The following is a 206991-nucleotide window of genomic DNA, read 5'->3' on the forward strand; positions in this document are numbered from 1 at the left end:
TTGCGCGTGCGCTTCGTTGACAGGTCCAACCCAAGGCCCAGTTGCGTCATCAGCATTCCCCTTAACTATCCCTCTTCCAGGATAGTTCACACTTACGTCAACGCCAGGACTTTTGCAGACCTTCCCTAGCGCAGGGACTGCGGTGGGGAATATTACGCAGTTGGCCGGTGCGGAGATTTCGAAGACGGCAGGGGCAGCGGCGAATCTGACGCTGGCGGCGAATGGAAGTATTACTTTGAATGGGAATGTGACTTCCAGTTCTAATGCGTTGAACTTGAATTTGACGGCGGATATGAGTGGGACGCATATGGGGTCGGTGAATCAGGCGTCGTCTACCGGTACGATTGATTTGAATGGGGGGAATATTACGGTTGGGGGGAATACGACGGGTGGGGCGGGACAAGCGAATGCCGGGTGGGCGGTTGTGTTTAATGGGAATGTGTTGAATGTGGGCGGCGGCGACATCATAGGAGTCGCCAATTCTGGTGGTGGTATCTGGCAGGCTAGTAATTTCACGAAAATCGGCAATGGCCTGCTGAACATGTCGGGTACGTCGAATGCATCCGGGGGAATTCAAGCCAATGGAAATATCACGCAAAGCGGAAGTGGCATTTTAAATCTGATTGGCAACTCTGTTGATGGGGTAGCTTTAAGGACGGCCGCCATCAACGTTACGGGCAATGGTGCGTTAAATTTGACGGGAGTCTCTAAAAACACAATGGGAATTTGGTTGTTGGGTCACACCCAGATGGCAGATACAACGCAGTTGTATATCAATGGCACTTCGGATCTTTCGCATGGTGTCTGGATGGACGGGGGCCCGGACATGTCGGGGAGCAGCATCGGCTATATCCATGGCATTACCAATCAAGGCATGGCAGTAGCAATTGGAACTGGAGTTACTGTTACGGACAATGCTACGCTGAATGCGGTCGGTGTCGCCAACACAGGGGTGGGAGTGTATCAAATGCCTGGGCGCCCACTGAACGTCTCGGGACAAGGCACGGTTAACCTGAACGGCTCTTCAACAAGCGGAGATGGTGTTAGCCTAAAAGGAATGATAGATGTAACTGCGAATGGCGCTTTGCATATAAGCGGAACCTCCGATAGTGGCACCGGAATAACTTTGGTTAGTGGAAGCACGTTCAATGTTTCTGGAGGTGGCGCCAGCAGTTTGAATGGAACTTCAATCAATGGTTCTGGCGTTGATCTAAGTGGTGCGATCAATGTCGCTGGTGGAGGACTATCAAACATAAATGGTAGCTCGGTCGATGGTGCCGGCGTTAGGCAAGAGGGCGATATAACCGTTATAGAAAATGGCATCAGTATCATCAACGGCGGCTCTTCAAACGGCTCCGGCGTCATCCAGAACGGCACCATCAACATCTCTGGAACCGGCTCCTCCGACATCACCGGCACCTCTACCAACGGCAACGGTGTCGACCAAACCATCACCGGCCTAATCAACGTCACCGAGAACGGCACGTCGAACATCTCCGGCACCTCCACCAACGCCACCGGCGTCGACCAAAGCGGCAACATCACTGTCGTCGACAACGGCACCAGCAACATCAACGGCGGCTCAACGAACGGTACTGGCGTAATCCAGAACGGCACCATCGACGTAGCAGGCGAAGGCGCGTCAAACATCACCGGCAACTCCACTGAAGGCTCCGGCGTCGACCAGAACGGCGTAATCAACGTCACGGAAAACGGCACAAGCAACATCTCCGGCACCTCGACCAACGGCACTGGCGCCAACCAGAACGGCACGATCAACATCTCGGGCAACGGCGCCTCCGACATCACCGGCAATTCGACCAACGGCGATGGCGTCGATCAAAGCAGCAGTGGCATCATCAACGTCACAGAAAACGGAACCAGCAACATCTCAGGCACATCGGCAAACGGCGCTGGCGTAGACCAGGGCGGCGCGATCAACGTGACCGACAACGGCTCCTCCAACATCAACGGCGGCTCCACGAACGGCTCAGGCGTCATCCAGAACGGCACGATCGACGTCGCTGGCGAAGGGACATCGAACATCACTGGCAATTCCACCGAAGGCTCCGGCGTAGACCAGAACGGTGTCATCAACGTCACCGAAAACGGCACGAGCAACATCGACGGCACTTCGACCAACGGCACCGGCACGAACCAGAACGGCACAATCGACGTCGCTGGAAACGGCACCTCCAACATCAGCGGCAACTCCACCGAAGGTCCCGGCGTCGATCAAAACGGCGTAATCAACGTTACCGACAACGGCACCAGCAACATCAACGGCGGCTCTTCCAATGGTTCGGGTGTGATTCAAGACGGCACGATCAACGTCACAGCGGATGGCGAATCGAACATCACCGGCAATTCGACGAACGGAACCGGCGTCGACCAGAACGGCACGATCAACGTCACTGACAACGGCACGAGCACGATCACCGGTGGCTCGACAAACGGTCCAGGTGTCGAGCAAAACGGCACGATCGACGTGTCCGGCGACGGCTCTTCCATCATCACGGGCAACTCGACCCACACCACGGGCGTCGATCAGCATGGCACGATCACCACATCCGACAACGGCACGAGCGTCATCAACAACTTCAGCGGAACGAGCGACAGCGGAGGCGGCGACAACGGCGGCGACAGTGGCGGCGGTGGAGAAACCGGCGGCACCATCTCCGATGGCGGCGGTTCCGACGCAGCAATCATCGCAGGCGCTGTCGGTGCAGTCGGCCTCGGAGGACTCGCCGTCGTGCTATGGGGCAGCGACGACACAACATCTTCTGCGTGGTACCTGGACGAGGCGCAACCATTAGCACTGGAACAAGGCGACTCAGAAGACTGGGCAGGCGCATCGCTACAGCACGTCGCGATCGACCTCGACAGCAAAACGGCCGACCTGCAACTCGTCACGCGAAACGGCTCGACGAAGCATCGACTTTCATACCTGGACGGCGCGGACGGAATCAAGCACTTCACGCTGAACAAATCGCAAACCAGGAGCGACCTCGCGCTCAACACCAGAACTAACGAGTTCTTCTACACGGAGAGCGGCGTTCGCAACGGCAAACCGTACTCGGTGAAGTCGCACGGGTGGCTTAACGCTGGCGCAGACGCTCCCACGGTCACCACGAAGACGGCGACGGCTTACTAACTCCAAAATTAACGCCAAAGCCGCAGCACGCTGCCCGGTACAACGCCACACCGGGCAGCGCAATAAAAACATCCCCGAGGCGCTCACTGACGAGGAGCGATTCCAATGTCGTTGCGGCCACGAGCAGCAAAGCGACTCCGCGTTCATTTGATGTGGATGGCAGCGCTATCGATATCGTCGGCATCGGTAGGCGGCGAGATGGCCGCACAAACCGAGGTGGATTTCAAAGTCATTCCCGCGAACGGCCCGGAAGAGGCTACCGTGAAACACCTGTTGCAAACACAGGCCGCCATACTAGGAAATCCCCCGCAGCAAGTAGAAGACATAGAACATTGGTCGACCAGCCTCACCACCGCATTACGCCAAGGCGGTTTCCCAATAGCCCAGGTGCTAATGACAAACGCCGACTGGCAAGCAATTGCCAAAGGCGCCAAACCCGCATTCGTCGCTTATCCCGGCAGAATTAGCGAAATAAGCATTCAGAACTCATCGCGAGTCAATGATGCGCGCCTGAAACGCCTGATCGCCAAAGCCCTCTGTGGCAAGCCATCGACAACCGAGAGCGTGTGTGTCCTGCAAACCTCCCGCCTTGAACGAGCCACACAACTACTGCAAGACCTCCCGGGCGTCGCAATCGACAAAGCCCCGCAGTTCTCTCCCGGCGCAGGCGTGGGCGACGTCAAAGTGGTATTCAGCCTCGCACAAAAAGACAAACCGATTCAAGCCGATGCGATCGTCGACAACCAGGGCATCCCTTCGACAGGTTCTTACCGGTTCGGCGTAACCGCCTCCGGCAACAACTATTTCGGCGCCGGTGAAAGCTACGCCTTCACCCTGATGATGACCGACAAGAAAATGTGGACCGGCTCGCTAACCGGCAGTATGCCCATCTTCGACGACGGCCTTCGCGCCACCGCCGGCATCACTCGTCAGCAATACGCAATCAACGCGGGCACGCCAGTCACAGGCGTAGCGACAACCGCACAAGCCGGCGTGCTCTACCCTTTCGCGCGGGGCCTCGACCTCAACATCCGGGGCGGTCTCGCCTACCTCCACAGCCAGACAAAGACCGACTACGAAGACTACGACTTCTCGACCCACAGCACGATCGACTCACTGCGCCTTTCGGTGCAAGCCGACAACGGCGACCGCGCGAAGCAATTGCGCACGAACCAGTTCAGCGGCGAAGCCGCATTGACGCTCGGCCACCAGCGCAACGACGACCCCGCTTTGGACCAGGGTCCGCAACGGGCCGGCAACTACCTCAAAGCCACCGGAACAGGCTTCGGCACCTATGCAATAACGGCCAGTGGAAACCTCTTCGTAAGCGGACGTTTGAGCAGCCAACTGACCAATCGCAATCTCGACCCAAGCGAGAAACTGCAAGCGGGCGGCCCCACGGCGGTGCGTGCCTACCGCGCCGACGAAGTGTCGTTCGACGACGGCGTGATCGTCAATCTCGGCTTATATCAGCGCTTTCCGATCGCAACCGGACATCAACTCCAGCTAGGCATCTTCTCCGACTACGCCATCGGTCGCGTGAATCACAAACCGTGGGCCGGTTGGGAAAGCAGCTACATCGGCGTACCCGACGTGACCAACACGCGCACGCTAGCTGGCTACGGCTTGAGCGTCGACTGGCTGACTCCTTTTGGCGCGACCATTTCTGTCTCCGTTTCGCGTCCCTACGGTTTTGCCTCGTCGTCATGGGTCGAACCGGGCAAAAAACCGCTGCAGTACTGGCTCTCAGTGACCTTCAGTCATTAACCCGACAACCCGCCGAGGAGAACAGGCATGAACTTCAGCATCAACAAATTCGAACATCTCTGTTATCGGCGGGAATACGAAAAAGCCGGGCGAGAGTTGCTGGAACTGCTCAATCATATCGACCAGCATTACGGCATTCTGATGGATGTCGACAGTTGGGCGCAGTCCGACGAAGCGCGCGACATCATGGACGATCATCTGCTCACGCGGCTAACTTCGGCGCTGACCTCGCTGATGACGGACCCGGCTTTCCGCTTCTCGAATCTCGGCATCGAAAAGATGATGCTGTTCCAGCGCTGGCTTGCCGCGATGTTCGGCGCGAGCCCGTTTCGCAACGCGGACCATATTCTCCGTTCACTGGGTGTCGACGAATGCGCGCGCAACGTCATCCATCTTCGCACCGAAGACATCCGAAAGTTCCAGTTGTTCTATCTGCCGGAGTCGGAAGTGCGTCTCGATTGGGACGCACTGTGGGATCACGACAAGACAATGGCAGCAAGCCTCGCAATGACGATCATGTCGTCGCGTTTTCTGGGCACACCCTCCGCGCATCAGAAGCGGGAAATGATTCTGCGCTGGTTGCCGCCGCGCCTCGCGCAGATCGAAAGCATCGACGCGTTGCCGATGGGTGTGCTTCACGACATGTACATGCACTGCAGCTACGCGGATTCGCCGGGCAAGCACGAAATTAAAAAACCGATCAACGTGCTGATCCGCCGGAAGCTCATGAGCCTCGGTTTGCAAGACATCGAACGCAAAGCGGCCCGCCCCGACTACGGTAAACCCGTCCTGCTAGTCGTACTAGAGTGGTTCTCCAAAAACCATTCCATCTATCGCACACATTCGCAAACCATGGTCGCGATGCGCGAGAAGTTTCATCTGGTGGGGATGGGCTTCGACGGACGCGTCGATGAAATCGGCAAAGCGGTATTCCACGAATTCATTCCCTTCCAAGGGAAAAACGTGTGGGAGGTCGCACGTCAGGTAAGAAAAGAAAGCGAGTCGCGGCGAGTGCAGATCATGTACATGCCCAGCGTCGGCATGTTCCCGATTACGATGGTGCTCGCCAATTTGCGAGTCGCGCCATTGCAGATGATGGCGCTCGGCCATCCCGCGACCACGCACGGACATGCGATGGATTACGTCGTGGTGGAAGAAGATTACGTGGGCGACAAAGCATGCTTCAGCGAAGAACTTCTGCAATTACCGTCGGATGGCATGCCATATCGCGCGCCAGCGGCAATGCTGGAGCTTGATTTACCCAAGACAAAACAGCCGTCGAACCTGGTCAGAATCGCAGTCGCCGCCACCACTATCAAGCTCAACCCGGGTTTTCTGGAAATGTGCTCGGCTATCGCGCGAGAATCGAAAGTGCCGGTGGAGTTTCATTTCCTCGTGGGGCAGGCAACCGGGCTGGTGTTTCCGCAGGTCCGCAACCTCGTGCGCCGGCTGTTGGGCAGTGCGGTCGTCGTGCACAAGCATCAGAACTATGGAAGTTACATGGCCGTCATCAACGAATGCGACCTCTTTCTGAATCCCTTTCCGTTCGGCAACACGAATGGCATTGTCGACACCGTCTGGGCCGGTTTGATCGGCGTGTGCAAGACCGGGCGTGAAGTGCACGAGCATATCGACGCCGGTATGTTCAGGAGATTCGGTTTCCCCGAGTGGACTATTGCCAATACAAAAGACGAGTACAAGTCCGCGGCAATAAGGCTGATAGAAAACGCAAAAGAGCGCGAGGAACTGGCCGCATCGCTAACCGGGCCGACAGCGGTGGAGAAGCGGATCTTCCAAGGTCGACCGGAAATTCTCGGGGAACGGATTCACGCGCTTTGGCTCGATAAGCAGAGCCTCTCACTGCCTCTCTAACCTTTCACACAGATACGCGGTCAACGCCGTGCCCACTTCTGCCTGCAAGCGCTTGCGCTCCGCGGCGGGCCGGCTCGCATACAAACCGGTCCATCCTTTCACGATCATCAGCGCGACCTCGGCGACGCGCATCGCCTCGTCCTTGGTCAAGTCAGGCGCACGCAGCATGAACAGATCGGCAAAGCGCCGCCTGAGTTCCTGGCGCGCCTGCTCGCTGCGATCGCTCTTCACCGACGCCTGGAACAGAAACAGATAAGCCGGGTGATCTTCTACGAAAACCGTCAGCAACTGGATCAGATGCGTGGCTAGTTCCGCCATCGGCGAGTCGCCGGCGGTTTCCACCAGAGCACTCCAGCGTCGGTCCATCTCCTCGGCATAGGCCGCACGCAGTGCGGCGGCGAGTGCGTCCTTGTTCGGAAAGTACTGGTAGAGCGCGCCAATCGACATATCGGCCTGCGCGGCAATTTCCGTCATGGTCGCCGCCTCCAGACCGCGTTGACCAATTACCGCGCCAGCGGCGGCCAGCATGGTTTCCACGCGCTTTTCGGAGCGTTCCTGTTTAGGCACCCGGCGGGTGCTGGCGATTTTTTGTGAGGACATGCTCATATTATAACGCTACAATTGTGAGACTATCCTCACGTTTTGAAAGGAGTCGCTCGTGGACAACCTATCTATCGATCCCAAGACGACCGCGCTGGTCGCCATCGATCTGCAGCACAGCAACATTGCGCGGCAACTCGCGCCGCACGCGGCCGCCGACGTGGTGCATCGCAACGCCGAGCTGGCCGCCACATTGCGCGCGGCGGGCGGCACGGTCATCTGGGTCAGGGTGGACGTGACCGCCCTGCTGAGCCTGCCCGCCGACAAACCGCTGACACGTCCGGCCGGTTCGCCGCCGCCGGGCCCGCAGGCGAGCGAACTGGTGCCCGAGATCGACCGGCACAGCAGCGATCTGATCGTCACGAAGCGAAACTGGAACGCTTTTTACGGCACCGAACTCGACTTGTTGTTGCGTCGCCGAGGTATTCGCACCGTGTTGATGAGCGGCGTCGCAACTAACTTCGGTGTCGAATCCACCGCGAGAAACGCATTCGATATCGGTTATGAGCTCATCTTCGTCGAGGACGCAATGAGTTCGATCAGTGCGGAGATGCACGCGTTTTCGAATCAGTCGGTGTTCCCGCATATCGGCCGCGTGCGATCGACCGTGCAGGTAATCGATGCGTTGCACACAGCGAAATAAGCCCGACCCGATTCATCGAAAAACCCGATCGGCGACGATTGGAAATTCCCGCTTGTTTGCACGAGTGCTGCGCCAATAGACTGCGATCAATTCGAAAAAAGGGAGACACCTCATGTTGCTAGAACCCATCCAGTCGACGAATGATGACTTTGGCGCGGTGCTGACCGGGCTTGATCTGCGTCAACCGCCCGCAGCGGAAACTTTCGATTTCATCGCCGATGCACTCGCGCGTTACGCGGTGGTCGGCATTCGCCATCAACCGCTGGAAGACGATCAGCAGATCGACCTGGCCGAGCGCTTTGGTCCGGTGCATCAGTCGATACTCGACGAATCGCGGCGACGTCTGAAAGATCGGCGCTTCAACGATGTCGGCAACCTAGACGTCGCCGGCAATCTCAAGTCCGCCGATACGAAAGGCTACGGGGACGCGAATCTGCTGTGGCACACCGACCTGTCGTTCCTGGCGCGTCCGGCGCGCGTGACGTTGCTGTCGGCCCGCGTGTTGCCGCCGCAACCGCCCGCGACCGAATACGCCGACATGCGGGCAGCGTGGGATGCTCTGCCGACCACTCGTCAGGCGGAACTGGAATCGTTGCAGGTCGAGCACAGCGTACTCGTGCAGCGCGCGAAATGCGGCTTCAGCAATTTCACCGATGAAGAGCGGCAGAAAGCGCCGCCGGTGGTGCACCCGCTGGTGCGTCGTCATCCGGTAACGGGCAGACGGTCGCTGTATCTGTCGTCGAGTGCATCGCACATTGTCGGGCGACCACTCGAAGAAGGCCGCGCGCTGCTGGAAGAACTCACGGCATTCGCTACGCAACCGCGCTTCATGCTGGCCTACCAATGGCAACCTTTCGATCTGTTGCTCTGGGACGGCAGTTGCACGATGCACCGTGCGACGCCGTTCGAGTCGACAGAGCATCGACGCGAATTGCGTTGGACGGCGGTCGTAGAAGCCGCGTAACGCCCGCCGAAAGCTCGACAAAAATAAAAACGTGCGCGCCCCATTCTCAGGAGACAAACCCATGACCCTCGCAACCGCGAGCGTAATAGCCGATCCGGTCGGCGTCGAGAAACGTGCTTACCGGAAGGTGGATTTGCGCATTGCCGCCGTACTGTTCGGCTGCTTCGTGCTGTCTTTTCTCGACCGCGTGAATGTAAGCTTTGCGCAGCTTCAACTGAAACAGGACATCGGTTTGACGGATAGCCAGTACGGCTTCGCGGTCGGACTGCTGTTCTTCAGCTATGTGCTGTTCGAGGTGCCGAGCAATCTTCTGCTGGTGCGCATCGGTGCGCGTAAAACGTTGTCGCGCATCATGATCCTGTGGGGACTTGTTTCGACGCTGACGCTGTTCGTGCAGACGCCCATGCATCTCTATCTCGCGCGTCTTGCACTCGGTGCAGCGGAGGCAGGCTTTTTCCCGGGCGCGCTACTGTTCTTCACGTTCTGGTATCCGGCCAAACGGCGCGCGCAGGTCATCGGTTTATTCGCGCTGGCGGTGCCGGTTTCCGGGTTCCTCGGCGGACCGCTGTCCGGCTGGATTCTGCATGCGATGAACGGCGTCGGCGGATTGCGTGCGTGGCAGTGGCTGTTCCTCATCGAAGGTTTGCCCTCGGTAGTCGCCGGCGTGTTGCTGTACTTCTTTTTGACGGAACGTCCGGCCGACGCGCACTGGTTGAGTAGCGAAGAAAAGAACGTGATTCTCTCGGCCCTGACGGAAGAGAAGCTCGCCAAAGGCGACTCGCCTTCATCACACCACTTCGGCGCCGCATTGAAGACACCGCGTCTGTATATCGCGGCCATGGTGTACACAGCCGTTCCGTGGATTGCGAACGTCATCACCTATTGGAGCCCCGGCATCCTGAAGCAGGCTGGCGCGGCGAATCTGCTGAACGTCGGTCTGCTGTCGATGGTGCCTTATGTAATCGGTGCAATCGGCATGCTGTTGATCTGCCGCAGTTCGGACAAGCACCTCGAACGACGCTGGCATTGGGCGGCATCCGGCACGCTCGCGGCACTCTCGCTGATCGGCCTGACGTTCTCGATGCATAGCCTCGTACTGACGCTCGTGGCAATTTCTCTGGTGACGATCGGGTACCTCGGCATCGCGGCCTTGTTCTTTACGATTCCGCTCGCGTATCTGTCGGGGTCGGCGGCGGCTGGTGGCCTTGCATTGATCAGCGCACTCGGTCAACTAGCCGGCTCGCTTGCACCGATGACCATCGGTCATATCAAGCAGACCAGCGGCAGCATTACCGGCGGCCTCTACGTGGTCGCTGCGGTGGTGATGGCGGCGGTCCTCATCGTGCTGTTCCTGATTCCCGCGCACTCGTTACGTGAAAAGCGTTAGAGCGCGTCGTCCCACCGTTCACCTTTAAACCACGCGCGGCCGCGCACAGAAAGCGGCCCGCCAACCAGCAGGAGACAACGTGAAAAGAACCCACAGCCTGGGCGCGCTAGCGCTCGGGGCGGTCGTCGCACACGCGGCGCATGCAGAATCGAATGTCACGCTTTACGGTTTGATCGACACGGGCATTACGTGGTCGAGCAATCAGCACGGCAGCCAGAACGTCGAAATGACATCGGGCAAGCTCTCCGGCACGCGTTGGGGTATTCGCGCGACCGAAGATCTCGGCGGCGGACTCAAAACCCTCGCGGTGCTCGAAGACGGCTTCAACTCGGCGAGCGGCGCCACGTTGCAGAACGGCCGCATGTTCGGCCGTCAAGCGTATGTGGGACTCTCTCAGGACCGCTACGGCACGCTGCTGCTGGGCCGGCAGTACACGCCGCTCGCGCTCTACGGCGGCTTTCTTACGTCGGCGCTGCGCTGGGGCACGTCGCTGATGGTGCATCCGCTCGATCTCGATCTGCTCGGCGGCACGACGCGCTTCAACAACGCAATCGATTACGAAAGCCCGAACTACGGTGGCGTGACCTACAAGCTGCAATACGCATTCAGCAATCAGGCGAGCGGTCAGGCCGGCGCGGGCATTTCCAACAACCGTGAGTGGGGCGGTGCGATCCGTTATGTCGGTAATGGCCTGACGCTGGCCGCGGGCTATACCGACATCGACTCGCCCGACAGCACGACGAACACGAACGGCGCCGTAGTAGGCGACTATCAGTCGGGACTGCCGCTGTGGGTCCGGCAAGTGGACACCACCTTCTCGGGTAACCCGGCTTCCGCGGCGACGCTTGCGATCGGCGAACAGAAAACGGGCATGCTCGCGAGTCTCTATACGGTCGGCAAATGGAGCATCGGCGCGGTGCTGTCGCGCACGCTGCTCAATCACAACACGATGACGAAAGCGAGCACCGCCGCATTGAACGGTGCCGGCAGTCTTACGCTGAATGTCGCCGAGTTCAATCTGGCTTATCAGGCGACGCCTTCTAATACGACGGGCCTGATGGTGACGTATTCGAACGGCAAGTTTGCGAGCGGCACGTCGAATACGGCGCCGCACTGGTGGCAATTCGGCATCGGCAACGACTACTTCCTGTCCAAGCGCACCGATATCTACGTTGCGGCGGCCTGCGAGATCGGCTCGGGTCGCGACGCAATTGCGCAGATCACGCTGAATGCGCCGTCGTCGACGCGCAACGAGGTCGGAGTCAGCGCTGGCATCCGCCATCGCTTCTAGAAGGAATACGGGGAATGAAACTACTGGCCTACCAACACGAGGGGCGCCCCGGTTGGGGCGCGCTAATCGAATCGGCCGCAGGCATTGCACACGTGTCGGACGGCATCGCGGCAACGGGCGGATGTTATCGAAGCATCGACGAGGTACTCACCGCCGGAGCGTTGCAGGAAGTCCGTGCGCTGCTGGCAAACGCTGAGTCCGCTGCGTCAAAATTAACGACATGGCCACTTGCAGACGTCACGCTGCAATTGCCGCTGCAACCCGGCAAGCTATTGGCGGTCGGCGGAAACTATGGCGCGCACGCACAGGAAATCGGCATGGCGACTCCGCAAGCGCCGGTGTTTTTCAGCCGTTTCGCCGATTCGCTGGTTGCGCCCGACGCTGCTCTCATCAAACCGCGTCTGTCGCGACAACTCGACTTCGAAGGCGAGCTTGCAGTGGTGATCGGACGCGCGGGGCGCCACATCCGCGAACACGACGCGTTGAATCACGTCGCCGGCTACACCTGTTTCAACGATGGCAGCGTGCGCGATTATCAGAAAGAGTCGATTACCGCCGGCAAGAACTTCTTCGCGACGGGGTCGCTCGGTCCGTGGATCGTCACCGCGGAGGAGTTCGGCGATCCGTCGCGCGCGATGCTCACCACACGCCTGAATAGTCGCGAGATGCAGCGCGCGACAGTGAGCGATCTGATTCACTCCGTGGCCGCTTTGATCGCCTATGCGTCGTCGTTTACGCCCTTGGCGCCTGGCGATGTGATCGCAACCGGCACGCCCGCCGGCATCGGCTCGCGCCGGTCGCCGCCGGTGTGGATGCAGGCAGGCGACCGGATCGAAGTCGAGATATCCGGCATTGGCGTGTTGCGCAATACCGTGGTGGAGGAAGCAACGTGGTAGCGGTCCCGCTTAATCGACGCTAGTGCCCCGTACCCGTCGGTCGTAGTCGATGATCCGCTCGACCGCATGCCGGATGATCGACTGGCGCTCGTCCGTGCGATACACCAGCGTGAGATCGTAGCGCTCCGATGGGAGCTCGGGCGACACCGGCACCACCTTGCCGGCATCGAGCGAGCCCTGCGCGAGCGCGGTCGCGACGAGGCCGATGCCGCCGGTCGCCTCGATCATCTGCAGCATGCCCGCCATATTGCTGCAGGTGTTGACGTTATCCAGCGTCGCGCCATGCTGCTTCAACGTTTCCAGCGAGCGGGGAAAGAACTCCGAAGGTCGCGACACGAACCACAGCGGTGCGCCCGCCAGCAATTCCGCCACGCTCTTCCTGCGGCCTTCGGTCTGCGTTTCCACCGATGCCGCCATCAACCATTGCAAGGCCGCCGGTGCGAGCGGCACGGCGGAAAACAGCGGATGCTCGACCCGTCCCGCGACCACGGCCAGATCGAGCTTGCCGCTCTCGAGTTTGTGCAGCATGTTCATGCTCAGGTCGGTGTCGATTTCGTACTGAACCTGCGGCATGTCTTCACGCAAAGCCGCGAGTACGTCGCCGAACCATGTCATCGTGACGATGCCGATACCAAGGCGCAACGTGCCGCGCGCCGATGCGGTTTCCGCATGCGTCGACACGGCCTCTTCGAGTTGCTGCACGAGCGGTTCGACCCGTTCGATGAACTGTCGGCCTTCTTCGGTCAATTCCATATTGCGGCCACGGCGCCGGAAGAACTGGATGCCGAGCGATTGCTCGAGTTCGCGCACGCGTCCCGTGACCGTCGGTTGTGACGCATTGAGCCGTTCCGCAGCGGCGGAAAACGTCCCCATGCGCGCAATACAGCAAACGGTTTCGAGGTTGGTGAGATTGAGACGGCTCATGAGCGGATCGGGATTGCCGCGTGGCTAGCGACTATTGATTCAGACGATCGAACCATATTGGAATTTCCGTCTTTTTTGAATCCGCGCTTCTACGTAGACTGCCGCACACAAGGAGACAATGCGGATGACAACGACTTACGTGGAGCGACTCGGTGCTTTTGTCGCGCGGCTGCAAAGCGAGACTTTATCGAGCGAAGTGATCGAGCGGATTCGCTCGTGTCTGCTGTTCAATATCACGGTGGCGCTCGCGGCGCCTGTCGATAGCGACGATCGTCGCGCAATCGAAGCGACGCATGCGAGTCCTGGTGAGGCCACTTGCTGGCGCTCGGGAAAAAAATACACAGCAGCCGATGCCGCGTTTCGCAACGCCGCGCTCATCTGCGCGCGCGGTCAGAACGATACGCACGCGGTATTGAATGGCCACATTGGCTGCGCAACGATTCCTGCTGTTCTGGCCGTGGCGCAGGAAGAAAATGCACGGGCTTCGGATATCAGCGCAGCGCTTGCGGCAGCGTATGAAGTCGCGCCATTGATCGCAAGAGACGCCGCGATGGCAAGCGGCGCACGCGGCTTTCGCGGGACGTCGGTGTATGCCGTGTTCGCGGCGGCCGCCGGCGCAGCACGCGTGCTACGGCTGAACGAACAGCAGACTGCATCGGCGCTCGCCATCGCCGCCAACTTTGCCGGTGGCCTCATGCAATGCTGGGCCGAGGGCACCACGGAATGGCTCGTGCAGATCGGTCACGCGAGCCGCGCCGGCGTGATATCCGCGCGGCTCGCCGAAGCCGGCATGCGCGGCGCTTCGCTGGCGCTCGAAGGACCGAATGGGTTTTATCGTGCATTCGCCGGCAATGTGCCGCAGTGGACGTGGGATGGTGTGACGCCCAACGCGATACTCGGCGTCACCTTCAAGCCTTTTCCCGGTTGCACGATCAACCAGTTGCCGGTGAAGACGTTGCTCGATTTCGCCGCGCGCGAGCAATTCGGTGCGGCGGATGTCGAGGCCATGACGCTCGCGCTCAATCCGGCTTATGCGCGCTATCCGGGTGTCGACCGGCACGGCCCGTTCGACACGAGTACGAGTGCGATCATGAGTGCGCCGTTCATGTTGCAGATCGCGCTGGAAAACAGCGTCATCCGTATGGCGGATTTCGAACCGGGCTATGTCGAGCCCGAGCTTCATGTACGCAGCCGACGCATTCGCGTGATAGAAGACCCGGCATTACCGCCGTTCTATTGCCATATCGAAGTCGTGCTGCGGGATGGGCGCGTGTTGCATGCAGCGTCGGCATCACCGGATTCGCTGACGTACACGTGGCACGAAACGCTGCGTCTCACGCAGGCACTGACATCGGAGTGGCCGCACAGCGACAGCCGTGAAGCACACGACGCGTTGTGCAAGAGCATCGAACGGCTTTGCGCGTCGAAGGCCGCAGTCACCGCCCGCGCTTTTTTCGAGCAACCGGCATTTCAACCGCGCTCTGCGTCTGCGCCTGAATAATCTGGATGAACCGTTGTGTCGCGGGCGATAGATAAGCGTCGGTCCGGTGCACCACGCCGAAGTTTCGCGCCATCGTAATGTCGGGGTTGAATACCTCGACGAGACCCGGCGCGAAGCGCCCCTCATCCAGATTGCGGCGCGAGATAAAACTCAGCAACCCGGTTTCCGCGATCAATCGCGGCACCGCGATAATCGAGCTGGTCATCACGGCCGCGCGCGGCGCCGGCAAACCGCGCGACGCAAATACCCGTTCGAGCCACTGCCGCGTCGCCACCGATCGCGCGGGCAACACCCAGCCGTAATCGCACAATGCCTCCAGCGACACCTGCTTGCCCGCGAGCGGATGATTCGCACTCACCGCGACCACCACGTGGTCTTCGGAAATGGGAATCTCGACGAGTTCTTCGTCGCGCCCACCGGACGGATTCCCCAGCGGTCCGACCACCACGTCGAGCTGGCGGCTGCGCAGCGACTCGTGCAACACATCGTTCATGCCGATCTGCAGATCGATCACGACGTCGGGCGCTTCCTGCTGCAACACGCGGCACGCCGTCGGCATGATGAACTCGGCGACCGTGGCGGCCGCCCCGACTCGCACCAGACCTCCAAGCCCCTTGCCCAGCGAAGAGATCTGCCGCTGCGTCTCGTCGAGCATGCGCTCGACCAGCAGCGAGCGTTCGTAGAGCAACTGCCCGGCATCGGTGAGCCGGATGCCGCGCCCGCTGCGCTCGAACAGATCGGCGCCATAGGTCTCTTCGAGCCGGTCGATGCACTTCGACAACGCCGGCTGCGTGATATGTAACGCCTGCGACGCGCGTCCGATATGCCCCAATTCCGCGACCTTTGCGAAGTAGAGAAGGTCGCGCACCTGCAGATTCATCGCCATGAGCCGGGTTTTCCTACTGATCCGAAAGTGGACGAATCATAACTCGCAGGAATGGAAACATGAAAAATTGAAAATGGACATTATGGGTCGGAGTGTCAACAATAGACGCAAACAGCAAAGGAGACGTCATGTCTTATCGGATTCTCGTCACGGCCCCGAAGCTCGCCGCAGCCGGGCAGCGTGCGCTGGCCGACGCGAACTGCGAGGTCACGTATATCCGCCATGCGCAGGACGCCGCCGAGGTCGAGCTGATTCTGACCACGCAGCCGATCGACGCCGTCATCTCCCGCACGGTCGAACTGTCCGCCGCTGCAATCGCGGGTTGCCCGACGTTGAAAGTCATCTGCAAGCACGGCGTGGGCGTCACCAATATCGACGTCGATGCAGCCAGCCGCGCTGGCATTCCCGTCTTCACCACACCGGGCACCAACACCCATTCCGTTGCCGAACTGGCGATCGGTCTGATGCTGAGCGCCGCCCGCAAAATTCGTTTCTTCGACAGCGAATTGCGCGCCGCGCGCTGGACCCGCACCGGCGACGGCATTCAACTGAATGGACGCACGCTCGGCCTCGTCGGTTACGGTCAGATCGGCCGCCATGTCGCGACGATTGCGCACGCGCTCGGCATGCGGGTCCATGCGTTCGATCCCGCGTTGAAGCAGGCCGACCTGCAGCCGTTCGTGAAGGCCGAAGCGTCGCTGCAAGATCTTTATGCACGCGCCGATGTGCTCAGCCTGCACTGTCCCGTGAACGCACACACGCGCGGCATGATCGACGCGCAGGCCATCGCGTCGCTACCGGATCGCGCGATCGTCATCAACACGGCGCGCGGCGAACTGATCGACGAAGCGGCGCTGGTGGCCGCGCTGCAAAGCGGCAAGCTGGCCGCGGCCGGACTCGATACCTTCGCGCACGAACCGCTCGGTCACGACGATCCGTTGCTGACGCTGCCCAATGTCGTGTTGACGCCGCACGTCGGCGGCTCGACGCCCGACGCGCTCGATGCGGTGTCGGTGTCGGCGGTCGCGACCTGCCTGCGCTATCTGCGTGGTGAAGCGCTACGCGAGACAGATACGGCCGGTTGCGTGAATCCCTCCGTTCTTCTCTCTGACAAAAAGGTCATGGCATGAGCGCTACTCAGAATCGGGCCGGCTGGCCCGCAGGATTTTTCGTCGGCCAACGTGTTTCGGTGCCGAGCGCCGCGCAGGTGGAAGCATTCCGCAAAGTGCCGGTCGCGCATGCGGGCGATTGCATGGGCCGCAGCACCGGCGCCACGGGTCTCGTCGCGTATCACAACTCGCTGTCGCTGACGATGTGCGGCCCGGCGATTACCGTGCGCGTGCGTCCGGGCGACAACATGATGATCCACAAGGCGATCGAGATCGCGCAACCGGGCGACGTGATCGTCATCGACGGTGGCGGCGACCTGACCCAGGCGCTGATCGGCGGCTTGATGCGGACCTCGGCGCTGACGAAGAAGATCGGCGGCTTCGTGGTCGACGGCGCGGTGCGCGATCTGGCCGAATGGGCCGAAGGCGTGATCCCCGTGTATGCACGCGGTCATACGTTTCGTGGCCCGAGCAAGGAAGGCCCCGGTGAAGTGAACGTGCCGATCGCCTGCTCGGGCATGGTCGTCAATCCCGGCGATCTGATTCTCGGCGATGCCGACGGCGTGATCGCCGTGCCGGTCGATCAGCTCGACGCGTTGCTGCCGCTGGTGCTCGCGCATGCCGACAAGGAAGACGGTATTCGCGCGACCAATCGTGCCGGAACGGCCGACCCGGAGCGTTTCAACGCGCTGCTGCGCAAGAAAGGCTGCCCGGTCTGACGCACGATGCCGTCTGCGAGGCGGCCAGTATCGCGCCCGCCGCCTCGGCCGAGGCGGTATGGGGCGGTATCGGACGGTATCAGGCGGCGTGGGTCAGCATGAGTTAACGCAAGCAGCGCGCAAGCAGCGCGCAAGCAGCGAATCATAAAACAGGAGACTGGCCATGGCCCCTTACTCGAATATCGCCGTGCGTGGCGAAGTGAAAGACGTGCAGGACAGCGCGCAGGCCGTGCCGGGCGCGTCGACGCTTTCCGCACCCGAGAAGCTCGTGCGTCACATGTCGGCACGGCTCGACCGTTTGCCCGCGAGCCGGCCCGTGTGGCTGCTGATCGCCGCGCTTGCACTGGGCGGCTGGTTCGAAATCTACGATATGTTTCTGACGGCCTATATCGGCCCCGGTCTGGTCAAGGCGGGTATCTTCGCCAAAACCACCGCGTCGATGTTCGATATGGGCGGGTTGGGCGCGTTCGTCGCCGCGCTGTTTCTCGGGCTCTTCATCGGCACGATCGGCGTCGCGTTCATCGCGGACCGGTTGGGCCGTCGCAAGGTCTTTATCGGCGCGCTGCTGTGCTACACGTTCGCCGCGCTGATGATGTCGATACAGCACGGTCCCGGCTGGATCGTTTTCTGGCGTGTGGTGGCGGGTATTGGCGTGGGCGCGGAACTCGTCACCATCGACGCCTATGTTTCCGAATTCGTGCCGGCCAGCATTCGCGGCCGCGCGTTTGCGTTCGTGCAGGCGATTCAGTACACGTCGATTCCGACCATCGCGTTTCTCTCGTGGCAACTGGTGCCGATTGCACCGTTCGGTCAGGACGGCTGGCGCTGGGTCGTGTGGATCGGTTGTCTCGGCGCGGTATTCGTATGGCTGATCCGGCTCGGCTTGCCGGAAAGCCCGCGCTGGTTGATCCAGCAAGGTCGCGTGGAAGAAGCTGAAGCCGTGATCGCGCGGCTCGAACAGCGTATCGAGAAGGCCACCGGCAAGCCGCTGCCGGCGCCGGAAGTGGTCGCCGAGGTCAAGCCTGCTGCGACCGTGAGTGCCGACGCGACCGGCCCCTGGTCGCAACGTTATCGCGGCCGCACGATCATGCTGCTGGTGTTCAACTTCTTCCAGTCGATCGGCTATTACGGCTTTGCAAGCTGGGTGCCCACGCTGCTGGCGGAGAAGGGCGTCGCGTTCGCGCATAGTCTGCTGTATTCGTTCATCATCGCAATTGCCAGTCCGCTCGGTCCGCTGGTCGCCATGCTGTTCGCCGACAAGCTGGAGCGTAAGTGGCTGATCGCCGGATCGGCTGCGGCCATCGCCGTACTCGGTCTGATCTTCGCGCAGCAGCGCGACCCTGCGATTCTGGTCGCGATGGGTTTGCTGATGACATTGGCGGGTAATTGCATGACGTTCTCGTACCGCACGTATCAGGCCGAGCTGTTTCCGACGCGCATGCGCGCACGCGCCATCGGTCTGGTCTATTCCGCGAGCCGCGTGAGCGCGATGCTGTCGGGTTTCCTGATCGGCTTCTCGCTACGCCACCTCGGTGTGCCGGGTGTGTTCGCGTTGATTGCCGGATCGATGGTCGTCGTGGTGTTGACGGTCGGCTTCTTCGGGCCGCGCTCGCGTGGTATGAGCCTCGAACAGATTTCGGGTTAAGGAGGATCGATGCTGTATCTGGACAAGCCGCCGGTGCTGATAGAAACGCGCGTGTTCTCGCGCATGCCGGCCGAGTTTCGCAAGAGCGGGGAAGTCCCGTCGTGGGCGGTGGCGAACAAGGCCGGCCAGCCGGTGGAAAGTTTTATCGAAGGTCCGTCGTTCGACGCCGACGGTCGTCTGTATATCGTCGACATTCCGTATGGGCGTATTTTTCGCATCACGCCCGAAGGCGAGTGGACGCTGGTCGCGCAATACGACGGCGAACCCAATGGCCTGAAGTTTCATCCCGACGGCCGGATTCTGATCGCGGACTATCGCCGCGGCGTGATGCAACTCGATCCGCACAACGGCCGGGTGACGCCGTTGCTGACGAGCCGCAACGGCGAATCGTTCAAAGGCGTCAACGATCTCGCGATCGCGTCGAACGGCGACATCTACTTCACCGACCAGGGGCAGACAGGCTTGCACGATCCGAGCGGACGGGTGTTTCGGCTGTCGGCGAATGGCAGGCTGGATTGTCTGCTGGACAGAGGCGTGAGCCCGAACGGCCTCGTGCTCGATGCCGCCGAGCGCGTGCTGTTCGTCGCGATGACGCGCGACAACGCGATCTGGCGCGTGCCCTTGCTGCCCGATGGCGGCGTCGCCAAGGTGGGGCGCTTTTGCAGCATGTTCGGCACCAGCGGTCCCGACGGTCTCGCCATGGACGAAGCGGGCAATCTGTACGTCGCGCATGCCTCGCTCGGGCACGTGCTGGTGTTCGCGCCGAACGGCGAGTGGATCGCGCGCATCAAATCCTGCGCGGGGACGACGGTGACCAATATGGCGTTCGGCGGGCCGCAGCGGCGGCAGTTGTTCATCACCGAATCGCTGACGGGAACGGTGCTGGTTGCCGAGGTCGAGCATGCGGGAATGCGGTTGCCCCGTTTGCCTGCGAGCACTTAATAAGACACTTATAAGGTGCGTATGCCGCTGGTTTGATCGATATGTGCTACATTTATGAGGCTTATGGAGTCGCCTCATGGATTACACCCTGCAGATATTCCTGAATGACCGCTGGCTCGACTGCGCGCAGATCGAGCACAACGGCGGTCTTTGTCAGTGGAATTACTTCGTCCGCCACGCCGTCGAGTACCCGGACGCGCCCTTGTCGCTGGCCGAGCCCGTGGATCTGGAAATCCGCACGAGCCGCACGCTGCCAGCGTTCCTGTACGACCTAGTTCCGCAAGGGGCGGGGCGTCGCTTCCTGCTCGGCGAACTGAAAATACCGGACGGTCCTACTGCGGATTTTCCGTTGATCTGCGCAGGCGCCTTCAATCCGGTCGGCCGGATCAGAGTGGCCGAAGCCGTCGACTACTTCGAGACGCATGTCGCGCGTCACCCCGATGCGCGCGGCCTGCCCGGGTTGACCATCGACGACATCGTCGTGCGCAGTGCGGATTTCAAGGAAACGATGTTTCTGCACGGCATGCTCGGTACCGGTACGACCGGCGTGCAAGGCGCCGCGCCCAAGTATCTGCTCACACGCGACCGGGCCGACCTGCTGCACGGCGACGCGGTGCTGCCCGATGCCGACGCGGCCCAGCATCTGATCGCGAAACTGCCGCGCGGCAATAGCACGGCCGACGACAAGGTGCTGCGCAACGAGGCGGCGTACATGCGGGTCGCGGCCGCGCTCGGCATCCGCACGCATGCGCAGTTGCCCACGCTGCACGGCGACGTTCTGCTGATTCCGCGCTTCGACCGGAGGGTGTACGACGGCAAGGTGGTGCGTTTTCATCAGGAAAGCGTGGCGGCGATTCTGGGCATGCCGGGTTTCGATCAGCGTCCGAACCTTTTCGAAGTCGTGAACGGAATTCGCAAGGTGGTGAGCGACCCGTTTGCCGAAACGCTCGAGTTCATCAAACGCGACGTTCTGAATCTGGCGCTGCGCAACACCGACAATCACGCGCGCAATACGGCGGTGCAACAGGTCGATGGCCAGGTTCGGCTCACGCCCTTGTTCGACTTCGCGCCCATGTACCTCGACCCTGAACTGATTCCGCGCGCGCTGAGATGGTATCGGCCCGACACGCGGGTCGAGTTGACGGATTGGGCCGAGGTGCTGGCGGCGCTGCCTGTCCCCGTGCACGAACGCGCTACGCTCGCCGTCGAACTGGGCCGCTTCGCCGGACAGATAGAGCGCTTGCCCGACGTCATGCAGGCGCAAGGCGTAGATCACGACATCATCGAATTCCTCGTGCCGTTTATCGATACCCAGATGCGCCAGCTGAAAGCGCTTCAATCACCATCCGGTCATCATGCCGCGTAGAAACCCACTCACTCGCGAACAGCAGAACGCGCTGCGCCGCGCGTTCTACGAGCAGCTCGAGCAGGGCGAGCTGAGCCTTCCCGAAGCGTTGAAGGCCATGCGCGAGATGACGGGTTTGACGCAGGCGGAATTTGCCGCGCACCGGGGCGTGAGCCGCCGGGTCATTCAGGATATCGAGCGCGGTACCGGCAATCCGACTGTCGAGTCGCTCAATAATGTCGCGAAGCTTTTTGGTCTGCAGGTCGGGTTGGTGCCGATCAGGAAGAGAGAAGTCATCGTGCCGGCTGCGGAGTGAGGCTGCCAAAATCGACGCGCTTGAAACGCGGCAATGACGCTGCTGGCCTCGGCGCAGAACGTGCTCCGCAAGATATCCGGCTTGATCACCCGCGCCCGCTCGCTCACGAACACACGAGCGACGGATTCGCCCAATCCGCGACGTCGTGGGTCACGCCATCCTGGCCGTCGGTCACCACCAGTCTCAGCGTCTTGCGGCCCGTTACGCCGACCCGCACCGTCTTGATGGGCGTCGAACTCGTGACGGTGCCGCTGTCGTAGAGTTCGACGTTGTCTGCCCACACCTGATAGTCGACCGAGCCCGCGCCCTGCGCAGCCGCATCGAGTCCGATGTCGCTCTGGAAAGTCGAGCAGTGCCCGTCCAGTCGATAGACGAGTTGGGCGGGTGCGTTCACGGTCAATCCATCCACGTAGCTCTTCGCGTGAGTCACGATGGACGCAGCCGCCGAGGCGCCCGCCGGCAACGACGATCCCGCCGGAAAGACCTTGGCCGCGACCGTGCCGGACTGTACGGTGGACCATATCCAGTTCTGACCCGCTAGCGAACCGTTGACGACCTGAGGATCGGTGCCGGTCAGTTCGATCAGCACGGCGCCGGTGGCGGGCACGGTTTGCGTCAGGCTCGTCGTCACCGCGCCCAGCGTTGCGCCTGTCGCGAGATTGCTTGCCTGCACCGTTCCCTTCAAGCCGAGGTTCGCAAGATTCACCGTGATGGGCGCAGCCGTTGCGCCGCGATTGAGCAGCGCTACCGCACGCGTGCCCGTGGCGGACAGTGGCTTGGTCCACACCTGCAGCGAGCCGGCGCTATCCGCGGTATCGAGCACCGCTTGCAACGCGAGCGCATCCTGATTGACCGAGATGATGCCCGCGTTCGTGAGCAGTGCCTGCGTCGCGGCGCTCTGCTTCGTCACGTCGTTGCCGGCGTTCAAGCCGCTCGACATCATCGCCCACATGATGAAGTGCGCGGTGTCCTGATCCGCGCTCATGCCGTTGCCGACTTCGAGCATGTCCATGTCGTTGTAATAGCCGGGCACCGCCCACGCGGCATCGGCTGCGCTGATGTCGATAATCGACGTGACGGAGGTGAAGTTCGGCGCGATATCCTGCGAGATACGCGACATGTCCGCATAGGCCGGAACGTAGAGCGTGCCGTCGGCGGCGAAGTTGGTCGGCAGCGTCGCGTTCGCGCTGTACGGATTGATGCTGAGGAACATCGGCCGGCCGGTTGCCGCGATGCCGGCGCGCATCGCAGGGAAGGCCGACAGGTTGCCACCGCAGTAGTCGATCTTGACGTAGTCGACGCCCCAGTTGGCGAAGGTCTGCGCGTCCACGCTTTCATGGCCGAGACTGCCCGAGCCGACACCCAGCGGGTACGACGCCGGCCGCGTGCCGTGCGAGAGACCCGCGCAGGTGTTCGTCCCCGCCGACGTATAGATGCCGAACCTCAACCCTTTACCGTGGACATAATCGGCGAGTGCCTGCATGCCGTCGGGGAAAGTCGTCGCGTTCGAATAGAGTTGGCCAGTGGTGGGATTTCTTCCGCCGACCCAGCAATCGTCGACGGTAACGTAGCGATAACCGGCCGCGGCCATGCCGTTCGAGGCGATCGCGTCGGCGGTGGCTTTGACGGTCGCTTCGGTGTTCTTGCAGGCGAAGGTGTTCCACGAGTTCCAGCCCATGGGCGGCGTTGCGTAGCGAACCTGAGCGAGCGCGACGCCCGCATCCGGAGTACCGCTGGACACGGCGCCGTCGCTATTGGTACTGCCTCCGCAACCGGCAATTGCAAAGGATAAAGTCACGAACAGAAAAGTCAGGATGACTTTGGATCGGGCTGACGAACGCATGATGGTGTCTCCTTCCAACGCGTTTGTTTCCGCTGTTTTTATTGTCTGGAGGTTAGCGGACCACGCGGGTGTGAAGGAAAGCGTATGCCTCGTTTTATGCGGACGCAATCTCGTGGATGAATTGTCAAATACCAGGAGATGCGCGAAGCCGTTATGCTTTGCCCACGACACATTCGGTCGAAATGCTTTTGTAAGCGACTTTCAGCGGAGAAACCTATGAAGCAGGGGAAGTCCAAATTGACCCGTCGCGATGCCGACAGTCTGTTTCCCGATTTGCAGAAGAGCGGCACGCAACTGTCGAGCCGCCCGAATAATCCATTCGGCGATGCCCCAGCCGAACCAGTCGAGCGTACCGAACGGGTCAATCGTTCGGAGCGCGATGAAGCCGCGTTGTGGAAGGACAATCTCGTGACGCTGCCGATGGCGATCGTCCTGCCACGGGGCTATGCATCGCTCGCGGCCGTGCGCGATGCGATGGCCCGCGCATGGCAGGTCAAGTGGCTAAGGGAGAGCAAGGACGAAGTGGTGGCGGATTTCCCGGAAGGTTGGGCAGCGGTTCGTCCGCCGAGCGGCCCGATCGAGTTGCGCGACCCGGCCGGTATCGTGCGCGGCGTTTATGGTTGGGCGGGAGATGCGGAGCTACGCATATTGCCGCGCTATCGGGTGGAATCGCAGGAGAACAGTTCGAGCGGCCTCGGCAGCGTGCTGGTACGCGATCGGGAAAGCGGACAGATTCTCGAGCGCTCGTCGACGTGGTCAGCGCAGACCGGCACGAACCACCCCGATTGGGCGCGACTCTCGGCGTGGCTCGATCAGGCGTTTCCGCTGCATGACGATCCGCTGCGCTTATGGACGGATTGCGAGAGGAATCGTGGGTGAGTGGGTGAGCGGGGCTTATCTCCCGCTCACCGCAAACACGCTTTTGGCCCGATCGACCAGCGTGGCCGGAACGATAAACACCAGCAACACGCCGACCACCGCCGCCGCCGCGAGCGCATACATGCCCGACGCGGTGCTGCCGGTGGTGTCGGCGACCACGCCGACCAGATAAGGCGCGACGAAGCCGGACAGATTGCCGATGGACGTGATCAGCGCGAAACCGGTCGCGGCGGTGGCGCCCTTCAAAAACGCGGTCGGTAAATTCCAGAACAGTGGAATGGTGGTGACGATGCCGGCCATCGCGGCGATCAGCGCGACGAACGACCACGTCGGCGTAGCGCGCAGCAGCACGCTCAGCACGAGGCAGGCGGCGCCGAACAGGCCGGCGAGCGCGAGGTGTTTGCGCCGCTCGCCGGTGCGGTCCGAATTCCACGCGAACGCCAGCATGGCGACGACCGCGGCGGCGTAGGGCAATGCGGTCATCAGACCGATCTGACGGATACCGTTGAAACCCAGCGCCTTGACGAGCGTGGGTAGCCAGAAACTCACGCCATACAGCGCAGCCACGAACGCGAAATAGATTGCGCACAGCAACCAGACTCGCAGGTCGGACAGGCCGTGGGCGAAGCTGCCGGCGTGGTGCGCGCCGGTGCCGCCCAGTTCGGCTTTCAGCGCGGTTTTCTCGGCGGGGTCGAGCCACGCGGCGTCGTCGATGCGGTCGGGCACCAGCATCCAGAACGCGATGCCGCAGAGAACGGCGGGCAGCCCTTCGCAGACGAACATCCATTGCCAGCCATGCAAGTCGGCGAACTCGGGCGCCGACGTCATCAGCCACGCGGAGAGCGGACTGCCCACGACGCCCGCGATCGGCAACGCCGTCATGAAAATTGCGATGATGCGGCCACGGGTGCGCGCCGGAAACCACTGGCTGACGTACAGCATGATTCCCGGCGAGAAGCCGGCTTCGGCGACGCCCAGCAGAAAGCGCACGAGATAGAACGAACGCGGCCCGACCACGAACATCGTGCAGGCCGACAGGATGCCCCATGTCAGCAGGATTCGTGTGATCCACGCCCGCGCGCCCAGCTTGTGCAGCAGCATATTGCTGGGCACCTCGAACAGACAGTAGCCGATGAAGAAGATGCCGGCCCCGAGACCGTACGCGGTGTTCGAGAGGCCGATATCCGGCGCCATCTGCAACTTGGCGAACGCGACGTTCACCTTGTCGAGCTGATTGATGATCAGGCTGATCAGGATGACCGGGATCAGCCGCCAGAATAGTTTGGCGTCCGTCGCCCGGCTCACTGGCGCCGGGAGGACCGCTCCGAGGGTTCCGCTCATCTTCGTCTCCGTTGACATACCCGATCGTGTCGGCGTAGATTGTTATCAATTGATAATATATACCCGGCGTCGGGGTCGCGAAAATGCTTATCGTCTCGGGATAATCCCTAACGGGGCAAGCGCGGTCACCGGCAGATTCTTCAGGAGACGACGTGGATTACATCGGCTGGACAGTGGCAATTACGGGGGCGGCGAGCGGAATCGGCTACGCCACGGCAGAGGCGGCGGCCCGGCAGGGCGCGCGCATCGTCGCGCTCGATCGCGATGCGGGTGCGTTGGCCGGCATGCGGGAGCGCTTCGCGGCCAAAGGCTGGAACGTCGTGCCGATAGAGGTGGATATCGCCTCGGAGGCCTCCATTCGCACCGCGATAGAGGAAGGAATGGCTTCCATCGAGCGGGTCGACCTGCTGGTCAACAGCGCGGGCATCATCTCGCGCGGGTTGTTCGAGACGACCGGCGGCGAGGAATGGCAGCGCGTGCTGGCGGTCAACCTGTCGGGCAGTTTCTTCTGTTTGCAGCAGATGGTGCCGTTACTCAAAGCCGGCAGCGGGCGAGCGGTGGTCAACGTGGCCTCGCTCGCGGCCAAGCGGGTGTCGTACACGGGCGGCGTCAGCTATACGGCGGCCAAGGCCGGCATGCTAGGACTCACACGGCATGCGGCATTCGAACTCGCTCATGAAGGCATTCGCGTGAACGCCGTTTGCCCGGGCCCCGTGCTCACTGCAATGACGCAAAGCGTGATTGGCGACGAGGAACGGCGCAAAGTCGCCGCGATGGTGCCGCTGGGCGACTGGATGAGCCCCGAGGACATCGCCGCATCGATCCTGTTCCTCGGCAGTCCGGCCGCGCGGATGATTACCGGCACAACGCTCGATATAGATGGCGGCTTGTCGCTCGTGACAGGCTCGTCGTTCGAGTCTTACCGCAGCGCGCGGCAATAACAACAGACGCGACAGGCACGACCGGGCGAATCAGGCCCGGTTGCGCTCCTTACCGAAGAGCGCAGCGGACAGACGGTCCACGTCTTCCGGTGCATAGGCGGTGCTGGTAATCAACTGGTCGAGCAGGCCGCTCAGTGCCACGGTTTCGACTGCACTGAGGTCGCGCAGCGCGAACGCCTCGACTTCCAGCACGATTTTCATGCCTGCGTCGTGGGCGCTGCGGCCGGCTTTGGTGAGCGTGTAGCGCGTGGCGCGCCCGTCGGTTGGATCGGGCACCGCGACGACCAGTTTCAGGTCGCGCAGTTTCAGCAGGCTGCGCCCGGTTTGCACGGGAGTGAGCAACATGTCGCGACCGATTTCGGTCGGAATGCTACCCGGCGCTTCCGCCAGTTTGACAAGCACGCGCCAGTCCAGAGCGCGAATCTCGAGATGTCGCGCGAACAGTTCCTCCGCCATATCGAGAATCGATTCGGCAACACGACGGACACGGTAGGCGGGCATTTGTTTGAATTGCATGGCGGTTTCGCGAGCGGTGCCGGACGGAGGATTCTAGACGAGCCGCCAGACCTGCCGTAAAAGAGGGTCGGTCATGCGATTGACGAAGCGTCCAGTCTCGTTCATATTGTATCAAATGATAATAAATACGGCGGACATCCCCAAAATTACGTGGAGACGGAAATGAATGCACCAGTGGAATTGAGCGGCGACTTGCGCGGTGGTCAGCGGGAGCGCGGCGTGTATGTATTCGATGTCGCGGAGAACCCGTGGCAAGGTGTCGGCAAGAGCGGCCTCGCGCAGAAAATCGTCCGCCGCGACGACCGGACCGGTCACTCGTTCGGCTATATGTCGTTCGATACGTTGGCGCGCACCGGCGTGCATCAGCATCTGGGCACCGCGTTCAGTTATTTTCTTTCGGGTGCGCTGACCGACTATCAAGGGACGACCGGCGCGGGCGAACTCGGCGTGAATTTCGCGGGTTCGACGCACGATGCCATCGCGTATCTGCCGACGTTGTCGGTGGGCCGCATGGAGGGCCCCGTCGCGTACGGCGCTGAGGTCACGCATTCGCTGCATGCCGGCAATCGTCACACGAGTTTCGAAAACGAATTTCCCGAGCATTTGCCCGACCTGAGTATCCGGCTCGACGACGTGCAGGTGAGTGCGACGCGCGTGGCAGGTCTGACGCGCCGGCTGGTGTACGACTACGCGCATACCCGGCTCATGCGCCGCATGATTCAACTCATGCTGTTGCCCGGCACGACGGTGCCCGCGCATCGGCTGGGTGCGCTGGTCGATATGTTCGTGCTCGCGGGGGATGTGTCGCTGGTCGCGCGCGATGTCGTGTCGAGCGCAAAAGCCGGCGACTTCGTCGTGATGGAGCCCGACACGCAAGTGGCATTTTCGTCGCGCTACGGCGCCAGTTTGCTGCTGTGGGCCGATGGTCCGTCCACCTGGGAGGATGGCCCGGCGAGTCCGGAGTTGTACGGCTTCACGGCGGGGCACGGCGACCCGCTGCGGTTCGGTAATCGCGCGCCGGTGGATTTCAACCAGCAGTAAGCCGGCTTGGGTTCGGGTGGTTACGCTTGGCGTCTATACTCGGGCCGCTCCGGCGGTCACCCGCACGAACCGGATCGCTTGCTCTGCAAAAGCCGGCGTGCCGTATCGTGTCGAGGTTATGCAAGCGTGTTCACCGCAGCAACCCAACCCTAAACCGTCGCCGTACGTCTCTCCAGCGAGAACGACAGCAGCAGCACGCAGATTCCGAGCACCGCGAGAATTGCGCCGACCCAACCGGTCGACACCCAGCCGAAGCCGGCCGCGATCACGAGTCCACCGAGCCACGCACCCAACGCATTGGCGATATTGAACGCGCTGTGGTTCAGCGCCGCAGCGAGGGACTGCGCATCGCCGGCCACGTCCATCAGACGCGACTGGAAGGCGGGCGTGCAGGCCGAGCCCGCGCCCACGCCGAACAGCACCGGCAGCACCGCCCACAGATGCGGCGCGGCGAACACGAACGCGATCAGCACGACCACGGTAAAGCCGTACATCGCGAGCATCGTGCCCTTCAGCCAGCGATCGGCGAGCCAGCCGCAGGCCGTATTGCCGACGATCATGCCGATGCCGATCAGCCCCAACGCCCACGGAATCTGATGAGGCGCGATGTGCGTGACGAAGGTTAGCGTGGAAGCGACGTAACTGTAGACGGCGAAAATGCCGCCGAATCCGACGGCCGACGCAAGCAGCGTCAGCAGAACCTGCGGCCGGGCCAGTGCGCCGAGTTCGGTGAGCGGACTGCTCTTGCGCGACGTCGGCAGGCTCGGCACGGACCAGGCGATCATCCCCGCGGTGACGAGCGCGATGACCGCGACCGACGCGAAGCACGCGCGCCAACCCAACGCCTGACCGAGCCACGTGGCGGCGGGCACGCCGATCACGTTGGCGACGCTCAGTCCCAGCATCACCTTGCCGATTGCCGCGCCGCGTTTGTGCGGCGGCACGAGTGCGGCGGCGGCCAGCGCCGCGAGTCCGAAATAGGCGCCGTGAGGCAAGCCGGCGATGAAGCGGCTGACCAGCACCATCGTGTAGCTGTGGAACACGGCCGTGGCGCCGTTGCCGATCGCATACAGCAGCATCAGCAGAATCAGCAGCGCGCGGCGCGGCATTCTCGCCAGCAACACGGTGATCGCCGGCGCGCCTACCACGACGCCCAGCGCATACGCGCTGATCAGGTGGCCCGCAGTTGGGATCGACACATGCAGGTTGCCGGCCACTTCCGGCAGGATGCCCATCACCGCGAACTCGGCGGTGCCAATGGCGAAGCCGCCCAGTGCCAGCGAGAACTCGGCGAGGCCGAGGCCGTGCGGCGGCGGAACGACGGGCGGCGTGCCGTTGGTTCGGGCGTCGCGTGGCGAGGCCGATGTGCCTGCGCGATCTTCGGTATGAAGCGTTGTTTCCACCAATACTCTCGTGAACGATTGTCGACGCCGTGCGTTTCGAAGGCCGCGCAGCAGAATGGGTGACGCGCGGCCCGACCGGTCGTTGTGCCCGCATCGATCCGCGCGGCCTTGAATCATACGATGCCATGCACGAGAAGCCGTCCCAGGCGTGCATGCGCGCAAACGATACGCGACGTAGGCATCTTCCAAAAACGAACTCGCTGCGCTGCAGCCCGAGGGGTGTCGGGCTACAGCGCAGCGAGTTGCGGGCAAACCTGCTTACTTCGAGGTGCCGATACTGCCGTCGAGACGCTCGTCCGTAGCGGGCTGCGCTACGCCGGCCCAGCCTGCGGCTTCCACCGGTTTCGCCGATTTGCGGATCTTCGCGACCTGATCCGGCGTCGCGGTGCCACCCTTGTTGCCCCAACTCGTCTGAATGAAGTCGACGACGTCGGCGACCTGCTGGTCGTTCAGCGTCTCTGCGTACGGCGCCATCGTCAGCATCGACGGCGCGGTGGCCGTGCCAGGTTGCGCGCCGCCCGACAGCACGATGTGAATCGCCGAGGTCGGGTCGCTGGTCTGCAGCACCGGGTTGCCGGCGAGTGCCGGGAACGCCTTGCCGTTACCCTTGCCGTCCGAGCGATGGCACGCCGCGCAACGGTTGATATACACGGCCGCGCCCGCGGACGCGACCTGACCGTTGAAGAGGGCCTTCGACACCGTGTCGTCGTAGCTATACGCAGCGGCCTGCGCGTTGTGCGGCTGCAAGGTCTTCAGATACACCGCGATGCTATGCAGATCCTGGTCGCTCAGATACTGCATCGAATCGACCACGACGTCGTTCATCGCGCCGAACGAAGCACTGCGCTGATTGCGTCCCGACTTCAGGAACTCGACGATCTCCGCTTCGCTCCAGCCCGACAATCCGCCGCCATGCTCGTCGCGCAGCGACGGCGCGCTCCAGCCGTCGATCACGCTGCCACCAGCCAGATAGTCGGAGCCGTCGGTATTGGTCAGCGCCTTTTCCTGCAAGGCGACGCCGCGTGCGGTGTGGCACGAGCCGCAGTGTCCGAGGCCTTCGACGAGATACGCGCCGCGTGCCGCTTCGGTGCTCTGGCCTGCCGTCGGCATGAACGGTTGCGGCGTCGGCGCGAACATCCAGCGCCACACGGTCAGGGGAAAGCGCATCGACAGCGGCCACGGAATCTCGTTGTCGCGATTCGCCTGCGCAACCGGCTCGACGCCGTGCATCAGGAACGCGTAGAGATCGTGCAGATCGGCGTCGGTCATGCGCGAATACGACGGATACGGCATCGCCGGATAAACGGTGTAGCCGGCTTTCGTCTTGCCATAGCGCATCAGCGCGGCGAAATCGTCGTAGGACCAGGTGCCGATGCCGTTCTGCGCATCGGGCGTGATGTTGGTCGCGTAGATCTTGCCCATTGGCGTCGCGATCGGCAGGCCGCCCGCGAACGGTTTGCCGTTCTTCGCGGTGTGGCAGGCGATACAGTCGCCGGCGTGGGCCAGATACGCGCCGCGGCTCACTTCGGCGGCGGTCGAGGCCGATATCGCAGTGGCGTTCGCGTTCGCGCTTGCGTCGGTGGCCGAAGGAGAGGGCGAAGCCTGCGTCAACTGTACGTACGCGAAAGCCGACAGGCAGCAGATGGCAAGACCGCCGAGGGTCTTTTTCAAAGCATGTTTTTTCATCGTAAGGCTCAGGCGTCGACTAGCGGGCGTGGGTTTTTCAGGTACTGCTCGCGAATGGCTTTGGCGGACCAGTAGGTCAGCGCCGTGGCGAGACCGGTCGGGTTGTAGCCGATGCCGACCGGGAACACGCCCGATCCCACCGCGAACACGTTATGAACGTCCCAGCTCTGCAGATAGCGATTCAGCACGCTGGTTTTCGGGTCCGTGCCCATCGGCACGCCGCCGGCCCAGTGCGTGGTCTGATACGGACGCAGGTCGAAGTGATCGCCGAAATTGAGCACCGACGCCGAGGTCGATTGCGGGTTCATCGCCTTCGCGACGCTCATCACCTTGTCGGTGACGAAGCGGCTCATCTTGATGTCGTTGTCTTTCCAGTCGAACGTGAAGCGCAACAGAGGTTGACCGTACGCGTCCTTGTAGACCGGATCGAGATCGAGGTAGTTGTCGCGATAGACCATGTTCGAGCCGTGCACGTCGAACGATACGAAGTTGTTCGCATAGTCCTTGACGGCTTTTTTCCAGCCTGCGCCCCACTTCGGCGAACCGGTCGGCGTGGCGACGCCCGAGATCGGCTTCACGCCGGCCGGATTGCACCACACCGGCGAACCGCCGACGAAGCCGAGCGGCGCGTGGTCGAAGTTGTCCGCGTTGAAGTCGTCCATCGCGACGCCCGTGCCGCCCGCGCCGATGAAGTTGTTGGTGTTCTTGCCCGGCGCGAAAAACGCCTTGACGGTCGCCATGGTCTGGTACGCGACGTTCTTGCCGACCGCGCCTTCGCCCGTCTGCGGATCGTATGGCTTGCCAATGCCCGAGAGCAGGAAGAGCCGCGCGTTGTTGTACGCGAAGGTCGCGGCGATCACGATGCTCGCGGGTTGCTCGACCGTATCGCCGTCGATCGACGCATAGGTTACGCCGGTCGCGATCCGTTTGCTGGAATCGAGGTTGATGCGCAACACGTTTGCGCCGGTGCGCAGTTCGAAGGTCTTCTCGCGACGCAGCGCCGGCATGATGTTGACGTTCGGCGAGGCTTTCGAATAGTTGTAGCAGGCGTAGCCCGAGCAATAGCCGCAGAAGTTGCACGGACCCATCTGGCAACCGTACTGGTTCGTGTACGGCTGCGAGACGTTGGCCGATGGCTCGCGGAAGGGGTGATAGCCGACTTCCTTCGCGGCCTGCATGAACAGATGCGCGGTGTACGGCACTTTCTGCGGCGGCGTGGGGAAGTGATCCGAGCGATTCGCTTCGAACACGTTGCCGTCGCCGACCACCTGGCCGTTCACCTTGTAGGCGACGCCCGAGGTGCCCATCATCTTTTCGACGAAGTCGAAATGCGGCTCGAGCTCTTCATACGTAACGCCGAAATCCTGGATGGTCATGCCGTCCGGAATGAATTTCGCGCCGTATTTTTCCGTGTAGTGGCTGCGCAAACGCAGTTCTTCCGGAAACACGCGCCAGTGCTGACCAGACCAGTGCAGGCCCGCGCCACCGACGCCTTCGCCCGGTTTGAACGCGCCGATCTGCCGGTACGGCACCGCGTCAGACTTCGTGTCGTGACGGAACGTGAACGAACTCTTCGACATGTCCTGGAAGAGCTTCCAGCGCTGCAAATAAGCCAGCTCGTCGATAGTCTTCGGATACGCGCCGTCGGGATACGTGTCGCGGTACGAACCGCGTTCCAGCGCGACCACGCTCAAGCCCGCTTCCGTCAATTCCTTCGCCATGATGGCGCCGGTCCAGCCGAAGCCGACGATGACGACATCCACCGGCTTCATTTTCTTGTCTGCCATTTCTCTGCACTCTGTGTGTCCGGTCGCGCGTCGATTCATTGCTTCGATGCTTCAACGCGCGGCCTGTTACCCGATCTGTCGATTCGCTTGCCACCCCGGCAAGCGCGTGCGGCGCCTCAGCCGAGCGAAACCGGCGGCAGCGGATACGCCTTGCCGTATTGCTCGACCCAGTCCATGTAGTCCGCGCGCGCGCCGGGAAAACCGACCATGCGCCACGCCGCCATGTCCTTGTTACCGCCGTATTTCGGATCGCAGAAGTAGCCCTCGTGGACGTTCTGCAAAAGCTGCGAGAAAAACGCCCCGGATGGAACCGGTTCCATTTTCAGGCTGCCGGATTCCATCTGTTTGAGAAACTCATCCTTGGCGGCGTCGTCGAGTGCGGAGAATGCTTTGCCGTGCAGTTGCTGCGAGGCTTTATCGACCAGAGCGAGCGCGCTGCGATACAGATCGCGGGGCGCGAGATGCAACTGGTAGCCGAACAGCGCGGGCAGATCTTCCTTGAACGGGCCGTGCATGTACCAGAGTTGGCCGTGACCATAGGGCGTGTCCATCTGGCGGTCGATGAATTCGGAAACTCCGGCTTCGAGCGCGCCCGGGCCTTCTTCATCGGCGGGAATCAGGCGGTCGACCAGCGCGTTGAGCGTGGTCCACTCGTCGGCGCTGAAGTAAGTGGGCTTGTACGGTTCGGCGGGCGCGGCTGCCGAGAACGCCGACATGCCGACCGTGGCCGCACCGAGCGCTGCCGCGGCGGGGGCAACGGCCGCCGTCTTCAACAGGAACGCGCGGCGCGATGACGAAATGCCAATTGTTTTCATGAAGGTAGCGTGGGTTGAGTTTTTCTTCGGGTGTTACCGGTATCATCGCGGATTGTATCTGAAGATTACAAAGTGCGTCATCGAGCCGCACATCGCCCGTGGCGCCTCGCGGGTCAGGTACTTTCGCGGACGACGACCGAGTAGTCGATTTTCACGTGCTTGCTGCCGGCGGCGGCCACCGAACTATTGTTGGCCAGCGCCGCGAGCAGGGCTTCGCCGGTGCGCACGCCGATACCCTGCGCGTCGACCGACACCGTCGTAATGGAGGGCGTTGAACAGGCGGCGACCTCGAAGTCGCCGAATCCTGCAATCGCGATGTCGCCCGGCACGCTCAGACCGCGCCGGTGGCATTGCATGATCGCGCCGAACGCGGACTCGTCGCTGACGCACATGACTGCGTCGGTGTCGGGCCATGTCTTGAGCAATGCGTCGAGCGCGGGGCCGCCGTGGCTCATCGTAATGGGCGAGTCGCCGAGACGCACGATGCGCGGTTCGCCGAGCGCCTGAGCACGAATTTCCTGCCGATACCCCTTCAACCGGTCGATACCCCGGCGATCGAGATCGCTCGCACCGCCGAGAAAAGCGATCCGGCGATAACCGCGCTCGACGAGGAAGTGCACCATCTTGCGGGCCGCCAGCGCATTCGAGAAACCCACCGCGCCGTCGATCGGATCGGCCGGCAAATCCCACATTTCGACGACCGGAACGCCCGAGCGCTGCAACAGCGTGCGGGTCGCCGCACTGTGCTGCGCACCGGTGATCGCGACGCATCTCGGTTGATGGCGCAACAGCGATCGCACGAGTCGTTCTTCACGCAAGGGATCGTAATCGGTCACGCCGAGCAGCAGTTGCAGGCCCGCGGCTTCGAGCGTGGCCGTGAGTCCTTGCACGGTGGCCGAGAAGTTCGAACTCGACAACGACGGCACGACGACGGCAACGAACTCCGAGCGCCCCGAAGAAAGCGCGCCCGCCGCGGCATCCGGGACATAAGCCAGTTCGTCGATCGCGCGCTGCACGCGCTCGCGTGTGGCGAGTGCCACGCTGTGACCGGCTAACACGCGCGAGACGGTCATCTTCGATACGCCGGCAAGACGCGCTACGTCGGACATGCGTGCAGGCGCGACAAGGCTCGTTGTGTCCAGCGTGGTAGCGGCGGGAAGGGCGGGTTTACCCATAAATGGCGGTGGGTTCAGAGGGCGGTCGAGATTCAGCGCACATGATAAGGCAGCCGTGAGCGGCGTTGCCGGGACATCTGATAGTTTGGCATTTCGCCGCATTCAACCCACCCACTGAATGATTAACGAAATACGGTAAAAAATCCGGGCCGCCGGGCCGGAATGCGCGTCGCATTGCGAGCTAAAAATAATTAAAAGCTTTGATTTTCTTATGCCGCCGCTTTTAAACCACTCGAGCTCAATCATCGCGGCCGATACCCCGGCGCCGTGAAAGGGTGAAACATTGCGATCCATCTCGCGCGCTTTTTATGCGGAAGAAGCACATCGCAACCTTCTGGTCGCCGCATCCACAACGCCGAATTAGTTAAGTGTCCGTAGAGATTTGTAAACGGACTCTACATTACTGCCGATCGTCAATTTCGGTCATTTTTGGCGTTTGAATTCTTCACATGAATAGACGAGACAACGTTTGTTGCCGATTTGTTGTGTCGATATGGTGGTCGACTATGAGGGGTCGAATGGCGATAGTTCCGGTGCAACCAATCCTCTGATCATCATGAGAAAGGCCATATCTTTGCGATGCCGCAAATTTTTAGAAAGAATCCTGCTATTTGTCCGAAAGTGACTATTTTATTTGTCAAAAAATGTCGGTGTCGCGTACTATTTACCTTGATTTAGGCGACAGCGCGAACAAATTGCCGATAGATGGGTAAGGCCTGCTTTCTAGGTGAAACGTTTGCGTAAGAATTGGCTGTAATTTTCGACCGACGGTAAGAGTTGCAACGAGATCGTTTCCGGACGTATTTGTCTGCCCAGAAACGCATGGATCGTCTTCGCGCTCAGTCGGCGGCGGCGCGGTTATCCGGTTAATCCTGTTTGATTGATTCGCGTAACACCGTTTGAATCGATCTTCGATTCGAACTGGAAAACGTCCCGAAATTTTCAACCTCATCAGCACTACGAAATCCGAAGCGCTTTGCCTAGGCGCACTTGATCATTCCTAAACTCGACACTTAAAAACGCTTGAGTTTTTTAATCGAGATCTTCTCGACAGTGGACTAAATTCGCCATGATGAAACGACGTCAATTTATTAGCGGCCTAGCGGCTATCGGTGGTAGTTATCTCCTGAGCGCTTGCGGTGGTGGAGGCTCGGAAGACGCGGGTTCCAGCGCTTCGCCGGTCGCCGACGCAACGGCGCGCGCGAGCGCGACTTCGGCAAGCGGCACCACGATGCCGCCGGCCGCGTCGATTACCGACAGCACCGGCGCTGTGTGGACACTGTCGAAAGGGTCGGTCTACCGCAACGGTGTGATGCCCGGCAACAACTACAACGTCACGCTCGTGCTGTACTACAACGGCACCATCTATCACCAGGGCACGGGTGGCCAGTTCTACGCGTGGAACGGTTCGCAGTGGGTCGCCTGTAACGATCCGCGCCTCGGCGGCACCTCGGCCGATGGTACGACGCTGCCGTCGTCCGCTTACATCGTCGACAAGCAGGGTGCAATCTGGACGTTGGTGAACGGTGTCATCTACAAGAACGGCGCCACGGTCGGCAATACCTATAACGTGACGACGGTGCTCTGGTACGGCGGCAAGATCTGGCATTGCGGCACCGGCAGTCAGTACTACGTCAATGCGGAAGTGGCGGCTTGCTGGCTGGCCTGTACCGATCCGCGAATTTCCGGCGCCCCGACTGCGGGCAGCTTCTACGGCATCAACGGTCACTACGATTACACGTACACGCCCGCTCAACTCGTCACCATCCTGAAGAGCATGGGTTGCACGAGTTACCGCGTCGGCTGTACCGACGATCCGAATCAGCTGAACGCCGTGATCAAGATCGCGCAAGCGTTCCAGACTGCCGGGATCAAATTGCTGGTGCTGGTGAATCAAGGTCTGTGGGACTCGAACAACGTGTGGCTCGGCACCGAAGCAAAGGCTTACACCCGCGCCTACACGTGCGGCGCGACGGTCGCCAATGCACTGAAGGCTTACGGCGTCACGATCTACGAATGCGGTAACGAGTTGACGCGTCAGAGCGCGACGATTATCGACTCCACGAATGCCGGCACCAAGGCGGTCGATTTCAACAACACCAACTGGCCGGTGATGCGCGGCGTGATGCGTGGCCTGATCGACGGCGTGAAGTCCGCCCAACCGACGGCGAAGTGCGGTATCAACTTCTGCGTCGCGGATATCGGGGCGGCAGATGCGTTGTGGGAAGGGATGGCACCGAACGGTACCGGCGGTTATCCGAAGGTGCGCTGGGACATCACGACGTGGCACAACTACGAAGTGTATGGCGACATCTTCAACATCGGCTCCGACGGTTCGGGCCCGGGCTTCGACCTGCCGACGTATTGCAAGGCGCGCTACGGTGTCCCGTTCATCATCACCGAATGGAATACGGGCCCGGAGAAGAGCGAAGCCTACCGCGCCAACTACGTCACGACGCAACTCGGCGAGTTCTATGCGGCAAGAAAGACGCACAACATCCAGTCGGTGATGTACTACGTGCTGGATAGCGGCGACAGTACCTACGGCATCATGGTCAACGGCACGCCGTTGAGCCCGACGTACAGTGCGTTCACGAGCTTCACGGCGGCGCACGCCGACAACTGATCGCCGTCTGGTTTCATTGCAGCAAATAGAAAGGCCTGTTTCCGCGCGTGATCAACGCGGAAACAGGCCTTTTTCATAAGGCGTTCGTGTATTTTGAAGCGCGCGCTAACGACCCGCCCGTATGTTGAGCAGCTTGCCCCATTCGTAGTCGATGCCGTCGGGCGTGAACGGCAACACGCCTGCACCCGGCGTAAACGTCAGTTCGCCGAAGAAAACTTCGTTGTCCGGCGCGTACAGGTCGACTCGCACGTAGTCGAAATCTTCGGAGAGCTTTCCTGCGACTTCGAGAATCGCCGGGAGATTGGCCGGTCGCGGCGCGGGCTTTGCGCTGCGCGTGTATTCGCCGATCGCAATGTCGAGGTGATTCCAGTCGACGTCGTAGACGTCGCCATGCGTGTTCTTGCCGAAGCGGTCCGAGATCACGAGCAGATACATGATCGGTCCGCCAATCCGTCCGCCGAAGCAATGCAGCTTATAGTCCGCGGGAATTGCGCCACTGCTGTCCAGCAATAACTTCTCGAAGAAGATGCGCGGCTTGATGGAGCGATAGTGCCGCTCACGCGCAATGTCGTAGAAGTCGGTGGTTAGCCAGCGCTGCGCCAATCGTTGCAGGTGCTCGAACGAAGTGTTCGACTTGTCTCTCACGACCTCGACGAAGCTGCTGCCGTGATTGGCCTTCATCACGAAGGCGTTCGGCAGGCTCTCGAAGACATCACGCGTGAACACCTCCGGGGCGGCAATCAGCGGGACGAGATGCTTCTCGCTGAGCTTGGCCTCGATATAGCTTCGCACCGCGAGTTTGTCGGTCAACTCAACATAGCGTGGGTCGGGCCGCAAACTGCGCTGCAGGATCTTTTCATTGAACGTCGTCGGCCAGAGCAGGTTCGGGTAACGGCCAATGCACTTGTGATGCAAGAGGCTCAGAAACATGCTGTCCGGCAGCAGCGACTTTGCTGCTTCCTTGATTTTTCTTCCACGTGATGCCGGCCGGAGAACCGGATGATCCGGTCTTTGGTTTTCGTGCTGCAGTACTGCGGAATTCGCGTTGTCCCCGTCGAATTCCGCGGTTTTGATGATGGCCATTTTTCAACCTATAACAATCAGGCGGGCGAGTTCTCCCGAAGCGCTCAGGAGACTGCTCGCGACATTTCAACCGCGGGATCCCAGCACTCCTCGGGCGTGTGACGCCGCTCGCCGAGTTCGACGTGCAATTGCGCCCGGAATTGCGTAGGCGACATCCCGTACCGTTCCTTGAATAAACGACCCAGGCGGTTGCCGTCGCCCATGCCGCAGCGTCGTGCAATCTTGTCGACCGGCAAGTCCGTACTGTTGAGCATGGCGCACACCACTTCGAAACGCGTACGCAACAGGTACTCGAGTGGCGTCATGCCGAATTCGACCTTGAAGCGGCGCTGGAAATTGCGCTTGCTCATTGCTGCTGATTCGGCGGCCTGCGCAACCGAAATAGGCTTGCTGTAGTTCTCCTTGATCCAGCGGGCCGACTCGCGAATCTTCTCTGTCGTCGTCACGATGCTGGTGTCGTCGAGCTCGACCTTCGCGTGATCGATGAAGCTCGCGTGCAGTACGCGTGCAATCTTTCTCGCTGTCTCGACGCTGAGGTCGCGCTCGATCTGTGCGAGTGCGAGGTCGGTCGGTGCGACGCTGCCTGTGCGTGCGCCGCCGAATCCATCGTCGAACAGGAAGATCGGCACAGTGGACTGCAATGGATTCTTGCAGACGGCGGCGAGATTAGCGCCTTGCCGGATGCCGAAGGAGGCGACGGAGGCCTGACGGGTGATCCACGCGAGGAACCGGTCGTTCGACTCCACGGTCGCGGTGGCATCACGACAAGCCACGAAGAACGCATGAAAGTCTGCGAGGCTGAAGCGATCGAGTTTCTGCGTCCATATAGCAATGCCGGACGAACTGGTGACGAGACCACCTTCGTTGGAAAGCACGGAGAGCTGATACGGCGTTGCTGCGCGATCGGCCTGTTCGAATTCATTGGCAAGACGGAAAGCGTCGCCGATCGCGCCGGCGGTCGACATGGAGCATTCCTGAAACACCAGCAGGCCGATCTGTCTGGCCGGTTGCAATTCCGCCTGCTGTGATTTGCTGTGCGACTTAGGAAAATCAGTGAAAGTCATCACGCTTGGTTCTCCATAGAGCTAATTCAATCCACGTGCTGAGCTTAGCGTGACTAAATGTGCGAATCGATGTTGGCGGTTTAGCGCCGATGTATTGTCGTAATTGTCCGAATCGAAGGAATAGTTACCTTTAAAGCCCGCTAAACTCAATTAAAATTGTCACATTTAAAGTAAAAATTACCGTATTGAGGTGGTTGGTCAAACCGGTATGGATCTGGCGCCGATTCCCGTGCGGTGCCGATTCCACAAGGGATGCGGCACTAAATCCAGCTTCTCAATGCAATAAATCGAACTAATCCGACATGTTGAATGGCATCGGCAAAGAAATGGGCGCCGTATAACTCTGTTACATTAATTGCAGATCGCAACAACGCTTTCCCGTCATTTCTGCATGGGTAAACGATTCAACTTAATCGGCCAATAACACCCGAATTTGGGCCGAACGTAATTTCCGACTAGCCAGACGCCTATGCTTCACTGCAACATGCATTGGAAATTGCGGTGTGTGAATTGATCGGTCGCTAAAGTTCGCAGCTTGAGTAATTCATTGAATACGCCGGTTTCACGGCTGGACGGACGTCCGGCCGGTCGACCGCAGTCGCCGCAATCGACCGCCACATAAGGCGGTCACCGTTCTCTTACAAGGTCCCGGTCGATTTCCAGCCGGTACCAATCCACCAGATAAATCTTTTCGGCGCGCGTGTTCAGGCGTGGATGAGTGATTTCTGGATCAGACAGCCAGACCGATTAATACGCATTTTGCGTTGTTTCAACATTTGTATTACGAATTCAATGCGAGGTTATGAATGGATATAAAGCGCCAACCGATCGGATCAATGAACGAGCAATGTCGGCATGACTCGAACAGGGTATTTGCACGTGGGGCGCTTTCAATATGCTGACTTCTATCGTTCAGACAAAACCGGCCGCCCGGCATTAGGCCGATTAAGCCAAGACGTACCCGCGGCGCCGTGAAAACTGGCTGACGTGCTTTGGCCGCAGGCGGCTCCAGATCGCGAACTGGTGGTGCAGCAGAGCAGTAATGAAAATCCCTCTGCCCATCGAACATGGAAGGATCACACCGGTGGACTACTACCCTCAAAACGCTCTCCCCTCCGCTCCCAGTATGGAGCGCGGTCAACTTAGCGTGAGCGCGATGCTCACTTTGATGCGAGACCATATCTGGGAGATTCTGGCGACGACGGCAGTCGTGCTGATGCTGGCCGTTGCTTATCTTCTCATCGCCACGCCGATCTATTCCGCCGACGTTCTGGTACGGGTCGATCCGCCGGAAGCCAATGCACTCGGTCTCGCGATCCAGACAGAAGAAGCGTTGCCTCCGCCGGCGCCTGCTCCGGTTACCGAAATGGCCGTGATGCAAAGCCGCTCGGTGCTCGAACCGGTGATCCAGAAGTTCCGCTTCGACGTCACGGTCACGCCGCACAAAGTGCCGCTGCTCGGCGATATCGCCGAGAAGTTTGCGACGCCGGGACATCCCGGCGCGCCCTGGCTGGGTCTGAAGTCGTTTGCATGGGGCGGAGAGTCCGTCGACATTGCATCGCTCAACGTGCCGAAAGATCTCGAAGAAGAGAAGCTGACGCTCATCGCCAACGACGCCAACTCATATGAACTACTCGGGCCTTCCGGCGATGTGCTCGTAAGAGGCGTGGCGGGTCAGCCTGCCTCCGGCAACGGCATTTCGATGCAGGTCGACAAGTTGATCGCACGTCCCGGCACGAAATTCCAGGTCGTGCGCTGGAATGAACTCGAAGCCATCAAGCGTTTCGGCGACGAGGTGAAGGTCGGCGACAAGGTAAAGGACTCCGGTCTTCTGCAGATCGAATACGTCGACAAGAGCCCGGACAAAGCCGCGGCCGTTGCGAATGCATTAGGCGATCAGTACCTGGCTGCAGCGGTGGCGAGCCGTCAGGCCAACGACACCAAGACGTTGTCGTTCATTAACGGCGAATTGCCGCGTCTGCTCACCGACCTGCGTAAATCGGAAGCCGACCTCAAGCAATTCCGCGCGTCATCGCAATCGATGCAGCCGACCAGCGAAGCGCAAGCTTATCTGCAAGGCGGCCTCGATCTCGACAAGCAGATCGCAACGCTGCAAATGCAGCGCACGCAACTGCTGGAACGCTTCCGGCCGGATAGCCGCTGGGTGCAGAGCGTCGATACGCAAATTGCCCAGTTGAATACCGCCAAGGCCCAGTTCAATGGTCGTTTTAACGGTATGCCGGCCTCCGAACGCCAGAGCGTCGATCTGATCCGCGCGCAGAAGGTGGCTGAAACCATCTATCTGGGTATGGTTCAGAAGGCCGAACAACTGCAGGTGCGTCGCGCGAGTACAACAGGTGGCGCGCATATCGTCGATTCGGCTATTCGCCCGTACAAGCCAGTGAAGCCGAAGCCCGTCGTAGTACTCGGCGCTGGAGCGGCACTCGGACTGGTATCCGGCATTCTGATGGTCTTCATGCGCCGCCATGTGATGGTCGGCGTGACGGACCCGCGCTATGTCGAAAGCCGTTTGAGTGTGCCGGTGTTCGGCGAGATTCTTTTTAGTCACCAGCAGTCTCGTCTGAACCCGAGTTCGCAAAGCGCGGCGCGTAAAGCGCTGTCGATGGCGAGCGGGGGAAATACGACGCTGCCGTTCCAGCGAAACGCGCCGAGTATCGACATGCAGGGCGCCAACGGCGAGATGGGCGCAGCGGCATTGCATTCGGGTGGCAATAAGGTACTGGCGGCGCGCTTTCCAAACGATGCATCGGTCGAAGCGTTGCGTGCGGTACGCACGTCGGTCACGCGCGATCTGGCGCATGCCCGCAACAACATTCTGATGGTCATCGGACCGACGCCGTCGGCCGGCAAGAGCTTCGTCGCCGCGAATCTGGCCATCCTGCATGCGGAGACCGGCGCGCGCGTCGTGCTGATCGATGCGGATATGCGTCGGGGTCATCTCGCGTCGTTCTTCAATCAGGGCAATCGCGGCGGTCTTGCCGAAGTTCTCTCGGACCGCATGCCGCTGCGCAATTCGCTGCGTCATACCGGCATCGAAGGCCTGTCGTTCCTGTCGTGCGGCGCACGCCCTGAAAATCCCGCGGCACTGTTGATGAAGCCGCGCTTCAAGGAAATGCTGGACCGGCTGATTGCCCAGTTCGACATGGTGATCGTCGATACGCCGCCGTTCCTGGCCGTCACCGACGCTTCCATCATTGCGAGCGAAGCAGGTGCGTCGCTGCTCGTGTTGCGCTCGGGCATGCAGAGCGAACAGGAAATCGCGGACACGGTGAAGAAGATGGAGCGCGCAGAAGGCCGCATTGCAGGCGCGGTGTTCAACGGCATTCCGCTTCGCCGCAGCACGCGTACCTACGGTTATCCGACGAATTATGCAAGCGACTTTGGGGATCTCGAAACGACGAGTTGATAGCGCCAGGCCGGAAACGGCGGGTGACCAGAAGTTCTATGACTGCGTAGCGGAGAACCTGAATGACGTTTGCCATCAACGGAAAATTTACGTCGCAACCGATTACCGGCGTGCAACGGGTTGCGTACGAACTGACGAGAGCGATGCAGATGCGCGCCACGCCGGGCGCTGAAATGGAAGTCTACGTGCCGCAGGACGCCATGGAACCCGGCACGTTCCTTAAACAGCTACGGCGTTTCCCGTGGCTGCGCGGCACGCTGTGGGAGCAGATTACGCTGCCCATCGCCGCACGCCGTACGACGCTGCTCAATTTTTGCAACACCAATCCGCTTTTCAAGCGCGGCCAGCTCGTGATGGTTCACGACATGGCGGTGTACGACATGCCGCAAGGCTTCTCGAAGAAATTCAGGCTCTGGTACCGACTGCTCTTTTCCATGCTGCCGAAGATGGAGCCGACCATTCTCACCGTGTCGGAATTCTCGAAGGCGCGCATTTGCCATCATCTGAAAGTGGATGCGTCGCGTGTCGTCGTCGTGCCGCTCGGCGCGGATCATCTGGATCGCGTGCAATCGAGTCCGGCAGTCGTGCAACGACTGGGCCTCGTGAAAGACGGCTACTGCGTGATCGTCGGCAGTCTCGATCCGCGCAAGAACCTGCAAGCGGTGCTCGACGCAGTCGAGCGGCTGGCCCATCTCGGCGATATCAAGTTCGTGGTCGTCGGCGGCCGCAACCCGCGTATTTTCAATAGCGACAAGACCGCGGCGCCTGCGGAGTCGAAGCAGGTTGTCTGGGCGGGCTTCGTGTCGGACGGCGAATTGAAAGCACTCTATGAGAATGCGGGTTGCCTGATCTTTCCGTCGCTCTATGAAGGTTTTGGTTTGCCGCCGCTCGAAGCGATGTACTGCGGCTGCCCGGTGATCGCCTCATCGCTGACGTCCATTCCGGAAGCTTGTGGAAACGCGGCGATGTACTGCGATGCGCATTCGCCGCAAGACATCGCCGAGAAGATCACGCTGATGATGACGGACAGCGAAGCGCGCCAACGCTATCGCTCCAAAGGCATCGCCCATGCACGCGAGTACCGGTGGGAACGTTCCGCCGAGCGCATGCTGGCGATTCTTTACGGCGAGACGAGCGAGCCGCTCGCCGAACTGGCGCCTAGCGCGTCCGCGGGTTAGCCGATGCTTTGGAGTCGGCTGAAGGTTCGGACTGATAGCGTCGCGGGTCGGCGCCGCGCGTTGCGGATGCTGGCGGCGCTCGCTGGTGCAGCAGTACTGCCGTTCACCCGGGCGGCGCGGGCGAATACCGCGCCCAGCTCGCTTCCGGATCCGCGCGGCGCAGGCGTTGCGAGCGCGCGCAAGATCACCGACATGATCGGCACCAACGGCTGGGCCACGTCGCCGTCCGATCTCGAGATGTGGCGCACGATGGGCCTCACCTGGGGGCGTGGGTCGGTGGGTCCGGGACAACCGGATTCGCGCGCTGAACCGCTGCGGGTCGACGAAACGGGCACGCAGTTCGATAGCAACCTGCCCTCGGTCGTGATCCGTAATAACCGCAATGGGATCGGTTCGCTGCTGTTGCTGGGCTACACCCCACGCTGGAATGCGAGCGTACCGGGCGATTCGAACTCTGCACCGGTGGATGTGCAGGTGTGGGAACGCTATGTCGATGCCGTCGTGCGCAAGTATTCGGCACCGCCCTACAACCTGCGCTACTTCCAGATCTGGAACGAGGCCGCCGGCAAGTTGTCGGGCGGCATGCCCCAGGCGACGTTCTGGCATGGTCCGGACTTCGACAAGGACGACAAGCGCTCGAAGCCTTACGAACGTGCGATGCAGGACTACGTGGAGAAGATCCACATTCCGGCCGCGAAAATCATCCGCCGCTATCACGCGTTCGTGGTTTACGGCGGGTGGCCGGACCAGGGCGGTCTCGCTAATTTCAGCAAGTGGTTGCAATACCGCAGTCCCGTACTGAACGAACGGATGCTCGACTGGGTCGACTATCTGGACACGCACTACCTGAATGTCGACGACTTCGACACGCTGTACGAGCAGTACGTGAGAAACGGTCCGGCGCGTGGCATCTGGCAAACCGAGATCGGCGACGAGTACATGAAGGACCCGCACTACTTGCCGAAGTACTTTTTCAGGTTTGCGACCTGGGCGCTCGATCGCAACTGGAACGATCCGGACAAGTACCTCTCGATGGTCTACCACTGGGACGGTTACGAGCCTTTTCGTCTCACTCACCGCGGTCCGCCGGAGCGGACTTACAACGTGTCGGGCAAGAGCCTGATCGTATTGCGGCAGACCGTCGATGGGTCGCTCGCCAGCTTCAGCGGGCCATTGCAATTCGGTCCGGGTGCCACGGGCATCGCATTACGGTCGGGCAACGACGTGGTGATGCAGGTGAATGCCGAATCGGGCTGGCGCACCGTGACGGCGTCGGGACTCAAGGCGCCGGGTTCTCGCGCGACGAGAGTCGAATGGATCGACGCGCTGAGCGGTGTCGCCGCTTCGCCCGACGACGTGACGTCCAGGTGGGAGGGAGAGATGCTGACTATCCGCTTCAGAGTGCCGGACCGGGTCAACGGGACGAACGACACGAAAGACACGAAAGACACGAATGGCACGAACGACGGGAAAGGGAACGGCAACGCTGCGCCAAAGCATCTAGCCTATCTGGTCGTGCGGGCCTGATCTCATGAAGTCCCTGAGCGCCGTAGGCAGGGACCGCAAGCTTAACTGGCTGAACTTCTCAGCAAGCGTCGAGGCATCATGAAACAACTGACTATTGTCATCTGCAACTATAACTACGAGCGCTATATCGCGACGGCGATCGATTCCGCGCTCGCGCAGGACTATCCAGGCACGCGTGTGCTGGTGGTCGACGACGGCTCGACCGACGGCTCGCGCGCGATCATCGAAAGCTATGGGACGCGACTTTCGGCGTCGTTCAAGCCCAACGGCGGTCAGGTGTCGGCCTACAACCATGCCATCTCGCTGATCGAGACGGAGTTCGCCATCTTCCTCGATTCCGACGACCTGCTGTACCCGAGCGCGGTCAGCGAGGTCATAAAGGCCTTCGGCGACGGCGTTCGCAATAACGCGTGCGCGAAAGTCCAGTTCCGCCTCGACGTGATGGACACGGTCGGCGAATCGACCGGCGCCTACGTCCCCAACTCCGAGCCGCCATCCGACTGCAAGAAGTTGCTGATGGGCGGCTGGCTCTACCCCTCGCCGCCCGCATCGGGCAATGCCTATTCGATGGATGCGATCCGTCAGGTCTTTCCGGTACCGGAATCGGCGATCAATCGCTATGGCGCGGATTTCTACGCGATCTACGGCGTGGCCCTCGTCGGTCCGGTTGCGACGGTGCCGAAATCGCTAGGCGGATATCGCGTGCACAACACGGTCAGCACGAACGTGTCGTTTGCCAATTCCGAGCAGATCACGAAGGCGCCCAAAGCCTTCAACATGCGCTGGACGATCCTCAGACAGATTGCCCATTCCCGCTTGCAGATAGAACTGCCGTTGTCTTTTTACGACTTCTCTCACGAGAAGGCGCTGTTCTGTTCGAGCGTCTACAACGCGCCGTTGCCGACGCGCTGGCGCTGGATGGTTCGCGATTCCCGCAGTTATTTGCACACCATCGTCGCCAATCCCTTCTGGAGTCTCAAGAAGAAGGTCGGCACGCTTGCCTTGTCGAGTCTTTGCCTCGTTCCCTATTCGCCGCTGTCGGACTTCGTCGTTCGCTATATCACCAACCCGCTGGCGCGCCGTCGCGTGGCCGGCCGGTAACGGTAAGAACGAAGAACTGGACCGGTTCTCAGGAGAATGGAATGGATAGACGAAAGAACGCTAGCGTCATAGCGTTTGTCTACGGCGGGTATCTGATGAGGTATGTGTACCTCATCATCGTGGTGCCGTTTTACGGGCGGATTCTGGGTGTGGCCGAGTACGGCCGGGTGCTGGCGTCCATGTCGCTGATGAACGTCATCTGGATGCTGGTGGGTTACGGATTCACGTATGTCGGCATGCGTGAAGTATCGAAAGTGCAGTCGAAACGCGAGACCAACGAGATCTACTCGTTGCATGTCAGCGCGCGGCTTCTGCTCGGTGTGTTCGGCGGTTGCATCGGCTTCGTGGCGACGCTCTGTTCGCCCGTGCTCGCAGCGCGACCGTTGATGGGTTTTCTCGCGACGGCATTAGGCGTGGTCTCTGCGCTGAATCTGGGCTGGCTGTTTCAGGGGCGGCAACGGTTTCGCACGCCGATCATGATCGAGGTGTTCGGCTTCGCGCTGAGTCTCGTGCTGGTGCTGAGTCTGGTGAGAGGGCCCGCTGATTCCGTGTGGGTGCTGGCGAGTCTGCTGGTTGCCGGCATTCTGTCGCTGATGATCTCGTACGGCCTGACCACGGCGCAACTCGGATTCCCGCGTCTGCGACTGACGGGCATCGTGCCGCTCATTCGTAATTCGACGATGTTGTTCTGCTATTCGTCGGGCTCGGTCGTGCTCACGGCGTCGTCCACTTATCTGCTGACGCTGTTGTCCACCCCGGCACAAGTGGGCTATTTCGGCGCCGCCGAGCGCTTTGCCACGATCGGCCTCGCGTTGATGGGGCCCGCGTCGCAGGTGTTTATCCCGACGATTACCCGCCAGTTATCGGAAGGCGACAAGGACGGCGCGCATATCACCACACGGCGTGGCGCTTCGTTGCTGATGGGCTATGGCCTGCTGGTCTTCTGCGGCGCGATGACCTTGTCGCCGTATGTGTTGCCATGGATTCTCGGCGCGGCATTCGAGCCGAGTGCACGCGTCCTGCAGGTATTCGCATGGATGTTTCCGTTTGCAGCCTTCAACGAGTTCGTCGCGTTCTATGTCTTCGTACCGCGCAGAAAAGACAGGTTGCTCGCGATCGTCGGTGTGATATCGGGTCTGGTGAATCTGTGCGCGGCGCTGTATCTCGCGCCACGCTACGGTGCGATGGGTATGGCGTTTGCGCGTGTGATGGGCGAGCTGACGCTCTCGGTCATGTTGATGGGCGTCATGATTCGCCTGGAACTGGTCAATCTGGTTCCCGGCGCGCAGCGGGCGGTTGGGATGGTCAGGTTTGCATGGGGCGCGCGGCCGCAGCCGGGCGCTTCGAAAGACAAATGATCCACGGTTGTTCAACGCGAAAGTTTGGGTCGCAATTTCACAGGAGGTCGAAGTGAAAGTCGCTATAGTTCACGATTGGTTGGTGGTGTCGGGCGGTGCCGAGAAGGTGCTGAAAAGTATCATCGAGTGCTTTCCAAAAGCGGATCTCTTCTCGATAGTGGATTTTCTGGAAGATCGCGACTGCGTGAAGGGAAAGTCGGTCAATACTTCGTTTATCCAGCGCTTGCCGTTTGCGAAGAAGCGCTATCGCGCGTATCTGCCCTTGATGCCGCTAGCTATCGAGCAACTGGACCTGTCCAGCTACGATCTCGTGATCTCCAGCTCGCATGCGGTGGCCAAGGGCGTACTCACCGGGCCTAACCAGGTGCACGTGAGTTACGTACATTCGCCGATCCGTTACGCGTGGGACCTGCAGCACCAGTATCTGAAGGAGTCGCATCTGGCGAGCGGCCTGAAGTCCGTCATGGCGCGCGTGCTGCTGCACTACATCCGTGGCTGGGATTCACGCTCGGCGAACGGGGTCGACCATCTGGTCGCCAATTCGCAGTTCATTGCGCGGCGAATCAAGAAGGCCTACCAGCGCGAATCCACGGTGATCTATCCGCCGGTCGATCTGAAGAACATGACGTTGCGCACGCAGAAGGAAGACTTCTACGTGACGGCCTCGCGCATGGTGCCGTACAAGCGGATCGACATGATCGTGCAGGCCTTTTCGAAAACGCCCGAACGGCGGCTGGTGGTGATTGGCGACGGTCCGGAAATGAAGAAGATCAAGTCGTTTGCCGGCGACAACGTCACGATCCTCGGTCATCAGCCTTATGAAGTGCTGGTCGATCATTTTCAAAGAGCGCGTGCATTCGTGTTTGCGGCCGAAGAAGATTTCGGCATTTCGGTAGTTGAAGCGCAGGCCTGCGGCACGCCGGTCATCGCATTCGGTCGCGGCGGCGCGCTCGAAACCGTGGTCGGCTTGCCGCACGAGCAGCCGACCGGCGTGTTCTTCCGCGAGCAGACCCCGGAGTCGCTGAACGAAGCAGTAGTCCGCTTCGAGCGCAACGCGGGTCTGTTCGATCCGAAGCAGTGCCGCCGCAATGCCGAGCGTTTTTCGACGGAGAATTTCAAGGCGTCGCTCACGAGTTTCGTCAACGCGCGACTACCTTACGGGAGTTTCGAGGAGTTCCTGCCGTACGAAGTCATCGAACAGGAATTGAGGGACGAACCTCAGTTGGCCGGCGTGGTTTCCTGAGCACGAACGAGCTGACGAAGCGGATGCAAAAATGCGGTGACGGAGGGGACATCACGATGCACTTGACGCGAGTGCGTTTCGATCAGACGTTGTAGTGGCGCAGTGTGACCGTAAGCGAGCGTGGAGACCACCAACAAGCTGACGGTAGGCCAGACAGGCCGTATGCGTTCGAACGGCGCGTCATGCGCTTTCCACAGAAAAGCGGCGGCGACACAAGCGCCGAGCACCCAGCCCGATACGACCTCGGGCCACGAGTGCGAATGGTCCATGATTCGGGCCACGCCCGTCAGCAGGCCGATCAGGGTACCCAGCGCGACCCCCGCAAACGGCGGTTGACGCCACCATCTCAGTTGCAGACTCAATGCGACGATCCAGACCGACAGCGATAGCATTGTGTGGCCGCTGATCACACGAAAGTGCAGCGCCGGCAAAGCCACGCCCCAACCCGCATAGAGAATTTTGGTCACGCCGACGACGGCCATGCCCGCGGCGAGGCAGACGATCCAGCGGATCGCGAGACGAAGACTGGATGAGGCCAACCAGCCGGCACACAGTGCTGCGACGGGCAACGTGATGGCAGCGTCGCCCAGTTTGGTGAACATGACCCACATAGGGATATTTTCTTCCTTGCTTGTCGCCAGGTGGCCCACGCACGCCTGGTGACGTGGTGGGTCATGCTCCTGAGCGCCAGGCTCAGGAGCGGGGTTCCGCGTTCGGTGCGGGTGGGGTCCGTGCTGCTGGCAAGCCCGTCACGGGGGGGCGGGAAGCAAGCAGCAACGAAACGACGAGCGAAAGGATCAGCACGTTCGACGGCGATACCAGCCGGTGTTCGGTTGCCGCCATGACCAGCAGACAGACAGATGATATCTCGACAAACCGGAACGGCGCGAAGTTCCAGCCGTGTCCCGCCAGTGCGCCCATCGCGGCGCCGCGACGGCTCCAGTCGATCATTTTCCAGAAAAACGTCAGCATCAATCCCAGACCGACCACGCCCAGCTCGGCGAGGAAGTTCAGGTAGGAATTGTGGGCGTGCGAGTCGCTATGTTCGACGGTGATATCGGTCGGCACGCCCAGTACATGGAAGTAGGAGACGACCCGGCCGATATGGTCGTCGAACGATCCGAAGCCCATGCCGACAATCGGACTTTGCTCGAAGTACCGGAGCGCGCGCGGCCACAGCCACTCATAGCGAATGTTCAGATTGGCGACTTTCGCGTCCTGGTTATGGATGTTGAAAGTAAAGCCCATATAGTCGACGTTCGGGTCGGTATGATGGATCGCCACGGCAAACGAGGCGACGATGAGCCCCGCGAGCAACGTCCCCAGCATCCAGCGTTTGCGCCCGAAGTAGAGGTAGGGCAGCGTTGCCATTGCGCCCAGCAACGAGCCGCGGCTGTAGGTGGAGAACAGCATCATCAGATTGATGGCGATCAGCGCGAGGACGAGCCGGCTGCGCTTTTGCAGGTAGCACGCTATGCCCAGACAGAACAGCATCGCGAAGAAGCCACCAGCGGCATTACGGGCAATGAAGTAGCTGCCGAAGGTATCCGTCGGGTGAGTGAAAATCTGCAGCAGGCCGCTTGTCAGCACGTAATAAGCGTACGGCGGAATATTGATGGCGACAGCGCCGATGAAGAACGCCCGCAGCAGTTTGTTGAGATCCCAACGGTGCGTATAGACACAGCCTGCAAAGATCGGCGCATACGAAATAAAGAAATTGCCGTCACGCCGATAAAAATCGAATTCGGTGAATGAGCGCGGGTCGTAAAGCAGCGTCGAAATGATGACGAGAACGGTAAAAGCGGTGAGTGGCGTAATGAATTGCGGGTAGCTTCTACCGAAGAAGCGCCACGGCAACAAAAAGATTGGAGCGAGTCCTACCGCGCTAACCGGAACCAGATTGGTCACAGTCAAAAATAGCGCAAGTAACGATATGTAAGCCATTGCCACTTCCTTCAGAAAACAAAGTAGGCGCGATCCGCACCGGACTGTACGCGCGCAAAGGTTGGGCTTGAAAGCGGGCCTGAAGTATCAGGATGTTACGGACTGCGGATAACGGCGAGGTCGAATGCGTAGCGTGTCGAATAACGCTGTGTGACGCATTGAATAGCGTCACGCTAACCGGAAGGTACCACGTGTATAGCGCCATTTCAAAGTCGAGTACTCACTGGATGTGCCGAATACCGCATTACGCAGGGACTATTTGAAAGCCGGCCCAACCACCGCGGCCAAAATCTCACCGCTTCGCGCCACAAATGCTGTGGTGCAGCGTAACGTCGCTATGATTCATCCATCGACTTCTGCTGCATCGATTCTGCCGCGCTAATCAGGCAGTCAGCGAATAGCGAACAGCAAGCGAAGACCCGATATGCACGGTTGCTGCCGCACGCGAATGGACTGCTGGAACACATCGGCGGTTTCCGAGTACAAGTCCCGTTAATACCAATGAACAGCTGAAAGGCTGGTCCCGTCCGATTGCCGGACGTCCCCGATTCGATCAACGAAACAATATCAAAGCATTTTCGGCGCAAGAACATTCGGGCGTGAAGTTGATCGCCCGGGACCGGCTGTTACGAACAGGAGCTTCTACATGATCAAGGCAACGATGGGCGTGGGTGAACTGGATATCGTCGAGACGGCCGAGCCGTCGACGGATTGCACACGACTCGTACAGGTGATTCTCGCCGGCGGCTCGGGTACACGTTTGTGGCCCGTTTCGCGCGAGCAGTTTCCCAAGCAGTTGATCGACGTGGTCGGCGACAAGACTTTGCTTCAGGCCACCATGGGACGGATGAAAGGCTTCGGCGGTGAATGGGACCTCGGGACAGGTCCGGTCATCGTCTGCGGCGCGGAGCATTACTTCACGACTTGCGAACAGGCTCGCGACAGTGGCGTCACGGCCCGCGTCGTGGTCGAGCCCAGCCGTCGCGATACGGCTCCCGCATTGACGCTGGCGGCGTTGACCGCGCAAGGCGACGGTACGGACGCGATTCTGGTCGCGATGCCCGCCGACCACGCCATCTCCGATCTCGACGCATTGCACACGGCCATCGAAGTCGCCGCCCGCTATGCGCAAACCGGCGCAATCGCAACGCTCGGCGTGCCGCCCGATCAACCCGACACCGGCTTCGGTTATATCCGCCTCGGCGATGCCTTGCACGATGGCGCTCATCGTATCGACCGCTTCGTCGAGAAGCCTGCTGCGGAACTCGCCGCGCAATACGTCGAAGCCGGCAACTACTGGTGGAACAGCGGCATGTTCGTTGTCCGCGCATCGGTCTGGCTCGCGATGATCGAACGCTTCCAGCCGGCGATTCACGCAGCGTGCGTGGAGGCCTTCAAAAGCGCGAAGACGGTCGACGGCTGCCTGATTCCCGGCACTGCGGAATTCGAACGCTCGCCTTCCGACTCGATCGATTACGCCGTGATGGAACATCTGGGCCGCTCCGACTCGCCGTTCACCGGCGTGGTCGTGCCACTCGAAGCCGGCTGGTCCGATCTCGGTTCGTGGGACGCGGTCTGGCAGGCGATGGAAAAAGACGAGTCGGGCAACGCATCGAACGGTCGTGTGCTGTTCGAAGGCGCCACGGCCACTTATGCGCGCTCGCAAGGCGGTCGTCTGGTTGCGTGCGTGGGGACCACCAACCTGGTCGTGGTCGAAACGGACGATGCAGTGCTCGTCGCCGATCGCTCCCGCGTGCAGGACATCAAAGGTCTGGTCTCGCGCATCAAGCGCGACAAATCACCCGAAGCCGATGCTCACCGCAAAGTGCGCCGCCCGTGGGGCTTTTATGACTCGATCGATCATGGCGACCGCTTCCAGGTGAAGCGCATCGTCGTGAATCCCGGCGCGCGGCTGTCCTTGCAGATGCATCATCACCGGGCCGAACATTGGACCGTCGTATGCGGAACGGCGCTCGTCACGCGCGGCGAAGAGCAGTTCCTGCTGGGCGAAAACGAGTCGACCTACATTCCGCTCGGCGTTCGTCACCGGCTCGAGAATCCCGGTTGTGTTCCGTTGCAGATCATCGAAGTACAGTCGGGCGCCTATCTCGGCGAAGACGACATCGTCCGCTTCGACGACAAGTACGGTCGCTGTGGTTGAGCGGCCGGGCAGATTCGCGATGCACGTGTGTAGGCTACCAGGGGATTGGCAATGCGACTGATAAGCGGTTTACTGGCGAGAATGTTTGACGTTGGGATGATCCTGGCCGGCGCGTACGTCGCGTCGCAGATCCGTTTCGACGTAGGCTCGCAACGCAGCTTCTATCTGGCGTTCGTTGCGTTCGCGGCGGCTTTCTCTCTGGCGGTATTCCCGGCGCTGGGCGTGTACCAGTCATGGCGTGGACGCTCCAAGCGCGTATTGACCGGACAGGTTGCACTCGGATGGCTGATCGTGCAGGCCTGCGCGATGGCGCTGATGTTCTCGCTGCATCGCATCGACTTCGTGTCGCGGCTCTGGTTCTTCTACTGGACCGGCATCTCGGGCGCCGCGATGATTGCAGGCCGCCTGGCCACTCACGTATTCCTCGGACGTGTACGCCATGCGGGTCTGAATCTGCAAACGGTTGCGGTGGCCGCGTGCGGAGAGCATTGCGACGAGATCATTCGCAAAATGGAAAAAGCGCCGGCTGCAGGCTTTCGCGCCAAAGCGCTTTACAACCTGCACTCCGGTAGCCAGACCAATACGCCGCTCGCCGTATTCGAGGAACATGCCGCATTCGCCAGGTACGTGCGTGAACAGAACATCGGCGAAGTATGGCTCGCACTTCCGCTGACGGAGGAACGAGCGATTCTCAGGATCGTCGACGAATTCCGTAATGACCTGATCAATATCCGTTTCATGCCGGACGTGCGTGCGCTCGCGTTGTTCGAAGGCAGCATTACGGACGTGCTCGGCTTTCCGTCAATCAATCTCGCCGTTTCTCCGCTTCCGCCCAACGCGTTGCTGAAGAAGGAACTGTTCGACCGGCTGTTCGCATTGGGCGCACTGCTCGCCATTTCGCCGATTCTGCTCGGCTGCGCATTGGCGGTGAAGATGAGTTCGCCAGGCCCGGTCTTCTTCAAGCAGCGCCGCAAGGGCGCCGACGGACGTGTTTTCACGATCTACAAATTCCGCTCGATGCGCATGCATGAACAGAAGCGTGGCGTGCTGGAACAGGCGACCCGTGGCGATCCGCGCATCACCCGGGTGGGCGCGTTCCTGCGCCGCACGAGTCTGGATGAACTGCCGCAATTCATCAATGTGCTGCGTGGCGAGATGTCCGTGGTGGGACCGCGGCCGCACGCTATCGAGCACGACGATCTTTATCAGAACATTGTGTCGGGCTACATTCACCGTTACCGGATCAAACCCGGTATCACCGGCTGGGCACAGATCAATGGATTTCGTGGTGAGACCGATCGCATCGAAAAGATGGAGGGCCGCGTGGAGCACGATTTGTACTACCTGCGGAACTGGTCGTTCAAGCTCGATGTAAAAATCATTTTCGCGACTGTATTCAAGGGGCTGCATCATCCTAATGCTTATTGACGATTAAGATCGAGGCTCCAGTAATACGGTACAGGAACATGTGTTGTCTGAACCGCCGCCGGCCTGTTGCAACAGGCCGGTTGGTCTTTACGCCAGCGGCGCAGCGTCGAGGACGCCGCTGGAGAACTGCCTGGACTCAAAACCAATGCCAGTAGACGTGGAACGTGTAGTAAGAAAGTCATTGAAAAAAGTGGCGCAGTACAGGTTTCATCTGGATCACGCCATGCAGGCAAACAGGATTCTTCGTTACCTGGAGAAGAATCAGGGGAAGCCCGCGCCGAGAAATATGAAGCTGGCGGAAAGCTACGCTCGTGACGTGCTGGGCGATGCGGTCTACGCGCCCTGGTTGCGCGTTTACACGGCGTTCACCGGCACTTTCAAGGAAGGCTGGATTCCCGATAACTACTACGGCAGCGTCGTGGTGCCGAGTATGAAGGGCGACTACGGGAAGCTATCCGAACTCAAGTCGATTGCGCGGATCATGTTCGAGGGCGACGGTTTTCCCGACGTCGCCTATTTTGCCAACGGACTGTTCTTTACGGATCGGAACGAGTTCATCCCCGAGTCGGAAGTGCGTCGGACGATCTTTCGTGCAACCGACAAAGTGGTCTTCAAGCTGGACGGATCGAAGCAGGGCAAAGGCGTTTTTATTTACGACTGGAGAAGCTTCGATGTCGGTGCGATCAAGTCGCTCGGCAACGGTGTGATCCAGAAGTTCGTGCGGCAGCATCCGGTGTTCGACGCGTTCGCTTCGACGTCGGTTGCGACCTTGCGACTGACGACTGCAGTCGACGACGCCGGCAAGATTTCGTTGCGCGCCGCGTTCCTGCGACTGGGCCGCGCGAACGAGACGCACGTACGCAGCGACAGCGAGGTGTGCGTGCCTGTCGATCCCGCGTCCGGCATGCTCGGACGCGACGGGTATCTGCACAACTGGAGCGCGGTACAGGCGCATCCGGATTCTGGTGTGCGCTTTGCCGGCGTCCAGGTGCCGGCATTCGAACAATGCGTCGAGACGGTGCTGGCGTTCCACCGGAATATCCCGTTCGTGCGCTGTGTCGGATGGGATCTGTCCGTCGATGCCAACGGCCAGGTGCAGATTCTGGAGTGGAACGGCGAGCACAACGACGTGAAGTTTAGCGAAGCAACGCAAGGTCCGTGTTTTTCGGATTTGAGGTGGGAACGGCTGAAGCCGGCTATCTGAAGCTCATTCAACATGCTGTATATCGCCATGCGCCGGCCGGCATCGAGAGCCGGACCGGCCGGCGATGCGAAATCTTTACGGAGACGGCACATGAGCGAACAGTTATGGTGCGTCCATATCGAAGGACTCGACGACTACATCGCTACCGATTCCGAAGGCTCGGCGCGTCAGGAGGCGGCGGTCATCAACGCCTACCTGGATAGCCACGGCCATGAACAGCGCACGGCCGCGACGCGTGCCGTCGTGATGACGTGGCCGTTCACGCCGGACGGCCACGCACGCTCGCTCGAAGAAGACTGGAGCGACGTTCAGCGCATGCCGCATCGGCAGGCTGCCGCGGACCGGCCGGAAAGCGTACTGGCCAATCTCGCGCGACGGATGAAGGAATTGATCCGCGCCGGTTGAGCCGCCCGAGGGCGGCCCCCGTCTTTGTTACTTCCGAACGCCGCTCTGGCGCTTCGATTTCGAACGGCGGGCCAGCATGTTCATCGCCTCGACAAAGGCCGAGAAGGCCATCGCCGCATAAATATAGGCTTTCGGCACATGCGAGCCGAAGCCTTCCGCGATCAGCGTCATACCTATCACTAGCAGGAAACTGAGCGCCAGCACGACGATAGTCGGATTGCGGTCGATGAAACCCGACAGCGGACGCGCCGCGAACAGCATGGCCATGACCGCGGCGATCACCGCGACGAACATGATCGGCATATGTTCCGTCATCCCCACCGCGGTGATGATGCTGTCCACCGAAAATACGATATCGAGCACCAGGATCTGACCGATCGCGGCCCACGCGGTCAACTGCACGACGCCGCTCGCTACGCCCGCGCTTTCACTCTCGCTCGAGTGCGCGACGTGGTGATGCATTTCGCGGGTGGCCTTCCACACGAGAAACAGACCGCCGCCCAGCAGGATCAGGTCGCGCCATGAAAATGCGTGACCGGATAACGTGATGGCGGGCTGCGTCAATTGCGCGATCCACGCGACGGTGCCGAGCAAGCCGAGACGCAACACGAGCGCGAGCAGAATGCCGAGGCGCTGGGTGCGCGCGCGTTGCGCTTGCGGCAGTTTGTTGCTCAGGATCGAGATGAAGATAAGGTTGTCGATGCCGAGCACGATTTCCATGACCACGAGGGTCAGCAGCGCGGCCCAGGCGGCGGGATCGGTAACGAGGGCGAGTAGATAGTCCATAGGGCTCTGGGTCGGAAAGGGCGTAACGGCATGGGAATACGACTTGGCAACCCGGCAATCATGACCGTTTTCCGGGTTTTGAAAAATCGGTCTTAATCTGATCGACGTTTCGTTTTTTTCGATATGTCGTGAACGTGTTGAACTATCGTCATCTGTATTATTTCTGGATTGTCGTGAAAGAGGGCGGCTTTGCGCGTGCGGCCGAACGTCTCGACATGGCGGTTCAAACTATCAGCGCGCAGGTGCGCGAGCTGGAAAAGTCGATCGGGCGCCAATTGCTGAAGCCGGCCGGCCGCGGCGTCACGATGACCGACGCGGGGGAGGCGGCATTCGGCCGCGCGGAGCAGATTTTTCATCTCGGCGAAGCCCTGCTCGACGAACTCCGCGAAGTCGGCGCCCAACCGGCGGCACGGCTGGCGGTCGGGCTCTCGGACGGCATCTCCAAACTCGCCGCGCACGCACTTCTTGCGCCCGTGCTCGGCACGGCCTCGTTGCGGCTGCTCTGTCATGAAGGCGAGCCGGCGCAACTGCTGTCGGAGTTGGCATTGCATCGGCTCGATCTGGTGCTCGCGTGTCAGCCCGCACCGCACAATACCGATTTGCGCGTGATGAGCCAGCGGCTCGTCGGCTCGCCGGTCGACTGGTACGGGCCGACCGAACTCGTGCGCAAAGCCGCGCGCGCTCAATTCCCACACTGTCTGGCGGAGATTCCGGTACTGCTGCCGACCGGGCATGGCGCATTGCGCGCACGGCTCGACCGCTGGTTCGACGCGGCGGGCATCCGGCCGCGCATCGTCGGCGAATTCGAGGACAGCGCGCTGATGGCGGTCTTTGCCGCGCGCGGTCTCGGCGTATTTCCGCTAGCGGAACTGGGCGCCGAAGACCTCACGTTGTTGCGCGGCTTACGCTGGCTCGGCCGTGCCGAGGGCGTAATCGAGGAGATTCACGCGATCCGCTCGCGCCGCGGCCAGCATCACGGTCTCGCCACCCAGGTGGTGGATGCCGCGCGGTCCTGAACCCGCAGCGCGCGCTGCGCGTTGCGATGCCGGGCAGGGTTGGCCGTGGGCGCGACGACCGTGCCGGGTCCCCACGCCGCGAGCAGCGCAGCGAGCAAGGCGATCTCACCGTCCGCGAGATAGTCGTCGGCGACCGTCACGGCCACACACAGGCGAATGATCTTGCGCCGCAAGCCCGCATCGTCGATTTCTTCCATCAACGTGGCCAGCATGGCCGCGTCGCCGTGTTCGTCCATCGGCCCGAGCGGGGCCTGAGCGACCGAACGATCCTCGCACAACGTCTGCACGATCTGCGCGAACTGCGCCGGCGCGAGATTCAGTTCGCGCGCGATGTCGAGTTTTTCGAGCGCCCGCTCTTCGGAACTGCAGACGTGTCCATCGCACGTCAGCGCCAGCGCGACGATACGTGCGGCTGCTTCAGGGCTATTGCGTGGGTAGGTGCGCATGATCGGCTTTCCTTCGCGGACTGATCCGCAGTCGTGGGTAACGAAGCCAGTGTGCGCAAAGCGGCGCTTCGGATATACCGGTTAAACCGGGAATGAAACATCGGAAAAACCGAACCTGACCAAGCGAAACGCACGACCGTTCGGCGCGCGGGCGTCTTGCACAGGCCTGCTGAAGGCGCCAGGAAATAACTGGTAATTACTTTTGAATCACGCCGCTTTCTCACGGGATCGCGCAACTGGCTTCGCACCTAATCTGGGCCGGGTGCAGTTGCTTCCCTGAAATTCTTCAAATCGAGGTCCGGTATGTTCACCTTCAACATCGCTATCTCCCGTACTCTCCGACGCGTCGCGAAGCCGTCTGCGCTGCTGTCTTTCTGCTTGCTGGCAACGGGCGCTTCGTTCGCCGTCGACGCATCCGCGGCCAGTTTCAAATGCGGCGCGAAGTCGTCGGCGTCGGAAAAGATCGTGTGCAAAGACCCGCAACTGTCGGCGCTGGACGACCGTCTGGCCGCCTCCTGGCAGCGCGCGAAGGAAACCACGCTCGACCCGGTGGCGCTCGACGCCGCGCGCACCCAGCAATGGTTGTGGCGGCAACATAACTGCACGGACGAAGCGTGCGTGAAAAGCTGGTACGACCGCCGTATCGCCGAACTGGACGCCGACTACGATCAGGCGAAGGACGCGCGACACGCGGCGTTCGAGGCGTCGCTGAGCGCGCAGAAGCTGGCGCCCTCTGCGGAAGACGCCGTTCGGAAGATGAAGAGCGCGACCGTTGCGAACGCCGCGACTGCCAGCATGTAAGTTTCAGGCGGCATCGCCCGTCATGCCGCCCAACTGTTCGATCCAGCAGAGCACGACCCGGCTAACGCAGGCCGGGCATGCCTTTGCGCTGGTGCAACCTCGCATTAGCCGGTTACTCGCCGTTTACGTAATAATCGGGCCAGGCTCGATTATCGAGCCGTTTAGGGCCCTTCAGGCTGCGGTTCCGGCAGGTTAACCGTTAAAAATGCGTAGGTCATGGCTTTCAGCGAACCAAGGTCTCCGTTTTTCAGTTGGGTCGTGGCTTCCGCTCAAACGCTGAGCGCGGACAACCGGCAGATTCTGCTGGCCAATCTGTTCACGCGCACGGGCTCGATCATTTTCGCGTCCGTCTGCGAGATCAGCGTTTGCGTTACCGCTTTCTCCCTTCATCCTCGACCTCTTTACGCTGCCTGGATCGGCGCCGTCGTCGCATTGCTGATCGTGCGACTGTCGCTCATCGGGCTGTGCTGTTATCGCAGCGCTCGCGGCCTGGTCACGCCGACCTCCGCGTTTCTATTTGCCAGCCTGCTGTGGGCCGCCCTGTTCGGGGTCGGCAGTCTGCTCTGCAATATCAGCGGCGATGCGACGCTCTTCCTGCTCGGCAACGTCTGTGCGGTCGGTGTGATAGGCGGGCTGGCCGGGCGCAACGCCGGCACGCCGCGCCTCGTGGTGTTGCAGATGGCTTTCATTCTCGGACTGCTGGGGCTGGGCGCGGCGTTATCGCCGGGTTCGGGCAAACTGGTGCTGCTCTTTCAGGCGCCATTTTGCGCAGCCGGCTTCATGGCAGTCGCGCTGCGCAGCAATCGCGACACGGTGGCGCTCCTGCTGGCTCGCGAGAACAGCCATCGTCTGGCTCATGAGGACAGCCTCACCGGACTCGCCAATCGCGCGAGTATCAGCGAACTGCTGGCGGCTCGCACGAAACACAGCAGCGCCCGCAGCGATTTCCCCAGCGATTCCGACAAACCCCGCGCATTTGCCGTGCTGCTGATCGATCTCGACGGCTTCAAGGCGATCAACGACAGTCTCGGCCACGCGGCGGGCGACCAGATTCTGCAGGAAGCCGCGATGCGCCTGCAGGACGTGCTGCCTGGCGGCGATGTGGTCGGCCGGCTGGCGGGCGACGAATTCGTCGCCATTTGCGATTGTGCGGGGCAGGGACACGATATTCCGCTCCTGGCCGAACGCATCGTCAAGGCACTCGCCAGCCCGTTCGCCCTCGCCGAGGCGCGCGTGCATATCGGCGGCAGCGTGGGCGTCGCGTTTTATCCGGAGCATGCCGCGGCCGGCCCGCAGTTGCTGATCTGCGCCGACCGGGCGTTGTACGCCGTCAAGCGCAGCGGCAAAAGTGCGTTCGCGTTGTACGACCCGGTTCGGCACGCATCCGACGAAAATCTCAGTTTGCTGCGCAGCGATCTCGAAGACGCATTGCAGTCGCACTGCGGGCTGCACATGGTCTATCAGCCGATCGTCGACCTCGGCAGCGGCGCTACCGTCGGGCGTGAGGCACTGATCCGCTGGACTCATCCGACTCGCGGCGACCTGTCTCCTGCCGCTTTTATCCCGATTGCCGAACGGACCGGTGTGATTCTCGCGCTCGGCGAATGGGTGCTCGTGCAAGCCTGCGAGGAAGCCGCGGGCTGGCAGGATCGCGTGGTGGTGGCGGTCAACGTGTCGCCGGTGCAACTGCGCGAGGAGTCGTTTGCTTCGAGCGTCGCGGCCATTCTGCAGCGCACGCAGCTCGCGCCCGCGCGGCTGAATATCGAAGTGACGGAGACGGTACTGCTCAGCGACGAAGTCGTGACCCGGCGCAACGTCGCGCGTTTGCGCGCGTTGGGCGTGGGCCTCGTGCTCGACGATTTCGGCACCGGCTTTTCGACCATGTCGACGCTCGTGCGCTTCCAGTTCGACAAGCTGAAAATCGACGGCTCGTTCGTCAAGGAATCCGCGCACCGGCACGAATCCGCGGCCGTGGTGCGAGGCATCGTGGCGCTGGCGCGCGAGATCGGCATGCCGACTACCGCCGAAGGCGTCGAGACGCAGGAGCAACTCGATTTCGTGCGCGCCTGCGGTTGTACCTACGCGCAGGGCTATCTGCTCGGCAAACCGGTGCGCGCCGAGGTCATGTCCAGGTCGGCCGCGCCGCGTTCGGTGAGCGTGGCGCAAGCGCCTGCTTTTACCAGTACCCAAGGCGGAGCGGCGGCTCTGTCGTGAAGCTCGCCGAGCTTCGCCGAATGAATTAGCCTGTCGGGGGTTTATGATTCTCGCCAGACTCGAGGAGTGTGAAGCGCTTATGTCGATGGAAGCAGACATGAATATGGATGAACGCGTCGCCGCAACCGCGGACCGATATGTCGAAACAGGCCGCCCGGTCACCCCGCTGACGCTGTGGGACGACATGCCGGACGGTTCGATAGTGGAGATCGCAGCAGCGTTGCAGCGCTGGCGTGACGCACGCCAGCCTCTTGCGGCGCACGTGCAGATTCAGGCCGGCCTGCCGCAAGACATGGCGGATTCGATGATGAACGCCGCCGAACGTCTCTGGATGGCCGCACAGAGCGAGGCCGACCAGGCCGCGAGCCGGCGTGCGAGCGAGTTGCAGCAGCAGATCGGCGAAGCCCGGGCGGAGCGCGACGAAGCGCTGACCCGTTATCAGGCGAGCGTGCAGGACCTGGCCCGCGAACGCGAGCAACAGCTCGCGGCAGCGACCCGATTGAGCGCTGCGGAAGATGCCTCCGCGCGTTTGGGTGCTGAATTGGCCGACGCGCATGCGCGCGCCGAAGCGGCGGAGGCCCGCGAGGTGCAACTTGCGCAACAGGCGCAAGAAGCCGCCGCAGCCGCCGAAGCCCGCGAAGCGCAACACGCGCAAGAAGCCGCCGCAGCCGCCGAAGCCCGCGAAGCGCAACACGCGCAAGAGGCCGCTGCAGCCGCCGCCACCTTGGAGCAAACACACGCGGCACTAAACGACGAACGCCAGGCACGCGAAGCCCTGACCCAGACGCTCGCCGACAAGAACGACGAATTGGCCCGGCTCACGCAGCAGGTTCACGAGCTGCAGCAAACGGCGAACGAACTGGCAACCGCGCGCGCCCACGCCGACACGTTGAGCGAAGCAAATGCCGCGGCACTTGCCGGTTCCGAAGAGGCCGCGCAGAACGCCGCCGCCGCGAACGAACGGGCGGCGAGCGCCGAGCAGCGCATCGTCACGCTGGAGCAACAGCTGGCCGACCTCGAACAGGTGCGCGCGCAGGAAGCGCAGCATCACCATCAACTGGCATTGCAGGCGGGTGAGGCCGCGAAGGCTGAAGCGCAGTCCGAGTTGCAACGGCAACTCTCCGCGCAGACGAAGGCGCATGAAAAGGCCTTCGGCGAATTGCGCTCGGTGGCCGAACAGTGGGTCGAGCACGCAAAAGAACTGAAGACGCGGCTCGGTTCAGCCAGCGAGAAGCTGCTTTACGTCGATTCGCGCAGTGCCGGCGAAGTGGCGCTGGTGCGCCGGCTCGCCGCCGAACTCGAGCGCTTCAAGCCGGACCATGAACTGCTGTCGCGCGACACGCAGCAACAACTGGTTTCCACGACCATGGCCGACAGGCTCGCGCAAAAAGGCTATCGCTACGACCCGGCCACGGCGGTCATGTCGAAGATCGAACCGTGAAGCGCGGCGGCGGTGTGTCTTAACATTCCGGTACGAACACCGTGCGGCGCGCGCTATCGGCGCTGTCCCAATGCGCGCCGATAGCTGCAAGCGGGACGGCTGCCGTGTCGATCCGAAAGCCTGCGACGACGGTCGCCTCGAAGACTTGCTGCATGGTGTGCAATGCACGCGGCAGCGAGATGCTGCCGATCCCACTGCCCAGCAACGTGACCGGCGCCGAGCGCAGTACCGCGGCCGGCAGCGCAATCTCGGCACCGCTGATCGCGCCGATCTGAACGAAGCGCACCGGCCGGTCTTCGGCCGTGGCGCGCGCCGCGGCGATCAATAAGGAGCGTGCGCTGCTGCCCCAGAGATAATCCAGCACCACGTCCACGCCTGCAGCGAATTGCGCTTCGGCCGCGTGGCTCAATGCGTGATCGTCGTCGGTGAGCAGAATCGCGACATCGGCGCCGGCTTCTTCCAGCGATACCAGGGCTGCCTGGTTGCGCCCCGTGACGATGATTTGCCCAGCGCCCAGATGCTTCGCGATCTGCACCGCGAGCCGTCCCGAGGTGCCGGTCGCGCCGTTGATCATCACGGTCTCGCCGGCGACGAATCGGGCCCGCTGGATCAGCGCGGCCCACGACGACATGCCGGGAATCGCGATAGCGGCAGCGCCGACTTCATCGATCGCGGCGGGCAAGGTCACGCAGTTCGCTTCGGGCACGAGACAGGTTTGCGCCATCGCGCCGAACGGTGCACGCGGCCAGAAGAAATAGACTCGCGTGCCGTCCTCGGTGCGCCCGGTGCCATCGACGCCCGCGACGAACGGAAACGCATGAGTCGACGAATAATGCGAGCCTGCCGCCTTGGAGCGCGTGACATGGCTCAGCGCGCTGGCCGTGACTTCGATCAGACGATGCCCTTCCAGGGCGCTCGGGCGATCGAAGTCGGTATACACGGGCCGTTCGCCGGCCGTGGTGACAACTGCAGCTTTCATGTTGCTCGATCCTGTAAACGTGAGTGAGAGCCTCGTGGCGTCTCGTGCGGCGCTCAGGTCAACGACCCTCGACCCATTCGCGCAACGCATCGTCGCGAATCGCCAGCACGTCGAACAGGCCGATCGCGCGCAGCGCCGGCAACGCGGCGGCGATGTCCGCCATCGCCGCGGTCCGTCCTGCTTCGCTCGCTTGCGGGTCGTTCCACAGCCGCGCATTGAAAAGAAACGCAGCGACGGTACCCTTGCGGACCGTCGTGCCGTCGATCTCGATCTGATTCACGTGGTCGGGTAAAAACTGTTCGGCTCGCATGGCATGGCGCCTTCGGTGTTGTGTGTGTGAAAGCGAGTATAGGTAGGCTATGTCGACCCGACTCCGGTATAAGAGTCATTCGATACCGAATTCAAGCCATGACGACACCCCTGATTCGCCCCGATCTCGTGACCTCCCCGGAAGGTCCTTTTCTCGCCGCGGCCGAGCTGACGCAAAACGAAGCGCGCGCCACGCCGTCGCACGGTCACGCGCGCGGTCAGTTGATGGGCGCGTTGAGCGGACTCGTTTCAGTCGGGCTCGACAAACACCAGTGGGTGGTGCCGGCCATTCACGCAATCTGGATTCCACCGCACTACGTGCATTCGGTGCGATCGCATGGGCCGTTCTCGGGGTGGAGCGTGTTCATCACCGAAGCCCGTTGCGAAGATCTGCCGCGCGAGCCGCGTGCGATCAAAACGACGCCCTTGTTGCGCGAAGCCGTACGACGCGCGGCGAGCTGGCCGGGCAGCGCGCTCGATCAGACGCAGAACCGGATTGCCGAAGTCATCGTCGATGAGATCGCGGCGTCGAACGCGGCATCGCTCGGCTTACCGGCGCCCGAGGACGCGCGTCTCGTGCGGATCGCCGACAGTCTCGTCGGCAACCTCGCGGATAACCGCAGTCTGGACGAGTGGGCGCATTGGGCCGGCCTCGCGCCGCGCACCTTGAGCCGGCGTTTCGTCGCGGAAACCGGCATGACGTTTGCCCGATGGCGGCAACAGGCGCGGCTGCTGCGCGCACTCGAACTGATCGCGGATAGCGTGCCCGTCACGACCATCGCGCTCGAACTCGGCTACGACAACGTGAGTGCGTTCATCGACATGTTTCGTCGCAGCCTGGGGACGACGCCAGGGCGGTATCTCGCAGCCGGCGGTTGATCGCGCGGCCGCCTGTGCTCGAAGCAGAAATGGATCGGTCGTGCTACGTTCTGTCCACTAAAGGAGCGATATCCCATGAGTGAAGACACCAAAGCGTATGAACCGTCCCGCGTCTGGACGCCGCCGGCTCAATCCGGCGGACGGTTTGCCAACATCAACCGGCCCGTCGCGGGGCCGACGCATGAAAAAGAACTGCCGGTCGGCGAGCATCCTCTCCAGCTTTATTCGCTGGCCACGCCGAACGGTGTGAAGGTCACCGTGATGCTCGAAGAACTGCTCGCGCTCGGCGCGACGGGTGCCGAATACGACGCGTGGCTGATCCGCATCAACGAAGGCGATCAGTTCGGGAGCGGCTTCGTCGGCGCCAATCCGAACTCGAAGATTCCCGCGCTGGTCGATCGCAGCGGGCCGAAGCCGGTGCGCGTTTTCGAGTCGGGTTCCATCCTGCTGTATCTCGCCGAAAAATTCGGCGCGCTGCTGTCGACCGATCCGGCCGGACGCGCCGAAACGTTGAACTGGCTGTTCTGGCAGATGGGTTCGGCGCCTTATGTCGGCGGTGGCTTCGGGCATTTCTATGCTTACGCGCCCGAGAAGTACGAATATGCGATCGACCGTTTCACGATGGAGACCAAGCGTCAGCTCGATGTGCTGAATCGTTTGCTGGCAGAGCGCCCCTATATCGCGGGCGAGCAGTACTCGATTGCCGACATCGCGATCTGGCCATGGTATGGCGGCCTCGTGCAGGGCGTCATGTACGGAGCGGCCGAATTCCTCTCGGTGCAGGATTACGTGCACGTGGTCCGTTGGGCCGAGACGATCGCAGCGCGACCCGCGGTCAAACGCGGACGCCTCGTCAACCGCGTGTGGGGCGAAGAGGGCGAGCAACTGGCCGAGCGTCATCACGCGTCCGATCTGGACAAACTGGTGAAGTAACGCCTGACGGAGTCTGCCGCTTCAGTTGCAGACCGGCTTGCGCAATTACGTGCAGATAATCCGATCCTGCCGCAAACTGCATGGCTTCGACGCCACCCTTGTCCGCCATGCAGTTACCCGACCTCAATCTCCTCATTGCTCTGGATGCGCTGCTCGAAGAGGGCTCCGTCGTCGGCGCCGCGCAGCGCATGCATTTGAGTGCGCCTGCAATGAGCCGCACGCTTGCACGCATTCGCGACACGCTCGGCGATCCGGTGCTCGTGAAAATCGGCCGGCGGATGGTGCCCACGCCGCGCGCGCTATTACTGCGCGACCAGGTTCGCGACTCCGTTGCCGGTGCGGTGCGGCTGCTGCAACCCGAGCGCGAAGTCGATCTGGCGACGCTGGAGCGCCACTTCGACGTACACGCTAACGACACGTTCACCGGCTCGTTCGGCGCCGCGCTGCTCGAACGGGTGCGTCGCGAGGCGCCGCGCTGCGTGCTGCGTTTCCAGCCGGAAAGCGACACCGAAGCGCATGTCGTGCTCGAAGGCAAGACCGACCTCTATATCAGCGCGATGCGGCCGATGGGCCCCGACGTGCATGTGCAACAGCTCTTCACCACGACCTTCGTGGGCCTGGCTCGCGACGATCACCCGATCTTCGACGACGAAATTACGCCGCAGCGCTTCGCCTCTTACGACCATGTCAGCGTGTCGCGCCGCGGACGCACGGCCGGTCCGATCGACGTCGCGCTGCAAGCACTGGGTTTGCAGCGCACGGTGTCGCTGGTGGTGCCGTCCTTTCATTCCGGCGTGTTCGCGCTCGGCTCGTCCAGCATGATCGTTTCGCTGCCGGAGCACGTGGCGGCCGCCGCGGAGCAACTTGGTATTCGCGTGCGCTCCTTCGCGATTCCGATTCCGCTCGAGACCATCGTCGTGATTCAGGCGTGGCATCCGCGCTGGCAGAGCGACCCCGCGCATCGCTGGCTGCGGCGCGCGGTGCGTGAGGTGTGCGGGGCGCACTGACGCTCTCTATTCGAGGCGTGCGTTGAACGCACGCCTCGATTGCCAACATTGCAATTTTCGGATCGGTAGCGACTTCGTAGACTGGCTCCATTCAAGTTCTGGAGCCGGCATCATGCTTTCCTTGCAAGCGGCGCAAGCAGATGCTGTGGCCGCTTCGGTCACGACATCCGTACCCGCCCCGACGGCAACTGCCGCTCCCTCTCCCACTTCCGCATTCAACGCCCGCGTCATCGTCGGCTTATTGGGCGTACTGATCGCGGTGGTCATTGCCCAACTCAACGACCACGTAACGGATGTCGCCATGTCCGATATTCGCGGCGCGATGGGGATCAGCTACGACCACGGCTCGTGGTTATCCACGGCCTATCAGGCCACCCAGGTCGCGGCCATGCTGTTCGCACCGTGGTGCTCGGCGACGTTTTCGCTGCGGCGCTTCACCATCGGCGCGGTGACGATGTTCGCGCTGCTCGGCTGCATATTCCCGTTCGTGTCGGGCTTCGGCGCGCTCGTCACGTTGCGCGCATTGCAGGGCCTCGCGGGCGGTTGTCTGCCGCCGATGCTGATGACCGTCGCCCTGCGCTTCCTTCCGCCCGGCATCAAGCTTTATGGTCTCGCCGCCTATGCATTGACGGCGACCTTCGCGCCCAATCTCGGCACGCCGCTGGCGGCGTTGTGGACCGAATACGTCGGCTGGCATTTCCTGTTCTGGCAGATCGTGCCGCTCGCATTGTTGTCCATCGGCATGATCGCGTGGGGCGTGCCGCAAGATCCGTTGCGACTCGAACGATTCCGCCAGTTCGACTGGCTCGGCGTGCTGCTCGGCTTCCCTGCTATCTGCATGCTGGTCATCGCGCTCGGGCAGGGCACGCGGGCCGGCTGGACCGACGCGCCGTGGATCGTTGCCCTGTTCGTCGGCGGCGGCGTGAGCCTGGTGCTGTTTCTCGTCAACGAGTGGTTCCAGCCGCTGCCGTTCCTGAAGATGCAATTGCTCGCGCGCCGCAATCTTACGCATGCATTGATCACCCTCGGCGGCGTGCTGCTGATCCTGGTGGCCGTGCCGGGCGTGCCCGCCGCTTATCTCGCCGAAGTGCGCGGCTATCGGCCGCTGCAGATCGCGCCACTCGCGCTGTTCGTCGCGCTGCCGCAACTGATCGCGTTGCCGGCGGTAGCCGCGCTGTGCAATCTGCGGCGCGTCGACTGCCGCTGGGTGCTGGCGACCGGCCTCGCGCTCATCGCGTTGTCGTGCTTCGCCGGCAGCTTCGTCACCTCCGAATGGATTCGCGACAACTTCTACGTGCTGCAGATCATGCAGATCGTCGCGCAGCCGATGGCGGTGATTCCCTTGCTGATGCTTGCGACCAACGGCATGGGTCCGCCTGAAGGACCGTTCGCGTCGGCGTGGTTCAACTCGATCAAGGGACTGGCCGCGGTGGTTGGGGTAAGCGTCACCGAAGGGTTGACGACAATGCGCGAACACCTCCATTCGGCCGTGCTGATCGACCAGCTCGGCAATCGTCCGCAAGCCTTCGCGATCACGCAGCAGGCATGGGCCGCGCGTTTGCATCTCGATGGGCATGCAGTGCTGGCGCTCATCGACCAGCGGATTCGCGAGCAGGCATTGGTACTCGCTTCGGCGGATGTATTTCGCGTGATGGCGGTGCTGGCCGTCGCGCTCATCCTGTTGATTCCCATCATTCCCACGCGTGTGTATCCGCCGCGTGCGGGCGCTACACCGCCGCCTGCGAAGCCCGCCGGCAAACCGTAAAGCACTCAATCCGATCACAAGGTTCAAATCATGTCCGAGTCGAAACCGAACAAAAAAAAGTTTCTCATCGGCACGCTCGCCGTCGTGCTGATCGCCCTTTGCGTCACCGCTGCCTATGCCGTGCTCGACACCGATGGACAGAGTACCGACGATGCTTTCGTCAGCGCCGATTTCACGGTAGTAGCGCCGCGTGTTGCCGGGCAGATCGCGAGTCTCGCGGTCGACGATAACGAGCTCGTCCACAAAGGCCAGTTGCTCGCGCGTATCGACGACCGCGACTACGCGGCGGCGGTCGCGTCGGCCCAGGCCAATGTCGCCGTCGCGCAGGCCAGTATCGACAACGCGTCGGCCAGCATCGTCCAGCAGCAGTCGCTGATCGACCAGGCCGCGGCGGCACTCGCGGCCGCGCATGCCAGCTACGTGTTCGCCGGCGCCGACGACAAGCGTTACGCCGATCTCGCCCAACACGGCGCGGGCAGTCTGCAGAACGCACAGCAGGCCCGCTCGCGAACCGACACCGCGTTAGCCGAGGTCTCGCGCAACGAAGCCGGACTCAAGGCCGCGAAGCAACAGGTCGTCGTGTTGACCGCGCAACGGACTCGCGCCGAGGCGACGTTGCAGCAGGCGCAGGCCGCGCTCGATACGGCACGTCTGAATCTGTCGTGGACGCAGATCGTCGCGCCCATCGACGGAGTCGTGGGGCAGCGCGCGGTGCGCGTCGGCGCGTACGTCACGCCCGGCACGCCGATGCTCGCGGTGGTGCCGCTGCAGCAGGCCTACGTGGTCGCGAATTTCCAGGAGACGCAGTTGACTCACGTGCGTCCCGGCCAGACCGCCGAGATTCGTGTCGATACGTTTCCGGGGCGCGTATGGCGTGGCGTCGTGCAGAGCGTGGCGCCTGCGACCGGTGTCAGCTTCGCGGCGATCGCGCCGGACAACGCGACCGGCAACTTCACGAAGGTCGTGCAACGCATTCCCGTGAAGATCGTGCTGCGCGCCGGACAGGCTTCGCTCGAGACCTTGCGCGTGGGCATGTCGGTCGACGCAACGATTCGCACCGGCGGCGCGCAGGCCGCGACCCGCAGCGAGGTCGCCGCGCGATGAACTCGATGACATCACGAATGGCATCCATCGCCTGTGTGTGCGCGCTTGCGGCGTGTGCGGTCGGACCGGATTTTCAGAAGCCGGTGGCCAGGTTGCCGGACCGTTGGCAGACGGGTTCGATCGCGTCGGCGGGCATCGGTGAAGTGGCCTCGAAAACCGTGGACGGCGTGCTCGATCCGCAATGGTGGAGCACGTTCAACGACGCGGAACTGTCGTCGCTGATCGAGCGAGTTGCCGCCGCGAGTCTCGATGTGAAGGCGGCGACCGCCAGGCTGATGCAGGCACGCGCGACGCGACGCGTGATCGGTGCCGATGCCGAGCCGTCGGTCAACGGGACGGCGTCGTATCAGCACGCGCGTTCGAGTCAGAACGGCGTGCTCGACATCTCCGGACTCGACGGCAAGCACGACTACAACGTGTGGCAACCCGGCCTCGACGCAACGTGGGAACTCGATCTGTGGGGACGTGTGCGGCGAGCAACCGAGTCCGCCGACGCGACCGTCGAAGCGAGCGCGGATTTACGTCGCGAAGTTCTGCTGGCGGCACTCGTCGAAACCGCGAGCGACTACATGCAGTTGCGCGGCGTGCAATTGCAGCAGCGGATCGTCGAGCAGAATCTCGGCATCGCGCGGCATAGCCTCGAATTGACCCGCATCCGTTTCGCGGATGGTGTCGCGACGCGCCTCGAAATGGCCGAAGCGTCCGCGCAGGTGAGCACGATCGAAGCGCAGCTGCCGCTGCTCGACAACCAGCGCGTGCGTCTGGTCAACGCGCTGAGTCTGTTGATGGCCGCGCCGCCTCACACGCTCGAAGCCGAGTTGCGCGAAGCCGCGGCGATTCCGTCGCTACCGGCGCGCGTGCCGACGGGTCTGCCATCGGAACTGGCGGAACGTCGACCGGACATCCGGGCGGCCGAAGCACGTTTGCATGCGGCGACCGCAAGCATCGGCGTGGCGCAGGCGGATTTCTATCCGCGCGTTACGCTGTCGGCCGATCTCAGTCTGCAGGCGTTGCACTTCGGCGACCTCGACAACTGGAGCTCGCGGATGTTCGGTGTCGGCCCGGCGCTGAACGTGCCTTTATTCGAGGGCGGCCGATTGAAAGGGCAACTGGCGTTGCGAGAGGCCCAGCAGCAGGAAGCGGCCATCGGCTTCCAGCGGACGGTGTTGAACGCGTGGCATGAAGTGGATAACGCAATGAGCGATTACCAGGCGCGGCAGGTTCACCATGACCGCCTGGCCGATGCCGTCGAACAGAACCGCATCACGCTCGACAATGCGCAGCGTCAGTATGTTGCGGGCGCAACCGACTTTCTGAATGTACTTACCGTGCAGAAAGATCTGCTGGGCACGCAGCAGGCGCTGGCTGCGAGTTCGACGGAAGTCGCGGTGTCGCTGGTGCAACTGTTCAAGGCGCTGGGCGGGGGATGGCAGATTGGCTTTCCGGACGAACGGGCAGGCGGCTGACAGCAGCAGCGCTGTGTGAGTGTGGCGGTGTATGCTTTGGCCGACCTCGATCTCTGCTGCTTCGCACCGTGTATGCCTAAGCGTTTCATTCGCCTTCTTTCTTTCGCCGACAAGACCCGGCGCGCATTCGGACTGGTCTGGAGTACCTCGCGATGGCTGTTCGTCGGACTGGTCGCGGCCACCATCGTGTCCGGTGCGTTACCGGCTTTGGCGGCCTGGCTCGGGCAACGTATCGTCGACGCGGTGGTGGCGGCGATGAATCAGCATGCAGCGGGCGCGGGTTGGGCCGCGCACTGGCCGGTGCTGCGCTATCTCGTGATGGAAGCGGGCGTGCTCGCCGCACTCGCGGGATGCCAGCGCGCGTTGTCGCTGCAACAATCGCTGCTCCGCGCGCGGCTCGGACAGAAGGTGAATCTCCTGATTCTGGAGAAAGCGCAGAAGCTGTCGCTGCTGCAATTCGAGGACTCCGAGTTTTACGACCGGCTGGTGCGGGTGCGCCGCGAAGCGTCGAGCCGGCCGCTCGGGCTGATTACGAAGTCGCTCGGACTGATTCAGAACCTGATTTCATTCGGCAGCTTCGCATTTCTGCTGGTGCGTTTTTCTCCTTGGGCGCTGCTGATTCTCGTACTCGGCGCACTGCCGGGATTTATCGCAGAGGCACGGTTCTCCGGTAACGCATTCCGCCTGTTCAGCCGAAGAACGCCCGAAAGCCGTCAGCAGAGCTATATCGAAACGCTGCTGTCTCATGAAGCGAACATCAAGGAGGTCAAGCTATTCGGCTTCGGGCCGTTGCTGCTGCAACGTTATCGCACGATGTTCGACCGTCTGTATGCGGAGGACCGCGAACTCACCTTGCGTCGCGACGGATGGGGATTTCTGCTGGGCCTGCTCGGCACCGCGGCCTTCTATTTTGCGTACACCTGGGTCGTGCTCGAGACCATCGACGGCCAGATGACGCTCGGCCATATGACCATGTATCTGGTGCTGTTCAAGCAGGGGCAAAGCGTGGTCAGTAATAGTCTGGCGTCGATTAGCGGCTTGTACGAGGACGGCCTTTATCTCACCGATCTCTATGACTATCTCGGTCAACCGGAGCCGGTAAGTCTGGGTACGTCGACGCGTGGAGCGTTGCCCGGCGATGGCTTGAGGTTCGAGAACGTGAGTTTCCGCTATCCGGGTACCGCACAAGCCGCGGTTCAGAACATCAGCTTTTATCTGGCGCCGGGTCGCAGCCTCGGTCTGGTCGGCGAAAACGGCTCGGGCAAGACGACGCTCATTAAATTGCTCACGCGTCTCTACTCGCCGTCCGAAGGCAGGATTCTGCTCGACGGGACCGATCTGCAAGAATGGCAGGAAGACGCATTGCGACAGCGCATCGGCGTGATCTTTCAGGACTTCATCCGCTATCAGATGCAGGTGGGCGAGAACCTCGGCGTCGGCGATATCGATTCTTTCGCGGATGAAACGCGCTGGCGCGAAGCGGCCGGTCAGGGCATGGCCGCGGAATTCATCGACAGTCTCGAGCAAGGGTACGCGACGCAGTTAGGACGCTGGTTCGCGGGCGGCCGGGAATTGTCCGGCGGACAGTGGCAGAAGATCGCACTCTCGCGCGCCTATATGCGACGCGATGCCGATATCCTCATTCTCGACGAACCGACCGCGGCGCTCGATGCCGCCGCGGAAGCCGCCGTGTTCGACCAGTTTCGCGAGCGCGCCGCGGGGCGCATGTCGTTGCTAATCTCGCACCGGCTTTCCAGCGTGCGCAACGCGGACCATATCGTCGTGCTCGATCACGGAGAAATGCTCGAACAGGGAACGCATGCGGAATTGATGGCGCAGGGTGGCCGCTATTCGACTTTGTTCGGACTTCAGGCGAGCGGGTATATCTGATCCGATGCCCGATGCGAACTTACCGGAGTACGCTGCGACTGCCGCCTATTTCACCGCCCCCAACGCCAGCCCCTTCACCAGAAACCGCTGCAGCCACGCGAACACCACCGACACCGGCAAGGTCGCGCACAGCGTCGCGGCCATCACCAGATGCCATTCGACGACGTATTTACCGGCCACCATATCCGTGACCTGCACGGTCAGCGTCTTGTTCTCCGGCGAGCGGATCAACGTGTAGACCACCGCGAATTCGTTCCACGCATTGATGAACGTGAAGATAGCCGTGACGACGATGGCCGGAACGGCCAGCGGCAGAAACACCTTGAACACCGCGCGCGTGCGTCCGCAGCCTTCGAGCCAGGCCGCTTCTTCCAGATCGCGCGGGACGGTCTGAAAATACGAGGACAGCATCCACACCGCAAAAGCGATGTTGAACGCCGCGTACGACACGATCACGCCGATTTTGGAGTCGACCAGGTTGCCATCGCCGTAAGGGATCATCGCGGCAAGGCGGAACAGGCCGACCACCAGCAGGATGGGCGACAACATCTGCGTGACCAGCAGAAACTGCCGGTACAGGCCACGGCCGCGAAACGGGAATCGCGCCAGCGCATAAGCGGCCGGCAGACTCACCGCGAGCGCGAGTGCCGTGGAAAGCAGGCTGATGACCGTGCTATTGCGCAGCGCCACGCCGAAGTTCGCCGCGACCCACATGTCCGCGAAATTCTGCCACTGCCAGTGCACCGGCAGCCAGCGCGCCGGGTAGACGAAGATTTCGGAAGCCGGCTTCAACGCGGTGAACAACATCACCGCGAACGGAAACAGCACGACCACGACGAGCGGCGACAACGCCAGCCAGCACCATAAGCTGCGCTTCATTTTCACACTGACGCTCACGACGACTCTCCTTCTTTCGCAGGCTGCAGACGCAGATAGGCGATCGAGAAAACGAACAGCATGACGAGCATGATCAGCGACACCGCGGCGGCCTCGCCGGGTCGTCCGAGCCGGAAACCGAGTTCGTACAGATACGTGACGAGAATATGCGTGCCGTTGTCCGGCCCGCCTTGCGTCATCACCCAGATAATCGGAAACGAGTTGAACACGTAGATCACGTTCAACAGAATCGTCATGTTGATGAACGGCCGCAGCAACGGCAACGTCAGCTTGCGGAACTGCTGCCATGCGCTCGCGCCGTCCATGCGCGCGGCCTCGTAGATATCGCCGGGTACCGAGGACAATCCGCCCAGCAGAATCGTCACGGTAAACGGTATCGACACCAGAATGCCCACCGCGATTTCCACGATGAACGCCAGCGACGGCGTCGCCAGCCAGTGAATCGGACCGCCTATCAGTCCAAGCCGCTGCAAGGTGACGTTGACCATCCCGTAGTCGTCGTTGAAGGCCCAGCGCCAGACCACCGCGGTCATGGTCAGAGAGACGGACCACGGCAGCATGACGATGGTGCGTGCGACGCCGCGGCCGTAGAAGTCCTGATTCAGAACGAGCGCGACCGGCACGGAGATCAGCACGGTGCCGCCCACCACGCACACGGTCCACACGATCGTGCGGCGCGCGACCTCGACGAAAACCGGGTCGCTGAATACCGTGACGAAATTCTGGATGCCGGTGAAATCGCGTATCGCGCCGAAGCGCGACACCTCGTGCAGCGACTGCCACACGATGTTGAAAATCGGATAGCTGATGATGAACAGCGCGAGAATCAGACTCGGCGCGATCAGCAGCCACGGCGCTTGCAGGCGCGATGAAAGGGGACGGCTCATGCGTGCTCGATCGTGAGACGCATGCGCGTTGGGTTGCGCAGGCGCCGGAATGGGCCGGAAAATACGAGGTAAAACCCGTTCGGGGCAAGCGCGCGCCACCTCGCAATCAGGTGGCGCGCGCTTCGTCGTGACATCGTCAGGTCGGTATTGGCGCGCGGCAAACGCGCCGCGTGCCGTTCAATGCCCCAGCGACTTGTTCGCCTGCGTGGCCGCTGCGTTCAACGCGTCGGCCGGCTTGGCCTTGCCCAGGTAGATCGACTGCATCGCATCGGTGACGGCCTTCGCGGTGTCTTCCCAGCCCGTCACGGTCGGTGCGAAATGCGCGGTCGGCAGTAACGCGACGAACGCCTTGGTGTCCGGATCGGCGAATGCCGGGTCCGTCGCTTCGGCCTTCGTGGTCGGCAGGAAACCCTCCGTCTTCGTGAACTCGACGCGCGGATCCTTCGTGAACAGGTAGTCGAGGAACTTGAATGCCGAGGCCTTCGCCTTGGAGTTCTTGAACATCACGATGGAGTCGGTCACCGCGTAAGTGGCGTGCGTGGTGCCCATCGGAATCGGATCGATACCGTATTTCAGGTTCGGCGCTTCCTTCTTGATCTGTTTGGCGAGGAACGGCGCGGAGATCATCATCGCGACGCGGCCCTGTTTGAAGAGGTTCTGCACGTCTTCGCGGCTATAGCCGGTCACGCCCGGTTGCGTCAGCCCCTGGTCGATCATCGACTTGTAAAGCGTGGCCGCCTTGATGCCGGCCGCCGAATTGAATGCGGCCTTGCCGTCCTTGCCGACGACGTCGCCGCCATTGGTCCATAGCGCGTAGTAATAGTAGACGTCGGTTTCGATTTCCTTACCCTGCAAGCCGAAACCGGCGACACCTTGCGCCTTCAGTTTCTTCGACGCTTCGATCACGTCGTTCCAGGTTTTCGGGCCGTCCGGATAACCGACCTTCGCGAGCAGATCCTTGTTGTAATACAGCGCGCGAGCCGACGCGGCGATCGGCAAGCCATACACCTTGCCGTTGATTTCGCCCGGCGCGAGGAACGGGCCGATGAAGCGTCCCTTGAAGCTCGCGTCCATGTAGCCGTCGAGCGGTTCGGCCACGTCGTCTTTCACGAAGTCGAGCAGCCAGCGCGTGCCGACAATCGCCAGGTCGGCATTCGCATTACCGGAGATGTCCGTTTGCAGCTTCTGTTGCAAGGTGTCCCAGTTCACGTCTTCGATCTTGATGGTCGTGCCGGGATTGGCCTTTTCGAAGTTGCGGGCCATCTTTTCGAAGTACGGGGCGGTGGCGTCGCTGTAATGCGCGACGGTGACTCGCACCGTGTCGGCATGAGCCGCGACGGCGAGGCCGGCCAGCGTGAGCGCCACGGTCATTTTGCCGAGCGCGAGGGAAGCACGGGCATGCAACGACATATCTCTCTCCTGGGGTGTCTGCTGCCGTCGCCGGCCGCGTGGTTAAATTGTTTGAAAAAATCCTACATGACGAAAAATCGCTTGTCACGTAGGGTCTGCCATATTTCTTCTCTACCGCGTTTATGCATAAGATGCCTTAAAACAAGGGCTATTGTGCGGACGAAAATAACGTGAACCCAATCTTTGGGATGCCGCAACAAATCCCACATGCCAGGTTATGTAGGAAACTTACACAATGATAATGCCGGGAGAACGGATATGACCCGTGTCGTGCTGGTGACCGGAGCCTGCGGCGGAATTGGCCGCGTGTTGTGCGAGCGCTTCGTTGCGAACGGCGACACGGTGCTTGCACTGGATATCGACGCGGGCGCGTTGAGCGACCTCGTGTCGCGCCTGGGTGAGCCGCACGTCACGCCCATCGCGGTCGATCTCGGCGATGCCGCTGCGGTGCAGCAGGCCGTGTCCGACGCCGTACGAATTCGTGGTCCTGTCGACGTGCTAGTGGCCAACGCGGGCGCGGCCGAAGGACTGACGCTTGCGAAGACCGACGCCGCCAGCTGGCAGCGTGACATTCATCTGAATCTGAACGGCACGTATCACACGGTCGAAGCCGTGCGTGCTTCGATGATCGAGCGGCAACGAGGCACGCTCGTGCTGATCGGTTCGGTCAACGGCCTGGCCGCGCTCGGTCATCCCGCGTATAGCGCGGCAAAGGCGGGACTCATCAGCTACACGAAATCGCTCGCGGTCGAACTCGGGCGCTATGGCATTCGCGCCAACATCGTTTGCCCCGGCACGGTGAAGACCCAGGCGTGGCAGGCGCGCGTCGACAAGAATCCGCAAGTCTTCGAAGATCTGAAAAAGTGGTACCCGTTGCGCGATTTCGCAACGCCGGACGATATTGCCGACGCAGTGCTGTTTCTCGCGTCGCCAATGGCACGCGTCATTACCGGCGTGGCGTTGCCGGTGGATGGCGGTCTGATGGCCGGCAACCGTCCGATGGCGGAAGAACTGACGCTCGAATCGCTTTGAAGCCTGGACGTTTTTAAAGCCTTGAACCCACGCAGCACGATGACGAGGACAGCATGGCAGCAGTGCAACTGAACGGCATCTTCAAACGGTATGGCGACACGCAAGTCGTGCACGGCATCGACCTGAATATCGACGACGGCGAATTCGTCGTGCTGGTCGGCCCATCGGGTTGCGGCAAGAGCACGTTGATGCGCATGGTGGCCGGCCTCGAAGAGATCAGCGGCGGCGACCTGCTGATCGGCGGCACGCGTGCGAATACGCTCGCGCCCCAGCAGCGCAATGTCTCGATGGTGTTCCAGAGCTATGCGTTGTATCCGCATCTATCGGTGTACGAGAACATCGCGTTCGGGCCGCGCATCCGCAAGGAATCGACTGCGAGCTTCAAACCGCGCATCGAAGCCGCCGCGAAAATGCTGAACCTCGGCGGTTATCTGGACCGCTTGCCGCGCGCACTGTCGGGCGGTCAGCGGCAACGTGTCGCGATGGGACGCGCGGTCGTGCGCGAGCCGTCGCTGTTTCTGTTCGACGAGCCGCTGTCGAATCTCGACGCCAAACTGCGCGTGCAGATGCGCACGGAAATCAAGGCGCTCCATCAGCGCCTGAAGAACACGGTGATTTACGTCACGCACGATCAGATCGAAGCGATGACCATGGCCGACCGCATCGTCGTGATGAACGCGGGGCGCATCGAGCAGGCCGGGCGCCCGCTCGAGTTATACGACCGGCCGGCGAATCTGTTCGTCGCGAGTTTTCTCGGCTCGCCGTCGATGAATTTCGCCGAAGGCGTATTGACGGGCAGCGGCCAGGGCTTCGCGCTGACCTTGCAGGACGGCACCGCGATCGCACTGGAAAGTCTGCCGCCCACGGCCGTGGTGGGTGCGAAGGTGACGCTCGGCGTGCGTCCCGAACATATCGAAACCGTCGCGCCCAGCCCGGATGCGATGTTGCAGGTCGAAGTGGTCGAGCCGACCGGCGCCGAGACGCATCTGTACGGAAACATCGGCGGCAGTACGTGGTGCGTGACGACTCGTCAGCGTTCGAAGGTGCAACCCGGCGAGCGTGTCGCGTTGCGTTTTCCGCGCGAGCACCGGCATCTGTTCGATACGGAGAGTGGGCGCAGACTGGTCTGAATCGCGTCGTGCGCCGAGGTGAGTGGAGCAGGGCGCGACGACGCGGATCGATTCATCCCTTAAGGAACACCGGGTGTCCGCACCGAACTTGATTCCCCACATTCGCGAGGCGCTGGCCAATTTGCGGCCGGCCGAGCGGAAAGTCGCCGAGATGGTGCTGAGCGACGTCGACTTCGCGATGCGGGCGAGCATTACCGAACTCGCGCAGCGCGCGGACGTGTCCGAGCCGTCCGTCACGCGCTTTTGCCGGGCGATCGGCGCGCACGGACTGCGCGACTTCAAGGTGCAACTCGCGCAAAGCGTGGCAGGCGGCATGCCGTACGCGTCCACGGCGGTCGCGCGCGGTGACGATGTGCAGACCCTGATGGACAAGGTCGGCGAAGCGGCCGTGAACGGCATCACGCATGCGCGCGATGCGCTCGACCCGACGGTGGTCGAAAGTGCGATCGCGGCCTTGTCGGGGGCGCGACGCGTGTTCTTCTTCGGTGTCGGCTCCGGCTCGGGACTGGTCGCGCAAGACGCGGCGTTGCGGTTTTTGCGGCTCGATATCGCGGCGAGCGCGTTTACCGACGGGCATCTGCAGCGGCTGTATGCCGGTCTGCTGGAACCGGGCGACGTCGCTTTCGCGATTTCGCATTCGGGTCGCAGTGTCGAAGTGAACGAGAGCATCCAGATCGCCAAGGAGCGCGGCGCGACGACGATTGCGCTGACCAATGTCGGTTCGCGCCTCGCCTGGCTGGTCGATATTCCTTTGCTGCTGCGCGTGCCGAGTCCGATCGATCCGAATACGCCCGGCGTCTCGCGACTCGTGCATCTTTGCATCATGGACGCGCTCGCGATTGGCGTCGCATTGAAAGCGGGCCCGCGCACGCTGGAGAAAATGCGGCATGCGAAAGCGCGGCTCGCGTCGCATGAACCGGAAGCGGCCGGCGACGCAAAGGGCTGACGGCCTCGCCTGGCCGCGCGTCTAGCCGCGCGCCTCGCGCGCGCCGGACACATGGTCCGCCGTCGATTGCCGGCGCACCAGCACCGGCGCCGGTGCAGTAATGGCCTGCACGTGCTGCGCATCGGGCTCTTCGATGAGCCGGATCAGCAAGTCGATAGATGCTTGCGCAATCGCTCCGGTGTTGATCGCCACCGTGGTGAGCGACGGCCGTACCTGGTGCGCGAGTTGAATGTCGGTAATGCCGACGACCGACACGTCTTCGGGCACCCTGCGGCCCAGCGTCGCGAGCGCCTGCAACGCGCCGATGGCCAGCAGGTCGTTGGTCGCGAACAGCGCGCTCAAATCCGGCTTGCGGCTCATGAGTTCGAGGCAGGCCGTAAAGCCGGCGTCGATCGTATCGGGAATTTCGCGCACGGCGGCGTCGTCCGGTTCGAGTCCGGCCTCACGCATGACCGTGCGAAAACCCGCGGCGCGCGCATCCTGCAAGCCGCCGCAGCCATCCCCGATCAACATGCCGATGTCGCGATGCCCAAGCTCCAGCAAATGCTGCGCGGCGAGCGTGCCGGCATACGCGAAGTCCACGGCGACGCAGGGCAGCGCGGGCAACTGCTCGGGGTGTTCCCACATGCTCAACACGATGGGCGCGCCGACCGCCGCTGACTCGCATAGCTCGTTGATGGCGATGTCGGTGTTCAGCACCAGCACACCTTCGGCGAGCGTGCCGGCAATCTGCGTGAGATACGCGCGGCCGATCTCCGCGTCGTCGTCGGTATTGCAGACCATCAGGAAGTAACCGGAACGACGCGCCGCGCGTTCTGCCGCGAGCACGAACTCCGGATAGAACGGATTGGCGATGCTCGACAGCATGAGCGCGAGCGTGGACGAACGTCCTTCGGCCAGCGCGCGTGCATTGAGATTGGGCCGGTAACCGAGTTCGCGAATCGCGCGCATGACCCGTTTAGCCGTCTCGGGACGAACCTTGTTCGGGTTGCGCAGCACGTTCGAGACGGTCGCGGCCGTGACGTCGGCAAGACGCGCGACATCGCTTAGCGTGGCCATGGTGAATGCGAGGTAAGCAAAGGAAATCCCACACTGAGAGACGTTGATTCAGATGTTGCCTTTAGCACGCCGGCTTTGTTAAGTTTTGCCTCAACAACATTGGAGACAGACATGCACAGCCGATCGAACGGATTTCAGTTTAAGCGCTTAAATGACCGCCGCGCAAGCCTTTGCGCGATTTTTTTCAGCGCGGATTTAACCGCTTAAATCGGGGAAAACCATTATGTCGGCCATTTCCCTGACGAATATCCAGAAGCGTTTTGGCGCGAATGCGCCGGTTATCCGCAATCTGAATCTGGAGATTGGCGCGCATGAGTTCTGTGTGTTTCTCGGACCGTCGGGTTGCGGCAAATCGACGTTGCTGCGCATCGTCGCCGGACTCGAAGATCAGACCGACGGCGACGTGACGATCGGCGGCCGCTCGATGAACGCCGTGCCCGCTGCCGAGCGTGGTGTCGCGATGGTGTTTCAAAGCTATGCGCTGTTTCCGCACATGTCCGTATTCGAGAACATGGCGTTCGGTTTGAAGCTCGCGAAAACGCCGAAGGCGGACATCGAGCGCAAGGTTCGCGAGGCCGCCCGCATTTTGCAACTCGACGCGCTGCTCGAGCGCAAGCCGCGCGAACTCTCGGGTGGGCAGCGTCAGCGCGTCGCCATCGGTCGCGCTATCGTGCGCGCGCCGGGCGTGTTCCTGTTCGACGAACCGCTGTCGAACCTCGACGCTGCGCTGCGTGGCCAGACCCGCGTCGAAATCGCGCGACTGCATCAGCGGTTCGATCAGGCCAGCGTGGTCTATGTCACGCACGACCAGATCGAAGCAATGACGCTCGCCGATAAAGTCGTGCTGCTGCACGCGGGTGCCGACACCCAACGCCTTGGCAGCATCGCGCAGATCGGTGCGCCGCTCGATCTCTATCACCGGCCCTGCTCGAAGTTCGTCGCGGGCTTCATCGGCTCGCCGCGGATGAACTTTATCGAAGCGGAAGTCGACACCGCCGGCAACGACGCCGTGCTGGTTCGGCCGCTGCAAGCGGACGCCGCGCAAGCGCCGCTGCGCGTACAGGTGAACGGCGCGCGTCTTGCACGCGGCCAGCGCGTGAGCGTGGGCATTCGCCCCGAACATATCCGTCTCGACGGCGACGCGCAAAGTTTCGCGGTGACGTCGCTACTCACCGAGCAACTCGGCGAGCACAGCTATCTGCACGTCGAATACGCGGGCGGCACGCTGATCGCGAAAGCACCCGGCGATCTGAACGCGCGCGGCGGCGAACGACTGTCGCTGCGGCTGCCCGCCGAGGCGTGTCATCTGTTCGATGAAGCGGGGCTGGCTCTGGAGCGCACGGTGAGCACGACCGGCCAGCGCGTCGTGCTGCAAACGGCCTGAAACAACCGATGCATCAACCGCCGTCCGCAACGATCGGACGGTCAACCACGCAGTTCTAGGAGACAACACGATGATTACCCAGCACCTGAGTCGCCTCGCCGGGCTCGCTTCCTTCAAACGAGGTTCGATTGCCGCGGCGTGTGCCGTGTCGGCAATCCTGTTGAGCGGCGCGATGACCGACGCGCAGGCGGGCCAACTGAACATCAACGTGTCGGCACGCGGCAATCAGCGCGCGACCTGGCAGGACGCGTTCGACAAGTTCAAGAAGGCGAACCCCGACGTCGATCTGAAAGTGACCTACGTGACCGAAGAAGCGTACAAGGTGCAGATGGGCGGCTGGCTCGCCACCGATCCGCCCGATCTGGTCTCGTGGCACGACGGCGAGCGCATGGCGTATTACGCGCGGCGCGGCCTGCTCGACGACCTCTCGGGAGATTGGGCGAAGAACGGCTGGAGCCAGCAATATGCGTCGGTGAAAGAGGCGTCGACGTATGGCGGCAAGCAGTATGCCGCGCCGCTCGGTTACGACGCGTATGGCTTCTTCTATCGCAAGGACCTGTTCCAGAAAGCGGGCATTACCAGCGAACCGAAGACGTGGGACGAATTCCTCGACGCGTGCAAGAAACTCAAGGCGAGCGGCGTCGCACCGATTGCCGTCGCCGCGCGCGATAGCTGGACGCTGGCCGCGTGGTTCGATTATCTCGACCTGCGCATCAACGGCAATGCGTTTCATCAGAAGGTGATGGCCGGCGAGATTCCGTACACCGACCCGCGCGTGAAGAAGGTCTACACGACCTGGAAGACGTTGATGGACGATCACTACTACATCGACAACGCGCTCTCGTACGACCTCGATTCGATTACCCCGTTCCTCGCCAACGGCAAGGCGGCCATGATGCTGATGGGCACGTTCTTCTCCGCAGGTCTGCCGGCGAACGTGAAAAGCCAGATGGGCTTCATGCGCTTTCCCGTGATCGACCCGAAGGTGCCGACCGCGGAAGACGGTCCGGTCAACGTGCTGCTGATTCCCGCCAAGGCGAAGAACAAGGTCGATGCGCACCGCCTGATCGCCTTCATGGAAACGCCGGAAATCAACGCAGACCTCGCGCGCGGCTGGGGCCAGTTGCCGTCCAACAGCAAGGCGGCCGAACCGGAAGATCCGATTTCGAAAGTCGGCTTCCAGACGCTCGCCAGCACGACCGGCGGCATCGCGCAGTTCTACGACCGCGACATGACCAAGGAAATGGCCGACGAAGGCATGAAGGCGATGCAGCAGTTTTATAGCGACCCGTCGCAGCTCGATGCACTGCTCGTGCGTCTCGAAGCGACCCGCAAGCGGATCTATCACAAGTAAGCCGCAATAAAGCCGCAATAAAAGCCGCGCCGCAGTGTCCCGTCACGGCGACGGGACGCTGCCCGCCCCGCGCACCGGCAACATCATCACGAGGTCTCACATGTCCACATCGATCGACCGGCTGCCCGCCACGCGCGCCCGCCGGACGTCCAGGACCGGACGCGCGCGCAACCGGGCGGCGCTGTTCTTTCTGCTGCCGGGCTGCGCGCTGTTCGCGCTGTGCGTGCTCTATCCGATCGTCAGCAGCATCTCGCTCAGTTTCTACAACTGGGACGGCATGACGCCGAAGACTTTCGTCGGCTTCGCCAATTACATCGAGCTGTTCCAGGCCGACACGTTCTACGTCGCGCTGAAGAACAACCTGATCTGGCTGGTGTTCTTTCTGCTCGCGCCGCCGTTCGGACTGATGTTCGCGTTGTATCTCAACCAGCAGGTCAGAGGCATGCGCGTCGTGAAGTCGCTGTTCTTCGCGCCGTTCGTGCTGTCTGGCGTCGTGGTCGGTCTGGTGTTCAGCTGGTTCTACGATCCGACTTTCGGTTTGCTCAAGGTCATTCTGGGTCGCGGCATTCCGGTGCTGGGCGACGCGCATACGGTCACGTTCGGCATCGTCTTCGCCGCGCTCTGGCCGCAAACGCCGTACTGCATGGTGCTCTATCTCACCGGCCTCACGTCGATCAACCCCGAAGTGGTCGAAGCCGCGCGCATGGAAGGCGCAAAGGGCTGGCGCCTGCTTTGGCACGTCATCCTGCCGCAACTGCGCCCGGCCACCTTCATGGCGGTCGTGCTGACCGTGATCGGCGCGTTGCGCAGTTTCGATCTGATCGCGGTGATGAGCGGCGGCGGACCGTTCGACAGTTCCACCGTGCTGGCCTATTTCATGTACGACCAGGCCATCAAGTATTACCGCGAAGGCTATTCCGCCGCGATCGCGGTGGTGCTGTTCGCCATCATGCTGGTCTACATCGTGTTCCATCTGCGCCGAATGCTCCGCGAAGAACGCTGAGCCACGCTTTCCGTTTCAGGAGAAACGACATGTATCCGCTTCCCGTCGAACGCTGGAAACCGTGGAGCCGTGTGCTCTACAAAGCGTCGCTGCCGCTCGCGCTATTCGTGTGGCTGCTGCCGATGCTCGCCGTGCTGGTTACGTCCATCCGCTCGTCGGACGAACTGTCGCAAGGCGATTACTGGACATGGCCCAAACACTTCGCGTTGATCGACAACTACGGCACGGCCATTACGCAGACGCCGATGCTGCATTACTTCGCCAACAGCGTGCTGATTACGGTGCCGTCGGTATTGGGCGCGATCCTGCTGGCGTCGATGGCGGGTTTCGCACTGGCCACGTATCGCTTCCGCGGCAACATCGTCGTGTTGTTCACGTTCGTGGCTGGCAACTTCGTGCCGGTGCAGATCCTGATGATTCCCGTGCGCGACATGGCGCTGAAGGTGGGGCTCTACAACACGGTGTGGGCGCTGATCATTTTTCATATCGGTTTTCAGACCGGTTTCTGCACGCTGTTTCTGCGTAACTTCATCAAGCAGTTGCCATTCGAACTGATCGAAGCGGCGCGCGTGGAAGGCGCGAGCGAATGGACCGTCTATGCGCGCATCGTATTGCCGCTGATTCGCCCGGCGCTCGCCGCGCTCGGCATTCTCGTCTTCACCTTCGTGTGGAACGACTACTTCTGGGCGCTGTGTCTCACGCAAGGCGACGACGCCGCGCCGTTGACCGTCGGCGTCGCGGCGCTCAAGGGGCAATGGACGACCGCGTGGAATCTCGTCGCGGCGGGCTCGGTGCTCGCGGCCTTGCCGTCGGTGCTGATGTTCTTCGCGATGCAGAAACACTTCGTCGCGGGCCTGACGTTCGGCGCGAGCAAAGGCTGACGCAGCCAGATCCGACGGCGTACCGGAAACGCCGACTACTTCATCTGCCGCCGCATGGCTTGCCGTGCGCGCCGCACTTCGCTTTCCTGGAGAAATGAACAATGCAACTGGGTGTCTGCTACTACCCCGAACAATGGCCCGAATCGATGTGGGCCGACGACGCCCGCCGCATGGTCGAACTCGGCATTACGCATGTGCGCATCGCCGAATTCGCCTGGAGCCGGATGGAGCCGCGCGCGGGCGCCTACGACTGGAGCTGGCTCGATCGCGCGGTGAGCACGCTGGCCGACGCCGGTCTGAAAATCGTGCTCGGCACGCCGACCGCGTCGCCGCCGAAATGGCTGGTGGATGCGATGCCCGACATCCTGCCGGTGCGTGCCGACGGCACCACGTGGCATTACGGTTCGCGACGTCACTACGACATGTCGAGCGAGGCGTACCGGCGCGAAGGCTTGCGCATCGTCGAAGCGATGGCCGCGCGTTATGGCGCGCATCCCAATGTGATCGCGTGGCAGACGGACAATGAACTCGGCTGTCACGATACCGTGCCGAGCTATTCGCCGGCGGCGCGCGCGCGTTTTCAGGGATGGCTCGCCGCGCGTTATGAAACCGTCGAACAGTTGAACGAGCGCTGGGGCAATGTGTTCTGGAGCATGGAGTATCCGTCGTTCGAGACGATCGAACTGCCGCATCTCACGCCCACCGACGCCAATCCCGTTCATCTGCTCGACTTCCGCCGGTTCATGTCCGACGAAGTCGCGAGTTTCCATCGCGAGCAGGTCGACGTGTTGCGCCGTTACGCGCCACATGCGGACATGCTGCACAACTTCATGGGCTTCTTCACGACCTTCGATCACTACCGCTTTGCGGCGAACGGCAGCATCGACGTCGCGACGTGGGACAGTTATCCGATTGCGCGCACCGAGGTCATCGCGCTGAGCGAGGACGACAAGGCGCGTTATGCGCGCACCGGTCACCCGGACGTGTCGGCCTTCGATCACGACCGCTACCGCGCGATCGGCAACGGCCGTTTCTGGGTGATGGAGCAGGAAGCGGGGCCGGTGAACTGGGCGCCGTGGAATCCGGTGCCGGCGCCCGGCATGGTGCGTCTGTGGGCGTATGAAGCCCTGGCGCACGGCGCGGAGCTGGTGTCGTATTTCCGCTGGCGGCAGGCGCCGTTCGCGCAGGAGCAGTTGCATTCGGGTCTTAATCTGCCGGACAACACGTTGTCGCCAGGTGGGCGCGAAGTGGCGCGCGCAGCGCGGGAAATCGCGCAATCCGACACGCTCGCCAAACTGAAGCAAGGCGGCGCGGGCTCGCGTGCGCCGGTGGCGCTGGTGTTCGATTACGAAACGCAGTGGATCTTCGAGATTCAGCGGCACGCCAGGGCGTTCGATTATCAGACGCTCGCGTTCGAGTACTACCGGACGCTGCGCGAGATGGCGCTCAACGTCGATATCGTGTCGGCCGACGCGGACCTGTCGGGCTACGCGCTGGTCGTCGTGCCGAGCCTGGCCAGGCTGCCGGCCGGCTTCGTGCAGAAGATGGCGGCGTCGAACGCGCAATGGCTGATCGGTCCACGTACGGGGTCGAAGACCGAAGACTTCGCGATTCCGCCTGAACTGCCGCCAGGTGCGTTGCAGTCGCTGTTGCCGGCCAAGGTGATCGAAGTCGATTCGTTGCGGCCGACGCTGCAACCCGCCACGACCTTCGACGGCGTCGAAGGGATCGCGTTGCACTGGCGCGAACATCTGGAAGCGCGCGACGGCGTCGAAGTGCTCGCGCGTTTCGACGATGGCTGGCCGGCGGTCATCGCTAAGGATCACGTCCGCTACGCGGCGGCGTGGTTCGATGCGCCGCTGCATCGCGCGCTGGTGGAGCACGCAGCGCGCGCGGCGGGACTTACGGTCGCGCGACTGGCCGAAGGCCTGCGCGTGCGCCGGCATGGCGACGTGACATTCGCATTCAACTTCGGCCCGCAGTCCGTCGATGCACCGGCGCCCGCGGACGCGCGCTTCGTGCTCGGCGAGCGCACGCTCGGCACCGCCGACGTCTGCGCGTGGCTCGCCGCATGAGCGCGCGTGCCGCTGACGATGGCGACGACGTTCGGCCTGCCTCGACGGGTACGTTGCCCCATGTGGATGCAAGCAAGCCGGTCTCGCGGCCCGTCGACGGCACTGTGCGAATGGGCTCGAACGTCGCGCCGGATGGCACGACGCTCGGCATCAACAGTCGCTATCTGACGCGCGACGGCGAACCGTGGCTGCCGGTGATGGGCGAGGTGCACTACGCGCGGATCCCCGAGTCGCAATGGGACGACGAACTGGCGAAGGTTAGGGCCGCCGGTGTCGATATCGTTGCGTCTTACGTGATCTGGCGATATCACGAGCCTTGCGCCGGTCGCTTCGACTGGAGCGGCCGTTGCGATCTGCGGCGCTTCGTCGAGACGTGCGCGCGGCACGGTCTGACCGTGTTTGCGCGGATCGGTCCGTGGGTGCATGCGGAAGTGCGCTATGGCGGCCTGCCTGCATGGGTGGTCGATCAGGTGCCGACGCGGTGCGACGACGCGCTCTATCTCGACTACGTGCGGCGTTTCTACGACGAGATCGCGCGTGAGTTGAGCGGGCTGATGTGGAAAGACGGCGGTCCCGTCATCGGGATCCAGCTGGAAAACGAGTACAACCTGACCGGTGCGCAACAAGGCCGCGCCCATATCGCAACGCTCAAAACTTTGGCTTGCGAAGCCGGACTCGATGCGCCGCTCTACACCGTGACAGGCTGGGACAACGCGGTGTTTCCGCAGCGCGACGTGGCGCCTGTTTTCGGCGGCTATCCGGATTTGCCGTGGGGCGTGTCGCAGTCGATGTCGGCGCCTAACGAGGTCTATGGTTTTCGTTTTACGAGCCGTGTGGGCGGCGACCTCGGCGCGCAGACGCACAACGCGGAACCCGGCGACGCCGATTCGGTGGCGCACGAAACGCCGTTTCTCGGAGCCGAATACGGTGGCGGCGTGCCGGCCATGTATCGGCGCCGGCCCGTGCTCGACCCCGCCGATATCGCGGCCATGTTGCCGGTGCAGCTTGGCTCGGGCGTCAATCTGTATGGCTATTACATGCTGCACGGCGGCCGCAATCCGCCCGGCGATCTCGACGGACAGGAGTCGACGGCGACCGGCGGCTATAACGATCTGCCAATCGTCAACTATGACTTCCAGGCGCCATTCGGCGCGAACGGGGAGCCGCATGCGGCGCTCGGCGCGGTGCGACCGATGCATCTGTTTCTACGGGAATGGGGTAGCGCGCTGGCGGCGTGCGCCGTCTATGCGCCTGATGTGCTGTCGCGCGGCGCGGACGATCTGCAAACGCCGCGGTTTTCGGTGCGTGCGAATGGCGATAGCGGCTTCGTGTTTTTCAACAGGCATGTCCGGCAGTATCCGATGACCACCTGCCGCGATGCCCGGTTCTCCGTGAAGCTCGCCACGCAGACGGTGACGTTTCCGGGTGAGCCGGTCGACATCGCGCCGGGCGTGTCGTTCGTTTGGCCCATCGGGATGGAACTCGGCGGTGGCGGCGGTGGTGGCGGTGGCGTGCGTTTGCGCTATGCGAGCGCGCAACCGGTGACGCGAATTGCTACGGAAAAGGGAGACGTGTACGTGTTTTGCGCGACCGATGGTGTCGTGCCCGAGTTCGCGTTCGAGGCGTCGACCGTGCGATGTGATTCGCAATCGTCGATGCAAATGGGCGAACTGCGGGAGGATGTGTGGCGGGTTCGTCCAACCGTTGGCGAGACATTTACCGTGGACAGTGCCAACGGCACACGCATCACGCTAATGACGCTCGCACGCGCCGATATCGAGCGCATGAGCGTCCTGTCGGTCGATGGACGCCGCCGCTTGATCATGACCGACGCGCTTGCGTTCGAGCGTGACGGCGATCTCGTACTGCGTTCGATTGGCGTGGCTTCGTTCGAGGTGGCCGTGTATCCGCCGCTCGATCGTGTGCCTGTGTCGAGTTCGAGTCAGACGACTACGCATGCGCTCGTCGAAGCGCCGCGTCACGATGTGTTCCAGCGCTTCGAGGTCAGCATGCCCGAGCAGGCGTTCGACGTAAGCGTCGTGCCTACGCGAGCCGCACGCCCCGTGGCCGCCATCGAGATTGGCGGCGTGGCGAACGCCGCTGTCGAACCGTGGCCGGAAAGCTTCGGCAAAGCGGCCGCATGGCGGCTCGATGTGCCGGAGCAGGCGCTCGCGGCGCCGGGGCTCAGCAATGCCTATCTGTCGATCGAATACAGCGGCGATGTCGGCCGCCTGTTTTCAGGCGCGGCGATGATCGACGATCATTTCTACAACGGCCTGCCGTGGCGGATCGGCGTGCGCAACGTCGCGATCGACCCGCACGCGCCGTTACTGCTGACGGTGCTGCCGCTGCGCGCGGATGCGCCGATCTATCTCGACGCGCGCTACGACCCGAGGCCGCATTGCACGGACCAGATTGCCGAGGTGAAACGTGTGAGCTGGATTCCCGAGTACGAAGCCGTGCTCCCGATGCGCTGAGCGACGGCAAGCCGGGCTACTCCGCAAACCCGTCGGCAAACGCGTGGCGCAGATAGGCGACGAAGGTCGACACCGCGAGCGGCACATGGGACGCATACGGACGAACCACGAATAGCTGCTCGGCAAACGCGCCGACAGGCCGCCAGTCGGGCAAGAGCCTCACGAGTTTGCGCGCACGCAGTTCCTGCTGCGCGCTGAAGTCGGGCAGCAGCGCAATGCCAAGTCCGTCCAGCGCGCCTTGACGAAGCGCTTCGCTATTGTTAGCGGCAAGCGGCCCGTCGATGGGAACGGTGACGCTTTCCGCCGATGCCTTGCGGCCCGTCGCCTTGTCGAACGTCCATACCGGCGACTCCTGTCCGCGCGGGTAGAACAGACACGAGTGGTCGCTCAGATCTCGCGGCGAAGTCGGCGTGCCGCGCCGACGCAGATAAGCGTGGGTCGCCACGATCACCGACTCCGTCTTGCACAGGGCGGTCGCGACATGCGTTTCGGGAGCGGACGCGCTATGCCGGATCGCGAGATCGAAGCCTTCCGACGCCAGCGACACGAGCCGGTCGGACAATTCCAGTTGAACCCGCACTTCGGGGTTCGCGCGAAGAAATTCTGCCAGCCGGGGCAGCAACTGCTGCCGTGAAAGCGCAACCGGCGCCGTGACGCGGACCACGCCACGCGCCACCCCGGCGGAATCGCGCACGTTCGAAAAGCTCTCGGCGATCTGGTCGAATTGCCCGCGCGTCTGCTCGACGAGCCGCTGCCCGGCCTCGGTGAGCCGCACACTGCGCGTGGTGCGCTGGACCAGCGATACACCGGCCGCCCGCTCCAGTTCCGCGACGCGCTGACTCATGGCCGCCTTGCTGACGCCGAGGCGTGCCGCCGCGCCCGTGAAGCTGCCTTGATTCGACAGCACGGTCAGCCAGTAAAGGTGGGTCCAGAGTTCTTCGATTTTTTGCGTTTCCATACGGGTATTGTTCGCTATAGAAAACAATCAATTCAAGTATAGCGTCTGTGCAAAGGGCGGCGAGCTTTCTACACTGCGTTTTTCCCTATCGCGAACGAGGCAGGCCATGCAAAGCTACACAGACAAAGCGGATGTCGGGCACTTTATCGACGGACGTGCGACGCCGGGTTCCGGCACCCGGACCCAGCCCGTGTTCAACCCGGCAACCGGTGCGCAAGCCCGTACGTTGCGCCTCGGCGAGCCGGCGGATGTCGATGCGGCGGTGGCCAGCGCGAAGAAGGCGTTCCCGGGCTGGAGCAACACGCCGCCGATCCGGCGCGCCCGGGTGATGCTCCGCTTCCTCGAACTGATGAACCGTCATCGCGACGAACTCGCGGCCATCATCACGGCGGAGCATGGCAAGGTGTTCAGCGACGCGCAAGGCGAGGTGTCGCGCGGCATCGACGTGATCGAATTCGCCTGCGGCATTCCGCAGTTGTTGAAGGGCGACTATACCGAGCAGGTGTCCACGGGTATCGATAACTGGACGACGCGTCAGGCGCTCGGCGTGGTCGCCGGCATCACGCCGTTCAACTTTCCGTGCATGGTGCCGTGCTGGATGTTCCCGGTAGCGATTGCGGCGGGTAATGCGTTCGTGCTCAAACCGAGCGAGCGCGATCCGTCGGCGGCGCTGTTCATGGCGCGTCTGTTGCAGGAAGCGGGTTTGCCGGATGGCGTGTTCAGCGTCGTTCAGGGCGACAAGGTGGTGGTCGACGCGTTGCTCACGCATCGCGACGTGAAGGCTGTCAGCTTCGTCGGTTCGACGCCGATCGCCAACTACATCTACGAGACGGGTGCGAAGCACGGCAAGCGCGTGCAGGCGCTCGGCGGCGCGAAGAATCACATGGTCGTGATGCCGGATGCGGATATCGATCAGGCGATCGATGCGCTGGTCGGTGCCGGTTACGGGTCGGCGGGCGAGCGCTGCATGGCGGTCTCGGTCGCGGTGCTGGTGGGCGACGTGGCCGACCGGCTGATTCCGCGACTCGCGGAGCGCGCCCGTGCGCTCGTGATCGGCAACGGCATGAATGCGGACGCCGAAATGGGCCCGGTCGTCACGCGTCAGGCTCTGGAGCGGATCGAAAACTATATCGCGGTGGGTGTCGAAGAAGGCGCGAGCCTGGTGGTCGACGGTCGCGGACTCAAGGTGCCGGGACATGAAGAAGGCTTCTTCACGGGTGGGACGCTGTTCGATCACGTGACGCCGGACATGCGCATCTACAAGGAAGAAATCTTCGGGCCGGTGCTCGCTTGCGTGCGAGTGAAAGACTTTACTGAAGCCGTCGATCTGGTCAACGAGCACGAATTCGGCAACGGCGTCGCGTGCTACACGCGCGACGGCAATATTGCGCGCGAGTTCGGCCGGCGCATCGAGGTGGGCATGGTCGGCATCAACGTGCCGATTCCGGTGCCGATGGCGTGGCACGGGTTCGGCGGATGGAAGCGCAGTCTGTTCGGCGACACCCATGCTTACGGGGAAGAAGGCGTGCGTTTTTATACCCGTCAGAAGTCGATCATGCAGCGCTGGCCCGAGAGCACGGAGAAGGGCGCGGAGTTCGCGATGCCGACGGCGAAGTAAGCTCAACTGCTGGATGACCGGCGGTCCGTGCCTGTCGACTCATCGATTCTGAGTCGAGGTCGGACCGTCGCCCAACGTCTCCATTGCGCAGACAGGATTGCCGATCTATAGCGCAATCCACCTTTGCCCGACGCGCATGTCCCAAACCGCAAAGCAGGTGTCTTCATCTGCGAAATAGCGTGGTTTTGTCGCTGTACAGTTCATCTCCTCTGAAACGGTTCAGGCATGAGACATCGACGTCTCGTGCCGTTCGAACTCGTCTATCCCCATTCCTTTGGATAACAGAAGATGATACCCAGCGAACAGATCGATACCAGTCCGTACACGTTCGAATACCGGTCGCGTTCTTCCAGCCGTTTGCGTGTCGTGCTCGGCGCCACCGTCGGAACGATGCTGGAGTACTACGACTTCGCGGTCTACGCGTACGTCGCTACGTTCATCTCCAGAAACTTTTTTCAGGGGCAGAGCAGCGCAGAAGCGCTTCTGTCCACCTTTCTCACCTTCGGTATCGGCTATGTGGCAAGACCGCTGGGCGGACTGATCGTCGGTTACCTGGCGGACCGCAAAGGCAGAAAACTCGCGCTGCTGGTAACGCTCTTTTCGATGGCGATCGCCACGGCGCTAATCGGCGTGCTGCCCACTTATCGCAGCATCGGCTTGATGGCGCCGGTTCTTCTGGTCGTAGCGCGATGTGCGCAGGGTTTCTCCGCGGGCGGAGAGGCCGGCAGTTCGATGTCGTTCATCGTCGAATGGTCGCCCGAAGGCAAGCGAGGTCTGTGGGGCAGTTTCCAGCAGGTCGGCATGATGACGGGGCTACTGCTGGGTTCGGCAGTGGTTGCATTGCTCAACACCACGTTATCCGTCGAGAGCATGAATGCGTGGGGCTGGCGTGTGCCGTTTCTGCTAGGCGGTCTGATTGGACCGTTTGGCATGCTGATGCGCCGCAGCCTTGCGGAAACGCCTGCTTTCGAAGCGCAGAGAAGCCGGGCTGCGTTGGCGAGTGCATCGTCGCAGGCGAGCCGCGTTCCAGTGTCTCGCAGAACTCGTGAGTGGCCGACGTTCGTGAACATGATCGTTTTTCCGATCGGCAGTGTGGCCGCGTTCTATCTGCTGTTCGTGTTCATGCCGGTGTGGATGCAGCGATTCGAAAAGGTTTCGCCGAGCGACTCGCTGTGGGCGAACAGTATCGGGCTTCTGACCATCGTCGTCACGACACCGTTAATGGGCGCATGGTCCGACCGGATTGGCCGTAAGCCCGTGCTGCTGGGTTCCATGATCGCACTGCTCGTCGTTCCCTATTCGCTGCTTTATCTGCTGGACCACCTGCAGGCGATCCGCTTCGGCAGTCTGGTGGCCATGCAGATCGTACTCGGCGCGATAGTCGGCGCGGCATGCGGGCCTTTCCCCGCCGTGATGGCCGAGCAGTTCCGTACCAGTCGACGTTCGACCTGGTTGAACATGGTTATCGCATTGACGACTTCGGCTGCCGGCGGCTTCGCGCCTTTCATCGCGGTGTGGCTCATTGCCAGAACCGGTTCGCCGCTCGCTCACATGTTCTTTCTGATAGCGGCCGTGCTGGTGTCGTTGCCAACGCTTCTCTTCATCAAGGAATCGGCGTTTTCCCCACTCGAAGACTGAGCGCGGGAAGCGGCCTTTCGTCTGTCTTTGTCATCTGTTGGAGCCATGTATGTCCGTCGCCATGCCGTACGATCCATCTACTTTTCGAGCGCTGACTTTCCACGACGCGGTACCGGCTTTTCTCGAGCGCGCCGACAGTCCGCACGCTTATCTCGAGCGCTGCATTGCGGCGATCGAGGAGCGCGACCCCACCGTGAGAGCGTGGCAAGCGCTGCGTATCGACGTCGCACGGGCAGAGGCGGAAGAGGCCACGCGACGTTATCGGGCCGGCAAACCTCTATCGGCTATCGACGGCATGCCGGTCGGCATCAAGGATCTGATCCAGACGCGCGATCTGCCGACGGGCGAGGGAATCGCCGGCAATGAATCGTCACAGGGCACGGTCGATTCGGCAAGCGTCCAGGCTTTGCGTGCGGCCGGCGCCGTTATTCTCGGCAAACTGGTGACCACTGAACTCGGTGGCGGACATCCTTCGGTCACGACCAATCCCTTCGACGCAACGAGGACGCCGGGCGGATCGTCGAGTGGATCGGCCGCCGCCATTGGCGCAAGGATGCTGCCTGTTGCCATCGGCACGCAGGTCGGCGGGTCCATCATTCGCCCGGCCGGTTATTGCGCTAACTATGCGATCAAGCCGACCTTCGGTGCGTTGAATCGTGGCGAACGTCAAGGCTATAGCCAGAGTTGCGTCGGTGTTCATGCCGGTTCACTGGAAGATCTGTGGACCGTGACTCATGAAATCGGGCGTCGCGCGGGCGGCGATCCAGGTCATCCCGGGCTGTTTGGCCCGGCGCCGACTCCGCGAGGCAGTAGGCCGTCGCGCCTTATGGTCATGGAAAGCGATGGCTGGCAGCAGACGGATGCCGTCACGCGGGGCGCATTCATGCAGGTGCTCGACCAGTTGCGTGAGCAAGGTGTCGTCGTCCTGCAGCGCCGCGACGATCCCCATATCGAAGCGTTCGAAACCAGCCTGGCCGGCGCGGCGGATCTGGTGGGCCGCATCCTGGCTTTCGAAAACCGTTGGGCGCTCGAGAACCTGGTGCGCGAGCATGCCACCCTGAGCGACAGCACGTTGGCCTCGCTGGACAGAGCACGGGCGATGACCGTCGACGACTATCGCGTCGCGCTGCATCAGCGTAGCCAGGCCCAGCAGCGATTCTCAGCGCTGGCGCCGATTGGCGACGCGCTCATCAGTTTGACCGCGCCCGGTCCCGCGACGCCATTGCAAGCGCTGAAGAACGTGCAAGGCGATCCGCTGCCGTCCGGCACGGGCAACCCCGCATTCGCACTGCCGGCTTCATTGCTGCTCGCGCCGGCGCTTGCCGTTCCGATGCTTTCCGTCAATGCGCTGCCACTCGGTATTCAACTCATTGGGCAGCGGCACGACGACTATCGCCTCGTGGCTTACGCCCGCTGGCTGGTCGACAAGGTGTCGCCGGTTGCCGTCGGTTAACGGCTCGATCAGAACCTGTCAGGAGAAAGCGGTATGCACTCACCGAATGATTTGCATGGGGACCGGCACGACGCCGGTCTGGATGAACTCGCGCGGGTCGTTGCGCAAGAACGGAACAGGGTCGAGCCGATCGAAGGCTTCGCCTGGCCTTACGGGGTACGGATGGCCGTCAACCTGACGGCGGACTACGACACGATGCTGTTCCGTCGGGCTCTCGGCGAACCGGTTCTACAACTGGCGAAGGGCGAATTCGGCGGTCGCGTGGGCATCTGGCGGTTGCTCGAACTCTTCGGCAAACACGAGATACCGGCCACGTTCTTTACGCCGGGCCGCATCGGTGAACTGTTTCCGGAGTCGTTACGGGCAGCGGTGGCCGGCGGTCACGAACTCGCCGACCACATGTGGGAACATAGAACCCCGAAAGAATTGCACTGGCAGATCGACCACATAGCGAAAACGACGGCGGTGCTGACCCAATTCATCGGGCGAGCGCCGGTCGGCACGCGCAGCTTTTATCCGAACGGCGCGTTGAAAGACGCGGGTTATCTCTACAACAGCGTCCGGTCGGCGAGCCAGATGCCTTATTACCTGGCGGACCCGTCAGGGGCGAACTGCCTGCTCGAATTGCCCTATCACGCGGCGCTCACCGACACGCAGTTCTTCAACTTCGGCTGGATGGGCAGCAGTGCGGAAGCCCAGCGGCTGAGCGATCCCGAACGCGTTCTCGAACTATGGTGGGACGCGTTTCTCGCCCAATACGAGCGCGGGGGATATTTGAATATTTGCCTGCACCCGTACGTATCGGGACGCGCTTTGCGCATTGCGATGCTGGACGAACTGATCGTTCGAATGAAGCAGTACACCGATGTGTGGTTCACGACTTGCGAGGCGGTGGCCCGTTACTGCTACGACACGTTTCCCCCGCGAACGCTGCAGCCCTGAGACTTTGATTGGAGATTGGTATGCCGTGGAAAGAACGCTATACGACGAGCGACGAAAGGACCCTCGACGATAAGGAGGTTCGCTGGCCTGACGCATCTCGCTGTGCGGTGCGTGTCGTCGTCGATTTAGGAATGGCACACGCTGCAGACGGACTCAAAGCCAGCGACCTCGATTCGAGCGAGGCGGTGTTTGCAATGGGGGAGGGCCTCGATCGTCTGCTGGCCGTGCTGACCCGGCATGCGATGAAAGTGACGTTCGCGGTGCCGGCGTGGCTCGCGGTGCTGTATCGCGGGAGGATCGAATCGTTGCATCGTGCGGGTCACGAGATTGCCGTGGCGGGACTGAAGGGTGAAGATCCGGCGCTGCTGTCCCGCGACGAAGAGGCGAGCCGGATCGATGAAGCGTCGCGACTGGTTGCCGGAATCATCGGTGAGGCGCCGGCGGGCTGGTTCTGTTTGCCTCGCGGCAGCGATCCGTTTGCGGTGGGCTCCGTGAGCGCGAATACAGTCGATCTGCTGATCGATGCCGGGTATCACTACATCGGCAACGGGCTAGCCGACGACATTCCGTATTACTGGGTGACGGATGCGCAAACGCGGCGCTCTCTGCTGGCCTTGCCGTATTACTACCATTTCAACGATCTGTATTTCATCATGTATCCGCGAAAAGGCTCGGGCATCGAAAACGGGGACGTGCTGCTGCGAAACTGGCTGGCGGAGTTCGACGCGCAATATCAACGGGGACGTCACTTCGAAATCACGCTTCATCCCGAGCATGCGGGGTGGTCGAACCGGCTGCGTGGGCTCGACAAGTTTCTGTCCTACGTGCGGGAGAAGCCCGGCGTGTGGAGTTGCACGAGCGCCGCATGCGCCGCCTACTGGCAGCAGGCGTACCCGGCGGAGCAAACGCTCAGGCTTGCGCCGGGCATCTGGCAGGATCACGAAGGCAGTCTCAGCTGACTGCCCGTGTGGCAGCGGGAGATTCCGGGACACGTCAGCCGACACGGTTCTCCTGCCCGCTCAATTCGGCCGCGCAAACTCTCAGGCAGTCGAGGAAGTGATGCGCGACCGGCGTCAATGGGAAATCTCGCCGAACGATTGCACAGGTTTGCAAGCTCGGCAACGGTTCTTCGAGTCTGATTTGCCGGAGTCCCAGAAGCTTGAGGCTGTCGAGTTGCATGCGCGGAAAAAAGCCGATCACATCGGCTTCGGTCACCAAGCCCAGCGTGACCGAGAACGATACGTAGCGGGTCAACCGCTCGGGTATCGGCAGACCGGCCGCGGCGAACGTGTCGGCCATGATGCTGTGATTCGCGCCGTCGTAGGATGCCGGCACGAACCATTCTGCGTCCTTCAGATCGGCCAGCTTCCGCGCCCGTAGCAGAGGATGGTCCTTGCGCGCCATGACGACGAAATCGGAATCGAACAGGTGAATCTGACGCATGTCGCCGTCCACTTCGCCTGGCATGACGTGAGAGGCGATGAAGTCGACGGAGCCTTCGCGCAGCCGTCGTATGTTTAGCGGGAAGCGCTCTTCCGCAATCGACACCTGAGCAAACGGCGCACGCTCGCGAAAACGCTTCAGCGTCCGCCCGGCTAACACCACGGCAATCGCCGAGGTGCAGGCGAAGCTGACCTGACCGAGCATTTCACCCTGCATCTGGGTCAGTTCGTCGCGAGCCCGCTGGATATCCTGCAGCAAACGGTTGGCGCGCAGTTCGAGCGCCTGGCCAAAGCCGGTGAGTTCGATGCCGCGCACGCTGCGGGTCATCAGTTGCACGCCGGTATCGGCTTCGAGTTCCTGAATCGTGCGCATGACGCCCGGCGACGTGAGCCCGAGCTTGCGTGCCGCGGCCCGCAGGCTGCGCTCCTGCGCCACGGTGACGAATACCTGCAACTGTTGTGTCTTCATAGCGTGGCCTCGTGTGGTGCCGAAAAGTTAGCACATTCCATAAAAAAGCATCTTTTCAAGTCATTTTCGGCGCCTTACTTTTGCGTCCGGCGGTCTTTCGCAATACGAGGAGAGGTGATGAACGAAACTGTGGCTCACAAGAGCAAGTCCAGTCTGACGCGCTTCGTACGCGGGGCGATGCTGACCGGTCTCGAAACCGCGTCCCGGGAAATCGGCTTTGACTGCGCCGCACTGTTGAACGAGACGAATCTGTCGCTGGACTGGTCGACGCATCCGGACATGCTGTTGCCGGCCGACTCGGTCAATCGTCTGCTGGAGCTGGGCGCGCAGCGGACCGGCTGGTCCGACTTCGGCTTTCGTGCTTCGCTTGCTCGCGGATTGCCGGACCTCGGCATGCTGACCTTGCTGTTGCGTGAGGAAGCCACGCTCGGCGACGCAATGGGCACGCTGGCGGAAAATATCCATCTGCATGGCAACAGTACTTTTATTCAGACCGATGCGCACACGCCCCGGCCCATCGTGTCGTTCAGAATTGCTACGAGCGTAGCAGGCGTTCAGGCGACGGAGTTTTGCGGGTGCGGTCTCGTGATGCTGATCCGTTGGCTCGTCGGCCCTGAATGGAATCCTGTGGCAATGTGTTTCTCGCATTCGAAGCCTGCCCACACCACGTTGCAGCAGCGTTTTTACAGAAGCGAACTCAACTACGACCAACTTATCTCCGGGGTGATTTTTTCGCGGGCCGACTGGAACCGGCGTATCAGTTCTGTGCCGGAAGTGCTGAGACGACGTGCGAGGGAACTGATCGCGTTCGAGGCGAAAGGCACCGCGCCGACTTTCGAGGAGGAAGTAGGGCGCGTCATTACCCGACTGTTGCCGGAGGACTGCTGCACGGTCGAGAGCGTGTCGGCGGAGCTGGGTATCGATCGCCGCACGTTGAGCCGCAGGCTCCAGCAGAAAGGGCTTTCCTATTCGAGTCTGCTCAATCAGGTGCGATCGGAAATTGCCATCCTCCAGCTAAGTGGTGGCAGCCTGCCTTTAACCGATGTCGCGCAGGCAGTCGGCTTCAGCAGTTTGAGTACCTTCTCGCGCTGGTTCCAGCAAAGCTTCGGCTGCTCCGCTACACGCTGGCGGGAAGACGACCGCCATTACGCAGTGAGCAGCCGGCGATACACGCGCTAGGTGCTTTTCTTCACCCTTGCGTTGGCGCGTGAAGTGCCGAAGCCGACGAACAGCACGCACTCGTCGGCTGCGGGCGAGCCCGGAACACAGACTTCCATGGAGTCCATCGCGTCGAAGTTCCATGCGTCGTCAGCGTCGCCGAAAGCGAGATCCACCGATGCCCCGGGTCCTCCCAACTTGGCGACGCCGGGTATCAATGCCGGGCCTGCGCCGAGGCCCGCACGCATCGGTTTGCCCAGACTCGCATGAATGAGTGCGGCACCATGCTCGCGCTCGCCGTCGAGGCCCACAATTACAGCCTTGCCATACGCAGTCGGGCTGCAATCTGCGGGAAAGCGCGCGAGCGCCATCGCAGTGAGCGTCGTGCCGACTCGTTCGGACAACTCTGCCAGTGCATTTAAATGGGCCCGGTCGGCCGCGCCCAAGCCCGCGAACGGATTGGCGATCACCGCAGCAGCGACCACGTGCCGTGCCGGTGGAACGACCGCGGCGCCGCCTTCGGAATAAAGTTCTCGCTCGAAAAGCAGAAGCTGGCGAACGGGATTGGAGATGGATTGCAAGGTGTGCTCCTGTAGGAATGTCGAAATGAATAGCCGGCCTGGATAACCGGCCATGTCATGAACTCTGGTGGGTGTTGTCGCTTAGAAGAGGTGCCGTATTCCCACCATGACGCCGGTCTGATTCACGCCTAAAGCGGGATTCGACGACGTGGTCGCATTACCGCCGTCGATAGTGAAGGCAGCCTGCGCCTGATTGAATACGCGGCCGGCCGTGACGTAAGTCGCACTGGATTTGGACAGCAGATACATGGCGCGCACCGCGACGGCCGATGCACCGGCCGATGCGCCACGCACGCGTAACAGTCCGTATTGCGCGTCGAGTACGACCTGAGGGAGTAGCGCGTACGTCGCGCCGCCGAACCAGTAATTACTGGTCGGAGTCAGCGATGCTTCGTTGACGCGGTGAATCAATCCGCCGCCTACGGTGAGCGTGCGTAGTTTGAAGTAGCCGTCGAGGACATATCGCGTGTCGGTCTGCGAACTGGACGGCAGCGGGGAGCCCACTCCGCCGCCACCGATATTGCGGTCGAATACCGCGGCTATGCCCCATGTACCCGGGTCGTACTTGAGCATGGCCGACATGGCTTTACAGGCTTTCCAGTCATCGGCCGATTGTGCGCAGCCGCCCGCTGCGGCCGATGCGACCTGATCCCGGCCCAACGAATAGGTGACGCCGACGGTGAAGGCCTGAATGGTTTTCGACCACACAATCGCATTGTCGTCGCGTGAGTTGAACAGATAGCCGTCGAGTACACCGGCGGCAAACAGGTTGGGTGCGAGCGTATCGCCAATCAACCCCCAATAGATCTGCGAATACTGCCGGCCAAAAGACAGCGTGCCCCAGGTGTCGCTGCTGATTCCCACGTAGGCTTGCCGGCCGAAGAGTCGGCCGCCCTGATTGAGAGAACCCTGGCCGGTTGCAAATCCCGACTCCAGCACGAACACGGTACTGAGTCCGCCGCCGAGATCTTCCTTGCCGCGGAGGCCCCAGCGCGACGGAAGCGTGCCGGTGATCTGCGGTGTGCGGAGAACAGTGCTGCGAGACGCGCCGACATTGTTCACATATTCGATACCGGAATCAATGATGCCGTACAACGTAATCGAGCTTTGCGCATGGGCGCCGCCGGCAAGCGCGAGACCCGCGAGCAGATAGATCAGGCGCCGGGCGCAAGCCGACAGTCTTGAGCGTGATTTCAGTGTGAGCATGAGTTGGTAGAGAAGGAAATGATCGTTGCCCTAATGAGTGGACTCGCAGAAAGCCGGTAGTGCAGGCTCAATTTATGAGTGTCAAAAACAGGCCATTTGACAGGGCGGGTCGCGCCTTTGCCTTTCGGGACGAAGGCGGAAGAGAGAGCGGGGAGAGGCTGGATCGGGACTTGTCGTGCGCGTTGTCGAAAAGGCAGCACGCAAAAGAAAAAAGCATCTTTTCAAAGCATTTTGATGCCGATATGTTGCTGGCGAGATTGGAATAGTTAGCGACAGCCACGGTGATACGGCAGCGTCGCGCGATAAAAAGAGGCAGGAAATGGAATTGGATAGAGAACTGGCAGCGCCCGGTGAAAGGCTAGTGGTGGATCCGGCAAGTCAGGACCGGAATCGCTCCCGCTTCGTCGTCGCTGCCGTGATCGGGAACTGGCTCGAAGCATTCGACTTTACGGTGTTCGGCTTCTTCTCGATCTTCATTGGCCGCGTGTACTTTCCGGCAGCCGATTCCACTACTTCGCTATTGCTCGCCGTCGCGACATTTGCCGTCGGCTTTCTCGCGCGTCCTGTCGGGAGCGTGGTACTCGGGATCTATGCGGATCTCGCGGGCAGAAGAGCGGCGTTGTCGTTGACTCTTTTACTCATGGCGGCCGGCACACTGGCCGTGGGTCTCACGCCCGCTTACGGGACGATCGGCCTCGCTGCGCCGGTGATCGTGGTGATGGGTCGACTCGTTCAGGGTTTCGCGCAAGGCGGCGAATTCGGCGCCGCGACCGCCATGCTCGTGGAGGGAGGCGTCGCCGGGCGACGCGGTTTTCGGGCGAGCTGGCAGTTGGCCAGTCAGGGCGGGGCGGCGATCATGGGCGCGGGTGTTGCCCAATTGCTCACCGCGCTGTTATCGAACGAAGCCATGCTTTCCTGGGGATGGCGCATGCCGTTTCTTGCCGGCGCACTCATCGCGCCGATTGGAATTTATCTGCGCAACGCGCTGCCGGAAAGGGGGGAGTCGCAGCACGCGCATCGTGCGGAACGAGGTGTGCTGCGGATGCTTCTCACGCAACATGGCAAGACCCTGTTGCTGGTCACGCTGATGGTAATGGGCGGTACGGTCTCGAACTACATCCTGCTGTTCTATATGCCGACCTACGTGATCCACACACTCGGATTACCTGCCAGTACTTCTTTTTCCACTGGGGTTGCCGCCGGACTGGTGACGCTGGTTGCGGCGCCTGTCTTCGGTGCGTGGTCGGACCGCAAGGGTAATCGCAAGCGTCCGATGTTCATCGGACGGGGCATCCTGATCGTGTTGTTGTACCCATGCTTTCTCGTCACGAGTCGGTTTCCATCGATGCCCGTGATTCTGACCATGCTCTGCGTGATGGTGCTCTTCTACACGATGGGATCGGCGCCGCAGTTCTCGTTGATGTCGGAGGCATTCCCCCCGCGTCTGCGCGCCACGGGCATTTCTATCGCTTATACCGCGAGCGCGACGCTGTTCGGGGGGACGGCACAACTGGTCGTGACGTGGCTGCTGAAGTCGACCGGGAACCCCGCAGCGCCCGCGGCTTATGTCGCGCTGTGTCTGCTGATATCGGTACTGGCGACGAGCCGGCTGAAGGTGCAGGTTCGAGGCGGATTGGAGGAGGCGGACTGAGGCTGGTGCTGCAAGTCGTCACTCTTCCTCTTCCCCAAAAGACTCGCTGATCGCCTGGACGATTTGGGGTATCAATTCTGGCCGCTCGTCGAACAGCGGATAGCGCTTGCGCAAACTGTTCGACACGCTGTTTGCGTTCTGCCGGATGCTTCGGATGATGGCGTCGAGGTCGGTGTCCGGCGCTTCGAGAAACTCCTTGATGGCGCGTCGCGCGGTGTCGTTGGAATGCAGGAAGCGCGCTTCGGTGCGCATTTCCTGCGTCAACGTGGCATCGATGACATCCGCCAGATAGATTACGTGCGCCGTGAGGTCGGGATACTGCCATGCGGGTAAGGCGTCGTCGTATGCGTGAAAGTGCAGGTTGTATTCGACGCCGTCTTCGCCGACCGCGGTTTTACCGAACTCGTACCGGTCCGCATAGTGTTTCATCAACGGGCGGGAGAACCGCTCCAGTACCTTGTCATAGGCGGCGCGATCGCGCGTGCTGTGGGTGATCGTGGCGGACACCGGCAGGATGATCGGCGCGGGCACCGCACCGTCGCGACGCAGAATGTCGTTGATCAGAAAGCGCGAGATGCGGCCGTTGCCGTCCGCCATCGGGTGCACGTAGACGAAGCCGAACGAGGCCGCCGCCGCACGCACGATCGGTGCGCCGCCTGCGGTCCGCGCAAGAAAACGGCTCAAGCCGCCGAGCATCGCGTCGATACGTTCCCATGCCGGCGCAATGTAGTCGACCACCGGCTGATAGCGCGCCACGTGTCCCACGTAGACCGGCGAACGGCGAATGCCGTAACGCAGCGCCGAGCGGCCGAGAATGCCACGTTGCAGAACATCCAGCGTGGCCGCGTCGAACGGATCGGCGTGCCGCCCGCATTCGCTTTCCATGACAGCGGCGAAGCGGCGGATGCGGTCTTCGTCGTCCTGCTCCCGCTCGATCAGGAAACTCGCGCGACTTTCCTTCACGGTGAGCCACACGGCGCTGCGCAGAATCAGGTCGATGCCATAGTCGGCCTCGAGATCGGCGAGCGGCGAGGCGAGATCGTAAGTTTCGGCACGCTGAACGGCTTCGACCCGCCGGATCACCGGGCAGAAATCACGATTGCCCGGCAGGTTATCGCGCACGCGCCAACGCGCGTTGTTCACGACCGCGCCCACGACGAACTCGGCCGGATTCAGCGCCTCGACGTAATTGCCACGGACGGTGTCGGGCGCGTTCAGCCGCTCGGGCATCAGCCATTCATAAAAGAAGCAGGCACGGCGTGCATAGGCGCCGGTGGGCTCGCGCTGCGCCCACGCCTCCAGTTCACCGCGCACCGCCGGAATCGCATACAGCCGGGCGAGAAATTCCAGATGGATGCCCTCGTGGCGGAAGGCGAAGGTCAGATTGTCCGGGAGGGTCGGCGACGGGCGATAGGGCTCGGGATAAACCTCCCGGCGGATATCGCCGTCCGTGGACGTGAAGCGTGTGCGGCCGATTTCGCTCTGCACGGCGAACGGGTGCACCGGCACGACGCCGTATTGGTTGGACAGCCATTGATAACCGATCTGCGGCATGATTTTCAATCCGGTACGGGACAGGCGCGAGTAACACCCGAGCGGTTTCTTTGGCCCGGATTCGCTCAGTTTCAATTATTCCGCGCTCAAAACGATTATAAAACGCCGTTCATCCACAAAAACGATTAAAGGCGTCGCGCGCATCATTTCAATTATTCGCCTCTCAAAACGATTACAAACCAGCCTTTTCCTCGCAAAACGATTATTTCTCGCCGCCCGTTGCCGTCATCCACCCGAACCTCAACGACAGCCTCAGCGCCGCCGCGCCCAGCGTTCGCGCGGGCTCGCCGGCCAGTTCATGGTCGAAGCTGCCGCTCGGTCCCATCAGCGCGAGCACGAGGCAGATGGCGCCCGTGTGATCCAGCACCGGCGCCGCCAGCGTGCTGATACCCGGCACCGGCCGGCTGACCGCGGTATCGATGCCCGCGGCGCGAATCTGCTCGAGTCGCTGTTCGTAGCCTTCGGGCAAATCCCCAGACGCCCCCGCCAGCCGCAGATGATCCAGCGTCAGCAAACCCTGGCGCACGTCGTCCGCAACATAAGCCGAGAACACCCGGCCGATCGCCGTATTCACCAGCGACATCACCGTGCCCACCCGCAGGCTCACGTGCAGTGGCCGCGCCGACTCTTCAAGACGCACGACGGTCGGCCCAAGCGGCCCGAGCACGGCCATCGCGACGCTCATGCCGGTGGCGAGCGCCAGCCCGACCACCTCCGGCTCGGCTTCCCGGGTCGGCGACAGGCGCTGCAAGCCGATCAGCCCGAGTTCCAGCGCAAGCGGCCCAGCTTCGAAACAGCCGGACGCATCGCGCTCGAGCAAGCCGATTTTCAACAGACTGACCAGATGCGGAAACGCCTTGGCCGGCGGCATGCCCGCAGCCGCGGCCAGATCGCGCAGGTTCAGCGGCCGGGCGGCCGCCACCAGCGCGGCGAGCAATTCGCCGGTGTTGTCGAGCGACTGGATGCCGCGCTGCGGTTTCGTTTCGAGGGAATCGCTCATGATGCAAACGACACCGGCAAGGCCGCGCTCGCGGCCAACCCGGCGCCAATCTCCCGCGCGGCGACGAGCAGCGCGCGCGCGGTCGGCCCATCGGCGCGAACGTCGATCGCCCCGGTGGAGCCGATCACCGTCAGCGCGAGACACAAGCCGCCTTCGCGATCCAGCACGGGCGCGCTCAAACTGCTGATGCCGGGGCTCGGCGCATCGACGCTGCACGCGAGTCCGCGAGCGCGGATGTCGAGCAGATCGGCGTCGAACGCGGCGCTCTGTTCCGGCGGCGTCAGCGCTTCGCCCGACGCGCCGGACTGGTTCGCCCACATGCCGTCGAGCGCCGCACGCGGCAGGTACGCGCAGAACACCCGGCCTGTCGAGGTGGCCGGCAACGACATCACGGTGCCCACATGCAGGTTCACGTGCAGCGGAAACCCCGCGTGTTCATAACGGACGATGGTCGGCCCCTGGGGGCCGGCAATACAGATGGCGACGCTAAAGCCGATGGCTTCGGCCAGTACGGCAACCCGCGGCACGGCGGCGCGAAAAGCCGGCTGGTTCTCCAGACGCAGCAGCCCGAGACGCAGCGCCAGCGGACCGGGCTCGTAGCGCCCGGACAACTCGTCGCGCTTGATCAGCCCGAGCCGGCTCAAGCTCACCAGATACGCGTGCGCCTGGCCCGGCGCAATCTGCGCGGCGGTGGCGAGATCGGACAGTGCGAGCGGATTGCGCGCCTGAGCGAGCGCCTGCAACACCCGGCCGCCCACTTCGACGCTTTGAATACCGCGTTGCGGCTTGCCGCCCGCGACGGCGCCGGTGGGCGCGCCCGTCGCGTCAAGCGTGACCGGTTTGACTGCTTTGCTCACACCGCGCTCGTCCGTGAAAAGGGTCCATGTTAAACGAAGGCCTGCCTGTCAGGCCCGCGCTGCCAGATGTGATCTTACCGGCCAGAAAATTTGCGTATAGCGATACATTTCGCCATTGACAAATAACTGGGCGTCGCCCTAATATGCCTTCACCCCGACGTACCGGTGCAGTCACAGAGTCAAACGGGGCGAGACAATCCTCCAATACCGCACGCTTCTACGCTGCGTCCGGCCATGTCTCGCCTCCCAACCAACTTTTGAGGGAGACAAACATGGCAAAGGCATTCGCATCCCAGGCAGACCTGGAAGTCAAGAAAGTCACGTGGACCCAGCTGTCTGAAAACGCTTACGCATACACCGCCGAAGGCGACCCGAACTCAGGCGTGATCATCGGCGACGACGGCGTGCTGATCGTCGATACGACCGCGACGCCGGCCATGGCGCAAGACCTCATCGCGAAGATTCGCAGCGTCACCGACAAGCCCATCAAATACGTCGTGCTGTCGCATTACCACGCAGTGCGCGTGCTCGGCGCTTCGGCGTATTTCGAGGAAGGCGCGCAGGAAATCATCGCGAGCCGCGGCACGTGGGAAATGATCGTCGAGCGCGGCGAAGCGGACATGAAGTCGGAAATCGAACGCTTCCCGCGTCTGTTCGCGGGTGTCGAAACGGTGCCCGGTCTGACGTGGCCGACGCTCGTGTTCGAGAAGGAAATCACGCTGTTTCTCGGCAAGCTCGAAGTGCGCATCGCGCATCTGGGCGCCGGTCATACGAAGGGCGACACCATCGCGTGGCTGCCGTCGCAAAAGGTGCTGTTCTCCGGCGATCTGGTCGAATACGACGCGGCCTGCTATTGCGGCGACGCGCAACTCGAACAGTGGCCGGCCACGCTCGAAGCGCTGCGCGCGCTGAACGCCGAGAAGCTGGTGCCGGGCCGCGGTCCCGCACTGCTGTCGCCGGCCGACGTGAACAAGGGCCTCGACTATACGAAAGACTTCGTCACTACCCTGCTGCAGGCCGGCCGCGAAGCATTCGAACAGAAGCTCGATCTGAAGGGCGCGATGGCGCATACGCGCAAGGCCATGGATCCGAAGTTCGGCCATGTGTTCATCTACGAGCATTGCCTGCCGTTCGACGTGTCGCGTGCCTTCGACGAAGCCAGCGGCATCGCGCATCCGCGTATCTGGACCGCGCAGCGCGACAAGGAAATGTGGGACGCGCTGCAGGCCTGACGCCAGCGTTGCATAGAAAAAGTCGAGAGGGACGGAGACACGAGATGAGCATCGACTACCAGAGGCTGTCGTTCAAATACCAGCCGTGCCGGGAACAAATGGCGCAACCGGCGCAAGCGGCGCAAGCAGCGCAAGCAGCGCAATCGCAAACCGGCGCAAGCGAAGCCGCTTATCCGGTGATCGTGGTCGGCGCGGGGCCGGTCGGTCTCGCGACTGCGATCGACATCGCGCAGCAGGGCGTGCCGGTCGTGCTGGTGGACGACGATTGTTCGCTGTCCACAGGTTCGCGGGCAATCTGCTTTTCCAAGCGTTCGCTGGATATTTTCGACCGGCTGGGTTGCGGTCAGCGGATGGTGGAGAAGGGCGTCAGCTGGAATGTCGGCAAGGTGTTCCTGCAGGACGATCTCGTGTACACGTTCAATCTGCAGCCGGAGTCGGGGCATCATCGGCCTGCGTTCATCAACCTGCAGCAGTATTACGTCGAAGGCTTTCTGCTGGAACGCGCGCAGCAGATGGACAACCTCGAGATCCGCTGGAAGAGCAAAGTGGTCGGCGTGCAGCAGAACGGCGCGCCGGGCACGGCAGACGCCGGCGTCACCCTCACGGTGGACACGCCCGACGGACAGTACCCCTTACGCGGCCGCTACGTGGTGGCCGCCGACGGTTCACGCAGTCCCATGCGCACGTTGATGGGACTGGACAGCAAGGGCGTGACTTTCAAAGACCGTTTCCTGATTGCCGATGTGAAGATGGAAGCGGAATTCCCCACCGAACGCTGGTTCTGGTTCGATCCGCCGTTTCATCCGAATCAGTCGGTGTTGTTGCATCGTCAACCGGACAACGTGTGGCGTATCGATTTCCAGCTGGGCTGGGACGCCGATCCGGTGCTGGAGAAAACCCCGGAACGTGTCATTCCCCGTGTGCGTGCGCTGCTCGGGCCGGACGCGAAGTTCGAACTGGAATGGGTTAGCGTCTACACGTTTTCTTGTCTGCGGATGGATCGCTTCCGGCACGGCAACGTGCTGTTCGCGGGCGACTCGGCGCATGGCGTGTCGCCGTTCGGCGCGCGCGGCGCGAATAGCGGCGTGCAGGACGCGGAAAACCTCGCGTGGAAGCTGGCGATGGTGCTGGAAGGCCGCGCGTCCGACGCGCTGCTCGATACCTACGCAAGCGAGCGGGAATATGCCGCCGACGAAAACATCCGCAACTCAACCCGCTCGACCGATTTCATCACGCCGAAAAGTCCGGTGAGCCGCGTGTTCCGCGATGCGGTGTTGAAGCTGGCGCGGCAGCATCCGTTCGCGCGGCAACTGACGAATAGCGGGCGCCTGTCGGTCCCGGCCGTGTTGCGCGACTCGCCGCTCAATACCGCGGACGTTGAGCGTTTCGAAGGCAATATGGTGCCGGGTGCATCGTGCGTCGATGCACCGGTCGAGCTGGCAGGTCAGGCCGCGTGGTTGTTGCCGCAACTCGGTCAGCAATTTACCGGCGTGTTGTTCGGCGGCGCGCAGGGTGTCGATGCGGGCACCCAAGCCGCACTCGATGTTTTGCGCAGCGGGCCGATTCCGCTGAATCTGGTGGTCGTGACGAGCGAGGCGAAGGCCGATGAGGTGCCGGGTGCAACGACGATCCACGATATCGAAGGCCTGGTCAACGCGCGCTACGACGCGCAGCCGGGCACGTTCTATCTGATTCGTCCCGATCAACACGTGTGCGCGCGTTGGCGTCGACTCGACACGCACGCCGTCGAGCAGGCGTTGAAGCGCGCGTTATGTGTCGAGGGCACGGCCTGACGTTGATGTTGACGCTGACGCTGACGCAAAAGAAATAGCAGGAGACAGACATGACTTTGAACACGCAACCCAATCTCGCCCGCCCCGACGATTTCTACGAGGCGTTGATCGACATGCATCGCGATCTCGACGATGCGCAAAGCCAGTCGGCGAACGCGCAACTCATTTTGCTGCTCGCAAACCATATCGGCGATCACGCTACGTTGCTCGAAGCCATGCGTTTCGCGCGCGATGGTGCGGCCCAGCCCGCGACACGCGCAGCCGATGCGCATCCGCTGGCCGCCTGAGATTCGATACGGATATCGGGTACAGTCGCGCATAGTGCGCACTCCCGTTATCCGATGCCTTCGATTCAATCCATTCCGCTGCAGCATGAAGGCCCTGCCGATATCGCGCTGTCGCGTGTCGATTGCGCGTTCGACCGGTCGCTCGACGACGCGGCCTTCGCCGCGCTCAGCGACGACGAACTCGCCCGCGCACGACGCTTTCTCCGCCATGAAGATACGATCCGCTTCGCGTCGGTACGCGCCGCATTGCGCGAGCAACTCGCGGCGCATCTGCGGATGGCGGCTCGCGACATAAGTTTCTCTGTCGATACGAACGGCCGCCCGTATCTCGTCGATACGCCCGCGTGTGACTTCAACGTATCGCATGCGGGGGGCTATGGGCTGATTGCGCTGTCGCGCACGCGACGGGTCGGCGTGGATATCGAGCGCCTCAAACCCGGGTTCGACTGGCGGTCCATTTCGCGCCTGACGCTCGACGCCGAGGAGATCGCGTGGATCGAACGCCTCGACAAAAGCGCGCGCGATGCCGCGTTTTACGATGCATGGGTAGCGAAGGAAGCGCTCGTGAAGACCACCGGCGCCGGTATCGCGCACGGCTTGCAGCATCTCACGGTGTTGCCGCGCGAGGGTCGCGAAGTGACACTGCGCAAACAGATTCCCGCCGACATGCAGACTGTCGCCGCGCATTGGATCACGGCGCCGGCGGGTTATGCCGCGTGTCTCGCCTGGTCGCGCTAGGCGTCCGGCTTGTCGAACACGAGCACCTTCGGCCAGCCGATCATGTGCACGCGGGTGAGCGGTAGCGCCATCGTGACCGCTGCGCGTATCTTGCCGGCCATCGGCAGATCGAGCACTTTCCATGCGCCCTGTCCGGCGAGGTCCAGTGTGCAGGCGTGGGCGTCGGTTGCGAGTGCCTGCGCATGCACGCCGCTATCCACGTCCGCCGGCGGCTGGCGCAACGCACTGCACAGGCTGTCATAGCGCGCGCGGCGTCGGGCGATGTGTGGCGTGGCTTCGGGCGACGGTGTCGGCGACGGCACCGCCACACTGACGCCGAGCGCGGCGGTCGCAATGCCGATCACGATCCAGATACCGCCGTAAGCGATGTCGATGACGATTGCGGGTCCATCCGCGGGATGCTGCGCGCGCAGTTTCTCCTGACCGTCGTCCTGCAGATCGACTTCATCGGGCGCGCAGTGGAACAGATGTGCGACGATCCAGCGCGCCACCACGCGCGCGCTGATGAAGCGCTTGCGCAAGGCGGCATTCGGGTGCATCCGCGCGCGCTCGCGTTCGCTGCGGGATAGCCACGTATCGCCTTCCTGTACCGGCACCGGCAGCCATTCGCAACGGAAACGCCATACCTGTAGCTCGCCGGTGCGTGGCGTCGTGATGGCGCGCGGATAAGCGCGCGTCAACGGATAGGAGAAGCATTCCGGGGTGGTGAGCGCCGCCGGTGTGAGGCGTGCCGGATGCCCGGCGCTCACGTGCCGGAGCGTAGAAGAGCGGCTGAGCTCGTCCCGGTTTGCTGGCGCAGGTTCGGATGTCTCCTGCCGGATGTCTCGCTCCGATAGCCATTCCGATGGTGTTTGTTTTTGTGCCGACTGCGATCCCATGCGTTGCGTCCTCAATGCATATAACTGACGCGGCGCGCCTGCATGTCGAGCTCGACACCGGCATCCAGCAGATCGATGGCGAACCAGCGGATCAGCTTCAATACGCCGCTCACTGCGGGCCCGGGCAGCCACTCGCTCAGCATGCGCAACGCGGCGCCGCTATGGGTTCGCTGCAACAGCGCGATGGTTTGCAGAATTACCGCTTCGTCCTTGCCGAGCTCGCTCGCGCAACGGCAACGCATGTCGAGCGGGCGATACGACACGCGCATCAGCGAACGCATCAGCAGATCGAAATGCTCGATACCGTCCTGGCGCAAACCCACGCCGCTCAGAATGTCGCGCCAGTTCACGCCGCCGCGTGCGGTTTCGCAGGCCGGCCGCAGCCAGGTGCGCACGGCGCTCAGGACCGTGCGCGCGGGCGCATCGGCGGACTCGGCAGTGTGGTCGTCGATCAGTTCGGGACGGCTGCTGTATTGAGAGCGGAAGTTCATCGAGGCTCCTGAATGGACACGGTCCAATGAGCGCGCCGGCCGGTTGAACGGTTGCCGCGTCGCAGGCCAGCGCTTGTCGCGTGCGACGGATAGGCGTTGGCGCAACGGGTGCGCCGGGTGTGTCGGGTGCGCCGGGTGTCCGGGTGGGTCGGCTGTGTAATCAGGCGCGCGTCGGTGCGTGCCATTCGCGCAGATGCTCGCTGCGCGGCGGACGGACCGGCGCCGCTGTGCGCGTCGTCGCGGTACCGATGAACAGGAAGCCGAGCAGCCGTTCGTTGTCCGCGAAACCTAGCGCGTCGTGCAGACCGGGCTCGTAGCTGTCCGGCCCGGTGGCCCAGAAGCCGCCGTAGCCGAGCGCGTGGATGGCGTTAAGCATGTTCATCGTGGCGGCGCCGACGGCCAGCAACTGCTCCAGTTCCGGCACCTTCTTATGCGGCGTCACGGCCGCGCCGAGCGCGATGACGAGCGGCGCGGCAAAGGCTTTCTGCCGCCGGTGCGCGTGCGCGGAACGCGGTTCCTCGGGATTGCGGGCATGGGCGGCATCCACCAGCACGTCGCCGAGCGCGCCGCGCGCTTCGCCGCGAATTGCGACGAAGCGCCACGGCCGCAGATTGCCGTGATCGGGCGCGCGCAGCGCGGCGTCGACGATCAGGTCGAGTTCGGCATCCGCCGGACCGGGTTCGCTCAACGGCCATTCGGATTGGCGCGATAGCAGCATGTCGAGTGCAGCGGAAGCAGCAGGGGAGCGCGTCGAGGGTTCGGCTTGGGACAGTTCTAACGTGGTCATGTTTGGCTTCGGGCTAAGTGCATGCGTTGCATGATGAGCCAATTCTCACGTAAATGCAAATCATTCGCATTTGCAAATGCTGGATGGATCGTTACGGTTTATTGAAAAGCGAACCACCGGATCAACCCTAATTCGCAACTAACGGTCGATGCCGACCGACCTCGCCCCGATATGATGGCGAGGCGGCGCGACCCGGCTCACCGCCCCGACCGGCTGGCAGCCCGACCGGCCGCATTTTCATCCACTTTCGACCGCCCATGCCGACAAGATCGCTCGACGCCGTCCTGCCCCCTTCCGCGACCGATACCATGCAGCGCTTCCCCATCCTGCTGCTGGCGATGTCGCTATCGCTCGGCAGCGCAATCGCGTTGGGCCTCGCGCGGTTTGCCTACGCATTGCTCCTGCCGTCGATGAAACTCGACCTCGGCTGGAGTTTCGCCCAGGCCGGCGCGATGAATACGGCCAATGCGCTCGGCTATCTGCTCGGCGCGCTGGCGTTTCCCCGTCTCGCGCGGCGCTGGTCCGCGGGGGCGCTGTTCGGCGCGGGCTGCGCGGCGACGGCGCTGCTGATGGCCGGCAGCGGACTGCTCGCCGATACCCATGCGCTACTGGTGGTGCGCGTCGTCACGGGGGCGACCAGTTCGCTCATCTTCATTAGCGGCGGCGTGCTGGCGGCGCGCCTCGCTTCCGCGCGACCACATGACGCGGGGCTCGTGCTCGGCCTGTATTACGGCGGCACGGGGTGGGGCATCGTGGCGTCGTCGGTGCTGGTGCCGCTGACTATCGTCAATCGCCTGCATGGCTGGCAGGTCGCCTGGTTCGCGCTGGCGGCGGCCTGCGCGGTGTTCGCCGCTATTGCCATCGGCGCGGCGAGAAGAATCGAACAGGTTTACCCGGGCGTGTCGGCAACAGCATCGGCCGCGAAGGCCGACGACGTGCCCCGTTGGCCGCGTTTCAGCCTGGCGCTGGCCGGTTACGGGTTGTTCGGTGTCGGCTATATCGGCTACATGACGTTCATCGTGGCGTTGCTCCGCAATGCGGGGATGAGCGCGGCGGTCGTGACCGGCTTCTACCTGCTGCTCGGCGTGGCGACGGTCGTGTCGGCACGAGTCTGGTCGACGCTGCTCGACCGGATGCGCGGCGGCCAGGCGCTGGCGGTGCTCAACACCTTGCTGGCCATCGCGACGCTGCTGCCCGCGGTGTTTGCCCAGCCATGGGTCGCCTTCGTGTCCGGCGTGCTGTTTGGCGCGACCTTCCTCTCGGCGGTGGCGTCGACCACCGCCTTCGTGCGCCACAACCTGCCAGCGAGTCATTGGGCAAAGGGCATCAGCGCGTTCACCATCGTGTTCGCGTTCGGACAGATCGTCGGGCCAATGGTGATCGGCTGGGTATCGGACGGCGCGGGGCTCGCACGCGGGCTCGTTTATTCCGCGGCGCTGCTGGCAGCGGGCGCCGTGCTGGCGGCCTGCCAGAAGGCGTTGCGCGCGGCGGTTTGATGGTGGATTGCCGGGAGGGCTGACTTTCGGTTGCTGGTGATCGAGCCGCCGTTAAACCTGCACCGACGGGATGCTCTTCATGCACCGCAGCGCAAACATCGACCGGCTGTGGCGGATGCCGTTGATCTTGTACAGCTTCTCCCGTAAGAAGCGCTCATAGCCGGCCGTGCCGTCTACCGCAACCTTCACCAGATAGTCGTAATCGCCGGACACCAGATAGGCCTCGAGCACCTCGGTAAGCGTTGCCAGCTCGGCACCGAAACGCGCCAGCGCGTCGTCGTCGTGTCGATCCAATGTGACTTCGAGTAGGACGACATCTGCGAAACCGAGCTTTTGCTGGTCTAGCAACGCGACGTAGCCGCGAATGTAGCCTTCGGTTTCCAGCTGTCGAGTGCGGTTCCAGCAGGCGGTGGTGGACATGCCGACCAGTTCGGCGAGTTCGGCATTGCTCAGGCGCGCGTTCTTCTGCAATTCGCGCAGGATCTTGCGGTCCTGGGTGTCCAGCGAACGATTTCGGGTGGTCATGGCGTCATTCGGAAGGTTATTCAGCGAGTTTGTATATTAACGGAATAACGTCCCGATAAGCGGGTCAGTCTGGTCGGCTTTCGGAAGCCTATCCAGCATGGGTTTCGGTATATTTTCAGGGTGCATTCATGTCCGGGACAACTGTCCGGGCTGCAGGCTCCGAGCCTGCGGTGAACGCGGCCATAAGCCGCCACGGACGTCTTGCCGCTTCAACCGGAAGGCGGCACGCGGGCGAATTCCGGGGTTACCCCCACCGGAAGACGCGCTCGCCGGACATGGAAGCATGTTCTGTTTTTGTCACCAGATTCGATGATTCCCAGCCCAGAAATGCGTCCGCCGCGACCGGTGAAAAACCGGGCGCGGCGGATTTGCGCGTGGGTTGCTGCTTAGGTTGCCGAAGCGACTTAATGGAAGATCAGATACAGAATAACCAGCACGATCACCGGAACGCCCAGAAGCCAGCCGAGAAGGTAAGGCATGGTGTTATCTCCTTTCGTCTTGAAGTTTAAGTAACGAAAGTGATTGAGCATCCGGCGTGCCTGAGCCATCGGAAAGCGCCGGATAAAAGTTCTGCAGCCGCGCCCAACTGGGCTTTACGGCAGGTTCTCCCGCAGAACGATAGTGAACTGCACCGGCTTCACATCGTTCATCGCGTCGCGTCCTTCGCGTACATTGCGAAAGATTCGCAGGCAATTTCCTACCATCGCCTGGGGAGTCTGGGTAATCAGCGCGTCCATCGTTCCGTCGATCAGCAAAGCACGCGTATCCGGCGTCAAGCCATGTCCGACGAACAGAATCTTCTGTTCTGCACGCGCTTCGACTATCGCGCGTGCTACGCCGTCCGAACCACCGCCGCTGTTGTAAATGCCCGCGAGATCCGGATGTTGTTCCAGCAACTTTCTGGTCTGCCGATAGTTGCGCTCGCTGTCGTCGTGTCCTTCGCGCAGGCCGATCACGCGAACTTGCGGAAAGGTCGACTCGATCAGATGCAGAAAGCCGATCTCGCGTTCTTCGTGACCGCGATAGTTCAGGCTGCCCGCGAGCATCGCAATCTTGCCGCTCGGTCTCGGACCCATGAAGCGGCCTAGCAGCAAAGCCGCCGTGCGCCCCGCCGAACGATTGTCGATGCCCACATACGCCAGTCGCTTCGCATTCGATAAATCCGAGATCAACGTGATGGCGGGCACGCCCCGATCGGCGAGTGTATTCACTGCATCGCGCACGATGGGATGCTCGAGCGCCATGAACACGACACCGTCGGCGCGCTGTCCGTAATGCAGCAAACGGTCGGCGAGTTCGTTCGGATTGAAACTCTCGACATAGTGCACGCGGCACTTCATCTCCAGCGCAGTCCACTGATCGTGTGCGAAGTCGATGTAGTCGCCGAGCATGTGCAGATAACGATTCGTCCCGGCCGGCAGCAGAAAAGCGATGCGCATGGACTTCGCCGGCGGCGCGGCGGGCGTGCTCGAATTCAGCAGATAGCCGAGTTGCGCGGCAGCTTGCAACACGCGTTGCGCCGTGACCGCTCGCACGCCGTCGCGGCCGTTCAACACGCGATCCACCGTGGCGGTCGACACACCGGCGGCGCGCGCGATGTCGGGAATGCGAGCGCGCGCAGCAGCGGTGTTGAGGTGAAGCAGTTCGGACATGGCCGTCCTTCACGAATGAAATTCCATCAAAAAACATCACGCTGGCGGTTTGACGCAATCGCCGCACGCGCCTAGTCTTGCAGCAATCGCACGGCGACTCAACCCACGACTCGAAATCAAGGTAGAGCAGTCAGCGATGATGGAATTTGATGGAACCGACAGTCACATCAATTATAAGCAAGGAGACATTCAACATGACCAATCTCGCGAGACGCACCCTGCTGCGAGCCGCAGCCGCTGTACCGGTGGCAAGCACGCTGGGCTTTCCAGCTATTGTGCGTGCGGCTTCGGGCCCGGAGTTCGTGTGGAAGTACGGCAATAATCTGCCGCTCACGCATCCGTTGAACGTGCGCTCGCAAGAGGCGGCCAACCAGATCAAAGAGGCGTCGAAAGGGCGCATGGAGATCCGGATATTCCCTAACAACCAGCTCGGCGGCGATACCGACATGCTCGCGCAGGTGCGCAGCGGCGGCATCGAAATGTTCACGCCGTCGGCACTCGTCGTGTCGACGCTGGCGCCGTCGGTGGCGATCAATGCGGTGGGTTTCGCGTTCAGCGACTACAACCAGGTGTGGAGCGCAATGGACGGCAAGCTCGGCGCGTATGTGCGTGCGGCCATGCAGAAAGCCGGATTGGAATCGTTCGAAAAGATGTGGGACAACGGCTTCCGTCAAACCACCACCAGCAACGGACCTATCACGACGGCGCAAAACATGCGCGGTCTGAAGATTCGCGTGCCGGTGAGCCCGTTGAGCATCGACATGTTCAAGGGCCTCGGCGCAGCACCGACCAGCCTGCAATTCAGCGAAGTGTATTCGTCGCTGCAAACGCATATCGTCGATGCGCAGGAAAACCCGCTGCCTATCGTGCAGGTGGCGAAGCTCTACGAAGTGCAGAAGTTCTGTTCGCTGACCAATCACATGTGGGACGGTTACTGGTTCGTGCTGAATCCGCGTGCCTGGCAGCGTCTGCCGAAAGATCTGCAGGCCATTGCCAGCGATGCGTTCAACCAGGGCGCGTTGAAACAGCGCGAAGACGTGCGCAAGCTGAACGAAGCCGCGGTAGCGGATCTGCAGAGCAAGGGTCTCGCCGTGAACCGTCCGGCGCCGGACACGTTCCGCGCGGCGCTGCGTCAAGCGGGCTTCTACGCGGCCTGGAAAGGCAAGTTCGGCAATCAGGCGTGGGACCTGCTCGAGCAGTCGGTCGGCAAACTGGCCTGAGCGTCGAGCATAAGAGACTGTCGTGAAGACAAGCAGTGAGCAAGAGGCAAAGCGCGACGAGCTGTCGCGAGGAGGGATCGGAATGTCGAATCACGCATTGCATCCGGCAGAAGCCGCGGTAAATCTGCACGCGAGCAGCTTGCCGCGTCGTTGGCTGAGAAGCTTCGACCGCGGGCTCATTGCGCTGGTGGAATTCTGCGCGGCAACGCTCCTCGCGGTCGAGATGGTCATCATGCTGGCGGGCGTGATTTCGCGCTACGTGCTGCATCAACCGCTGGTGTGGTCCGATGAACTCGCGGGCATTCTGTTCCTGTGGCTCGCGATGCTCGGCGCCGTGCTCGCCTTGCGCCGCGGCGAACACATGCGGATGACCGCACTGGTGAGCCGTCTCTCACCGCAACGTCGCGCGTTTATCGACACGGTGGCGATCGCGGCATCGGTCGCATTCCTCGCGTTGCTGATCTCGCCCGCTTACGACTATGCATCGGGCGAAGCGGCTATCTCGACGCCGGCGCTGGAAATCAGCAATGCATGGCGAGCCCTCGCGTTGCCGATCGGCGCGGCGCTCATGTTGCTGGTCGGCGTAATCCGTCTCGCGCAGATCAGCCGCGTGCGCGATGTGCTGATCGTGCTGGTGATCGCAGCCGTGCTCGGCGCGGTCGCGATGTTCGCGGGTCCGTGGTTTCAGACGCTCGGCAAGATGAACCTCGTGATCTTCTTCGTCGGCGTCGTGGCGATCGGTATTTTCTCGGGCGTGCCGATCGGTTTCTCGTTTGCGCTGGCGACCTTCGGCTATCTCGGCCTCTCCACTTTCACGCCGCTCGAAGTGATGGTCGGCCGCATGGACGAGGGCATGTCGCATCTGGTGCTGCTCGCCGTGCCCCTGTTCGTGTTCCTCGGCTTGCTGATCGAAATGACCGGCATGGCGCGCGCGATGATCGAGTTTCTTGCGAGTCTGGTCGGCCACCTGCATGGCGGCCTGTCGTTCGTGCTGATCGGCGCAATGTATCTGGTGTCGGGCATCTCCGGTTCGAAAGTGGCGGACATGGCGGCGATCGCGCCGGTGCTGTTCCCCGAGATGAAAAAGCGCGGCGCGTCGGAAGGCGACCTGGTCGCGCTGCTCGCGACAACCGGCGCGCAAAGCGAAACTATCCCACCGAGCATCGTGCTGATTACGATCGGTTCGGTCACCGGGCTGTCGATCTCCGCGCTGTTCACCGCGGGCATGCTGCCGGGTGCGGTGCTCGCGCTGATTCTGTGCGTGGTGGTGTGGTGGCGTTACCGCAAGGAAGACCTGAGCGGCGCCCAACGTTTTACGCGCAAGCAGATCGGCCGACTGTTCGTCGTGTCGGTGCCGGCGCTCGCGTTGCCCTTCGTGATTCGCATGGCCGTGGTCGAAGGCGTCGCGACTGCAACCGAGGTCTCGACCATCGGCATTGCGTATTCGATCGTGATCGGTCTTCTGGTTTATCGGCGGTTCGAATGGCGGCGTCTTGGTCGCATGCTGGTGGATGCGGCGACGTTGTCGGGCGCGATTCTGTTCATCATCGGCTGTGCGACGGCGATGGCCTGGGCGCTCACGCAGTCCGGCTTCTCGCAGGATCTCGCGGATCTGATGAGCAGGATGCCTGGCGGGTCGTACGGCTTTCTCGCGGTGTCGATCGTCGTGTTCGTGATGCTGGGCAGCGTGCTGGAAGGCATTCCGGCCATCGTGCTGTTCGGGCCGCTGCTGTTTCCGATTGCGCGTATGGCCGGCGTGAACGAAGTGCACTATGCCATCGTCGTGATTCTTTCGATGGGCGTGGGACTCTTTTCGCCGCCGTTCGGCGTGGGTTACTACTCGGCGTGCGCGATCAGCAAGGTCAATCCGGATGCCGGCATCCGGCCGATTATCGGGTATATGAGCGCGCTGATTTTCGGGCTGATCGTGGTGGCGGCCATCCCGTGGATTTCGACCGGGTTTCTCTAAGGTTTTCTAGAACTTCTTGATAGATCGACATTCGGGTGCGGCCTTGCCGCCGCGCCGGGGCGTCGTTCGTTCTTCACAACTGGCAGCATCGGGAGAGTTTCATGAGTCGTTTCTTTGGCGAGATCCGCCAGGCAGGTTACGTGGTGCGCGATATCGAAGCCGCGATGGACTACTGGAGCCGCGTGCTCGGCGTCGGTCCTTGGTTCTACAACGAGCACGTGCCGATTGAAAACTACACGTATCGCGGCCAGTCGTACGAGGTGCATAACTCGGTGGCGCTGGCCAATTCGGGCCCGTTGCAGGTCGAACTCATCCAGACGCGCAACGACGCACCGTCTATGTACCGTGACTTTCTCGTGGCAGGCAACACCGGCTTGCAACACAACGCGTACTGGACCACGTCGTTCGACGAAGATCTCGCGCGTTTGCAGGAGCAGGGCTTCAAGGTGGCGATGAGTGGCGAAGTGGGCCGCAACGGGCGCTTTGTTTATTTCGACACCGAGAACCATCCCGGTACCGTGATCGAACTGTCGGAAGTGGCGGGACCGAAAGGCAAACTGTTCGACATGATCTACGCGGCCTCGCGCGATTGGGACGGCAGCGATCCCGTGCGTCCGTTTCCGGATCTGAGCACGCTATGAATACTCCAGGCAACCTCGGCAACCCCGGCGACGATACGCTCGAAGCCGACTATCTGATCGAGACACCACTCGATCCGGCGCGCGTGGCCGAGGTGATGGCGGGCGAGCAGTCGAGCGGGACCTTCGTGCGTGTCGCGAACGAATCCGATGCGCTGCGTGCGCGCAGTCGCGCGACCGTGCTGCGCGTCGAAGAACTCGAAGCCGCATCGCAACCGAGCTTGCCGAATGCGTGGCTCGCGCGTCAGGGCACGCCGGGACCGTGGCGCCGCGCGCGCATCACGCTGTCGTTTCCGCTCGCCAATATCGATGCGAATCTGCCGACGCTGGCGGCGACCGTGGCCGGCAATCTGTACGACCTTGGCGAAGTGACCGGCATGCGCTTGCTGTCGATGCGCGTGCCTGCTGTCTATCGCAACCGGTTCGAACTGCCTCGTCATGGCGTAGCCGGCACACGCAAGCTGACGGGCGTGGCCGATCGTCCGTTGATCGGCACGATCATCAAACCGAACGTCGGCCTGAGTGCCGATGAAACGGCGGCGCTGGTGCGCGATCTGTGCGAAGCGGGCGTCGATTTCATCAAGGACGACGAGGTCTGCGCGAATCCGCAACACGCGCCGCTGGCCGAACGCGTGCGCGCGGTGATGGCACAGGTGCGCGCCTACCGGGAACGCAGCGGACGCTCGGTGATGGTCGCTTTCAACATCACCGACGACCTCGACGCCATGCGTCGTCACGCGGAACTGGTGGAGCGCGAAGGCGGCAACTGTGTGATGGCGAGCATCAACTGGTGCGGCTTCTCCGCGATGCAGACTCTGCGGCGCGCCACGCCGCTCGTGTTGCATGCGCATCGAAACGGCTACGGCATGATGTCGCGCGATCCTGCGCTCGGCATGTCGTTCCAGGCGTATCAAACTTTGTGGCGTCTTGCCGGTGTCGATCATATGCATGTGCACGGCCTCGCCGGCAAATTCGCACAGAGCGACGCCGAGGTGATCGAGTCCGCGCGCGATTGTGCGACGCCGCTCGCAGCCGGTTGCGATGATGTGGTGATGCCAGCGTTTTCGTCGGGACAGTGGGCGGGCACGGTGCCCGCCACGTTCGATGCGGTGCGGTCTACTGATTTGCTGTTCATGTCTGGCGGCGGAATTCTCGCGCATCCGGATGGTCCCGCAGCGGGCGTGACCAGTGTTCGCCAGGCTTGGGCCGCGGTGCAGGAAGGCACGCCGTTGCCGGTCTACGCCGAGCGTATGCCGGAATTGCGGCGTGCGCTGGCGTTCTTCGGTGGTCGCGCGTGACACTGGGTAGAGAGGAGAGTCAACCGATGAGCGATGCGAGCACGCCGGACTATGCCTTTTACGGCGACGACTTCACCGGCGCCACCGACACGCTCGCTCATCTCGCCCGCGCCGGTCTGCGGACGATGTTGTTCTTCGGGCCGCCGGACGCTGCGCGTCTTGATGCGCTGGGTCGCTTCGACGCTATCGGGATTGCCGGCGCCGCGCGCACGATGGCGCCGGCCGAGCAGCAACAGGAACTCGATCAGGCAGGCGCGGCCTTCGCAGCACTCGGTGTGCGCGTGATGCACTACAAGGTGTGTTCGACGTTCGATAGCGCGCCGCAGACCGGCAGCATCGGCGTGGCGATTCGTAGCTTGCGAAAGTACTGCGCGAATCCGCTGGTCGCGATCGTGGGCGGTCAACCGAATCTGCGGCGCTATTGCGTGTTCGGTGAGTTGTACGCCGCTGCTGGAGCGGACGATCACGCGAACTCGATCTACCGGATCGATCGTCATCCGACGATGAGCCGTCACCCCGTCACGCCGATGAACGAGGCGGACTTGCGCGTGCATTTGCGGCATCAGGGCGTGGAGAACATACAGTCGGTTGACTGGCGTAGCTATGCAGCGGGCGATACCGCATTGCTGGCGGAGGTAGATCGTCGGCTCGAGTCGAAGCCCGATGCATTGCTATTCGATGTACTCGACGATTCCCATTTGCAAGCGATTGGAAATGTGATCTCGCGTCATGCGACTTACGATGCGCCGCTTCTGGCGGTCGGTGCGAGCAGTGTGGCGCAGGCTTATGCATCGGCTTCGGCCTCGGCCTTTGCTTCGTTGGTCGACGCTCCACGGCTTTCGCGCGCCCGAGGACCGGTGCTTTTGATGGCAGGCAGTCTCTCGCCTTTAACCGAAGTGCAGATTGCGGCTGCGCATTCCTATTTGCGCGTCGAGTTGGACCCATTGCAAATGACCGGCGAAGACGCGGCCAATTATCTTGCCGCACGTGTCGCCGCGATCGTGGGACCGTTGCGTGACGGGCGCAACGTGCTCGCATTTACGACGCGGCGCGGCGCGCATGAAGCCGGCGCGGGCGGCGCGCTGCCGCAACTCGCGCATGCCTGCGCGGCGTTGTTGCGACAGGTGGTGAGTGCAGTGAAGCTGCATCGCGTCGGCATTGCGGGCGGCGACACGTCGAGCATTGCCGTGCGCGCGCTCGGCGCGTGGGGACTGTCTTACCTCGCGCCGTTGTCGGCAGGCGTGACCGTGTGCCGCCTGCACGCCGACCGGCCCGCACTCGACGGCATGGAGATCATGCTCAAAGGCGGCCAGATGGGCGATGCCGATCTGTTCGAGCAGTTGATCGCCGGCTATGGTGCCGAGGCCCGTAACGAGATCGTTAAGGCCTAGCCGTTGTCTGCGAAGCCCGGGTACAGGGTCATGCCGCCATCCACGAACAGCGTCGTGCCGACGACATAGTCGCTCTGGTCCGACGCGAGCCATACGGCGGCCTGGCCGATGTCTTCCGCTTCGCCCACGCGTCCGTAGGGGATCAGCTTCAATAGCTTGTCCAGTGCTTCTTGCGTTCCCCATGCATCCTTGTTGATGGGCGTGCGTATCGCGCCGGGCGCAATCGAGTTGACACGAATGCGCTCAGGCGCGACTTCCTGTGCGAGCGATTTCATGAACATCTGAATACCGCCTTTGGATGCCGCGTAATTGACGTGCCCGGCCCATGGAATGACCTCGTGAACCGAGCTCATGCAGATAATCTTGCCCAATGCCTTCGACACCGCGCGTGGCCCGCGACGACGAAACTCTTTCACGGCGGCTTGCGTGGTGAGGAATTGACCAGTGAGATTGGTGGACAGTACCTTTTGCCAGTCTTCCAATGTCATTTCGGCGAATGCGCTGTCTTTCTGCAGGCCCGAATTGGCAACCACGATATCCACTGTGTCGAAACGTTTGCGGCATGCGTCGAACATGCTGTCGACTTGCGCGGGATCGGATACGTCGGCTTTGACGGCTAGTGCAAAGCCGCCTGCGCGTTCAATTTCTTCAGCGAGTTTTTCCGCCGCTTCGGCGTTGGAGTGGTAATTCAACACGACCGCCGCGCCTGCTTGGGCGAGCGCTTGCGCGACGCCGTAGCCAATGCCGGAACTGGCGCCGGTGATCAACGCGACCTGGTTATCGAGTAACTTTTCCATTCTCTCTCCGGCGCTTTGCTTGAAGTGGAGTGCGGATGTGAGCGAGCACATAACAAAGCCGCCGGATAATGAGTAGGCCTTGCATCAAGCTCTACATCACTATCCGGCGGCTTTTTCGGTTCGTTTCACGGAACCGGGTATTGCCGAGTGGCTATATCACACCCATGACCAGCAACACGATAACGACGATCACCACGATGCCGATACCGCCAGTCGGTGCATAGCCCCACGAACGGCTGTGCGGCCACGAAGGAAGTGCGCCGATAAGAAGAAGAATCAGCACAACCAGAAGAATAGTTCCCAACATATAGATACCTCCGCTTGGTTGATTGGACCTGCATTTACGACTGGCTTGCAATTCCTTTTGCGGGAGCTGCGGCAGCTTTATCGATGATTGAGGGTCAGCAAGCGGTGTGCCTGGGGAGTATGTTTGAAACGACGGTGGTACTACAGGCCTCCTGCCTCCTGTAACGAGCAGCGCTCCGGCGACCGGGCCGACTCAGTCGCAGATGAGCCGGCGGCAGCGGTAAGTGAATCAACCTTCGGCAAGATTTCCTCTCAAGGAGACCTCGATTCTGTCGACGATTTCCCGTGAACCATCGCTGAATTTTCGGGCGAAAAAAAGTTCCTGGTTGTCGTCGTCGAGAAGAGTTTGGATATGCCGGTTCGAGAATGGTCCAGGTGCCGGGTCGGTCGTCCAGTCCTGGAAGAGCCAGGAATTTCTCACATGCTTTGCAAATTTCGAGTGTCCAATGATCGTGTGGAACAAGGACTCTTCGACGCACCATCCCCCCTTGTAGAAATCGATCAATTTCCGATTGATACGGATTTCGTCGATGACATGTCTCAAGCACTCGTCGGTTAGCGCCCACCAAGTGGTTCCATGGAATACGTCAGAGATGGGGAGTTTTCTTCGATACGCCAGGCCGATCATCAATTCCGTCATGATCATGATCCTGGATTTGATACTTTTATTTCTTCGGTCGAACCCGTCGAAGTGCAGGCGGGTGAGCCGGTTGGCGGGTTTGTCTTTGAAGAAACCTTTTCGCAACGTTATTATTTCTCGCCCACCTTCGAGTTCCGAGATAATTCTGGCATTTGACTTTATCGGATAGTCGGACCCACTCAGCAGGACGTGTCGGTCTGCGCCGAGTGCGATTGATCGCTCCGCGAGATTAATGATCGCCTGTTGGTGGCTCCATCCGCCCCACCAAACTGGAATGGAATCTATAAAAGATACGTCGCGGCCAAAATCCCGCGCCGGCGAAGCCGATTTTTTATCGTAATGAATAATGAAGCTGATTTCTGCTTCGGTAGTTCGCAACGCTTGAATAAGGCGATCGAGATGCTGCGCGTTTGCGAAAGCGCTAATTAAATAGTTTATTTTCATATTTCCCCCGTATTTATAAAATCGAGCTGCTCACTTTTGCCCCGGAAACATGCAAAAGTCGAGCCACCGGCGCGGGAACGCAAGGGGCGTTTTTAGCCTCTGTGTGACGAGTTCGGATTGTGTCTCGCCTATCCGTGACCAGCGCTCGCCACGCCTTTACTGTCTTGGTCGTTGAGCGCAGTCCCGCCAGGACAGATCGTCTTGCCTCTACCATCAGGCGAATTTCTCCATCTTCTGGCTTCTGCTTGTCCCGGATCGAAACAAGGTTCGTTACGGCGGCACGTAACGTTACGAGATCGTTACTCCGGGCCATCTAATGGCTCATTGGCAGCGTTCCGATTCTGGCGGGAGGACTGGAAGTCCCGTCTGACAAGGGTGTCCCGAGGTCTACCATTCCAATATCTCACTCCCGGCGAGTTGGCACACTTGCTGCTTTAGTAGTTGCGCAGACCAAAAGAAGACACAAAGACATTGAGCAGTGTGAGTTGCGTCACCGACCAGCCTGATCGGGGATTGTCAGGCTGGTCCCTTCCATGCAGCGACGACGTGGTTCGTTCCAGAACTGCGTCATGGCTGCCGAAGTCGGTGTGCTCGGGCATAAACGCGCTGACGGCTTCATTTCAATCTCTGTTTGTTCTTCTGAATTCGCTCGGCCGTATGAATGAGGACTGCCCATGCGTAGTCCGGTTGAATTTGTATTGCGCGTCTCTTCGTGACCCGGGGAATTAAATCGCGAAAGGCGCGGCTGCAGAAAAATTAGAGATCAGAGTCGCCCGTACCAGAGGTACAGCGAGCAACTCAATAAGAATGTTTGGCGCGAGAGACCAGCGCGGGGATAAAAATGGAAACGGCTAATTTTGCGCAGCAAAGAAGGGTAGTGCCGGGGTGGCAAAGCCTGATCGCGCGAGTACTCGATGTGATGCTAATCGTCCTCGGGGCGTTGCTGGCTTCGCACGTGCGCTTCCAGGATATCGAGCAGATGCGTGTGAATACGGCGTTCGTGGCATTCGCCGCCGCATTCACCGTCGTTCTCTTCCCGCTATTCGGCGTGTACGACTCGTGGCGCGGGCGAGCCATGCTGCGATTGACAGGACAGGTGTCGTTGGCCTGGCTCGTCGTGCAGGGTTGCGGTCTCGTGCTGATGTTCTCGCTGCATCGATCGGACTTCGTCTCGCGTCTCTGGCTAGCTTATTGGACCGCGGTGACGGGAGGCGGGCTGATTGCATCGCGGCTCGTCGTGCATACGGTGTTGTCGCAACTGCGGCACGCCGGTCTCAATCTGCGCCGCGTGGCCGTCGTGGGCTGCGGGTCGCACTGTCACAACGTCGTGCGCAATATCGAAGGCTCGGCGGCCAGCGGCTTCCGTGCCGCAGTCGCTTTCGATGTGCGCCCCGTGATGGGTACAGTTGGCTCGGGTGTGCCGGTGTACGACGACTTCGACAAGTTCTCGGCCTACGTCAGGACGCATGACGTACAGGAAGTCTGGCTCGCATTGCCACTTTCCGAAGAGCCCATTATTTCGCGCTTCGTCAGCGAGTTCCGCGACGATCTGGTCAATGTCCGCTTCGTACCCGACATGCGGAGCGTCGCGTTGTTCGATAGCGGCATGATCGACCTGATCGGTATGCCGGCCATCAATCTGGTTGCGTCGCCGGTATCGGCGCGGGCATTGATAAAAAAAGAAATCTTCGACCGGGTATTTGCTGCCTGCGCGCTGTTGGCGCTCGCCCCGGTGTTCATTGGAATTGCGATTGCCGTCAAGCTCTCTTCGCGCGGTCCGGTTTTCTTTACGCAGAAACGCAAGGGTGCGGACGGTCGGATCTTCAGAATCTACAAGTTTCGCTCGATGCGCCCTCACGCGGTGGAGCGAGGCGTGATCAGGCAAGCGACTCGCGGCGATCCCCGCATTACCCGAGTCGGCGCTTTTCTAAGGCGCACAAGTCTGGATGAGTTGCCCCAGTTCATCAATGTACTGCGCGGCGACATGTCGGTTGTTGGACCACGGCCCCATGCAATCGAACACGACGAGCTTTATCAGAAAGTAGTGAACGGGTATATCCATCGTTACCGGATCAAACCCGGCATCACGGGGTGGGCGCAGATCAACGGGTTTAGAGGAGAGACCGATCAGATCGAGAAGATGCAGGGACGCGTCGAGCACGATCTGTACTACCTGAGGAACTGGTCGTTCGGACTCGACATGCGCATTGTCATGGCAACGATAAAGAAAGGTCTCGTCCACAGTAACGCGTATTGACGGCATCACGATCGATTGACTGGATAAGTGCGAAATGATGGAAACAATACTGGTGGTCTGCGAAGCGAACATGTGCCGCAGCCCGATGGCAAAGGTGATTTTCGAAAATTGCCTGCCAGGAAAAAGCATCATTTCTGCGGGATTGTCGGCACTGCCCGGACGACCGGTTGATCCGGTAACCGAGAAGCTGATGCGCGAGAAAGGTTACGAATTAGCCGGCCATGTAGCGACTTTGCTCACGCTACGTCATGCACGAATGGCAAATCTGATCCTGACGATGACGTTGGATCAACGCAGCAGAATAGAGCGCGCATATCCGTTCGCGCGAGGCAAGGTGTACAGACTCGGCGAGCACGATGCCTTCGATGTGACGGACCCGTATCGTCGCCCTCGAGAGGTATATCAGGCATCGCTCGAGCAGATTGAAATCGGCATCGATAACTGGATTCCGGGGATACGCAAATGCGGCTAGGCGAAACAGGGCGCTGGTGTGGATCAGTCAGAGCTAACACACGAATCGCGGTATTCGTTTTTTGTGCGCTGACGGTGGCGCTGGCAAATGCGCAGTCCTCTAACTTCGGGAGAGCAAGCCAGAAGTCTTCAAGCAGTGGCGGCGGCGCGATGGGATCGAAATTACAGGTTCCGACTGCCGAAATGAATTTGCTGGGTGGCCCTTCGGATCTGGATAGCCGCTATTCCAGCGGATACGGTGGACCTCTCGACGAGTCCGCTAGTACGCCTAAGGCGTTGACTGAAATGCCTGCGACGCCGACCGAACTGCTTCTGTCAAGAACCGGCGCATCCAGCGTCTCCAGTGATGCGCCGACGGCGCGAATGGCGCGATCCGCAGCCGGATCCGGGTTGCTGAGCGGAGACACCGCCTTGCTTGGCGTATTAGCCAATCCTTACCGGTCGCCGTCGGGTAATGCAACGGTCTATAGGACGCCGTGGTGAGCAGACGGTAGTGCGGTCGTTGTTGAAGATGAGTTGCAGGAAAGCGGACTAAAAACACAAAAGCGAAAACATCGAGGGGTTCAGGTATGAAACGGATAATTTGCACCGCACTTTTACTGACCGGCCTGTCAGGGTGCGTGGTGGCTCCCGGGATGCGTATGTCCAGTAATACGACGCTGCCGATTACGGATTCAGGCAAAGGCAACGTGCCTTTGCAGTTGAACGTCCCGATTCAGGAGATCAATCTGTCGATGCTCCAGCAGCGGCGCGACGATCCTGCACTACTGCCGGCTCAGGACATTGCGCCACTGCTCGGCAGCAGGTCGGAGCCGTATCTGATCGGGCCGGGTGACGTCCTTCAAATTACCGTGTGGGATCACCCCGAACTTGCATCCGCCGAATCGGGATCGTCGCAAGGTGGCACGACCCAACGCCCGGCAGATCCGGCGGCCGGCTTCATTGTCAACAGCTCTGGCGATGTGCAGTTTCCCTACGTGGGGCAGCTGAAGGTCGCAGGCAAAACCGCCGACCAGGTGCAGAAGGAATTGGGTACATCGCTGACTTTCTTCAAAAACCCACAGATCACGGTGCGGCTAGCCTCGTTCCGCAGCAAACAGGTTTATGTGGAAGGTGAAGTCCGTATTCCGGGCGTACAGGCGATCAACGACGTGCCGATGACGCTGTATGAAGCAATCGATCGCGCAGGCGGTCTTCAACCGACGGCCGACCAGAGTCGGTTGGTGTTGATTCGGGACGGGAAATCCTATCCCATCGATATGACCGCAATGCTCGATCAAAAGATCAGTGGGTCGCAAATCGTGCTGAAGAACGGCGATGTTCTGCGAGTGACGTCTCGTGACCAGAACGGCGTGTATGTGATGGGCGAAGTGATCAAGCCGACCTTTGCAACGCCGTTGCGAGATGGAACGTTGACGTTGAGCGACGCACTGTCGCAAGCGGGTAGTCTGAACAACGCCAGTGCGGATGCGCATCAGGTCTTCGTGATTCGAGCCAGGACACCTGAGACGCCTGAGATCTATCACCTGGATGCGGAGTCACCCATTGCCATGGTACTGGCTAACCAGTTCCAGTTGCAGCCCAAGGATGTCGTTTATATCGACGGTAACGGTCTTGTGCGACTCAGTCGCGTGCTTAGCCTGCTGTTGCCCGCTATCAATGCAGGTATGACCGGCGTGGTGGTCGCAAAATGAATAATCTATTTAATCCCGATCAACACCGGGGCAACGTTCTCGGTTATCCCGGACGGCACTCCTACGACGAGGGTTCAGCGCGCCCTGAGCCTACGCTCTCGGAATATATCTCGGTTGTCGTGCAAAACTGGAGGTCGATCTTCGTTGTAGCAGCGGCCATTTTTGCGCTGGGGCTGACCTATGCATTTGTAGCGACGCCGGTTTATCGCGCGGACGCGATGATCCAGGTTGAAGACTCCGCATCGAGCAGCAAGGATCCGTTGGGGGAACTCGCATCTTTGTTCAACACGACCGCAACCGCTGCTGCCGAAATAGAGCTCGTCAAATCTCGGCTTGTCATTCAGAAGACGGTCGAGCAGCAGCATCTCGACATCTCCGCGGCACCGGCCTATTTTCCGGTGGTCGGTAAAGTTATCTCGCGGTATGCGAAATCCGGGACGCTCGCTGCACCATTGTTCGGACTCAACCGGTTCGCGTGGGGCGGCGAGCATATCGACCTGAGCCGCTTCGATCTTCCGTACGATACGTCTTACACGTTGATTGCTGGCCGTGCCCACTCCTTCGAATTACGGAACAAAGACGACGATGTGGTTGCGCATGGTGTCGTGGGTCAGCCGTGCATTGCGGTTATAGACGGCGCTCAGGCGACCATTCTCGTAGACCGACTGGTTGCCAACGCCGGAACTCAATTCACTGTCAAGCGCTCGAGGCTTCTCGATACGATATCGTCGCTTCAGGATGCGATCGTCGTCGAGGAGAAGACAAAACAATCGGGCGTGATAGGCGTGACTCTCGACGGCGACGATAGCGATAAAGTGACGCGGATCGTCAACGGTATCGGTGCGAATTACGTCGAACAGAACGTCATGCGCAAGAGAGACGAAGCGCAGGCCACTTTGAATTTTCTGGCGAAGCAACTTCCTGCTCTGAAATCGAAACTCGAGTCATCAGAAAGCGCCTACAACGCGTTTCGCAATCGCAAGGGAACGGTTGATCTGAGTGAGGAAAGCAAGCTTTTACTCGGTCAGCTCGTCGATCTCAAGTCGAAGCAGATGGATCTGGAGCAGAAGCGCAACGAACTGCAGCAGCGCTTCTCGGATGATCACCCTGCCGTTGTCGCGTTGACCAGCAACATTGCGTCAATTGCCGCTGAGCAGAAGAGTCTCGCCGGTCGGGTGGAAAACCTGCCAAACACAGAGCAGGAGGCGCTCAGATTGCTGCGCGACGTACGCGTAAATACCGCGCTCTACACGAACCTGCTCGACAGCTCCCAGCAGCTCAGCGTGGTCGAGGCCGGACAGGTCGGAAATGTTCGGGTTGTCGACTGGGCTATGCATCCTGACCGGCCAGTGAAGCCAAAGAAGATGATCGTCGCTGGGCTATCGCTGATTATCGGGATTGTTTTGGGCGTTGCGATTCCGTTTGTCCGTCGCTCTCTGCAAGTGCGTATCGAACACTCGGATCAGATCGAGCAGATTCTGGGAGCACCTGTCTATTCGGTAATTCCGCATAGCAGTCGCCAGGGAATCATTGAACGTCAACTTCGCAAGGGCCGTACGGGTCAGCTATTACTAGCGGGGACTGCGCAAGATGACATCGCGATCGAAGCGATCCGTAGCTTGCAGACGGCGCTGTACTTCGGCGCGTTCGATGCCGTCAATAACATCATTCTGATTACGGGCTCACGCCCCGACGTCGGGAAATCTTTTCTGGCAGCCAATCTGGCGGCCGTCCTCGCTGCGGGTGGGAAGCGGATTCTCCTGATCGACGCAGATATGCGGCGCGGAAATACGCACACTTATTTCGGTATCGGGGTAGTGCCGGGGCTGTCGGAATCGCTTTCGAAGGAAGGTGCTGAGGCTTTGATCCATCGGGATGTCCTGCCCGGACTCGACTTCCTGTCTCGTGGATCGATCATGCCGAATCCGGCCGAACTGCTAATGAATGGTCGACTCAAACTGCTGCTCGACGAGTTCTCTTCAAAGTACGACGCGGTGATTATCGATACCCCGCCGGTGCTCGCCGTGACGGATGCGACCGTGATAGCGCGTCACGCGGCAACGACTCTACTGGCAGTCCGGCACGGACAACAGACTTCGAATGAAATAGCGGAGACAGCGCGCCGGATGCGCAATGCGGATGTAGTGGTGCGGGGCGTCGTGCTGACAGACGTTCCTCAGAGCCGTTTGGGCTACGGCAGCTACAACGCGGGATACTACGCTTATGAAAGCCGCTAATCGAATTAGCGGTCCCCAGGGCCGGAGCCGTACCGGGGCGATCCTGACATCGCCACGGTCGGTCGACCTCTATTTCGTGATCGGTTTGTTGCTGCTGTCTTTCGAGTTCGTGCAGATTGGAAACGCCAGACTAAGTCAGCTTTGGGCCATCGCCATGCTCGCTCTATTCCTGGTGAAGAAGTCGGTACGGGTGCAGGGACGCGAAGCGCTTGCTTTCGGCCAGTTCATTGCGGTGGCTCTTCTATTGACGGGATTGAGCGGTTATGACCGTATCAAGGCTGCAGAACAGATCGTCAAGTTTGTGGTGGTGTACCCGGCGTTTTATCTGGTCGGCAGATCGTTTGGTCGGCAATACCTCGGCCGGGGTTTGCCGATTGGGTATGTCATGCTGTTTGCGTTCTTACTCATCCAGTTTGTGGTCCAGAAGCTGAACCTACCGGTTCTTTATCACACGGTAGATTTCATGGAGGACTCGTTGCATGGAACATTCCACGAGCGTAATCAACTGGCGATCTTTTTTTTCTGCATAGCGTTCCTGCTGTTTCTTCAGTCGCAAAAGCGGGTTTCCGACGTCGCATGGTTCCTGGCACTCGGCGTGTCGGTTGCTCTGCTGAGCGGATCGAAAACAGTTCTGGTCCCTTGCGGAATCGTGTTGATCACCCAGATCAGAAATCGCATCTTTCTGAAAATTATTGCCGTCGTGGCGGGGGTGATTGTCTACTACTTCACCTTCAGTAAGCAATTGTCGGGCGATGCACTGAGCGTCAAACTCGAGCAGGAGCGAGGCCTGGCATTCATCATTAGCCTCGGTCTCGTTGCCAAAGACTGGATCGGACACGGATTTGGTTTTGTCGAGAGTTATTTCGCTACGTCGCCGATTAGTGTTATCGGACTCGGAGAAGGTACAAACTCCATATTCTGCTCGCCATTAGATTTAATGCTGATTGCTGGTGTTCCCGGTGTAATTGCCTGGCTCGTATTCTTTGGCGGTGTCGGATCCGGCTGGCGGACCATGCTCTGTCTTTCCCCTCTCGCCGCATGGTCGCTCACCAATCCCATTCACCAGAGCGAACTCGCTTACTTCATTTGCGGCTACCTCGTGTCCTGGGGACGCGGGTCGGTGCCCCTGGCTGCAACCAGAAATTCCGTACGCGGTGTGCAAACTATGCGCCATACCTTTCGGTCGCATCGCTTTAACCGGAGGATGTCATGAAGTTCTCGTTGATCGTGGCCACCTTCGGACGAAGCATCGAACTCGACCGTTTGTTCGCTTCGCTGGCATCGCAGTCATATAGAGATTTCGAGGTTATCGTTGTCGATCAGAACGAAGACGATCGCGTCCGACGCATAGTCGATCGTTTCAGCGAGCAGATGACGATACTTTATCGCCGGTCCCCTAAAGGTTTATCGCGGGCGAGGAACGTAGGGCTGCGAGATGTACAGGGCGATATCGTCGCCTTTCCCGATGACGATTGCTGGTACGCGCCGGATGTCCTTTCATTCGTAGCCGGCCGTTTGAAGTCCGATTCGTCGCTCGACGGACTAACTGGCTGTAGTGTCGACGGAGACGGTCGCTTATCTCAAGGACGATGGTCGGCTGATACCCATCTGGTGAACCGCTACAACATCTGGACGAGCGCGACGTCTTATACGATCTTCCTGAGAAGCGCCGCGGTACGAACCGTTGGCGAGTTCGACGAGAAACTGGGAGTCGGATCGGGGTCCCGGTGGGGCGCAGGCGAAGAAGTCAATTTTCTGCTTTCTGCGATGCGCGCAGGTGCGACGGTCCGTTACGACCCGGCGCTTCGTGTCTCTCATCCCGAGCCTTTACAAAAGTTCGACGATAAGGCGTTTGCCCGCGGCCGACTCTACAACCGCGGGTTCGGGCGCGTCCTGGGAATCAATCGATACCCGTGGCATTTCGTCCTTTACTCGCTCTCACGCCCCATGGTCGGTTGCTTGCTGTCCCTTCTCAAAGGCGACATTGCCCGGTCCCGGTATTACTGGATCGCCACGAGTCAGCGAATGCTTGGCTGGTCGGATAGGGGATGACCATGTCCACTTCCATGAATGATGCTGCCTCTGCCGGGCAATACACGGTGTATTCGGACTCACGATGGCCGATGCAAACTGGCATTGGGAACATGATGACGGCCTGTCTGCAGCGTGCTCCTCGCAACGCGCGCATAGAACCATTAAGTCTGACAGGAAGAATCGGTAGTCCCTTTTCGCCGATGGCAATTTCCGCAGCGCTCGCGCACAAGAATCAGACGGGCGTGTTCTGGAGTGCGGGTTTTGTGCCGCCGGCGTGGAGTGGCTTACCGTCCGTCGTGACCGTGCACGATCTGACTCACCTTCATTACTATTCGAAGCTTCATCGGGCTTACTACGATCTTCTGTTCCGGAGCATGTACCGCCGCTGCGCGGCAATCGTCTGTGTTTCCGAGTACACGCGCCGGGAGTTCATGGAGTGGTCCGGCATCGAGCCAAATCGCGTCCATGTCGTGATGAACGGCGTCGACACAGCCTATGCGCTCAACAAGAAAACGCTCGACATCGACTATCCGTACGTCCTGTATCCGGGGAACCGGCGTGGTTATAAGAATCTCGATCGCCTGATCGCGGCCTACGCTCAATCCAATCTGCCTGCGAAGGGCATACAGCTTCTCTTCACAGGAACCGCTGATGCAAATCTGACGGCCTTAGCCGAGAAACTAGGCGTGGGTCAGAATCTGCGCTTTTCTGGATATGTCGCTGATGAAGATATGCCACGGCTCTATCGTGGTGCGTTTCATGTGGCTTTCGTATCGCTTTATGAAGGCTTTGGCCTACCCATTGTCGAAGCAATGGCCTCTCGAGTTCCGGTGTTGACCTCCAACGTCTCGGCCATGCCGGAAGTCGCGGGCCGTGCGGCGCTTCTGGTCGATCCAACCGACACGAGTGAGATTCGCAAAGGACTAGACCGCCTTGCCGAGTCCAGCGCATTCAGACAGGAACTGATCGAAGCAGGTACGGAGCGCGCCGCACTGTTCAACTGGGACGAGTCAGCCGGGAAACACTGGCATGTCGTCGAGGAAGTTTGTCAAGCAGCCTGAAGACTGCACATTCATAGCACGTTCGATAACAAAATTCCGGGGGGAATATGAATCATCGAAATCGTCTGAACGTTGTCATCGTCAATTTTCGTACGCCGGGAATTGCGATTAATTGCGTCAAATCTGTTCTCGCGCTCGAGGTCGCTACGCCCGAGGACATCGTGGTCGTCGATAACGCCTCTCCAGACGATTCCTATGTGCAGTTGCGCTCGGGATTGCCTTCCGGTGTGCGGCTCATCAGGGCCTCGCAGAATCGCGGATTCGGGGCAGGCGTGAATTTGGGCATGGCGGCCGGTACTCATGAGAATGTGCTGGTGTTGAATCCCGACACGTATTTCGTCGACAGCAGCCTCGAAAAAGCGTTGGATACTCTCGACGCCGATCCAACGATTGGGCTAGTCGGTCTCGATCTAACCAATCCCGACGGCTCGCGCCAATATTCTGCCCGGCGTTTCTACAGTGTTCTCGACATCGTCGGACGGCGTACCTCGTTGGGACGCTCGCATCTGCTGCGAAAGCGTCTCACCGAGCACATGATGGTGGACTCGTGGACTCCCGGCCTGCCATTCGACGCGGAGTGGGTAATGGGGACCGGCTTCGTGGTGCGTCGTCATCTGTTCGAGGAATTGAGCGGGATGGACGAGGCCTACTTTCTCTACATGGAAGACGTGGACCTTTGCGCAAGAATATGGCGCGCAGGTTTCCGGGTAGTGTGTGTGCCCGGCGCTCGTCTTGTTCATGAACACCAGCGGCAATCGGCCCGTAGTCTGGTCAACAGCGCGAGTCGGTACCACATAAAAAGTCTGCTGCGCTTTCGCAACAAGTTTCGCGTCCCGCTGACTTTCCCGCCGGGTGTGAACGGTTTGGCAAAGTGAAGCTGGCGGAGGTGTTCGACTGTGGTCGCCTGGTTTCATGGGTCAAGGGTCACTGGCCGGGCGTTTCGCTGAGCTTGCTGCTCCTGGCCGTGTCGTTCAATGCGTGTGCCGCGCTGGTACCGGCTATTGTGAATGGAGATTTTTCGCGAGGCCATTCGGGCTGGTGGGGCGATAAGTTCGAAATCGTCCCAACAGAGAACGGCCGAGCACTTCAACTCTCTTCGGGTTTCGCTGCGCAGGACAAGATCGCGATTGAGCCGGCGCAGCACTACCTCATCCAGGTGTCGATACGTGCGGTCGATGCGCCACCGGAGGCGGTCTTCGTCCAGACGAGCTTTCGCGGTGGAAATGTCGATAAGCGCTGGCGAGGCAGCGACCAGGTGCATCAAAAATGGGGAACCGAGGCGGCCTTATTCGTTGCGCGTGGACCGGATGGGAAGTGGGGCAACTACCGCGCGGTGCTTGCCGCCCCTGAACAGGCGGATCAACTCCTGATTTACCTCCGCAAGCAGCCCGGAAGCAGTGGTGTTGCGGAATTTCGTAATCTGAGCGTCACGCCAACCGAGGAGCCTGAGACGAGTGCCGGCGATTTGCAGGGCGCACGACTCCGTACGACCTTGCTTGCTCCGGCATTGCCGGAGGGAATTCGGATTGCCCAGCTGAATGCCCTCGTTGAAATGGGAAGGCCCCCATCCAAACAACTACTTCTTGCAGATCGAGGTATCGCGAAATACCACATCTACGTCGGATCATCTGCAGACGCGATGACGTTGCATGCTGCCGGCGAATTGAGCGATTACTTCAAGCAGATCAGCGGCGCTGACTTTGGCCCATTGTCATCGGACGCCGCGCCGGGCAATCGCCCTGTCATTATCGTTGGCAACCGCAACCAGCTAGCGCCGGAAATGTGCCCGGACTCGCAGCTCGCCACGCTAGGTGAGGATGGATTCGTATTCTGTACTCGAGGGAAGAACCTCGTGATCGAAGGATCGACCTCGCGTGGCACGATGTATGGCGTCAACTGGTTTCTCGACCACGTTCTCGGCGTCAGATGGCTCGCTCCGGATGCTACGTATATTCCTTCGCATCCAACGTTAACGACGGCGCCTTTGAACGAGCGTCACACGCCCAGATTTGCATACCGTGAGATATTGAGTAGCGAAGGGCAAGATCGTGCTTTCCGCGCCCACAATCTGTTAAACGGCGAATCGCACGGCCCATCGTTCTCGTCCTCGCCGGCGGTTCTCGATAGCTGGGATCACAGTTGGCTGGCAAAGGGCGGCGATGCCTCGTTCTGGGAGTTGTTGCCGCAAGCCCTCTATGCGAAGACACATCCCGAGTGGTATGCAGGCGGCCAACTTGCCATGATGAATCCGGATGTCCGCCGGATCATTGCAGAGAATATCGTCACACGCCTACGACGCTTGCCGGATTACAGGTTGGTCTGGTTCGGCATCCACGATATGGATTGGGGTTGGGACATGGATCCGGCGAGCCGTGCGTTCGCCGATAAGCACGGCGGAAGCCCGTCCGCACCGCTGCTCGACATGATCTCCGATGTGGCCATGCAGGTTAGGCAGGTCATGCCGGGTGCCAGATTTGCATTCAATGCTTATCACTGGGGATTTACTCCGCCATCGGGAATGTCCGTCCCGGACTATGTATTGGTGTACCCCATGACTATCCAGGTGGATTACAGCTCGCCATTGAATGTGGGTCGCAACGAAGCGCTAGGAAAAGGGTTGACAGGTTGGAACGCGATCGCGAGCCACATGTTCGTTTGGGATCACATCACTAACTTCGGCGGCTTCATTCAGCCCACACCGAATATCTATCCTATTGGAGAGAGCATTCAGTGGCTCGCCACGCTGGATCACGTCTCAGGATATTTTGCAGAGGGCAGTTGGAACACGTCGGGCGCTGAATTCGCGAGTTTGCGGGTGTGGATGATGGCTCGGCTGCTGTGGGACCCCAATCAGAACGTCCACAATCTGGTAGCGGAGTATTGCGAGAATTATTTCGGGCCTGCGGCACCCTATGTTCTCCGGTATATCGACCTCATGCACGCAGCCTTGGCGCAGAGCGGCGACATGCTGCGCGAGCAAACTCCCATAGGGATGAAGATGTACTCGCCGACGTTCGTCGCGTCGGTGGATCAGTTGCTTGCGCAGGCCGAGCAGCACGTGAGCGGTAATGAAGTGCTAACCGCGAGAGTGCGTCAGGCGCGACTCCCGCTCGATTACGTCATTCTCGTGCGGCGCAATGAGTATGTCGCGGCCCCGCACGACGGCGCATGGGAGCTCGATTTAGATAACCGCTTGGGGCGCTTCAACGACAGTGTCAAAAAGGCGCGGTTGACGATGTTTCGACAGGGCGCTGGGCTACCCGCACTCGCTGAACTGTTGGCCATAGAACGGCACACGCCTACTCCGCCCGATGGCGTTGCGGATATTGCGCCGGCAGACTGGAAAGACTTTCAGGACCTGGACCTGACCGTATTTGGCGGTGCTCATATCGTTGCCGATTCTCTGGCGAGCGATGGCGCGGCAGTCCAGATGAAAGGGGACTCATCCGTCTGGGCGCTCCAATTCAAGTTCGACAAGTTGCCGCCCGGGAAGTCATGGGATCTGTATGTCGCGCTTCGCGTTCGACAAGGCAAGACGGCTCTTCGTCGTGGTGGCGTTCGGGTAGGGTCTTTTCCTCCAATGGATCTATCTACGCGAGTCTCTTTAGAAGATGTCACCGGCGATCAATATCGGATCGTCAAGGTTCCGGGCGGTCCTTTCTCATACGGTACGAATCATGAGCAAGGGGCCTATGTACAAGCCGATCGACTTAATCCCGACGATCAACTAATGGTCGACCGCATTTTCGCCGTGCGCCATGGCACCGCGGTGAGGTGACTCGACGTTCACTGCGGGCAGAAATCGAGTAGCTCCGACGTGTCACCGTCCGTAACGTGTGCGTTACGTAATGAGAGAGTCGATGGCGCCGCTTAAATTTTATTGAATAACCAGATTGATGGTGATGTCGTCGTTGTTCGAGGCTAATTTCGCATGAATATTCGACGTTTAACCTTCGGCTTTGATCGGCTCGCTTCTTGCTTTATCAGGCGTGGCATTTGAACTGGACGTGCGTAATGGCGCTCGCGGAGTTCGACCTGATGCCGTGGTATCAGAAAGACCTCGCTGGATTCGGGGCGGTGAGGGTGACATACGGATGAAAAAACCAGGGTGACGAGCCGATCGTGAACGCGATGCCCGCTCGCGAGCCAGGGTTGTTTCATCTGCAATTCGATCAATAACAACGCGCGTTAAAAGCGCTACGATCCATGCTCAAAAGACCGCAAGCGCAACCGGCTTTATTGGCTCCAAAGGCAACAGCCCTATGCGCTATGCTCGCTTTCTCGCTTGCAAGCCATGCGGTCGAGCCTGCTCTGAATTCGCTGGGACAGAGCGGCGGCCTCGTCATTCCCTATGGCTTCGTGCTTCCAACTGGAACAGTCGAAGCGCAGTACAACAATTATCTCGACCCCCGCTACGGGCACTCGGCGACCGACGGGCAAATGTACTGGGGGGCGGTGGGTCTGCTTCCTTACGTCGAGTTGTCCGGCGGTCTCGCGAATTATCCGGGGAATGTTCACGCTCCATTCTCTGGCGCGGATCATTTTATTTTCCGGCACTTGATGGCGGACATCAAAGTACAGGTGCCGACCTTCTTCAAGTATCAGCCGAGCATCGCTTTCGGGGTCACGGATTTTGGAGGGCAGACTCACTTCTTCAGGTCGAAGTACGGTGTGGTATCCCAGGCCTTTGGGCCGCTGTCCCTAACGGCCGGGTACGGTCAGGGTCAACGTCTCGACGGACTCTTCGGCGGTGCGCAATTGTCGCTCTGGAACACCGGCTTGTCGCTACTCGCCGAAGATGATTCGAAGACGCCCTATGCTGGCTTTCGTTATCAGTCGCCCCGGATAAGCTGGCTTGGTGATGCGAATGTGATCGGCACGTTCACGCGGGCGATCCGTTCGACGAACAATGTGTCGCCGCGGACTTCGTTCTCGGTTGGTATCCAGATTCCGTTGGGGAAGCGCTTCAGTGCAGAGCGCTGTGAGAGTGGACTCTGCGAAGGACCGCAGGTACCCGAAGAAAAAACAGTAGCGGATGAGGGTCTGGAAACGCCGATTCGGCTTGGGAGCCTGGCCCCGATCGATACTCGATCGACCGATCGCAACGCCAGTTCACTGGCTGGGGATCCAGTCGCGTACGTGCCACCGCTTCGTTCTTATGCCTCGGTGATGCTGAGTGATGTTTCCTCACCCGTTGCGAGTAAGCCATCGCCTCTGGTAGGCGATGGCCTGGACGCAGCCGCGCTGGACACGATTGCGACACAATTATTCGCGGCCGGGCTCGAGCGGGTCCGCGCAGGTTTTAGCGGTAATGACCTCGTGGTCGAATATGAAAACCACCGCTACAACCAGAATGAAGCTGACGCACTTGGTATCGTGCTCGGAGTCGCGAGTGTCAATGCGCCGCAGGGAATCGACAAGATTCGCGTCGTGATCAAGAAGGCCGATGAGCCGCTCGGTGAAATCACCGTGGACCGTCAGGCGTTTGCACAGTTCGTAGCAGACGGGTCTCCGGTGGCGGCGAGTGCATCCATGACAATGCGGACGCGCCCAACTTACGACGCAGATGCAATTGCCTGGCATGGCAACGAACACAGCCACGGGCTCACCAGAATTCAGATTCAGCCCATTGTTAGTTACCTGTACGGCACCGAGTACGGCAACTTCGACGTCTCGCTAGGTGCGAATATCCAGGGCTTCGTGCCGCTGTGGCGCGGAGCCGAGTTTTACGCCAGCTATATCGCTCCGCTTTACAACACGAAGAACATGGACGCCGGCCGGGTGTTCAGTGACTACCGTTTGCGCGGCGGCCTGGCTGCCGTCGCGTTGGCTCAGAGCTTCTGGGTCGTTCCACAGGTACTTAACGTCACCTCGATTGGCAAGTTCGATTACTCGTACGTTGGCGCGCAGAACGAAACGACGATGTTCGTTCCAGGTCGCCCCGATTTGATCCGGTTACGGTTGGCCTATCTTCACCACGAACCGGGTCATGACGACTTGCCGAGCGAGAAGAATGCGGAGCTGACTTACCGCTGGGTTCAGCCGGCATGGAAGCTCTGGGTCGAAGCGGGGGTGGCCAGGTTCGTCGGCGGCGACAAGGGGCCGGTTGCGACGGTGACCCGGTGGTTCGACGATGTGTCGGTCAGCGTTCACGGCGAGCATAGCGGGCAAGGGACGTTCGTCGGCGCCGCTATCAGTTTCCCGCTGACGCTGAGGCAAGGCATGAAGCCTGGCGTCACCCAGGTGGATGGTACTGGGGAATTCGGGCTCGATTTCCGAACCCGTGTGAGTTCGACCAATTACGTGTCCGCTTCTGCGGCTGAGAACATGAGCTTTCCGTATAGCACTCAACAGTACTTGCTCAACCAGGGCCGGTTCAGCGGCGAGTACTTCTCGACACAGCTTTACCGGATGCGCGATGCGTACCTCCGTTATGGACGACCTGACGGAAGTAGGACGAAAGATACGCCGCACGCTAATGAGCAGGGTGTATCGGCAGGCACACACCTGGCGTCTGGGTCGGTGGATTGAGATCGCAGGATGTAAGCGACGGACAGGCGAGCGCGCCTGTCGATTGTGATTGACTTCCTTTTTGGAGAAAAGCAATGAATATTCTTAATTCCGGTGCGCTACGCGCGTTGCAATATGGGTCGATAGCGATGGCTGCATTCGCGCTGGCCGCGTGCGGCGGTAGCAATGATGGAAGTTCGCCGGGTGCCACGGTGAAGGGCACTGCGGCCATTGGCGCCGCGTTGGTCAATGCAAGCGTCACCCTGACCTGCAAGAACGGCTCGGGAAGCGCAACGTCGGACTCGAATGGCGCTTATTCGGCGACGTTCAAGTTCGATCCGCCCTGTGCTATTACGGCGTCCAATAGTACGGCGACGATTCACTCGTTTGCCGCTGCGGCGGGGACGTTCAATGTGACGCCGTTGACAGAGGTTTTGCTGAATTACCTCGCAGCGCAACTGGGTACCACTGAAAGTGTGCTGTTGCCGGGGATCGCAACGAACGCTACTTATCAAAGCGCGTTGACTAATACGACGGTGATCAATAACGCGGTGGCTGGCGTTACTGCGTTGCTGAAGAAGCTATATGGGATCACGCTTTCGCCGGGATCTTTCCTGACGCTTGCCTTTACGCCGGGTACGAACGGGCCGGATTCGGATCTCGATGCGTTGCTCGCTGCGGGAGCGATTACCAGTAACGGGCAACCTTCCGCTGCGCTGCTTGCGGCGGCTATAGCAGCGGGTGCTGCGTCGCCGATCGGCAGCGGAAACGCGGGAAGTGGAGCAACGGGAGGGACGGGGGCTTCGACCACGCAGTAAGACCTGTATCTATATTGTTTGCCAGCATGCCTTCCCTAGGTCTCAACGGCTGTTGGGCCCGTCGATAGAGGACTGAATCGAGACGAACTTCCAGGGGATTCGTCTCGACCGATCGAGCCGGAGAAGAGTGCTGCACAAACAACAATAGGCTGCGCATCCTGCTGACGCCCGCGCCGAAAACTGTGGTTGGTTACGATCGAGAACTGACGAGTTGCCGCAAGCTCGCGTAAGCCGATCGCGGCAATACATTCTGCGCAATTTTTCTGCTCAACTTCGCGATGCGGAACGAACCGGCGAGAAGTAGCATTTCACTTGGATGCAGTTTCACTTGCGGATAGTCGCAGAGCGAGGCAAGAAAGTCCGCAGTTTGGCTCAGGGAGTAGGGGCCGTGTTTTCGCTTGAAACGTATCGAGCCGTAGCGTATGGCGAATCCAGGTTGGGTCGATATGCGGTCCGATGTGCTTTGCAGATCCTGTACATAAGAAGAGTTGCCACAACTGAAAAAATCTCCGTACTTCCTCGCCATCCGAAGCCATAGATCCCAATCCTGCCAGCACGGTAGTGAATTGTCGAACAGGCCGGCATCGACGAAATGCTCGCGAGGTGCGAAAACCTGGTTGCCTACGGTGTTCGCAACTTTCAACTGGTCTGCTGTAGTTAGCGTTGATTGTGAAGCCAAAGCCTGGTTGCCCCGACGCACGATTTTGATCCCGTCGTAGAGCCCGGCAGCATGAACATTACGATCGCGAAGGTCTTCCCATTTCGCGACGAAATTCCGTATGCGGTCGGCTTCAAAGTAATCGTCATCGTCTAACCCCGTCAGGAAATTTCCAGTTGCAGCGTTGATCGCAAAGTTGCGCGCATTGCAAGCGCCGACGCTGACCGGCATATGGATGGGTTTCACCAGCGACCGTGCGTTCAAATGCTGAAGGTAATTCCGGGTTCCGTCGGTAGAGCCATCGTCGACGACGATAATCTCGATGCGCGCGTGCGATTGATTTAGAACGGAATCGATAGCCCGCTTCAAAAGTTCGAGCCGATTTTTAGTTGGGATATATACGCTGACTAGCGGCGCCGTACGATTGGTTTGCATTTGCTGATTCCCCGGGTGGACGCGTAGCGAATTCTCTGTCGCCTGATATTCGACTTGAGATAAAGCCAGATCCGTGCCAGTCACGGCATTGACCGTGTAGGTGTCGACGCTGACGACCGGGCTGTATCGGGATCGGAAAAGTCACATATATGTTACGGCTCGCTTTCGAAAAAATTCGATGTTCTATCCACGCAGCGTAACGTCGCTCCATGTTACGGGTACAAACCCGGTCCGTCCGGCGGTATTCCTCGGCTCTCGTCGCGATTGGGCGGTTTATCGGTTGGCACGCTTATCGCTTATTGTCGATCCTACGGCGTGGTGAGGATATGACGGCGGCGCAGAGAACAGGTGGCACTGTAATCGAAGTGGAATCTCTATTTCTAGAACCGCGTTACTTGAACGTTTTAATAAAAACTAGATCTTATCGAGGGGTGGGGTATGAGATGGATAGTTGGCGCTCGCGCAAGGCTGGACGCGATTTTAACCGAAGCTAAGTGGCTCGCCTTCAGGAAACAGTCTCGCTCGTTGAAAACCGATATGCGGATTGCCGTGAGCCTGACATCCTATCCCCCGCGTTTCAAAACCCTTCATCTAACGCTAAAAACGATTTTGTTGCAGAGCATACGCCCATGTGCGGTGGTTTTATGGATTGCGAAGGAAGATTTCCATCTCCTGCCAGTCAACGTTCTCCTGCTTGAGAAGTGGGGGCTAACAATCCGCATTTGCGACAATCTGCGATCCTATAAAAAACTCATTCCCGCGCTGTCAGCATATAAAGGGTTGGCAGTGGTGACAGCCGACGACGACGTCGTTTATTGGAAGAGGTGGCTAGCCGATCTGGCTTCCGAGTACAGAGAAGGATATCCCGAGATACTTTGTCACCGGATGCACGTCGTCAAGACCGACTCGGAAGGCTTACCTGCAAAATACAATGACTGGCAGTGGTGCTCCGAGTCTTTGCAGTCGAGTCCATTGAACTTTGCGACCGGGGTCGGCGGAGTTCTGTACCCACCGTCGGCATTCGATGGTGAAGCAGTTAATGTGCAGAAGATGGCGGGTCTCTGTCCGCGAGGGGACGATATCTGGTTTTACTGGATGGCAAGGTCGAAAGGCATATTCGTACGCAAGGTGCGGTCCAGCGGGACAATCAGATTCTGGCGCGGTTCGCAGGACGTAGCTCTATGGAAATCTAACATCGAAAGTGATGAGAACGACGCCCAGATTGCAGCCATGCTGGAAGAATATGGATTCGAGCGCTACTGATGACACTTATTAATAACGCTAAATGGGTTGGCATTTCGCAATTCTCCCGGGTTGGTTTTCAACTGGTTGGGATGTTGCTTCTGGCAAGGCTTCTTGGTCCTGCCGACTATGGTGTCATGGCGATGGCAATGGTTGTCGTCAATCTGGCTAACCTTTTGCGAGATCTGGGGACCTCGGCCGCCGTTGTCCAGAGGACGCTTCTCGATGAGGACGAAAAAGCGACGATCTTCTGGCTGAATTTCGGCGTAGGTATTCTCATGCTTGCTCTGGTCCTGACATTCGCCGCATTCTCAGGGTACGTGTTTAAATCCGAAAAACTTCCTGAAGTTCTGTGTTTGCTGGCCGTGAGTTTCCCCATTTCGGCGAGTTCTGCCGTGCATCAGGCCTTGCTCGAGCGTCAGTCACGTTTCAAATTGCTGGCAAGGATCGAGATTTTGTCGTCGGTATTCGGCCTCTGTACGGCTATTGTGCTGGCGCACCTTAAATTTGGTGTTTTCTGTCTTCCATTTCAGTTGTTGGCAGCGTCGATTCTGTCATCGGCGCAGCTATGGATTGCCAGCCGCTGGCGTCCGGCGGCAAGATTTTGCGTCGAGTCGTTCAGGAATATGTCTGGTTATAGCGGGAATCTGGCCGTTTTTAATTTTATTAATTACCTTGCGCGAAATTCGGACAGTATGGTGATAGGGAGGGCGCTTGGCGATCTGCAATTGGGAATTTATTCCCAGGCATATCGAATCATGCTATTCCCTCTCCAGAACATGACATTCGTTGCAACCAGAGCTTTGTTCCCAGTAATGAGCCGGCATCAGGATGATCCGTCCACGCTTCGTGCCTTATACATGAAGACCGTCATGATGGTCGTGGCCGTCACTGGACCGCTGATGGGCGGGATTTGGGTGTTGAGGGCCGAGTTTGTTCAAGTCGTATTCGGCGACCGGTGGTCCCCGGTCATACCCGTTCTAGCATGGCTTGCGCCGGTTGGTTTTTTACAATCGATAGTCAGTACCACTGGCGTTGTGTTCATGGCCACCGGCCAGACAAACAAGTTGATGAAGCTGGGTCTAATTGCCACGTTTCTTCAGGTTGGCGCGTTCGTTATTGGGTCCCGGTGGGATGTCACGCATGTCGCAGCGATGTATTGTTTTGCAAATGTTATTAATTTCTTCGTGGCCATGAATGCAACGATGAAAGAGTTGAAATCCAGTCTTATGTTCCTCATGAGGCAACTGGTTTGGCCTGTTTTAGCTTGCGCGATTATGCTCGCTTGTATCAAGTTGCTTCGGGAGCAACTCGTGTACTTCGGGGAGGGCGATCTTTGCATCGCATTACTCGTGTCGCTTGCTGGCGCGGCTGTTTATGGAATAAGTGGATTTCGGTGGATAAAAAGAACGATCTTTACTTTTAGAACCTGAAAAATCGGGGCGCTGATTGCGTTGAGTGTGACACATTCAGCCCGGTGGAATATTTTGCGATCGAAGGGGGCGCATGAAAACCAAGGGATATCTGGTGGTTGCATTTGGCGCAGATCGTTATATCAATCTGGCCATTGCACTCGGGCGTTCATTGCTGCTCCATGAGCCAGATACTCCGCGTGCGGTAGTCACTGACTGCGCTCGAACCGAACTGAGTCAGATATTTACGCACGTTATCCCTTACGATGCCTCGTTCGGGTCCGATGTGCTGCAAAAGATGCATATCGACCTCTATTCGCCTTTCGACGAGACGCTGTTCATCGATAGCGACTGCCTCGTGGTGCGGCCTTTGATTCACGTCTGGAAGAGATTTGAAGGTAGGTACTTTGGTGCGATGGGGAGCCGATATCTTCGTTCCGGAGATCGGGACAACTTTCTCAATGTTGAACGGACTCTTAGGAATTTTCGGGTCGACTCGTTGCCGAAATTTAATGGCGGAGTCTATTATTTTTCGAGGTCGGATGAATCGAATAGGTTCTTCGAATACGCCCGCAGTTTGATTCCTCGCCACGACGAATTTTGTGACGCGAGTTTCCGGGGCGTACCTGCGGACGAAGCGCTGTATAGCGTCGCGATGGCCGCTCACGGAATTGAGCTCGTCGATTTTTGCGAAGCCGGAATGTACACGCCGATTGGATCAAAAGGAAAAATCGAGGTCGACGTTTTTGCAAAGAGAAGTTACTTTGTTAAAGAGGGGCGTGCTGTCAGACCGGACATCGTTCACTTTGCCGGGACTTGGGCTGACACGTTTACCTATGCACGGGAGTGCCGCCGCTTAACGTTAGGAACAGAACTCACGCGTTCCCGGACAATCAGGCAAAACGCCAAAATATACGCCGATTCGTTTATAGCGACGGTATTGAAGAAGTGTCGAAAGTGGCTGACGATTCCTCGCCGGGTCTTACGGAAAGCCGTTTTAAATTCCGCATGATCTTTCTTTTCTCTGCGCATGCGACAGGTCGTTCTACTGTCTTTCCAGGGTTTAGGCCGGCAGGTGCGTGACGATTGCATTGACTTCGTTGCCTACGTTCATCGTCGTAACACCAAAACCAGAGCGCAGGATCCGAGAGAAAACGTGACTATGAAAGTTGCCGCTCATCTTTGGAAATCGAATTTCCTGGCAAGTCGACTGTCTCCCAGGCATCGGGCCGCGCTTCGATACTTAGGGTGGGCGGACAGCGTGTTTCGCTGGCGCGTCAGCAGGGCTGACTGCCCGCTTTGTGGCGGCCGTTTTTTCTTGTCTCTGGCGGCTAGTCCGTTCATGACGCGCTGTTTGTCGTGTGCAAACAATGCGACTAACCTCGCGATTATTCCGGTAGTCAAAACGGAAATGTCTAGCAGGAATATCGACGTAGCCTGGGAAATGTCCACTTACGGCGCAGTACTTGAATTTATGAGAGGAGCCATCGGCGACGTCATTTCGAGCGAGTTCTTTCCGGGCATCCCTTCTGGAGAGAGAGTCGATGGCGTCCTTAGTGAAGACGTGCAAAAACTGTCGTTTGGAGATGAAACGCTCGACTTGATCACATCCAATCAGGTGTTCGAGCATGTGTCCGACGATACGGAGGGCTATCGCGAGTGCTACAGGGTACTAAAGAAGAATGGCTTACTTTTATTCACAGTTCCACTTTACGAGCACGAGGAGACAAAGCAACTCGCGGTTCTTACGAAAGCTGGAGTAGAGATTTTCGGCGAACCGGAATACCACGATAGCAGGACTGCCGGGCCAAAATCGGCGCTTACTTTTTGGCGACACAGCGTTCACGACATCTGCTCCCGGGTCGCCAAAGCGGGTTTCCAGGTACAGTTGGTCGACGTCGTGATTGCGCCGGGGCAAAAAAATCCAGTGCAGGTTATTCGCGCGGCCAAGCATTGAGCGTTGGCCCGGTCGCACTGGACATGATCCGTCCGGCTCTAGCAGTAGCGACTCAGTTTTCACTGATGGGCCGGTGACCGATGGGTCTGTAACGCCGCTTAAGCCTCCCCCCGCTCCGCCTCAAACCGATCCAACTCCCCCAACAAATCCTTAACCTGAAACCACTGCATAGCCGTCAACGGAAACTCCTCCTGGATCCGTTGCAGTCTCTTCCTCCAGTACGAAGGAGCCAGTACGGGCTCTCCGCGGAACGCTGTTAGCGACGGAGCCATCACGCGCGAGACGTGGGCGATGTCGTCATCCATAGTCATTACTGAACCCCCGAAGTATCGTAGTTTAGTTATGGCCGATCGATTGGCACGCTTGAGATAAGACGAGTTCGGAGCACTTGCAGAGCGGCGGGGCTATCTTAAGAAATCCGAATCGCTCGGTCAAGGTTTCTGACAGACCGCGAGGAGAGAAAAACGCCAACATTACATTTGCATTTCAGTAAATAGCGTGTTGCTTCGCAACACTCGGCGATGCGAATGAGTAAGAAGTAGTCTCGACCATGCAACGAGCTGGCGATGCAACGCAACTCAATGTTCTCGATCGGCCAATGCGCACATCTAAAGTGCATAAGAACACGCTGAGCGCATACGCTCTACGTTGCCGGGAACGAATTGTCGAGAAGGAAATTGGCGCAAAAGAACCCGAATTACTAAAGGAGAAACCTTTGTCGCCAGGCACCTTGGCGACCCAAAGAAATCCGGCAGCAACCATGTCGCACCAGCCACAAAAAGACCTTCGCTATAATTCGCGCGACTAAGCTTCGAGATGTCCTTCCCAAAAAAATTCTGGTTTAAATTGCTTCTGCCGGTCAACAGGACGGCGCGGGTTTGACAGCCCCGTCAGCGTTGAATCGCGCTACCTGCGAAAGAGGCTAGCGCTCACCTAAACACGCCGCTTCAATGTGCGGGCCGGGGCGAGGGGGTCGCAAGGCGCGCCGGTTATGGTTTAACGCCCGGTCTGTCAACCTCGTCACGTGCCCGCTCACCCATTCAAGTAACGCATGTCGGGCGGTTTAATGGAGCAATCGGGAATCGCATCATGAGCAAATCAGCAGAACCTCCGCCTCTTACGCAGTCTCATACCAGTGGTCACGAACCAAATGCCAAACGTATCGCTCGCGCCGCGGCCGAGTTGAGCAGGAGACATACCACGCGCTTCGCGCATCTCGCCGCGCTGGCGAGAACCCTCGAGTCGTACATTCCGTCGAACGCAAAGAAGCAGGGCGAGTACGCGCAATTGGCGCGCATGCTCGTCGAATTCGCGGACCAGTTCCGGCAGGACGCGGAGATCGACGACATCGTGTTTTCTATCATCACGCACGATACGCAAGACCTGCTCGACGACGATGTCCGTGCGCGTTTTCTTGAACGCGCATCGCGCCACACCCAAGCGGCAGCGCCGGCGGGTGGTGGAAAACCGATGCATGCGAAAGACAACAAGATCTTGAAGCCGCTCGGCGCCAGACTTCGCAAACCTGCAAAGAAGCCGTCGACGCGCGCGGTCGCGACGACGCATTGACGACCAGCTAGCGCGACCCGTCGCGATAGAACGAGAAGAATGGCGCATGAAGTCGCGCCATTCCTCAGCACGTCAACTATGAATCAGCGACACGACCGAAGCTGCAATTCCCGCGGGAAAAGCCAATAGCGCACCCGCTGCCATTCGCCGGAGCTTTCGTGCTCGCGAGGCTTCGGTTCGACCCAATGCACGATGCGGTTGCCATTCCAGAAACAGCAATCTTCCACCATGCCGGGCACTTGCCCAAAAGAACGTGTACAAACTGGTCAAAGCATAGAAGCAGCAATAGGCGAAGCAGAGCCACGATAGGCTCTTCAGAGCAATCGTCATAAGGGTCCCGTAGCGTGTGTATCACTCGTCGAATCGAGCGACTATTTTTGTCGATCGGTACAAGTCCGATCGCATAGCTTGCAATAGCGATCAAGCTAAATTTGTGCCATGCAGCAATGAAGCCTTTCATGGCCGCTGTTCAGGTCACTAGCTGCTGAAAATATCAAAGCGTTCCCAACGGGGCCACGCCGTTATCGGGCGACGTTACGTAACGTCGTCGACCATCGCGACTGCCTTCCGCCCGATCCACTGTTGAAACAACTGCATTGCCGGCGTTACCGGTTTGCCTTTCAACCAGGTCAGCCAATATGAACCCGCCTGTACCTCGACCGCGAACGGGCGGACCAGTCGTCCGGTATTCAACTCATGCTCGAACATCGAAGCCGGTGCTAGTGCGATTCCCGCACCTTGCATTGCGGCTTCCACCATCAATCGCGACGAGTCGAACACCGGCCCGCGAACCGGTCGCGGCGAAATGCCCGCGGCCGTGAACCAGTTCGTCCAGTCGTCCACGCGGTAGGAGCGCAGCAAGGTGGCGTCGACGAGATCGTCCGGGGTGTGCAAGCGTGCGGCGATTTCCGGCGAGCACAGCAGCGCGAGCGGCGCATCGAGCAGGCGGGTAGCGAGCGATCCCGGCCAGGTGCCATCGCCGAAACGGATCGCGAAGTCGAGTCCTTCGGTAGCAAAGTCGACGAGGTTGTTGTTGGTCTGAAGCCGCAGTTCGACGAACGGATGCGCGGCGCGAAACGAGCCGAGTCGCGGCATCAGCCAGCCGACTGCGAAGGTGCCCACTACGCCCACGGTCAGCACCTCATGAAAGTGGCCGCCTTCGAACTGCTTGAGCACGGCTTCGATACGGTCGAACGCATCGGTCAGCACGGGACGAAGCGCGAGGCCTTCGTCGGTCATCGCGAGGCCGCGCGGCAGACGCTTGAATAACGCAGTGCCGAGCTTCTCCTCCAGAGAGCGAACCTGCTGACTCACGGCCGCTTGCGTCACGTTCAGTTCGAGCGCGGCACGCGTGAAGCTCAAATGCCGTGCGGACGATTCGAAAGCGCGCAACGCGTTCAGCGGGAGATTCGGTCTCATGGCGGCGATGGTGGGTTTTTATGAGGGAGGTAAGTTAGCATTGTTTGGTGCGACTGCGTTGGAGGCACTGCACGTAGTGACTCACTGTTTCAGATGCCAGAGTGCCGTACTGATCAGGACGCTTGGAGCACATTTGACAAATCAACCGGTCTCCGCCAGAATTCTTCTTGCCCAAGGGCCACGAAACATACCTGACTAGCAACAGACGGTCGGCTATCCGTGGACTTGGGCATTTTTATTTGTGCGCACTCATTGCAGTCTAACGACTAGACGCCGACCTCGGCTGCCACTATTTTTTCCGTTGTCAGTGCGCCAGTGATAGGCGTTGCTGCCGCTTCAAGTTGCCGATCGGGCTTCCAGATGAGTAGTCCTCTTTCCTCCCAACGTTGGAAGATTGAGGGATCATCTTTCGCGTAGGCGCTTACCATCCAGTGGATATTGGGCTTGTTAGCCGAGTCTGGAACATCAACACGAATCGCGACTAGTAAAGGGTTGATGCCATCCGGCAACTCGACTGTAACAACTACGATGCTGTCACGTTCCGTGGCAGACTTGTACGCGGCAACCGGCCTCAAGATCAACGTTCGCAACGCCGCGACTGTATCCGCAGAGAGATTATGCTTCTCCATGATTTTGACCAGTAGCCGGACGGACGTGACAACTGCGCGATCCACTAACTTCATTGGTGCGAGATCGTTTTTCGTGAAGCGGCCGATAAGAACTTGATGTCGATAATCGGTGTCCTGAAGATCGCCTGCTCGATGTCGTCGTAACAACTCTGCGGTCAACTCAGGCGACAGATCGAAACGTACGAACCTGCTCATTTGCGCCTTCGGCTACGTGCTCGGAGGCACGGTGAAAAAGAGCATTTTATCTTCTGGTACTGGGCTTAGCTGCGCTTTTAATCGTATTCCGAGTTTCTCTGCGGTGTATTCCATATGTATGTAGGAGATCGATCGCATGGATGTGGGAGTTTCCGTTTGAAATGTCCTCGTGGTCTTACGTCGAGCCCATGTTGCACATCCACCCCATAGCGTAAAATCCCCCCACCTCCCAACCGCTTCATCCCCACCACCTCCATGCCCACGCCCGCCGCCAAATCAGGTCCCAAAGAGAGCGAAGGCGTAGCCGTAATCGACCGTGCTTGCTCCATCCTGTTCGCCTTCCGTCCCGACGACGACGCGCTCACTCTCGCCGAACTCGCCTCGCGCACGGGCCTCTACAAAAGCACGCTATTACGCCTCGCGGGCTCGCTCATTCAGCATCGTCTGCTATTGCGTCTGGACGACGGCCGTTACCAGCTTGGCGCGGCCACCTTCATGCTGGGCGCGCAGTATCAACGCAGTCTGAACGTCGGCGACATTATCGTGCCGCTCATGCGCGAACTCGCCGAAGCGAGTGGCGAAAGCGTGTCCTTCTACGTGCGCGACGAGTCGGTGCGCGTGTGTCTGCATCGAGTGGATTCGAAGCACGCGGTGCGTTACCACGTGCGCGAAGGGGACGTACTCCCTCTGGAGAGCGGTTCGGGCGGTCGCGCGTTACTCGCATTCGCCGGCACGCCTGGCGCACCCTACGACCGGATTCGCGACGACTTCTATTGCGTATCGATCGGCGAACGCGATCGCGAGACGGCGGGCATTTCCATGCCGGTATTCGGCGTGCGGCAGAGCTTGCGTGGCGTGTTGACCTTGGCCGGTCCCAGCTCACGGATCGATCATGCGTTCCTCGAGAACAATCTCACCACGCTGAGCGATTGCGCCGCCCGCGCAACCGATGCACTGGGTGGCGACTCGCGCGCGATGCGCAACGCGCAGCGCGCGAGAGAGCAGATCAAAGCTCAAGCCAAGGCCCAGAGCTAGTCGGCAAACAAGTAATCAAGGCAAATGCCGCTCGGCCTCGCCGGTATAGGTATAAGCCATCTGACGCGGCATCGGCCCTTTGTTGCGTTCGCTGCGTCCGCGCTGTTCCCACGCATGCGACAGAATGCCCACCGCGCGCGACAGGCAAAACACGCCTCGCGCCAACTCCGGCGCAAAGCCGAGTTCCGCATAGATCACGGCGGTAGCGCCGTCGATATTCATCGGCACGGGCTTGTTCTTGCGCTGCTTGAGCAGCGCCTCCACACCTCGCGCAATTGCCGCATAGCGTCCGCTAATGTGATGCTGCTCGACGCTTTCATCCACCATTGCAAGCAGCCGCGTAGCACGCGGATCGACGGGATGAAAGCGATGCCCGAAGCCCGGTAGATACTTGCCGTTCGCCTCGATGAACGCGGCGACGCCTTGCTCGACCGCATTCTCCAGAGTCGAACCGGTTTGCATGCGCGCATCGATGACGTCGTACAGTTCCACCGCCTGCTGTCCCGCGCCGCCGTGGTTGTCGTCGAGCGCATTGAGTGCCGAGGCCATCGCGCCGTTCAACGGCAAGCCGCAACTGGTCGCCATCCGCGAGATGGCGATAGAAGGCGCATGCGGACCGTGATCCACGGAAGCCACCAGCGTCGCTTCGAACAGACGCGCTTGCGCGGCATTCGGCAACTCGCCACGCAACATCAGCCAGATCATTTGCGGAAAGCCGATATTGCCGATCAACTCCTGAATCGGAAAGCCGCGCACGTTGATCGAACCCGGATGGATATCGATGATCGACGTGCTCCAGTAATCCGCGGCGAGTTTCGCGGCGTCGAATGCTTGCGTCATGGTCAGATCACTCCTTCGGCGCGTAAATGGTCGATTTGAGCCTCGTCGTAACCGAGCGAGACGAGTTGTTCGTGCGTATGCGCCGAGAGAACCGGCGCGGGCGTAGTCGGCGCGGTATCGGCGTCGTGCAGGCGAAAACCGGCACGCGTCACGCGTTGCCGATCGTGGGTATCGTCACCGGGAAATTCGTGGATGAACTCGCGCGAGGCCAGATGCGGATGCGCGAGAATCTCCGGCACGGACATCACGCGGCCGGCCGGCACGCCGGCCTGGAAGCATTGCTCTTCCCACTGCACGGCGCTGTTGCTGGCGAGCGCGGCTTCGATCGCCGCTTTCAACGTCGCGCGATTGGCCTTGCGTGCATGGCGATCGGCATAGCGCGCATCGTCGAGAAGATCGGCGCGGCCGATCAGCTGACATAAGCTCGCGAACTGTTTGTTCTCGTTCGCGGCGATGTTGAGCAGGCCATCGCCTGTGTGAAACGTACCCGACGGCGCGGCGGTGAAATTCTCGTTGCCCATCGGCTCGGGCGTGACGCCGGCGTTCAGATAGTTCGACACGACCCAGCCCATCGTCGAGAGCGTGGCTTCGAGCATCGACACGTCGAGCATGCGGCCGTGGCCGGTGGTGCGCGCGTCGACCAGCGCGGCGCAAATGCCGAAGGCCGCGGTGAGGCCGCCCACGGTATCCGAGACCGGATAGCCGACGCGCAAGGGGGCGCTGCCCGCATCGCCGGTCACACTCATCACGCCGGAAATGCCCTGAATGATCTGGTCGTACGCCGGGCGTTTCGAAAACTCGCCGTCCTTGCCGAAGCCGGAAATCGCGCAATAGACGAGCTTCGGATTGACCTCGCGCAACGCGTCGAAATCCAGCCCGAGCCGCGTCATCACGCCGGGCCGGAAGTTTTCGACCAGCACGTCGGCGTTTTTCACGAGATCGCGCAGAATCGCTTTGCCGCGCGGGTCTTTCAGGTTCAGCGTCATCGACTGCTTGCCGGCGTTCACCGCGACGAACGAGGCGCCCATGTTGCGCGCCGACGCGTCCTTGTCGGCGCCCAGACGCCGCGCGAGATCGCCGCCTTCGGGGTGCTCGACCTTGATCACCTCGGCGCCGAGCAGCGCGAGTTGATAGGCGCAAAACGGTCCCGCCAGCACGTTCGATAAATCCAGTACCTTTACTCCGCTCAACGGCAGCGTCATCTTTAAAGCCTCTTGCTAAAGGGAAAACTCAATGTGAAATTTCGTCGAGGTTGCGGTTGTTGGTACGCGGCCCGAAGAGGCCGATCGCGCCCATCACCATCACCATCGAGAAGCTGATTAACGCAAACACGCCGGTCACTTCGAAGTGCCGCAGCGCGAACGCGATCATGAAACCGGAGAACATCGCGGAGAGCCGCGAGACCGAATAGACGAGGCCGACGGCGCGTGCCCGCACGCGAGTCGGAAACAGTTCGGTCTGGTACGCGTGATAGCCCACGGAGAGCAGCGTGCCGCACAGCGTGATGAGCACGCCGAGCGTCATCAGCATCGCCGGCGAGGTTTGCGTCGCGAACAGGCTGCCGAATACGGCCATGCCGAGCGCGGACAACACGATCAGCGTCTTGCGTTCTATGCGGTCGGCGATGGCCATGCCGATCAACGGGCCGAACGGATTCGAGATCGCAATGACGAACGAATACATCAGGCTATGCGTGATGGTCACGCCCTTCGAGACCAGCAGTGTCGGCACCCACGAAGCAAAGCCGTAGAAGCCGATGGACTGGAACAGATTGAACACCAGCAACGTGATTGCGCGTTTGCGATACGGCGGCTGCCAGATTTCGCGGAACGCGGCCCTGGTCGTCGCCGGCTCGACGGTCGGCACGGGCGTGGGCAACGGTCGCCCGTATTGCGCTTCGACTTTCGCTTCCAGCGCCTGCAGCACCTGTTCGGCTTCGGCCGTGCGACCCTGTTGCGCGAGCCAGCGCGGGCTTTCCGGCACGCGGCGGCGAATCGCCCACACCACCAGCGCACCGAGCGCACCGATGATCACCACCCAGCGCCAGCCGTCCAGGCCAAACGGCGTCTGCGGCACGAGCCACCACGCGAACAGCGCAACGGCGGGCACGGCGGTGTACTGCACCAGGTGCACGAAAGCGAACGCGCGGCCTCGCAGATGCTTGGGCACCAGTTCGCTTACGTAAGTATCGATGGTCACGAGTTCGACACCCACGCCGATACCGGCGATCAGCCGCCACACGTTGATGGCGGGCGCCGTGCTTTGCAGCGCCATGATCAGCGTGGCGGCGGAGTACCACAGCAGCGAGACGGTGAACACGGTGCGGCGGCCGTAACGATCGGCGAGACCTGCAAGCAGGAACGTGCCGATGAACAAGCCTGCAAACGATGCCGCCACGAACGCGCCCAGACCCGACACGCCGAAGAACGACGCGGTCGTGGTCGCGTACAGACCGCTCTTGACGAGGCCGGGGCCGACATACGCAGTGAAGAACAGATCGTAGAACTCGAACCAGCCGCCGATGGACAGCAAAAACACCAGCACCCAGACGGCCCGGGTCGCCGGTAGACGGTCGATGCGCGCGTTGATGCCGGGCACGGGCGCCGGCGCTCCAGCGGTTGAATCGGTCGACGCGGAATGTGCGCCGACGGGCAGGCTCGCCATGAATCCTCCTTTCGTTGTCTCTTGTCTCGATCGTTCCGTTAGACAGAACGATGTTCTGTTTAATGAGTGTGGCGAGGATAGTCCCTGCGGGCGAGCCGGAGATATCAGGGTTTCTACTGAATCAGGGGAAAAGGCGGGACGGGTTTGCCGGTCAGCCGCCCATACGTTGCAGCATCTCGAGGAGGGAGTCGAACGACAGCGGCTTGCGCGCGTATTCGATGGTGGGATTGGGCTGTGCGGGAATGTCCGCCGCGGCGCTACACAGAATGATCGGAATGGGGCGCAGATCAGGGTCGTCGTAGAGCGCCGCGCACAGTTGCAAGCCCGACATGACCGGCATCATGCAGTCCGACACGATGATGTCCGGCCGCGTCTTGCGGATCTGGGTGAGCGCGGCTGCACCGTTGGACGCCGTCAGCACCGTATAGCCGTGCCGTTCCAGCAGCAGGCGCCACACGGTGAGTATGTCGAATTCGTCGTCCACGACCAGGATGGTTTTCATGGTCGCTCAGGCATTGCGTCGCGGCAGCAGCGTGGCCGACAGGCCGGGCGACGAATAAACGCTGGCAGGACTCGTCGGGCCGGCGATCACGTCGATGCCTTCGGACGAAATCACCAGCTCGCGCAACGAGGTGTCGTGCGCGCTTTCGCGTTGCTTCACCACGGAGATCATGCGGCGCAGACCGGTGTCGGTTTCCGCGTAGCGCAGCAGCACGAGGTTTTCGGTCAGTGCGGAAACCCGCACGCCTTTAGCGTGGCCGGGGTCGGCGTACAGCGGCAGTTCCTCGGTGAGCAGGGTGGTGACCGCCGCTTCGCGCAGTTGATGCAGCAGCGCGTTCAGGAACAGGCCGAAGCGTTCGGTGCGCAAGGCGGAATCGCGAAAGCCTTCCACACCGTCGATTACGATGCGCGTCGCGCCGATTTTCTTGACCGTGGCGAGCGCCCGGGCCGCCAGTTCGTCGACGGCAAGTTCGATGGCGGGTTGCCACTGAATCTGCAACTGGCCGCTTTCGAATGCTTCGGTGATGGCGATAGACACCGCTTCGGCCTTACCGACCAGCCGCTGCGGTCCTTCGTAAAAGCCCAGATACAGACAACGCTCGCCGCGCGCCACGCCGGCCGCGAGAAATTGCAGACACAGCAGCGTCTTGCCGGCACCCGACGGGCCGATCAGCGTGGTGGTCGAGCCTTGCGCGAAGCCGCCGCCGAGCAGGCCGTCCAGATGCGGCAGGCCGAAGCCGAGGCGGTTTTTCAGATCGACGGGACCGGGTTGCGAGGTGCCTTGCGATTCGAGGCGCGGGAACATCAACAGTCCGCTTTCGGCGATACGAAAGAAGTGTTTGCCCATCAGATGATTACGGGCGCGCATTTTGTGCACTTCGATTTCGCGGGCGCGGCGCATGCCGTCGCTATAGCGGTTCAGCTCGATCAGGCCGTCCACCAGCGTATGTTCCGGATGCGGCTCGTTGCCGGACAACGGTGCGAGCAGCAGGGTGGTGCAGTCCATGGCCGCGACCAGCGCATTGAGTTCGTGGATGAACTTGGAGAGCGACAGTTCGGTTTCGCTGAATTCGCGCGCGCTGCGAAAGCCGTCGATGATCATCAGGCTCGGGCGGTAGTCGTAGATGCTCGACGCGATCAGTTTGAGAAAGCCGTCGAGCCCGTCCTGCATCAGTTCGTGATAACCGGAGACGAACAGCATTTGCTGCGCGACCGCGTTTTCGTCGAAGAAGCTCAGGCCTTTAAGGTGCCCGAGCAGCTTGTCGTGCGATTCCGCGATCAAGGTCATGTACAGCACCCTGTCGCCCTGGCTTACACGATGAAAACCAATCTGGCTCGACAGAATCGTCTTGCCGGCGCCGGCCATGCCTTCCAGCAGATAGACGCCGCCGCGGACCAGACCTCCGCCCAGAATCTCGTCGAGACCGGGGACGCCCGTCTCCACGTTGGAGCGGGTAGACGTCTTAGTTTCGTGGATAGTCATTGTCGAAGTGTCGTTCATGATGCGGAGGAGCCGCGGCTTGCACGTGCATCGCACGCGTTTCATGCAGGTATCGCGCGGGGTGTCGGCTGCGGCGCAAGCTAACTGATTCAGCAATTCGCGTTCCCTGCTCGTGCTGTGCCGCCGCAAAAGCGAGAAAACCCCGGGATTCTATATGGCGCGGGGCCGCTTGGCGAACGGCGGCTCGGCAGGTCGTACGCGGCGCTCCTGCCCGTGCGGCGCGATTGAAGCGCTGATTTGAAAGAATCGGCATGCGCACGGCTTCGCGGCGCGGACGTATACAATTCGGCAGCCTTCGGTCTCCGTCCGCTTTCTGCCCGACTTTTGCCCGACCTTTGCCCCATTCCGACCTGATCCAACCCATGCCGACTTCGACCCGGGCCTTCCTGCTAGGCCCGCTCCTGAAAGGCGTTTCGCGCTCTTTTTATCTCACGCTGCGGGTGTTGCCGGCCGGCATGCGCGACCCCATCGGCCTTGCTTATCTGCTGGCGCGGGCGGCCGACACCATTGCCGATACGTCGCTGATTCCGCCCGCGCAGCGTCTGACGATGCTGATCGCGCTGCGCGACCAGGTGAACGGCACGGCGCACGACGACGCGCTATTCCAGCGGATGGCCGCCGAAGTGGCCGGGCAGCAGGAGCAATCCGACGAGAAGCTGCTGCTCGAATCGCTCGGTCCCGCGTTCGAGGTGCTCGCGCAACTGGACGAACCGGATCGCCAGGCGGTGCGCGGTATCGTCGCGACGCTGACCGAGGGGATGGAGTTCGACTTGCGCACGTTTCCCGATGAACGCTCCGGCCAGATCGCCGCGCTAGGCGAGTACGACGAGCTCGACCGCTACACGTATCTGGTCGCGGGCTGTGTCGGCGAATTCTGGACCACGATGACTTACGCGCACATGCCGGGCACGCTGAAGGAGCGGCCCGACACGATGGCGGCGCGCGGCGTGCGGTTCGGCAAAGCCTTGCAAATGACCAACGTCCTGCGCGATTGCGCGAAGGACTTGCGCATCGGCCGTTGCTATCTGCCGCAGACGATGCTGGCGCGCCACGGACTTAGTGCACAGGATCTCTTGTTGCCGGCCAACTCGCTTCGAGCGCGGCCTTTGCTGAACGAGTTGTTGCATAAAGCGCTCGAGCACTTCCGCGCGGCTCTGGACTACACGCTCGCGATTCCCGCGCTCTCGGTGCGCCTGCGTCTCGCGTGTCTCTGGCCGATCCTGATCGGCCTGGAGACGCTGCTACTGCTCGTCGATAACGAGGCGTGGCTCGATCCGCAACGTGTGTCGAAAGTGCGGCGTAACGACGTCTACCGGATCATCGCTTCGTCCTTGTTGCTGGTGCCTTCGAATGCGCTGGTGCGGCGCGCGATCGAAGAGCGGATTGCGCGTATCGAAGCACGTCTTTGATCGTCCCGCGCCCGTCCAGTGTGGGCGAGCGTACCGATAAAAAAGCCGGCGGGCCTTAGTTTGGCGGACAACCTCATTGTTCGATCCACACACTCATGGCGCCGACCGGCAAACCACATTGCGACACGCTGGACCTCGTCCGCGCTCTGGCGGCAGGCGCCGTTTGCATCAGTCATCTGCGCAACCTGATGTTCGTCGATTACCACGCGAGTGCCGGCATCGGTCTCGCGGGAAAGGCGTTCTATTTCGTCAGCAACTACGGACACACGGCGGTGATCGTGTTCTTTCTGCTGAGCGGCTATTTCGTCGGCGGCTCGGTGGTGCGGCAGGCGGAAGCGGGCACGTGGAGCTGGCAACGCTATCTGACCGAGCGTCTGTCGCGGCTGTGGGTCGTGATGATTCCGGCATTGCTGCTGACGTTGTTCTGGGACCGGTTGGGTATCGGTCTGGCCGGGCAGGGCGCCGCGTTTTATCTCGGCACCGAAGGCACGCTCGATCAGCAGAGCAATGTCGCGTTGCATCTGGGCCAGGCGACTTTCGCATGCAATCTGGTGTTTCTGCAGACGCTCACGTGCAATACGTACGGTTCCAACGGACCACTGTGGAGTCTCGCCAACGAATTCTGGTACTACCTGTGGTTTCCCGCGTGCTATCTGCTGCTGCGCTATGCACGTGGATTCGGCGCGATTGCCGCAGGCGTTTTCGCCCTGGTCACGATGGCGATGTTTCCGTCGTTGCTGGGCGGTTTCGGTTTATGGCTGCTCGGCGTGGTTCTGGTGTTGCTCGACCGGCGTTATCCGGCTCGGGCGCGCACGGGTTTGCCGTGGTTCAGTATCGCGAGCGGCGCGCTGTTTATTCTGGCGCTGGTCGTGTCGCGCTGGTTTCTGTGGAGTAACGACTGGGTGGTCGGTTTGCCGTGCTTCATATTCCTGCGTTGCGTTCTTTGGGAGAACGTGAGGTTGTCGCCGCGATTTTTATCGCGTGCCGCTGTGAATTTTTCGGGGTTCTCCTATTCGCTGTACCTCACGCACTTCTCGTTCATTCTGTTCGTCGCGGCAGTGGGATTCGGCCGGCGTATTCAGTTCGATGCGCGTGGCGCGTTGATTTGCGCCGGCATGCTGGTGCTCTGCTACGCGTATGCGTACGTGGTTTATCTGCTGTTCGAACGCAATACCAAGTGGCTGCAACGTACGATCCAGCAGTGGCGTCCGCTGCGGATCAAAACGAATATTGCTGCACCGCACCGTTGATTCGGACCGGGAAGTCACCGGGATTTAATCAGCATCAATGAATACCCTTTGATCGGGAAACCCCTAGGACATTGCTCGTACGGTTAGCAGTAGTCTCTTTTAAAAGGAGACTAACCATGAGACAAGTGTTCAATATTGCCGTGGTGTTGCTGCTTGGTTATCTGATGGCCGACCGGGCGTTGATGCGCGCGCAGGCCGGAGAAGTCGGGACGATCACGTGTCATCAAGGCGCGTCGATGGTCAAAGCCGATGCGCTGAAGAAAGGCTTCGGCAAGATCGGCGCTTTGAGTCAGAGCGAGAATTTCCTGTCGAGTTGCCTGATCACCGGACGGGGCGAGGTCGGCAATCTGGTCGCTCGCGATTGATTTGAATCGAACTGGATTTGAAAAAGCACCCGGACCACATGGGTCCGGGCGAAGTCATCGGGAGCCCGATGACGGAGGTATGGAATACGAACTGGCCCGCGATCGGAGTGACTCGGTCGCGGGCCAGTTCGTTTTGATTCTGCTTTGATCTTTGAATCTTTACGTGTGGTTCAACGCCCGCCAGGGCACTGATTAATTACCGAAGTACACCGACTTCGGGCCAGTAGCCTGCACTGCACGACCCGTTTCCGACGAGCCGCTCACCACGCCACCGTAGCTGGTGCTTACCGGTTGCGCCGTGCCATTTTTTGCATCGACACGCGCCTGGGCGGCTTGCAGATCGGCCGGGTAATACGGGTCGCTAACTGCCGGGTTATAACCGGCTTTTTCCAGTTGAACCAGTTGGGCGCGAACTTCTGCGCGAGTGACCGGCTGATTCGATTGAGCGAACGAAGCGACAGGAGCGGCCAGCACAGCAGCAATAGCAACGGCTTGAATGAGCGATTTCATGATAACTACCTCCGGTTCAGTTTTATTTCGCTGCAACCTGTGTTGTTTGCAGCGAGTGATTGCATTCTAGATTTGAGAACTGGAGAGAGTAATAGGCGCTTTGGGTAATGTTTATTACGGAATTTGTGATAATTAGACGCGCTGGTCGTCAGGTTCGATTCAGCAGGCAGACAACTCGGTGTCGCTGATCAGCAGACGCTCGAGCACCTGATCGAGCACACCGTTCTTTTTCCACGTGGTGAACCGCAAATAACACGTCTGCTGAGGCGGAAACGTGGCTGGAAGCCGATGCCACTTTTCGTTCTTCTGTTGCAGCCAGAGGATGGCGTTGAGAATGTCGCGGTCGCTTCGGCGGGGCCGGCCACGCGCGGCGTCGGTCTCAGGGAAGAGATTCTGGACGCGAGCCCAGTCTTCGTCGGAGAGAGGTAGGTCTAACATCGGCTGCCTTGAATTACTGATGGGGAAATTCGCAGTCGTTTTCTGCGGAGCGCGAATCGATACTAGAGAATCTTTATTGATCGGTCAAACGTTCTTGCCGGCCCATCCAATCGGCAAAAATTCCGCTTCCTATCGGACGTTTGTGGCTTGGTAATCAGGAACATCGGGTAACTGGAGCATGACGTAACGTGTGAGGAAACGCTACGTAACGCGTTCCGTCTGCGATTGGTTGACGGTAATTTCACGGGCCGGTTCGCAGGGCGACGCCTGAAGGTCGTAATTTGCAAAGGCTTACTGGGCGTGGCTTTGCGAGCGCTGAGCTGATTCAGTACCGGTTCGCAGTGACCGTTCGCCGCCACGTTTTACCTTTATTCCGCACAGTGGCACGACCTGTGCTTCCGTCTAGGCGGTTACTGGACAGGCCGCCATTATGCATACGCTCGATCACGTTATTCCCCTTCCGTTCGCCAGCCATTTTTCGGCGCGTGCGCTTGCCGTCGCAGCTGAAAACGACGCGGATAATCCGCGCGCTGCATCCGACGAACTGAGCGATCTGGAAAGTCGCGTATGTGAAGGCTTGCGGTCCGGAGAGTTTCACCTTGTGTTTCAGGGCGCTTATCAAGCGACCGGCGACGCAGCCAGCAGCGCACTTGCCCGCCTCGAAGCGCAGGTGCGCTGGGTGCATCCGGATTACGGTCTGCTGCTGCCGGGCGCGTTCATGATGCCGCTCGAGCATCCGCAGGTGGCGCTTGAAATGGCGACCTTCGTCGTGGACAGCGTGTGTCACGAACTGCGCGCGTGCCTCGCCGCACAACTCCCCGTCCAGCCCGTCGCGATCAACGTGCCGGCGCAGGTCGCCGTGCTCGAGGGCTTCGCCGATCATGTCGAACTTGCGACGAAAACGCATGGCGTGCCGCCCGAATTGCTGCACATCGAGGTCGCCGACAGCGCGGACGCAGCGAAGCTGCTCGGTCTGCACAGTCTGACTGCGGGGCTGCGCGATCTGGGCGTCGGCATCTCGCTGGGCAAATGGGGCAACGGCGCGTCGTCGCTGGCTGCGCTCGGCACACTCGACGTCGACACGGTCACTATCGCGCCCGAACTGATGGCCAAAGTCCCGCGCGACAAACGCGCCGCTGTGGTCATGGCCGGCTTGATCGGTCTGCTGCAGGCGCTGGAAGTGCGTGTGGTGGTGGGCGGAGTCGACTCCGATGCTCAGCGGCAATGGTTGAGCGGCTGGCCGGACGTGCTGGTCCAAGGTCGGCTGTTTGGCCGAGCGCAGGCCGATCTGGCGACCATCATGGCGACGCAGCGCGAGATCGCGGCGGGTTGAGATCGACACGCGCCCGGCGCATTGGATTTAAATGGACCGACCCAGCTGGCCGCATCGACGGCAGGCCGGGTTCCCTCCCTCTAGAACGCGGCGGTATAAATCGCCAGCGCATCGGCCTCGGTGACGGGCCGCGGATTGTTCACCAGTAAGCGGGTTTGCAGCATCGCGTCGCTCGCCATCCGCTCGAGCCCGTCGCGCACTATGCCGACGTCGCGCAACGTCGCGGGAATCGCCGTCGCGACAATCATCTGCTCCAGCCGGTCGATCAGCGCCTGCGTCCTGCTTTGCGCGCTGCCGGTCACACCCGGCACCATGACGTCGGCGAGTTCGGCATACAGCGGCGCGGCCGCTTCGGCATTGAAGCGCAACACATGTGGCAGCACCAACGCGTTCGAAAGACCGTGCGGCACGTGATAAATCCCGCCGATCGGATAAGCCAGCGCATGCACCGCGGCCACCGGCGAATTGGCGAACGCCTGGCCGGCGAACGTCGCACCCACCAGCATCGCCTCGCGGGCGGCGCGATCCTGACCGTTCTCGCAAGCCGGCAGTAAATTGCGCGATAGCAGTTCGAGCGCTTTGAGCGCCAGCATGTCCGACACCGGATTTTTCAGATGTGCCGACGTGTAAGCCTCGATCGCATGCACCATCGCGTCGATGCCCGTGGCCGCCGTCGCCGCGGCGGGCAGGCCGAGCGTGAGTTCGGCGTCGAGCACGGCCAGATCGGCGATCAACTGTGGCGCAACCACGCCTATCTTTTTCGCTTCGCCGACCGTCACAATCGACACGGCCGTCACTTCCGAACCCGTTCCGGCGGTGGTCGGCATCTGCACGAGCGGCAAACGCTGCACGTTGATTTTGTTCACGCCATACATGTCGGCGAGCGGCTGTTCCTGCTGCGGCGCCAGCACGGCAATGAGCTTGGCGACATCCATCGACGAACCGCCGCCCAGGCCCAGCACGATTTGCGCGTCGGCGGCGCGCGCCCGGGTGGTCGCTTCCAGCACGATGTGCTCGGGCGGATCCGCGATGACGTCGTCGATCACGGTCGCCGTCCAGCCGTGCGCCGCAAGATCGGCGAGCGCCGGATTCAGCAAGCCGCTTTTGTGCAGGAAGCCGTCGGTAACGACACAAAGACGCGTGAGCGAAGGAAATTGCGCCCGCAGCAAAGCGCCCAGCCGACGCGCCGCGCCGAACTCGACCACCAGTGTAGGGACGGTCTGGAAGCGAAAGGCGTTCATCATGTCGGCGTGCCCTCGACCATGTGACTGGAAACTTCGCGCCGATCCAGCAACGGGATGATCGTGCCGAACCCGAGTCGCTGGAAATGCTCGGTTTCGCGATGATCGGCGAGGCCGCTGGCGTCGACATACTGCTCGAGAATCACGATATGGTCGGGGTCGAGCGGCGAGCGGAAAAATTCGTAGTAGAGGTTTTTGGGTTCGGTGCGGGTCGCTGCGGCAAGCTCGGTGAGCGACTCGACAATTGCGTCGCCGTTGCCCGGCTTGGCGAAATAGTGCGCGATTACCTGCAGATAGGCTTCAGCCATCGATGACTCCACGGAAAAGGGCGCCGACGGGCGGCGGTCAGAGCTTGTCTAGCCGTCTGTTGTACCAGATTCGGGCTGGTTCGCCCGGCGCCAGCTATGCTGCGCCGCACCGAAACAGGCCTGGTCCTTGTCATTATTGAGAATCATTCGCGTTTACGTTAGATTGGCATTTTGTTCTTTCGACGAAAACGGAGTGAATCGATGGCTGAAGTGCTCGCGCCGCCCGGGACCTCGACGCCGTCCGGTCGACGCACGGTCGACTGGTCGAACGGCGCCTTGCTGGAAGTATGGATTGCCAACCGGCCGATGCTCGTGGAACTGGCCGTCGGCATAGTCGGCTGCGCCGGACTGGCCGAAGACGTCGTTCACGACGTTTTCATGAAGCTGCTCGATTTTCCGGCGCAGGACGCCGTGCGTCAGCCGGTAGCCTATGTAACGCGCATCGTGCGCAATGCGTCGATGGATGCCTTGCATCGACAGCGGGACGAAAGTGCGGCGCACACCGGGCATGCCGATAACACCAGCGGCGGAGCGCCGCACGCCGCCGTCGGGGTGGCCGCCCCGGAAAACTCGCCCGAAGCGGCGCTGCTCGCCCGCGATACGCTGCGGCACGTCTACCGTGCGCTCGAACAACTCCCGCCGCGCAACCGGGCCGCTTTCGAAATGGTGCGGCTGCGCGAGGAGACGCTGCAAAGCACGGCCCGCGCGCTCGCGGTCTCGCAGACGCTGGTTCACTGCATGGTGCGCGATGCCGAGCAGCATTGCGTTGCCGCCTGTCTCGCCGCCGATTCCGGCAATTTCGGGACTAACGGACGCTGATCTCGGCCCCGCCGTTTTGTGGGCGACCGGCGGTCGACCGAAAGCTCGAGGGCGTAAAGTCCACCATGTAAGTCATCTATAAGACATCTGTCTTAAGGCCAGGTTGATATAGCTCGAAGCCTTGTCTGGCGGGGCTCGACCCCTTTGGTGGCGTTCCGGGGATATGTTTGTTTAGCCACGCCGGGAGGAAAACGCGCATATACTCACGGTCGGGCCGTAAAAAGTAGGGCCGTGGATCGCACCGCGTTTTGCTGAAGGGTCGTCAGGCGTGTTCAAGCCGGCGTCATCCCGCAATTCACGGGCTTAGCGCCACGCACGCTCTGTCTATCACTTCTCCTCGCAAAGCATCAACACATGTCCACACCGCCGAAGATCATCTACACCCTGACCGACGAAGCTCCCGCATTGGCGACCTATTCGCTGCTGCCGATCGTCAAGGCGTTCACGCGCTCGTCCGACGTGATCGTCGAAACGCGCGATATCTCGCTTGCTGGCCGGATCATCGCTGCATTTCCGGATTTCCTGACCGCGGAACAGAAGGGTTCCGACGATCTGGCGGAGCTGGGTGGACTCACCACGCGTCCGGAAGCCAACATCATCAAGCTGCCGAACATCAGCGCTTCGGTGCCGCAACTGAAGGCCGCGATCGCCGAACTGCGCGATCAGGGCTACAAACTCCCGGCCTACCCGGACGAAGCGAAGACCGACGCCGACAAGGACGTCAAGGCTCGCTACGACAAGATCAAGGGCAGCGCGGTCAACCCGGTGCTGCGCGAAGGCAACTCGGACCGCCGCGCACCGTTGTCGGTCAAGAACTACGCGCGCAAGCATCCGCACAAGATGGGCAAGTGGTCGGCCGACTCGAAGTCGCACGTGTCGCACATGAGCAGTGGCGATTTCTACGGTAGCGAAAAGTCGGCGCTGATCGCCGCGGCGGGCACTGTAAAGATCGAACTGACGGCCGCCGACGGCGCGAAGACGGTTCTGAAAGAAAAAACGGTCGTGCAGGCCGGCGAGATCATCGACGCGTCGGTACTGTCGAAGAACGCGCTGCGCAGCTTCATCGAAGCGGAAATCGCGGACGCGAAAGCCAAGGGCGTGCTGTTCTCGGTGCACCTGAAAGCCACCATGATGAAGGTGTCCGATCCGATCATCTTCGGTCACGTGGTGTCGGTGTTCTACAAGGACGTTCTGACGAAGCACGCGGCTGCGCTCGCGCAAGCCGGCTTCAACCCGAACAACGGTATCGGCGACCTGTACGCTCGCCTGAAAGATCTGCCGGCCGACACGCGTGAAGCGATCGAAGCCGACATCAAGGCGCAATACGAACAGCGTCCGCAACTGGCCATGGTCAATTCGGACAAGGGCATTACCAGCCTGCACGTGCCGAGCGACGTGATCGTCGACGCGTCCATGCCGGCCATGATCCGCGAGTCGGGCAAGATGTGGGGCGCCGACGGCGGCCTGCACGACGCCAAGGCCGTGATCCCCGACCGCTGCTATGCGGACGTGTACCAGGCCGTGATCGAAGACTGCAAGCTGCATGGCGCGTTCGACCCGGTCACGATGGGCACGGTGCCGAACGTCGGCCTGATGGCGCAAGCCGCCGAAGAATACGGCTCGCACGACAAGACGTTCCAGATTCCGGCCAACGGCGTAGTGCGCGTGACGGACGCAGCCGGCACGGTGCTGATCGAACAACAAGTGGAAGCCGGCGACATCTGGCGCATGTGCCAGACCAAGGACGCGCCGGTGCAGGACTGGGTGAAGCTCGCGGTCAACCGCGCTCGCGCCACCGGCACGCCGGCCGTGTTCTGGCTGGACGCCGCCCGTGCGCACGACGCGCAGATCATCAGGAAGGTCGAGCAATACCTGAAGGACCACGACACCAGCGGTCTCGACATCCGCATTCTGACGCCGGTCGAAGCAACGAAGTTCTCGCTGGAACGCATCCGCGCAGGCAAGGACACCATCTCGGTCACCGGCAACGTGCTGCGCGACTACCTGACCGACCTGTTCCCGATCATGGAACTGGGCACCAGCGCGAAGATGCTCTCCATCGTCCCGCTGATGGAAGGCGGCGGTCTGTTCGAAACGGGTGCCGGCGGTTCGGCGCCGAAGCACGTTCAGCAACTGGTCGAAGAAGGCTTCCTGCGTTGGGACTCGCTTGGCGAATTCCTGGCGTTGGCCGCGTCGCTCGAGCATCTGAGCAATGCGTATCACAACCCGAAAGCGCAGGTTCTGGCCAAAACGCTGGATCAGGCAACGGGCAAGTTCCTCGACAACGACAAGTCGCCGGCGCGTAAGGTGGGTGGTCTCGATAACCGCGGCAGCCACTTCTACCTCGCGCTGTACTGGGCCGAAGCACTGGCCGCGCAAACGGAAGACGCTGCGCTGCAGGCGCAGTTCGCCGGCGTCGCGAAGGCGATGGCCGACAACGAAGCGAAGATTCTGGAAGAGCTGAAGGCAGCGCAGGGCAAGCATGTCGAGATCGGCGGTTACTACCGTCCGGATACCGGCCTGACGAGCCAGGCCATGCGCCCGAGCGCGACGCTGAATCAGATCGTGGATGCGATTGCTTAAGGTTCCGTCCGGCATGTGAACGAGCGCGGCGAGCAGATTGGCTGCCCAGTTCGCAAAACAGACGGTAAGTACGACGATGGCGCCTTCGGGCGCCATCGTCGTTTCTACTTCCGGGTCTGCTGCGTGCATGCGGTCTATCACCCTTCGTCGTCACCGTCCCACGTTAAACGTGGACGATTTCCCAGTCGCTGAGTTGCTCGGGCACGTCGAGCATCGACGTATCGGTTTCGGACAGATGCGGGCAGTTCAGGCTGAGTCCGCGCGCCACTTCGTCAGCCGCTTGCTGCGGGCTGGAAAACTCGCCGAGTGTCTCGTTGCCGTAGGTGGCTGCCCAGCCATCCTCGCCCGGCAAGATGTAGAAAGCACCCTGAGTCGAACCGTATCGAAAGCCTTTCATTTTGAGTCTCCCAATTACCATTTAAAAACCGCGGTGCCGGGAGGCTTCGTTTTGCACACTCTGAAGCGCCGGCTCTTGTAAAAGAGTCTACGTCAGCGCCTGGTCGCGAAAAGCGCTGTTAGATGCTTCTTTCGAAGTTAATTTCTCTTTTAAAAACAACATCTTATAATTTTAATTTTGCGATGTGGAACGAGTCACGGCATTGCGAAATAACGGATTTGTGCCACGCACCATGATTTTTTACGAGGCGCGCGTTCATTGCACATCGTGAAATTTGAAGGGGTTGGCGGCCGTGCGGATGTTGGGCCGGTTCGCAGGAATGAATGTTGGCATGACGGCAAGCGATGGGCGTTATACGACGTCTTATCTATTGCAAGCGCTTTTTGGGCAAGAACCGCAGGGTAATTCCGGGTGGGCGACCTTCTTTGCGCTTATAAAATGTCGTCAGACAACTTATCTCAACGAAGATCGGATTTTCCAAATGCCCAGTCCCGCCGTCCCGCCCAGCGCCATGCCTGTCGTCACCGAATTGCGCGTTGTTCCCGTCGCGGGTCGCGACAGCATGTTGCTGAACCTGAGCGGCGCCCACGGCCCGTTCTTCACCCGCAACGTCGTGATTATGCGCGATAGCGCCGGCCATACCGGCGTCGGCGAAGTGCCGGGCGGCGAGAGCATCCGCCAGACTATCGACGACGCCCGGCCGCTCGTGGTCGGCCAGTCGATCGGCAATCTGCACGCCATCCTGAACCAGGCGCGCACGGCTTTTGCCGACCGCGACGCCGGCGGCCGCGGGCTGCAGACCTTCGACCTGCGCACGACCATCCACGCCGTGACCGCGCTGGAATCCGCGCTACTCGATCTGCTCGGGCAGCATCTGAACGTGCCCGTCGCGGCGCTGCTCGGAGAAGGTCAGCAACGCGACGAAGTGGCGATGCTCGGCTACCTGTTCTATGTCGGCGACCGCAACGCTACCGATCTGCCGTACGCCAGCGGCGCGGAAGGCCACGACGACTGGGACCGCCTGCGCACGGAGAAGGCGCTGACGCCCGAGGCCGTCGTCCGTCTCGCCGAGGCCGCGCAGGCGCGCTACGGCTTTAACGACTTCAAGCTCAAGGGCGGCGTGCTGGCGGGCGACGCCGAGATCGAGGCCGTCACGGCGCTGGCCGAACGTTTCCCCGACGCGCGCATCACGCTCGATCCGAACGGCGCCTGGTCGCTCGCGGAAGCGGTGCGTCTGTGCCGCGACCAGCACGACGTGCTCGCCTACGCGGAAGACCCGTGCGGCGCGGAAAACGGCTACTCCGGTCGCGAGGTAATGGCCGAGTTTCGACGCGCGACCGGCCTGCCGACGGCGACCAACATGATCGCGACCGACTGGCGGCAGATGGGTCACGCCATCCAGTTGCAGGCCGTCGATATCCCGCTGGCCGATCCGCACTTCTGGACCATGCAGGGGTCGGTGCGGGTCGCGCAGATGTGTCACGACTGGGGGCTCACGTGGGGCTCGCATTCGAACAACCACTTCGACATTTCGCTGGCGATGTTCACGCAAGTCGCAGCCGCCGCGCCCGGCAAAATCACCGCGATCGACACGCACTGGATCTGGCAGGACGGCCAGCGTCTGACCCGCGATCCGTTGCAGATCGTCGGCGGCAAAGTGAAGGTACCGCAGGCCGCGGGTCTCGGCGTGGAACTGGATTGGGACGAACTGGAGAAAGCGCACGCGCTGTACCGGCAGCACGGGCTGGGCGCGCGCGACGACGGCGCGGCGATGCAGTATCTGATTCCGGACTGGAAGTTCGATAACAAGCGGCCGTGTCTCGTGCGCTAGTCCCGCTTCCAGTCCGCTCCGCGCAGGCGCAGGCTCAAGCTCAAGCTCAGCTGCGGCGGAACACCACGTGTGAAATCCGCTGCACCAGCAACGCGGCGACCAGTGCCGCGACCGCCGTCAACCACACGCCGATGTGAATCGACTGCACCAGCGCGTCGCGCGCCGTGTCGATCAACGCGGCGGTATTGAGCCCGGTCGCTTTCATATCGGCGATCAGCTTGAGCCGCGCCGCCTCGTCGATCAGAATCTGCATATCGACGAAGCGCGGCCGCCATTGCGACGCCGCCGGTTCGCCGACTACGCTCATGGTCCGCGTGACCACGTCGCGGTAGTGATGCTGCACGACCGTTGCCACGATGCTCGTGCCGAGCATGCCGCCCACCATGCGGGTGGACTGCAGCAGCGCCGTCGTGATGCCGAACCGTTCGCGTCCCGCAATCTCCTGACCGAACACATTCAGATTGTTGAGAATGAATCCCAGGCCGATACCGACTGCGCCCATCGGCAATTCGATCCACAGCGTGGGCGTGCCCGGATTGGCGAACGCCAGCGCGATCGACGCGCACAGCAGCAGCGCAAAACCGATCGAGAGAATGCGCGTGGGCTTTTTCAGGTGAATCACGATGCGCGTGTTCACCACGCTGCCGAGCGCGATACACGCGGCGATGGGCGTCGCCAGCAGACCGGCCTGTTGCGGCGACAGACCGAAGCCGCCCTGCAGCAGCAAGGGCGCGAAGAAAATCAGCGAGAACATCACGAAGCCCGACAGAAAGCCGAGCGTGAATAGCGTGACGAGTTGCGAGTCCTTGAACAGGTCGAGCGGAATCATCGGGTGAGTCGCGCGTTTTTCGCAGATCAGCAACGCGACCGCGCCTGCCACCACGCAGACCGCGAGCACCAGATTGCCGGCGCTCAGACCGCTCTTCGGCACCGCTTCGATCAGGGTCTGCAAAGAACCGAGCACCGCGGCGACCAGAAACGCCCCGAGCCAGTCGATCTTGATCTCGCCTTGCTGCGGCCGCCTGAAAGTCGGCAGATGCACCCACACGAAGTAGAGCGCCGCCGCGCCCACCGGCAGATTGATCAGGAAGGTGGAGCGCCAGCCCCAGTGTTCGCTCATCCAGCCGCCGAGCGACGGACCGGCCGCCGTGCCGATACCGTAGGCGGCGGCGAGTATTACCTGCCAGCGAACCCGGGTCCGCGCGTCGGGAAAGAGGTCTGGGATCGAAGCGAACGCGGTGCCGACCATCATGCCGCCGCCGACCCCTTGCAGGCCCCGCGCGATGACGAGAAGCAGCATGTCGTTGGCCAGACCGCAGAGCACGGAGGCGACCGTGAAGGTGATGACCGCGGCGATCACGAAGCGCTTGCGGCCGAAGTAGTCGCCGAGCCGCCCGAACACCGGCACCGTGACCACCGACGCCAGCAGATACGCGCTCGCGATCCATGCGTAGTACTCGAAGCCGTGCAGTTCCGCGACGATCGAAGGCAGCGCGGTGCTGACGACGGTCTGATCCAGCGCGACCAGCATGTTGACGAGACCGATGCCGAGCATCGCGAAGAGGGCGTTTCGGAAAGGCAGGGAGGCGGAGGCGGTCGAATTCACGGGCTTGGGAATGAGGGCTTGGCAAGGCGGCGCGGGCCGGGTCTCGATGACTATATCTTCTAGTTGTCTGACCTCTAGAGGGAAAATTATACGGGTTTCCCCTTATCCGCCATTATCCTGGCCGGTGTTCCGGCCAAAAAAAAGCCGCGCCTACAGAAAAGGCACGGCCTGAACAACGTCTTGAAGCGTTCTGGTGATGCAAGCCCGTCAGAACCCCGCGCTTTTGCCCAGCGCCATCGCCATGGCTTGCAGCGCGACCAGATAACCGTTCGCGCCCAACCCGCAGATCACCCCGGTGGCGGCGCGCGAGATCAGCGAATGACGATAGGTCTCGTCGCGTTGGTGAATGTTGGTGATATGCAACTCGATCAACGGCCGTTCGATCAGCTTGACCGCGTCGAGCACCGGCACCGACGCGAACGAAAAACCGGCCGGGTTGATGATCACCGCGGCGTCGCGCTCGAAGGCCTCCTGCAACCAGTCGACCAGCGTCGCCTCGCTGTTGGTCTGGCGAAACTCGCAGCGCAGTTCGAGTCTGACTGCGAGCGCTTCCACCTGCTGCTGGATCTGCGCGAGCGTGGTGGTGCCGTAGAGGTGCGGCTCGCGCTTGCCCAGCATGTTGAGGTTCGAGCCGTTCAGTACATATACGAGGTCAGTCATGGGTGATGTCGCCTGTTTGCAGAATTCGATGTTGCGATGTAACGGTTGCGATCACAGCCGGTGACCGTTGCCCACGCCTGCCGTCGCCAGATCGGCGTCGCCGGTCACGGCCGCGGTCGAGTCGGTCCGGTTCATGTCGATGCCGAGCGTTTCGCGCGCCGTGAGAATCATCACGAGCGAGATCACGTTGAACACCACGCAGACCGCGACCACGCCCCAGGGCGAGCCATTGCAGACGGAAAAGAGCCACACGGCCAGCACCGGCATGGGACCGCCGGCGATCAGATTGGCACCCGTATAAGCGAGTGCCGAGCCGGAGTAGCGCACGTTGGTCGGGAATGCTTCGGCGAACGCCACCGGTTGAATGCCGCTCTGGAACTGCGTGAAGCCGAGGAAGAAGCCCATCGCCGCCACCATCGGCAGGAAGCTTTTGGTGTCGAGAATCTGGAAGTACACGAACAGCATCAGCAGTGTCGCGATGGAGCCGATCGCCAGCGCTTTCTTGCGGCCGATCCGGTCGCTCAGCATGCCGCCCGCCAGTGCGCCGACGATGGCACAGACGTTCGCGCCCATCAGCAGCAGGAAACCGGTTTGCTTCGGAATCGCCAGCGTCTTGGTGATGTAGCTCAGCGAGAACACGACGATCAGATAAAAAATCGCGGCCGGTCCGCAGAAGAACAGCATCCAGCGCAGCACGACACGCCAGTGCAGGCGAAGCGCATCGCGTAACGGGCTGCCCACGTGCACGACCTCGGTTTTTTGCAGCGCGACGAACGACGGCGTCTCGCTCACTCGCAGCCGGATATACACGCCGACAATCACGAGAATGAAGCTCAGCACGAAGGGAATGCGCCAGCCGTAGGAATCGAATGCTTCGGTCGACATCGCGCTGGAGAGCAGCAGGAGTACCCCGTTTGCCATGATCTGGCTGAGCGGCGAACACAGGCCGAGCAGGCCCGAGTATTTGCCGCGACGGTCGGGGCTTGCGTGCTCGATGGCCATCAACTGCGCGCCGGTCGATTCGCCGCCCAGCGCGAAGCCTTGCAGGATGCGCAGCAGCACGAGCAGCACCGGCGCCCACACGCCGATGCTGGCATAGGTCGGCAGCAGGCCCATCAGCATCGACGCGAGGCCCATTACGGTGACGGTGCCGAGCATGAGGTTGCGACGGCCAAGCTTGTCGCCCAGATGTCCGCAGATGATCGCGCCGAGCGGGCGGGCCGCGAGCCCGACGCCGAAGGTCGCGAGCGACGCGAGCAGCGCGGAGGTGGAGTCCATCGAAGGGAAAAACAGTTTGGGTAATACCGTGGCGGCCAGTGCGCCGTATAGCGTGAAATCGAACCACTCGAGTGCGGTGCCGATCGCCGCGGCCGTGACGGCCCGTGTGCGCATCGCCGGGTTCGTGCCTGTCTGGGCATCCTGAATCATCTTGTCTCCTTGTCCCTTTGCCGTTCGGGATGACAGCGCGCCGCTCGAAGCCGGTTTGCCGCTCCCGCTCTCGTGTCTGAGTTGTCTAGGTTTGTCTGTGTTTTTTGATCGGGGTTTTCGGAAAGCGCGTCAGGTTTTAGCTTGATCGCTTTACCGTGCGGCGAATGTAGCACCGCTAGGTGGGACACCATTCCAAGGTGGAATTCGATTCCGTAATGTGCAACACTGCGCGGCGTGCGGCGGCTTCGGTCGTTGCACGACGACTCGACAATCCACGGAGACTCTCATGCCCGGCGTCACGGAGCGCACGCTCGCTGTCCTCGAATTTCTCGCCACGCAGATGGAGGGCACGCCGCTCGCCATGATCGCCGCCGAGCTCGACATTCCCCGCAGTGCGTGTCATCGGCTGCTGGTCGATCTGAAAACGTGTGGGTACGTGCGGCAGTTGCGCGAGCATGGCGACTACGTGCTTACCACCAAACTCGTCGGACTCGGGCTGGGATTTCTCGCGACCTCGGGCATCGTCGATATTGCGCAGACCATGCTCGACCGGCTCGCCGAGCGTTCGGGCGAACTGGTGCGGCTGTCCATCGTCGACGGCGACCGTCTGACTTTCGTCGCGAAGGCGCAAGGTGCGCTGAAGGGATTGCGATACGACCCGGACATGGGCATGGACACGACGCTGTCGTGCAGCGCTACCGGCTATGCCTGGATGATGACGCTAAGCGACGAGCGTGCGCTCGAACTCGTGTCGCGCCAGGGCTTCGGCCAGCCGAAGCAATTCGGTCCGAACGCGCCGACCACCATCAACGGATTGCTCGGTTTCGTGCATGCCGCGCGGGAACGCGGCTACGCGACCATCAACGAAGTGTTCGCGCCGGGCATGACGGCCATGGCCGCGCCTGTGCAGCGGCGCGGCTATCCGGCGCTCGGCGTGATCAGCATTGCCGGTCCGCTGGTTCGACTCGACGAAAAACGCATGGCGAGTCTCGGTTCGACCTTGCTGGCGGCCGCCGCGGAGCTCGCAGCGGCGAGCCATGCTTCGCCGCTGTTCAATCGCACACGCTAGGCGGTTTGCCTGGGTATCAAGGCGCGATGATGCGCTCGGCCTTCAGCCGGTCGAACAGTGCAAAGAACGCATCCGGCGTGCTCTGATAATCGAGGAAGCCGGCCTTGCGGCTTTTCGTCATATCGGTGACGACTTCCATCGGCCGGCCGAGATCGGCGTCGGTATGCCACCACGAGGCGAGCTTGCCGATATCCGCCTCTTTCAAACCGAAGCGCGCGGCAATCTCCGCCCATGCTTTGCCCGCATCCTGCATGCGTCCTTCCAGCGGTCGCACCGTGCCGTCGAACGGCACGGCTTCGACGCCGAAGTAATCGGCAAGACGCGACCACATCCACTTCCAGCGGAACACGTCGCCGTTCACCACGTTGAAGTCTTCGTTGCGCGCATTCGCCGCGCTCGCCGCCCATTCCAGATGACGGGCGAGCAGTCGCGCGTCGGTCATGTCGGTGAGACTTTCCCATTGCGCGCCCGAGCCCGGAAAAACGAACGGCTGGCCGGTCTGCTTGCACAGCGTCGCATACACGGCGAGTGTCACGCCCATGTTCATCGCATTGCCCAACGCATAGCCGATGATCGTATGCGGGCGATGTACGCTCCAGCTCAACCCGTAACGCTGCGCGGCTTCGAACAGACGGTCTTCCTGCTCGTAATAAAAATTGTCGACCGGCTGACGGCCCTGTTCTTCACGGAACGGCGTGATGGGCACCGCGCCGGTTGCGTACGCTTCGAACGGTCCGAGATAGTGCTTGAGTCCCGTGACGAGCGCCGCATGTTCGAGCGTGCCCGATGGGCCCACGGCGTCCATGACGTGACGCACCATCGCGCCGTTCACGCGGATGTTTTCCTTCTCGGTGGCCTGCCGCGCCCATGCGGTGAAGAACACGTGTGTAAAACGCTGCGCTTTTAGCGCGTCGTTCACCGAGTCGGCCGAGGTCAGGTCCGCGGTAATCGGTTCGATGTCCGGCGAAACCGCACCGCGTCCGCGTGACAGACCCGCGACGTTCCAGCCGTTCGCGCGCAACTGGTCAGCCAGATTGCTGCCGACGATGCCGCTTGCGCCAATGATGAGTGCCCGTTTTTCCATGTTCGTCCTCGAGAAAGTGAGTGTGGGCCGATAGCAGCAATACGCGGGCCGCACGTTTGGGTGCCTTGCAAGTGCCGGCGCGGTGCGGTGTGTCGATCTGGCGCGGTGCGTGATCCTGGCCTGATCGGTCACGGAAATTCGCACGGGACTTGATGTGAATTCCTGTCTGCGCCCCAAAAAAGCCGCGATCGATCGAATGCCGTTGTCGCACCCGTGAACAAAAATAAAACTGATCTATTCCAGCACGGTGTGACGGCGCGCAGATTACGCGACGAAAGCTTCCGCTTTCCGGGTCGTCCAGCTGGACGCCTCGTTTTTAATCCGGTGTCTCATCCCCAGGGAGAACCACATCATGCAACAGAAAATCAGTTTGGTATCCAATGCACCCCTGTTCGAGTGCGACGACGATGACGACGACGATCAGGGCACCCGCGTCCAGAAGTCGGCGCGCAACCGCTATCTCGCCGCGAGGCACTATGCGGTGACGCACTTCGATCCGGCCCAGACCGACAGCTTTCCCTACGAGGTGCCGCGCGTGACGCTGCAGGTCGATCTCAAGCAGATGGCGCGCGTGATCCGTGGACCGGTGAACATCATCACGCTCGCCTCGACGTCGCCCGACTACATGTGGGCCGCGTCCAGCGAAGGCTTCACCTACGTGGACGTGTCGAACGACGGCTTTCGCGAAGTGGCCCGCATCGTCGCGCCCGGCCAGAAGGCGATTCCCAACGAGTTGCAGGAAAACATTCTCGATGAACGCTTCACGACGGCGGAGCAGGTCGAGCATGCGGTATTCGACGGATACGGACTCGACTGGGTACGCATGGGCAACGGCGTCTACGTGGTGGTCGACCGCGACAACCACGCGTTCTACAACACCGCGGACGGCTCGCTAAGCGAGTTCGCGCTGGTCGACGAGGACGATCCGGCGGCCGGCATCCAGCTCGTGAAGACGGTCGACATGCGCGAAGCCATCGGCGAGGGCAATCTGATGACGGGCACCGGCATGACCTACGACGGCAAACTGGTGGTCGCCTCGAACCAGACGCTCAGCGTATTCGAGCGCAATCTCGAGGGGGAACCGCAAACCTTCCGCTTCGACGACGAGCTCGTCACCAACTCGTTTGCGATCGACGAGGACAACGGCATTTACATCGCTTCCGACAAGTACATGCGCAAGCTTGTCTGGACGGGCTCGAAGCTGTCGGACGACGAGGACGACGGTGCGTGGAAAGTCCGGTACGATTCGGGCCAACAGCCGCCTACGGTGAAGATCGGCACCGGCACCGGTTCCACGCCGACCCTGATGGGCTTCGACGATGATGAAGACCGCCTGGTCGTCATCACCGACGGCGCCAATCACATGAAGCTGGTGGCATTCTGGCGCGACGAGATTCCCGACGACTGGACCGCGTTGCAAGGCGCTTCGTCCGCGCGGATTGCCGGCCATATTCAGGTGTTCGCGGGTCTGAACGAGCGGTCGGATTTCATCCAGAGCGAGCAGTCGGTCGTCGTGCATGGCTATGGCGCGTTCGTCGTCAACAACATCGCCAAGAAGGGCGAAGAGGACAAGCTGGTCGACGTGCTGGCGCTCGGACCGGTGAACGAGCCGGGCCGCGGCTGCGAACGCTTCGAGTGGGATCCATGCGAGCATCGCTGGGAGCCGGTCTGGTCGCGCGGCGATATCGTGTCGATCAGCATGGTGCCGAGTGTCAGCACCGCATCGGGCATCGTCTTCGTGAACGGTTATTACGCCGACACCGGTTGGGAGGTGACCGGTCTCGACTGGGATACCGGCGAGACCGTGCAGCGCATTTCGTTCGGCTTCGATAATCGCGGCAACGGCGCGTACGCGATTCTCCAGTACGCGCCCAATGGCGATCTGATCTTCAACGGCGTGGGCGGCCCCGCGCGCGTGCCGTTGAATCGGGAGCGGGACTCGTAAGCCTCGTTTCGTGATGCGATGAAGAAGTCCTGCTGCCCGGCAATCCGTCGAGGGTTGCCGGGCATTGGCCGCATTGCTGTTCTTATGCGCTTATGCCTTCGTCCACGCCGCCGCCATTGCGGTTGCGAACTCGCGATACGAACGCGGCTGCCGACCCAGCAGCGTGGCAAGCCGCGCAATCTCTTGCGGCGAGGCCACTGCGCCGTCCTGCTGATAGCGACGCATCATCAGGCGCATGTCGTAAGCGAGCCACGACGGTGCAGCAGCCTTCAGACGCTGCTCGAGCAGATCGAGATCGTCGCCGCCGTAACGCACCGGACGTCCCAGCGCTTCGGCCCAGATCAACGTGATGGATTCAGCGGTCAACGCGTCCGGTCCGACGAGCTCGTACGTTTCGCGCGGCAGCGGAGCGTCGGCGCGTTCGCGACGCAACAACTCGCGGGCCGCAGCGTCGCCGATGTCGCGGACATCCACCATCGAAATCCCCTTCGCGCCGATCGGCATGCCGTACACGCCATGGGTGAGCAGCGGGTCTTTCTGGCGCGCATCGTTCTGGATGAAGTACGCCGGACGCAGCACCGTAGCCGGCAGATCGTCATGCTCGATCATCCGTTCCACCGTGTACTTGCCCGTGAAGTGCGGAACGTCGACATAGTCCGCGCCTTTGAAGACGGACAGATACACCACGCCCTTGACGCCCGCATCGCGCGCCACGCTGAGGGTTTGCAGCGCCTGGGTCAACTCGTCGGCGGCGTTCGGCGCGAGCAGGAAGAGGGTGCTGACGCCGGTCATTGCGCGGCGCAGACCGTCCACGTCGGACAGGTCGCCCTGAACCGCGACGACGCCGGCGGGAAATTCGGCTTTCTCCGGCGACCGGGTGAGGGCGCGCACTTCCGCGCCGCTGCCGCTCAAATGGTCGAGAACCTGCTTGCCGACGACGCCCGTGCTACCGGTTACGAGGATTGCCATGATCTTGCTCCTGAGAGGTGAGGGTGGAGGGCTGCAACCAGCCCGTGAGACAAAGAATATTCGTTCCGTGGAATGACCGAAAGTGCGAAAATCCAGACGGCCTGTCTCATATATGGAACGATCATGGATCTGACTTCGCTGGCGGACTTCAATGCGGTCGCATTGCACGGCGGCTTCGGGCCGGCCAGCCGCGCGCTGGAGCGGCCGAAGGCTACGTTGTCGCGGCGCGTGGCCGAGCTCGAAGAACAACTGGGCGTGCGGCTGATCGAGCGCGGTTCGCGCAGAATGCGGCTGACCGAAGAGGGCCTGGCGCTGCACGAGCGCACGCGCGGGCTGATGACCGAAATCCAGCAGGCCGGAGAAGCGCTGGCTGCGGGCGGCCCGGTGCCGCGCGGGCGCTTGCGCGTCAGTGCCCCGGTGGTGTTCGCGCACGTCGTGCTGGGGCGCCTCGCCGCGCGCTTCGCGCTGGCGTATCCGCAGGTCGAACTGGAGGTGGTGGCGGAAGACCGCGTGGTCGATCCCGTAGAGGACGGTTACGACCTCGTCATCCGGATCGACCCCTCGCCGGACGAACAGCTTGTCGGGCGACGCCTTCTCAGCGACGAGCAGATGATCGTCGCGGCGCCGACGCTGGCGGTTCCCGATTCATCGGCGAACGCGGGCGCGGTGTTGACGGTGCCCGCGGTGGTCAGAGTGGCGCTCGCTCCGGGCGCGGTGTGGACGCTGCGCGGGCAGGGGGCAGACGAAGGCGCGTTGCGTCAAATCGTGCCGCAGCCGGTGTTGCGGTTTTCTTCCTTGTTGATGGTGCGTGACGCGGTGCTCGACGGGGTGGGCGTGGCGCGTTTGCCGCGACTGCTGGTCGCGCAGGATGTCGCGGCTGGGCGGCTGGTGTGCTGGGGTATCGACGAGAAGCCGGCGGTGGAAATCTGGGCGCTCTACCATTCGCGGCGTTTGTTGAGCGCGAAGGTGCGGGCGTTCATGAATCTCCTGCAGGAGTTGCCGCACCAAGCAGGGACTTCCGATTTTTGACCGGCGCGTTCCCTCGCTACCATGGCGTGCATGGCGCTCACTTTCGCGCATGGCCGGCGCATCGACAGGAGTCACAACATGAATCGCAACGACGTCACCGAGAAAATCATCACGGCCAAGGTCAAAGGGAACATGACATGGGGCGAGATTGCCACGCGGATCGGCCAGAGCAAGGAGTGGACGACCGCGGCGATGCTCGGCCAGATGACGCTGACCGCACAGCAGGCGGCAGTGGCGCGCGAGCTGTTCGATCTGACCGACGAGGAAACCGCGTGGCTGCAGATCGTCCCATATAAAGGCTCTTTGCAAACCGCCGTGCCGACCGATCCGCTGATCTATCGCTGGTATGAAATCGTCAACGTGTATGGCACCACGATCAAGGAACTCATTCACGAAGAATTCGGCGACGGCATCATGAGCGCGATCGATTTTTCGATGGATATCCAGCGCGAACCAAATGCGAACGGCGACCGCGTCAAGGTCGTGTTGAGCGGCAAATTTCTGCCGTACAAGTCGTATTGAACGACGCGTTGCTACGCGTTGCTACGCGTCGTTACGTCTTGCTAGTTGCCGAACAGCGAAGCCTGCGTGCCTCGCGCAGGTTCCGGGTTCGACGGCTGCGACGGTTGAGTCTTGCTGAGCCTCACCGCTGGTTCACTCATGCGCGGTGCCGGCTCGCTCGCCGCGTGTGCGGCTTCGAGCGACGTCTGCCCGGCTTCCAGCGAAAGCAGCAGCATCTTGTTGGCGAGTCCGCCGGCGAATCCGGTCAGCTCGCCCGACGCGCCGATCACGCGATGGCAGGGCGCGACGATGGAGATCGGATTCCGGCCGTTCGCCGCGCCCACCGCGCGCACGGCATTGAGATTGCCGATCTGTCGCGCGATGTCCGCATAGCTGCGGGTCTGGCCGAACGGAATCGTCAACAGCGCCTGCCAGACCTGCTTCTGAAAATCGGTGCCCTGGAAGCTGAGCGGCAGATCGAATACGCGGCGCGTGCCGGTGAAATATTCGTTGAGTTGACGGCTTGTTTCGACGAGCACGGGGCGGTTGCCGTCTTCGATCATCGGTGCGAGGCGCACGCGATTCGGCCTGTCGTGCTCCCACAGAATGGCCGCGAGAGAGTCGCCGTGGGCGACGAGTTTCAACTGGCCCACTGGCGAGGCCATCAATCGGAATGCGTATGTCAAAGGGCGTGCTCCTGACCGGTAGGCGCGATGGTTTGGTACTGTACAACGTTTCGCCTTGTGCACACTTGCACACAGTTGCCGTGTGCCGGATTCGATGTGCTTCGCGCGAATCAGTAGAATGCACGGCTTCGATTCATGGGCACCGGCAAAGGACGCTTCTCCCCCACTGTGACGACGACACTCGAGCAACTGCGCAACGGCAAACTGGCCGGTGCGACCCGCCTCAAACTCGCGGCGGACCTGCGCGAATTTCCGCGCGAGATTTTCGATCTGGCCGACACGCTGGAAGTCCTCGACCTGTCGGGCAATGCATTCACCGCGTTGCCCGACGATCTGCCGCGGCTTCATCGCTTGCGCATTCTGTTCGCTTCGAACAACCCGTTTACCGAACTGCCCCCCGTGCTGGGCGAATGCGCGCAACTCAGCATGGTCGGCTTCAAGGCGAACCGCATTCGCACGGTGCCGGGCGCGTCGTTGCCGCCGCAACTACGCTGGCTGATTCTGACCGATAACGAAATCGAGGCGCTGCCTGCGGAGATCGGCCGCTGTACGCAATTGCAGAAGCTGATGCTGGCGGGTAACCGCTTGCGTGCGTTGCCCGTTGAACTGGCGGACTGCACGCGGCTGGAACTGGTGCGCCTTGCGGCGAATCGGCTCGATGCGCTGCCCGACTGGTTGCTGCGTTTGCCGCGACTCGCGTGGCTTGCGACGGCGGGCAATCCGTTCAGCGAGAGCCTGGAGACTGCGGCGCTAGAAAGCAATGCGCTGAGCGCGGGCATTGCGTGGGAGTCGTTGCAACTGGAGCAGCCGTTGGGCGAAGGTGCGTCCGGCGTGATCTATCGCGCGAATCTGCGACAGGACGAGCGCGCGGGCAGTGGCCGTCAAGTTGTTCAAAGGAGCAGTAACCAGCGATGGTTTGCCCGACTGCGAAATGGCCGCCTGCATTCGCGCGGGTGCTCATCCGAATCTGATTCCGGTGACAGGGCGAGTGCTGGATCATCCGGCGGGCACGCACGGGCTGGTGATGGAATTGATCGACCCACGGTTTCGCAACCTCGCTGGACCGCCGAGTCTGGAGTCCTGCACCCGCGATATTTACGCCGAAGACGCACGCTTCGAATCGTTGGCGGCATCGCGAATCGCGATCGGCATTGCCGCCGCGGCGGCCCACTTGCATCGGCAAGGAATCCTGCATGGCGATCTGTACGCTCACAACATCTTGCACGATGGCGAAGGCCACGCGCTGCTAGGCGACTTCGGCGCGGCATCGTTCTATTACGCGGGCGGCGGGCATGAGGGTATCGCGCTTCAAAGGCTGGAAGTGCGCGCGTTCGGATGCTTGCTGGAAGAACTGGGGGAGCGCTGCGAATGGCCGGCGACCGTGGCCGGTGTAGCGGCTGAATGGCTGGCGTTGAAAGAACGGTGCCTGAGCGAGAACATCGACGACCGACCTTTGTTCGATGAAATCGTCGCTGTGTTGACGGCGCTCGGTGATCGCTTGCAATGAGGCTTTGAAGTAGCGTCGAGGCGACCCGTATCACCCAGGGCCGCTCCCGGACGCTTCGACTGGATTCGCTTATTCGGCCTTGACCTTGCGCGGCTTGGTCGCCTTTTCCAGCTTGTTGTACTCGAACTCGGGCACCGACTTCAGCGCGTCTTTCGTCGCTCCCGCGAGGAACAGGTTTCCGTCGCGAATCTCGAAGTGGTCGACCGGAATCGCCACGTAGTGCTTGCCCATACCCAGGAAGCCGCCCACCGACACGACCGCGTAAGTGGCCTTGCGATCCGGCGCGATGATCACGTCGTAGATGCTGCCGATCTTGTCGTTCAGGTCGTTATAGACCGGCTCGTCGACCAGCGCCCGGCGCACGCTCCAGCCCTTCAGCAATGCATTGGTCTGTTCGACTGTGCCGCCGAGCGGTTGCAGTCCGGCCACCTGAGCGAAGGCGCCTTGTGAGGTGCAAATGGCGGCGAGTGCGGCGGTGCAGATCAATGTTTTAACTTTCATCCTGACTCCTGGTGTAATTGACGATGAGTGTCGTACCAGGGGAAAGGCAGCAGCACGTGACGTGCCCGGGTCCAGCCAGCGAGGCGCCGTGAGCCGACGCTGTCTTAGCGCGGCGCGTTGCTCAGGGCCTTCCACACGACCTTGGTGGCGGCGCGGAACGCGGTCGGCTCAGGCGCATTCCCCTTTGCCCGGCGCAGAAAAACAATCAGCCCTTGCCAGTGCGAATAGATGAGAGAACCGCGCAGCCGGCATTCATCGTGTGGCAACTCGCTGTTGATCTGCGCCACGAGCTCGCTAAAAATGCCCTGGAATTCGCCGCTGACATGGACCATCAGGTCGCTCACCGACTCCATGTGTTCGGCGAGGCACCAGCATTCGAGTGCGAACGAACTGACGACGTTCTCAGGGTCGGTCAGCGCCGCGAAGGTCTCGTCGAGAATCGCTTCGAGCCGCGCCTCGGGCGCCACGCCCTTGTCCGTGGCGAGCGCGCGATACCGTTCCAGATAACGTTTGGCCAACTCCTCGATCGTGGAATGGAGCAGCAACTCGCGGCTACCGAAATAATGCTGCAGCGTAGCGAGACGAATGCCCGCAGCCGCTGCGACGCGGCGCTGCGTAAAACCCGTGTTGCCTTCCGCTGCAAATACCCGGATGGCGGTTTCGAGAATTTCCGGTACACGGGTGGTCCGATTGCCGCGTCGCCGGGTCGGCGGGTCGACTTCCTTTGCGCCCAGGTCCTCCGAGCTGATCGTCAAGTCTTTCATTTCTTCGAATCCCTTCGATTACCAGTTAGGCGCCCATCCCGGTCAGCAGCACCTCGCATACCACGCGTCGATTGCGGCAGTGCAGTATTGGTCTGACAACCAATTGTAAAGACTGCGGCGACCTCGAAAGCGCGTGCTGACAAATCGCTGAAAAACCGCTTAGATGCAATGCAGCATGGTGATTCGGCGTATCGCGCATATCGTTTACCCCGCTCGCACTTATCTTGTTTATTGGTCTTTTGACCATTATTATTGGTCCGAAGACCAAATAAGTGAATCGAGGCGCGCATGGCAGTGTGCCCGGGCCGCCTGGCAGAGTCGAGTCCCGCAGCTTTGGCGCAATCGAACAGGCCGGCACGAAGGAAGTTCGCCAGTCGAGGTCGAGCGCTCTGGCCGCGTGAGCGCGCGCCCCGACTGGCAGCAAATCAACGTCTCCGCTTATGTGTAACTACTATCAATACAGTTCGGGTTCCTACCCATGTAGGGCGTGAATATTTTTGTATTGCACCCATGATTTCAGAATCCCTCGCTTCGCTCATCGTTGCGGCCATTCCGGTGCAGCGATGGCGTGACGTCCGCCCCCGGTATGGCCAGGTAGCGCTGCACGGTTTCCTCGTCGACGACGAATCCTGCCGAATCCGCCATGCGGCAGGCCGCGGCGATCCATGCGAGTTCGTCGAAAAGCCACTCGCCCAGACTCTGCACGGCGCGTGCAAGGGCGAAGCGGGTTCTGGGATGCAGCAGGCGATATCGATTGTCGGTGCTCATGTCTCCTCCATCGAATAACTAGCGGGCTTGGGTTTGTTTCGACGCACTTTGCCCTTAACTGCGGCGCCCCGCAGCAGGGATTTACCCATCCTTGACAGTCAAATCCAAAAGGATCAGTATTGTTCAAAGGTTCATCCAATGATAAATTGCGATGAACAGACGCCGAGGCGCTCCGGATACGACGCCAGGCAATCGGGACATGCGCAAAACAGGAGGAGGAGAAGATGAGCAGTGCACTTGAGGGCATGAAGGTCCTCGACTTTACGCAGATGATGAACGGCCCCTTCGGCACGATGCTGCTTGCGGACTTCGGTGCGGACGTGATCAAGGTCGAGCCGCCGGTTGGCGACACGATGCGCCTGACAGGCGAAACGTTTCTGGGCGACGACGCCGTCTATTTCCTCACGCTGAACCGCAACAAGCGCAGCGTGATCGTCGATCTGGCCACGCCCGAAGGTCAGCGGGTGGCGCAGGAAATGGCGAAGCAGGTGGACATCGTCGTGGAAAATTTCCGGCCCGGCGTGGCCGAGAAACTGGGCATCAGTTACGAGACGCTGTCGGCGCTCAATCCGCGGCTCATCTACTGTTCGACATCGGCATTCGGACGCACGGGCGAGGACAGTTACCGCCCGGGCATGGACCCGGTCGTGCAGGCCATGTCCGGCATCATGCAACTGACCGGCGACGAGCACACCGGTCCGCTCAAGACCGGCATGCCGTACGCGGATCTGATCACCCCGCTGCTTTCCACCATTGGCGTGCTTGCCGCGGTGCAGTCGCGCAACAAGACCGGGCGCGGTCAGCGGGTCGATCTGTCGATGATCGACGCGACCATCTTCAGCATGATTCCGCGCGACGCCTACTACTTCGCGACCGGCGAAACTCCGGGGCGTATCGGCAATGCGCACTGGCAAATCGTGCCGTACAACACGTACCGCACCTCCGACGACCGCCACATCATGGTGATCGCGCATACCGACAAATTCTGGCGCGTGCTCGCGTCGGCGGTCGGTGCAACGGAACTGCTCGACGACGCGCGTCTGAAGACCAAGGACGGTCGTCTAGCGCATCGCGACATTGTCGACGCCGGCCTTGCGCAGGCGTTCGCCAGGCAGTCGCTCGCGCATTGGGACGACAAGCTGCGCGAGGCGCACGCCATGTTCTCCCCGGTGCTCAATTTCCAGGAGGTGTTCGAAGATCCGCGCGTGCAGGCCGACCTGGTCGTGGAACTCGATCATCCGAAGGCGGGCAAGTTCAAGGTCGTGACGAACCCGATCCAGATGTCGGAGACCCCGCCGTCGATCCGTCGTCCGCCGCCCACGCTGGGCCAGCACACCGAAGAAATCCTGCGCGAATTCGGCATTACGCCCGCCCAGACGCAAGCCACGGCGCCCGCAGCGCTCGGCAGCGAGTGAGCCGGTTCATGACCGATCCAACCAACACGACCAATCCGGCTGCGGCTAATGCTGCGCAATTGCCGCCGCTCGGCCGGCACGAGCCGCCCCTGAAGGGCGTGCGCGTGCTCGATCTGTCGCGCGTCCTCGCCGCGCCGTTCTGCGCGATGATGCTGGCCGATCTGGGCGCCGAAGTGATCAAGGTGGAACACCCCAAGGGCGGCGATCAGACCCGGCACTGGGGCACGGCGATCCAGGGCGGCGAGCGGACCTACTATCTCGCGATCAACCGCACCAAGCAGTCGATCGCGATCGACTTCTCGAAGCCGGAAGGCGCGGCGCTCGTGAAGGCGCTCGCGCGGGAAAGCGACGTGCTCGTCGAAAACTACATGCTCGGCGCGCTCGAGCGCTACGGGCTCGGCTATGAAGCGTTGCGCGCGGAAAACCCGAAGCTCATCTACTGCTCGGTGAGCGGTTATGGGCGCACCGGTCCGAGCGCGCAGCGCCCCGGCTACGACTCCGTCATCCAGGCCGAAAGCGGTTTGATGTCGATCACCGGCGAGCCCAACGGCGAGCCGTCGAAAGCAGGCGTGCCGATTTGCGACATCACGGCCGGCATGTATGCGACCCAGGCGATTCTCGCCGCGATGGTGCGGCGCCTGCGCAACGGTCACGGCGAAGCGATCGACATCGCGCTGTTCGACTGCACGCTCGCCAATCACACGTCGGTCGCGGCCAATGCGCTGTTGCTGGATCGCGCGCCCGGCCGTTTCGGCAACAGCCACGCGGACATCATTCCGCAAGGCATGTATCACGCGGCCGATGGCCCGCTCATGTTTCACGTCGGCAGCGACGCGCAGTTCGCGCGTTTCTGTGCCGACGTGCTCGACATGCCGTCGCTCGCCGCCGATCCGCGGTTCGTCGACAACGACGGCCGGCGCGCGAATCGCGACGCGCTCGACGACTTGATGTCGAAGCGCCTGAAAACGCGACCTCGCGACGAATGGATTCCGCTGTTCCGTCGCGCAGGTGTGCCGGCAGGCGTCGTTCAGGACGTCCTCCAGGCACTCCGGTCGGACGAATCGAAAGCGCGCGGCATGGTCTGCGAAATCGATCACCCCACCGCCGGGCGCATCGATCTCGTCAACTCGCCGTTGAAGATGCGCGAGAGCACGCTGGCGCCGCCCCTCGCGCCACCGCTTCTAGGCGAGCACACCGACCGGATTCTCGAAGCCCGCCTCAAGCTGGATGCTGCCGCCATCGCCGGTCTGCGCGCAGCAGGCATCGTAAGTTGATATCAGGAGACATAGTCATGCACGACCACACATCATCCTCGGGCGCCTTTCCGATGGGCCGCTGTCCGTTCGCGCCGCCGCCGGAATACGCGGAAATCCGCCAGAAAGAAGGCCTCTCGAAGGTCACCATGCCCGACGGCTCGCTCGCCTGGATTGCGACCCGGTACGGCGACGTGCGCGCGATTCTCGGCGACAACCGGTTTTCGACGGTGCCGTCCACGCCGGGCTATCCGTTCATCGCACCGGCGCGCGCCGCGCTGCTGATGAACGAAAAGCCGCCGACCATCATCCGCATGGACGCGCCCGAGCACACAAAATACCGGCGCATGCTGACCAAGGAGTTCATGGTTCACCACATCGAAGCGATGCGCGGTGAACTGCAGCAGACGGTCGACGTCCTGCTGGACGAACTCGTCGAGAAAGGGCCGCCCGCCGATCTGTTCGAAGACTTCGCGCTGGCCGTGCCGACCACCGTCATCTCGCGGATTCTCGGCGTGCCATACGAAGACCGCGACTTCTTCCAGGAACGTAGCAAGGCAAAGCTCGACCTGACCGCCGACCCGGAAGTGCCGATCAAGGCCGGTGCGGAGATGCGCGAATACCTCGACCGGCTGATTACGGAAAAGCTCAGGAAGCCCGGCAATCGCGACGATCTCATCAGCCGTCTCGTGACGAGCCAGGTGGTGCCGGGCCATATGACGCGCGAAGAGGCGCTCGCCACCATCGAACTGCTGCTGATGGGCGGCCACGAAACGACCGCGAACATGATCGCGCTCGGCACGCTGTCACTGCTCATGCATCCGGATCAGAAAGATGCCCTGGTGGCCGACCCGTCGCTCGTGAATAACGCGATCGAAGAAATGCTGCGGTACCACACGATCGTTCACTACAACGGCCCGCGCGTGGCGCTCGAAGACGTCGACGTGAACGGCACGCTGATCCGCAAGGGCGAGGGCGTGCTGGCGCTGATCACGGCGGCGAACCGCGATCCGGGTTCCTTCGCCGATCCCGACACTTTCGACATTCGCCGCGAAGCCCGGCATCACGTCGCATTCAGCTACGGCGTGCATCAGTGTCTGGGCCAGCCGCTCGCGCGCGCCGAATTGCAGATCGTTTTCTCGACGCTGTTCCAGCGACTGCCGAAGCTGCGCCTGACGCTGCCGGTCGATGAAATCAAATTCCGTTACGACGCTTTCGTGTATGGCGTCGATGCGTTGCCGGTGACGTGGTGAACGTCCGGTATCGCTGAGCAGGCCACCGGCGCGCAACGTGCGCGCCGGCGAACATAACATCTGGAGACGAGCATGAAAATCAAAGTGGACGCCACGAAGTGTATCGGCGCGGGACTGTGTGTGGTCGCCGCCCCCGAAGTCTTTAGCCAGAACGAGGACGACGGTCTCGTCATCGTGTTGCAGGAAAACCCGCCGCCGGAACTGCACGAGAAAGTGCGCGAAGCCGCACGCCTGTGTCCGGCGCTGGTCATCACGCTGGACGACTAGACGCCGACGTCGCGTCGGAACGAACCGGAATCCGGCAGCCGCGTGGCGTCTGCCGCGACGTGCAGCCTGGCTCACGTCGTCACCCGTCTTGAGGTCGAGAAATATGGATGCGGGAATCCTGATCGTCGGTGCGGGGCAGGCCGGCTATCAACTGGCGGTGTCGCTGCGCGATGCGGGTTACACGAAACGTGTCGTGCTGCTGGGCGAAGAGCCCGACCTGCCGTACCAGCGGCCGCCGTTGTCGAAGGCATTTCAGAGCGGCACGTGCGATGCGGCGCAACTCACGTTCCAATCCGAAACTTTCTTTGCGCAACGTGCTATCGAACTGATGCTCGGCGTGACCGTGCTGCATATCGATCGCGAACGCCGCTGCGTGATGACCGGCGATGGCCGGCGTCTCGACTACGAGCATCTGGTGCTGGCCACCGGCGCACGCAACCGGCTGCTGCCGGGCTGGAACAGCGCGACCGACGGCTTGCTGACCTTGCGCACGCTCGACGACGCGCGCCGTCTGCGCGAGGCGCTGCTGAATGCAAAACGTGCGTTGATCGTCGGCGCGGGTTTTCTCGGACTCGAGTTTGCCGCGGTGGCGGCGGCGCGCGGCGTTGCCGTGCACGTGATCGAGGCGAGCTCGCATCTGATGAGCCGCGCGGTCAGCACGCCGGTAGCCGACGCGTTTCGCGCGCATCACGAGTCGACCGGCACGACCTTCAGCTTCGACCATGGCGTGAAGAACATCAGCACCGAGGCCGGACGCGTGGTCGGTGCGCAGACCGTGGACGGCCGCGTGCACGAGGCCGACCTGGTGGTGGTGAGTATCGGCGTGATTCCGAATGTCGAACTCGCCAAAGAGGCGCAACTGGAAACCGCCAACGGCATCGTGGTCGATGCAAATCTCGCGACCAGCGATCCGGCCATCTCCGCACTCGGCGACTGTGCGGCCTTTCCGTCGCGCTTTGCAGCGGGGCAATGCCGGATCGAATCGGTGCAGAACGCCGTCGATCAGGCGCGCTATCTCGCGCAACGCCTGACCGGTCACAGCCAGGCTTTCGAAGCCGTGCCGTGGTTCTGGAGCGATCAGGGCGGCGTCAAGCTGCAGATTGCCGGCCTCGGCATGCATCAGGCCGACGAGGTGGTGCTGCGCGGCGACCAGGCGGGTCTGAAATTTTCCGCGTATGGCTTCGTGAACGGCCGGCTTGCCGCGGTCGAATCGGTCAACCGGCCCGCCGATCACATTGCCGCTCGCAAGCTGCTCACGGCCAGCGCGCCGGTGACGCCGGCGCATGCCGCCGATCCCCAATTCGATCTGCGCGCCTTGCTGTAGCGCGTATCCGAACACAACGAGAGGTTCAACATGTCTTCGATTTACGAAACTCTGGGCGCGCCTAGCGCAAACTTTATCCGCGGCAGGCATCGTCTGCTGATCGGCGGTCGCTGGGTCGATGCACAGTCGGGCAATACGTTCGACGTCTTCGATCCGGGTACCGGCGAGGTCGTCGCACGCGTGGCCGAAGGCGACGCAGCGGATATCGATCTGGCCGTGCAAGCGGCGCGCCGTGCATTCGAAACCGGCGACTGGGCGAAGATGAAGCCCGCCGACCGCACGCGCGTCATGTTTCGCCTCGCCGATCTGCTCGAACATCACGGCGACGAACTGGCCGAGATCGAAGCAGTCGACAACGGCAAGCCGCTCTCCTTCGCCAGGCGCGGCATTGCCGGCACCGCCGAGATGCTGCGCTACATGGCGGGTTGGGCCACCAAGAACAACGGCGATTCCGTCGACCTGTCGATGCCGGGCGAGTGGCACGCGTACACCACGCGTGAACCGGTCGGCGTGGTGGGGCAGATTATTCCGTGGAATTTTCCGCTGTCGATGGCAATCTGGAAAATCGCGCCGGCGCTCGCCACCGGCTGCACGGTCGTGTTGAAGCCCGCAGAACAGACGCCGCTGAACGCCTTGCGGCTCGGTCAGATCATTCAGGAAGCGGGCATTCCCGACGGCGTGGTCAATGTCGTCACCGGCTTCGGCGCGACCGCGGGTGCGGCGCTCGCCGCGCATCCCGGCGTCGACAAGATCGCCTTCACGGGCTCGACCGAAACAGGCAAACGTATCGTGCAAGCCGCGCTCGGCAATCTCAAGAAAATCTCGCTCGAACTCGGCGGCAAGTCGCCGGTGTTCGTGTTTCCCGATGCCAAACTCGATCTCGCGACAGCCGGCGCGGCCAACGCAATCTTCTTCAACAGTGGTCAGGTGTGCTCGGCGGGTTCGCGGCTGTTCGTTCACAAGAAGGTGTTCGATCAGGTCGTGGAAGGCGTGGTCGCGTATGGCGACAAGCTGAAAGTAGGTCATGGTCTCGCGCCCGACAGCCAGATTGGTCCGCTCATCTCGAACCAGCAGAAGAAGCGCGTCGAGTCGTATATCCGCAATGGCGTCGAAGAGGGCGCGCGGCGCGTCGGTCAGAACCCGTTGCGCGCCGATCAGGCCGGCTACTTCGTGCCGCCCACCGTGTTCGTGGATACGACCTCCAGCATGTCGATTTATCGCGAGGAGATTTTCGGCCCGGTGGTGTGCGCGATGCCTTTCGACGACGCGGATATCGAGCGTATCGCGGCCGAAGCCAACGACACCGAGCTAGGTCTGTTCGCGGGTATCTGGACGCAAAACCTGAGCCTCGCGCACAAGCTCGCGCGACGCATCAAGGCGGGTTCCGTGTCGGTGAACGCGCACATGGTCAACGACCCGGCGCTGCCGTTCGGCGGTTACAAGCAATCGGGCTGGGGCCGCGAGCGCGGCCGCGAGGTGCTCGATCTGTACACCTCGGTGAAGAGCGTGGCGATCAATCTGGACTGATCACGATGACATCCTTCGATTACATCATTGTCGGCGGCGGATCGGCGGGATCGGTCCTCGCCAACCGTCTTTCGGCCAATCCGGCCAAGCGGGTTCTGCTCTGCGAAGCCGGCGCCGATCTGCCTAACGAGAATCTGCCCGCGTCGATTCTCGACAGTTATCCCGGCACGGCTTATCTGAATCCGAATTATCTGTGGCCGAAACTGCAGGTCCATACGGTCGCACCGAAGGACGGCGAGACGGCGCCGCGCAAGCTGCGCAAATACGAACAGGCGCGCATTCTGGGCGGCGGCTCGTCGATCAACGGTCAGTTCTTCAATCGCGGTGCGCCGGGCGATTACGACGACTGGGCGGCACGCGGCGTAAAGGGCTGGAGCTGGGACGACGTGCTGCCGTATTTCCGCAAGATCGAACGCGATCTGGATTTCGACGGTCCGTTGCATGGCAAGGAAGGACGGATCCCCGTGCGGCGGATCTTTCCCGAGACGTGGCCGGGACACGCGACGGCGATCGCCGCCGCGCTGAAGCAATCAGGCTATGAGTATTTGCCCGATCAGAACGGCGAGTTCAAGGACGGCTATTTTCCAATTGCCATTTCGAATCTGAACGAGCGGCGCGTGTCGGCGTCGATGGCGTATCTCGATGCAGCGACGCGCCAGCGTCCCAACCTGACCATCTGGACCGAGACCGAAGTGGCGGGGCTGCTGTTCGAGGGCACGCGTTGCTGCGGCATCCGGCTCGACGTGCCGGGCCGGCCAACCGAAGTGCGCGCGGGTGAAGTGATCCTGTCGGCCGGCGCATTGCAGTCGCCGGCCATTCTGCTGCGCTCCGGGATCGGGCCGCTCGCGCATCTGCGCGAACACGGCATTGCGGTGATCGCCGAATCGAATGGCGTGGGTCAGCATCTGATGGAGCATCCGTCGGTGGCATTGGCGTCGTTCATTCGCCGTGCGGCGCGCGTGAACGACACGACCCGGCGGCACATCATGCTGGGTTGGCGTTACTCGTCGGGTATCGGCGGCGCGCCTGCGGGCGACATGTTCGTCTCGGTGGTGACGCGAACGTCGTGGCATGCAGTCGGCGAGCGGATCGGCACGATGTTGATGTACGTGAACAAGCCGTTCTCGAATCTTGGGCAAGTCCGTTTGAACTCGACGGACTGGCGCGACGCCCCTTCGATCGATTTCAACTTCCTCTCCGACGAGCGCGATCTCGACCGGCTCGTCGACGGCTTTCACAAGATGGCCGCGGTGCAGGCGCTGGCGGCGGTCGAAGCGGTGACGGCCGAGCCGTTCCCCGCGAGCTACAGCGAGAAGGTCCGCCAGGTCGCAATGCTGAGCCGCCGCAACAAACTCGTTACCGACGTGCTGGCCACCCTGCTCGACGGTCCCGCGCCGTTGCGCAAGCTGCTGATGACGCGGGTGATCGCGGGCGGCGCGACGCTCGCGGAAGTGCTCGCCGACGATTCGGCGCTGCGCGAGTTCGTGCGTGGTGCGTGCGTAGGGGTCTGGCATCCGTCGTGTACGTGCCGCATGGGCGCCGACGACGATCCGCTCGCAGTCACGGATGCCGAGGCGCGAGTGCGCGGCGTGCAGGGCCTCCGGGTCGTGGACGCGTCGATTTTTCCGCATATCCCGAGCGGCAACATCAACTTCCCGACGATGATGGCGGCCGAAAAAATCGCCGACGTCATGGTGGGGCAGACGGCGAGCGTGGCAGCGGCAGCGGTGCCGGCGGCTTGAGGAAACGGCGCCGGACAGTCTGCGGCGCCGGCCTTTTCTCCGATGGTCCGCAGCGGCCGCTGCGGCCGCTTATAACCCGGCTTGTTGCGCCGATACGCCGCCGGGTATCAACACTGCGCGACCACGAATCTTGCCGGCCTGCAGTGCGTCGAATGCGCTGAGCGCGTCGTCGAGCGCGAAGCGCGTGACGAGCGGTCGGATCGCACCGCGCTGCGCCAGCGCGATGACGGCGGCGAGGTCGCCGTAGGTGCCGCCGTAAGGGCACATCATCGACACGCCGCGCGGCAGCGGGTTATTCGAAGAGCGGGCCACGAACGGATAGGTGCCGCCCGACAGACCGACGACCCGGATCGCCCCGGAGCGGCAGACGAGTGCGGCGTCCAGTTTCAGCGTGGCATCGTTGCCGACGAAGTCGAGCACGACGTCCGCGCCGCAACCTTCGGTAAGCGCCATCACGCGCTCGACGAGGTCGGGGTCGGTCGACAGCATCGCGACGTCGAGCCATGGCCGCGCGGCGTCCAGCGCATCGTTCGAGATGTCGATCGCGACGATCTTCGTGGCGCTCGTCGCGCGCAGAATCTGCGCGGCCAGATTGCCGAGTCCGCCGAGGCCGATGATCACCGTGGTCGAGCCAGGATACAGCTGCTCGGCGCAGGTGCGGATGGCGTGATACGGCGTGAGCGCGGCGTCGGTGAGCGTGGCGGCTACCTCCGCGTCGAGTTCGCCGATCGACATCAGCGCACTCGCCGGAGCGCAGACGTATTCGGCCATGCCGCCATTGCGGGTCACGCCGGGTGTAGGCGGCGGCGACAGCCTGCTGCCGGTGCGGCGGCAAGCGTTCTGGCGACCGGCCAGACACGCGGCGCACACGCCGCACGACCAGCAGGGGTGCACTACTACGCGGTCGCCCTTGCGCCATTGCGTGACGCCCGCGCCCAGTTCGACGACTTCGCCGGCGATTTCGTGACCGAGCGTGGTGCCGTCGGGCGTGCGCGAATCGGCGGCGGAACGGATATGCACGTCGGTCTGACAGAGCCCGGCCGCCAGCACGCGAAGCAGCACCTCGCCCGGCTGGGCGCGAGGCCTTTGCAGCGTGGCGAGCTGAACGTTGCCGGGTTCGCGCAGCTGCACGCCTTGCATCGAATGATTGCAGTGGTGGCTTTCCACGAATGTCTCCTGAATGAATGGGTTCGAATGCGCGTCGACCTGGCTGTCAGTGTGCGTGACGCGTCGTCGTTCACCTAGTCGCGCTTGCCCTGGCTTTCGTGCATACGAGGTAAAACCCCGAGCCGAGCTTTCTTGACATCGGAAATCCGACGCGTCTATGATAATTCAAAGGTTCATCCAATGAACAAATAACCAGACACTTACAAATATGGATCAGGAGACAGGCATGAAGGAACAACGCAGCGCCACACGTCTAAAAAGAACATCGAGCTGGCCGGGCGTCGTGGGACTGACGCTGGCGGCGCTCACGGCGATGGCGTTCGGCAACCCGGTGCGAGCGGCCGCACCCATCGTGATCTGCTCGATCGACGACCGCAGCGGTTCCGCCGCCGAAACCGGCATTCAGGGTTACCAGGGTTTGCAGATGGCGCTGGACGAAGCCAATGCTGCGGGCGGCGTGGCCGGTCACAAGCTGCAACTCGTGGCGTATGACGGCAAGACCGATCCGCAGTTGACCGCCACTTTCGCGTCCCGTTGTGCCGAGGACGACAAAGGGCTCGTGATCATCGGCGGCAATCCGTCGGCACCGGCTGCGGCCATGATTCCGATCGCGACCGAAGAGAAGATTCCCTACTACATCCTGTCGGCGGGCACCGATTCGCTGGTCGATCCGTCCGCGCTTTACCACTTCCGCTTCGGGCCGGCCAATCGCCAGGATGCGTCGGCGATTGCCGACCTGCTCGCGCAACAGGGTTTCAAGCGGCCCGCGATCATCAACAACTCGGTGCCGTTCGGCATCGACGGCGCGCGCGCCACGACTGCCGCGTTGAAGAAAAAGAACATCACGGTGATCGCCCAGCAAACCTACGACATCAACGCGACGGACCTGTCGCCGCAGGTGACGAACCTGCACGACGCGAAGCCCGACGTGGTGATCGTCTTCCCGTATGCAGCCGATGGCGCGCGCGTGCTGCGCACCATGCGGCAACTGAACGTCGACGTGCCGATCGTCGTCTCCCGCAGCGCGTTGCTCGACACGCTGCGCAAGCTCGCGGGTCCTGCCAGCGACGGCGTGCTGATTCCGAACACGGTGGACCCGTCGCGTGCCGACGTGCAAGCGTTCTTCAAGACTTTCGACGCGCGCTTCGGGCAGCATCAGCCGACGCTCTACCCGGTGATCGGCTACGACGCGGGCAAAGCGGCGCTCAAGGTGATCGCCACGCCGGCCGTGCTCAAGGCGATCGATGCGGGCAATCTCGCACAGGCGCGCACCGCGTTTCGCGACGAGACGGAGAAGCTGAACGGCTTCAAGGGATTGCAAGGCGAGCAGAGCGCGTCGTATCGCTTCGCCGCGAAACAGCATCACGGTTCGCCCGACGAGCACTGGTACGTGTTCATTCAGGTTGCCGACAACGGCACGCATCTCGTGAAGCCGGACCTGAGCAAATTCAAGCCGCACTGAGGTCGCGCCGATGCCGCGCCGAGATCGACCGGCGCTTTGTCGAAAGTAATGCGCGTCGAGGTTCGTCGCGCATTCCGATGCTTCACCTGAGTTTCAACCGGGTACAACGAGGACCCTCCTCATGGACAAAATCAGTGTCTTGTTACTGGCCGGTCTGACCAATGGCAGTGTCTACGGTCTCATCGGTCTGTCGTTGTCGCTGATCTACGGCACCAACCGCGTCATCAATTTCGCCCAGGGCGATTTCGTGATGATCGGCACGATGTCGGCGATCTTCTTCATGGTCACCTGCAATCTGCCGACGCCCGTCGCGCTTGCCGCGGTGATCGCGGTCGTGCTGGTGTGCGGACTGATACTCGAGTTCGCCGTGTACCGGCCGCTCGTCAAACGCGGCGCGCCGCCGCTCACGATCATGATCGGCACACTCGCCGCGGCGATCATCGCCAGCGGCGTGGCCTTGCTGATCTGGGGCGCCGACCAGCTTTTCGTGCCGAACATCCTGCCGATGAAACCGATGAAGCTCGGACCGCTGACCACCAACCTGCAGCAACTGGCGATCGTGGTCGCGTTCGTCGTGTTTCTGCTGGCGACCTGGTTCTTGCTGTACCGCACGAGCTTCGGCCTGTGCGTGCGGGCAACCGGCGCGCAACCGCGTATCGCGCAGTTGATGGGTATCCGCTCGTCGCGCATCGTGCGGTTCGGCTTTCTGTTCAGCGCGCTCGTAAGCGGCATCGCGGGCGTGCTGATCGGACCGCTGCTCGGCGGCCAGGCATCCATGGGTGTCGACCTCACGGTCAAGGGATTCATGGCGGCGATTCTCGGCGGACTGGGCAGTCCGTTTGCGGCGGCGGCCGGTGGCATCGTCATCGGCATTCTCGAGGCATTCGTGGCGGGGTATGGCAGCAGCCTCTACGCGGAGCCGATCATCTTTGTGTTAATCCTGCTCGTCCTGCTGATCCGTCCGTACGGTCTGTTGGGCGACTTCGAGGCAGTCCGGCGATGAAGACAGCATCCATTCAATCCACGTTCTGGTCGGTCAAGGGACCGTTCCTCGTCCTGTTCGTTGCCGCGCTGGTCGCGCCGATGCTGCTGAGCACGGGCTTCCAGTTGCGTCTGATCTCACTCATCTGCATCTACGCGATCCTGAGTGTCGGCTTCAACCTGCTGTACGGGTACGCCGGGCAGATTGCGATGGGACATCAAGGGTTCTTTGCGATCGGCGCATATGGGTACGCGCTGTTGCAACTGAACGCGAAGTTTTCCGCGCTGGCCGCGCTGCCTGCCAGTCTCGTGATCTGCGCATTGGTTGCGCTGCTCATCGGCATTCCGCTGTTGCGGCTGCGCACGCACTATCTCGCGATGGCGACGCTGTGCTTCGGCATCGTGATCGCCGGGGTGGCGAATCGCTGGATCGACGTGACGGGCGGCACCGCGGGACTGCTGATTCCCGCGCTGAGCATCGGCGATAAAACCGTCGACCGGCTGACGCTCTACTACGTGATCGTGGTCGTCACCGGACTCGTGCTGATCCTGCAGAACTTTATCGTGTCGAGTCACCTGGGACGTTCGCTGCAAGCCATTCGCGACGACGAGCGGGCGGCCGCGGCGCTCGGTGTGAACGTTTCCGCCCAGAAGCTGCGGGTGTTCGTGCTGAGCGCGGTGCTCGCAGGCCTCGCCGGGGTCGGTTTCTCCGTCGTCAGCCAGCAGGTGAGTCCGAGCATGGGCGAATTTCCGATCCTGGTGTCGATGCTGACCATTGCCGTGGTCGGCGGTCTCGGCACGCGTTATGGACCGGTGCTCGGCTCGATCGTGGTGGTGGCCGCGCCGCAACTGCTCACGCGGTTCGGCGAGTTGCAGACGCTGGTGTATGGCCTGTGCCTGCTGCTGTTCCTGATCTTCCTGCCCAACGGACTGTCCGGGCTGCTGGGCTCGCAGCGCCGTCTGCCGCGCTTCCCGCTGTTTCAGCGCCAGGCGCCGCGTGTTGCGGCCAACCCGGCTGTCAAGAAAGGAGTGGGACGATGAGAGGCCAGACATCACCGCAACGCACGCCGATTGTCGGCACCCCGCAGTTGATGGCGGTCGAAGGCTGCATGAAGCGCTTCGGCGGGCTGGTCGCGGTGGACCAGGTGTCGTTCGAAGTTCGCCAGGGCGAAGCGATCGGCTTGATCGGTCCGAATGGCGCGGGCAAATCGACGACTTTCAACCTGATTACCGGCGTGGATACGCCGACCTCCGGCGAGATCGTCTTCAAGCAGAAGAACATTACGCGTCAGCCGCTGCATACGCGCAGCGGCATGGGCATGGCGCGCACGTTCCAGATCGTCAGACTGTTTGGCGGACTGAGCGTGCTGGAGAACGTCATGCTCGGATTTCATCCGCAACTGGTGGATGGCTTCCTGCCCTCGCTGCTGCGCTTTCGCAAGGTAGCGGCCGACGAGCGGCGCTGCGCGAAACGCGCGATGGAACTGCTCGATTTCGTCGGACTCGCGTCGCGCGCGCATGAACTGATCTCGCATCTGCCGCATGGACAACAGCGTCTGGTCGAAATCGCCCGGGCGCTGGCTAGCGAGCCCGGCATCCTGCTGCTCGACGAGCCGGCCGCCGGTCTGAACGATCAGGAGACCGCCGGACTCGGACGCATGCTGCGGCAACTGAACGACGACGGCCTGACGATTCTGATCGTCGAGCACGACATCGGCTTCATCATGGGTTTATGCCATCGCATCGTCGTGCTCGATCATGGCGCGAAGATCGCCGAGGGCGACGCCGCATCGATCCAGAGCAATCCGAAAGTGATCGAGGCCTATCTGGGCACCGGGGGCGCACATGCTAAAAATTGACGGACTTCGCGCGGGCTATAAGGGCACCGAAGCGTTGCACGGACTCTCGCTGGAGATCCGGCAAGGCTCGATCGTGTCGGCAGTCGGCGCGAACGGCGCGGGCAAATCCACGTTGATCAACGCGATCTCGCGGCTCGTGGAAGTGAACGCCGGATCGATCACGTTCGACGGCGAGGACATCGTCAAACTGTCGGCGCCGGAGGTGGTCGAGCTGGGCATCGTCCAGGTGCCGGAAGGGCGGCAACTGTTCACCGCACTGACGGTCACGGAAAACCTGCGGCTCGGTTTCCATCGGCTTCGCCATCGGCGCGAGGCGTCGCTGTATCGCGACCGGCTCGACTATGTGTACGAGCTTTTTCCCAAACTGAAGGAGCGTGCCGAACAGCGCACGATCAGCCTGAGCGGCGGCGAACAGCAGATGGTGGCGATGGGCCGCGCGCTAATGGCCGACCCGCGCCTGCTGCTGCTCGACGAACCGTCGCTGGGGCTGGCTCCGCTGGTGGTCGAGCGGCTCTTCGGTGTGTTGCAGGTGCTGCGCGAGTCGGGGCTCACGATTCTGCTCGTCGAGCAACATGCGGACGAGGCGCTCGCGCTTTCCGATTACGGTTACGTGCTGTCGGTCGGTCATATTGCGGCGCAAGGCTCGGGCGAATCGCTGCGCGGGCATGAAGCGATCCAGCAGTCTTATCTGGGCTGAGCCCGAGGAGTCGAACGGATGTCGAGTGCAACATCGGGTGTGGATTTTGTCGTGGTGGGCGGTGGGCTCGCCGGTCTCGTGTCGGCTAACCGGGCCGCCGAGGCGGGATTGTCCGTCACGCTGCTCGAAGCGGGGAGCGAAACGCGCTATGCCGCCAACTCGCGCTACGCGGGCGGCGTGCTTCATCTGGCGTTTCTCGATGTGTCGGCGGGAACGGAGGCGCTGCGCCGCGCGATCGTCGACGCCAGCGCCGGGTTGCGTGACGAAGCGCTTGCCGATGCGTTGGCGGTCGATGGACCGCGCGTCGTCGAATGGCTGGGTCTGCATGGTGCGGAGTTCGGCAAGGGCGGGAAGTATCCGTTCATGGCCCATATGCTGAAGCCTTTCAGCCTGCGCGAGACGGGGTTTCAGAATCATTGGCGCGGCAAGGGCGGCGATCTGCTGCTCGACCGGCTGGAAGCGTCGCTGCTCGCGGCAGGCGGCCGCTTGCTGCGTGGCGCTCGCGCCGACGCGCTGGAGATGATCGACGGTCGTTGTGAAGGCGTGTGGGTGCAGGTGGCGGGTGAAGCGAGGCGCCTGATCTCAGCACGCGCCGTGTTGCTCGCCGACGGCGGCTTCTCGGGTAACCCGGACATGGTCAGGCAGTACATCTCGCGGCGTCCCGAGCAACTGTGCAAACGCGGCGCGGGCACGGGCATGGGCGACGGTATCCGCATGGCGCAAGCCGCGGGCGCGCTGCTAACCGGCATGGATCGCTTCTATGGACACGTCCAGCACGCCCAGGCGGTCGAGGACGAGTCACTGTGGCCGTATCCGGTGCTGGATATCGTGGCCTCGTCGGGCATCGTGGTGGATGGCGCCGGCCGGCGTTTCGCCGATGAGGGACTGGGCGGCGTGGCGGTCGCCAACGCGATCGCCGGACTGGACGAACCGCTGTCGTCGTTCGTGATCGTCGACGAGACGATCTGGGAGAACGCCGGCCGCGCGTTTCTGCTGCCGCCGAATCCGGCGCTGGAGCGGCTCGGCGCAACGATTCACCGCGCGCCGGATCTGCACGGACTTGCCGCGAGCATCGGCATGGATCCTTCCGTGCTCGCCGCTACCGCGCGCGACTACAACGCCGCGCTTGCCGACGGCCGCCTCGGCGCCCTGTCGCCGCCCCGCACGGTCAAGCCGGCCATGCTGGCCACCGGCGCCGCGCCGCTGACCGGGCCGGGTTTTCTGGCAATACCGCTGTGTGCCGGCATCACTTACACGATGGGCGGCATCGCGATCGACGCGCAGGGTGCCGCGCTCGATACGGACGGCCGTCCGATGGCGGGACTGTATGCGGCGGGCGCATCGACGGGTGGGATCGAGGGAGGGGCGAATTCGGGGTATGTCGGCGGCCTGATGAAGGCCGCGGTGTTCGGCCTGCGTTCGGCCGAGGCCGTGATACAGAACCGACTGACGCAAGCCTGACGGCGTTGCCGGCCGCCGGAGTCGATGTTGTTAAGCGCCGCGCAGGTGAGCCACGCGCGGCGTTTCTCCTTAGCGCTTCAACTCGCTCTGATGAGCCAGATAGTGCTTTTGCAACGAACGCAGATGCGTTTCCATCTCGGCGCCCGCTTTCTCTTCGTCACGCGCGGCAAAGTACTTCAGCAGCCGGCGGCGTGACGGCATGACCGCGCTGTCGGGCGCGGGCGATACCAGTTCGAGCATCTGCTCGTGAATCTCGACCAGCGCGTCGGTCAGGATGACCAGCACGGGGTTGCGGGCGGCTCGCGCCACCAGTCGGTGGAATTCCAGGTTGATGCGCAGCCGTTGCTGGACGTCGCCGTTCGACACCGCCAGTTCGCTTTCGCGAACGTTTTCGCGCAAGGCCGCGAAATCTTCATCTGTACCCCGCTCGCAGGCGAGACGGGTGGCCGCCACGCCGACGATCAGCCGCGCTTCGGTGAGGTCGGCCGGCTGGATAGCGCCGAGTCTGAAGAGGTCGGCGAAACCGGCAATGACCGCGTCGCCGCGGCCTTCCCGGACAAACGCGCCACCCGTCGCCCCTTTGCGGAACTCCAGCACGCCCGCCATTTCCAGCGAACGCAACGCCTCGCGCACGGTATTGCGGCTCAGGCTGAACTGTTCGGCCAGATCGCGCTCCGGCGGCAGGCGGTCGCCCGGTTGCAGCGCGCCGCTTTGCAATTGCTCGCGAATCTGGTCGGCAACCGCCTCGAACGCGCGCCGGGTCTGCACCGGCGCATAAGCGGGCGTGGGGCGCACGCGGGCGAGCGGTGCGTCGGCCGGGCTAACGGCAGCCGGCGCTTTCGGCGACTGGGCGGTGGTTTTTGCGGTTTTCAATGATTAATCCATTCACAGTTTGCCGGGAATGCTAACCCCCGGCGGCCAATTCTTCAAGTGAGCAATACCCGTGTCCAGAACGAGGGATTTTCCTGGCGATTTCCTGACTTGACATCGGCTTCGTTCTCCGTGAGTATATTTCAAAGGTTCATCCAATGGACCAAATGAGGTGGAAGGCAAAAACCGGGCGAAACGGTGCCGGCGCCATGCCAGTCGCGCCGGGTGCCGGGTAGACGGAAGAGACAACTTAAGGACGGAAACGAGCGATGAGTGAAGATCTGAGGGATGCAGTCAAGTACGAAGCTAAAGACGGTCGCGCCTATATCACCTTCTGCCGCGACGAGAAACGCAACGCGCTGACCTACGAAATGTTCGACCGGTTGATGGAACACATCGAGCGGGCCGAGCGCGACGACGACGTTCGCGTGATCGTGTTTCGCGGCGAAGGCCGTGACTTCTCGACGGGTCACGATCTCGGCCAGGTGGGCGGCGCGGAATATGGCTTTTCCAAGGAGCCGGGCGCACGCCGGCCTAGCCAGCGCGCCCGGCTGCACTTCGATAAGCGTCATGTCGAACAGTTTCGCCAGATTCTCTACTGCGTGAAGCCGACGCTGTCGCTCGTTCAGGGTTACTGCGTGGGCGCCGGGCTCTACGTGGTCGAAGCCAGCGATCTGGCCATCGCCGCCGAAGACGCGAAGATCGGTCACCCCGAACAGAAAATGGGCCTCGCGGGCGCCTCGTATCTGACGAGCTGGAACATTCTTGCGATGGGACCGAAGAAAGCGCGCGAGCTGCTGCTGCTCGGCGACGTCGTCGACGGTATCGAGGCCGCCCGCATGGGGCTCGTGAACAAGGCCGTGCCGGCCGATCGGCTCGCTGAAGCGGGCGAGGAGTGGGCGGAGCGCATCGTGCGTCTGCCGCGCGACGCCATCGCGATCGGCAAGGCTGCGAATCACCTCGCGCTGGATTCGCTCGGCATGACCTCGCAGTTCGTGCACGGCTATGTGATGCACGCGCTCGGCACCAACATCCGCTACGAAAGCGACGAACACAACTTCATGAAAGAGCGCCGTAACAAGGGCGTCACGGGCGCCGCGCATTCCCGCGAAGGGCGCTACGGCGAAGAAGAGTCCGGCAAATAGGAGCGGCCGGAGCGGTCATGCGCCGCGGCGGCAATCGTCGTCGGCGCGTCTGAACATGCAATGTGGGAGACAGGTAACACCATGCTTACGGATCTGAGAGGGGCATCCGCCGTCGTGCTGGGCGGGACGAAAGGAATCGGACGCGCCAGCGTGCTGAAGCTCGCGCAAAGCGGCGCGAGCGTCGTGATTCAGGGACGCGACGAAGCGGCGGCCGCGTCGTTGATCGACGAGTGCCGGCAGTTCGACGGCGAGCGTGTGTTCGTCAATAGCGACCTGCTGACTTACGACGGCATCGAGCGCGCCGTGGCCGCGGCCGCGGAGCGTTTCGGCAAGGTCGATATCGTGGTGGCGAGCGGCGGTCCGCGCGATCCCAAACCGAAGCTGTTCGTCGACATGGCGCCGGACGAGGGCATTGCCTGCCTGACGAGTCGCCTGATGCCGCGCCTGAACGCCGTGCACGCGGCCACCAAATTCATGCGCAGCCAGCAGTACGGGAAGATCGTGCTGATCACCACGGACGCCGCGCGCATTCCGACGCCGAGCGAGTCGATGATTGGTGCCGCCGGTGCCTCGATCATGTTTCTGACCCGCGCGCTCGGTGCCGAACTTGCTCACCTGGGTATCCGTATCAACTCGGTGGCGACCACGCTTACGACCGGCACGCCCGCACACGACCGTTTTCTCGCTGCAAGGGATGCCGGCTCCCAGGAAGTGATCGTCAAGGCTTTTACCAAAGCCGAGCAGCGCGTGAAGTTCAAACTGAATTCAGCCGAAGATCTCGCGGAATACGTGCTGTACCTGTCGAGCCGGGAATCGGACCAGGTGTCGGGCTCGACGCTGAGCATCAACGGCGGTCTGTCGTTCCCGAGCTACTGAGCGCACGACCCAACGACATCGACAGGAAGGAGTGGTTATGCGGCTAAGTGAAGAGCTGGTTTCGATTCAGGATTCGGTTCGCCGGATGGTGCAGAAACATATCGTCCCGCTGGTAGCGGGCATGGAAGCGGAGGACCGCTTTCCCGCCGAGCTGGTGCCGGTAATGGGCGATATGGGACTACTGCAATTGTGGTTGCCCGAAGAGTACGGTGGCCCGGGCGGCAATCTGAAGACGGTGTGCATCGTCAAGGAAGAGATTGCCAAGGTCTCGCTCGCGGCGGCCACGTTGTGCGGCAACAACTCGATTTCGTTCGTGCTGCCGTTGCTGCACTTCGGCACCGAGGAGCAGAAGCAGCGCTGGCTGCCGCTTGCCGCGGAAGGACGGCTCGTGTCGGCGATTGCGGTGACCGAGCCGCAGGCCGGCTCGGACGTGTCGTCGATTCGCACTCGCGCCCGCAAGGACGGCGACTCGTATGTGATCAACGGTCAGAAGAACTGGATTACGTGGGGCGGCCATGCGCATTTCGTGCTGCTGTTCGCGCGGACCTCGGAGGCCAGCGGCTCGGATGGCATCAGCGCGTTTCTGGTCGACACGAAGACGCCGGGCTTCCGGCTCGGTCGCAAGGAGCACAAGATGGGCCGCCACGGCGCGCCCAATCACGAACTGTTCTTCGACGACATGCGCGTGGATGCCGACTGCATGATCGGCGCGGAAGGCGAAGGCTTCAAGGCCTGCATGCGGGTGCTCGATCTCAACCGCCCGACGATTGCCGCCACATCCCTCGGCCTCGCGCAGGGAGCGCTGGACGTGTCGGTCGCTTACGCGAAAGAGCGCAAGCAGTTCGGCCGCGCGATCGCCGAGTTTCAGGGCATGCAGTTCAAGCTCGCCGACATGGCGATCAAGGTCGAAGCCGCCCGTAACCTGCTTTACAACTGCTGCGACGAAATCGATTCGGGCGACCATTCGCGACTGAACATGCTGGCGTCGATGACCAAGTGTTTCGTCACCGACATCGCCATGGAAGTAACCACCGAAGCCGTTCAGGTGCTGGGCAGTTACGGCTATTCGAAAGAATTTCCCGTCGAACGGATGATGCGCGACGCGAAGCTGAACCAGATCATCGAAGGCACGAATGAAATTCACCGGCTGATCGTCGCGCGTCGCCTGCTCGCGGCATGAGTTCACGCGAGGCTGCTTGGCAGTGCGCTTCGCGGTGCCTCGCGGGCGCGATGAAAACCGGGTCTGGCAGGAGAAGGAACACATGAAGGTGATGGTCGCGGTCAAGCGCGTGCTCGATTACAACATCAAACCCCGCGTCCGAAGCGATGGCAGTGGTTTCGATCTGGCGAACGCGAAGATGTCGATGAATCCGTTCGACGAGATTGCGGTTGAAGAAGCTGTGCGGTTGAAAGAGGCGGGCGTGGCGACGGAAGTGATCGCCGTGTCGGCTGGGGTGGCGCAAGCGCAGGAAACGCTGCGTACGGCGCTGGCGATCGGCGCGGACCGCGCGGTTCTCGTTGAAACCCTCGAAGAACTGCAGCCGCTGGCGGTCGCGAAGCTGCTCAGGGCGCTGGTCGATAGGGAGCAGCCGTCGTTGATCATCCTCGGCAAGCAGGCCATCGACGACGACTCGAACCAGACCGGTCAGATGCTGGCCGCGCTGGCAGGTTTGCCGCAAGCCACGTTCGCCTCGAAGGTAACGGTCGCCGACGGCAAGGCAACGGTCGCACGGGA

General features: G+C 61.4%; 175 protein-coding genes and 2 pseudogenes. 113 read left to right on the forward strand and 64 right to left on the reverse strand.

The window, feature by feature from the left end; translation table 11 throughout:
• Positions 1–142 precede the first annotated feature (142 nt).
• The 3 genes from FQ746_RS03895 (at position 143) to FQ746_RS03905 (ending at position 6793) form a co-directional block, all read left to right on the forward strand.
• Positions 143–3154 carry a beta strand repeat-containing protein gene (locus FQ746_RS03895; RefSeq protein ID WP_144107609.1) on the forward strand — a complete coding sequence of 1004 codons (3012 nt, stop codon included), beginning with the start codon at positions 143–145 and terminating at the stop codon, positions 3152–3154.
• A 198-nt stretch (positions 3155–3352) separates the two neighbouring features.
• Complete coding sequence (locus FQ746_RS03900) at positions 3353–4921, forward strand: ShlB/FhaC/HecB family hemolysin secretion/activation protein (RefSeq protein ID WP_260853881.1); 1569 nt, start codon at positions 3353–3355, stop codon at positions 4919–4921.
• 27 nt (positions 4922–4948) lie between these two features.
• Positions 4949–6793, forward strand: coding sequence for a peptide transporter (locus FQ746_RS03905; protein ID WP_144107610.1), 1845 nt, complete (start codon positions 4949–4951; stop codon positions 6791–6793).
• Here the strand turns inward: FQ746_RS03905 and FQ746_RS03910 are convergent.
• Positions 6779–7393 carry a TetR/AcrR family transcriptional regulator gene (locus tag FQ746_RS03910; RefSeq protein WP_186310631.1) on the reverse strand — a complete coding sequence of 205 codons (615 nt, stop codon included), beginning with the start codon at positions 7391–7393 and terminating at the stop codon, positions 6779–6781. The genes FQ746_RS03905 and FQ746_RS03910 overlap by 15 nt on opposite strands.
• Before the next feature lie 58 nt (positions 7394–7451).
• Between FQ746_RS03910 and FQ746_RS03915 the strand changes: the two genes are divergently transcribed.
• The 5 genes from FQ746_RS03915 (at position 7452) to FQ746_RS03935 (ending at position 12574) form a co-directional block, all read left to right on the forward strand.
• On the forward strand, positions 7452–8036 hold the full coding sequence (locus FQ746_RS03915) for an isochorismatase family protein (protein ID WP_144107612.1): 585 nt from the start codon (positions 7452–7454) through the stop codon (positions 8034–8036).
• 112 nt (positions 8037–8148) lie between these two features.
• Complete coding sequence (locus FQ746_RS03920; RefSeq protein WP_144107613.1) at positions 8149–9000, forward strand: TauD/TfdA dioxygenase family protein; 852 nt, start codon at positions 8149–8151, stop codon at positions 8998–9000.
• A 61-nt stretch (positions 9001–9061) separates the two neighbouring features.
• A complete protein-coding gene (locus FQ746_RS03925; protein WP_144107614.1) occupies positions 9062–10387 on the forward strand; it encodes an MFS transporter in 1326 nt (441 codons plus the stop codon).
• A 79-nt stretch (positions 10388–10466) separates the two neighbouring features.
• Positions 10467–11678, forward strand: coding sequence for a porin (locus FQ746_RS03930; RefSeq protein ID WP_144107615.1), 1212 nt, complete (start codon positions 10467–10469; stop codon positions 11676–11678).
• A 14-nt stretch (positions 11679–11692) separates the two neighbouring features.
• Positions 11693–12574 carry a fumarylacetoacetate hydrolase family protein gene (locus tag FQ746_RS03935; protein ID WP_144107616.1) on the forward strand — a complete coding sequence of 294 codons (882 nt, stop codon included), beginning with the start codon at positions 11693–11695 and terminating at the stop codon, positions 12572–12574.
• 9 nt (positions 12575–12583) lie between these two features.
• Here the strand turns inward: FQ746_RS03935 and FQ746_RS03940 are convergent, their stop codons facing one another.
• Positions 12584–13498 carry a LysR family transcriptional regulator gene (locus FQ746_RS03940; protein WP_144107617.1) on the reverse strand — a complete coding sequence of 305 codons (915 nt, stop codon included), beginning with the start codon at positions 13496–13498 and terminating at the stop codon, positions 12584–12586.
• Between the two features lie 124 nt (positions 13499–13622).
• Here FQ746_RS03940 and FQ746_RS03945 point away from each other — a divergent pair, with 124 nt between their 5' ends.
• Positions 13623–14999, forward strand: a complete 1377-nt coding sequence (locus FQ746_RS03945; RefSeq protein WP_186310632.1) for an MmgE/PrpD family protein — start codon at positions 13623–13625, stop codon at positions 14997–14999.
• On the opposite strand, the gene FQ746_RS03950 is transcribed toward FQ746_RS03945, so the two are convergent.
• Positions 14935–15885, reverse strand: a complete 951-nt coding sequence (locus tag FQ746_RS03950) for a LysR family transcriptional regulator (protein WP_222105847.1) — start codon at positions 15883–15885, stop codon at positions 14935–14937. The genes FQ746_RS03945 and FQ746_RS03950 overlap by 65 nt on opposite strands.
• A gap of 128 nt (positions 15886–16013) precedes the next feature.
• Between FQ746_RS03950 and FQ746_RS03955 the strand changes: the two genes are divergently transcribed.
• The 6 genes from FQ746_RS03955 to FQ746_RS03980 all read left to right on the forward strand — a co-directional run bounded on the left by FQ746_RS03955 (position 16014) and on the right by FQ746_RS03980 (position 21961).
• Positions 16014–17015: a hydroxyacid dehydrogenase gene (locus FQ746_RS03955; protein ID WP_144107619.1), complete on the forward strand. Its 1002-nt coding sequence runs from the start codon at positions 16014–16016 to the stop codon at positions 17013–17015.
• Positions 17012–17713 (forward strand): RraA family protein, encoded by a 702-nt coding sequence (locus tag FQ746_RS03960; protein WP_144107620.1) that lies wholly within the window; start codon positions 17012–17014, stop codon positions 17711–17713. Before FQ746_RS03955 ends, FQ746_RS03960 begins: the two co-directional genes overlap by 4 nt.
• Positions 17714–17876: 163 nt before the next feature.
• Positions 17877–19358 carry an MFS transporter gene (locus FQ746_RS03965; RefSeq protein ID WP_144107621.1) on the forward strand — a complete coding sequence of 494 codons (1482 nt, stop codon included), beginning with the start codon at positions 17877–17879 and terminating at the stop codon, positions 19356–19358.
• Between the two features lie 9 nt (positions 19359–19367).
• Positions 19368–20300 (forward strand): SMP-30/gluconolactonase/LRE family protein, encoded by a 933-nt coding sequence (locus FQ746_RS03970; RefSeq protein WP_186310633.1) that lies wholly within the window; start codon positions 19368–19370, stop codon positions 20298–20300.
• 76 nt (positions 20301–20376) lie between these two features.
• Positions 20377–21666, forward strand: coding sequence for a type II toxin-antitoxin system HipA family toxin (locus FQ746_RS03975; RefSeq protein WP_144107622.1), 1290 nt, complete (start codon positions 20377–20379; stop codon positions 21664–21666).
• Positions 21656–21961 (forward strand): helix-turn-helix domain-containing protein, encoded by a 306-nt coding sequence (locus FQ746_RS03980; protein ID WP_144107623.1) that lies wholly within the window; start codon positions 21656–21658, stop codon positions 21959–21961. Before FQ746_RS03975 ends, FQ746_RS03980 begins: the two co-directional genes overlap by 11 nt.
• A gap of 103 nt (positions 21962–22064) precedes the next feature.
• Here the strand turns inward: FQ746_RS03980 and FQ746_RS03985 are convergent, their stop codons facing one another.
• Entirely contained in the window at positions 22065–23804 is a 1740-nt protein-coding gene (locus tag FQ746_RS03985; protein WP_144107624.1) for an NPCBM/NEW2 domain-containing protein, read from the reverse strand.
• A gap of 216 nt (positions 23805–24020) precedes the next feature.
• Between FQ746_RS03985 and FQ746_RS03990 the strand changes: the two genes are divergently transcribed.
• Positions 24021–24683: a hypothetical protein gene (locus tag FQ746_RS03990; protein WP_144107625.1), complete on the forward strand. Its 663-nt coding sequence runs from the start codon at positions 24021–24023 to the stop codon at positions 24681–24683.
• Between the two features lie 15 nt (positions 24684–24698).
• Here the strand turns inward: FQ746_RS03990 and FQ746_RS03995 are convergent, their stop codons facing one another.
• Positions 24699–26024 (reverse strand): MFS transporter, encoded by a 1326-nt coding sequence (locus FQ746_RS03995; protein ID WP_260853882.1) that lies wholly within the window; start codon positions 26022–26024, stop codon positions 24699–24701.
• A gap of 152 nt (positions 26025–26176) precedes the next feature.
• Between FQ746_RS03995 and FQ746_RS04000 the strand changes: the two genes are divergently transcribed.
• Positions 26177–26965: an SDR family NAD(P)-dependent oxidoreductase gene (locus tag FQ746_RS04000; protein ID WP_144107627.1), complete on the forward strand. Its 789-nt coding sequence runs from the start codon at positions 26177–26179 to the stop codon at positions 26963–26965.
• A 30-nt stretch (positions 26966–26995) separates the two neighbouring features.
• On the opposite strand, the gene FQ746_RS04005 is transcribed toward FQ746_RS04000, so the two are convergent.
• Complete coding sequence (locus FQ746_RS04005) at positions 26996–27481, reverse strand: MarR family winged helix-turn-helix transcriptional regulator (RefSeq protein ID WP_144107628.1); 486 nt, start codon at positions 27479–27481, stop codon at positions 26996–26998.
• Between the two features lie 162 nt (positions 27482–27643).
• On the opposite strand from FQ746_RS04005, the gene FQ746_RS04010 reads away from it, so the two are divergent.
• Positions 27644–28522 (forward strand): cupin domain-containing protein, encoded by an 879-nt coding sequence (locus FQ746_RS04010; RefSeq protein ID WP_144107629.1) that lies wholly within the window; start codon positions 27644–27646, stop codon positions 28520–28522.
• A 149-nt stretch (positions 28523–28671) separates the two neighbouring features.
• Here FQ746_RS04010 and FQ746_RS04015 read toward each other — a convergent pair whose 3' ends face one another.
• The 6 genes from FQ746_RS04015 to FQ746_RS04040 form a co-directional block, all read right to left on the reverse strand.
• A complete protein-coding gene (locus tag FQ746_RS04015; RefSeq protein WP_260853883.1) occupies positions 28672–29925 on the reverse strand; it encodes an MFS transporter in 1254 nt (417 codons plus the stop codon).
• Between the two features lie 258 nt (positions 29926–30183).
• The gene (locus FQ746_RS04020) at positions 30184–31611 is read right to left on the reverse strand and encodes a cytochrome c (protein WP_144107631.1); all 1428 of its coding nucleotides are present in this window, start codon (positions 31609–31611) and stop codon (positions 30184–30186) included.
• Between the two features lie 8 nt (positions 31612–31619).
• On the reverse strand, positions 31620–33398 hold the full coding sequence (locus FQ746_RS04025; RefSeq protein ID WP_144107632.1) for a GMC family oxidoreductase: 1779 nt from the start codon (positions 33396–33398) through the stop codon (positions 31620–31622).
• A 116-nt stretch (positions 33399–33514) separates the two neighbouring features.
• Entirely contained in the window at positions 33515–34213 is a 699-nt protein-coding gene (locus tag FQ746_RS04030) for a gluconate 2-dehydrogenase subunit 3 family protein (protein WP_144107633.1), read from the reverse strand.
• A gap of 113 nt (positions 34214–34326) precedes the next feature.
• Entirely contained in the window at positions 34327–35322 is a 996-nt protein-coding gene (locus FQ746_RS04035) for a LacI family DNA-binding transcriptional regulator (RefSeq protein WP_144107634.1), read from the reverse strand.
• 168 nt (positions 35323–35490) lie between these two features.
• Complete coding sequence (locus tag FQ746_RS04040) at positions 35491–35682, reverse strand: hypothetical protein (protein WP_144107635.1); 192 nt, start codon at positions 35680–35682, stop codon at positions 35491–35493.
• A gap of 775 nt (positions 35683–36457) precedes the next feature.
• Between FQ746_RS04040 and FQ746_RS04045 the strand changes: the two genes are divergently transcribed.
• Positions 36458–38014 (forward strand): hypothetical protein, encoded by a 1557-nt coding sequence (locus FQ746_RS04045; protein WP_144107636.1) that lies wholly within the window; start codon positions 36458–36460, stop codon positions 38012–38014.
• 105 nt (positions 38015–38119) lie between these two features.
• Here FQ746_RS04045 and FQ746_RS04050 read toward each other — a convergent pair whose 3' ends face one another.
• Entirely contained in the window at positions 38120–39097 is a 978-nt protein-coding gene (locus tag FQ746_RS04050; protein WP_144107637.1) for an ATP-grasp fold amidoligase family protein, read from the reverse strand.
• 44 nt (positions 39098–39141) lie between these two features.
• Positions 39142–40062 (reverse strand): GlxA family transcriptional regulator, encoded by a 921-nt coding sequence (locus tag FQ746_RS04055; protein ID WP_144107771.1) that lies wholly within the window; start codon positions 40060–40062, stop codon positions 39142–39144.
• A gap of 1225 nt (positions 40063–41287) precedes the next feature.
• Between FQ746_RS04055 and FQ746_RS04060 the strand changes: the two genes are divergently transcribed.
• The 6 genes from FQ746_RS04060 (at position 41288) to FQ746_RS04085 (ending at position 49995) form a co-directional block, all read left to right on the forward strand.
• A complete protein-coding gene (locus tag FQ746_RS04060; RefSeq protein ID WP_260853892.1) occupies positions 41288–43588 on the forward strand; it encodes a polysaccharide biosynthesis tyrosine autokinase in 2301 nt (766 codons plus the stop codon).
• Between the two features lie 62 nt (positions 43589–43650).
• On the forward strand, positions 43651–44766 hold the full coding sequence (locus FQ746_RS04065; RefSeq protein WP_144107639.1) for a glycosyltransferase family 4 protein: 1116 nt from the start codon (positions 43651–43653) through the stop codon (positions 44764–44766).
• A 3-nt stretch (positions 44767–44769) separates the two neighbouring features.
• A complete protein-coding gene (locus tag FQ746_RS04070) occupies positions 44770–46293 on the forward strand; it encodes a hypothetical protein (protein ID WP_144107640.1) in 1524 nt (507 codons plus the stop codon).
• A gap of 78 nt (positions 46294–46371) precedes the next feature.
• Positions 46372–47394 (forward strand): glycosyltransferase family 2 protein, encoded by a 1023-nt coding sequence (locus FQ746_RS04075; RefSeq protein ID WP_144107641.1) that lies wholly within the window; start codon positions 46372–46374, stop codon positions 47392–47394.
• 41 nt (positions 47395–47435) lie between these two features.
• Entirely contained in the window at positions 47436–48752 is a 1317-nt protein-coding gene (locus FQ746_RS04080) for a lipopolysaccharide biosynthesis protein (RefSeq protein ID WP_144107642.1), read from the forward strand.
• 52 nt (positions 48753–48804) lie between these two features.
• A complete protein-coding gene (locus FQ746_RS04085) occupies positions 48805–49995 on the forward strand; it encodes a glycosyltransferase family 4 protein (protein ID WP_144107643.1) in 1191 nt (396 codons plus the stop codon).
• Here the strand turns inward: FQ746_RS04085 and FQ746_RS04090 are convergent.
• Positions 49971–50606 (reverse strand): phosphatase PAP2 family protein, encoded by a 636-nt coding sequence (locus FQ746_RS04090; RefSeq protein ID WP_144107644.1) that lies wholly within the window; start codon positions 50604–50606, stop codon positions 49971–49973. The two genes, FQ746_RS04085 and FQ746_RS04090, sit on opposite strands and share 25 nt — an antisense overlap.
• A gap of 82 nt (positions 50607–50688) precedes the next feature.
• Entirely contained in the window at positions 50689–51939 is a 1251-nt protein-coding gene (locus FQ746_RS04095; RefSeq protein ID WP_144107645.1) for an O-antigen ligase family protein, read from the reverse strand.
• Between the two features lie 661 nt (positions 51940–52600).
• Between FQ746_RS04095 and FQ746_RS04100 the strand changes: the two genes are divergently transcribed.
• The 4 genes from FQ746_RS04100 (at position 52601) to FQ746_RS04115 (ending at position 57137) form a co-directional block, all read left to right on the forward strand.
• Positions 52601–54100 carry a mannose-1-phosphate guanylyltransferase/mannose-6-phosphate isomerase gene (locus tag FQ746_RS04100; RefSeq protein WP_260853893.1) on the forward strand — a complete coding sequence of 500 codons (1500 nt, stop codon included), beginning with the start codon at positions 52601–52603 and terminating at the stop codon, positions 54098–54100.
• Positions 54101–54151: 51 nt separating this feature from the next.
• Complete coding sequence (locus tag FQ746_RS04105; RefSeq protein WP_144107647.1) at positions 54152–55528, forward strand: undecaprenyl-phosphate glucose phosphotransferase; 1377 nt, start codon at positions 54152–54154, stop codon at positions 55526–55528.
• Between the two features lie 181 nt (positions 55529–55709).
• The gene (locus tag FQ746_RS04110; protein WP_144107648.1) at positions 55710–56732 is read left to right on the forward strand and encodes a sugar-transfer associated ATP-grasp domain-containing protein; all 1023 of its coding nucleotides are present in this window, start codon (positions 55710–55712) and stop codon (positions 56730–56732) included.
• A gap of 90 nt (positions 56733–56822) precedes the next feature.
• The gene (locus tag FQ746_RS04115) at positions 56823–57137 is read left to right on the forward strand and encodes a hypothetical protein (protein ID WP_144107649.1); all 315 of its coding nucleotides are present in this window, start codon (positions 56823–56825) and stop codon (positions 57135–57137) included.
• 27 nt (positions 57138–57164) lie between these two features.
• Here the strand turns inward: FQ746_RS04115 and FQ746_RS04120 are convergent, their stop codons facing one another.
• Entirely contained in the window at positions 57165–57923 is a 759-nt protein-coding gene (locus FQ746_RS04120; RefSeq protein WP_144107650.1) for a TerC family protein, read from the reverse strand.
• A 134-nt stretch (positions 57924–58057) separates the two neighbouring features.
• Here FQ746_RS04120 and FQ746_RS04125 point away from each other — a divergent pair, with 134 nt between their 5' ends.
• Entirely contained in the window at positions 58058–58939 is an 882-nt protein-coding gene (locus FQ746_RS04125; RefSeq protein WP_144107772.1) for a LysR family transcriptional regulator, read from the forward strand.
• Here FQ746_RS04125 and FQ746_RS04130 read toward each other — a convergent pair.
• Positions 58897–59385, reverse strand: coding sequence for a TerB family tellurite resistance protein (locus FQ746_RS04130; protein WP_260853885.1), 489 nt, complete (start codon positions 59383–59385; stop codon positions 58897–58899). The genes FQ746_RS04125 and FQ746_RS04130 overlap by 43 nt on opposite strands.
• Positions 59386–59688: 303 nt before the next feature.
• On the opposite strand from FQ746_RS04130, the gene FQ746_RS04135 reads away from it, so the two are divergent.
• From FQ746_RS04135 to FQ746_RS04145, 3 genes are all read left to right on the forward strand, one after another.
• Positions 59689–60186, forward strand: a complete 498-nt coding sequence (locus FQ746_RS04135) for a lysozyme inhibitor LprI family protein (protein ID WP_144107651.1) — start codon at positions 59689–59691, stop codon at positions 60184–60186.
• Between the two features lie 216 nt (positions 60187–60402).
• Entirely contained in the window at positions 60403–62400 is a 1998-nt protein-coding gene (locus FQ746_RS04140) for a putative bifunctional diguanylate cyclase/phosphodiesterase (protein ID WP_144107652.1), read from the forward strand.
• 97 nt (positions 62401–62497) lie between these two features.
• Complete coding sequence (locus FQ746_RS04145; protein ID WP_260853886.1) at positions 62498–63841, forward strand: DNA-binding protein; 1344 nt, start codon at positions 62498–62500, stop codon at positions 63839–63841.
• Positions 63842–63860: 19 nt separating this feature from the next.
• Here the strand turns inward: FQ746_RS04145 and FQ746_RS04150 are convergent, their stop codons facing one another.
• Together FQ746_RS04150 and FQ746_RS04155 are read right to left on the reverse strand one after the other, a co-directional pair.
• Positions 63861–64820 carry a zinc-binding alcohol dehydrogenase family protein gene (locus FQ746_RS04150; RefSeq protein ID WP_144107654.1) on the reverse strand — a complete coding sequence of 320 codons (960 nt, stop codon included), beginning with the start codon at positions 64818–64820 and terminating at the stop codon, positions 63861–63863.
• A gap of 58 nt (positions 64821–64878) precedes the next feature.
• The gene (locus FQ746_RS04155; protein WP_144107655.1) at positions 64879–65130 is read right to left on the reverse strand and encodes a hypothetical protein; all 252 of its coding nucleotides are present in this window, start codon (positions 65128–65130) and stop codon (positions 64879–64881) included.
• Positions 65131–65228: 98 nt separating this feature from the next.
• On the opposite strand from FQ746_RS04155, the gene FQ746_RS04160 reads away from it, so the two are divergent.
• The 7 genes from FQ746_RS04160 (at position 65229) to FQ746_RS04190 (ending at position 74173) form a co-directional block, all read left to right on the forward strand.
• Complete coding sequence (locus tag FQ746_RS04160; RefSeq protein WP_144107656.1) at positions 65229–66008, forward strand: AraC family transcriptional regulator; 780 nt, start codon at positions 65229–65231, stop codon at positions 66006–66008.
• A gap of 75 nt (positions 66009–66083) precedes the next feature.
• Positions 66084–66941 carry a glutathione-dependent disulfide-bond oxidoreductase gene (gene yghU / locus FQ746_RS04165; protein ID WP_144107657.1) on the forward strand — a complete coding sequence of 286 codons (858 nt, stop codon included), beginning with the start codon at positions 66084–66086 and terminating at the stop codon, positions 66939–66941.
• A gap of 80 nt (positions 66942–67021) precedes the next feature.
• Complete coding sequence (locus tag FQ746_RS04170) at positions 67022–67948, forward strand: LysR family transcriptional regulator (protein ID WP_260853887.1); 927 nt, start codon at positions 67022–67024, stop codon at positions 67946–67948.
• A 112-nt stretch (positions 67949–68060) separates the two neighbouring features.
• Positions 68061–69713 carry an MFS transporter gene (locus FQ746_RS04175; protein WP_144107658.1) on the forward strand — a complete coding sequence of 551 codons (1653 nt, stop codon included), beginning with the start codon at positions 68061–68063 and terminating at the stop codon, positions 69711–69713.
• 30 nt (positions 69714–69743) lie between these two features.
• Positions 69744–70817 carry an HlyD family secretion protein gene (locus tag FQ746_RS04180; protein WP_144107659.1) on the forward strand — a complete coding sequence of 358 codons (1074 nt, stop codon included), beginning with the start codon at positions 69744–69746 and terminating at the stop codon, positions 70815–70817.
• Positions 70818–70822: 5 nt separating this feature from the next.
• Positions 70823–72283 (forward strand): efflux transporter outer membrane subunit, encoded by a 1461-nt coding sequence (locus FQ746_RS04185; RefSeq protein WP_222105848.1) that lies wholly within the window; start codon positions 70823–70825, stop codon positions 72281–72283.
• Positions 72284–72355: 72 nt separating this feature from the next.
• Positions 72356–74173 carry an ABC transporter ATP-binding protein gene (locus FQ746_RS04190; protein ID WP_144107661.1) on the forward strand — a complete coding sequence of 606 codons (1818 nt, stop codon included), beginning with the start codon at positions 72356–72358 and terminating at the stop codon, positions 74171–74173.
• A 45-nt stretch (positions 74174–74218) separates the two neighbouring features.
• Here the strand turns inward: FQ746_RS04190 and FQ746_RS04195 are convergent, their stop codons facing one another.
• The 3 genes from FQ746_RS04195 to FQ746_RS04205 all read right to left on the reverse strand — a co-directional run bounded on the left by FQ746_RS04195 (position 74219) and on the right by FQ746_RS04205 (position 77367).
• Positions 74219–75070, reverse strand: coding sequence for a carbohydrate ABC transporter permease (locus FQ746_RS04195; RefSeq protein WP_144107662.1), 852 nt, complete (start codon positions 75068–75070; stop codon positions 74219–74221).
• On the reverse strand, positions 75067–75957 hold the full coding sequence (locus FQ746_RS04200; protein WP_144107663.1) for a carbohydrate ABC transporter permease: 891 nt from the start codon (positions 75955–75957) through the stop codon (positions 75067–75069). The genes FQ746_RS04195 and FQ746_RS04200 overlap by 4 nt, the downstream gene beginning before the upstream one ends.
• Positions 75958–76134: 177 nt before the next feature.
• The gene (locus FQ746_RS04205; RefSeq protein ID WP_144107664.1) at positions 76135–77367 is read right to left on the reverse strand and encodes an ABC transporter substrate-binding protein; all 1233 of its coding nucleotides are present in this window, start codon (positions 77365–77367) and stop codon (positions 76135–76137) included.
• 258 nt (positions 77368–77625) lie between these two features.
• On the opposite strand from FQ746_RS04205, the gene FQ746_RS04210 reads away from it, so the two are divergent.
• The 3 genes from FQ746_RS04210 (at position 77626) to FQ746_RS04220 (ending at position 80475) form a co-directional block, all read left to right on the forward strand.
• Positions 77626–78399 (forward strand): SDR family oxidoreductase, encoded by a 774-nt coding sequence (locus tag FQ746_RS04210; protein ID WP_144107665.1) that lies wholly within the window; start codon positions 77626–77628, stop codon positions 78397–78399.
• Positions 78400–78452: 53 nt separating this feature from the next.
• Positions 78453–79529: an ABC transporter ATP-binding protein gene (locus tag FQ746_RS04215; RefSeq protein WP_144107666.1), complete on the forward strand. Its 1077-nt coding sequence runs from the start codon at positions 78453–78455 to the stop codon at positions 79527–79529.
• Positions 79530–79602: 73 nt separating this feature from the next.
• On the forward strand, positions 79603–80475 hold the full coding sequence (locus FQ746_RS04220; RefSeq protein ID WP_144107667.1) for a MurR/RpiR family transcriptional regulator: 873 nt from the start codon (positions 79603–79605) through the stop codon (positions 80473–80475).
• A gap of 21 nt (positions 80476–80496) precedes the next feature.
• On the opposite strand, the gene FQ746_RS04225 is transcribed toward FQ746_RS04220, so the two are convergent.
• Positions 80497–81534, reverse strand: a complete 1038-nt coding sequence (locus FQ746_RS04225) for a LacI family DNA-binding transcriptional regulator (RefSeq protein ID WP_144107668.1) — start codon at positions 81532–81534, stop codon at positions 80497–80499.
• 223 nt (positions 81535–81757) lie between these two features.
• Between FQ746_RS04225 and FQ746_RS04230 the strand changes: the two genes are divergently transcribed.
• The 6 genes from FQ746_RS04230 to FQ746_RS04255 all read left to right on the forward strand — a co-directional run bounded on the left by FQ746_RS04230 (position 81758) and on the right by FQ746_RS04255 (position 90708).
• Positions 81758–82918 (forward strand): ABC transporter ATP-binding protein, encoded by a 1161-nt coding sequence (locus FQ746_RS04230; protein ID WP_144107669.1) that lies wholly within the window; start codon positions 81758–81760, stop codon positions 82916–82918.
• Between the two features lie 70 nt (positions 82919–82988).
• A complete protein-coding gene (locus FQ746_RS04235) occupies positions 82989–84272 on the forward strand; it encodes an ABC transporter substrate-binding protein (RefSeq protein WP_144107670.1) in 1284 nt (427 codons plus the stop codon).
• Between the two features lie 100 nt (positions 84273–84372).
• Complete coding sequence (locus tag FQ746_RS04240; protein ID WP_144107671.1) at positions 84373–85275, forward strand: carbohydrate ABC transporter permease; 903 nt, start codon at positions 84373–84375, stop codon at positions 85273–85275.
• A gap of 29 nt (positions 85276–85304) precedes the next feature.
• Entirely contained in the window at positions 85305–86156 is an 852-nt protein-coding gene (locus FQ746_RS04245; RefSeq protein WP_144107672.1) for a carbohydrate ABC transporter permease, read from the forward strand.
• A gap of 101 nt (positions 86157–86257) precedes the next feature.
• A complete protein-coding gene (locus FQ746_RS04250; protein ID WP_144107673.1) occupies positions 86258–88231 on the forward strand; it encodes a beta-galactosidase in 1974 nt (657 codons plus the stop codon).
• Positions 88228–90708 (forward strand): beta-galactosidase, encoded by a 2481-nt coding sequence (locus FQ746_RS04255; protein ID WP_144107674.1) that lies wholly within the window; start codon positions 88228–88230, stop codon positions 90706–90708. The genes FQ746_RS04250 and FQ746_RS04255 overlap by 4 nt, the downstream gene beginning before the upstream one ends.
• Before the next feature lie 16 nt (positions 90709–90724).
• Here the strand turns inward: FQ746_RS04255 and FQ746_RS04260 are convergent, their stop codons facing one another.
• Positions 90725–91666: a LysR family transcriptional regulator gene (locus FQ746_RS04260; protein WP_144107675.1), complete on the reverse strand. Its 942-nt coding sequence runs from the start codon at positions 91664–91666 to the stop codon at positions 90725–90727.
• 106 nt (positions 91667–91772) lie between these two features.
• On the opposite strand from FQ746_RS04260, the gene FQ746_RS04265 reads away from it, so the two are divergent.
• From FQ746_RS04265 to FQ746_RS04285, 5 genes are all read left to right on the forward strand, one after another.
• Positions 91773–93284 carry a CoA-acylating methylmalonate-semialdehyde dehydrogenase gene (locus tag FQ746_RS04265; RefSeq protein WP_144107676.1) on the forward strand — a complete coding sequence of 504 codons (1512 nt, stop codon included), beginning with the start codon at positions 91773–91775 and terminating at the stop codon, positions 93282–93284.
• Positions 93285–93572: 288 nt separating this feature from the next.
• Complete coding sequence (locus tag FQ746_RS04270; RefSeq protein WP_144107677.1) at positions 93573–94922, forward strand: MFS transporter; 1350 nt, start codon at positions 93573–93575, stop codon at positions 94920–94922.
• A 49-nt stretch (positions 94923–94971) separates the two neighbouring features.
• On the forward strand, positions 94972–96375 hold the full coding sequence (locus tag FQ746_RS04275) for an amidase (protein WP_260853888.1): 1404 nt from the start codon (positions 94972–94974) through the stop codon (positions 96373–96375).
• A gap of 33 nt (positions 96376–96408) precedes the next feature.
• Positions 96409–97317: a polysaccharide deacetylase family protein gene (locus FQ746_RS04280; protein ID WP_144107678.1), complete on the forward strand. Its 909-nt coding sequence runs from the start codon at positions 96409–96411 to the stop codon at positions 97315–97317.
• A 131-nt stretch (positions 97318–97448) separates the two neighbouring features.
• Complete coding sequence (locus FQ746_RS04285; protein WP_186310635.1) at positions 97449–98276, forward strand: polysaccharide deacetylase family protein; 828 nt, start codon at positions 97449–97451, stop codon at positions 98274–98276.
• Between the two features lie 34 nt (positions 98277–98310).
• On the opposite strand, the gene FQ746_RS04290 is transcribed toward FQ746_RS04285, so the two are convergent.
• Positions 98311–99228, reverse strand: coding sequence for a LysR substrate-binding domain-containing protein (locus tag FQ746_RS04290; RefSeq protein ID WP_144107680.1), 918 nt, complete (start codon positions 99226–99228; stop codon positions 98311–98313).
• A gap of 117 nt (positions 99229–99345) precedes the next feature.
• Between FQ746_RS04290 and FQ746_RS04295 the strand changes: the two genes are divergently transcribed.
• A complete protein-coding gene (locus FQ746_RS04295) occupies positions 99346–100407 on the forward strand; it encodes an AraC family transcriptional regulator (RefSeq protein WP_144107681.1) in 1062 nt (353 codons plus the stop codon).
• Here the strand turns inward: FQ746_RS04295 and FQ746_RS04300 are convergent.
• Together FQ746_RS04300 and FQ746_RS04305 are read right to left on the reverse strand one after the other, a co-directional pair.
• Complete coding sequence (locus FQ746_RS04300; protein WP_144107682.1) at positions 100404–101021, reverse strand: amino acid synthesis family protein; 618 nt, start codon at positions 101019–101021, stop codon at positions 100404–100406. The genes FQ746_RS04295 and FQ746_RS04300 overlap by 4 nt on opposite strands.
• Before the next feature lie 27 nt (positions 101022–101048).
• Positions 101049–102173: a porin gene (locus tag FQ746_RS04305; protein ID WP_144107683.1), complete on the reverse strand. Its 1125-nt coding sequence runs from the start codon at positions 102171–102173 to the stop codon at positions 101049–101051.
• Between the two features lie 319 nt (positions 102174–102492).
• Between FQ746_RS04305 and FQ746_RS04310 the strand changes: the two genes are divergently transcribed.
• On the forward strand, positions 102493–103824 hold the full coding sequence (locus tag FQ746_RS04310) for an MFS transporter (protein WP_144107684.1): 1332 nt from the start codon (positions 102493–102495) through the stop codon (positions 103822–103824).
• Positions 103825–103842: 18 nt separating this feature from the next.
• Here the strand turns inward: FQ746_RS04310 and FQ746_RS04315 are convergent, their stop codons facing one another.
• The 3 genes from FQ746_RS04315 to FQ746_RS04325 all read right to left on the reverse strand — a co-directional run bounded on the left by FQ746_RS04315 (position 103843) and on the right by FQ746_RS04325 (position 107235).
• Positions 103843–105378: a Fic family protein gene (locus tag FQ746_RS04315; RefSeq protein ID WP_144107685.1), complete on the reverse strand. Its 1536-nt coding sequence runs from the start codon at positions 105376–105378 to the stop codon at positions 103843–103845.
• A 202-nt stretch (positions 105379–105580) separates the two neighbouring features.
• Entirely contained in the window at positions 105581–106378 is a 798-nt protein-coding gene (locus FQ746_RS04320) for an IclR family transcriptional regulator (RefSeq protein ID WP_144107686.1), read from the reverse strand.
• Positions 106375–107235, reverse strand: coding sequence for an IclR family transcriptional regulator (locus tag FQ746_RS04325; RefSeq protein WP_144107687.1), 861 nt, complete (start codon positions 107233–107235; stop codon positions 106375–106377). Before FQ746_RS04325 ends, FQ746_RS04320 begins: the two co-directional genes overlap by 4 nt.
• Positions 107236–107507: 272 nt before the next feature.
• Between FQ746_RS04325 and FQ746_RS04330 the strand changes: the two genes are divergently transcribed.
• The 4 genes from FQ746_RS04330 to FQ746_RS04345 are packed head-to-tail and all read left to right on the forward strand — an operon-like array spanning position 107508 to position 111285.
• A complete protein-coding gene (locus FQ746_RS04330; RefSeq protein WP_144107688.1) occupies positions 107508–108467 on the forward strand; it encodes an MBL fold metallo-hydrolase in 960 nt (319 codons plus the stop codon).
• Positions 108468–108511: 44 nt separating this feature from the next.
• The gene (locus FQ746_RS04335; protein WP_144107689.1) at positions 108512–110260 is read left to right on the forward strand and encodes an FAD-dependent oxidoreductase; all 1749 of its coding nucleotides are present in this window, start codon (positions 108512–108514) and stop codon (positions 110258–110260) included.
• Between the two features lie 50 nt (positions 110261–110310).
• Positions 110311–110547, forward strand: coding sequence for a DUF2783 domain-containing protein (locus tag FQ746_RS04340; protein WP_144107690.1), 237 nt, complete (start codon positions 110311–110313; stop codon positions 110545–110547).
• Between the two features lie 54 nt (positions 110548–110601).
• The gene (locus tag FQ746_RS04345) at positions 110602–111285 is read left to right on the forward strand and encodes a 4'-phosphopantetheinyl transferase family protein (RefSeq protein WP_144107691.1); all 684 of its coding nucleotides are present in this window, start codon (positions 110602–110604) and stop codon (positions 111283–111285) included.
• On the opposite strand, the gene FQ746_RS04350 is transcribed toward FQ746_RS04345, so the two are convergent.
• From FQ746_RS04350 to FQ746_RS04360, 3 genes are all read right to left on the reverse strand, one after another.
• Positions 111282–112034 carry a hypothetical protein gene (locus tag FQ746_RS04350; RefSeq protein ID WP_260853889.1) on the reverse strand — a complete coding sequence of 251 codons (753 nt, stop codon included), beginning with the start codon at positions 112032–112034 and terminating at the stop codon, positions 111282–111284. The genes FQ746_RS04345 and FQ746_RS04350 overlap by 4 nt on opposite strands.
• 140 nt (positions 112035–112174) lie before the next feature.
• The gene (locus tag FQ746_RS04355) at positions 112175–112654 is read right to left on the reverse strand and encodes a hypothetical protein (RefSeq protein WP_144107692.1); all 480 of its coding nucleotides are present in this window, start codon (positions 112652–112654) and stop codon (positions 112175–112177) included.
• Between the two features lie 160 nt (positions 112655–112814).
• A complete protein-coding gene (locus FQ746_RS04360; protein ID WP_144107693.1) occupies positions 112815–113441 on the reverse strand; it encodes a nitroreductase in 627 nt (208 codons plus the stop codon).
• Positions 113442–113698: 257 nt separating this feature from the next.
• On the opposite strand from FQ746_RS04360, the gene FQ746_RS04365 reads away from it, so the two are divergent.
• Complete coding sequence (locus tag FQ746_RS04365; protein ID WP_144107694.1) at positions 113699–114937, forward strand: YbfB/YjiJ family MFS transporter; 1239 nt, start codon at positions 113699–113701, stop codon at positions 114935–114937.
• 51 nt (positions 114938–114988) lie between these two features.
• Here FQ746_RS04365 and FQ746_RS04370 read toward each other — a convergent pair whose 3' ends face one another.
• The 3 genes from FQ746_RS04370 to FQ746_RS04375 all read right to left on the reverse strand — a co-directional run bounded on the left by FQ746_RS04370 (position 114989) and on the right by FQ746_RS04375 (position 117114).
• The gene (locus tag FQ746_RS04370; protein ID WP_144107695.1) at positions 114989–115462 is read right to left on the reverse strand and encodes an Lrp/AsnC family transcriptional regulator; all 474 of its coding nucleotides are present in this window, start codon (positions 115460–115462) and stop codon (positions 114989–114991) included.
• Positions 115463–115866: 404 nt separating this feature from the next.
• Positions 115867–116010 carry a hypothetical protein gene (locus FQ746_RS34690; RefSeq protein ID WP_186310643.1) on the reverse strand — a complete coding sequence of 48 codons (144 nt, stop codon included), beginning with the start codon at positions 116008–116010 and terminating at the stop codon, positions 115867–115869.
• Positions 116011–116055: 45 nt separating this feature from the next.
• On the reverse strand, positions 116056–117114 hold the full coding sequence (locus FQ746_RS04375) for a LacI family DNA-binding transcriptional regulator (RefSeq protein WP_144107696.1): 1059 nt from the start codon (positions 117112–117114) through the stop codon (positions 116056–116058).
• Between the two features lie 194 nt (positions 117115–117308).
• On the opposite strand from FQ746_RS04375, the gene FQ746_RS04380 reads away from it, so the two are divergent.
• From FQ746_RS04380 to FQ746_RS04400, 5 genes are all read left to right on the forward strand, one after another.
• The gene (locus FQ746_RS04380; RefSeq protein ID WP_144107697.1) at positions 117309–118334 is read left to right on the forward strand and encodes a TRAP transporter substrate-binding protein; all 1026 of its coding nucleotides are present in this window, start codon (positions 117309–117311) and stop codon (positions 118332–118334) included.
• An 82-nt stretch (positions 118335–118416) separates the two neighbouring features.
• Positions 118417–120303, forward strand: a complete 1887-nt coding sequence (locus tag FQ746_RS04385; protein ID WP_144107698.1) for a TRAP transporter large permease subunit — start codon at positions 118417–118419, stop codon at positions 120301–120303.
• 101 nt (positions 120304–120404) lie between these two features.
• Entirely contained in the window at positions 120405–120944 is a 540-nt protein-coding gene (locus FQ746_RS04390) for a VOC family protein (protein ID WP_144107699.1), read from the forward strand.
• On the forward strand, positions 120941–122239 hold the full coding sequence (locus FQ746_RS04395) for a ribulose-bisphosphate carboxylase large subunit family protein (protein ID WP_144107700.1): 1299 nt from the start codon (positions 120941–120943) through the stop codon (positions 122237–122239). Before FQ746_RS04390 ends, FQ746_RS04395 begins: the two co-directional genes overlap by 4 nt.
• A 26-nt stretch (positions 122240–122265) precedes the next feature.
• Entirely contained in the window at positions 122266–123630 is a 1365-nt protein-coding gene (locus FQ746_RS04400) for a four-carbon acid sugar kinase family protein (protein ID WP_144107701.1), read from the forward strand.
• Here FQ746_RS04400 and FQ746_RS04405 read toward each other — a convergent pair.
• The 3 genes from FQ746_RS04405 to FQ746_RS04415 form a co-directional block, all read right to left on the reverse strand.
• Positions 123627–124427, reverse strand: coding sequence for an SDR family oxidoreductase (locus FQ746_RS04405; RefSeq protein ID WP_144107702.1), 801 nt, complete (start codon positions 124425–124427; stop codon positions 123627–123629). The genes FQ746_RS04400 and FQ746_RS04405 overlap by 4 nt on opposite strands.
• A gap of 151 nt (positions 124428–124578) precedes the next feature.
• Positions 124579–124734, reverse strand: coding sequence for a DUF3309 family protein (locus FQ746_RS04410; protein WP_144107703.1), 156 nt, complete (start codon positions 124732–124734; stop codon positions 124579–124581).
• A 228-nt stretch (positions 124735–124962) separates the two neighbouring features.
• A complete protein-coding gene (locus FQ746_RS04415; protein ID WP_144107704.1) occupies positions 124963–125817 on the reverse strand; it encodes a beta-1,6-N-acetylglucosaminyltransferase in 855 nt (284 codons plus the stop codon).
• Between the two features lie 841 nt (positions 125818–126658).
• Here FQ746_RS04415 and FQ746_RS04420 point away from each other — a divergent pair.
• The 11 genes from FQ746_RS04420 to FQ746_RS04470 all read left to right on the forward strand — a co-directional run bounded on the left by FQ746_RS04420 (position 126659) and on the right by FQ746_RS04470 (position 142899).
• Entirely contained in the window at positions 126659–128074 is a 1416-nt protein-coding gene (locus FQ746_RS04420; RefSeq protein WP_186310636.1) for an undecaprenyl-phosphate glucose phosphotransferase, read from the forward strand.
• Positions 128075–128108: 34 nt separating this feature from the next.
• Positions 128109–128546 carry a low molecular weight phosphotyrosine protein phosphatase gene (locus FQ746_RS04425; protein ID WP_144107706.1) on the forward strand — a complete coding sequence of 146 codons (438 nt, stop codon included), beginning with the start codon at positions 128109–128111 and terminating at the stop codon, positions 128544–128546.
• Between the two features lie 640 nt (positions 128547–129186).
• Positions 129187–130239, forward strand: coding sequence for a polysaccharide biosynthesis/export family protein (locus FQ746_RS04430; RefSeq protein WP_144107707.1), 1053 nt, complete (start codon positions 129187–129189; stop codon positions 130237–130239).
• Entirely contained in the window at positions 130236–132476 is a 2241-nt protein-coding gene (locus tag FQ746_RS04435) for a polysaccharide biosynthesis tyrosine autokinase (RefSeq protein WP_144107708.1), read from the forward strand. The genes FQ746_RS04430 and FQ746_RS04435 overlap by 4 nt, the downstream gene beginning before the upstream one ends.
• Complete coding sequence (locus FQ746_RS04440) at positions 132463–133689, forward strand: hypothetical protein (RefSeq protein ID WP_144107709.1); 1227 nt, start codon at positions 132463–132465, stop codon at positions 133687–133689. Before FQ746_RS04435 ends, FQ746_RS04440 begins: the two co-directional genes overlap by 14 nt.
• Positions 133686–134528 (forward strand): glycosyltransferase family 2 protein, encoded by an 843-nt coding sequence (locus FQ746_RS04445; RefSeq protein ID WP_144107710.1) that lies wholly within the window; start codon positions 133686–133688, stop codon positions 134526–134528. The genes FQ746_RS04440 and FQ746_RS04445 overlap by 4 nt, the downstream gene beginning before the upstream one ends.
• 2 nt (positions 134529–134530) lie before the next feature.
• Positions 134531–135571, forward strand: a complete 1041-nt coding sequence (locus FQ746_RS04450; protein ID WP_144107711.1) for a glycosyltransferase family 4 protein — start codon at positions 134531–134533, stop codon at positions 135569–135571.
• Between the two features lie 47 nt (positions 135572–135618).
• Complete coding sequence (locus tag FQ746_RS04455) at positions 135619–136446, forward strand: glycosyltransferase family 2 protein (protein ID WP_144107712.1); 828 nt, start codon at positions 135619–135621, stop codon at positions 136444–136446.
• Complete coding sequence (locus tag FQ746_RS04460; protein WP_144107713.1) at positions 136443–139349, forward strand: DUF4838 domain-containing protein; 2907 nt, start codon at positions 136443–136445, stop codon at positions 139347–139349. Before FQ746_RS04455 ends, FQ746_RS04460 begins: the two co-directional genes overlap by 4 nt.
• A 491-nt stretch (positions 139350–139840) precedes the next feature.
• Entirely contained in the window at positions 139841–142102 is a 2262-nt protein-coding gene (locus FQ746_RS04465) for a YjbH domain-containing protein (RefSeq protein WP_260853890.1), read from the forward strand.
• Between the two features lie 74 nt (positions 142103–142176).
• Complete coding sequence (locus FQ746_RS04470) at positions 142177–142899, forward strand: carboxypeptidase regulatory-like domain-containing protein (RefSeq protein ID WP_144107714.1); 723 nt, start codon at positions 142177–142179, stop codon at positions 142897–142899.
• Between the two features lie 190 nt (positions 142900–143089).
• Here FQ746_RS04470 and FQ746_RS04475 read toward each other — a convergent pair whose 3' ends face one another.
• Positions 143090–143992, reverse strand: coding sequence for a glycosyltransferase family 2 protein (locus tag FQ746_RS04475; RefSeq protein WP_144107715.1), 903 nt, complete (start codon positions 143990–143992; stop codon positions 143090–143092).
• Positions 143993–144430: 438 nt separating this feature from the next.
• Here FQ746_RS04475 and FQ746_RS04480 point away from each other — a divergent pair, with 438 nt between their 5' ends.
• The 6 genes from FQ746_RS04480 to FQ746_RS04510 all read left to right on the forward strand — a co-directional run bounded on the left by FQ746_RS04480 (position 144431) and on the right by FQ746_RS04510 (position 150172).
• A complete protein-coding gene (locus FQ746_RS04480) occupies positions 144431–145255 on the forward strand; it encodes a glycosyltransferase family 2 protein (RefSeq protein ID WP_144107716.1) in 825 nt (274 codons plus the stop codon).
• Positions 145255–146667 (forward strand): lipopolysaccharide biosynthesis protein, encoded by a 1413-nt coding sequence (locus tag FQ746_RS04485; protein WP_144107717.1) that lies wholly within the window; start codon positions 145255–145257, stop codon positions 146665–146667. The genes FQ746_RS04480 and FQ746_RS04485 overlap by 1 nt, the downstream gene beginning before the upstream one ends.
• A gap of 73 nt (positions 146668–146740) precedes the next feature.
• Positions 146741–147658 carry a hypothetical protein gene (locus tag FQ746_RS04490; protein ID WP_144107718.1) on the forward strand — a complete coding sequence of 306 codons (918 nt, stop codon included), beginning with the start codon at positions 146741–146743 and terminating at the stop codon, positions 147656–147658.
• Between the two features lie 150 nt (positions 147659–147808).
• Positions 147809–148603: a class I SAM-dependent methyltransferase gene (locus FQ746_RS04495; RefSeq protein ID WP_186310638.1), complete on the forward strand. Its 795-nt coding sequence runs from the start codon at positions 147809–147811 to the stop codon at positions 148601–148603.
• 550 nt (positions 148604–149153) lie between these two features.
• On the forward strand, positions 149154–149411 hold the full coding sequence (locus tag FQ746_RS04505; RefSeq protein WP_144107720.1) for a hypothetical protein: 258 nt from the start codon (positions 149154–149156) through the stop codon (positions 149409–149411).
• 374 nt (positions 149412–149785) lie between these two features.
• The gene (locus FQ746_RS04510) at positions 149786–150172 is read left to right on the forward strand and encodes a hypothetical protein (RefSeq protein WP_186310639.1); all 387 of its coding nucleotides are present in this window, start codon (positions 149786–149788) and stop codon (positions 150170–150172) included.
• Between the two features lie 534 nt (positions 150173–150706).
• Here FQ746_RS04510 and FQ746_RS04520 read toward each other — a convergent pair.
• Positions 150707–151591 carry a LysR family transcriptional regulator gene (locus FQ746_RS04520; protein ID WP_144107723.1) on the reverse strand — a complete coding sequence of 295 codons (885 nt, stop codon included), beginning with the start codon at positions 151589–151591 and terminating at the stop codon, positions 150707–150709.
• 266 nt (positions 151592–151857) lie between these two features.
• The gene (locus FQ746_RS04525) at positions 151858–152415 is read right to left on the reverse strand and encodes a hypothetical protein (protein WP_144107724.1); all 558 of its coding nucleotides are present in this window, start codon (positions 152413–152415) and stop codon (positions 151858–151860) included.
• A gap of 255 nt (positions 152416–152670) precedes the next feature.
• On the opposite strand from FQ746_RS04525, the gene FQ746_RS04530 reads away from it, so the two are divergent.
• Entirely contained in the window at positions 152671–153450 is a 780-nt protein-coding gene (locus FQ746_RS04530) for an IclR family transcriptional regulator (protein ID WP_144107725.1), read from the forward strand.
• A 15-nt stretch (positions 153451–153465) separates the two neighbouring features.
• On the opposite strand, the gene FQ746_RS04535 is transcribed toward FQ746_RS04530, so the two are convergent.
• The 5 genes from FQ746_RS04535 to FQ746_RS04555 all read right to left on the reverse strand — a co-directional run bounded on the left by FQ746_RS04535 (position 153466) and on the right by FQ746_RS04555 (position 158938).
• Positions 153466–154290 carry a citryl-CoA lyase gene (locus tag FQ746_RS04535; protein ID WP_144107726.1) on the reverse strand — a complete coding sequence of 275 codons (825 nt, stop codon included), beginning with the start codon at positions 154288–154290 and terminating at the stop codon, positions 153466–153468.
• Positions 154291–154292: 2 nt separating this feature from the next.
• Entirely contained in the window at positions 154293–155492 is a 1200-nt protein-coding gene (locus tag FQ746_RS04540; RefSeq protein WP_144107727.1) for a CaiB/BaiF CoA transferase family protein, read from the reverse strand.
• A 28-nt stretch (positions 155493–155520) separates the two neighbouring features.
• Entirely contained in the window at positions 155521–156954 is a 1434-nt protein-coding gene (locus tag FQ746_RS04545) for an MFS transporter (RefSeq protein ID WP_144107728.1), read from the reverse strand.
• A 151-nt stretch (positions 156955–157105) separates the two neighbouring features.
• Positions 157106–157456 carry a response regulator gene (locus tag FQ746_RS04550; RefSeq protein WP_144107729.1) on the reverse strand — a complete coding sequence of 117 codons (351 nt, stop codon included), beginning with the start codon at positions 157454–157456 and terminating at the stop codon, positions 157106–157108.
• A 6-nt stretch (positions 157457–157462) separates the two neighbouring features.
• Positions 157463–158938, reverse strand: coding sequence for an ATPase domain-containing protein (locus FQ746_RS04555; protein WP_144107730.1), 1476 nt, complete (start codon positions 158936–158938; stop codon positions 157463–157465).
• A gap of 380 nt (positions 158939–159318) precedes the next feature.
• Between FQ746_RS04555 and FQ746_RS04560 the strand changes: the two genes are divergently transcribed.
• From FQ746_RS04560 to FQ746_RS04570, 3 genes are all read left to right on the forward strand, one after another.
• A complete protein-coding gene (locus FQ746_RS04560) occupies positions 159319–160365 on the forward strand; it encodes a phytoene/squalene synthase family protein (RefSeq protein WP_144107731.1) in 1047 nt (348 codons plus the stop codon).
• A 95-nt stretch (positions 160366–160460) separates the two neighbouring features.
• Entirely contained in the window at positions 160461–161615 is a 1155-nt protein-coding gene (locus tag FQ746_RS04565) for an acyltransferase family protein (protein ID WP_144107732.1), read from the forward strand.
• A gap of 116 nt (positions 161616–161731) precedes the next feature.
• Positions 161732–161980 carry a hypothetical protein gene (locus FQ746_RS04570; protein ID WP_144107733.1) on the forward strand — a complete coding sequence of 83 codons (249 nt, stop codon included), beginning with the start codon at positions 161732–161734 and terminating at the stop codon, positions 161978–161980.
• A 192-nt stretch (positions 161981–162172) separates the two neighbouring features.
• On the opposite strand, the gene FQ746_RS04575 is transcribed toward FQ746_RS04570, so the two are convergent.
• A complete protein-coding gene (locus FQ746_RS04575) occupies positions 162173–162490 on the reverse strand; it encodes a DUF4148 domain-containing protein (protein ID WP_144107734.1) in 318 nt (105 codons plus the stop codon).
• Between the two features lie 159 nt (positions 162491–162649).
• Complete coding sequence (locus FQ746_RS04580; protein WP_144107735.1) at positions 162650–162928, reverse strand: transposase; 279 nt, start codon at positions 162926–162928, stop codon at positions 162650–162652.
• 430 nt (positions 162929–163358) lie between these two features.
• On the opposite strand from FQ746_RS04580, the gene FQ746_RS04585 reads away from it, so the two are divergent.
• The gene (locus tag FQ746_RS04585; protein ID WP_144107736.1) at positions 163359–164261 is read left to right on the forward strand and encodes an EAL domain-containing protein; all 903 of its coding nucleotides are present in this window, start codon (positions 163359–163361) and stop codon (positions 164259–164261) included.
• Between the two features lie 80 nt (positions 164262–164341).
• Here FQ746_RS04585 and FQ746_RS04590 read toward each other — a convergent pair whose 3' ends face one another.
• Both FQ746_RS04590 and FQ746_RS04595 read right to left on the reverse strand, forming a co-directional pair.
• Positions 164342–165502, reverse strand: a complete 1161-nt coding sequence (locus FQ746_RS04590) for an iron-containing alcohol dehydrogenase (RefSeq protein ID WP_144107776.1) — start codon at positions 165500–165502, stop codon at positions 164342–164344.
• Positions 165502–165810, reverse strand: a complete 309-nt coding sequence (locus FQ746_RS04595; RefSeq protein WP_144107737.1) for a putative quinol monooxygenase — start codon at positions 165808–165810, stop codon at positions 165502–165504. Before FQ746_RS04595 ends, FQ746_RS04590 begins: the two co-directional genes overlap by 1 nt.
• A 201-nt stretch (positions 165811–166011) precedes the next feature.
• On the opposite strand from FQ746_RS04595, the gene FQ746_RS04600 reads away from it, so the two are divergent.
• On the forward strand, positions 166012–166629 hold the full coding sequence (locus tag FQ746_RS04600; protein ID WP_144107738.1) for an RNA polymerase factor sigma-70: 618 nt from the start codon (positions 166012–166014) through the stop codon (positions 166627–166629).
• A gap of 354 nt (positions 166630–166983) precedes the next feature.
• Positions 166984–169212 (forward strand): NADP-dependent isocitrate dehydrogenase, encoded by a 2229-nt coding sequence (locus FQ746_RS04605; protein ID WP_144107739.1) that lies wholly within the window; start codon positions 166984–166986, stop codon positions 169210–169212.
• A gap of 163 nt (positions 169213–169375) precedes the next feature.
• Here the strand turns inward: FQ746_RS04605 and FQ746_RS04610 are convergent, their stop codons facing one another.
• Complete coding sequence (locus FQ746_RS04610; RefSeq protein ID WP_144107740.1) at positions 169376–169609, reverse strand: hypothetical protein; 234 nt, start codon at positions 169607–169609, stop codon at positions 169376–169378.
• 481 nt (positions 169610–170090) lie between these two features.
• On the opposite strand from FQ746_RS04610, the gene gudD reads away from it, so the two are divergent.
• Positions 170091–171440 (forward strand): glucarate dehydratase, encoded by a 1350-nt coding sequence (gene gudD / locus FQ746_RS04615; RefSeq protein ID WP_144107741.1) that lies wholly within the window; start codon positions 170091–170093, stop codon positions 171438–171440.
• A gap of 46 nt (positions 171441–171486) precedes the next feature.
• Here the strand turns inward: gudD and FQ746_RS04620 are convergent, their stop codons facing one another.
• The 3 genes from FQ746_RS04620 to FQ746_RS04630 all read right to left on the reverse strand — a co-directional run bounded on the left by FQ746_RS04620 (position 171487) and on the right by FQ746_RS04630 (position 175134).
• Positions 171487–172995, reverse strand: coding sequence for an MFS transporter (locus FQ746_RS04620; RefSeq protein ID WP_144107742.1), 1509 nt, complete (start codon positions 172993–172995; stop codon positions 171487–171489).
• 258 nt (positions 172996–173253) lie between these two features.
• Entirely contained in the window at positions 173254–173706 is a 453-nt protein-coding gene (locus FQ746_RS04625) for a type II 3-dehydroquinate dehydratase (RefSeq protein ID WP_144107743.1), read from the reverse strand.
• 51 nt (positions 173707–173757) lie between these two features.
• Complete coding sequence (locus FQ746_RS04630) at positions 173758–175134, reverse strand: MFS transporter (RefSeq protein WP_144107744.1); 1377 nt, start codon at positions 175132–175134, stop codon at positions 173758–173760.
• Positions 175135–175420: 286 nt separating this feature from the next.
• Here FQ746_RS04630 and FQ746_RS04635 point away from each other — a divergent pair, with 286 nt between their 5' ends.
• Positions 175421–176203 carry an IclR family transcriptional regulator gene (locus tag FQ746_RS04635; RefSeq protein ID WP_144107745.1) on the forward strand — a complete coding sequence of 261 codons (783 nt, stop codon included), beginning with the start codon at positions 175421–175423 and terminating at the stop codon, positions 176201–176203.
• A 16-nt stretch (positions 176204–176219) separates the two neighbouring features.
• Here the strand turns inward: FQ746_RS04635 and FQ746_RS04640 are convergent, their stop codons facing one another.
• Positions 176220–177287: an SDR family oxidoreductase gene (locus FQ746_RS04640; RefSeq protein WP_144107746.1), complete on the reverse strand. Its 1068-nt coding sequence runs from the start codon at positions 177285–177287 to the stop codon at positions 176220–176222.
• Between the two features lie 352 nt (positions 177288–177639).
• On the opposite strand from FQ746_RS04640, the gene FQ746_RS04645 reads away from it, so the two are divergent.
• Entirely contained in the window at positions 177640–179232 is a 1593-nt protein-coding gene (locus FQ746_RS04645) for a hypothetical protein (RefSeq protein WP_222105849.1), read from the forward strand.
• A gap of 90 nt (positions 179233–179322) precedes the next feature.
• On the opposite strand, the gene FQ746_RS04650 is transcribed toward FQ746_RS04645, so the two are convergent.
• Positions 179323–180201 (reverse strand): NmrA/HSCARG family protein, encoded by an 879-nt coding sequence (locus FQ746_RS04650; protein ID WP_144107747.1) that lies wholly within the window; start codon positions 180199–180201, stop codon positions 179323–179325.
• A gap of 123 nt (positions 180202–180324) precedes the next feature.
• Between FQ746_RS04650 and FQ746_RS04655 the strand changes: the two genes are divergently transcribed.
• Positions 180325–181230 carry a LysR family transcriptional regulator gene (locus FQ746_RS04655; RefSeq protein ID WP_144107748.1) on the forward strand — a complete coding sequence of 302 codons (906 nt, stop codon included), beginning with the start codon at positions 180325–180327 and terminating at the stop codon, positions 181228–181230.
• Between the two features lie 78 nt (positions 181231–181308).
• Complete coding sequence (cynS, locus tag FQ746_RS04660; protein WP_144107749.1) at positions 181309–181752, forward strand: cyanase; 444 nt, start codon at positions 181309–181311, stop codon at positions 181750–181752.
• 41 nt (positions 181753–181793) lie between these two features.
• Here cynS and FQ746_RS04665 read toward each other — a convergent pair whose 3' ends face one another.
• On the reverse strand, positions 181794–182417 hold the full coding sequence (locus FQ746_RS04665; protein WP_144107750.1) for a methylated-DNA--[protein]-cysteine S-methyltransferase: 624 nt from the start codon (positions 182415–182417) through the stop codon (positions 181794–181796).
• Between the two features lie 168 nt (positions 182418–182585).
• On the opposite strand from FQ746_RS04665, the pseudogene FQ746_RS04670 reads away from it, so the two are divergent.
• Positions 182586–183924, forward strand: a pseudogene (locus FQ746_RS04670) (leucine-rich repeat-containing protein kinase family protein).
• A gap of 69 nt (positions 183925–183993) precedes the next feature.
• On the opposite strand, the gene FQ746_RS04675 reads toward FQ746_RS04670, so the two are convergent.
• From FQ746_RS04675 to FQ746_RS04685, 3 genes are all read right to left on the reverse strand, one after another.
• Positions 183994–184425, reverse strand: a complete 432-nt coding sequence (locus tag FQ746_RS04675; protein ID WP_144107751.1) for a PRC-barrel domain-containing protein — start codon at positions 184423–184425, stop codon at positions 183994–183996.
• Positions 184426–184529: 104 nt separating this feature from the next.
• The gene (locus FQ746_RS04680) at positions 184530–185189 is read right to left on the reverse strand and encodes a TetR/AcrR family transcriptional regulator (RefSeq protein WP_144107752.1); all 660 of its coding nucleotides are present in this window, start codon (positions 185187–185189) and stop codon (positions 184530–184532) included.
• Positions 185190–185705: 516 nt separating this feature from the next.
• Positions 185706–185957, reverse strand: a complete 252-nt coding sequence (locus FQ746_RS04685; protein ID WP_144107753.1) for a hypothetical protein — start codon at positions 185955–185957, stop codon at positions 185706–185708.
• A 224-nt stretch (positions 185958–186181) separates the two neighbouring features.
• On the opposite strand from FQ746_RS04685, the gene FQ746_RS04690 reads away from it, so the two are divergent.
• From FQ746_RS04690 to FQ746_RS04720, 7 genes are all read left to right on the forward strand, one after another.
• The gene (locus FQ746_RS04690) at positions 186182–187372 is read left to right on the forward strand and encodes a CaiB/BaiF CoA transferase family protein (protein ID WP_144107754.1); all 1191 of its coding nucleotides are present in this window, start codon (positions 186182–186184) and stop codon (positions 187370–187372) included.
• Between the two features lie 8 nt (positions 187373–187380).
• On the forward strand, positions 187381–188646 hold the full coding sequence (locus FQ746_RS04695; protein WP_144107755.1) for a CaiB/BaiF CoA transferase family protein: 1266 nt from the start codon (positions 187381–187383) through the stop codon (positions 188644–188646).
• A 17-nt stretch (positions 188647–188663) separates the two neighbouring features.
• Positions 188664–189878, forward strand: a complete 1215-nt coding sequence (locus FQ746_RS04700) for a cytochrome P450 (RefSeq protein ID WP_260853891.1) — start codon at positions 188664–188666, stop codon at positions 189876–189878.
• 72 nt (positions 189879–189950) lie between these two features.
• Positions 189951–190145: a ferredoxin gene (locus FQ746_RS04705; protein WP_144107756.1), complete on the forward strand. Its 195-nt coding sequence runs from the start codon at positions 189951–189953 to the stop codon at positions 190143–190145.
• A 103-nt stretch (positions 190146–190248) separates the two neighbouring features.
• Positions 190249–191469, forward strand: coding sequence for an NAD(P)/FAD-dependent oxidoreductase (locus tag FQ746_RS04710; RefSeq protein ID WP_144107757.1), 1221 nt, complete (start codon positions 190249–190251; stop codon positions 191467–191469).
• Positions 191470–191499: 30 nt separating this feature from the next.
• Positions 191500–192996, forward strand: a complete 1497-nt coding sequence (locus FQ746_RS04715) for an aldehyde dehydrogenase family protein (RefSeq protein WP_144107758.1) — start codon at positions 191500–191502, stop codon at positions 192994–192996.
• 5 nt (positions 192997–193001) lie between these two features.
• Positions 193002–194738, forward strand: coding sequence for a GMC family oxidoreductase (locus FQ746_RS04720; RefSeq protein WP_144107759.1), 1737 nt, complete (start codon positions 193002–193004; stop codon positions 194736–194738).
• Between the two features lie 69 nt (positions 194739–194807).
• Here the strand turns inward: FQ746_RS04720 and FQ746_RS04725 are convergent, their stop codons facing one another.
• On the reverse strand, positions 194808–195905 hold the full coding sequence (locus tag FQ746_RS04725; protein WP_222105850.1) for an alcohol dehydrogenase catalytic domain-containing protein: 1098 nt from the start codon (positions 195903–195905) through the stop codon (positions 194808–194810).
• Positions 195906–196131: 226 nt separating this feature from the next.
• Between FQ746_RS04725 and FQ746_RS04730 the strand changes: the two genes are divergently transcribed.
• The 6 genes from FQ746_RS04730 to FQ746_RS04755 all read left to right on the forward strand — a co-directional run bounded on the left by FQ746_RS04730 (position 196132) and on the right by FQ746_RS04755 (position 202365).
• Positions 196132–197367 carry an ABC transporter substrate-binding protein gene (locus FQ746_RS04730; protein WP_222105851.1) on the forward strand — a complete coding sequence of 412 codons (1236 nt, stop codon included), beginning with the start codon at positions 196132–196134 and terminating at the stop codon, positions 197365–197367.
• Between the two features lie 121 nt (positions 197368–197488).
• Positions 197489–198370, forward strand: a complete 882-nt coding sequence (locus FQ746_RS04735) for a branched-chain amino acid ABC transporter permease (protein ID WP_144107760.1) — start codon at positions 197489–197491, stop codon at positions 198368–198370.
• Positions 198367–199389: a branched-chain amino acid ABC transporter permease gene (locus tag FQ746_RS04740; protein ID WP_144107761.1), complete on the forward strand. Its 1023-nt coding sequence runs from the start codon at positions 198367–198369 to the stop codon at positions 199387–199389. Before FQ746_RS04735 ends, FQ746_RS04740 begins: the two co-directional genes overlap by 4 nt.
• Positions 199386–200207, forward strand: a complete 822-nt coding sequence (locus FQ746_RS04745; RefSeq protein ID WP_144107762.1) for an ABC transporter ATP-binding protein — start codon at positions 199386–199388, stop codon at positions 200205–200207. Before FQ746_RS04740 ends, FQ746_RS04745 begins: the two co-directional genes overlap by 4 nt.
• Positions 200194–200904, forward strand: a complete 711-nt coding sequence (locus FQ746_RS04750; RefSeq protein WP_144107763.1) for an ABC transporter ATP-binding protein — start codon at positions 200194–200196, stop codon at positions 200902–200904. Before FQ746_RS04745 ends, FQ746_RS04750 begins: the two co-directional genes overlap by 14 nt.
• Positions 200905–200922: 18 nt before the next feature.
• Complete coding sequence (locus FQ746_RS04755) at positions 200923–202365, forward strand: FAD-dependent oxidoreductase (protein ID WP_144107764.1); 1443 nt, start codon at positions 200923–200925, stop codon at positions 202363–202365.
• A 69-nt stretch (positions 202366–202434) separates the two neighbouring features.
• On the opposite strand, the gene FQ746_RS04760 is transcribed toward FQ746_RS04755, so the two are convergent.
• Positions 202435–203238 (reverse strand): FadR/GntR family transcriptional regulator, encoded by an 804-nt coding sequence (locus FQ746_RS04760; protein ID WP_144107765.1) that lies wholly within the window; start codon positions 203236–203238, stop codon positions 202435–202437.
• Positions 203239–203504: 266 nt separating this feature from the next.
• Here FQ746_RS04760 and FQ746_RS04765 point away from each other — a divergent pair, with 266 nt between their 5' ends.
• From FQ746_RS04765 to FQ746_RS04780, 4 genes and pseudogenes are all read left to right on the forward strand, one after another.
• A complete protein-coding gene (locus FQ746_RS04765; protein ID WP_186310640.1) occupies positions 203505–204380 on the forward strand; it encodes an enoyl-CoA hydratase/isomerase family protein in 876 nt (291 codons plus the stop codon).
• An 81-nt stretch (positions 204381–204461) separates the two neighbouring features.
• The gene (locus FQ746_RS04770; protein WP_186310641.1) at positions 204462–205256 is read left to right on the forward strand and encodes an SDR family NAD(P)-dependent oxidoreductase; all 795 of its coding nucleotides are present in this window, start codon (positions 204462–204464) and stop codon (positions 205254–205256) included.
• 37 nt (positions 205257–205293) lie between these two features.
• Positions 205294–206436 (forward strand): acyl-CoA dehydrogenase family protein, encoded by a 1143-nt coding sequence (locus FQ746_RS04775; RefSeq protein ID WP_144107767.1) that lies wholly within the window; start codon positions 205294–205296, stop codon positions 206434–206436.
• 82 nt (positions 206437–206518) lie between these two features.
• Positions 206519–206991 (forward strand): annotated as a pseudogene (locus FQ746_RS04780) (electron transfer flavoprotein subunit beta/FixA family protein); the annotation flags it as partial.

It is taken from the genome of Paraburkholderia sp. BCC1886 (genome assembly GCF_900996245.1).
In the GTDB taxonomy this organism is placed as follows: Bacteria; Pseudomonadota; Gammaproteobacteria; order Burkholderiales; family Burkholderiaceae; genus Paraburkholderia.

Coding starts and splice junctions, on each gene's coding strand:
- FQ746_RS04465 (WP_260853890.1), top strand. CDS start 139,841: ATGCTCGCTTTCTCGCTTGCAAGCCATGCGGTCGAGCCTGCTCTGAAT.
- FQ746_RS04380 (WP_144107697.1), top strand. CDS start 117,309: ATGACCAATCTCGCGAGACGCACCCTGCTGCGAGCCGCAGCCGCTGTA.
- FQ746_RS04480 (WP_144107716.1), top strand. CDS start 144,431: ATGAGATGGATAGTTGGCGCTCGCGCAAGGCTGGACGCGATTTTAACC.
- FQ746_RS03940 (WP_144107617.1), bottom strand. CDS start 13,498: ATGAGCCGTCTCAATCTCACCAACCTCGAAACCGTTTGCTGTATTGCG.
- FQ746_RS03960 (WP_144107620.1), top strand. CDS start 17,012: ATGAGCGCTACTCAGAATCGGGCCGGCTGGCCCGCAGGATTTTTCGTC.
- FQ746_RS04275 (WP_260853888.1), top strand. CDS start 94,972: ATGTCCGTCGCCATGCCGTACGATCCATCTACTTTTCGAGCGCTGACT.
- FQ746_RS04025 (WP_144107632.1), bottom strand. CDS start 33,398: ATGGCAGACAAGAAAATGAAGCCGGTGGATGTCGTCATCGTCGGCTTC.
- FQ746_RS03975 (WP_144107622.1), top strand. CDS start 20,377: ATGGATTACACCCTGCAGATATTCCTGAATGACCGCTGGCTCGACTGC.
- FQ746_RS04290 (WP_144107680.1), bottom strand. CDS start 99,228: ATGAAGACACAACAGTTGCAGGTATTCGTCACCGTGGCGCAGGAGCGC.
- FQ746_RS04710 (WP_144107757.1), top strand. CDS start 190,249: ATGGATGCGGGAATCCTGATCGTCGGTGCGGGGCAGGCCGGCTATCAA.
- FQ746_RS04550 (WP_144107729.1), bottom strand. CDS start 157,456: ATGAAAACCATCCTGGTCGTGGACGACGAATTCGACATACTCACCGTG.
- FQ746_RS04205 (WP_144107664.1), bottom strand. CDS start 77,367: ATGTCGTTGCATGCCCGTGCTTCCCTCGCGCTCGGCAAAATGACCGTG.
- FQ746_RS04440 (WP_144107709.1), top strand. CDS start 132,463: ATGAAAGCCGCTAATCGAATTAGCGGTCCCCAGGGCCGGAGCCGTACC.
- FQ746_RS03900 (WP_260853881.1), top strand. CDS start 3,353: ATGGCCGCACAAACCGAGGTGGATTTCAAAGTCATTCCCGCGAACGGC.
- FQ746_RS04150 (WP_144107654.1), bottom strand. CDS start 64,820: ATGAAAGCTGCAGTTGTCACCACGGCCGGCGAACGGCCCGTGTATACC.
- FQ746_RS04470 (WP_144107714.1), top strand. CDS start 142,177: ATGAATATTCTTAATTCCGGTGCGCTACGCGCGTTGCAATATGGGTCG.
- FQ746_RS04445 (WP_144107710.1), top strand. CDS start 133,686: ATGAAGTTCTCGTTGATCGTGGCCACCTTCGGACGAAGCATCGAACTC.
- FQ746_RS04030 (WP_144107633.1), bottom strand. CDS start 34,213: ATGAAAACAATTGGCATTTCGTCATCGCGCCGCGCGTTCCTGTTGAAG.
- FQ746_RS04365 (WP_144107694.1), top strand. CDS start 113,699: ATGCCGACAAGATCGCTCGACGCCGTCCTGCCCCCTTCCGCGACCGAT.
- FQ746_RS04750 (WP_144107763.1), top strand. CDS start 200,194: ATGCTAAAAATTGACGGACTTCGCGCGGGCTATAAGGGCACCGAAGCG.
- FQ746_RS04545 (WP_144107728.1), bottom strand. CDS start 156,954: ATGGCGAGCCTGCCCGTCGGCGCACATTCCGCGTCGACCGATTCAACC.
- FQ746_RS03965 (WP_144107621.1), top strand. CDS start 17,877: ATGGCCCCTTACTCGAATATCGCCGTGCGTGGCGAAGTGAAAGACGTG.
- FQ746_RS04585 (WP_144107736.1), top strand. CDS start 163,359: ATGCATACGCTCGATCACGTTATTCCCCTTCCGTTCGCCAGCCATTTT.
- FQ746_RS04065 (WP_144107639.1), top strand. CDS start 43,651: ATGACGTTTGCCATCAACGGAAAATTTACGTCGCAACCGATTACCGGC.
- FQ746_RS03920 (WP_144107613.1), top strand. CDS start 8,149: ATGTTGCTAGAACCCATCCAGTCGACGAATGATGACTTTGGCGCGGTG.
- FQ746_RS04230 (WP_144107669.1), top strand. CDS start 81,758: ATGTCGGCCATTTCCCTGACGAATATCCAGAAGCGTTTTGGCGCGAAT.
- FQ746_RS04375 (WP_144107696.1), bottom strand. CDS start 117,114: ATGTCCGAACTGCTTCACCTCAACACCGCTGCTGCGCGCGCTCGCATT.
- FQ746_RS03945 (WP_186310632.1), top strand. CDS start 13,623: ATGACAACGACTTACGTGGAGCGACTCGGTGCTTTTGTCGCGCGGCTG.
- FQ746_RS04540 (WP_144107727.1), bottom strand. CDS start 155,492: ATGACGCTGCCGTTGAGCGGAGTAAAGGTACTGGATTTATCGAACGTG.
- FQ746_RS04485 (WP_144107717.1), top strand. CDS start 145,255: ATGACACTTATTAATAACGCTAAATGGGTTGGCATTTCGCAATTCTCC.
- FQ746_RS04050 (WP_144107637.1), bottom strand. CDS start 39,097: ATGGCCATCATCAAAACCGCGGAATTCGACGGGGACAACGCGAATTCC.
- FQ746_RS04635 (WP_144107745.1), top strand. CDS start 175,421: ATGCCCGGCGTCACGGAGCGCACGCTCGCTGTCCTCGAATTTCTCGCC.
- FQ746_RS04210 (WP_144107665.1), top strand. CDS start 77,626: ATGACCCGTGTCGTGCTGGTGACCGGAGCCTGCGGCGGAATTGGCCGC.
- FQ746_RS04135 (WP_144107651.1), top strand. CDS start 59,689: ATGTTCACCTTCAACATCGCTATCTCCCGTACTCTCCGACGCGTCGCG.
- FQ746_RS04120 (WP_144107650.1), bottom strand. CDS start 57,923: ATGGACTATCTACTCGCCCTCGTTACCGATCCCGCCGCCTGGGCCGCG.
- FQ746_RS04685 (WP_144107753.1), bottom strand. CDS start 185,957: ATGAGCACCGACAATCGATATCGCCTGCTGCATCCCAGAACCCGCTTC.
- FQ746_RS04555 (WP_144107730.1), bottom strand. CDS start 158,938: ATGACTATCCACGAAACTAAGACGTCTACCCGCTCCAACGTGGAGACG.
- FQ746_RS04405 (WP_144107702.1), bottom strand. CDS start 124,427: ATGGAAAAGTTACTCGATAACCAGGTCGCGTTGATCACCGGCGCCAGT.
- FQ746_RS04095 (WP_144107645.1), bottom strand. CDS start 51,939: ATGGCTTACATATCGTTACTTGCGCTATTTTTGACTGTGACCAATCTG.
- FQ746_RS04415 (WP_144107704.1), bottom strand. CDS start 125,817: ATGAAAATAAACTATTTAATTAGCGCTTTCGCAAACGCGCAGCATCTC.
- FQ746_RS04740 (WP_144107761.1), top strand. CDS start 198,367: ATGAAGACAGCATCCATTCAATCCACGTTCTGGTCGGTCAAGGGACCG.
- FQ746_RS04190 (WP_144107661.1), top strand. CDS start 72,356: ATGCCTAAGCGTTTCATTCGCCTTCTTTCTTTCGCCGACAAGACCCGG.
- FQ746_RS04575 (WP_144107734.1), bottom strand. CDS start 162,490: ATGAAATCGCTCATTCAAGCCGTTGCTATTGCTGCTGTGCTGGCCGCT.
- FQ746_RS04385 (WP_144107698.1), top strand. CDS start 118,417: ATGTCGAATCACGCATTGCATCCGGCAGAAGCCGCGGTAAATCTGCAC.
- FQ746_RS04520 (WP_144107723.1), bottom strand. CDS start 151,591: ATGAGACCGAATCTCCCGCTGAACGCGTTGCGCGCTTTCGAATCGTCC.
- FQ746_RS34690 (WP_186310643.1), bottom strand. CDS start 116,010: ATGGCTCAGGCACGCCGGATGCTCAATCACTTTCGTTACTTAAACTTC.
- FQ746_RS04145 (WP_260853886.1), top strand. CDS start 62,498: ATGAATATGGATGAACGCGTCGCCGCAACCGCGGACCGATATGTCGAA.
- FQ746_RS04715 (WP_144107758.1), top strand. CDS start 191,500: ATGTCTTCGATTTACGAAACTCTGGGCGCGCCTAGCGCAAACTTTATC.
- FQ746_RS04300 (WP_144107682.1), bottom strand. CDS start 101,021: ATGGCCGGTTATCCAGGCCGGCTATTCATTTCGACATTCCTACAGGAG.
- FQ746_RS03905 (WP_144107610.1), top strand. CDS start 4,949: ATGAACTTCAGCATCAACAAATTCGAACATCTCTGTTATCGGCGGGAA.
- FQ746_RS04090 (WP_144107644.1), bottom strand. CDS start 50,606: ATGTGGGTCATGTTCACCAAACTGGGCGACGCTGCCATCACGTTGCCC.
- FQ746_RS04345 (WP_144107691.1), top strand. CDS start 110,602: ATGCCTTCGATTCAATCCATTCCGCTGCAGCATGAAGGCCCTGCCGAT.
- FQ746_RS04735 (WP_144107760.1), top strand. CDS start 197,489: ATGGACAAAATCAGTGTCTTGTTACTGGCCGGTCTGACCAATGGCAGT.
- FQ746_RS04390 (WP_144107699.1), top strand. CDS start 120,405: ATGAGTCGTTTCTTTGGCGAGATCCGCCAGGCAGGTTACGTGGTGCGC.
- FQ746_RS04130 (WP_260853885.1), bottom strand. CDS start 59,385: ATGCGCACCTACCCACGCAATAGCCCTGAAGCAGCCGCACGTATCGTC.
- FQ746_RS04645 (WP_222105849.1), top strand. CDS start 177,640: ATGCAACAGAAAATCAGTTTGGTATCCAATGCACCCCTGTTCGAGTGC.
- yghU (WP_144107657.1), top strand. CDS start 66,084: ATGAGTGAAGACACCAAAGCGTATGAACCGTCCCGCGTCTGGACGCCG.
- FQ746_RS04560 (WP_144107731.1), top strand. CDS start 159,319: ATGCCGACTTCGACCCGGGCCTTCCTGCTAGGCCCGCTCCTGAAAGGC.
- FQ746_RS04370 (WP_144107695.1), bottom strand. CDS start 115,462: ATGACCACCCGAAATCGTTCGCTGGACACCCAGGACCGCAAGATCCTG.
- FQ746_RS04590 (WP_144107776.1), bottom strand. CDS start 165,502: ATGAACGCCTTTCGCTTCCAGACCGTCCCTACACTGGTGGTCGAGTTC.
- FQ746_RS04265 (WP_144107676.1), top strand. CDS start 91,773: ATGCAAAGCTACACAGACAAAGCGGATGTCGGGCACTTTATCGACGGA.
- FQ746_RS04280 (WP_144107678.1), top strand. CDS start 96,409: ATGCACTCACCGAATGATTTGCATGGGGACCGGCACGACGCCGGTCTG.
- FQ746_RS03950 (WP_222105847.1), bottom strand. CDS start 15,885: ATGGCGATGAATCTGCAGGTGCGCGACCTTCTCTACTTCGCAAAGGTC.
- FQ746_RS04285 (WP_186310635.1), top strand. CDS start 97,449: ATGGCACACGCTGCAGACGGACTCAAAGCCAGCGACCTCGATTCGAGC.
- FQ746_RS04305 (WP_144107683.1), bottom strand. CDS start 102,173: ATGCTCACACTGAAATCACGCTCAAGACTGTCGGCTTGCGCCCGGCGC.
- FQ746_RS03955 (WP_144107619.1), top strand. CDS start 16,014: ATGTCTTATCGGATTCTCGTCACGGCCCCGAAGCTCGCCGCAGCCGGG.
- FQ746_RS04395 (WP_144107700.1), top strand. CDS start 120,941: ATGAATACTCCAGGCAACCTCGGCAACCCCGGCGACGATACGCTCGAA.
- cynS (WP_144107749.1), top strand. CDS start 181,309: ATGAATCGCAACGACGTCACCGAGAAAATCATCACGGCCAAGGTCAAA.
- FQ746_RS04070 (WP_144107640.1), top strand. CDS start 44,770: ATGCTTTGGAGTCGGCTGAAGGTTCGGACTGATAGCGTCGCGGGTCGG.
- FQ746_RS04055 (WP_144107771.1), bottom strand. CDS start 40,062: ATGTCGACCGCCGGCGCGATCGGCGACGCTTTCCGTCTTGCCAATGAA.
- FQ746_RS04155 (WP_144107655.1), bottom strand. CDS start 65,130: ATGCGAGCCGAACAGTTTTTACCCGACCACGTGAATCAGATCGAGATC.
- FQ746_RS04355 (WP_144107692.1), bottom strand. CDS start 112,654: ATGAACTTCCGCTCTCAATACAGCAGCCGTCCCGAACTGATCGACGAC.
- FQ746_RS04310 (WP_144107684.1), top strand. CDS start 102,493: ATGGAATTGGATAGAGAACTGGCAGCGCCCGGTGAAAGGCTAGTGGTG.
- FQ746_RS04315 (WP_144107685.1), bottom strand. CDS start 105,378: ATGCCGCAGATCGGTTATCAATGGCTGTCCAACCAATACGGCGTCGTG.
- FQ746_RS04410 (WP_144107703.1), bottom strand. CDS start 124,734: ATGTTGGGAACTATTCTTCTGGTTGTGCTGATTCTTCTTCTTATCGGC.
- FQ746_RS04435 (WP_144107708.1), top strand. CDS start 130,236: ATGAATAATCTATTTAATCCCGATCAACACCGGGGCAACGTTCTCGGT.
- FQ746_RS04455 (WP_144107712.1), top strand. CDS start 135,619: ATGAATCATCGAAATCGTCTGAACGTTGTCATCGTCAATTTTCGTACG.
- FQ746_RS04630 (WP_144107744.1), bottom strand. CDS start 175,134: ATGATTCAGGATGCCCAGACAGGCACGAACCCGGCGATGCGCACACGG.
- FQ746_RS04570 (WP_144107733.1), top strand. CDS start 161,732: ATGAGACAAGTGTTCAATATTGCCGTGGTGTTGCTGCTTGGTTATCTG.
- FQ746_RS04020 (WP_144107631.1), bottom strand. CDS start 31,611: ATGAAAAAACATGCTTTGAAAAAGACCCTCGGCGGTCTTGCCATCTGC.
- FQ746_RS04695 (WP_144107755.1), top strand. CDS start 187,381: ATGACCGATCCAACCAACACGACCAATCCGGCTGCGGCTAATGCTGCG.
- FQ746_RS04180 (WP_144107659.1), top strand. CDS start 69,744: ATGTCCGAGTCGAAACCGAACAAAAAAAAGTTTCTCATCGGCACGCTC.
- FQ746_RS04600 (WP_144107738.1), top strand. CDS start 166,012: ATGGCTGAAGTGCTCGCGCCGCCCGGGACCTCGACGCCGTCCGGTCGA.
- FQ746_RS04320 (WP_144107686.1), bottom strand. CDS start 106,378: ATGAGCGATTCCCTCGAAACGAAACCGCAGCGCGGCATCCAGTCGCTC.
- FQ746_RS04730 (WP_222105851.1), top strand. CDS start 196,132: ATGAAGGAACAACGCAGCGCCACACGTCTAAAAAGAACATCGAGCTGG.
- FQ746_RS04060 (WP_260853892.1), top strand. CDS start 41,288: ATGGAGCGCGGTCAACTTAGCGTGAGCGCGATGCTCACTTTGATGCGA.
- FQ746_RS04170 (WP_260853887.1), top strand. CDS start 67,022: ATGGCTTCGACGCCACCCTTGTCCGCCATGCAGTTACCCGACCTCAAT.
- FQ746_RS03970 (WP_186310633.1), top strand. CDS start 19,368: ATGCTGTATCTGGACAAGCCGCCGGTGCTGATAGAAACGCGCGTGTTC.
- FQ746_RS04505 (WP_144107720.1), top strand. CDS start 149,154: ATGCAACGAGCTGGCGATGCAACGCAACTCAATGTTCTCGATCGGCCA.
- FQ746_RS03925 (WP_144107614.1), top strand. CDS start 9,062: ATGACCCTCGCAACCGCGAGCGTAATAGCCGATCCGGTCGGCGTCGAG.
- FQ746_RS04535 (WP_144107726.1), bottom strand. CDS start 154,290: ATGACGCAAGCATTCGACGCCGCGAAACTCGCCGCGGATTACTGGAGC.
- FQ746_RS04250 (WP_144107673.1), top strand. CDS start 86,258: ATGCAACTGGGTGTCTGCTACTACCCCGAACAATGGCCCGAATCGATG.
- FQ746_RS04625 (WP_144107743.1), bottom strand. CDS start 173,706: ATGACTGACCTCGTATATGTACTGAACGGCTCGAACCTCAACATGCTG.
- FQ746_RS04295 (WP_144107681.1), top strand. CDS start 99,346: ATGAACGAAACTGTGGCTCACAAGAGCAAGTCCAGTCTGACGCGCTTC.
- FQ746_RS04175 (WP_144107658.1), top strand. CDS start 68,061: ATGCTTTCCTTGCAAGCGGCGCAAGCAGATGCTGTGGCCGCTTCGGTC.
- FQ746_RS04650 (WP_144107747.1), bottom strand. CDS start 180,201: ATGGCAATCCTCGTAACCGGTAGCACGGGCGTCGTCGGCAAGCAGGTT.
- FQ746_RS04705 (WP_144107756.1), top strand. CDS start 189,951: ATGAAAATCAAAGTGGACGCCACGAAGTGTATCGGCGCGGGACTGTGT.
- FQ746_RS04680 (WP_144107752.1), bottom strand. CDS start 185,189: ATGAAAGACTTGACGATCAGCTCGGAGGACCTGGGCGCAAAGGAAGTC.
- FQ746_RS04595 (WP_144107737.1), bottom strand. CDS start 165,810: ATGGCTGAAGCCTATCTGCAGGTAATCGCGCACTATTTCGCCAAGCCG.
- FQ746_RS04610 (WP_144107740.1), bottom strand. CDS start 169,609: ATGAAAGGCTTTCGATACGGTTCGACTCAGGGTGCTTTCTACATCTTG.
- FQ746_RS04700 (WP_260853891.1), top strand. CDS start 188,664: ATGCACGACCACACATCATCCTCGGGCGCCTTTCCGATGGGCCGCTGT.
- FQ746_RS04185 (WP_222105848.1), top strand. CDS start 70,823: ATGACATCACGAATGGCATCCATCGCCTGTGTGTGCGCGCTTGCGGCG.
- FQ746_RS03980 (WP_144107623.1), top strand. CDS start 21,656: ATGCCGCGTAGAAACCCACTCACTCGCGAACAGCAGAACGCGCTGCGC.
- FQ746_RS04340 (WP_144107690.1), top strand. CDS start 110,311: ATGACTTTGAACACGCAACCCAATCTCGCCCGCCCCGACGATTTCTAC.
- FQ746_RS04260 (WP_144107675.1), bottom strand. CDS start 91,666: ATGGAAACGCAAAAAATCGAAGAACTCTGGACCCACCTTTACTGGCTG.
- FQ746_RS04675 (WP_144107751.1), bottom strand. CDS start 184,425: ATGAAAGTTAAAACATTGATCTGCACCGCCGCACTCGCCGCCATTTGC.
- FQ746_RS04115 (WP_144107649.1), top strand. CDS start 56,823: ATGAGCGAACAGTTATGGTGCGTCCATATCGAAGGACTCGACGACTAC.
- FQ746_RS04255 (WP_144107674.1), top strand. CDS start 88,228: ATGAGCGCGCGTGCCGCTGACGATGGCGACGACGTTCGGCCTGCCTCG.
- FQ746_RS04245 (WP_144107672.1), top strand. CDS start 85,305: ATGTATCCGCTTCCCGTCGAACGCTGGAAACCGTGGAGCCGTGTGCTC.
- FQ746_RS04765 (WP_186310640.1), top strand. CDS start 203,505: ATGAGTGAAGATCTGAGGGATGCAGTCAAGTACGAAGCTAAAGACGGT.
- FQ746_RS04745 (WP_144107762.1), top strand. CDS start 199,386: ATGAGAGGCCAGACATCACCGCAACGCACGCCGATTGTCGGCACCCCG.
- FQ746_RS04450 (WP_144107711.1), top strand. CDS start 134,531: ATGTCCACTTCCATGAATGATGCTGCCTCTGCCGGGCAATACACGGTG.
- FQ746_RS04240 (WP_144107671.1), top strand. CDS start 84,373: ATGTCCACATCGATCGACCGGCTGCCCGCCACGCGCGCCCGCCGGACG.
- FQ746_RS03995 (WP_260853882.1), bottom strand. CDS start 26,024: ATGAGCGGAACCCTCGGAGCGGTCCTCCCGGCGCCAGTGAGCCGGGCG.
- FQ746_RS04605 (WP_144107739.1), top strand. CDS start 166,984: ATGTCCACACCGCCGAAGATCATCTACACCCTGACCGACGAAGCTCCC.
- FQ746_RS04580 (WP_144107735.1), bottom strand. CDS start 162,928: ATGTTAGACCTACCTCTCTCCGACGAAGACTGGGCTCGCGTCCAGAAT.
- FQ746_RS04400 (WP_144107701.1), top strand. CDS start 122,266: ATGAGCGATGCGAGCACGCCGGACTATGCCTTTTACGGCGACGACTTC.
- FQ746_RS04100 (WP_260853893.1), top strand. CDS start 52,601: ATGGGCGTGGGTGAACTGGATATCGTCGAGACGGCCGAGCCGTCGACG.
- FQ746_RS03910 (WP_186310631.1), bottom strand. CDS start 7,393: ATGTCCTCACAAAAAATCGCCAGCACCCGCCGGGTGCCTAAACAGGAA.
- FQ746_RS04495 (WP_186310638.1), top strand. CDS start 147,809: ATGAAAGTTGCCGCTCATCTTTGGAAATCGAATTTCCTGGCAAGTCGA.
- FQ746_RS04045 (WP_144107636.1), top strand. CDS start 36,458: ATGATGAAACGACGTCAATTTATTAGCGGCCTAGCGGCTATCGGTGGT.
- FQ746_RS04035 (WP_144107634.1), bottom strand. CDS start 35,322: ATGTCCGACGTAGCGCGTCTTGCCGGCGTATCGAAGATGACCGTCTCG.
- FQ746_RS04755 (WP_144107764.1), top strand. CDS start 200,923: ATGTCGAGTGCAACATCGGGTGTGGATTTTGTCGTGGTGGGCGGTGGG.
- FQ746_RS04490 (WP_144107718.1), top strand. CDS start 146,741: ATGAAAACCAAGGGATATCTGGTGGTTGCATTTGGCGCAGATCGTTAT.
- FQ746_RS04075 (WP_144107641.1), top strand. CDS start 46,372: ATGAAACAACTGACTATTGTCATCTGCAACTATAACTACGAGCGCTAT.
- FQ746_RS03990 (WP_144107625.1), top strand. CDS start 24,021: ATGAAGCAGGGGAAGTCCAAATTGACCCGTCGCGATGCCGACAGTCTG.
- FQ746_RS04225 (WP_144107668.1), bottom strand. CDS start 81,534: ATGGCCACGCTAAGCGATGTCGCGCGTCTTGCCGACGTCACGGCCGCG.
- FQ746_RS04200 (WP_144107663.1), bottom strand. CDS start 75,957: ATGAGCCGTCCCCTTTCATCGCGCCTGCAAGCGCCGTGGCTGCTGATC.
- FQ746_RS04040 (WP_144107635.1), bottom strand. CDS start 35,682: ATGGATCGCAATGTTTCACCCTTTCACGGCGCCGGGGTATCGGCCGCG.
- FQ746_RS04335 (WP_144107689.1), top strand. CDS start 108,512: ATGAGCATCGACTACCAGAGGCTGTCGTTCAAATACCAGCCGTGCCGG.
- FQ746_RS04565 (WP_144107732.1), top strand. CDS start 160,461: ATGGCGCCGACCGGCAAACCACATTGCGACACGCTGGACCTCGTCCGC.
- FQ746_RS04775 (WP_144107767.1), top strand. CDS start 205,294: ATGCGGCTAAGTGAAGAGCTGGTTTCGATTCAGGATTCGGTTCGCCGG.
- FQ746_RS04160 (WP_144107656.1), top strand. CDS start 65,229: ATGACGACACCCCTGATTCGCCCCGATCTCGTGACCTCCCCGGAAGGT.
- FQ746_RS04080 (WP_144107642.1), top strand. CDS start 47,436: ATGGATAGACGAAAGAACGCTAGCGTCATAGCGTTTGTCTACGGCGGG.
- FQ746_RS04530 (WP_144107725.1), top strand. CDS start 152,671: ATGCCCACGCCCGCCGCCAAATCAGGTCCCAAAGAGAGCGAAGGCGTA.
- FQ746_RS04105 (WP_144107647.1), top strand. CDS start 54,152: ATGCGACTGATAAGCGGTTTACTGGCGAGAATGTTTGACGTTGGGATG.
- FQ746_RS04720 (WP_144107759.1), top strand. CDS start 193,002: ATGACATCCTTCGATTACATCATTGTCGGCGGCGGATCGGCGGGATCG.
- FQ746_RS04770 (WP_186310641.1), top strand. CDS start 204,462: ATGCTTACGGATCTGAGAGGGGCATCCGCCGTCGTGCTGGGCGGGACG.
- FQ746_RS04690 (WP_144107754.1), top strand. CDS start 186,182: ATGAGCAGTGCACTTGAGGGCATGAAGGTCCTCGACTTTACGCAGATG.
- FQ746_RS04005 (WP_144107628.1), bottom strand. CDS start 27,481: ATGCAATTCAAACAAATGCCCGCCTACCGTGTCCGTCGTGTTGCCGAA.
- FQ746_RS04640 (WP_144107746.1), bottom strand. CDS start 177,287: ATGGAAAAACGGGCACTCATCATTGGCGCAAGCGGCATCGTCGGCAGC.
- FQ746_RS04620 (WP_144107742.1), bottom strand. CDS start 172,995: ATGCTCGGCATCGGTCTCGTCAACATGCTGGTCGCGCTGGATCAGACC.
- gudD (WP_144107741.1), top strand. CDS start 170,091: ATGCCCAGTCCCGCCGTCCCGCCCAGCGCCATGCCTGTCGTCACCGAA.
- FQ746_RS04215 (WP_144107666.1), top strand. CDS start 78,453: ATGGCAGCAGTGCAACTGAACGGCATCTTCAAACGGTATGGCGACACG.
- FQ746_RS04475 (WP_144107715.1), bottom strand. CDS start 143,992: ATGCAAACCAATCGTACGGCGCCGCTAGTCAGCGTATATATCCCAACT.
- FQ746_RS04330 (WP_144107688.1), top strand. CDS start 107,508: ATGGCAAAGGCATTCGCATCCCAGGCAGACCTGGAAGTCAAGAAAGTC.
- FQ746_RS04360 (WP_144107693.1), bottom strand. CDS start 113,441: ATGACCACGTTAGAACTGTCCCAAGCCGAACCCTCGACGCGCTCCCCT.
- FQ746_RS04655 (WP_144107748.1), top strand. CDS start 180,325: ATGGATCTGACTTCGCTGGCGGACTTCAATGCGGTCGCATTGCACGGC.
- FQ746_RS03985 (WP_144107624.1), bottom strand. CDS start 23,804: ATGCGTTCGTCAGCCCGATCCAAAGTCATCCTGACTTTTCTGTTCGTG.
- FQ746_RS04430 (WP_144107707.1), top strand. CDS start 129,187: ATGTCCAGTAATACGACGCTGCCGATTACGGATTCAGGCAAAGGCAAC.
- FQ746_RS04010 (WP_144107629.1), top strand. CDS start 27,644: ATGAATGCACCAGTGGAATTGAGCGGCGACTTGCGCGGTGGTCAGCGG.
- FQ746_RS04425 (WP_144107706.1), top strand. CDS start 128,109: ATGATGGAAACAATACTGGTGGTCTGCGAAGCGAACATGTGCCGCAGC.
- FQ746_RS04525 (WP_144107724.1), bottom strand. CDS start 152,415: ATGAGCAGGTTCGTACGTTTCGATCTGTCGCCTGAGTTGACCGCAGAG.
- FQ746_RS04235 (WP_144107670.1), top strand. CDS start 82,989: ATGATTACCCAGCACCTGAGTCGCCTCGCCGGGCTCGCTTCCTTCAAA.
- FQ746_RS04140 (WP_144107652.1), top strand. CDS start 60,403: ATGGCTTTCAGCGAACCAAGGTCTCCGTTTTTCAGTTGGGTCGTGGCT.
- FQ746_RS04420 (WP_186310636.1), top strand. CDS start 126,659: ATGGAAACGGCTAATTTTGCGCAGCAAAGAAGGGTAGTGCCGGGGTGG.
- FQ746_RS03935 (WP_144107616.1), top strand. CDS start 11,693: ATGAAACTACTGGCCTACCAACACGAGGGGCGCCCCGGTTGGGGCGCG.
- FQ746_RS04270 (WP_144107677.1), top strand. CDS start 93,573: ATGATACCCAGCGAACAGATCGATACCAGTCCGTACACGTTCGAATAC.